199 protein-coding genes, 1 other RNA gene, 1 riboswitch and 1 other annotated feature (2 of these 202 only partly in view) are annotated in these 230,686 nt (G+C 29.3%); of the genes, 169 read left to right on the top strand and 31 right to left on the bottom strand.

Going from position 1 to position 230,686, the window contains the following annotated elements:
* The 9 genes from CM240_RS09325 to CM240_RS09285 all read left to right on the top strand — a co-directional run.
* Window positions 1–520 carry the 3' portion of a polyphosphate polymerase domain-containing protein gene (locus tag CM240_RS09325; protein ID WP_044038664.1) on the top strand. Its footprint begins 179 nt before the window's first position, so only the last 520 of its 699 coding nucleotides appear in the window; its start codon lies beyond the left edge, outside the window; its stop codon occupies window positions 518–520.
* A 32-nt stretch (window positions 521–552) separates the two neighbouring features.
* Window positions 553–1,224: a DUF4956 domain-containing protein gene (locus tag CM240_RS09320; protein WP_044038655.1), complete on the top strand. Its 672-nt coding sequence runs from the start codon at window positions 553–555 to the stop codon at window positions 1,222–1,224.
* 16 nt (window positions 1,225–1,240) lie between these two features.
* Window positions 1,241–3,319, top strand: coding sequence for a CotH kinase family protein (locus CM240_RS09315; protein WP_044038653.1), 2,079 nt, complete (start codon window positions 1,241–1,243; stop codon window positions 3,317–3,319).
* Window positions 3,320–3,467: 148 nt separating this feature from the next.
* Window positions 3,468–4,340 (top strand): NUDIX hydrolase, encoded by an 873-nt coding sequence (locus CM240_RS09310; protein WP_044038651.1) that lies wholly within the window; start codon window positions 3,468–3,470, stop codon window positions 4,338–4,340.
* Between the two features lie 18 nt (window positions 4,341–4,358).
* Window positions 4,359–5,153 (top strand): ribose-phosphate diphosphokinase, encoded by a 795-nt coding sequence (locus tag CM240_RS09305; protein WP_044038649.1) that lies wholly within the window; start codon window positions 4,359–4,361, stop codon window positions 5,151–5,153.
* A 13-nt stretch (window positions 5,154–5,166) separates the two neighbouring features.
* Window positions 5,167–5,712 carry a cysteine hydrolase family protein gene (locus CM240_RS09300; RefSeq protein ID WP_044038647.1) on the top strand — a complete coding sequence of 182 codons (546 nt, stop codon included), beginning with the start codon at window positions 5,167–5,169 and terminating at the stop codon, window positions 5,710–5,712.
* A gap of 5 nt (window positions 5,713–5,717) precedes the next feature.
* Window positions 5,718–7,187, top strand: coding sequence for a nicotinate phosphoribosyltransferase (locus CM240_RS09295; RefSeq protein WP_044038644.1), 1,470 nt, complete (start codon window positions 5,718–5,720; stop codon window positions 7,185–7,187).
* A gap of 177 nt (window positions 7,188–7,364) precedes the next feature.
* A complete protein-coding gene (locus CM240_RS09290; RefSeq protein WP_044038642.1) occupies window positions 7,365–9,008 on the top strand; it encodes a glutamate synthase-related protein in 1,644 nt (547 codons plus the stop codon).
* Window positions 9,009–9,790: 782 nt separating this feature from the next.
* Window positions 9,791–12,007, top strand: a complete 2,217-nt coding sequence (locus tag CM240_RS09285; protein ID WP_044038639.1) for an outer membrane protein assembly factor BamB family protein — start codon at window positions 9,791–9,793, stop codon at window positions 12,005–12,007.
* 22 nt (window positions 12,008–12,029) lie between these two features.
* On the opposite strand, the gene CM240_RS09280 is transcribed toward CM240_RS09285, so the two are convergent.
* Complete coding sequence (locus CM240_RS09280) at window positions 12,030–12,524, bottom strand: CarD family transcriptional regulator (RefSeq protein WP_051483785.1); 495 nt, start codon at window positions 12,522–12,524, stop codon at window positions 12,030–12,032.
* A 161-nt stretch (window positions 12,525–12,685) separates the two neighbouring features.
* Here CM240_RS09280 and CM240_RS09275 point away from each other — a divergent pair, with 161 nt between their 5' ends.
* Window positions 12,686–13,198 (top strand): hypothetical protein, encoded by a 513-nt coding sequence (locus tag CM240_RS09275; RefSeq protein ID WP_051483784.1) that lies wholly within the window; start codon window positions 12,686–12,688, stop codon window positions 13,196–13,198.
* A 33-nt stretch (window positions 13,199–13,231) separates the two neighbouring features.
* Entirely contained in the window at window positions 13,232–13,888 is a 657-nt protein-coding gene (gene aat, locus CM240_RS09270) for a leucyl/phenylalanyl-tRNA--protein transferase (protein WP_044038634.1), read from the top strand.
* 357 nt (window positions 13,889–14,245) lie between these two features.
* Here aat and CM240_RS09265 read toward each other — a convergent pair whose 3' ends face one another.
* Window positions 14,246–14,665, bottom strand: coding sequence for a zinc ribbon domain-containing protein (locus CM240_RS09265; protein ID WP_044038632.1), 420 nt, complete (start codon window positions 14,663–14,665; stop codon window positions 14,246–14,248).
* Window positions 14,666–14,888: 223 nt separating this feature from the next.
* Window positions 14,889–14,990, top strand: a riboswitch (SAM riboswitch).
* Window positions 14,991–15,081: 91 nt separating this feature from the next.
* Between CM240_RS09265 and CM240_RS09260 the strand changes: the two genes are divergently transcribed.
* From CM240_RS09260 to CM240_RS09245, 4 genes are all read left to right on the top strand, one after another.
* The gene (locus CM240_RS09260; protein WP_044038630.1) at window positions 15,082–16,371 is read left to right on the top strand and encodes an O-acetylhomoserine aminocarboxypropyltransferase/cysteine synthase family protein; all 1,290 of its coding nucleotides are present in this window, start codon (window positions 15,082–15,084) and stop codon (window positions 16,369–16,371) included.
* Window positions 16,372–16,573: 202 nt separating this feature from the next.
* On the top strand, window positions 16,574–17,218 hold the full coding sequence (locus tag CM240_RS09255; protein ID WP_044038622.1) for a DedA family protein: 645 nt from the start codon (window positions 16,574–16,576) through the stop codon (window positions 17,216–17,218).
* A gap of 233 nt (window positions 17,219–17,451) precedes the next feature.
* Complete coding sequence (locus tag CM240_RS09250) at window positions 17,452–18,819, top strand: Na+/H+ antiporter NhaC family protein (RefSeq protein WP_044038620.1); 1,368 nt, start codon at window positions 17,452–17,454, stop codon at window positions 18,817–18,819.
* 199 nt (window positions 18,820–19,018) lie between these two features.
* Window positions 19,019–20,746, top strand: a complete 1,728-nt coding sequence (locus CM240_RS09245; protein ID WP_044038618.1) for an oleate hydratase — start codon at window positions 19,019–19,021, stop codon at window positions 20,744–20,746.
* Between the two features lie 582 nt (window positions 20,747–21,328).
* Here the strand turns inward: CM240_RS09245 and CM240_RS09240 are convergent.
* A complete protein-coding gene (locus CM240_RS09240) occupies window positions 21,329–21,922 on the bottom strand; it encodes a 3'-5' exonuclease (RefSeq protein ID WP_051483783.1) in 594 nt (197 codons plus the stop codon).
* Window positions 21,923–22,120: 198 nt separating this feature from the next.
* On the opposite strand from CM240_RS09240, the gene CM240_RS09235 reads away from it, so the two are divergent.
* From CM240_RS09235 to CM240_RS09195, 9 genes are all read left to right on the top strand, one after another.
* The gene (locus CM240_RS09235) at window positions 22,121–22,693 is read left to right on the top strand and encodes a hypothetical protein (RefSeq protein ID WP_044038616.1); all 573 of its coding nucleotides are present in this window, start codon (window positions 22,121–22,123) and stop codon (window positions 22,691–22,693) included.
* A gap of 106 nt (window positions 22,694–22,799) precedes the next feature.
* A complete protein-coding gene (locus CM240_RS09230; protein ID WP_044038614.1) occupies window positions 22,800–23,969 on the top strand; it encodes an MFS transporter in 1,170 nt (389 codons plus the stop codon).
* 145 nt (window positions 23,970–24,114) lie between these two features.
* On the top strand, window positions 24,115–24,651 hold the full coding sequence (locus CM240_RS09225; RefSeq protein ID WP_044038612.1) for a TIM44-like domain-containing protein: 537 nt from the start codon (window positions 24,115–24,117) through the stop codon (window positions 24,649–24,651).
* 108 nt (window positions 24,652–24,759) lie between these two features.
* Complete coding sequence (locus CM240_RS09220) at window positions 24,760–25,623, top strand: SDR family oxidoreductase (RefSeq protein WP_044038610.1); 864 nt, start codon at window positions 24,760–24,762, stop codon at window positions 25,621–25,623.
* Window positions 25,624–25,887: 264 nt separating this feature from the next.
* The gene (locus CM240_RS09215; RefSeq protein WP_044038609.1) at window positions 25,888–26,835 is read left to right on the top strand and encodes a CobW family GTP-binding protein; all 948 of its coding nucleotides are present in this window, start codon (window positions 25,888–25,890) and stop codon (window positions 26,833–26,835) included.
* A gap of 267 nt (window positions 26,836–27,102) precedes the next feature.
* Window positions 27,103–28,779: a carbon starvation CstA family protein gene (locus tag CM240_RS09210; protein ID WP_044038608.1), complete on the top strand. Its 1,677-nt coding sequence runs from the start codon at window positions 27,103–27,105 to the stop codon at window positions 28,777–28,779.
* A gap of 712 nt (window positions 28,780–29,491) precedes the next feature.
* Window positions 29,492–31,201, top strand: coding sequence for an FUSC family protein (locus CM240_RS09205; RefSeq protein WP_044038607.1), 1,710 nt, complete (start codon window positions 29,492–29,494; stop codon window positions 31,199–31,201).
* A 93-nt stretch (window positions 31,202–31,294) separates the two neighbouring features.
* Window positions 31,295–32,416, top strand: a complete 1,122-nt coding sequence (locus tag CM240_RS09200) for an alpha/beta fold hydrolase (protein WP_156930532.1) — start codon at window positions 31,295–31,297, stop codon at window positions 32,414–32,416.
* A 259-nt stretch (window positions 32,417–32,675) separates the two neighbouring features.
* Window positions 32,676–33,779: an alpha/beta fold hydrolase gene (locus CM240_RS09195; RefSeq protein WP_044038605.1), complete on the top strand. Its 1,104-nt coding sequence runs from the start codon at window positions 32,676–32,678 to the stop codon at window positions 33,777–33,779.
* A gap of 397 nt (window positions 33,780–34,176) precedes the next feature.
* Here CM240_RS09195 and CM240_RS16905 read toward each other — a convergent pair whose 3' ends face one another.
* From CM240_RS16905 to ilvB, 5 genes are all read right to left on the bottom strand, one after another.
* Window positions 34,177–35,985 (bottom strand): sensor histidine kinase, encoded by a 1,809-nt coding sequence (locus CM240_RS16905; RefSeq protein ID WP_278246584.1) that lies wholly within the window; start codon window positions 35,983–35,985, stop codon window positions 34,177–34,179.
* Between the two features lie 179 nt (window positions 35,986–36,164).
* Complete coding sequence (locus CM240_RS09185; RefSeq protein WP_044038603.1) at window positions 36,165–36,854, bottom strand: L,D-transpeptidase family protein; 690 nt, start codon at window positions 36,852–36,854, stop codon at window positions 36,165–36,167.
* 152 nt (window positions 36,855–37,006) lie between these two features.
* A complete protein-coding gene (locus CM240_RS09180) occupies window positions 37,007–38,158 on the bottom strand; it encodes a DEAD/DEAH box helicase (RefSeq protein WP_044038601.1) in 1,152 nt (383 codons plus the stop codon).
* Window positions 38,159–38,447: 289 nt separating this feature from the next.
* Complete coding sequence (gene ilvN, locus CM240_RS09175; RefSeq protein WP_044038599.1) at window positions 38,448–38,738, bottom strand: acetolactate synthase small subunit; 291 nt, start codon at window positions 38,736–38,738, stop codon at window positions 38,448–38,450.
* Window positions 38,728–40,407 carry a biosynthetic-type acetolactate synthase large subunit gene (ilvB, locus tag CM240_RS09170; protein WP_044038597.1) on the bottom strand — a complete coding sequence of 560 codons (1,680 nt, stop codon included), beginning with the start codon at window positions 40,405–40,407 and terminating at the stop codon, window positions 38,728–38,730. Before ilvB ends, ilvN begins: the two co-directional genes overlap by 11 nt.
* A gap of 45 nt (window positions 40,408–40,452) precedes the next feature.
* Window positions 40,453–40,708: a binding site (T-box leader), on the bottom strand.
* 351 nt (window positions 40,709–41,059) lie between these two features.
* Between ilvB and CM240_RS09165 the strand changes: the two genes are divergently transcribed.
* From CM240_RS09165 to CM240_RS09055, 23 genes are all read left to right on the top strand, one after another.
* Window positions 41,060–42,061: an ABC transporter ATP-binding protein gene (locus CM240_RS09165; RefSeq protein ID WP_044038595.1), complete on the top strand. Its 1,002-nt coding sequence runs from the start codon at window positions 41,060–41,062 to the stop codon at window positions 42,059–42,061.
* Between the two features lie 2 nt (window positions 42,062–42,063).
* On the top strand, window positions 42,064–42,882 hold the full coding sequence (locus CM240_RS09160; RefSeq protein WP_044038593.1) for an ABC transporter permease: 819 nt from the start codon (window positions 42,064–42,066) through the stop codon (window positions 42,880–42,882).
* Between the two features lie 2 nt (window positions 42,883–42,884).
* On the top strand, window positions 42,885–43,676 hold the full coding sequence (locus tag CM240_RS09155) for an ABC transporter permease (RefSeq protein WP_044038591.1): 792 nt from the start codon (window positions 42,885–42,887) through the stop codon (window positions 43,674–43,676).
* Between the two features lie 112 nt (window positions 43,677–43,788).
* Window positions 43,789–44,304, top strand: coding sequence for a GNAT family N-acetyltransferase (locus tag CM240_RS09150; RefSeq protein WP_044038589.1), 516 nt, complete (start codon window positions 43,789–43,791; stop codon window positions 44,302–44,304).
* Between the two features lie 546 nt (window positions 44,305–44,850).
* Window positions 44,851–45,390, top strand: coding sequence for a helix-turn-helix domain-containing protein (locus CM240_RS09145; RefSeq protein ID WP_044038587.1), 540 nt, complete (start codon window positions 44,851–44,853; stop codon window positions 45,388–45,390).
* A 17-nt stretch (window positions 45,391–45,407) separates the two neighbouring features.
* Window positions 45,408–46,451 carry a spermidine/putrescine ABC transporter ATP-binding protein gene (gene potA / locus CM240_RS09140; RefSeq protein ID WP_044038585.1) on the top strand — a complete coding sequence of 348 codons (1,044 nt, stop codon included), beginning with the start codon at window positions 45,408–45,410 and terminating at the stop codon, window positions 46,449–46,451.
* A gap of 2 nt (window positions 46,452–46,453) precedes the next feature.
* Complete coding sequence (locus CM240_RS09135; RefSeq protein ID WP_044038583.1) at window positions 46,454–47,287, top strand: ABC transporter permease; 834 nt, start codon at window positions 46,454–46,456, stop codon at window positions 47,285–47,287.
* On the top strand, window positions 47,287–48,078 hold the full coding sequence (locus CM240_RS09130) for an ABC transporter permease (RefSeq protein ID WP_044038581.1): 792 nt from the start codon (window positions 47,287–47,289) through the stop codon (window positions 48,076–48,078). Before CM240_RS09135 ends, CM240_RS09130 begins: the two co-directional genes overlap by 1 nt.
* Window positions 48,062–49,117 carry an ABC transporter substrate-binding protein gene (locus CM240_RS09125; RefSeq protein WP_044038578.1) on the top strand — a complete coding sequence of 352 codons (1,056 nt, stop codon included), beginning with the start codon at window positions 48,062–48,064 and terminating at the stop codon, window positions 49,115–49,117. Before CM240_RS09130 ends, CM240_RS09125 begins: the two co-directional genes overlap by 17 nt.
* Window positions 49,118–49,264: 147 nt before the next feature.
* Window positions 49,265–49,456, top strand: a complete 192-nt coding sequence (locus tag CM240_RS09120; RefSeq protein ID WP_044038576.1) for an alpha/beta-type small acid-soluble spore protein — start codon at window positions 49,265–49,267, stop codon at window positions 49,454–49,456.
* 239 nt (window positions 49,457–49,695) lie between these two features.
* Window positions 49,696–50,532 (top strand): hypothetical protein, encoded by an 837-nt coding sequence (locus CM240_RS09115; RefSeq protein WP_044038574.1) that lies wholly within the window; start codon window positions 49,696–49,698, stop codon window positions 50,530–50,532.
* Window positions 50,504–51,538 carry a glycosyltransferase gene (locus tag CM240_RS09110; protein ID WP_044038571.1) on the top strand — a complete coding sequence of 345 codons (1,035 nt, stop codon included), beginning with the start codon at window positions 50,504–50,506 and terminating at the stop codon, window positions 51,536–51,538. Before CM240_RS09115 ends, CM240_RS09110 begins: the two co-directional genes overlap by 29 nt.
* A 99-nt stretch (window positions 51,539–51,637) precedes the next feature.
* Complete coding sequence (locus CM240_RS09105) at window positions 51,638–52,585, top strand: carbohydrate kinase family protein (protein WP_044038569.1); 948 nt, start codon at window positions 51,638–51,640, stop codon at window positions 52,583–52,585.
* Between the two features lie 223 nt (window positions 52,586–52,808).
* On the top strand, window positions 52,809–54,359 hold the full coding sequence (locus CM240_RS09100; protein WP_044038567.1) for an AbgT family transporter: 1,551 nt from the start codon (window positions 52,809–52,811) through the stop codon (window positions 54,357–54,359).
* 815 nt (window positions 54,360–55,174) lie between these two features.
* Window positions 55,175–57,760: a bifunctional acetaldehyde-CoA/alcohol dehydrogenase gene (gene adhE, locus CM240_RS09095; RefSeq protein WP_044038565.1), complete on the top strand. Its 2,586-nt coding sequence runs from the start codon at window positions 55,175–55,177 to the stop codon at window positions 57,758–57,760.
* Window positions 57,761–58,148: 388 nt separating this feature from the next.
* Window positions 58,149–58,646 (top strand): GNAT family N-acetyltransferase, encoded by a 498-nt coding sequence (locus tag CM240_RS16900; protein WP_051483781.1) that lies wholly within the window; start codon window positions 58,149–58,151, stop codon window positions 58,644–58,646.
* 37 nt (window positions 58,647–58,683) lie between these two features.
* Window positions 58,684–60,273 carry an ABC-F family ATP-binding cassette domain-containing protein gene (locus CM240_RS09085; RefSeq protein WP_044038564.1) on the top strand — a complete coding sequence of 530 codons (1,590 nt, stop codon included), beginning with the start codon at window positions 58,684–58,686 and terminating at the stop codon, window positions 60,271–60,273.
* Window positions 60,274–60,381: 108 nt separating this feature from the next.
* On the top strand, window positions 60,382–61,062 hold the full coding sequence (locus CM240_RS09080) for a response regulator transcription factor (protein ID WP_044038562.1): 681 nt from the start codon (window positions 60,382–60,384) through the stop codon (window positions 61,060–61,062).
* Complete coding sequence (locus CM240_RS09075) at window positions 61,052–62,419, top strand: sensor histidine kinase (RefSeq protein ID WP_044038561.1); 1,368 nt, start codon at window positions 61,052–61,054, stop codon at window positions 62,417–62,419. The genes CM240_RS09080 and CM240_RS09075 overlap by 11 nt, the downstream gene beginning before the upstream one ends.
* Before the next feature lie 747 nt (window positions 62,420–63,166).
* Window positions 63,167–63,418, top strand: coding sequence for a phage holin family protein (locus tag CM240_RS09070; protein WP_044038559.1), 252 nt, complete (start codon window positions 63,167–63,169; stop codon window positions 63,416–63,418).
* Window positions 63,419–63,492: 74 nt separating this feature from the next.
* The gene (locus CM240_RS09065) at window positions 63,493–64,869 is read left to right on the top strand and encodes an MATE family efflux transporter (protein WP_044038557.1); all 1,377 of its coding nucleotides are present in this window, start codon (window positions 63,493–63,495) and stop codon (window positions 64,867–64,869) included.
* A 157-nt stretch (window positions 64,870–65,026) separates the two neighbouring features.
* Window positions 65,027–66,055, top strand: coding sequence for a hemolysin family protein (locus tag CM240_RS09060; RefSeq protein ID WP_044039864.1), 1,029 nt, complete (start codon window positions 65,027–65,029; stop codon window positions 66,053–66,055).
* Between the two features lie 94 nt (window positions 66,056–66,149).
* Window positions 66,150–67,358 carry an NADP-dependent isocitrate dehydrogenase gene (locus CM240_RS09055; protein ID WP_044038555.1) on the top strand — a complete coding sequence of 403 codons (1,209 nt, stop codon included), beginning with the start codon at window positions 66,150–66,152 and terminating at the stop codon, window positions 67,356–67,358.
* A gap of 419 nt (window positions 67,359–67,777) precedes the next feature.
* On the opposite strand, the gene CM240_RS09050 is transcribed toward CM240_RS09055, so the two are convergent.
* Entirely contained in the window at window positions 67,778–68,050 is a 273-nt protein-coding gene (locus CM240_RS09050; RefSeq protein ID WP_044038553.1) for an acylphosphatase, read from the bottom strand.
* A gap of 189 nt (window positions 68,051–68,239) precedes the next feature.
* Between CM240_RS09050 and CM240_RS09045 the strand changes: the two genes are divergently transcribed.
* From CM240_RS09045 to CM240_RS08985, 15 genes are all read left to right on the top strand, one after another.
* Window positions 68,240–69,634, top strand: coding sequence for an alanine/glycine:cation symporter family protein (locus tag CM240_RS09045; protein WP_044038551.1), 1,395 nt, complete (start codon window positions 68,240–68,242; stop codon window positions 69,632–69,634).
* 90 nt (window positions 69,635–69,724) lie between these two features.
* The gene (locus tag CM240_RS18155; protein WP_278246567.1) at window positions 69,725–69,856 is read left to right on the top strand and encodes a hypothetical protein; all 132 of its coding nucleotides are present in this window, start codon (window positions 69,725–69,727) and stop codon (window positions 69,854–69,856) included.
* A gap of 342 nt (window positions 69,857–70,198) precedes the next feature.
* Window positions 70,199–70,945, top strand: a complete 747-nt coding sequence (locus tag CM240_RS09040) for a class I SAM-dependent methyltransferase (protein ID WP_051483780.1) — start codon at window positions 70,199–70,201, stop codon at window positions 70,943–70,945.
* Window positions 70,946–71,063: 118 nt separating this feature from the next.
* A complete protein-coding gene (locus CM240_RS09035) occupies window positions 71,064–72,521 on the top strand; it encodes a methyl-accepting chemotaxis protein (RefSeq protein WP_044038549.1) in 1,458 nt (485 codons plus the stop codon).
* 149 nt (window positions 72,522–72,670) lie between these two features.
* Entirely contained in the window at window positions 72,671–73,516 is an 846-nt protein-coding gene (locus tag CM240_RS09030) for a dimethylarginine dimethylaminohydrolase family protein (protein ID WP_044038547.1), read from the top strand.
* 27 nt (window positions 73,517–73,543) lie between these two features.
* Entirely contained in the window at window positions 73,544–74,050 is a 507-nt protein-coding gene (locus CM240_RS09025) for a GntR family transcriptional regulator (RefSeq protein WP_051483779.1), read from the top strand.
* Window positions 74,051–74,056: 6 nt separating this feature from the next.
* Window positions 74,057–74,194, top strand: a complete 138-nt coding sequence (locus CM240_RS17495) for a hypothetical protein (protein WP_156930531.1) — start codon at window positions 74,057–74,059, stop codon at window positions 74,192–74,194.
* 30 nt (window positions 74,195–74,224) lie between these two features.
* A complete protein-coding gene (locus tag CM240_RS09020; protein ID WP_044038545.1) occupies window positions 74,225–75,865 on the top strand; it encodes a M20/M25/M40 family metallo-hydrolase in 1,641 nt (546 codons plus the stop codon).
* A gap of 13 nt (window positions 75,866–75,878) precedes the next feature.
* Window positions 75,879–76,577, top strand: coding sequence for an aminotransferase class III-fold pyridoxal phosphate-dependent enzyme (locus CM240_RS09015; RefSeq protein ID WP_084485405.1), 699 nt, complete (start codon window positions 75,879–75,881; stop codon window positions 76,575–76,577).
* Window positions 76,578–76,618: 41 nt separating this feature from the next.
* Window positions 76,619–77,710 carry a histidinol-phosphate transaminase gene (gene hisC, locus CM240_RS09010; RefSeq protein ID WP_044038543.1) on the top strand — a complete coding sequence of 364 codons (1,092 nt, stop codon included), beginning with the start codon at window positions 76,619–76,621 and terminating at the stop codon, window positions 77,708–77,710.
* Between the two features lie 16 nt (window positions 77,711–77,726).
* Window positions 77,727–78,722 carry a C-terminal binding protein gene (locus CM240_RS09005; RefSeq protein WP_044038541.1) on the top strand — a complete coding sequence of 332 codons (996 nt, stop codon included), beginning with the start codon at window positions 77,727–77,729 and terminating at the stop codon, window positions 78,720–78,722.
* 287 nt (window positions 78,723–79,009) lie between these two features.
* Window positions 79,010–79,831: a transporter substrate-binding domain-containing protein gene (locus CM240_RS09000; protein ID WP_044038539.1), complete on the top strand. Its 822-nt coding sequence runs from the start codon at window positions 79,010–79,012 to the stop codon at window positions 79,829–79,831.
* Window positions 79,832–79,919: 88 nt separating this feature from the next.
* Window positions 79,920–80,597, top strand: a complete 678-nt coding sequence (locus tag CM240_RS08995) for an amino acid ABC transporter permease (RefSeq protein ID WP_044038537.1) — start codon at window positions 79,920–79,922, stop codon at window positions 80,595–80,597.
* Window positions 80,584–81,306, top strand: a complete 723-nt coding sequence (locus CM240_RS08990) for an amino acid ABC transporter ATP-binding protein (protein WP_044038534.1) — start codon at window positions 80,584–80,586, stop codon at window positions 81,304–81,306. Before CM240_RS08995 ends, CM240_RS08990 begins: the two co-directional genes overlap by 14 nt.
* Window positions 81,307–81,482: 176 nt before the next feature.
* A complete protein-coding gene (locus CM240_RS08985) occupies window positions 81,483–82,175 on the top strand; it encodes a carbonic anhydrase (protein WP_044038532.1) in 693 nt (230 codons plus the stop codon).
* A gap of 110 nt (window positions 82,176–82,285) precedes the next feature.
* Here CM240_RS08985 and CM240_RS08980 read toward each other — a convergent pair whose 3' ends face one another.
* Entirely contained in the window at window positions 82,286–83,137 is an 852-nt protein-coding gene (locus CM240_RS08980) for a YitT family protein (protein WP_242838472.1), read from the bottom strand.
* Between the two features lie 422 nt (window positions 83,138–83,559).
* Between CM240_RS08980 and hslO the strand changes: the two genes are divergently transcribed.
* The 8 genes from hslO to CM240_RS08940 all read left to right on the top strand — a co-directional run bounded on the left by hslO (window position 83,560) and on the right by CM240_RS08940 (window position 92,954).
* Window positions 83,560–84,426 carry an Hsp33 family molecular chaperone HslO gene (hslO, locus tag CM240_RS08975; protein WP_044038530.1) on the top strand — a complete coding sequence of 289 codons (867 nt, stop codon included), beginning with the start codon at window positions 83,560–83,562 and terminating at the stop codon, window positions 84,424–84,426.
* 25 nt (window positions 84,427–84,451) lie between these two features.
* A complete protein-coding gene (locus CM240_RS08970; protein WP_044038528.1) occupies window positions 84,452–85,123 on the top strand; it encodes a response regulator transcription factor in 672 nt (223 codons plus the stop codon).
* Window positions 85,120–86,136, top strand: a complete 1,017-nt coding sequence (locus CM240_RS08965) for a sensor histidine kinase (protein WP_044038526.1) — start codon at window positions 85,120–85,122, stop codon at window positions 86,134–86,136. Before CM240_RS08970 ends, CM240_RS08965 begins: the two co-directional genes overlap by 4 nt.
* 94 nt (window positions 86,137–86,230) lie before the next feature.
* Window positions 86,231–87,001, top strand: coding sequence for an ABC transporter ATP-binding protein (locus CM240_RS08960; RefSeq protein ID WP_044038524.1), 771 nt, complete (start codon window positions 86,231–86,233; stop codon window positions 86,999–87,001).
* Complete coding sequence (locus CM240_RS08955) at window positions 86,988–88,979, top strand: ABC transporter permease (protein ID WP_044038522.1); 1,992 nt, start codon at window positions 86,988–86,990, stop codon at window positions 88,977–88,979. The genes CM240_RS08960 and CM240_RS08955 overlap by 14 nt, the downstream gene beginning before the upstream one ends.
* 166 nt (window positions 88,980–89,145) lie before the next feature.
* The gene (locus tag CM240_RS17240) at window positions 89,146–90,852 is read left to right on the top strand and encodes a cellulase family glycosylhydrolase (protein ID WP_084485404.1); all 1,707 of its coding nucleotides are present in this window, start codon (window positions 89,146–89,148) and stop codon (window positions 90,850–90,852) included.
* Window positions 90,853–91,028: 176 nt separating this feature from the next.
* Window positions 91,029–91,484: an Lrp/AsnC family transcriptional regulator gene (locus CM240_RS08945; protein WP_044038520.1), complete on the top strand. Its 456-nt coding sequence runs from the start codon at window positions 91,029–91,031 to the stop codon at window positions 91,482–91,484.
* A gap of 225 nt (window positions 91,485–91,709) precedes the next feature.
* Entirely contained in the window at window positions 91,710–92,954 is a 1,245-nt protein-coding gene (locus CM240_RS08940; RefSeq protein WP_044038518.1) for an NAD(P)/FAD-dependent oxidoreductase, read from the top strand.
* 71 nt (window positions 92,955–93,025) lie between these two features.
* Here CM240_RS08940 and CM240_RS08935 read toward each other — a convergent pair whose 3' ends face one another.
* Window positions 93,026–93,640: a RusA family crossover junction endodeoxyribonuclease gene (locus CM240_RS08935; protein WP_044038516.1), complete on the bottom strand. Its 615-nt coding sequence runs from the start codon at window positions 93,638–93,640 to the stop codon at window positions 93,026–93,028.
* Between the two features lie 196 nt (window positions 93,641–93,836).
* Entirely contained in the window at window positions 93,837–94,169 is a 333-nt protein-coding gene (locus CM240_RS08930) for a YmaF family protein (RefSeq protein ID WP_044038514.1), read from the bottom strand.
* A 137-nt stretch (window positions 94,170–94,306) separates the two neighbouring features.
* Between CM240_RS08930 and tsaD the strand changes: the two genes are divergently transcribed.
* Both tsaD and CM240_RS08920 read left to right on the top strand, forming a co-directional pair.
* Window positions 94,307–95,326, top strand: a complete 1,020-nt coding sequence (gene tsaD / locus CM240_RS08925; RefSeq protein WP_044038512.1) for a tRNA (adenosine(37)-N6)-threonylcarbamoyltransferase complex transferase subunit TsaD — start codon at window positions 94,307–94,309, stop codon at window positions 95,324–95,326.
* Window positions 95,327–95,499: 173 nt separating this feature from the next.
* A complete protein-coding gene (locus tag CM240_RS08920; RefSeq protein WP_044038510.1) occupies window positions 95,500–96,162 on the top strand; it encodes a hypothetical protein in 663 nt (220 codons plus the stop codon).
* Window positions 96,163–96,615: 453 nt separating this feature from the next.
* Here the strand turns inward: CM240_RS08920 and CM240_RS08915 are convergent, their stop codons facing one another.
* Window positions 96,616–97,737 (bottom strand): LCP family protein, encoded by a 1,122-nt coding sequence (locus CM240_RS08915; RefSeq protein WP_051483778.1) that lies wholly within the window; start codon window positions 97,735–97,737, stop codon window positions 96,616–96,618.
* Between the two features lie 406 nt (window positions 97,738–98,143).
* On the opposite strand from CM240_RS08915, the gene hisZ reads away from it, so the two are divergent.
* The 10 genes from hisZ to CM240_RS08865 all read left to right on the top strand — a co-directional run bounded on the left by hisZ (window position 98,144) and on the right by CM240_RS08865 (window position 104,953).
* The gene (gene hisZ, locus CM240_RS08910; protein WP_044038508.1) at window positions 98,144–99,349 is read left to right on the top strand and encodes an ATP phosphoribosyltransferase regulatory subunit; all 1,206 of its coding nucleotides are present in this window, start codon (window positions 98,144–98,146) and stop codon (window positions 99,347–99,349) included.
* The gene (hisG, locus tag CM240_RS08905) at window positions 99,350–99,988 is read left to right on the top strand and encodes an ATP phosphoribosyltransferase (protein ID WP_044038506.1); all 639 of its coding nucleotides are present in this window, start codon (window positions 99,350–99,352) and stop codon (window positions 99,986–99,988) included. It abuts the gene before it with no gap.
* 3 nt (window positions 99,989–99,991) lie between these two features.
* Entirely contained in the window at window positions 99,992–101,281 is a 1,290-nt protein-coding gene (gene hisD, locus CM240_RS08900; RefSeq protein WP_044038504.1) for a histidinol dehydrogenase, read from the top strand.
* A gap of 31 nt (window positions 101,282–101,312) precedes the next feature.
* A complete protein-coding gene (hisB, locus tag CM240_RS08895) occupies window positions 101,313–101,900 on the top strand; it encodes an imidazoleglycerol-phosphate dehydratase HisB (protein ID WP_044038502.1) in 588 nt (195 codons plus the stop codon).
* Window positions 101,897–102,499 (top strand): imidazole glycerol phosphate synthase subunit HisH, encoded by a 603-nt coding sequence (hisH, locus tag CM240_RS08890; protein WP_044038500.1) that lies wholly within the window; start codon window positions 101,897–101,899, stop codon window positions 102,497–102,499. The genes hisB and hisH overlap by 4 nt, the downstream gene beginning before the upstream one ends.
* Window positions 102,496–103,209 carry a 1-(5-phosphoribosyl)-5-[(5-phosphoribosylamino)methylideneamino]imidazole-4-carboxamide isomerase gene (gene hisA, locus CM240_RS08885; RefSeq protein WP_044038498.1) on the top strand — a complete coding sequence of 238 codons (714 nt, stop codon included), beginning with the start codon at window positions 102,496–102,498 and terminating at the stop codon, window positions 103,207–103,209. The genes hisH and hisA overlap by 4 nt, the downstream gene beginning before the upstream one ends.
* A 4-nt stretch (window positions 103,210–103,213) precedes the next feature.
* Window positions 103,214–103,972 carry an imidazole glycerol phosphate synthase subunit HisF gene (gene hisF / locus CM240_RS08880; protein WP_044038496.1) on the top strand — a complete coding sequence of 253 codons (759 nt, stop codon included), beginning with the start codon at window positions 103,214–103,216 and terminating at the stop codon, window positions 103,970–103,972.
* A gap of 8 nt (window positions 103,973–103,980) precedes the next feature.
* A complete protein-coding gene (hisI, locus tag CM240_RS08875) occupies window positions 103,981–104,286 on the top strand; it encodes a phosphoribosyl-AMP cyclohydrolase (RefSeq protein WP_044038494.1) in 306 nt (101 codons plus the stop codon).
* A 19-nt stretch (window positions 104,287–104,305) separates the two neighbouring features.
* Window positions 104,306–104,632 carry a phosphoribosyl-ATP diphosphatase gene (gene hisE / locus CM240_RS08870; protein WP_044038492.1) on the top strand — a complete coding sequence of 109 codons (327 nt, stop codon included), beginning with the start codon at window positions 104,306–104,308 and terminating at the stop codon, window positions 104,630–104,632.
* A gap of 132 nt (window positions 104,633–104,764) precedes the next feature.
* Window positions 104,765–104,953 carry an alpha/beta-type small acid-soluble spore protein gene (locus CM240_RS08865; RefSeq protein WP_044038490.1) on the top strand — a complete coding sequence of 63 codons (189 nt, stop codon included), beginning with the start codon at window positions 104,765–104,767 and terminating at the stop codon, window positions 104,951–104,953.
* An 83-nt stretch (window positions 104,954–105,036) separates the two neighbouring features.
* On the opposite strand, the gene CM240_RS08860 is transcribed toward CM240_RS08865, so the two are convergent.
* Complete coding sequence (locus tag CM240_RS08860) at window positions 105,037–106,986, bottom strand: DUF6055 domain-containing protein (protein ID WP_051483777.1); 1,950 nt, start codon at window positions 106,984–106,986, stop codon at window positions 105,037–105,039.
* A gap of 164 nt (window positions 106,987–107,150) precedes the next feature.
* Between CM240_RS08860 and CM240_RS08855 the strand changes: the two genes are divergently transcribed.
* From CM240_RS08855 to CM240_RS17235, 6 genes are all read left to right on the top strand, one after another.
* Entirely contained in the window at window positions 107,151–108,389 is a 1,239-nt protein-coding gene (locus tag CM240_RS08855) for a glycoside hydrolase family 3 protein (RefSeq protein WP_044038488.1), read from the top strand.
* 134 nt (window positions 108,390–108,523) lie between these two features.
* Window positions 108,524–108,874: a transfer-messenger RNA gene (gene ssrA / locus CM240_RS17105) on the top strand.
* 472 nt (window positions 108,875–109,346) lie between these two features.
* The gene (locus CM240_RS16895) at window positions 109,347–111,536 is read left to right on the top strand and encodes a BspA family leucine-rich repeat surface protein (RefSeq protein ID WP_051483776.1); all 2,190 of its coding nucleotides are present in this window, start codon (window positions 109,347–109,349) and stop codon (window positions 111,534–111,536) included.
* A 242-nt stretch (window positions 111,537–111,778) separates the two neighbouring features.
* A complete protein-coding gene (locus tag CM240_RS18150) occupies window positions 111,779–112,015 on the top strand; it encodes a sortase family protein (protein WP_044038485.1) in 237 nt (78 codons plus the stop codon).
* Between the two features lie 633 nt (window positions 112,016–112,648).
* Window positions 112,649–113,047, top strand: a complete 399-nt coding sequence (locus CM240_RS08840; protein ID WP_044038483.1) for a hypothetical protein — start codon at window positions 112,649–112,651, stop codon at window positions 113,045–113,047.
* Window positions 113,048–113,129: 82 nt separating this feature from the next.
* The gene (locus CM240_RS17235; protein ID WP_278246583.1) at window positions 113,130–113,324 is read left to right on the top strand and encodes a recombinase family protein; all 195 of its coding nucleotides are present in this window, start codon (window positions 113,130–113,132) and stop codon (window positions 113,322–113,324) included.
* A 394-nt stretch (window positions 113,325–113,718) separates the two neighbouring features.
* Here CM240_RS17235 and CM240_RS08835 read toward each other — a convergent pair whose 3' ends face one another.
* On the bottom strand, window positions 113,719–115,338 hold the full coding sequence (locus CM240_RS08835) for a GxGYxYP domain-containing protein (protein ID WP_044038480.1): 1,620 nt from the start codon (window positions 115,336–115,338) through the stop codon (window positions 113,719–113,721).
* Between the two features lie 410 nt (window positions 115,339–115,748).
* Here CM240_RS08835 and CM240_RS17785 point away from each other — a divergent pair, with 410 nt between their 5' ends.
* Window positions 115,749–115,889 carry a hypothetical protein gene (locus CM240_RS17785; RefSeq protein WP_173400233.1) on the top strand — a complete coding sequence of 47 codons (141 nt, stop codon included), beginning with the start codon at window positions 115,749–115,751 and terminating at the stop codon, window positions 115,887–115,889.
* 443 nt (window positions 115,890–116,332) lie between these two features.
* Here CM240_RS17785 and CM240_RS08830 read toward each other — a convergent pair whose 3' ends face one another.
* Window positions 116,333–117,013 (bottom strand): YczE/YyaS/YitT family protein, encoded by a 681-nt coding sequence (locus CM240_RS08830; RefSeq protein ID WP_278246566.1) that lies wholly within the window; start codon window positions 117,011–117,013, stop codon window positions 116,333–116,335.
* A 4-nt stretch (window positions 117,014–117,017) separates the two neighbouring features.
* Window positions 117,018–117,449 (bottom strand): MarR family winged helix-turn-helix transcriptional regulator, encoded by a 432-nt coding sequence (locus CM240_RS08825; RefSeq protein ID WP_051483775.1) that lies wholly within the window; start codon window positions 117,447–117,449, stop codon window positions 117,018–117,020.
* Window positions 117,450–117,670: 221 nt separating this feature from the next.
* Between CM240_RS08825 and CM240_RS08820 the strand changes: the two genes are divergently transcribed.
* The 7 genes from CM240_RS08820 to CM240_RS08790 all read left to right on the top strand — a co-directional run bounded on the left by CM240_RS08820 (window position 117,671) and on the right by CM240_RS08790 (window position 128,298).
* The gene (locus CM240_RS08820) at window positions 117,671–118,969 is read left to right on the top strand and encodes an MATE family efflux transporter (protein WP_044038479.1); all 1,299 of its coding nucleotides are present in this window, start codon (window positions 117,671–117,673) and stop codon (window positions 118,967–118,969) included.
* A 177-nt stretch (window positions 118,970–119,146) separates the two neighbouring features.
* Window positions 119,147–119,989 (top strand): carbohydrate ABC transporter permease, encoded by an 843-nt coding sequence (locus CM240_RS08815; protein WP_051483847.1) that lies wholly within the window; start codon window positions 119,147–119,149, stop codon window positions 119,987–119,989.
* Between the two features lie 15 nt (window positions 119,990–120,004).
* Window positions 120,005–120,859 (top strand): carbohydrate ABC transporter permease, encoded by an 855-nt coding sequence (locus tag CM240_RS08810; RefSeq protein ID WP_044038477.1) that lies wholly within the window; start codon window positions 120,005–120,007, stop codon window positions 120,857–120,859.
* Between the two features lie 40 nt (window positions 120,860–120,899).
* Window positions 120,900–122,204 (top strand): ABC transporter substrate-binding protein, encoded by a 1,305-nt coding sequence (locus CM240_RS08805; RefSeq protein ID WP_044038475.1) that lies wholly within the window; start codon window positions 120,900–120,902, stop codon window positions 122,202–122,204.
* 19 nt (window positions 122,205–122,223) lie between these two features.
* Window positions 122,224–123,741, top strand: coding sequence for a CehA/McbA family metallohydrolase (locus CM240_RS08800; protein ID WP_044038473.1), 1,518 nt, complete (start codon window positions 122,224–122,226; stop codon window positions 123,739–123,741).
* Window positions 123,731–124,462, top strand: a complete 732-nt coding sequence (locus CM240_RS08795; RefSeq protein ID WP_044038471.1) for an HAD family hydrolase — start codon at window positions 123,731–123,733, stop codon at window positions 124,460–124,462. Before CM240_RS08800 ends, CM240_RS08795 begins: the two co-directional genes overlap by 11 nt.
* A 347-nt stretch (window positions 124,463–124,809) precedes the next feature.
* The gene (locus CM240_RS08790; RefSeq protein WP_044038469.1) at window positions 124,810–128,298 is read left to right on the top strand and encodes a ZmpA/ZmpB/ZmpC family metallo-endopeptidase; all 3,489 of its coding nucleotides are present in this window, start codon (window positions 124,810–124,812) and stop codon (window positions 128,296–128,298) included.
* A gap of 251 nt (window positions 128,299–128,549) precedes the next feature.
* Here the strand turns inward: CM240_RS08790 and CM240_RS08785 are convergent, their stop codons facing one another.
* Window positions 128,550–129,896: an MATE family efflux transporter gene (locus CM240_RS08785; RefSeq protein WP_044038467.1), complete on the bottom strand. Its 1,347-nt coding sequence runs from the start codon at window positions 129,894–129,896 to the stop codon at window positions 128,550–128,552.
* 141 nt (window positions 129,897–130,037) lie between these two features.
* Between CM240_RS08785 and CM240_RS08780 the strand changes: the two genes are divergently transcribed.
* From CM240_RS08780 to bsh, 11 genes are all read left to right on the top strand, one after another.
* On the top strand, window positions 130,038–130,943 hold the full coding sequence (locus CM240_RS08780) for an AraC family transcriptional regulator (protein WP_044038465.1): 906 nt from the start codon (window positions 130,038–130,040) through the stop codon (window positions 130,941–130,943).
* Between the two features lie 190 nt (window positions 130,944–131,133).
* On the top strand, window positions 131,134–132,186 hold the full coding sequence (locus CM240_RS08775) for an energy-coupling factor ABC transporter permease (RefSeq protein ID WP_051483774.1): 1,053 nt from the start codon (window positions 131,134–131,136) through the stop codon (window positions 132,184–132,186).
* 213 nt (window positions 132,187–132,399) lie between these two features.
* On the top strand, window positions 132,400–132,702 hold the full coding sequence (locus CM240_RS08770) for an urease subunit gamma (protein ID WP_044038463.1): 303 nt from the start codon (window positions 132,400–132,402) through the stop codon (window positions 132,700–132,702).
* 18 nt (window positions 132,703–132,720) lie between these two features.
* Window positions 132,721–133,047: an urease subunit beta gene (gene ureB, locus CM240_RS08765; protein ID WP_044038461.1), complete on the top strand. Its 327-nt coding sequence runs from the start codon at window positions 132,721–132,723 to the stop codon at window positions 133,045–133,047.
* On the top strand, window positions 133,047–134,762 hold the full coding sequence (ureC, locus tag CM240_RS08760; protein WP_044038459.1) for an urease subunit alpha: 1,716 nt from the start codon (window positions 133,047–133,049) through the stop codon (window positions 134,760–134,762). The genes ureB and ureC overlap by 1 nt, the downstream gene beginning before the upstream one ends.
* Before the next feature lie 130 nt (window positions 134,763–134,892).
* Entirely contained in the window at window positions 134,893–135,345 is a 453-nt protein-coding gene (locus CM240_RS08755; protein WP_044038457.1) for an urease accessory protein UreE, read from the top strand.
* Window positions 135,320–136,045, top strand: coding sequence for an urease accessory protein UreF (locus tag CM240_RS08750; RefSeq protein WP_051483773.1), 726 nt, complete (start codon window positions 135,320–135,322; stop codon window positions 136,043–136,045). Before CM240_RS08755 ends, CM240_RS08750 begins: the two co-directional genes overlap by 26 nt.
* A 43-nt stretch (window positions 136,046–136,088) precedes the next feature.
* Window positions 136,089–136,712 (top strand): urease accessory protein UreG, encoded by a 624-nt coding sequence (gene ureG / locus CM240_RS08745; protein WP_341349769.1) that lies wholly within the window; start codon window positions 136,089–136,091, stop codon window positions 136,710–136,712.
* Between the two features lies 1 nt (window position 136,713).
* Window positions 136,714–137,547 carry an urease accessory protein UreD gene (locus CM240_RS08740; RefSeq protein ID WP_044038452.1) on the top strand — a complete coding sequence of 278 codons (834 nt, stop codon included), beginning with the start codon at window positions 136,714–136,716 and terminating at the stop codon, window positions 137,545–137,547.
* Between the two features lie 21 nt (window positions 137,548–137,568).
* Window positions 137,569–138,054 carry an AmiS/UreI family transporter gene (locus CM240_RS08735; RefSeq protein ID WP_044038442.1) on the top strand — a complete coding sequence of 162 codons (486 nt, stop codon included), beginning with the start codon at window positions 137,569–137,571 and terminating at the stop codon, window positions 138,052–138,054.
* 103 nt (window positions 138,055–138,157) lie between these two features.
* The gene (gene bsh, locus CM240_RS08730) at window positions 138,158–139,144 is read left to right on the top strand and encodes a choloylglycine hydrolase (RefSeq protein ID WP_044038440.1); all 987 of its coding nucleotides are present in this window, start codon (window positions 138,158–138,160) and stop codon (window positions 139,142–139,144) included.
* Between the two features lie 46 nt (window positions 139,145–139,190).
* Here bsh and CM240_RS08725 read toward each other — a convergent pair whose 3' ends face one another.
* From CM240_RS08725 to CM240_RS08715, 3 genes are all read right to left on the bottom strand, one after another.
* Window positions 139,191–139,613, bottom strand: a complete 423-nt coding sequence (locus CM240_RS08725; RefSeq protein WP_044038438.1) for a cytidine deaminase — start codon at window positions 139,611–139,613, stop codon at window positions 139,191–139,193.
* Window positions 139,610–140,296 carry a Crp/Fnr family transcriptional regulator gene (locus CM240_RS08720; RefSeq protein ID WP_044038436.1) on the bottom strand — a complete coding sequence of 229 codons (687 nt, stop codon included), beginning with the start codon at window positions 140,294–140,296 and terminating at the stop codon, window positions 139,610–139,612. Before CM240_RS08720 ends, CM240_RS08725 begins: the two co-directional genes overlap by 4 nt.
* Window positions 140,297–140,458: 162 nt before the next feature.
* Window positions 140,459–141,049: a TetR/AcrR family transcriptional regulator gene (locus tag CM240_RS08715; protein WP_044038434.1), complete on the bottom strand. Its 591-nt coding sequence runs from the start codon at window positions 141,047–141,049 to the stop codon at window positions 140,459–140,461.
* Window positions 141,050–141,267: 218 nt separating this feature from the next.
* Here CM240_RS08715 and CM240_RS08710 point away from each other — a divergent pair, with 218 nt between their 5' ends.
* The 3 genes from CM240_RS08710 to CM240_RS08700 all read left to right on the top strand — a co-directional run bounded on the left by CM240_RS08710 (window position 141,268) and on the right by CM240_RS08700 (window position 146,190).
* Complete coding sequence (locus CM240_RS08710) at window positions 141,268–143,358, top strand: efflux RND transporter permease subunit (protein ID WP_044038431.1); 2,091 nt, start codon at window positions 141,268–141,270, stop codon at window positions 143,356–143,358.
* Entirely contained in the window at window positions 143,359–145,320 is a 1,962-nt protein-coding gene (locus CM240_RS08705; protein WP_044038429.1) for a hypothetical protein, read from the top strand.
* Between the two features lie 135 nt (window positions 145,321–145,455).
* Complete coding sequence (locus tag CM240_RS08700; RefSeq protein ID WP_044038427.1) at window positions 145,456–146,190, top strand: hypothetical protein; 735 nt, start codon at window positions 145,456–145,458, stop codon at window positions 146,188–146,190.
* A gap of 138 nt (window positions 146,191–146,328) precedes the next feature.
* Here CM240_RS08700 and CM240_RS08695 read toward each other — a convergent pair whose 3' ends face one another.
* The 3 genes from CM240_RS08695 to CM240_RS08685 all read right to left on the bottom strand — a co-directional run bounded on the left by CM240_RS08695 (window position 146,329) and on the right by CM240_RS08685 (window position 149,951).
* Window positions 146,329–147,621 carry an FAD-dependent oxidoreductase gene (locus tag CM240_RS08695; protein ID WP_044038425.1) on the bottom strand — a complete coding sequence of 431 codons (1,293 nt, stop codon included), beginning with the start codon at window positions 147,619–147,621 and terminating at the stop codon, window positions 146,329–146,331.
* Window positions 147,622–147,639: 18 nt separating this feature from the next.
* Window positions 147,640–148,923, bottom strand: a complete 1,284-nt coding sequence (locus tag CM240_RS08690) for an NAD(P)/FAD-dependent oxidoreductase (protein WP_044038423.1) — start codon at window positions 148,921–148,923, stop codon at window positions 147,640–147,642.
* A 146-nt stretch (window positions 148,924–149,069) separates the two neighbouring features.
* Window positions 149,070–149,951, bottom strand: coding sequence for a LysR family transcriptional regulator (locus tag CM240_RS08685; RefSeq protein ID WP_044038420.1), 882 nt, complete (start codon window positions 149,949–149,951; stop codon window positions 149,070–149,072).
* Window positions 149,952–150,092: 141 nt separating this feature from the next.
* Between CM240_RS08685 and CM240_RS08680 the strand changes: the two genes are divergently transcribed.
* Both CM240_RS08680 and CM240_RS08675 read left to right on the top strand, forming a co-directional pair.
* Entirely contained in the window at window positions 150,093–151,958 is a 1,866-nt protein-coding gene (locus CM240_RS08680; RefSeq protein WP_044038418.1) for a beta-glucoside-specific PTS transporter subunit IIABC, read from the top strand.
* A gap of 21 nt (window positions 151,959–151,979) precedes the next feature.
* Window positions 151,980–153,413 (top strand): 6-phospho-beta-glucosidase, encoded by a 1,434-nt coding sequence (locus tag CM240_RS08675; protein WP_044038416.1) that lies wholly within the window; start codon window positions 151,980–151,982, stop codon window positions 153,411–153,413.
* Between the two features lie 85 nt (window positions 153,414–153,498).
* Here the strand turns inward: CM240_RS08675 and CM240_RS08670 are convergent, their stop codons facing one another.
* Together CM240_RS08670 and CM240_RS08665 are read right to left on the bottom strand one after the other, a co-directional pair.
* The gene (locus tag CM240_RS08670; protein ID WP_044038406.1) at window positions 153,499–154,548 is read right to left on the bottom strand and encodes a HAMP domain-containing sensor histidine kinase; all 1,050 of its coding nucleotides are present in this window, start codon (window positions 154,546–154,548) and stop codon (window positions 153,499–153,501) included.
* Window positions 154,541–155,215, bottom strand: a complete 675-nt coding sequence (locus tag CM240_RS08665) for a response regulator transcription factor (RefSeq protein WP_044038404.1) — start codon at window positions 155,213–155,215, stop codon at window positions 154,541–154,543. The genes CM240_RS08670 and CM240_RS08665 overlap by 8 nt, the downstream gene beginning before the upstream one ends.
* Before the next feature lie 170 nt (window positions 155,216–155,385).
* On the opposite strand from CM240_RS08665, the gene CM240_RS08660 reads away from it, so the two are divergent.
* From CM240_RS08660 to CM240_RS08620, 9 genes are all read left to right on the top strand, one after another.
* Window positions 155,386–157,149, top strand: a complete 1,764-nt coding sequence (locus CM240_RS08660) for an ABC transporter ATP-binding protein (protein WP_044038402.1) — start codon at window positions 155,386–155,388, stop codon at window positions 157,147–157,149.
* Window positions 157,149–158,969, top strand: a complete 1,821-nt coding sequence (locus CM240_RS08655; RefSeq protein ID WP_051483772.1) for an ABC transporter ATP-binding protein — start codon at window positions 157,149–157,151, stop codon at window positions 158,967–158,969. Before CM240_RS08660 ends, CM240_RS08655 begins: the two co-directional genes overlap by 1 nt.
* Before the next feature lie 556 nt (window positions 158,970–159,525).
* Entirely contained in the window at window positions 159,526–161,310 is a 1,785-nt protein-coding gene (locus CM240_RS08650) for an adenine deaminase (protein ID WP_173400232.1), read from the top strand.
* Between the two features lie 17 nt (window positions 161,311–161,327).
* Window positions 161,328–163,058 carry an adenine deaminase gene (ade, locus tag CM240_RS08645; protein WP_044038399.1) on the top strand — a complete coding sequence of 577 codons (1,731 nt, stop codon included), beginning with the start codon at window positions 161,328–161,330 and terminating at the stop codon, window positions 163,056–163,058.
* Between the two features lie 26 nt (window positions 163,059–163,084).
* Window positions 163,085–164,644, top strand: coding sequence for a xanthine/uracil/vitamin C permease (locus CM240_RS08640; protein ID WP_044038397.1), 1,560 nt, complete (start codon window positions 163,085–163,087; stop codon window positions 164,642–164,644).
* A gap of 279 nt (window positions 164,645–164,923) precedes the next feature.
* On the top strand, window positions 164,924–165,472 hold the full coding sequence (locus tag CM240_RS08635) for a hemerythrin domain-containing protein (protein ID WP_044038394.1): 549 nt from the start codon (window positions 164,924–164,926) through the stop codon (window positions 165,470–165,472).
* A gap of 266 nt (window positions 165,473–165,738) precedes the next feature.
* Window positions 165,739–167,286, top strand: coding sequence for an L-lactate permease (locus tag CM240_RS08630; protein ID WP_044038392.1), 1,548 nt, complete (start codon window positions 165,739–165,741; stop codon window positions 167,284–167,286).
* Between the two features lie 292 nt (window positions 167,287–167,578).
* Entirely contained in the window at window positions 167,579–168,763 is a 1,185-nt protein-coding gene (locus CM240_RS08625) for a M20 metallopeptidase family protein (protein ID WP_044038389.1), read from the top strand.
* Window positions 168,764–168,900: 137 nt separating this feature from the next.
* Window positions 168,901–170,316: a DHA2 family efflux MFS transporter permease subunit gene (locus CM240_RS08620; RefSeq protein WP_051483771.1), complete on the top strand. Its 1,416-nt coding sequence runs from the start codon at window positions 168,901–168,903 to the stop codon at window positions 170,314–170,316.
* A gap of 50 nt (window positions 170,317–170,366) precedes the next feature.
* Here CM240_RS08620 and CM240_RS16890 read toward each other — a convergent pair whose 3' ends face one another.
* Entirely contained in the window at window positions 170,367–171,287 is a 921-nt protein-coding gene (locus CM240_RS16890) for an alpha/beta hydrolase (protein ID WP_051483770.1), read from the bottom strand.
* Window positions 171,288–171,484: 197 nt separating this feature from the next.
* Between CM240_RS16890 and CM240_RS08610 the strand changes: the two genes are divergently transcribed.
* The 4 genes from CM240_RS08610 to CM240_RS08595 all read left to right on the top strand — a co-directional run bounded on the left by CM240_RS08610 (window position 171,485) and on the right by CM240_RS08595 (window position 175,669).
* Window positions 171,485–172,354, top strand: coding sequence for a radical SAM/SPASM domain-containing protein (locus tag CM240_RS08610; protein ID WP_044038387.1), 870 nt, complete (start codon window positions 171,485–171,487; stop codon window positions 172,352–172,354).
* A gap of 78 nt (window positions 172,355–172,432) precedes the next feature.
* Window positions 172,433–173,329 carry a YitT family protein gene (locus CM240_RS08605; RefSeq protein ID WP_051483769.1) on the top strand — a complete coding sequence of 299 codons (897 nt, stop codon included), beginning with the start codon at window positions 172,433–172,435 and terminating at the stop codon, window positions 173,327–173,329.
* Between the two features lie 339 nt (window positions 173,330–173,668).
* Window positions 173,669–174,388 carry a glycerophosphodiester phosphodiesterase gene (locus CM240_RS08600; protein WP_044038385.1) on the top strand — a complete coding sequence of 240 codons (720 nt, stop codon included), beginning with the start codon at window positions 173,669–173,671 and terminating at the stop codon, window positions 174,386–174,388.
* Between the two features lie 117 nt (window positions 174,389–174,505).
* Entirely contained in the window at window positions 174,506–175,669 is a 1,164-nt protein-coding gene (locus CM240_RS08595) for a class I SAM-dependent methyltransferase (RefSeq protein WP_044038382.1), read from the top strand.
* A gap of 450 nt (window positions 175,670–176,119) precedes the next feature.
* Here CM240_RS08595 and CM240_RS08590 read toward each other — a convergent pair whose 3' ends face one another.
* Window positions 176,120–177,463 (bottom strand): MATE family efflux transporter, encoded by a 1,344-nt coding sequence (locus CM240_RS08590; RefSeq protein ID WP_044038380.1) that lies wholly within the window; start codon window positions 177,461–177,463, stop codon window positions 176,120–176,122.
* 116 nt (window positions 177,464–177,579) lie between these two features.
* Here CM240_RS08590 and CM240_RS08585 point away from each other — a divergent pair, with 116 nt between their 5' ends.
* Window positions 177,580–178,182 carry a trimeric intracellular cation channel family protein gene (locus CM240_RS08585; protein ID WP_044038378.1) on the top strand — a complete coding sequence of 201 codons (603 nt, stop codon included), beginning with the start codon at window positions 177,580–177,582 and terminating at the stop codon, window positions 178,180–178,182.
* A 162-nt stretch (window positions 178,183–178,344) separates the two neighbouring features.
* On the opposite strand, the gene CM240_RS08580 is transcribed toward CM240_RS08585, so the two are convergent.
* Window positions 178,345–178,635 (bottom strand): hypothetical protein, encoded by a 291-nt coding sequence (locus CM240_RS08580; RefSeq protein WP_051483768.1) that lies wholly within the window; start codon window positions 178,633–178,635, stop codon window positions 178,345–178,347.
* Between the two features lie 194 nt (window positions 178,636–178,829).
* Window positions 178,830–181,061 carry a formate C-acetyltransferase gene (gene pflB / locus CM240_RS08575; RefSeq protein ID WP_044038376.1) on the bottom strand — a complete coding sequence of 744 codons (2,232 nt, stop codon included), beginning with the start codon at window positions 181,059–181,061 and terminating at the stop codon, window positions 178,830–178,832.
* 235 nt (window positions 181,062–181,296) lie between these two features.
* Here pflB and smc point away from each other — a divergent pair, with 235 nt between their 5' ends.
* The 11 genes from smc (at window position 181,297) to CM240_RS08520 (ending at window position 192,306) form a co-directional block, all read left to right on the top strand.
* Complete coding sequence (gene smc / locus CM240_RS08570; protein WP_044038374.1) at window positions 181,297–184,857, top strand: chromosome segregation protein SMC; 3,561 nt, start codon at window positions 181,297–181,299, stop codon at window positions 184,855–184,857.
* 294 nt (window positions 184,858–185,151) lie between these two features.
* Window positions 185,152–186,081, top strand: a complete 930-nt coding sequence (gene ftsY / locus CM240_RS08565) for a signal recognition particle-docking protein FtsY (protein WP_044039842.1) — start codon at window positions 185,152–185,154, stop codon at window positions 186,079–186,081.
* A gap of 76 nt (window positions 186,082–186,157) precedes the next feature.
* Window positions 186,158–186,508 carry a putative DNA-binding protein gene (locus CM240_RS08560; protein ID WP_044038372.1) on the top strand — a complete coding sequence of 117 codons (351 nt, stop codon included), beginning with the start codon at window positions 186,158–186,160 and terminating at the stop codon, window positions 186,506–186,508.
* A gap of 10 nt (window positions 186,509–186,518) precedes the next feature.
* A complete protein-coding gene (gene ffh, locus CM240_RS08555; RefSeq protein WP_044038370.1) occupies window positions 186,519–187,898 on the top strand; it encodes a signal recognition particle protein in 1,380 nt (459 codons plus the stop codon).
* Between the two features lie 35 nt (window positions 187,899–187,933).
* Window positions 187,934–188,179 carry a 30S ribosomal protein S16 gene (gene rpsP, locus CM240_RS08550; protein ID WP_044038368.1) on the top strand — a complete coding sequence of 82 codons (246 nt, stop codon included), beginning with the start codon at window positions 187,934–187,936 and terminating at the stop codon, window positions 188,177–188,179.
* A gap of 19 nt (window positions 188,180–188,198) precedes the next feature.
* A complete protein-coding gene (locus tag CM240_RS08545) occupies window positions 188,199–188,426 on the top strand; it encodes a KH domain-containing protein (protein WP_044038366.1) in 228 nt (75 codons plus the stop codon).
* 199 nt (window positions 188,427–188,625) lie between these two features.
* Entirely contained in the window at window positions 188,626–189,117 is a 492-nt protein-coding gene (rimM, locus tag CM240_RS08540; protein WP_044038364.1) for a ribosome maturation factor RimM, read from the top strand.
* Window positions 189,114–189,890 (top strand): tRNA (guanosine(37)-N1)-methyltransferase TrmD, encoded by a 777-nt coding sequence (gene trmD, locus CM240_RS08535; RefSeq protein ID WP_084485399.1) that lies wholly within the window; start codon window positions 189,114–189,116, stop codon window positions 189,888–189,890. Before rimM ends, trmD begins: the two co-directional genes overlap by 4 nt.
* A 359-nt stretch (window positions 189,891–190,249) precedes the next feature.
* Entirely contained in the window at window positions 190,250–190,594 is a 345-nt protein-coding gene (gene rplS / locus CM240_RS08530; protein ID WP_044038362.1) for a 50S ribosomal protein L19, read from the top strand.
* A gap of 87 nt (window positions 190,595–190,681) precedes the next feature.
* Window positions 190,682–191,533, top strand: coding sequence for a ribosome biogenesis GTPase YlqF (ylqF, locus tag CM240_RS08525; RefSeq protein ID WP_044038360.1), 852 nt, complete (start codon window positions 190,682–190,684; stop codon window positions 191,531–191,533).
* Window positions 191,533–192,306 carry a ribonuclease HII gene (locus CM240_RS08520; RefSeq protein WP_044038358.1) on the top strand — a complete coding sequence of 258 codons (774 nt, stop codon included), beginning with the start codon at window positions 191,533–191,535 and terminating at the stop codon, window positions 192,304–192,306. Before ylqF ends, CM240_RS08520 begins: the two co-directional genes overlap by 1 nt.
* A gap of 508 nt (window positions 192,307–192,814) precedes the next feature.
* Here CM240_RS08520 and CM240_RS08515 read toward each other — a convergent pair.
* Window positions 192,815–193,186 (bottom strand): YraN family protein, encoded by a 372-nt coding sequence (locus tag CM240_RS08515; RefSeq protein WP_044038356.1) that lies wholly within the window; start codon window positions 193,184–193,186, stop codon window positions 192,815–192,817.
* A gap of 110 nt (window positions 193,187–193,296) precedes the next feature.
* On the opposite strand from CM240_RS08515, the gene CM240_RS08510 reads away from it, so the two are divergent.
* The 32 genes from CM240_RS08510 to recA form a co-directional block, all read left to right on the top strand.
* The gene (locus CM240_RS08510; RefSeq protein WP_051483767.1) at window positions 193,297–194,790 is read left to right on the top strand and encodes a YifB family Mg chelatase-like AAA ATPase; all 1,494 of its coding nucleotides are present in this window, start codon (window positions 193,297–193,299) and stop codon (window positions 194,788–194,790) included.
* On the top strand, window positions 194,787–195,848 hold the full coding sequence (gene dprA / locus CM240_RS08505) for a DNA-processing protein DprA (protein ID WP_044038352.1): 1,062 nt from the start codon (window positions 194,787–194,789) through the stop codon (window positions 195,846–195,848). The genes CM240_RS08510 and dprA overlap by 4 nt, the downstream gene beginning before the upstream one ends.
* Window positions 195,849–195,887: 39 nt before the next feature.
* The gene (gene topA / locus CM240_RS08500) at window positions 195,888–197,978 is read left to right on the top strand and encodes a type I DNA topoisomerase (RefSeq protein ID WP_044038350.1); all 2,091 of its coding nucleotides are present in this window, start codon (window positions 195,888–195,890) and stop codon (window positions 197,976–197,978) included.
* A 123-nt stretch (window positions 197,979–198,101) separates the two neighbouring features.
* Entirely contained in the window at window positions 198,102–198,878 is a 777-nt protein-coding gene (codY, locus tag CM240_RS08495) for a GTP-sensing pleiotropic transcriptional regulator CodY (RefSeq protein WP_044038348.1), read from the top strand.
* A gap of 220 nt (window positions 198,879–199,098) precedes the next feature.
* Entirely contained in the window at window positions 199,099–199,800 is a 702-nt protein-coding gene (gene rpsB / locus CM240_RS08490) for a 30S ribosomal protein S2 (protein ID WP_044038346.1), read from the top strand.
* A gap of 85 nt (window positions 199,801–199,885) precedes the next feature.
* On the top strand, window positions 199,886–200,806 hold the full coding sequence (gene tsf, locus CM240_RS08485; RefSeq protein ID WP_044038344.1) for a translation elongation factor Ts: 921 nt from the start codon (window positions 199,886–199,888) through the stop codon (window positions 200,804–200,806).
* A 69-nt stretch (window positions 200,807–200,875) separates the two neighbouring features.
* Window positions 200,876–201,589 carry a UMP kinase gene (pyrH, locus tag CM240_RS08480; protein WP_044038342.1) on the top strand — a complete coding sequence of 238 codons (714 nt, stop codon included), beginning with the start codon at window positions 200,876–200,878 and terminating at the stop codon, window positions 201,587–201,589.
* 11 nt (window positions 201,590–201,600) lie between these two features.
* The gene (gene frr / locus CM240_RS08475; RefSeq protein ID WP_044038340.1) at window positions 201,601–202,158 is read left to right on the top strand and encodes a ribosome recycling factor; all 558 of its coding nucleotides are present in this window, start codon (window positions 201,601–201,603) and stop codon (window positions 202,156–202,158) included.
* A gap of 103 nt (window positions 202,159–202,261) precedes the next feature.
* Complete coding sequence (locus CM240_RS08470; protein WP_044038338.1) at window positions 202,262–203,026, top strand: isoprenyl transferase; 765 nt, start codon at window positions 202,262–202,264, stop codon at window positions 203,024–203,026.
* A gap of 10 nt (window positions 203,027–203,036) precedes the next feature.
* Complete coding sequence (locus CM240_RS08465; RefSeq protein ID WP_044038336.1) at window positions 203,037–203,828, top strand: phosphatidate cytidylyltransferase; 792 nt, start codon at window positions 203,037–203,039, stop codon at window positions 203,826–203,828.
* Window positions 203,829–204,020: 192 nt separating this feature from the next.
* Complete coding sequence (locus CM240_RS08460; RefSeq protein WP_051483766.1) at window positions 204,021–205,001, top strand: AI-2E family transporter; 981 nt, start codon at window positions 204,021–204,023, stop codon at window positions 204,999–205,001.
* The gene (locus CM240_RS08455; RefSeq protein WP_044038332.1) at window positions 205,001–206,152 is read left to right on the top strand and encodes a 1-deoxy-D-xylulose-5-phosphate reductoisomerase; all 1,152 of its coding nucleotides are present in this window, start codon (window positions 205,001–205,003) and stop codon (window positions 206,150–206,152) included. The genes CM240_RS08460 and CM240_RS08455 overlap by 1 nt, the downstream gene beginning before the upstream one ends.
* Before the next feature lie 11 nt (window positions 206,153–206,163).
* Window positions 206,164–207,192, top strand: a complete 1,029-nt coding sequence (locus CM240_RS08450; RefSeq protein ID WP_044038330.1) for a M50 family metallopeptidase — start codon at window positions 206,164–206,166, stop codon at window positions 207,190–207,192.
* 646 nt (window positions 207,193–207,838) lie between these two features.
* Window positions 207,839–208,888 (top strand): flavodoxin-dependent (E)-4-hydroxy-3-methylbut-2-enyl-diphosphate synthase, encoded by a 1,050-nt coding sequence (gene ispG, locus CM240_RS08445; protein WP_044038328.1) that lies wholly within the window; start codon window positions 207,839–207,841, stop codon window positions 208,886–208,888.
* 21 nt (window positions 208,889–208,909) lie between these two features.
* Window positions 208,910–213,235, top strand: coding sequence for a PolC-type DNA polymerase III (locus CM240_RS08440; protein WP_044038326.1), 4,326 nt, complete (start codon window positions 208,910–208,912; stop codon window positions 213,233–213,235).
* A 159-nt stretch (window positions 213,236–213,394) separates the two neighbouring features.
* On the top strand, window positions 213,395–213,874 hold the full coding sequence (gene rimP, locus CM240_RS08435; RefSeq protein ID WP_044038324.1) for a ribosome maturation factor RimP: 480 nt from the start codon (window positions 213,395–213,397) through the stop codon (window positions 213,872–213,874).
* Between the two features lie 12 nt (window positions 213,875–213,886).
* Window positions 213,887–214,939: a transcription termination factor NusA gene (gene nusA / locus CM240_RS08430; RefSeq protein WP_044038322.1), complete on the top strand. Its 1,053-nt coding sequence runs from the start codon at window positions 213,887–213,889 to the stop codon at window positions 214,937–214,939.
* A 16-nt stretch (window positions 214,940–214,955) separates the two neighbouring features.
* On the top strand, window positions 214,956–215,225 hold the full coding sequence (gene rnpM, locus CM240_RS08425) for an RNase P modulator RnpM (protein WP_044038320.1): 270 nt from the start codon (window positions 214,956–214,958) through the stop codon (window positions 215,223–215,225).
* Window positions 215,215–215,526 (top strand): ribosomal L7Ae/L30e/S12e/Gadd45 family protein, encoded by a 312-nt coding sequence (locus CM240_RS08420; protein WP_044038318.1) that lies wholly within the window; start codon window positions 215,215–215,217, stop codon window positions 215,524–215,526. Before rnpM ends, CM240_RS08420 begins: the two co-directional genes overlap by 11 nt.
* 15 nt (window positions 215,527–215,541) lie before the next feature.
* Window positions 215,542–217,608: a translation initiation factor IF-2 gene (gene infB / locus CM240_RS08415; protein ID WP_044038316.1), complete on the top strand. Its 2,067-nt coding sequence runs from the start codon at window positions 215,542–215,544 to the stop codon at window positions 217,606–217,608.
* 11 nt (window positions 217,609–217,619) lie between these two features.
* The gene (gene rbfA / locus CM240_RS08410) at window positions 217,620–217,982 is read left to right on the top strand and encodes a 30S ribosome-binding factor RbfA (RefSeq protein ID WP_044038314.1); all 363 of its coding nucleotides are present in this window, start codon (window positions 217,620–217,622) and stop codon (window positions 217,980–217,982) included.
* Window positions 217,975–218,931, top strand: a complete 957-nt coding sequence (locus CM240_RS08405; RefSeq protein ID WP_044038312.1) for a DHH family phosphoesterase — start codon at window positions 217,975–217,977, stop codon at window positions 218,929–218,931. Before rbfA ends, CM240_RS08405 begins: the two co-directional genes overlap by 8 nt.
* Window positions 218,931–219,797 carry a tRNA pseudouridine(55) synthase TruB gene (gene truB, locus CM240_RS08400; RefSeq protein WP_044039840.1) on the top strand — a complete coding sequence of 289 codons (867 nt, stop codon included), beginning with the start codon at window positions 218,931–218,933 and terminating at the stop codon, window positions 219,795–219,797. The genes CM240_RS08405 and truB overlap by 1 nt, the downstream gene beginning before the upstream one ends.
* Before the next feature lie 13 nt (window positions 219,798–219,810).
* Complete coding sequence (locus CM240_RS08395; RefSeq protein ID WP_044038310.1) at window positions 219,811–220,731, top strand: bifunctional riboflavin kinase/FAD synthetase; 921 nt, start codon at window positions 219,811–219,813, stop codon at window positions 220,729–220,731.
* A gap of 121 nt (window positions 220,732–220,852) precedes the next feature.
* Window positions 220,853–221,116 (top strand): 30S ribosomal protein S15, encoded by a 264-nt coding sequence (gene rpsO / locus CM240_RS08390; RefSeq protein ID WP_044038308.1) that lies wholly within the window; start codon window positions 220,853–220,855, stop codon window positions 221,114–221,116.
* 84 nt (window positions 221,117–221,200) lie between these two features.
* Entirely contained in the window at window positions 221,201–223,315 is a 2,115-nt protein-coding gene (locus tag CM240_RS08385) for a polyribonucleotide nucleotidyltransferase (protein ID WP_044038306.1), read from the top strand.
* 115 nt (window positions 223,316–223,430) lie between these two features.
* Window positions 223,431–224,630: an aspartate kinase gene (gene dapG / locus CM240_RS08380; RefSeq protein ID WP_044039838.1), complete on the top strand. Its 1,200-nt coding sequence runs from the start codon at window positions 223,431–223,433 to the stop codon at window positions 224,628–224,630.
* Between the two features lie 52 nt (window positions 224,631–224,682).
* A complete protein-coding gene (locus CM240_RS08375; protein ID WP_044038304.1) occupies window positions 224,683–225,414 on the top strand; it encodes a ClpP family protease in 732 nt (243 codons plus the stop codon).
* A 216-nt stretch (window positions 225,415–225,630) separates the two neighbouring features.
* Window positions 225,631–227,838, top strand: coding sequence for an FtsK/SpoIIIE family DNA translocase (locus tag CM240_RS08370; protein WP_044038302.1), 2,208 nt, complete (start codon window positions 225,631–225,633; stop codon window positions 227,836–227,838).
* Window positions 227,839–228,013: 175 nt separating this feature from the next.
* Window positions 228,014–229,348: a 30S ribosomal protein S12 methylthiotransferase RimO gene (rimO, locus tag CM240_RS08365; protein ID WP_044038300.1), complete on the top strand. Its 1,335-nt coding sequence runs from the start codon at window positions 228,014–228,016 to the stop codon at window positions 229,346–229,348.
* Window positions 229,335–229,880 (top strand): CDP-diacylglycerol--glycerol-3-phosphate 3-phosphatidyltransferase, encoded by a 546-nt coding sequence (gene pgsA / locus CM240_RS08360; protein ID WP_044038298.1) that lies wholly within the window; start codon window positions 229,335–229,337, stop codon window positions 229,878–229,880. The genes rimO and pgsA overlap by 14 nt, the downstream gene beginning before the upstream one ends.
* A 145-nt stretch (window positions 229,881–230,025) precedes the next feature.
* Window positions 230,026–230,686, top strand: partial view of a recombinase RecA gene (gene recA / locus CM240_RS08355; RefSeq protein WP_044038296.1) — the 5' portion only. It continues 368 nt past the right edge of the window; the window shows 661 of its 1,029 coding nt (coding positions 1–661); its start codon is at window positions 230,026–230,028; its stop codon lies beyond the right edge, outside the window.

The raw sequence follows: 230,686 nt of genomic DNA, 5'->3' as shown, positions 1-230,686 counted from the left end.
AAAAAAAGATGGAATCAGATGTAGAGAAAAATTTAGAATCCGTTATTATAATGAAGATTTATCTTTTATAAAACTAGAGAAAAAAAGTAAAGTTAACGGGTTATGCTTAAAGGAGTCAGTTAGAGTAACAAAGGAAGAATGTGAAAAAATAATTTCTGGGGATATAGAGTGGATGAAATATATTGATCAAAAATTATTAAATGAATTATATAGTAAAATGCAGTACCAAAGGATAAAGCCTAAGACTATAGTTGATTATATAAGAGAACCTTTTATATATAAGATGGGTAATGTAAGAATTACTTTTGACAGTGATATAAGGACAGGAATAAATTCTACAGATTTTTTTGATTTTGATGTACCTATGATTGCTCACGATATTGCTTATAATAACAATACTATTATATTGGAAGTGAAATTTGATGAATTTCTTCCAGATATAATAAGTGATGTAATTCAAACGAATAATAGGGAACAAACATCATTTTCAAAATATGCGGTATGCAGAAATTTTGGATAATTTTTATTTATATTATTTTAGGGGGAAATAAAATGACATTTAATGATATATTTAAATCAAGTTTTTTAGAAAAAACATCTTCATTTTCAATTGTTGATACATTAATAGCTTTAGGTTTAGCTTTTGCTTTAGGTTTATTTATATTTTATGTGTATAAGAAGACATTTAATGGAGTAATGTATTCAGCTAACTTTGGAGTATCATTAATGGTAATGACACTTATAACTACATTAGTAATATTGGCAGTAACTTCAAATGTAATTTTATCATTAGGAATGGTTGGGGCGTTATCTATTGTTCGTTTTAGAACAGCTATTAAAGAACCTTTAGATATAGCATTTTTATTTTGGGCAATTGCTGGTGGTATAGTTTTAGGGACTGGACTTATTCCACTAGCAGTTATAGGATCTGTATTTATTGGGATTATAATGATAGTATTTGTAAATAAGAAAAGCAAAGATACACCATATATCTTGGTTGTTGATTGTTATAATGATGAAGTAGAAAGAAGAGTAGTTGAAGTAGTTAGTAGTGGTGTAAAGAAACATATGGTAAAATCAAAAACTATTTCAACTAATGGGATTGAGCTTACATTAGAAGTAAGACTTAATGAAATGACTACTGATTTTGTAAATAAAATTTCTAACGTAAAGGGAGTATCAAGAGCTGTACTTGTAAGCTACAATGGTGAATATATGTCTTAAGGTGGTGTTATAACCTATGATATCAAGTAAATACTTAAAAGCAATTGTTGCTGTAGTTATAGGGTTTGCTATGATTTTTACTGGAATATTCATGTTTGTTCCAGAGGTATTAGGAATAAAGGAGCAAAATTCAATTACAACATCATTTGAATATGAGACAGAACTTTTCAATCATGATAAAATAATAAATTTAGATATATCTATTGACGAAGATAGCTGGGATGATATGCTAGAAAACGCATTATCAGAAGAGTATGTATCTTGTGATGTAACGGTTAATGGAAAAGCATTTAAAAATGTGGCCATAAGACCGAAAGGAAATACAAGTTTGACCAGTGTTGCTAATGATGATACTACAGATAGATATAGTTTTAAAATTGAATTTGATCATTATATTTCAAATCAGACATGCTATGGGTTAGATAAGTTAATTTTAAATAATAATATATCTGATGCTACATATATGAAGGAATATTTGTCTTTTGGTTTAATGGAATATATGTCAGTAGCAGCGCCATTGCATAACTATGTTAATGTAACTGTTAATGGTGAAAATTGGGGGCTATATTTAGGGATAGAGGCTATGGAGGAATCCTATGCAGAAAGAAATTTTGGATCTAATTATGGGAAATTATATAAACCAGAAAGTGTGGGAATGGGGGCAAAAGAAGATAATAATAATGGTTCTTTAGGAAATCCATCGGGAAATAACAAAGGATTACCGGACATAAGTGAAAATAATGGTGGAGGCGGAGTGCCACCGGATATGAATAGTAATAATGGGGGAAGTGGAACACCACCAGACATCAATGGTAATAATGGTGGAGGCGGAGCACCACCAGATATGGATAGCAATAATGGTGTAGGTGGAGCACCACCAGATATGAATAGTAATAATGGTGGAGGTGGAGCGCCACCAGATATGAATAGTAATAATGGTGGAAATGGATCACCACCAAGTATGAATAATAATAACGATAATCAACAACAAAGTACTGATAACAAAGAGGGAATGGCTAATAATGGTCCAGGTATGGGCGGAATGTCATCGGGAGGCACAGATCTTGTTTATGTAGATGATAATTCTGATAGTTACTCAGGGATATTTGATAATGCAATTTTTGATAGCAACGAAGATGATTATCAAAGGGTAATTAAAGCGATTAAAAATATAAATGAAGGAACTAATTTAGATAAATATATAAATATAGATAGTGTTCTTAGATATTTTGCTGTAGAGACTACATTAGTAAATTTAGATAGTTATGTATCTTCAATGAAACATAATTATTGTCTATATGAAAAAAATGGACAATTAACAATGTTGCCATGGGATTATAATTTATCTTTTGCGGGATTCCAAGCGGGAACAGCTACTTCAGCTATTAATTTTCCTATTGATACTCCTGTAAGTGGTATTGATTTAAGTGAAAGACCTATATTAGGTAAATTGCTAGAAGTAGATGAATATAAAGAAACATATCATGAATATCTTAAGGAAATAGTAGAGGGATATTTTAATAGTGGAAAATTTACTGAAACTATAGATAAAGTAGATTCTATGATCAATGAATATGTAAAAAATGATCCAACAGCTTTTTACTCTTATGATGAATATACTACAGCAGTAGAAACAATTAAGGAATTTGGAATATTAAGGGCTAAAAGTATAGAAGGTCAATTAGATGGAACTATACCATCTACCACTACAGAGCAAGATTCAAATCAAGATAAGCTAATTGATGGATCATCAATAAATATTCAAGCTATGGGCGTTCAAGGTGGGGGAGAAAAAGGACAAGGACCTCAACAAGACGAAGATAATAATGGAGAAAATACTTACAGTAATATAGAATATGATAATTCTAGTTATGAATCCGAAAATAAAAATAATAATAATATGATAGGACAAAATCCTAGTAAAGACATAACAAATGGTAATATTGGGAATATTAATGGGGCTGATGTAAGTAAGAATTGGGAAGTATCAAAAGTAAGTAATATAGATGGTGACTCTATTTTTCAATTAATATTTTCTATAGGATTATTAATAGGTGCTACTGTATTTGTAACATTATATAAACGAAGAAGGTAAATTAATAAAGGAACTTTGCAGAAGTGATGAATTAATCGCTATGCAAAGTTTTTTTGCTATTGACAATTTTATGAAAAAAGCATATTATAAATACATAAGTTCAATTTGATACTATCTAAAAGAAAATAAGTGCGAGGTTGATTAAAATATGGGTGAAGAAAAGGAATTTTTAGATAACTATAGTGATGAGGAATATGATAAACCTAGTGTTACTAATGATGTTTTAATCTTTACAACAGAGGATATAAAGGGAGATAACATTAGGAAGGTTCCAAAGAAAGGACTTCAAGTATTATTAATTAAGAGAGATGAACAACCAGATAAGGATATGTGGTGTATTCCAGGTGGCTTTGTTAGAAAAGATGAAAGCTTAGAACAGTGTGCTGCAAGAAAATTAAAAGAGAAAACAGGAATAGAAGATGTATATTTAGAGCAATTATATACCTTTGGAGATGTAGATAGGGATAAAAGAACAAGAGTTATAACAATTAGTAGTATGGCCTTAGTAGCTAAGGAAAAAATTAAATTTACAGAATTAGATTCTTTAAAAGAGAAGAAATGGTTTTGGGTAGAAAAGAATCTTGTGGAATCTAAAAATGATTTACATATAGAAAATAAATATAAGTTATATTTAAGATCAGAAGATGGTGAAGTTGAAATAGAATACGATGTTATAGAAAAAATAGAAAAAAGTGTTTTAAGAAAAAGATCTATTACATATACCCTAGAAAAAAGTTGTAAAAATAAATTAGCTTTTGATCACTATAAAATACTAGATTATGGAATAGATAGATTAAGAAATAAAATAGAGTATACACCAATTGCTTTTAATTTATTACCTAAATTATTTACTGTAATAGAATTACAGTATGTTTATGAGGCTATTATGGGGAGAAAAATATTAAATTTTAGAAGAAAAATGAATAATTTTATTATAGAGACAGATGAAAAAATTGAAGGTAAACCATATAGACCGGCAAAAGTATTTAAATTTAATGAGAATTTTCAACATGATTTTTAAGGGGGGAATTTAAAGTATATGATTTTTTTAAACAATGAAAAAATAGAAATAAGGAAATTTCCTAATGGTGAGAGTTTTATAGATTCTTATAATATAAGAATAAGTGATGAAAAAAATGTTATTAAAGTAAAATTTGAGAGTGATTCAGATTTAATGCATTTAATATTTTTAAAAAATCATTTAGATGAAATGATGGTAAAGTGTCATTTAGTAATACCGTATATGCCTTATAGTAGAATGGATAGAACAGAAGGGGTTAGATTATTTACTTTAAAATATATTTGTAAGATTATAAATGACTTGAAATTTGAAACTGTTACAGTTTATGAGCCACATTCTGATGTAACTGTTGCTCTTTTAGATAGAGTCATAGTAGTGAATAAAACTAAGGAATTAGTAGAAAAGACCATTAAAAATTTCAGTGATGAAGAGCTATTCTTAGTATATCCTGATTCAGGAGCTGAAAAGAGATATAGTAAGCAGATAAACTATAACAAGATATTAGTAGCATCTAAAGAGAGAGATTTTAAAACTGGAAGAATAAAGTCTCTTAGTATAAGTGAAAATATAGAAGTTAATAAAGGGTTTATAGCTATTATTGTAGATGATTTATGTTCAAAGGGAGGCACTTTTATATTAACTGCTGAGAAATTAAGGGATATGGGTGCAAAAGATATTTATTTAGTAGTAACTCATTGCGAAAATACTATTTTTGATGGTGATATATTAAAGTCAGATTTAATAAAGAAGGTTTATACTACTGACAGTATATTAAGTAGAGAATGTGAAAAGATTGAGATAGAAAAGATATAAGGAGTGTTATAATATGAAAAAATTATTAGTTGTAGTAGATTATCAAAAGGATTTTGTAGATGGAGCATTAGGATTCCCTAAAGCTAGTACTTTAGAGAATGGTATTTGTGAGAAAATATCAAAATATCTTGAAGAGGGAGAAAAAGTATTATTCACTTATGATACTCATCATGATAATTATCTAGAAACTAGAGAAGGAAAGAATCTACCGGTGCTTCATTGTATAGATGGTACTGAAGGACATGATTTATTTGGAAAATTAAAAGAGTTTAAAGGTGCAGAAAATACATTGCATTATAAAAAAGAAGCTTTTGCATTATCACCAGAGGATATGATTAATATAAGAAAAGAAGTTGGTGATAATATCGATACTATTGAATTTGTTGGTGTTGTTACAAATATGTGCGTAATAAGTAATGTAGTTGCTTTTCAAGGTGAATATATAAATTCAAAATTAGTAGTAGATGCTAGTCTTTGTGCTAGTTTTGATGATAGCTTACATGATAAGGCATTAGATGTAATAGAAGCATTACAAGTAAAAGTTATTAATAGGAGATGAGGGGAATGACAAATCCATTATTGTTAACAGATTTTTATAAGACTATACATCATATGTGTTATGCAGAGGGACTTACGAAATTAGTTAGTTATTGGACACCAAGAATGTCACGAAAAGAAAATATAGATAAAGTGGTTATGTTTGGATTACAGCCTTTTATTAAGAAATATCTTATAGAGTATTTCAATGAAAATTTCTTTAAGAAGGATAAAGAAGAGATTATTAGTGAGTATAAAAGAATTATTTCAATAACTATGGGGGATATTGCTGCTGATGCTAGTCATATAGAAGAATTACATGATTTAGAATACTTACCTATAGAGATAAAGGCGGTAGCAGAAGGAGAAAGAGTAAATATTAAAACTCCTATGATTGAGATTACTAATACTGACGATAGATTTCCATGGCTTGTGAATTATTTAGAAACTTTGATGAGTTGTCATATATGGCAGCCAATGACTAGTGCCAGTATTGCTTATAGGTATAGAGAAATAATAGATAAGTATTTTGATTTAACAGTTGAAAATGGAGAGCCAAAGAAAGCTTGTGGAGATTTTAGTATGAGAGGATTTAGTTCTCTTGAAAGTGCTGAAGCTAGTGCAGCTGGCCATCTATTATCATTTACTGGTACAGCAACTATACCGGCAATAATTTATCTTGAAGAGTATTATGATTGTAATATTGAAAAAGATGAAGTTGCATTTGGAACTCCATCTACAGAGCATAGTGTTATGTGTAGCTATGGTAGAGATGAATACTTAGCATACAAGAGATTAATAAATGAGGTATTTCCTTCAGGGGTTATTAGTATAGTATCAGATACTTATGATTATTGGAATCTTATAATATCAATACTTCCTAAGCTTAAAGAAGATATATTAAAAAGGGAAGGAAAGGTAGTTATAAGAGGTGATAGTGGTGATCCTGTGAAGATAATCTGTGGTGACGATACTGTAGATAAAAATTCACCGGAATATAAAGGAACAGTAGAGTTATTATGGGATATTTTTGGTGGTACTATTAATTCTAAAGGATATAAGGTATTAGACTCTCATATCGGAACAATTTATGGTGATAGTATAACTGTGGAACGTTGTGAAGAGATTTGTAAGAGATTGATGGCAAAAGGATTTGCTGTTAGTAATTGTGTTTTTGGTATTGGATCATATACTTATCAATATAATACTAGAGATACTTTTGGATTTGCACTAAAGGCTACTCATGCAGTGATTAATGGTAAAGAAAAGTTTATATTTAAAGATCCTAAAACAGATACAGGAAATTTTAAAAAATCACAAAAAGGTATGTGTTATGTCTATAGAAATGGTGATGATATATTATATAAAGATCAATTAACAATAGAGGAACAAAGCAAATGTAAAGATAATTTATTAACTACTGTATTCAAAGATGGTATACTAATAAAAAATTACAAATTAGATGAAATAAGAAAAAGATTACATGATAATTTCTAAACAAAATACAGTTATTAATGCTAAATTGATTAACATTAATAACTGCTTTTGTTATTTTATCAACAAAAATCGAAAAATATATTCGGATTGATAAAGTTATTTTGCATCAAAGGAAAATATTTTTATATATGTTATAATTTAATAGTGAAACTAAATGTTTTTATTGGGGGTAATATAATGTTTCAATATCAAAAAAGTAATGATGTGTTAAATACCGTAAATAGAGGGAATGCGGCAGAGTCAGGATTGTGTACTTTATGTAGAGCAGATTGTAAAGGTAAATGTGAAACTTGGATGTCTACTATGAAAGGTAGAAAAATGCTATATCCAAGAGATTTTGGTACAGTTACAGCAGGAAGCTCAAATATTAATCATGTAGGAGTAAGTTATAATAACTTAAGGATTCAAGGATATAATTATGGGGCTAATGGATTAGCTAGTGGGTTGTCTAATAGTGCCGATGATTGTATTTTTCCAAATGTAAACGTTGAGACTACTTTCGGGAAAAATGTAAAAACTAAGTCAAGAATACCTATAATGACTGGAGCGTTAGGGTCTACATTTATAGCAGCTAAGTATTGGGAATCTTTTGCTGTAGGAGCAGCATTAGTAGGTTTTCCAATAGTTGTTGGAGAAAATGTAGTTGGTGTTGATAAAGCAGCAGTTATTGAAAATGGTAAGATTGTAAAAGCACCAGAATTAGATAGAAGAATAGAATCATATATGAAATATTATGATGGGTATGGTTCTATAATTATTCAAATGAATGTAGAAGATGCAAGAAATGGTGTGGCAGAATACGTTATCAATAAATATGGTGATGATGTAATAATCGAACTTAAGTGGGGACAAGGTGCTAAAGATATAGGTGGTGAAATACAAGTTACTTCATTAGACTATGCATTGTTCTTAAAAGAAAGAGGATATATAGTAGATCCAGATCCTACAAAAGCAGATGTTCAAGAAAGTTTTAAATCTGGAGCTATAAAGGCTTTTGCTAGACATAGTAGATTAGGATATACAAATTTAAATTCTGCTGATGAAGTTAGAGCAGACTTTATGGAAACAATAGATTATTTAAGAAGTTTAGGATATAAGAGAATAACATTAAAAACTGGTTCTTATGGTATGGAAGCTTTAGCTATGGCTATTAAGTTTGCTACAGAAGCTAAGTTAGATTTACTTACAATAGATGGATCTGGTGGAGGTACAGGAATGAGTCCATGGAATATGATGGAATCATGGGGAGTACCATCAATATTCTTACATTCTAAAGCATATGAATATGGACAAATATTAAAAGAACAAGGTTATGATGTTGTTGATATGGCATTTGCCGGTGGTCTTGCTAGAGAAGATCATATCTTTAAGGCATTAGCACTTGGAGCTCCATTCACAAAACTTGTTTGTATGGGAAGAGCATTAATGATTCCTGCTTTCTTAGGAGCTAATATAGAATCAGTTATTCATCCAGAAAGAAGAGAAAGATTAAATGGTAACTGGGATGCATTGCCTAAACATATTGTTGATGAATTTGGTACATCTCCAGAAGAAATTTTTGCTGGATATTTTGAAGTAAAAGAAAAGGTTGGAGCAGAGGCTATGAAGGATATACCTTATGGTGCAATAGGAGTATGGACTCTTGCAGATAAATTAACAGCTGGACTTCAACAACTTATGGCAGGAGCTAGAAAGTTTAGCATTGATCAATTATCAAGAGATGATTTATTTGCTGCTAATAGAGAAACTGAAAAAGAAACAGGAATTAGTTTCTTAACAGAAGTTGGCGATGATATAGCAAAAGAAATTTTAAGAAGATAGTAAAAGGGAGCTGTTGCACGAGAGTGTGGCAGCTTTTTTTAAGTTTGATAGAGCAAAAATAGGGCACAAGTATGAGGGCACAGGGCACAGGTATGGAGGAAATTCCTGCGAAATTTCTGAGATTATACGTGTGGTGTCTTTAGTTTGTTATAAAGATTTATTTTGTAATTAAAATAGGGAGCGTAACATAATTCATACAGGGGGCTCATGAAAGTTGCACTTTCATGAAGCTTTGAATATATATTTGCATAGGATTATATATAGAGTTAAGTTTATATTAGTACCTGTTCTAGTTAAGTAGTGGTAAAACTTTATCTATACTATAAAATGCACTAGATGTCCGTGTGACTATAATAAAATTCCTCATAAAGAGGAATTTTCACATTACTTGTTCCCTGTGCCATGATAAAAGGAAATTAAGGCGTAATTAAAAAAATACGTAAGAAAACTTATAAAAAAGAAAAAAGAAGAAATAAAAATATAATAAAAATTTTTTAAGATAGAAATTTTATTTAATATAATTAGTAAGTATATATTAGAAAAATTATTTTGAATAAAATTCAATAAATTACAAATATATCAATAAGTTATTTTACGGTTTTCTGATACTTTAAAGTATTATAAGTAATATTTTTATAAAAAATTTGTAATAACAAAAATAGCGTTAATACTAGTGATAATGAGGGCTTAGGGACTGTTGACATAAAAATTTAGGCAATGTACTATATAATCATATGATACAGTATTTTACAATACATTGTTAGAAAAGGGGATTAAGAATTATGAAGTTAGTAAAATCTTTAATTGCTAGTATAGTAATTACAGTGATAACTTCTAATGTAGTTTTAGCAGGTAGTGATAGCCTAAGTTTATGGACGCAGTTTAGAGGAAATATTTTAAATCCAGCAATAACTGATAGTAAGACGCCTACTACGTCATTAGAAGTAAAGGAAAAATGGAGTGTAGAAGTAGGTGAAGGTTGGAAATTTAGTGATCCTATAATTGTAGGGGATTATATATATTCTACAGATTCTTCAAAAATAAAAAAATATAGTAGAGAAACAGGAGAAGAAATATTATCAAATACACTTACAGAAAGTATATCATGGTCATCAAGGATTGCTTATGGTGATGGAAAGATATTTGTACCTACTAATAATGGAAGGATACAATGCGTTGATGCTGATACTTTAGATATGTTGTGGATAAGTCCTGTTATAGAAGATACAAGTCTACAAGGTATTGGGACAGTAGTATATTATGATGGTTATGTTTATTGTGGAGTATCTAGTAATTCTGGTGATAATGGATTTTACTATGCACTATCAGTAGAAGATAAAAATACTAAAAAGAGTGATGAAATAAAAGATTATGCATGGAAATATGAACCTAAAGAAGGAAAGAAAGGTTATTATCTAACAGGAGGGGCTGTGGTAGGTAATAATATTATTTTTGCAGGAGAAAAGGGAGAAGTTGTTGCTCATAGTTTAAAAGAAGATAAAGTTATAGATGCTATAGATATTGGCGATGGAATAAGAAGTTCAATACATTATGATAAAAAAAGTGAAAAAATATATTTATCTACAAAGGGTGGATCAATATGTTCAATTAAAGTAAATGAAGATGGTACTTTTGATAAAGGTTCATTAATTAGTACCGTTATAGGGGCTGATTCAGTATCGAGTCCTGTAGTATATAATGGAAGAGTATATGTGTGTAGTGGAAAAAACTTTTTGGTGTTAGATGGTACAAGCTTAAATACTATATATCAAATATGGGGAATATCATCAAAATCATCACCAATATTAACTACAGCTTATGCTAATAAGGATAACAATAATACGGTATATTTATATGTATTTAATTCATCAAGTCCTGATAGTATATATTGTATTAAGGATTTCGAAGGAAATACTAAAGAGAATTATGAAAAAATTATTTCTACTAGCAAGCCGCATTCAAATAATTCATCAGCGGCAATAGATGAATATGGAAGTATATATTTTAAAAATGATTCAGGATATCTATTTTGTTTTAAAAATGAGAATGGAGAATATATAGCAGAAGATATTATTTTAGCAATAAATAATCTTCCAGATATTAATGAAATAACATTAGATGATAAGATTATAGTAAAAAATATATTAAATAGGTATAATTCTTTAAGTGATGAAGAAAAGAAAAAGGTTTCTAATGTTGATATGTTGAATAATGCTATTACCAAGATAGAATCATTAAAAAATATAAAAGATGAAGTAGCAAATATTATTAAAGATATAAATAACCTTCCAGAAGTTATTACCATAGAAGAAAAAAATACTATAAACCAATTGTTAGATAGATACAATGCGCTTCCAGAAGGATATAAAAGTTCGGTTACAAATATAGATGTACTTTTAGATTTAAGTAAAAAATTAGATAATGAAGAAAAAGAAAAAGAAGTTAATGATTTAATAAGTAAAATAGACAGTTTGCCTTCTGATAAAGATGTAGTACTTGATAACAAGGAAGAGATATATAGTTTATATAATCAGTTTGAAAAACTTACAGAAGAAGAAAAAGCTAAAGTGACTAATATAGATAAATTGATGGCGCTTAAAAATAGAATATTAGAAATTAGGGAAATAGTAAATGGCATTAGAGATGATATATGGGAGAAAGTAGATAAAAATAATATCACTTTAGATGATAAAGAAACTGTAGAAGATATAGTAAAAAGATACGATGCTCTAAATAGTAAGGATAGGAAATATGTTGATAACTTTAGTAAAGTTGAGGAAGCTAAAGGTAAAATTGAAGAATTAGCAGCAGGAATTATATTAACAGAAGATGATATTACAGATAATAAAGATAGTAATAATAGCAATAAAGAGTTATCTAAAACTGGTGGAATAGGAAAAGAGCTTATAGCAGTAATAGCCATTATTATATTAATTTCGGGAATAGTAGTTTTGTATTTAAGTAGTAAGAAGAAAAATATTGAAGATAAAAATAGGTAGAGCAAAATCTCTATCTATTTTTTTAAATTCCTGCAAGAGAATTATCTAATAGAGAAGTGGCTTCAATGGTAGTTAAATTTTTACTAAGACTTATTTCATCAACTAAAATTTTGCGAGCATTATATAGTATTTGTTTTTCACTAGAATTTAATTTAGAATCATTTTGTATATGTGTAAGTTCTAGTATTACTTCAAAATAATCTTTTAAAGTTCCAGAACTAAGTTTGCTTTTATTGTCTTTGATTCGTTGTTTTGAATCTATATTCGTAGAGTGGCACCCATTATCCAGAAAGTAATCTAAATTGTTTAAATACTTATCTAGAGTTTGTGAATCGGAAACTAATCGTGCATTGGAAACTTCCATACGATTGCAGGGTAACATTAATTTTAATGTGCTATTTACTAAATGAATGTCATAATAATCTTGCATAGTATCTTGAAATTCTCTTGGTTCTATATCATCGATTATCCCCACTCCCTGATTAGGAAAGACAATTTTATCACCTTTATTGTACAAATTCATTACCTCTTTTACATTATATTTTGTTATCATTATTATTTTAACATATAATTTATAATAAGGCTAATTTGGACAAGCTACTACTAAATAAAAACAGTTTGGTAGTATATAACATATATTGAATAATAGCAAGATAGATATATAATAGAGGTATATGAATGGGTGTAAATAGATATAATTTTATGAGATATAAAGGTAATGATATAAATAGTGAAGAGATAGATAGAGATGGTATTGATATTGAAAATTCAGAAGATAAGGAAGGAAGTACGTCATCTAATAGTGATATAAGTTATCCAGACTCTGAACTTATAAGACAACTAGGTGTATTAAATTTATCAATAAATACAATATATATTATTGTTTTAGCTATATTTATGAATATAAATTATCTTTATGACTCAAGAGGAAGACTATTAGATGAGATTAATGGTACAAATTATATGGAGAATGCACCAGATTTCAGTGATGCTCCAAGAATAGCAAATAAGCTATTTTTATATGCTACAGGAGTATTTCTTGAAATAAACTTTGAAGAACTTCAAGTAGTTTCATCGATGACAGGAGAAGATAGAGATGAAAAAGCTATTAGGAATGCTAATAATAACTTACTTTCTAGTTTGCTTATTTTTATAGCTACAGGAATAAGTCATGATACGTTAAATTTCTAGTTATCACAGAAGAATGAAAAGGGGGAAGATACTATGGCAGTATATATGTTAAATGAAGATATTGTGTTTCCTGCACCAGAATTAGCTGATGAAGATGGATTGTTAGCAGTTGGTGGTGATCTTTCAATAGAGAGGTTAATTTTAGCTTATGTAAATGGCATTTTCCCTTGGTATGGAGAAGATGACGATATTCTTTGGTGGTGTCCTAAAAAGAGATTTATTATAAAGCCAGAAAAAATAAAGATATCTAAGTCTATGAAAAAGATATTAAGAAACGGTGGCTTTCAGGTAAAATTTGATGAAGATTTTTCAGCGGTAATAAGCAATTGTAAGGAGTTAAGAGAAGATAAAGAGGGTACATGGATTAATAATGATATGAAAGAAGCTTATATAAATTTATTTGATCATGGATTTGCTTCAAGTGTAGAGACATATAAAGATGGAGAATTAGTTGGAGGACTTTATGGTGTTAAGATAGGAAAATGTTTCTTTGGAGAGAGTATGTTTTCTAAAGTATCTAATGCTTCAAAAGTTGCTTTAATTACTTTAGCTAAAAGGTTAGAAGAAGAAGGATTTCAATTTATTGATTGTCAGATGTATACTAGTCATTTAGAAAGTATGGGAGGAGAATTTGTAGAGTGGAATACCTTTAAGGAAATGATAAAGAAAGGAATAGGTGATAGTGAGTAAGTAATAAGGAATAGTTAAGGGAAATTAAGGCACAGATATATGGCACAGGTATGAGGGCACAAGACACAGGTATAGAGGAAATTCCTGCGGAATTTCTTAGATTACAAGTGTTGAGTAAAATGTTATAAGTTAGACTATGTTTCTTATTTAGATTATAGTTGATATATAAGTCAATACAGGGGGCTCCTGAAAGTTGCACTTTCATGAAGCGTTGAATATATATTTGTATAGTATTATATATAAAGATTTAAGTTTATATTAGTACCTGTTCTAGTTAAGTAGTGGTAAAACTATATCTTTATTCTAAAAAGGATACTGTTGCACAAAGTAGATTTCTATGTGTAACAGTATCCTTTTTTATGTTCTTAAGCGGAATTCATTATGACATCTCTTGCAAGTAGCTATTATTTTACCTTTTCTACGAGGTAATCTTAATTTTTGACCACAATTTGGACAAGCGACAATTTTATATTGAATCTTTTGATTTATAGTATATTTAAGTCTTGTAAACATTGGGGGTATAAGTTCTAGACTGACATTAGTCATATAAGGTAATTGTCTATTAAATTTTCTTAATATATTGTTGATAAAGGTAGTAAATTTACTTAATTCTTGTGAACGTTTATAAGTATTTTTTGAAAATGCTCTAAATACAACTATTCCCCAAAGGATAAGGCTAATTAATCTAGGGATTTTTCCAAAGTTAAAAAATAGACTTATTATTAAAATAAAAATAGATAACAGGTCAAAGCCGTAAGTTCCTGACAGAATATTCATTGATTATCCTCCGATCTTAATAAAATGTAATATATATAATTTTATCATATATTAAGATTCAAAGAATTAAATTTATTGTTAATATGAATTTAAAAATTATTCCTGTAAAAAAGATATTTTCTTATAATAATATGTTGACATAGTAAAAATAATACAATATAATAATAATCACAAAGAAAACATATAAAACATATGGGCTTTATAGGAAAATAAAAAGCTCGTATTCTTATCAAGAGTGGTGGAGGGACTGGCCCAATGAAACCCGGCAACCTAATGGGAAAACCTATAGGTGCTAAATCCTGTAGCAATAGCTAAGAGATAAGAGGATGTATCTAAAGTACTAGAAGATTCTCTCTGGTACATTTTTTTATTTATTAGTAAAGAAATATTAGATAAATAAAAAGGGGCGATTTAAGATGAGTAATCAAGAAAGAAAATTAAGGTTTGAAACATTACAACTTCATGCAGGACAAGAAGAACCGGATCCAGCAACAGGGGCAAGAGCAGTTCCTATATATCAAACAACTTCTTATGTGTTTAAGGATTCAGCTCAAGCAGCAGCAAGATTTGGACTAGCTGAAGGTGGAAATATTTATGGACGTCTTACTAACTCAACTCAAGGGGTATTTGAAGAAAGAGTAGCAGCATTAGAAGGCGGAGTAGCAGCACTTGCAGTAGCATCAGGAGCAGCAGCAATAACTTATGCAATACAAAATATAGTTTCAGCAGGACAACATGTAGTTGCGGCTACAACTATATATGGGGGAACTTATAATTTACTTCTTAACACACTACCAGAGTATGGAATAACAACTACATTTGTTGATCCAGACGATGTAAATAATTTTGAGGAAGCAATACAAGAAAATACAAGAGCCATATTTGTTGAATCTCTTGGAAATCCAAATTCAAATTTAATAGATATTGATGCATTATCAGAAATTGCACATAAACATGGTATACCATTAATTGTTGATAGTACATTTGCTACACCATATTTATTTAGACCAATAGAACATGGAGCAGATGTAGTGGTTCATTCAGCAACTAAGTTCATTGGTGGACATGGAACATCACTAGGTGGTGTAATTGTTGATTCAGGAAAATTTGATTGGGAAGCATCAGGTAAATTTCCAAGCCTTACTGAGCCAAACCCAAGTTATCATGGAGTAGTGTTTACTAAAGCAGCAGGAGCAGCAGCTTATGTAACTAAAATACGTGCAATATTACTAAGAGATACAGGAGCAACAATTAGTCCATTTAATGCATTCTTATTATTACAAGGATTAGAAACATTATCACTAAGAGTTGAACGTCATGTAGAAAATACTTTAAAAGTAGTAGAATTTTTAAAGAATCATCCTAAGGTAGAAAATGTTAACCATCCATCATTAGCAACAGGAAAGCAAAAGGAATTATATGATAAATATTTCCCAAATGGAGGAGGTTCAATTTTTACTTTTGAAATCAAAGGTGGACAAAAAGAAGCTACTGAGTTTATAGATAGACTTAAAATATTCTCACTTCTTGCTAATGTAGCAGATGTAAAATCACTTGTTATTCATCCAGCTACTACAACTCACTCACAATTAGAAGGAGAAGAACTTTTAAAATCAGGAATTAAGCCAAACACTATTAGATTATCAATTGGTACTGAACATATAGATGATATAATTGATGACTTAAAACAAGCATTTGGTGAGTAGTAAATGCTATAAAATAATGGATTGTTCTGTATAGAGTATATTTTTATAAAGAAGGGGTTACGTTTAGTAACTCCTTTTTTAATTTAACTTCTTAAATAAAGCATATAAATTTTACAGATGTTTATTGATTAGAATTATTTAACATAAACTTAACATTAAAATGCTATAATTAGTAAAAATATGTTAAGGAGTGCTAATTTATATGATGAATTTTATTGAAGAGTTATTGCATTTTGATAGGTATATACCTGTTATTATGGATAACTATGGAGTACTTATATATGTACTGTTATTTTTAATTATTTTTTGTGAAACAGGGTTAGTAGTGACACCTTTTTTACCAGGAGATTCTATTATTTTTGCCTGTGGTGCTTTAGCGGCGGTTTCAGGTATGAATATACTTGTATTAATAGTAATATTTTTTTCAGCTGCTATTTTAGGTGATGGTACTAATTATCTTATTGGAAAGAAATTAGGTGAGAGACTTGTAAATAGTAATAGTAGGTTTATTAAGAAGAGTTATATAGATAAAGCGCAAAGCTTTTATGAAAAGTACGGTTCTAAGGCTATAGTTTTAGCAAGATTTGTTCCTATAGTAAGAACATTTGCTCCATTTGTAGCTGGTATAGGTAAGATGTGCTACAAGAAATTTGGTGTTTTCAATATTATTGGAGGTACTATTTGGGTAAGTTTATTTTTATCCTTAGGATTCTTTTTTGGTAATATCCCAGTAATAAAAAATAATTTTTCTTTAGTTACAATAGGAATTATTTTAATTTCATTATTGCCTGTTTTAGTAGAAGTGATAAAGCATATGAATAGTACAAAAGATCAAGTTAATAGCTAAGGTATACTAATAATATATTATGATTCAGTGTATAAAAATTTTATTCTTTACTAATTTATTAAATTATGTTTTCAATTAGTTTATGATATGTTAAAATCGTATCTGGTCTAAAAATATAAGTAATTAAAAGTTATAAATTATTGATGTAGTTATAAATAAATTAATTAAAAAGGCTATATTGGATAAAATATAAAGTAAACGTAATTTACTAATGAAAAGGGAGAGAAGTACATATGGATCATTATGGTATACTTAGTGTTTTACCAGCGTTAATAGTTATCATATTTGCATTGATAACTAAAAGAACTTTAGAAGCGTTATTGTTAGGAACGATTGCTACATATGTAATCATTTATGGCCCTAGTTTTGCGCCAATGTGGTCGGAAGCCTTTTTTAAGGCAGCTGGTGATGCTGATAATCAATGGGTATTAATCGTTTGTGGATTATTTGGAAGTTTAATTGCACTACTAGCTAAATCGAAAGGAACATTAGGTTTTGCAGGAAAGCTAGAAAGATATTGTAATACCAGTAAAAAGACATTGTTAACTACTTGGATATTAGGAATTTTAATATTTATTGATGAATATTTAAATATAATGACTCTAGGGGCTTGTATGAAAAAAATATCAGATAAAAAGAAGATTCCAAGAGAATCTTTAGCGTACATAATTGATTCTACAGGAGCGCCTATTTGTGTTTTACTTCCTTTTTCAACCTGGGCTATTTTCTATTCTAGTGTATTTTATAAGCAAAATGGTATACCAGATTTAAATTTTGGTGGTGAAATAGCTACTTATTTAAGAGTTATTCCATTTACTTTTTATGCATGGATTTCAGTAATAATAGTACCATTATTTATCTTAGGAGTTATACCAAAGTTAGGTAGAATGAAGGTAGCTTATGAAAGAGTAGAAAAAAATGGTGAAGTTTATAGTAATAAAAGTGAAAGATTTAATAACGATTTAGTAGATAAATATGGAGAAGGAGAAGGTCAACTTATCGATTTTTTACTTCCTATAGGAACACTTATAGCTATAACAATAATATGGGGTGACTTATTTATAGCAGTAGTATCATCATTAGTAGTATGTTTACTTCTTTATATTCCAAGAAAAAAGATGTCTTTTGGAGAGTTTTGTGATACATATATTGAAGGATTTGCAGGGATGATACCAACAATAGCAATTGTGTTTATGGCTTTTGTTATGCAACAAGCAGCAAATGATATTGGACTTCCTGCATATGTTATAGAAACAGTAACACCGTACCTAAATGGTACTATTTTCCCAGCAGTTGCATTTATAGTAGTAGCTATATTAACTTTTGTAACAGGAAGTAACTGGGGAATACCAGCAGTTTGTGTGCCAATAATAATACCGCTAGGATTTTCACTTGGTGCTAATCCTATTCTTGTAATGGCAGCGATATTATCTGGAGGAACATTAGGCAGTCATGCATGTTTTTATTCTGATGCTACAGTACTTACATCAACATCTTGTAGTATAGATAATATGGATCATGCTTTAAGTCAATTTCCATATGCAGCAATGGCAGCAGTTATTAGTTTAGTTGGGTTTTTAGTTTGTGGAATAATAATGTAATGAAAGTGGTAGTGCATTTGTAATAATGCATTTGCCACTTTTTTTATTATAAAAAATTATATATAGAAGATATATTAAATTAACAAAAAGTACACAGAAAATTATACAAATTATAATATTTGTATAATTACAATAGAATTGCTTTAAACTATAATAATAAATAAGAAAAACAATAAGTTGAAAGGTATAAGGTGGTTATATGGGTAAAGAGAAAAACAATGGTAATAAGAAGGTATTATTAACAGTTGGAGCTATAGCTGCTGCTACTGCAGTAGCAGCAGTTGCGGCAAAAAAAGCAAAAGAAAATTCAGATAAATTAGTAACAAAGTTTGTATACCAAGATCATGGCGATAGACATGTTTATTTTATTGGTGGAGGATTAGCATCCCTTGCCGGAGCTGCATATCTTGTAAGAGATTGTAGTTTTAAAGGTGAAAATATTCATATAATAGAAGGTATGCATATTTTAGGAGGAAGTAATGACGGAGCAGGAAATCCAGAAGACGGCTTTATATGTCGTGGTGGAAGAATGTTAAATGAAGAGACTTACGAAAACTTCTGGGAGTTATTTTCTTCAGTTCCATCATTAGATATGCCAGGGAAAAGTGTAACAGAAGAAATACTTAATTTTGATCATTTACATCCAACACATGCACAAGCACGTTTAGTTGATAAATATGGTGTTATTCAAGATGTAACTTCTATGGGATTTAATAATGCAGATCGTATGGCTCTAGGTAAATTAATGATTACACCAGAAGAGAGCTTAGACAATATGACAATAGAAGAATGGTTTAAAGATACACCTCATTTCTTTGAGACTAATTTCTGGTACATGTGGCAAACAACTTTTGCATTCCAAAAATGGTCTAGTTTATTTGAGTTCAAACGTTATATGAATCGTATGATTTTTGAATTTTCTCGTATAGAAACTTTAGAAGGTGTTACACGTACACAATACAATCAATATGAGTCAGTTATTTTACCATTAAAATCTTACTTAGATAGCTTTGGTGTTGATTTTAGTATCAATGCTACAGTAACAGATTTAGACTTTAAACCAGGAGAAGAGATTACAGTAACTGCTATTCATATAGAAGATAAAGAAGGAGAAAAAGTTATATCATTAAATCCTGGAGATGTATGTATTATGACTAATGCTTGTATGACAGATAGTGCAACATTAGGAGATTTAAATACACCAGCAGAATTTAAGCCAGATAAGCCAATATCAGGTGAATTATGGAGCAAAGTTGCTAAAAAGAAGCCAGGTCTAGGAAATCCAGAACCTTTCTTTGGAAATCCTGAGGAAACTAATTGGGAGAGTTTTACTGTAACTTGTAAAGGAAACAAGTTATTAAAGAAGATTGAAAAGTTCTCAGGAAATATACCAGGTAGTGGAGCATTAATGACTTTCAAAGATTCAAGTTGGTTAATGAGTATTGTTGTTGCAGCTCAACCACACTTTAAGAATCAACCACTAGATACTACTATATTCTGGGGATATGGTTTATATACAGGAAATGTTGGAGACTATGTAAAGAAGCCAATGCGTGATTGTACAGGTAAAGAAATGTTAACAGAATTAATTCATCACTTACATATGGAAGATGAAATAGATGAAATTATGGAAGATGTTATTAATGTAATACCATGTATGATGCCATATGTAGATGCACAATTTCAACCACGTAAGATGACAGATCGTCCACAAGTTGTACCAGAAGGATCAACTAACTTTGCGATGATAAGTCAATTTGTAGAAATACCAGAAGATATGGTATTTACTGAAGAGTATTCAGTACGTGCAGCGAGAATAGCTGTATACACTTTATTTGATGTTAAACACAAAAATATTTGTCCAGTAACACCATATAAAAAGAATCCAAAAGTATTAAAAGACGCACTTAAAAAATCATTTACTTAAGCATAGAAGAGGCTGTCACACAAAGGAGTGTGGCAGCTTTTTCAGTAAAATAGAGCAAATGAAATGTATATTGCAGGGCACAAGTATGAGGGCACAAGGCACAGTGATGGTGGAAATTCCTGCGGAATTTCTTGGATTGAAAGTGCTTAAGTTTGGAGTATAGAGTAAGTGAGTTTTCTTAAGTTAGTTGCATTTGATATGGAAGTCATTACAGGAGGCTAATGAAGGTTGCACTTTCATGTAGCTTAATAATCAATACATAATTAATTACTATTTATATATTATATTTAATCCATAAATACGTAAGCTATATGAAAATGTTGATTTTTATTGCTTACCTCCAATCACATTGGCTGTCTGCAGGATTACAATATTTTCCCTTTGTGGGAAAATTAACCTTAAACGTTCACCATTCACTCTTATCATTCACTAGCATACCTTACTTGTGCCCTGTGCCTTTTAACCTGTGCCATAGTCAAGGAATTCTAATTATTCAGTGTGAATTGAGAATCGTAAATTTCTAAAAGAAATATTTGAAAATAAAAAAGTAACCTAGAGAAACAAAACAATTGTTTTTCTAGGTTATTTTTTATAAGTATAATATGCAGGCCTAATATCATTATTATATATCTTCATAAATATCTTAGCAGTATAATAAGCATCGTTAAATGCATCGTGAAATTCTAAAGGATTCTCTATATTTAATAGAGCAGTAGCATTTTTTAATCCTATTTTAGATCCAGAAGGAATATTAAAATATCTAGAAGCATAACTTTGTATATCTATATATTTTTCAGGACCTAAATTATAAGGAATATCATAGAACTCTAATGTTTTAAATAGTTCTTTAAGGTCTGTTGTTCCCCAGACACAAAATACATTGTCATCAGTGCCGATAAAGTTTAAGAAGTCATTATATACTTCTTTAAATAATTTGCAAGATGAAACTTTTGAGTTAGTTATATTAGTGAGTTCTTCAATAAAAGGGTGAATTATAGGATACATGGTAGGTTTTATAAGTGAATTAAATGTATCAATTATTTCAAGGCTTTCATTTAACTTTATAGCACCAATTTGTATTATCTCAAAAGGATATGTATTTATATTATTACTTATAGGCTCCATTTCTTTTGGATATCTTTGATTGAATTCTAAATCATATATTATATAGTTCATTTTTTGAAATCTCCAAAATCTTATTTGCATATAATGAATATTTTTTATGCAATATATAGATATTATTATATCATTAATATTATTAGGATAATAAGAATTTTTATTTTAATTAATGGTAAAGGAGAGAATCTCCGTAGATTATGTCATAATTATTATGATATAATAATTTTTATTATATAGTTATAGAAGGAGAGAAGTATGAATAGCAAAGTAGCTTTGATATATGAAAATGGTGAGTTTATAGTTTCTATAAACGATAGTATTGTTAGTAAGGATAAAGATATAGAAAAATCATTTTTTAGTTTTAAACAAATCATAGAAAATAATTCCAAAAGAGAAGTTACATCATGGTCAGATATAGAAGATGCAATGTCAAAGATAAAAAATGATATGTTAGAAATCAATAGTGATCATAAAACATTATCTTTTGGAGTGATGAAGTATTTTCACGCTACTGGTAAATTATTTTATATGAATAATGGTACAATGACACCGCTTATAGGGGGATATCAATTTTTTAAATTTGTAGTATCTATGACTGCAAACAATGAAATGTTAAATTATAGCGAATTATTAGAACTATGTAAAGTTATTATAGAAAAAAATGCTACATATAGAGCAGAGGAAACCTCTTTTATTGTATCATCAGCTAAATTTAATTACGGTGAGGCAGGATATAACTTTAGTACAAATAAAATTAATAAAGGTGCTTCTATAGAGAATGGATCTTTTGAAGAATATAAAAAATATATTTTAGAACTTTTAAAGTAATTTCAGTATTTTTAAAGGTTATTGCATTAAAATAACAAGTGCAATAACCTTTTTAAATATGGGGATAATAAAAATATAGTTTACATTTACAAAAGAGGAGAAAAAAATGAGAAAAAAATCAATGAAAACTGTAGTAGTTTTAACAATAATAACTACGATGGTTTGTAACATGGCACATCCAGTAACGCCGATGGTAATTAAAACATTAAAATTGCCATCCTATATGTTCGGAATATTTTTTGCAGCTATGTCTATAGGTAATTTTTTATGTTCACCTATATGGGGAAAGCTATCTGACAAAATGGGAAGAAGAAAGTTTTTAATAATAGGGATATTAGGATATGGAGTAAGTCAATTAGGGTTTGGATATAGTGAAAATCCTATAATAATAGTGATATATAGATTTTTGAGTGGGGCTTTTGTTGTAAGCTTTTTAACTGTAATTTTAGCTTATATAGCAGACATAACAGATAAGGAAAAAAGACTTAATGGTATGATGTATTACGGAGCTGCCTCTACTATTGGGTCGGCAATAGGGTCTTTACTAGGCGGAATAATCGGAAATAGTAATTATAAAATTACGTTTTTAACTCAATTCATATTATCTATAATAGTAAGTGTTTTAATGTTCTTTTTCCTAGAAGAAACTGTAGATAAGAAAAAATTAAATAAAATTGCAAAAAGCAAAGATATAAAGAAAAATAATAAATTGAGTAATATTTTAGATAAAAAGATTTTATTTATAATGAGTCAGGTAGTTATATTCTATTTTGCAAGTACTAGTTATAACTCAACAATTACTTATTATATTGAAGATGTTTTAAATTTGCCACCTACTATGAATGGAGTATTTTTAGCTTCTGCAGGAGTAGTAGCCTTTTTAACAAATCTATTGCTAACACCAATAGTTGGGAGAAAATTGGGAGAAATAAAAGGATTAAAGATAATGACATTATTACTCTCTGTATCTATGGCTATAGCATCAATATCTACATCTAGTATTATATTTTTCATATTTATAATTGCTTTTGTTTCTTCAGCAAGTATATATGTCCCATTACAACAAAATATAATTTCTAAATTATCAGTACATAATAATGGAGAAGTAGCAGGTATTCAAAATTCATCAAGGGCTATAGGAATGATAATAGGATCTCTATACTCAGGATTCATTTTTGATTTTGGTAATAAGTTGCCATTCTTAACAGTTTCAATAGTAACCATGATATCTTTTGTGATTTTACAATTTAGAAGTAGTATTTTAGAGTTAAATTAGTTTTTCTACAATAAATGCATATTCGCAATTTGTGACATGATAATACAATTTATGGTATAATACCTTATAAAAAGATCATACTAATAGTGTAAGTATGGTCTTTATTATAATTAAATATATCATATCTGGAAAGGTTATGGGGAAGATGAAGAAGAATATAATACGTAGCTATAATATAATACAAAAATCTAAAAAGAATAAAGAATTGCTAAAGACGATTTCAATGTATGATAATACATTAGAATATAAAACTTTGAGAGAAAGAGTAGCAATTTGTTTTTATATAATACAAGAATCATGGATGAAAAATGAAATTTCTAGAGCCAAAAATTATATGTCTGAAAAATTATATAGTATGTATAGTAAAAAGATTAATGAACTAAGAACAAGAAATAGGATTAATATTGCAGAAGATATTATATTAGTAAATGTTAAACCAATAGAAGTTATTATTGGGGAAACTGATAATAACGATTATATCTGGATGTATGTAAAAGGAACAAGAAAAAGCTATCAATTAGATGCAGAAAGTAAATCTGCTATAAAAGAAACTTTAGATAAAGGTGTATTTAAAGAGTATTGGAAATTTATTCGTGGTAGTGAAGGGTGGATTTTAGATGAAACTTTAAAATTAGATGACGTAAGCGAAAAGGTATATTTTGAAGAAAGATTATGTAGCTAGTAGAGACTCTAATTTAAAGTATTTATATCTATATAAAATATATATGGGATAAAATCTTTTCTTTAGTAAATACTAAAATGGATTAGAAGTTACTAAGGAGGAGAGAAGATGGAATTTCCTAAATCATTTCCACCACAACATCAAAATGTACAGCCTGGAATTGAAAAAAATATGAATCCTAAACCTATATATGATGAGAATTATATGGAATTAGGAAACGTATTGAAAGATAAGGTTGCAATTATTACTGGTGGAGATAGCGGAATAGGTAGAGCTGTTGCAATAGCATATGCTAAGCAAGGTGCTGATATAGTTATTGTATATTTTAATGAAGATAGTGATGCGGAAGAGACTAAAAATCTAGTAGATGGAATAGGAAGAAAATGTACATTGATGGTTGGAGATATTTCTGATGTTAACTTTTGTAATACTGTCATAGAAAATACAATTAAGGAATATGGAAAGATAGATATTTTAGTAAATAATGCTGCAGTGCAATATCAATGTATGGATATTAAAGCAATATCAGATGAACAATTTGATAAAACCTTTAAAACTAACGTATATGGAAGTTTTTATATTACAAGGGCTGCTATGAAGTATTTGAAAGCTGGGGCATCAATAATAAATACAACATCAGTGGTAGCGTTCAAAGGAAATGATTTACTAATAGATTATTCCATGACTAAAGGTGCTATAGTTGCATTTACAAGGAGTTTATCACTAGCATTAGCTAAAGGTAAAACAGGAATAAGAGTTAATGCAGTTGCACCAGGTCCAATATGGACACCACTTATTCCTGCTAGTTTTGATGAACAAAAAGTTGCTAGTCATGGGTCAGATACACCTATGGGAAGAGCTGGGCAACCAGTAGAATGTGCCGGGGCATATGTATTTTTAGCATCAGAGGCTGCATCTTATATAACAGGTCAAACAATTCATATAAATGGCGGAGAAATTATAAATGGATAAAGTAAAAAAGCAAGGCACAAGTATGAGGGCACAAAGCACAGGTATAGATGAAATTCTTGCAGAATTTCTGAAATTTTAAGTGTTGAGTTGAATGTTATAAGTTATACTATGTTTTTTACTTAGATCACAGTTGATATAAAAGTCATTATAGAAAGCTCATGAAAGTTACACTTCCATGAGCTTTCTTTCTGTAATTTTAAATATAGTAATAAATGCAAATACATTGCAATAATATTTAAGTATAGATAAAATAGGGGGTAAATTATGGGGGTAAAAGTAGATATAGTATCGGGATTTTTAGGAGCAGGAAAAACAACATTAATAAAAAAGATTATAGATGATGCATTTAAAAGGGAAAAAGTTGCTATTATCGAAAATGAATTTGGTGAAGTATCTATTGATGGTGAAATTTTAAAAGATAGAAATATCGATATTAAAGAAATTAATTCAGGATGTATCTGTTGTTCACTTAGTGGTGATTTTAAAGACTCTATAGAGGATATAATTGATGAATATAATCCAGATAGAATTATTGTGGAACCATCAGGGATAGCTAAGCTTTCAGATGTATTAAAAGGGTGCAAAGAAATTAGAATAAAGGATTCAATAACAATTAATCATATATTTACTGTTATTGATATTTCTAATCTGGATATGTATAAAGAGGAATTTAAAGAATTTTATATAGATCAAGTTATGAATGCTAAGACTATAATTTTTACTAGGATAGATAAGTGTGATGATAATGAAATTGAGGAAGCTGTTGAGGAAATAAGAAAGATAAATATTAATGCTAGTATAGTTAAAGTACCATTAGATATAATGGATGGTTTAGATATACTTAGAATTGCAGAAAAAGATTTAAATAATATACAGGAGAAAAAAATAGTAAAGTTAACTTCTAGAAGTAAAAAAGCAGCAAAAGCAGTAAGAGTAGGTAGCAAAATTTTTGATTCTTGGGGAGAAGAAACATCGAAGATTTTTAACATAAATAAAATAGAGAATATATTTACAAAAATAGGTATAACAAAAGAGTGTGGCAATATATTAAGAGGAAAAGGTTTTATAGAACTAGATAGCGGAAGATGGATAGAATTTCACTATACACCTAGACAATTTCAATTGAAAGCTGCGGTAAAACAAGATAAAGGTAAAATTGCTATTATTGGAGAGAATATAGATAAAGACAAGTTAGAATTACTATTTAGGTAAAGGTATATATAATTATATTTTAAAATCTAATATCATGTATTAAAAATAAGCACCTCTTCATTGTAGTTATTAATAAAATAGCGAAAAAAGGGATGCTTATTTATGTATATATATACATAATTTTAAAAAGTAAAAGTTTACACAAAAATCCCAATATTGACAAAGAAAAATTATAGGAGTATTACTATAAGTAAGGATATAAATTCATAAAAAATTTATATTCATGTAATTATATTTATAAAATTTCATAGAATTGGGGGCTTTACAATGAACGGATTAATTATTATTGGAATCTCTATCTTAATTTTAGGTGGAGCTTATCTTGTTTATGGTAGATGGCTTGCAAATAAATGGGGAATAGATCCTAATGCGAAGACACCTGCTTATGAAAAAGAGGATGGAGAAGATTACATACCAACACCTAAGGCAGTAGTTTTTTCACACCAATTTTCATCTATAGCTGGAGCTGGACCAGTGACAGGTCCTATTATAGCTGCTATGTTTGGATGGGTTCCAGTATTACTATGGATACTTATAGGTGGGATTTTCTTTGGAGCTGTACATGACTTTGGAGCGCTTTATGCATCTGTAAAAAATGAAGGAAAGTCAATAGGGTGTATAATAGAACAGTATATAGGGAAAACAGGTAAAAAATTATTTTTACTTTTTGCTTGGATATTTTCACTATTAGTAATTGCAGCTTTTGCAGATATAGTTGCTAATACATTTAACGGATTCGATGCTGATGGAAATAAAGTTGCACCAAATGCTGCTGCAGCATCAATATCAATGTTATTTATTGTAGTTGCAGTTGTTTTTGGATTGTTTATTAAATATAAAAAACCAAGTCAAAAACTTCAAGCTGTTATTGGCGTTGTGCTATTAATAGCAATGTTAGCTGTTGGTATTTTATGTCCATTATATTTTAGTAAATCAGTTTGGACAGTAGTGGTATTTATATATCTTTTTCTTGCTTCTATAACACCAATGTGGCTATTAATGCAACCAAGAGATTATTTAAGTACATTTTTACTTATAGCAATGATAGTAGGGGCAGTATTAGGTGTAATAGTGGCAAATCCATCTATGAACTTAAATGCATTTAATGGTTTTAATGTTAATGGAAATTTATTATTCCCTACATTATTTGTAACTATCGCTTGTGGTGCAGTTTCAGGATTCCACAGTTTAGTATCATCAGAAACATCATCAAAGCAAGTAAAAAATGAAAAAGATATGTTAGGTATTGGTTTTGGATCAATGCTTATTGAATCATTATTAGCAGTTATTGCTCTTGTAGCTGTTGGATCTCTTGCAGTAGGAGGAAAAGCACCAGATGGAACACCATTTGCTCTTTTTGCATCAGCTATAGCTGGATTCCTTGGAAAATTGGGAATACCAAGTTATGTTGCTACTTGTGTTATGACAATGTGTGTTTCAGCATTAGCATTAACTTCACTAGATTCTGTTGCTCGTATAGGACGTATGTCATTTCAAGAATTTTTTATGGATGAATCAAGTGATCCAAGTACAATGACACCATTTAAAAAGCTTATGACAAATAAATATTTTGCCACAATAATCACTCTTGCAGTAGGATTAATCCTTTCACTTGGAGGCTATAATAATGTTTGGCCATTATTTGGATCAGCAAATCAATTATTATCAGCATTAGTATTAATCGCATTAGCAGTATTCCTTAAGACAACTGGACGTTCTGGATTTATGTTATGGGGTCCAATGGGAATAATGTTAGTTGTTACATTTACTGCATTAGTACGAGCTATTATAAATATATTTAATAAGATATTTGTATTAGGAAACTTTGCATTTTTAACAGATGGTCTACAATTAATATTTGCTATATTACTAATGGCATTAGGTCTTATGGTAGCAATATCTTGTGGAAAAAAATTATTTAAAAAAGAAGTAAAGAATGCATAATAAAATATAGTATAGAAGTAAGAGGCTATCGCAATAGCAAATGAAAATTTGTATGTCAGGGCACAGGTTAGAAGGCACAGGGCACAAGTGAGGTGAAAATTCCTCTTTAGGAGGAATTTTATTATAATCCTGCGGATGGCAAAGTGTTTTCATATTTACTATAGATACAAAAATTATATTATAATTTGTAAACCAAGGAGCTGTTTCACAATAAATATTGTGTTTCAGTTCCTTTTTTAGAGTAAAAGTGAAGAAGTAAGAATGATAGATAGTGAAGGTTAATTTTTCCCTTTGGAAAAATTATTATAAGTCATGCGGACAGCCAGAATGTGCTAGGTACGCAATGAAAATTAAAATTTTCATATGGATTACAGCTTTCACCACTACTTAATTAGAACAGATGCTAATATGAACTTTAATTATACTTCGTTATACAAAGCATATATACTTCAAGCTATATGAAAGTGCAACTTCTATTAGATCCCTGTAAGACTATGTTATGATTTCCAGACTAATTATAAAATAACAAACTAATGACATAATACTTATGATCTCAGAAATTCTGCAAGAATTTCATCCATACTTGTGCCTTGTGCCATCATACTTGTGACCTATAAACATAAATTTATTATTTAATAGCTTAATTATATTATGAATATATATATAATCTCTTACAGACAATATTAATAAAAAAGTCATAGTGAGGATTAATATGAGTCATAACATAATAAAGAAATCAAATATAAATGTATATTCTATGGTTAAAAATGGTACTATAGCAGTTATTACATTATTAGGATGTGGAATATTTTTTGGAGTGAAAAATATAATGATAGCATTTCCCATAGCATTAACTTCAACAGTAATGGGAAGACAAAATTTACAAGTGAAAACTGTAAGTAAAATTATTAAGATAATGATAATTGATATACTTATTGTACTTGCATCATTTTTGTCATCAACTAATATTTATATATCTGTTCCAATTAATTTTATATCAATCTTTATAATAATGTATACTATTGTATCACCTTATGATTTAACTTTTTATAAGCCGTTTATAATGTTATATGTTTTTACTCAATATGCATCAGTATCATTAGAACAATTACCTTTGCGAATAGCTGCAGTAATATTTGGTGTATTATTAGTAGGAATTGGTTCTACTATAAAGAAAAAAGATGAAAAAGAGATTTTAGGCAATAGTATTGTAGAAGCTCTTCAGTTAATAGAAAATCAATGCAAAAATATAGCTATGAGAAAATTTGATAAAGATATAGAAATACGATGTTCTAAGATAATGAGATCAGTGGCCTATAAGGTTTATGTTACAAGACATAAGAGATACTTAACTACATATTTAGGGAGAATACAATTTAATCTATACATAAATGTAGAATATCTAAATATTTCATTAGTAAGAGTATATGAGAAATTATTAGATAATAAGATTGATAATGAAATAATAGATAGATTTTTAAATATAGTAGTTCTTATTAATAAATATATAAAAAGCAATGTTGCTGTAGATGATATATTAAGAGAAATATATATATTAGAGGATAATATAAAAAGTAAAACTAATTATTTTGATGAAGAAATGAAGGCAATAGAGAGAATATTAATTAATATAGAACGGCTTTATAACTTAAATAAAAAAGAAATAAATAAGATATATACTAAGTGGGAAAAAAGTGATATAGATGATTTCAATGTATATTTTAAAGAATATTTTAATAGGAATAGCATAAGATTTAAATTTTCAATGAGAATGGCGATAACTTTAACTATATCACTATATATAGGAGAATGGCTTGGATTTTACAAAATAATATGGGCAATTATAACGATTATGTCTATTATGCAACCATACTATGAAGATACTATCTTAAGAGCAAAAGAAAGAATAAGAGGGAATATTTTAGCTATTATATTTACTGCCACAATTATAAATTTAATAGATGTAAAATTTATAACTATAGCGATATTAATAGTTTCATTATATCTTTTGTATGGCTTTAAGGAATATTATAAAATTTCATTATTTGCTGCAACGGCATCTATATCTATAGCATCTTTAGCACAAAATATTAATCTTTTAGTATTTTATAGAATAATCTATGTTATTATAGGAGTAGCCTTTGTAGTAGTTGCTAATAAATTAATATTTCCATATAGATTAAGAGATGGTGTAGAGCAACTTAAGGAGAAAATTGATAGGTTAAAAAATGTTATTTTAAAAAGTTATGAATTACAAGATAAAGAATATATAAGAGATGTTATAATTCATTCTACATTGCTTTGTGAAAAATTGTATCTTAGAAATATACAATATAAAGATGAAAATATAGATGATTATATAAATAAAAGTAATAATCTTATCATTAATTATGGATATAGTATATTATATAATAGCAATTAGTTAAAGAAATATTATAAGAGTATCGATAATTTAATTATAACTAAACTTATTAATAGAAAGCATTATAGGAATGGCATAAGAAAGGAGAAGACTTTGAAGAAAAATAAAATTAGAAGTAAAATATTAATAGTAGTATCATTATTAATTACAGTAATTATGATAGGTATTATTTTTATTGATAAAAAAGAAAAAATAACTTATTCAAAAACTTATGGTGGAAAAATAGAAGAAAATATTATAGACGATATATACATATCAGAAGATAATTATATAGGTGATATGGAAGAAATTGTTGAACCATATTTAGAAGAAAATATGGAAGATGGATATTTTGAAGGTGAGAAATCTAGTTCAATATATTATAAGAAATATGTAGTTGAGGATGCTAAAGGTGCTATAGCTATTAGTCATGGATTCTCAGAATCTTTGGAAAAATATAATGAGATAATTTATTACTTTATTAAAAAAGGATATTCTGTTTTTGCAATGGAGCACAGAGGTCATGGTTTATCAGTTAATTTAGGTAAAGAAGATAAAACTCAAATAGATGTAGAAGATTTTGATTATTATGTGGAAGATTTTAAGACATTCTTAGATGAAATTGTAATGAAAGAAAAAGGAGAAGAAGAACTGTTCCTATTTGCTCATTCTATGGGAGGGGCTATTGGAACACTATTTCTTGAGAGATATCCGAATTATTTTGATGCAGCAGTGCTTAGTTCACCTATGTTAGAGATTAATACAGGTAGTACTCCTGCCCCAATAGCTAAATTAATTGCTAATCTTTACGATATCATAGGAAAAGGTGACAAATATGTATTAGGTCAAGAACCATTTAGTGGAGAATATGAATTCGAAGAAAGTGGTACTACATCTAAAAATAGATATGATTATAGTTATAATAAGACAAAAAATGATGAGAGATACCAAAAGGGAGGAGCTTCTTTTAGATGGCTTAAAGAGTCTTTTGATGCTACAAAAGAAGCATTGAAAAAAGAAAATGCATCGAAAATAGAGACACCTATTTTGCTATTTCAAGCTGACAATGATACATTTGTCAAACCTAATGGACAAGCTATATTAGCTAATGAAGTTAAAAATTGTGATGTAGTTTTTCTAAAGGGAAGTAAGCATGACTTATATAGACATTCTGATGACTTTTTAAGAGACTATTTAAATAATATATTTAAATTTTATGAAAATAATGATAAATAAAATAAATTTTTTTTTCCAATATATAATTAAAAATTAATTATATACAGTTTTTTGAAAAATATCTTAATGAAACTATTTTTAGTGGAGTTAAGATATTTTTTTATTAGACAAAAAAAGGAATTGAATACAATAAAATACTAAAGTTTTACAAATAGCAAAGATATAATAAATGCGAAATATATAAAATATTGTATAATATATAATGAATTTGAAGAAAGGAAGTGAGAAAAGCGGTCATTATAAGAATCGCGGAAACGGTATGAAAAAATTTAAATCTAAATTATTAAAGTTTTTATCAGCTGTAGTAATTACTGTTATTGCATTATCAACAGTAAGTTATGGTACAGTTTATGCAGAAGAAACAAGTGTGCCAACATCTGAAAAATTAGGTAGTCTTTTTATCAATGAAGATAACTTTATTGATACTATGAAAACTGTAGTAGAACCTTATTTAGATTCTATTACTAAATCAGGGTATATTGTTGGTGAAAATGAAGGAAAATTATACTACGAAACATATGTAGTTCCTAATGCTAAAGGAAGTATAGTAATAAGCCATGGCTTTACTGAAAATTTATCAAAGTACAGAGAAATGGTATATTACTTTACAAAACAAGGATATTCAGTATATGCTATGGAACATAGGGGACATGGATATTCAGTAAATTTAGGAGTAAAAGACTCAACACAAATCAATGTAGAAAAATTTGATTATTATGTTACTGATCTAAAAAAATTCTTAGATGAAATAGTAATTCCAAACAAGGGTGAAGAAAAGTTATTATTATATGCTCATTCAATGGGTGGAGGAATAGGAGCTAAATTCTTAGAGGATTATCCAGGATATTTTGATGCAGCTATTTTAAGTTCACCTATGTTAGAAATTAACACAGGGAATGTACCAAGTTGGATAGCTAAAATTATTGCTTGTGGTGCAGTAACTTTTTCTATGGCTGATAATTATGTAAGTGGACAAGGACCATATGAAGAAGTATATGATTTTGATGGATCAGGTGCAACATCAAAGAATCGTTATGATTATGCATATGAAATTACTTGTAATACAGAAGAATATAAAAAGGGTGGAGCATCTTATAGATGGTTACAAGAATCTTTCAATGCAACTAAGAAAATAATTGATAAAAATAACGCTTCAAAGGTGGAAATACCAGTACTTTTATTTCAAGCAGATAATGATACATATGTAAATGATGGAGGACAAAATACATTTGCTAAATACGCTAAAAATTGTGAATTAGTATTTGTAGAAGGTTCTAAGCATGAATTATATAAACAATCAGATGATATTTTAACAGGATATTTAGATAAAGTTTTCGAATTCTATGACAATAATGTACAATAAGTATGAGCTGTTGCACGAAGAGTGCGGCAGCTTTTTTTAGTAATTTTGATAGGCACAGGGATATGTCAGTGCACAGTACTGGAAGAAATTCCTGCGGAATTTCTTAAATTATAAGTGTTATATAAGTTAGACTATGTTTCTTACTTAGGTCATAGTTGATATACAAGTCAATACAGAAAGCTTCATGAAAGTTGCAATTTCATGAAGCTGTGGTTACAAATTATATTATATAGTAAACATGAAAACACTGTGCTGTCCGCAGGACTATAATAAAATTCCTCCCAAAGAGGAATTTTTACCTTACTTGTGCCCTGGCCTTCTAACCTGTGCTATGATAAAAAAGTTATCACTTACGAAAAATTATTCGTTATTGCGATGGACTCTTAAACTGTTAAAATTACTTTTCTTTAAGATCAGACATTTCAACTTTTATTAGTTGTTCAAGAGGTTGAATAGTTATATTATCATCATTTGTAACATTAGTAATAAAAATAGGAAGGGTGATATCAAATTTTGTGCCTATATTTTCTATACTAAAGACTTCTATTTTACCATAGTGTAGATTAACAAGACTATTGACAATAAAAAGACCTAGACCACTTCCTTCGTTATGTCTACTAAGTGAACTATCTACTTGATGAAATCGGTGAAAAACATTATCTATTTCATCATTAGGTATACCAATACCATTATCTTCAACAGAAATTATTACATTATCATTTTTTTTGTTAATGGAAACATATATTGTTCCTAAACTTTTAGTGAATTTTATAGAGTTAGAGATTAGGTTTAAAATAATGCGTTCAATCATGATTCGATCTATAGACATCATTATTTCTTCTTCTTCAGTATCAAAAATTATATTTACGTTATGTTCTTTAGCTAAATCGATTATAGAAAGTGTAGTATTTTCAACAACTTCTACTATATTATCCATAGCAAAGTTAGGTGTCAAAAATCCAGATTCAATTTTTGTTATATCTATGATATTATTTATGAGTTTTAAAAGTCTATTAGAGTTATTCTCAATATAATCTAGCTTCAAAAGTAAATATTCTTTATCAATAATAGATTTTTTTATTGAAAGAGAAATAAGTTTTGTCGTACTAAGAATTATATTTAATGGAGTTCTTAGTTCATGAGAGATAGTTGTTATAAAATTTGTTTTTAATCTATCATTTTCTAAAGCTTGATTTAATAAAATTTTATTTAAGGTAGCCGTTTTTTTATCACGGATATATTTAAAAATTGTAAATATGAAAACAAGTGTAATTATTATTAAGGTAGACCAAGTTAAGTATTTTAAAGGTCTTGGTAACAATAAATCAAATTTATTTTTATTAATATAGAGGCTACCTTTGGGAAGTAGTAATGGATTAATATTATAATAGTTTAAAGCATCATAATTAAACACAGTGAGGTAGAGGGAGTTATGTATAGAGTTCAAATTTTTTATATTCTCTCCCAGTAGTAATTTGCTAATAATTTCTCCAGCAATATATCCATGATTTTCACCAAATTTCATCACTCCTCCTACTGCACCAGCATATAAGTATGACGGAACTTTTGTATAAATAGGTGCATCTGTAATAGATTTTATTGAATCAATGATGACAGATAAATCAGATATAATATTTTCATCTGAAGATTTAAAGTCTCCCATAATTAAAATTGCACTTTGTGGAGAAGCGACTTTTTTCAAATTTATTAGTACGTTATCTAAATACTCTTCTTCTATAAAACTTATTTCAATAGGTTTTGATGTTAAATAGGATACAGAATTTATATTTTCTTTTATGATAGATGAATATTTACTTTTATCTGACACAATTATAAGATTTGATAATTCTGGATTTATATCAATAAGCATATTTAAATATTTTAAGTTGTCTTCTATTTCAAATACTCCAGTTATATATTCATTTTCTTTTTCAGATAAAGTAAAATGTTCATTTATACCTATAGAAACTACAGGAGTTTTATAGGCGAAGCTATTACTATTAAATATCATAGGCCGTATTAGAGTAAAGGCTTCATCATCTACAGTTAAAATTAAATCAATTTTTTGATTACTATATTTCAGGTTTAGTAAGTCTAAAAATCTATTTTCATACTCTTCACTAGAGTTGATTTTTACATCAAGATATTCTAAATCATAATTTATATTTTCAAAGGGTGATAAATTTTCTTTTAACCCATTTAAGATAGATTTTTCCCATTCATTTTCTGAACCGTAAGAATTGATAATAAGGATAGTATAATCAATATATTCATCATTACAGTATACTCTTATAGGAGTTAAAAAAATATATAGTATAAAAAATAAAAGTAGAGTAGTAATTTTTATACTTTTATAGTGTCGTTTAATAAATTACACCTACTTTCTTATTCGAATTTATAAAGTCCAATACTTTTTAAAAATTCACTATCTATCTCATTTTTTATTGGAAGATTATGTTCTTCTCTATATTCTAAAACTGCTTTTTCAAGAGTATAATCGTAAATCCCATCAATAGTATCAAAAAAATATCCCATACTACTGAGGACTCTTTCTACGTCATATACATCAGCGCCTTTATCATTAGGTTTTATAGTTCTTACATAGGGAGAAAAAAGCCAACTTGGTCCAGCTGAAACGATGACAGATGTTTCGTATTCCACTAGAAAAAATAATTCTTTAATATGATGATTAAACATTCTTATACATCCATTTGAAGCATAGCTTCCGATGGAATCGGGTCTGCTAGTTCCGTGAATACCGAAGGTATCCCAAGGGGCATTGAGTCCAAGCCAATATCCTCCAAATGCACCATCTTTCAAAGCTTTACTTGTTATTTTCCAAGTACCAATAGGTGATGGTGTAGTTTTTTTACCTAAAGCAACGGGATAAGTTTTAACTATCTCTTCTGTTGACTTATCTATTAATGAAAGAGTAAGACTATTAACATCTATAAAAATTAAATAATCATCTTTTGAATGAGTAGTTGAAATTAGATTTTCAGCAAATACTTTAGGGGTAAAAAGTGTATTAAACATTATGATAAAAGGAAGTAATATATTAATAAATTTTTTCATACCTTCACCTACATATAAATTTAGTGTCATATATAAGATTAGAAAAAATTCATAAAAATATACATCATAAAAGGTTAGAAATATGAAAAGTATTTCTAACCTTTTTTAGTGTCGATAAATAAAAATACAGATTTTATCGCTATAATAATATCTTACAAATCTTTTGGATTATATAATTTACCTTCAAATAGTACTTTTGGTTCTATTTCAATATTAAATTCTCTTTCGTAAATTCTTATGGCAGCAAGGTCTCGTTCATTTACAATAGATATGCAAGTTCCAGAAGCAGTACCTCTTGCAGTTCTTCCTGCTCTATGTAGATATTCCTTTGCTTTCACAGGAAAGTCTAAGTTAAATATATGAGTTACATCTGAAATATCAAGACCTCTTGCTGATAAATCAGAAGATACTAAAATGTTATATTTGCCGTTTCTAAAGCCATCTAAAGCATTTTTTCTTTGCTCTTTAGTCATATTTCCATAGATTCCAATAGCATTCTTTTTATGATAATTTAATTTTTGTGTTATAAATTCAATTTCGTGACCTTTATTAAGGAATACAATAGCTTTTTTAGGTTTTGTTGCATTTATAAGCTTTCTCAATGTTTCAAATTTATCTTTTCTATCACTTAAAATACACATGTGAGTTATGTTAGGATTTAAGGCCACTTTTGCTTTTGATTTTAAAATAACAGGATCTTTCATAAGTTCTGTTGCTGAAGCTAATACTTTATCATTTATTGTAGCAGAGAAAATCATAAGTTGACGGTCTCGCATAGTAGTTTTAATAATTTCTTTTATAGGTGAAATTTTTTCTTCTACTAGAAGAGAATCAGCTTCATCTATTACAATAGTTTTAAGAGTATGAGGTTTAAATTTCTTTTTCTTTATAAGATCTAATATTCTTCCAGCTGAACCAACTACTATATGAGGTTTAATTTCTTTAATTTTCTTTATTTGCTTTTCAATACTAGCTTCTCCAATTATACTAAGTGAAGTGACAGGAATTTCAGAATTTTTGGCTAGCAACTTAATTTGTTCCGTTATTTGAATAACTAACTCATGAGTTGGAGCTAAGATAAGAACTTGTGACTCTCTCTTAGAAGTATCTATTTTCTGAAATAAAGGAGCAACGAAAGCTAAAGTTTTTCCGCTACCAGTATATGCTTCAGCAATGATATCTTTATTTTCTAAAACATTAGGAATTGTAAGAGATTGTATTTCTGTTGGTGTAGTTATACCTTGTTTTTCTAGACCTAATACTATATTTGAATCTAAATTTAGTTCATTAAAATTATTTTTCATAAATAATCTCCCTTGTATAAAATCAATAACTTAAGTTGTGATTAGTAGTTTACCACAAATATTTTATGATATGTAGTACATTATACTTTTATCAAAAATTATATCATGATTTAGTGAAAATATAAATGGAAAACAGTTGTCAGTGCACAGTGCACAGTGGAGGTTTATTTTCCATGGCGGAAAAATATTATAGTACTGCGGATGGCAAATGTATCTGATAGATAGTAATGAAAAAGGGCTCGCTTAGGAATTTAATCATTAATGCGATAGCCCCTTGTGATTTTAAAAATTACTTAATAAACAATTGATCTAAATTATAGAAAACAGAACAATCATAGTCATGGTGTATTTTTACTTCTATAACATCATGAAGTTTCTTTAGTTGTTTAGTAATCTGTTCAATAAGTTCATCATCATTAACTAATAAGAACATAGTACTTTTGCTTCCGTCGCCGATACCTCCACATAATATTCCTTCTAAGTTGAAAGCTCTTCTTGCAAAGAGGCCTGTTATATGAGACATAACTCCAGCATGATTATTAACTAATAATTCTATTATACAGTGTGGTTTAATTTCCATTTAATTCTCCTCCAATCATTTCAGTATTAGCAGCTCCAGGAGCTACCATAGGGTATACATTTTCAGTTTCATTTATAGGTATAGATATAACATAAGGTCCTTTTTTAGATAAAATTTCTTTTAGCTTTTCTAAAGGACTATTTTCTTTTCCAAGGTCGCAGGTCTCAATGCCGAATCCTTTTCCGATAATGGTAAAGTCAGGGTTACTAATAAATTTTGATGCCATATAATGCTCATTATAGAATAATTCTTGTTGTTGTCTAACTAGTCCAAGATGTCCATTAACAAAGATTATTACTTTAACATTCAAATTAAAATCTTTTAATGTAGCTAATTCTTGGATGTTCATTAATATAGAACCATCTCCACTAAAACAGATAATATTTTTATCATCATTAGCTAAAGCGGCACCTATTGCTGCCGGAAGGCCAAAGCCCATAGTACCTAATCCACCGGAAGTTAAAAGGGTACGTGGTGTATTAAAAGAATAACTTTGTGCTACCCACATTTGATGTTGTCCTACATCTGTTGTAACAATCGTAGTTTCTGGAACTATATCATGAATATATTTAATCATATTTATAGGATGAAAAATATCTTCCTTCGGTGGAAGTACAAACGGGTATTTTTCTTTGTAACTTATAACTTCATTAAGCCAGTCAGTTCTAGGATTAGCGTTTATATAATGAATAAGATCTTCTAAAACAATTCTAATATCTCCAACAAGGGCATAATAAGTATCTCTTAGCTTGTTAATCTCAACTTCATCAATTTCTACATGAACTATTTTAGCGTTAGGACAAAACTTTCTTATATTACCAGTAGCTCTATCATCAAAACGTACACCAAATGCTAAAATGACATCAGCTTTATTGATAAGTAAATTTGTATATCTATTTCCATGCATACCTACCATTCCAAGATAAAGAGGATCATCAGTAGGAAAACTGCCTAGCCCCATTAATGTTAGGGCAACAGGGATATTACTTTTTTTAGCGAAGTTATAAAGTGCAGCAGAACCATTGGAATTAATTATGCCACCACCAGCATATATAATAGGCTTTTTTGAATTATTTATTATTTCGGCTATATCTTGAAGTTGATAATTTTCAGTGATATAGTCTTGCTCATAATTTAAATCTATATGTGGCCAAGTAGTTACTTCCATTTCTGCTAGCTGTACATCTTTTGGTATATCAATAACTATAGGACCTGGACGTCCATCCATAGATAGCTTAAAAGCTTCGGGAATTATTGTAAATAGTTCTTCTACAGAGTGAACAATATAATTGTGTTTTGTTATTGGTATGGTAAGTCCGTAAGTATCAACTTCTTGGAAAGAATCAGTACCAATGCAATCATAAGAAACTTGACCTGTAATTGCGATAATAGGAATAGAATCTAGCTTTGCATCAGCTATAGCTGTTAACAAATTTGTAGCCCCTGGACCTGAAGTTGCGAAACATACAGCTGGTTTTCCAGTAGATCTAGCAACACCTTGAGCCATAAATGCAGCCCCTTGCTCATGTCTTGCTAAAATGTGTTTTATATTACTTTTATAAAGTGCATCATATAGAGGAAGAATATATCCACCAGGAATTCCTGCTATTATTTCAATACCATGCAATTCTAGTAATTTGATTGTAATCTCTGAACCATTATATTTCATAAAATACACCCCTTTTTATTTATAATAAAAAAACCCTTCATCCTAAAAAAGGACGAAGGGTTTACTCCGCGGTACCACCAATTTTTGTATAAAAATACACACTCAATATAATACAGGTATTATAACCGATATTATTTCTCTTTTAACGGTGAGACTCCGTTTAATTCTACTTTTTACTAAGTAAATTTCGATTAAAAACTCTGAGGCTACCTTCTATATATTCTTCATGAGAAATTTCCAGCTAAACATCCTCTCTCTTTATTTACGGAATATATATACTCCTCCTCGTCATAGTTTCTACAATATGGTCTTGAAAAAATATTACAATAAAAACCTTTTAATGTCAATACAATAATTTTAAATGTATATAAAATACATTTAAAATAAATATTGACATGTAAACGGTATAGTGTTATTATTGTAACATGCTATTTGTAAAGGAGTGTTTAATGTGTATATTGAAGTTTTTAATTAAGCAATTTAATAATTAATTTATAAAGAATATTCATGTCTTTATAAATTGAACTTAATAAGAAACGCAATCATTAGACATTTATTATTAAAATAATAACCGTGCGTTTGCACGGCATTTTTTTAATTTCAAAAAGAACATATGTTCGACAATGTGTAATGGTGAGAGGTGGAGGTATATATGATAAAAGTAGAACACTTATCTAAGGAATTCAAAACTAATAAAAAGTATCCAGGGTTTAAAGGTGCGATAAAATCATTTTTTTCTAGAGAATATGTTGTTAAAAAAGCAGTAGAAGATATAAGTTTTCAAATAGAAGAAGGTGAAGTAGTTGGATATATTGGAGCTAATGGTGCAGGAAAGTCTACAACGATTAAGATGATGACAGGTATTTTAACACCAAGTAGTGGTAAAGTTCTAGTTGATGGATTAGTTCCATATGAAAATAGAGAAAAGAATGCAAAAAAAATAGGTGTAGTATTTGGACAGAAAACTCAATTATGGTGGGATTTGCCTATATCAGAAACATTTACTCTTTTAAGAGATATATATGAAGTTAAAGAAGAGGATTTTAAAGAAAGAATGAAATTTTTAAATGATGTATTAGGTCTTGAAGAATTTATGCTTACACCAGTTAGATCTCTTTCTTTAGGACAAAGAATGAGAGCAGATATAGCTGCTGCTCTTATACATAATCCTAAAGTAGTTTATCTTGATGAGCCAACAATAGGATTAGATGTTATGGTTAAAGAAAAAGTAAGAAGAGCAATAAAAGAAATAAATGAGAAGTTTGGTACAACAATTATACTAACTACCCATGATCTTAATGATATAGAGGAGTTATGTAATAGAATCATAATAATTGATAAAGGAAAGAAAATTTATGATGGGGGTATAAAAGAAATAAAAGAGAAATACGGAGCAATGACATCGTTAGAGTATCAAGTAAAAGAGTCAAATATAAGCAATGATATAAAAGTAGAGTCAGAGCAAACTTTAAATGATGATGATTTGGTGATTGTAACAAATGGAAATAAGATAAATATAACATACAATAAAAATAAAATTTCTTCATCTGAAATTATGAAATCTATTATGAATAATTTTGAAGTTATAGATTTTAGAATATCAGAAACAAGTATTGAAGATATAATAAAGAAAATTTATAGAACTGGGGTGTAGCGATGAAATATTTTAAAGAAGTGAAGACATATTTACCCTTTACTACTAATGCCTTTCAAGCACAATTAACATATAAAGCTAATACTATGATATTCTTTTGTGGAGAAGGAGTAATAATATTAGTATCTTACTATTTGTGGAAAGCTATTTATGGTAGTTCTACGAAATCTATTATTAGTGGGTTTAATTTTAATGAAATGATTATTTATATGTTATTAGCATTTTTGATTGGTATATTAACGGATATAGATGTATCAACAATGATATATAGAGAAGTTAAAGATGGGTCTATTGCAATAAATTTAGTAAGACCAATTAATTATTGTAAGAGAATGTTTTTTCAAGCATTAGGTAATATAGTATTCAATTTTGTATTAGTATTTTCTTTAGGCTTTATATTAGTGACGGTTTTATTTATCTCAATAGAACACAATTTTAACATATTAAATATAATTTTGTCATTAATTACAACGGTGCTTAGTATTATTCTTTCATTCTATTATAGATATTGTTTTGGTTTGTTGTCTTTTAAAATAACAAATATGTGGGGTCTTGCTCAAATTATGGGTGCAATATTTAGACTTTTATCAGGAGCGTTAATTCCATTATCATTTTTCCCAATGATAATGCAGAAGATTTTCGGATTGTTACCTTTTTCATCAATAATTTCAACACCAACGTTAATATATCTAGGAAAAATAGAAGGGATGGAGCTTATATTTTCTATAGGTCTTCAGGTAGTGTGGATAGGTATACTTATTTTACTATCAAGATGGATGTGGAATAAACTTATCACAGAATTAACTATTTTAGGAGGGTGAAAATGAAGCGATACGTTAAGTTATATATTAGATTTTTAGAGCAGTATATTAAGAGCTTAATGGAATATAGGATGGATTTTATTTTAGGATTAGTTGGATTTATTCTTGTGCAATTTACTGGAGTAATTTTTATAACTTTAATATTTAACGCAGTCCCAAGTTTGCAAGGCTGGAGTTTTTATGAAATATTATTTATTTATGGTTTTGCACAAATTCCAAGGGGAATTGATCATGTATTCACAGATTATCTTTGGATTTTTTCTTGGAAGACTATAGTACATGGTGAATTTGATAAATATCTTGTAAGGCCAATAAATCCATTGTTTCAAGTTATATCAGAAAGTTTTCAGCCAGATGGTTTAGGTGAAATAATAATAGGTTTTATATTATTAATTATGTCATCAATAAAACTAGGATTAACTTTTTCAATAGGTAAAATTTTAAGTTTCATAGTAGTTGTTTTATTTGCTACATTAATATATACAGCTATTAAGTTAGCAGTGACATCTATAGCATTTTGGGTTAAGTTTGCACAAGCATACTTATTTATGGCATATCAAATTAGTGATTTTGCTAAATATCCTATAGGGATTTATCCCAATTTTATTAAAGCTATACTTACAGGAATTATTCCGTTTGCCTTTACAGGATATTTTCCAGGAGCATACTTTATAGGAAAAGGAAGTTTTGTTGTGGGAATATGTCTTACAGTAGTAGTTAGTATTATTGCTATATCATTAGCTTACCGAATATGGTTAACGGGAATTAAAAGATATGAGAGTTCTGGTAGTTAAAGTAAAGACACTATAGGTTCTACTAAGAAATAGAAAGGGAAATAAAAATGAAATATCCATGGATAGATGAATATATTTTAATTAAAAAAAGGCAAGGAGAAATATTAAATAAATGAGAATAGAGACAGAAAGACTTATTATTAGAAATTATGAATTAATGGATAAAGAGGATTTATGTGAATATATGTTACAACGAGTGAATAGTGAATTTGAAGGATATCCAGATTTTACAGCAGAAAAGGCTGAGAGTGAAATAAAGTATCGTATGGAAAGTGACGAGTTTTATGCTGTTGAATTAAAAGATAGTAAAAAGGTAATTGGAAATATATATCTAGGAAAGAGGGATTTCAATAGTAGAGAGATAGGGTATGTTCTAAATGAAAATTATCATAGACAAGGATATATTACTGAAGGGTGTATAGCAGTAATTGAATATATGTTTAAAGCTGGAGTCCATAGAATTTACGCTGAATGTGCACCACAAAATACTCCTTCATGGAAGGTGATGGAGAAGGTTGGAATGGAGAGAGAAGCTCATTTCAGAAAGAATGTTTCTTTTCATAATGATGCTAATGGTGAACCTATTTATTGGGATACTTATGTTTATGCAATATTGAATAATATGTAAGAGGATAAAATTGAAAAAGTTTGCAGATAACAAGATAAATGAATTTAGTGAAATCTTAGATTGTATTAAAAAAATTTGAATATGTAAATAGGAAAGTGAGGAATATAATATGGGGATGTTAGCGTGCTATATTGAAGCTGATGAGAAGTTAATTAAAAAGCTATAGTAACTATTTATTAAATAAGATTATTACTGATACATAAGGAATACTACATTATTTTCAGTGATAAGATAGTAAAATAAACATAAAAGTATCTAGGCTATATTTCAACTTAACATTGAAATATAGCCTAGATTTATTTATAAAATAATATTTTAAATTTGTCTTACTTGGAAAGAATGAATGTAAATCGAAAAAATTTTAAAGGACTAATATATTACATAAATTTTATATAAATCTAAGCAAGAAAAAATATATTCTTTATAAGAATAATAAAATCAAAAAAACTATTGAATTAATATATAAAAATATATATAATCTAAAATGTTGTTTAGTAATTTTAAACTTAATGTTTATATATAATTACATAAAAAGGAGGTGGATTTGTGCAAATCGGAGAGAAAATAAAAAGACTTAGGATAGAAAAACAACTTACACAACAAGAGCTAGCTAATAGGTGTGAGCTTTCTAAGGGATTTATTTCTCAATTAGAAAATGATTTGACATCACCGTCGATTGCTACGTTAGTAGATATATTACAAATATTAGGCACAAATCTAAAGGAATTTTTTAATGATCAAGATAATCATAGAGTAACCTTTAGTAAAGAGGATATGTTTGAGACGGAAGATGAAGAAATTGGATATAAACTTATGTGGCTTATACCAGATGCTCAAAAAAATGATATGGAACCAATTATGGTTACATTAAGTCCGGGAGGACAATATGTGGAAGAAGAGCCGCATGCAGGTGAAGAGTTTGGATATGTGTTAAGTGGAACAATAAACTTACATATTGGAGATAAGAAGCATAGAGTTAGAAAAGGAGAAAGTTTCTATTTTAAACCTAAAGCGAATCATTATATATCAAATGCTGGAAAGAATGAAGCAAAGGTTATTTGGATAAGTACTCCACCATCATTTTAGAATAGAGGTGTTTTTTTATGAGTGAGAAAATTATAGAAATTAAAAATTTGTCAAAGACGTTTGCAGATAATGTAGTGTTAAATAATTTAACATTAGATATTGAAAAAGATGAATTTCTTACTTTGCTAGGACCTAGTGGATGCGGAAAGACTACTTTATTAAAGATATTAGCAGGGTTTGAATCTGCTGACAAAGGTGAAATTTTATTTAATGGTAAAAAAATAAATGATATACCTTCTTATGATAGAACTATTAATACTGTATTTCAAAAATATGCATTATTTTCACATATGAATGTATATGAAAATGTGGCTTTCGGCCTTAGAATAAAGAAATTACCTAAAAATGAGATAGATATAAAGGTTAAAGAAATGCTAAAACTTGTAGCTCTAGAAGGATTTGAAAAAAGAAAAATAGATTCTTTGAGTGGTGGGCAACAACAAAGGGTAGCGATTGCTAGAGCTTTAGTTAATGAACCTAAAGTATTGCTTTTAGATGAACCATTAAGTGCATTAGATCTTAAACTTAGAAAAGAGATGCAAATAGAGCTTAAGAAAATACAAAAGAAGGTTGGTATTACATTTATATTTGTAACTCACGATCAAGAAGAGGCACTTACTATGTCAGATAAAATAGTAGTTATGAATAAAGGCGTTATTCAACAAATGGGAACTCCACAAGATATATATAATGAGCCAATAAACTCATTTGTAGCAGATTTTATTGGTGAAAGTAATATTGTACCGGGAGTTATGCTGGAAGATTATAGTGTTAAATTTCAATCTCATACATTTTCATGTGTTGATAAGGGATTTAAAGAAAATGAAGATGTAGAAGTTGTTATAAGACCAGAAGATATAAAAATGGTAAAAGAAGAGGAAGGAATGCTTAAAGGAAAAGTATTATCATCTATTTTCAAGGGTGTTCATTATGAATTAGAAGTTAAAGAAAATGAGACTACATGGATAATACATAGTACAAAAACATATCCTGTTGGATCAATGATTGGATTAGATATATATCCTGAAGATATTCATATTATGAGAAAAGAGGTAGGTTAAATATGAAAAAAAAATCTTGGATAACTTATCCTTTAGTAGTATGGAGTGCTCTATTTATAGTAGTTCCTGTATTTTTGGTAATATTTTTTAGTTTTACTGAAAAAGTAGATGGTGGATATGTGTTTTCTTTAACTCACTATAAAAGGTTAATGAACCCTGTATATTTTAGTGTGTTTTTTAGGTCTATATGGCTAGCGTTGATATCTACAGTAATTTGTTTATTGGTTGGTTATCCAATTGCTTATATTTTAGCGAAGAAGCCAGAGAATAAGAGAAATTTTTTGATTTTAATATTTATTTTGCCTATGTGGATGAACTTTTTACTTAGAACTTATGCATGGATGTCTATATTGGGTAGAAATGGTATCTTAAACAATATTTTAACTACTATAGGACTAAAACCTATGGACTTATTATATAGTAATGGAGCAGTGTTACTTGTAATGGTATATAATTTTTTGCCATTTATGGTTCTGCCTATATACACATCATTAACTAAGATGGATAAGGATGTTATTAATGCTGCTTACGATTTAGGAGCAAGAACATCTCAGGTATTTAGAAGAGTTATTTTTCCACTTAGTGTACCAGGGGTTGTTTCAGGAATAACAATGGTATTTATGCCAGCAGTATCTACTTTTGTAATATCTAGATTGTTAGGTGGCGGACAATATATGTTAGTAGGAAATCTAATAGAGCAACAATTTACAACAGTAGGGGATTGGAATTTTGGTTCAGCAATATCCATTTTTATGATGATATTAATTTTAATCTCTATGGCTATTATGAATAAGTTTACTGATGAAGGAGATAGAGAAGGAGGCGGATTATTTTAATGAAAAAAATAACATCAAATATATATTTGTTTTTAGTATTTATATTTTTATATGCGCCGATATTTACTATGACTTTATTTTCCTTTAATAATTCTAAATCTATGTCAAGATGGAATGGATTTACTTTAAAGTGGTACAGAGAGCTTTTTCATGATGAGAGGATAATGACAGCGTTATTTTATACTATTGTAGTGGCAATAATAGCATCAGCTATAGCAACAATTATAGGAACATTAGGTGCAATTGGAATAGATAGAATGACAGGTGCTAAGAGAAAGATTATAACTAATATAAATTATTTACCAGTATTAAATCCAGATATAGTTACAGCTGTAGCACTTATGTCTTTATTTGTATTTGTAAAACTAGATTTAGGATTTATAAGTATGCTTTTAGCACATATAACTTTTGATATACCTTATGTAGTTTTAGCTGTGCTTCCAAAGATAAAGCAATTACCTGATAATATTCAAGAAGCGGCTATGGACTTAGGAGCAAAACCTATGTATGCAATAAGAAAAGTAATAATACCTCAAATAAAGCCAGGTATTATGTCTGGATTTTTAATTGCATTTACAATGTCTATAGATGATTTTGTAATAAGTTTCTTTAATACAGGAAATGGTGTTACAAATTTATCAATTGAGGTATATTCTATGGCTAGAATAGGTATAAATCCTGCTATAAATGCATTATCAACTATAATGTTTATTTGTGTATTTGTATTGTTGGTTGTAGCTAATAGAAAGAAGCCAAATAAAAGAGGTGATATAAATGAGGAAGTATGCTAGAAGTATAAATATCTTTTTAATAATTACTTTAGTACTATCATCAATGTTACTTTCAGGATGTGGTGGAAAATCTTCAGCAGATGTACTTAATATATATAATGTTGGAGATTACATAGATGAAGAATTGTTAGATAAATTTACTGAAGAAACAGGAATTAAAATTATTTATGAAACTTATGATACTAATGAAATAATGTATCAAAAGTTAAAAAATGGTGGTAATAAATATGATTTAGTATTTCCGTCAGATTACATGATAGAGAAAATGAAGAATGAAGATATGTTGTCTCCTATAGATTTTAGTAATATTCCTAATTTTAAAAATATAGATGAGGAATTTTTAAATCAATCTTATGATGCTAATAATGAATATAGTGTTCCTTATTTCTGGGGAACTTTTGGTATACTTTATAATACTACTATGGTAAAAGAAAAAGTTGATAGTTGGGATATACTTTGGGATAAAAAGTATAAAAAAAATATACTTATGTTTGATTCGGTAAGAGATACTATGGGAATTTCACTTATGAGATTAGGTTACTCACTTAATACTACTAATTATGAAGAGTTAGAAGAAGCTAAGGAACAATTATTGAAACAAAAACCTTTAGTTTATGCTTATGTTAATGATGAAGGAAAAGATAGACTTATTAATGATGAGGTAGCTCTTGGAATAGTGTATTCTGGAGATGCTGTTACAATGATGAGTGAAAATAAAAACTTAAGATATGCTATTCCAAAAGAAGGAACTAATAAGTGGATTGATGCTATGTGTATACCAAAAGATGCAGAAAATAAAAAAGAAGCAGAAATGTTTATTAATTTTATGTTAGATCCAGAAAATGCAAAACAAAATATTGATTACGTAGGATATTCAACGCCTAATAAAGCAGCTTATGAAATTTTAGATGATGAAACTAAGAATAATGAAGTTGCTTATCCTAAAGATAAAGTTTTAGATAAAACAGAAGTATTTAAAGATTTAGGTGATTATATAAAGGTTTATGATGATTTGTGGTTGGAAATAAAATCAAGATAGTCTATATAAAAATAATCTAGGATAAACTATGATATGTTTCCAGTAGTACACTAGTGTATAAAAATCTCCTCAGGGTAAATTAATATTACAAGGCGATAAAGAAAATGTCTTGTAAAAAGTTTTTATAATTAGAGGAGGACGAGAGTTATGTCAAATTCATCACAAAAATTAGTTCCAGAAGCAAAGAATGGATTAGCAAAATTTAAACAAGAAGTTGCAAGTGAATTAGGAGTTCAATTCACTGACTACAATGGAGACTTAAGCTCTAAACAATGTGGATCTGTAGGTGGAGAAATGGTTAAGAGAATGGTTTCTGAATATGAAAACAAAATAAAATAATTATGTATAATTCACAATTCGCGATTCACAATTCATAATTGTGAATTGCGCTTTGTGAATTAAAGAGATATGAAATTACATAGTAATTATGAGGCTATTGCAATAACAAATAATAATTTGTGAGCAATAGCCTTTTTCAGTGCACAGTGATGGTTATGAATTGTTAATTTAAAAATTAAGGATAGAAAAAGAAGTTAGTGAATATAAATTATTAATCACTATTTTAAGGTTAGGTGTTTATGGGTAAAGAAAAAGTTTCAATAACTATAGAAAATCCGATGATAAATATTACAGGTACAATGAATATAGATTTAGTTGTAAAAATAAAAAATAACATGGATATAAATTTAGAAACTTTGCTAATAAAAGAAGAAAGAAATCCTTATATATCATGGATTAGTGAAAGTAAAGAGATGGTTCTGGGAAAATTGGACAAGGGTGAAAGTACCACTGTATTATTACCAGTATCAATAGTGAGTTTACCTGAAGTTATAAATAATCCTTTTAATATTAAAACAGATGATGGATATTTAGTAGAATATCAAAATGTATATCCTCCAATAATGTTTAATATAAGAGGAGAATATAGCTATTTGAAAAATAATGAAATGACCATGGATTTTGCATATAGTAATAGTGTCTTATTAGGAAATGTAAGTGTGGCAACTACGAGAGGGTATTTTTCACAAATTATAGAATTATCTTGTGATGAAAAAACTATAGAATATGTGAAAAATGTATCAGTAGAAGAAGAGATAAAGAATATAGATAAAAAGAAAGAAATAAAAGGTAAAGTAAAAGTAGAGATAGAAGGAAATTTAAAAATAACCATAGATTATAAAGTTGTTGATCAAGAAAAATTAAAACGGGTCATTAATAATATAAATTTTAAGAAAAATATATTTGCTCCTAGTGACTTTAAGGCAGATGAAAAATCTTTAAAAATAAATTTTAATTTGTTAAGTATGACTCATGTTATAGATAATTTATTTAATTTAGAGGGAGCATTAGTAATAATCACAAATGGATATTCAAGGGGGATTATTGATGAAGAAATTAATAGCCAATCAAAATGATATTTTAGATGACTCATGGCATAGTGAAAAAATAAAGAACATAAATAAATTTTTAAAAGAGATAGGATTTGAAGAAAAGAAAATATTAAAAGGAGTTTGTGGTAACATATCATATTATAATGAAGATATAAATATGTTTATACCTAATGGAATAGATATACCAAAGGATTCAATTGTATTTTTACACTATCCGTGCAATTACCTTGACTCTATAATAATTGAGCTTTTAAAAAGTACAAAAATAAATAGACAAAACAAAATAGTTACTTTAGTACATCAATTAAATATTTTTAGTTATGATTTTAACTTATATAATGATATAGAGTTCTTGAATGGTAGTGATTATGTATTAGTGCATACTAATGATATGGGAAGATTTTTAAAGAAGAATGGATTGACAGCAGAAACAATATCTATAAATGGTTTTGATTATTATGTAGATGGAGATCTTAAAGAAGAAAAAGAGAGAGAAGAAAATGATAAATATTCTATAGATTATATATGTGATAACAGAAGTGATGAAGATTACCTTCTAAATGGCTTTAATAGAATGAGAATGAAAAATTATTATGTTAATTATTATTCTGCAGAAAGAGGAGTAGGAGGAGAATTAGCACCAATAACAGATATAAGATATTTAGGTAAAATAGATTATAGAAAAATATATAAAGAGATGTGCGGTGATTTTGGAATAATATATCCAATGTGTAATATGAGATTATCAGATGAAAAGTCATTAAAATTATTTACTTCAGTAGAGGAGACTATTTATATACTTAATGGTATGCCTGTAATTGTATTTAGTGATAGTCCTAATGCATCATTTATAAAGAAAGAGGGCATTGGTATAGTTGTTAACTCTTTAGATGATATCGATGAAGCACTAGGTCATTTGTCTAACAGAAGGTATAACGAAATGAAAAGAAAGGTTATAAGAATAAGGGATAAGTATTCAAGAGGATTTTATATAAAAAGAGCCATGGAAAATCTAGAATCTATGTTATAAAAAGTTAATGTTAATAATGGGTTAAAATAACTTTTAATATTATGTTACTTTTCCAAGATAATTATGATAAAATATCGTTGAAGTTTGGAGGAGTTTAATATGAATATGTATGAAGAAAAATATGTAGTAGTATTAGGGGCATCGGTAGTAGATATATTTGGATTTTGCTCTTGCGAATATAAGGAATACAATTCTACACCAGGGAACATAAAAATGTCTTTTGGGGGAGTAAGTAGAAATATAGCTGAGAATATGGCTAGGATGGGAATAAATACAAAATTCATCTCTATATTAGGGGATGATGAGATGGGAAAAAGTATTTTAGAACATTCAAAAAAAATAGGATATGATATGAGTGATTCATTGATAGTAGAAAATAGTTCTACTCCAACATATTTAGCAATTTTAAACCATGAAGGTGAGATGGTTTCAGCTATCGCAGATATGAAATCAATTGATAAGTTAGATACTGATTTTATTGATAGCAAAGATGACGTTATAAAGAATGCTGAGTATGTATTCTTAGATTCAGATAATCCTGAAATTTTAGAATATATACTAAAGAAATATCAAGGAAATACAAAGTTTGTATTAGATCCGATATCAGCTTCAAAAGCTGAAAAAGTAAAACATCTTATAAAATATTTTCATACTATTAAACCAAATAGGCATGAAGCAGAAGTGCTTTGTGGGTTTAGTATAAATAATTATGAAGATTTAAAAAAAGCTGGTGAATATTTCATATCATTAGGCATAACTAATGTATTTATATCTCTAGATTGTGATGGAATATATTATGTTAACAAGTATGAAAGCGGTAGAATAAAGGCTGAAAATGTAGAAGTTAAAAATGTTACAGGAGCTGGAGATGCTTTTGTTGCCGGTATAGGATATGGATATATTAATAATTTAAAGCTAAAAGAAATAGTTAAGATAGCAATAACTATGTCATCTATTACAATTTCACACGAAGATACAATACATCCTTTTATGAACTTAGAATATGTTCATAATTCTATTGGAAATTATAATTGGATTGAAAATTAAATAAACTATAAATTATATATTATCTATTCAGAAATTAAGTTATGCTGAATAGATTTTTTAATAAAATTTAAATTAATAAAAAAGTTTATTTTTTATTATTAAATTAGATAAAATATTTACAAAATAATAAAACTATGATAACATAATTTCAGAATTTATGTACAAATGTACGTATAAAACGTTCAGGGGGCTATTTTCAATAAATATATGAGGTGAGAATAGTATGCAAAAGAAGAAAAAGGGACTTTTTTCTAAGTTTCTAGATGGAGTTGAAAAAGTAGGAAATAAATTACCACATCCAGTAACTATTTTCTTTTTATTATGTCTTTTAATAATTGGGGTATCTGCAATACTTGCAGCTTTTGATATATCATTAACATATACAAAAGTAGATACAAAGACTAATGAAATAGTTACAGTTACAGATTCAGTTAAAAGTTTATTATCAGTAGATGGTATAAGATATATGTTAACATCTATGGTTACTAATTTTACAGGATTTGCACCACTAGGTTCAGTACTTGTTCCAATGTTAGGAGTTGGACTAGCTGAACAAGTAGGACTTATTTCTGCAATGATTAAGAAATTAGTTCTTAGCACACCTAAGGGATTAATAACGGCAGTAGTAGTTTTTGCAGGGGTTATGTCTAATGTAGCCGGAGATGCAGGTTATATAGTATTAGTACCACTTGGAGCAATTATTTTTGGTTCTTTTGGAAGAAATCCAATTGCAGGACTTGCAGCAGCTTTTGCAGGGGTTTCTGGTGGATTCAGTGCTAATTTAATTTTAGGAACAATAGATCCATTACTTTCAGGTATTTCTACAGAGGCAGCAAAGATAGCAGATCCAAATTATTTTGTATCTCCAATGGCTAACTATTTCTTTATGGCAGTTTCAGTAGTACTAATAGTTATTTTAGGTACTATTGTTACACAGAAAATTGTTGAGCCTAGACTTGGAAAATATGAAGGTAAAATAGATGAAAATGAAAATGTTACGACAATCACTAAAGATGAAAAAAGAGGTTTAAGATTTGCATTAATTTCATTTATAGTTTTAACTGTTATAATTTTAGCTATGACAATTCCTTCAAATGGAATTTTAAGAAGTGAAGCTGGTGAGTTAATAGCAGCAGGTTCTCCATTCATGGATTCTATTGTAGTAATAATACTTTTAGCATTTATAGTACCAGGTATAGCTTATGGTATAGGTGCGAAAACTATTAGAAATGATAAAGACGTTGAAAAAGCATTATCAATGTCAATAAAATCAATGTCAAGCTATGTTGTTATGGTATTCTTTGCAGCACAATTTGTTAACTATTTTAACTATACAAATGTAGGAACACTTATTGCTGTTAAGGGAGCAGAGTTATTACAATCATTAAACTTCCAAGGGTTACCTTTATTAGTTTGCTTTATATTAATGTGTGGATTCATAAACTTATTTATGGGATCAGCATCAGCAAAGTGGGCAATAATGGCACCAATATTTATACCAATATTCATGGGAATCGGATTATCTCCAGAAGCAACACAAGTTGCATTTAGAATCGGGGACTCAGTAACAAATCTGATTACTCCACTTATGACGTACTTTGCACTTATAGCAGTAACGCTTCAGAAATATGATAAAAAAGCAGGTATGGGTACACTAATATCAACAATGGTTCCTTATTCAATTGTATTTACTATTGGATGGACAATCCTTCTAATAGTGTGGTATTTAATTGGATTGCCACTTGGACCAGGTGCACCAATATTTTTAGGATAGGCTGTCAGGTCACAGGTGGTAAGGCACATGGCACAGGTTAAGGTGTCAGGTCACAAGTCACAGGTGTGAAATTTATATAATTTATGAGGATTTCGTTTTAGGACGGAATCCTTTTTTTAATTTGCAATTTACAAAGCGCATTTATGGTTAGATCTGGTGTATGAAGAGTGTGGCAGTTTTTTTTATAAATTTGATAGGGCACATGGATATGGAAGTGTATGGTGATAAAGGAAATTACTACTGAATTTATGAAATTTTAAGTGTTAAGTTAAATGTTATAAGTTAGAATATGTTTCTTATTTATATTATAGTTGATATACAAGTCAATAAAGAGGGCTCATGAAAGTTGCACTTTCATGAAGCTGTGGTTACAAATTATATTCTATAGTAAATATGAAAACATTTTGCTGTCCGCAGGACTATAATAAAATTCCTCGTAAAGAGGAATTTTTACCTTACTTGTGTCCTGTGCCATAATAAAATGAACTATCGCTCAGAAATTTTCATTTGCTATTATGACATCCAATAGATTATAAGTGTTAGATTTATATATAGTAAAAGTTCATATTGATATATGTTCTAATTAAGTAGTGGTGAAAATTGAGATTATAAGTTAGTGTTTGTTAATAAATTTATATTCATGAATAAAATGTAATTTATAAAATATATTTTCAATAGAATACATGAAATTTGAAAACTATTTCAAAAAAATAAAGATAATATTGTTGAAATAGTTTAAATTGTGAGAAAATTATGATAAAATCTTTTTAAGAGTTATATAAATGTAATCAAAAGCTAAATTTTAGGAGGGTGTCATGGAAGTTAGAAATATTGAAGAGCTAATGGAGAAAATTGAAGAAGTAAGAGAAGCGCAAAAAGTATTTTCGACATTTTCACAAGAACAAGTAGATGAAATTTTTAGACAAAGTGCTATAGCTGCAAATAATGCTAGAATCCAATTAGCTAAGCTTGCGGTAGAAGAAAGTGGAATGGGGATTTTAGAAGATAAGGTTATAAAAAACCATTTTGCATCAGAATATATTTATAATCAATATAAAGATGAAAAAACTTGTGGAGTAATAGAAAAAGATGAGTTTTTCGGAATTACTAAGATTGCAGAGCCAATAGGAGTAGTTGCAGCTGTAGTACCGACAACGAATCCAACGTCAACAGCTATATTTAAAGCATTAATAGCTTTAAAAACTAGAAATGGTATAATCTTTTCACCACATCCAAGAGCTAAAGGTGCTACTATCAAGGCAGCAAGAATAGTTTATGAAGCTGCAGTTAAGGCAGGAGCGCCAGAGGGGATTATTGGATGGATTGATGAACCATCAGTGGAACTTTCACAAACACTGATGAGAGAAGCAGATATAACTTTAGCAACTGGAGGACCAGGTATGGTAAGGGCTGCTTATTCATCAGGAAAGCCAGCTATTGGTGTAGGTGCAGGAAATACTCCAGCTATTATAGATTCGTCGGCTCATATTAAAATGGCTGTTTCATCAATATTATTATCAAAAACTTTTGATAATGGTGTAATATGCGCATCTGAACAATCAGTAGTAGTATTAGATGATATTTATGATAAAGTAAGAGAAGAGTTTCTTGAAAGAGGAGCATATATATTAAAAGAAGATGAAGTAGATAAAGTTAGAGAGGTAATTCTTATAAATGGTGTTTTAAATGCTAAAATTGTTGGACAATCAGCGGTTAAAATAGCAGAATTAGCTGGCATTAATGTTCCAGAGAATACAAAAGTATTAATTGGTGAAGTAGAATCAGTAGAATTAGAAGAGCCATTTTCACATGAAAAATTATCACCAATCCTTGCGATGTATAGAGTAAAAGATTTTAAAGAAGCTTTAGACAAGGCGGCTAGACTTGTGGAACTTGGAGGTTTTGGTCATACATCAGTTTTATATGCAGATCAAAACACTGAGAGGGAAAAAATTAAGGCGTTTGGAGCTAGAATGAAAACTGGTAGAACAATTGTAAATATGCCAGCAGCTCAAGGAGCTATCGGTGACTTATACAACTTTAAACTTGCACCATCACTTACACTTGGTTGTGGTTCATGGGGTGGTAACTCTGTTTCAGAAAATGTAGGAGTTAAGCATTTATTAAATGTTAAGTCAGTAGCTGAGAGGAGAGAAAATATGCTTTGGTTTAGAGTACCTGAAAAAGTTTACTTCAAATTTGGATGTATGCCTGTAGCATTACAAGAACTAAAAGATATGAAAAAGAAAAAGGCATTTATCGTCACTGATAAAGTGTTATATTCTTTAGGATATATAGATAAAATTACAGATGTATTAAGAGAGATGGATATAGATTTTAAAGTATTCTTTGATGTGGCACCAGATCCAACTCTTGAGATAGCAAGAAAAGGTGCGGAAGAAATGAAGTCTTTTGGACCAGATACAATTATCGCCGTTGGTGGTGGGTCACCAATGGATGCGGCTAAAATTATGTGGGTTTTATATGAACATCCAGAAGTTAAATTTGAAGATTTAGCTATGAGATTTATGGATATTAGAAAGAGAGTATATAAGTTCCCAACTATGGGTGAAAAGGCTATGATGATAGCTGTTCCTACTTCTGCTGGAACAGGGTCAGAAGTTACTCCTTTTGCAGTTATTACAGATGAGAAAACAGGTGTAAAATATCCATTGGCAGATTATGCTCTTACTCCAGACATGGCTATAGTCGATGCAGAGCTTATGATGAATATGCCAAAAGGATTAACAGCGGCTTCTGGTATAGATGCATTAACTCATGCTATAGAAGCTATGGCTTCAGTACTTGCGTCTGAATATACTAATGGATTAGCATTAGAGGCGATAAGAATAATATTTAAGTATTTACCACAAGCTTATGAAGAGGGAACTACAAATGTTAAAGCAAGAGAAAAAATGGCTCATGCAGCAACTATGGCAGGAATGGCATTTGCTAATGCTTTCTTAGGAGTTTGTCATTCAATGGCTCATAAATTAGGTGCTTTCCATCATGTACCACATGGAGTTGCTAATGCATTATTAATTAATGAAGTAATTAAATTTAATGCTGTGGAGAATCCAAGAAAACAAGCAGCATTTCCACAATATAAATATCCAAATGTAAAAGCTAGATATGCTAGAATTGCAGATTTCTTAAATCTTGGTGGAAATAATGAGGATGAAAAAATAGAAAAATTAATTAATGCAATTGAAGAGTTAAAATCTAAGGTAGATATGCCAAAGAGTATAAAAGATGCTGGAATTAAGGAAGAAGTTTTCTATTCAACATTAGATGAAATGTGCGTTCAGGCTTTTGATGATCAATGTACAGGAGCAAATCCAAGATATCCGTTAATAAGTGAAATAAAAGAGATGTATATAAATGCATATGATGTAATATAATACAATAGCTAAAAAAGAGGTTATTGCAATCACAAATATAAAATTTGATTGTGAGCCTCTTTTTTTATTCGCAATTATCCATTATTAAAATATCATATTGACAAAGAAGAGAATGTGATATATAATTTTGCAGCTAGAACACTAGAAGAAGAATAAAATATATTAATAAAAAGAGAAGTATTATAGGATGGCGAAAAATTTTATAATACTTTTTTATTGTGTAAGATGGAATGGAGAGAATAGGATACAAAAAAGTGTTAATAAATATACAAAAACTATGTAACTTTATTCATAATAATGATATTATAATAAGTAAGAAAAATTTAAAAATAAATTTATTTCGGAGCTTAGAAATTAAAGTATTAAACTTGTATTGGGGGAATTAGCCTTGAAGGATGTAGAGTTTAGATTTATAGAAATGTATTCAAAAGAGTATGAAGAAATAAAATTTGCGAGATATGAAGCTCTATTTAAAGATTGTGAGAAAAATCATTATCATGAAATGGCAGATATAGAATATGATAAAAAAAGTATGCATTTTGCTGGTTATGATGGAGATAATTTAGTTGCTTATTGCAGACTTACTGTAGAAGATGATATTGGAAAGATATCAAGAGTATTTGTTACAAAGAAATATTTGAAGCAAGGATTTGGAAAGCAATTAATAAACAGTCTTATAGAAAGATGTTTAGAGTTAGATATAAAAAAATTAGAATTAAACTCAAGAGAAAGTTCTCTAAAATTCTATGAGAGATTAGGATTTTATCGTAGTGGAGAGCTTATAGTATCACAGGAGAGTATGTTAACACTAATACCTATGGTTAGAGAAGTAAGTAGGTATGTAGTAATAGAGAAGGGTATTAATACAGAAAAAACTATGGTATAATAGGAAGACTATATTTCATAGAAAAGGTGATAAATTAATGATAACAGTTACAAATGTAAGTTTACGATACGGAGATAAAAAATTATTTGAAGATGTTAATTTAAAATTTACTGCAGGTAATTGCTACGGAGTTATTGGCGCTAATGGAGCAGGAAAGTCAACTTTCTTAAAGATACTATCAGGTGATGTTGAGCCAAATACAGGTGATGTTTCTATAGATCCAGGTGTTAGAATGTCAGTATTAAAACAAGATCACTATGCTTTTGATGAATTTACTGTTTTAGATACAGTTATAATGGGTAATAAAAGATTATTTGAAATAATGAAAGAAAAAGATGAGTTATATGCTAAACCAGATTTTTCAGAAGAAGATGGAATAAAGGCTTCTGAATTAGAAGGAGAATTTGCTGAACTTAATGGATGGGAAGCAGAGTCAGAAGCAGCAATGTTACTTCAAGGTCTTGGAATAGGTTCTGACCTTCATTATACATTAATGAGTGAATTAGCAGGTGGAGAAAAGATCAAAATTCTTTTAGCGCAAGCGTTATTTGGTAAGCCTGGAATATTAATTCTAGATGAGCCTACTAACCATTTAGATATTAAATCAATAAATTGGTTAGAAGAATTCCTAATTAATTTTGAAGGTACAGTTATAGTTGTATCTCACGATAGACATTTCTTAAATAATGTATGTACTCATATAGCAGATGTAGACTTTGGTAAGATTAAGATATTTGTAGGTAACTATGATTTCTGGTATCAATCAAGTCAATTAGCTCTTCAATTAGCTAAAGAGCAAAATAAGAAAAAAGAAGAAAAAATTAAAGAACTTCAAAACTTTATTGCTAGATTCTCTGCTAATGCTTCTAAATCAAAGCAAGCAACTTCAAGAAAGAAGATGCTTGATAAGATTTCATTAGATGATATCCAACCATCAAGCAGAAGATACCCATTTGTAGGATTTACTCCTACTAGAGAAGTTGGTAATGATATATTAATGGTAGATGGTTTAAGTAAAACTGTAGACGGAGTTAAGGTATTAAATAACGTTAGTTTTACTATAAATAAAGATAATAAAGTAGCTTTTGTTGGTGATGAAATATCAGTAACTACTTTATTTAAGATTTTAGCTGGAGAAATGGAGCCAGATGAAGGATCAGTTAAGTGGGGGGTTACTATAACAACAGCATACTTCCCTAAAGATAATTCAGAGTACTTCAATGGATGTGATTTAAATCTAGTTGACTGGCTTAGACAATTTTCAGATGAGAAGAGTGAAAGTTACTTAAGAGGTTTCTTAGGTAGAATGTTATTCTCTGGAGATGAACCATTAAAGAGTGCAGCGGTATTATCAGGAGGAGAAAAAGTTAGATGTATGTTATCTAGAATGATGTTATCTGGTGCTAATGTGCTTATGTTAGATCAGCCAACAAACCATTTAGATCTTGAATCTATTACTGCTGTAAATAATGGATTAGTTAATTATAACAGTGTTGTATTATTTAGTTCTCATGACCATGAGTTCTTACAAACTGTTGCAAATAGGGTAATAGAAGTTACTCCAGAAGGATATTTAGATAGATTATCTACTTATGACGAATTTTTAGAGTTTAAGGGTATGAAGTAAGAATAATGTAATAAATTGTAGGATGTCGTTGGTAAATACTTGCCAACGACATTTTTATAAGCGATACTATTATTATAGAAATAAAAATAAAGTATGGGGTGATAAAACTTGAATAGAATTCTTTTAATTGAAGATGAAACTTTAGTAAGTGATGTAATAAAAAAATATTTAGAAAAAGAAGGATATGAAGTGTACGTTACAGATAATGGGTCAGAAGCATTAAATCTTTTTAGATCTTTAAATCCTGCAATGATAATATTAGATCTTATGCTTCCTGATATGGATGGTGAGGATATATGTAAGGAAATAAGAAAAGAATCTGATGTATATATTATTATGTTAACAGCAAAGAGTTCCCTAGAGGAGAAAATTGAAGGATTAGGTATGGGAGCTGATGATTATTTAGTAAAACCATTAAGTCCTAGAGAATTGGTAGCTAGGGTAAATGCTGTATTTAGAAGAGTAGGAAAAGAAGATGAGGATGTTATCATTATAAATGATGGAGAAATTGTTATAAACAATGAAGAAAGACAAGTTTATAAAAAAGGTGAGTCTATAGATTTAACACCAAATGAATTTGATATATTGTATACATTAGCAAAAAATAAAGGAAAAGTTTTTTCAAGAGAAATGCTTATAGAAATTGTATTTGGTATGGATTTTGAAGGCTACGATAGAACTGTAGATACACATATAAAAAACATAAGAAAAAAAATAGAAGATGATAGTAAAAATCCTAAGTATATTCATACAGTAGTAAAGGTAGGATATAAATTCGATGAAAAGTAAAACAACATTACAGAGGAGAATGTTATATATTATAATATTCTCTTCTATAATAACTATAATAATTGCTTCTCTTTTAATTAATAAAACTATGAGTACTAAGTTTAATGAATATATTGAACAAGTTGGTGAAAATAGTAATAAAAAAATAGTGGAAAGTATAGAAGCTGAATATAATAAATATCAGGTTTTAGATGAAAGAGTAGGAGAAGCTCTTTATAGAGATGCATATATGGGTAACTATTATTTGACTTTAATAAATAAAAATGGTGAAGTTGTATGGAAAATGGAAGAAAATGATATTATCGCTCTCAGTGAAGAAAATGCTAGTAAGAAAGATTTAGGGGTATATGATGCTCCGAAATATCAATTAATAAGTGGAGACAAAGAAATTGGCTATGTTATTATTGGAAGATATTCATCATTGCTTACTTCAGAGAGAGAAGTAAATTTTAAGAGTTCCATAAATAGAAATGTTATAGCCAGTGGATTTATGGCCATACTTATAGCCATTGCTCTAGCAATAATCGAATCTAGACAATTGAGCAAGCCGATTGAGGAATTATCTAAGACTGCAGAGGAAATATCTAAAGGTAACTTTTCTGTGAGAAGTTATGAGTTTAGTACAATAAGAGAAATAGAGGCATTAAGGGAAAGCATAAATAATTTAGGTGAAAGTTTATATAATGGAGAAGTTGTTAGAAAAAGGCTCGTTAGCGATGTGTCTCATGAACTTAGGACACCCCTTAATATATTACAAAATAATTTAGAAGCAATGATAGATGGTATTATACCTATTTCTATAGAAAAATTAGAAATTATAAATGATGAAGTGGTAAGATTTTCTAAATTAATAGATAACTTAAAAGTACTTAAATCTTTTGAAGAACACTCCGTGAAGATGAATTTAAAAAATTTAGATTTAAATAAAATTTTAAGAAGTACATGTGAGAATTTTAGATTATCATTTGAAGATAGAGAGGTATCCTTAGAGTATATAGAAGAAGGAGACGCTGTTATCATTGGGGATGAAGTAAAGATAAGAGAAGTATTAGTTAATATACTAAGTAATTGCTTGAAATATGTAAAACCCAAAGGTGTAGTAAAAGTATATTTAAGAGTGCTAACTGATACAATAGAAGTTGTAGTATGGGATAATGGTATGGGAATAAATAAAAACGATTTAAAATTTGTTTTCGAAAGACTTTACAGAGCTGATAAAAGTAGAAATAGCGATGGGTTAGGATTAGGTCTTACAATATGTAAATCAATTATGGAAGCTCATGGAGGAAAGATATTTTTAGATAGTAAAGAAAACCATTGGACAGAAGTAAAGTTAGTGTTTAATAAGATAAAATAGTAATATTAAAGATGCTTTTGCGATAACAGATGAAAATTTGCATGTCAGGGCACAGGTTAGAAGGCACATGGCACAAGTGAGGTGGAAATTCCTCTTTTGGAGGAATTTTATTATAATCCTGCGGATGGCAAAGTGTTTTCATATTTACTATAGATACAAAAATTATAATTTGTAAACCAAGGAGCTGTTTCACAATAAATATTGTGAGCAGTTCTTTTTTAGTGAATAAGTAAGAGTGAGTGAAGGTTAATTTTCCTGTATTGGGGAATATTAGAATTATATGGAGGGCCAGTGTGGTTGGGAGGAAGTAATGAAAATTGGAATTTCCATATGACTTATGTATTAAATCTGTAATAAAACTACCATTGAAATCATATATTTATCACCACTACTTAACTAGAACAGATCATAATATGAACTTAACAATACTTTAGCATCACGCACAGCTATATTCCAAGCTATATGAAAGTGCAACTTTCATTAGCCCCCTGTAAGACTATATTATGCCTTCTAATCTAACTATATAATAAGTCTATAAACAAACTAATGACATAATACTTATAATCTCAGAAATTCTGCAAGAATTTCATCCATACCTATGCCTTGTGCCATCACACTTGTGCCCTGTCAAACATATTCAACCTGCCTTTTATATATGAAAAAATATATAAAAAAATAAAGTGTCATGTATCATATTATTATGAATATATAAATAATATATATTTTTTTATTTATGGAGGGGATAAAATGGATTTTTTAAAGTATATTACGGAAAAAATGCTTATTCTTATACCTGCATTGTATATAATTGGTATGATAATAAAGGGTACTGATAAAATAAAGAATAAATATATTCCTGTAATACTTCTACCACTTGGAATAGCAGGAGCTATTGGGATAGGTGGATTGAATGTAGATTCTATTATACAAGGAATATTGATAACAGGGGTAACAGTATACGGGAACCAGTTAATTACGCAATATAAAAAGGAATCTTAAGGGTTTATAAAGTTACAGAAAATACTATATAATATATAAGGTGAATAAAGAAAGACTAATGAAAAGGAGAAATGATGAATAAATCTATTAATTTGACTGAAGGAAATATATATAAGGCATTAATAAAGATATCTTTGCCAATTATGGGTACATCATTTATACAGATGGCTTATAATATGATCGATATGATTTGGATAGGAAGAGTAGGAACTTCTGCGGTAGCGGCAGTAGGAACTGCTGGTTTTTATACTTGGTTTGCTACATCACTTTTAGTTTTATTTAGAGCGTCTATAGAAATAAAGGTTTCACAAGAAGTTGGTGCCCAAAATTATAAATCAGCAAAAAAATACATAACTTCCGGAGTGTTAGCTACATTAATGTTAGCGGTAATATATATGACTATTATGCTAGTATTTACTAAGCCTCTTATTGGATTTTACAATATAAAAGATAGAGCAGTAGTAAAAATGAGTGAGGAATTTTTAAGGATAGTATCATTAGGAATGATATTTACTTTTATTAATCCCGTCTTAACTGGTATATTTAATGGAACTGGTGATAGCAGAACTCCTTTTTACATAAACATAGTAGGATTAATATTTAATATTATTTGTGATCCGTTACTTATATTCGGAATAGGTCCAATTAAGGCTATGGGTGTTGCAGGAGCGGCGATAGCTACAGTGTTAGCACAAGGAATTGTAACATTGTTGTTTATAATAATTATTATTAGAAGTAAAAATAATATTTATAAAATTAAATTCAGGGAAGAGTTTGATATATATTGTGTGAAAATCTTATTTAGAATAGGATGGGCACCGGCATTGCAAAATATGCTATTTACTATATTTTCAATGATACTTGGAAGAATAATTTCTGTATGGGGACCAGTACCTATAGCTGTTCAAAAAGTTGGATCGCAAATAGAAGCTATATCTTGGATGACAGCCGGTGGTATTTCTACAGCACTAACTACTTTTGTAGGACAAAATTTTGGGGCAAAAAAATATAAGAGAATTGTTCAAGGGTATTATAGTGCTATAGTAATAGCTATTATAGTAGGTACTTTTGCTACATTACTATTTGCTATATTTGGTGAAGAGATTTTTAGTATTTTCGTTAGTGAAAAGGAAAGTATAGTAGCAGGAGGAATATACTTAAGAATTTTGGGTTATTCCCAATTATTTATGTGCTTAGAAATAACTACAGCAGGAGTGTTTAATGGATTATCAAGGACAGGGATTCCATCAGTAATAAGTATTGTTTTAACAGGAATGAGGGTGCCATTAGCATATTTATTATCAAAGCCATATATCATGGGTTTAAATGGAGTGTGGTGGAGTTTATCAGTATCATCTATTGCAAAGGGAGTTTTAATTATTGGAATTTTTATAGTTTTATTGAAGAAGCAAAAATTATTTAACAATAAAGTAATTTTACAGGGAAATTAATAATTTTAAAGGCTGTCGCAATAACAAATGAGAATTTGGAGGCGAAGCCTTTTTTTTATAAAATATTTACATATAAATATATATCCATACTTGTAAAAATAATATAAAAACAATAAAATTATATTATTCAAATTTTTTATGGGGTGAGGAAAAGAAGATGGAATCGAGTTTGATTAGAGTGGCAGCTATTGTAATACTAATATTAATTAATGCTTATTTTGTTGCATTAGAATTTGCAATTGTGCAAATAAGATCATCTAAAATAGATATGTTAATACAAGAGGGGAATAAAAGGGCATTAAAGTGTAAAATAGTTAAAGATAATTTGAATTCTTATTTGTCATCTACACAATTAGGGATTACTTTAGTAGGATTATTTTTAGGATGGATAGGTGAACCTACAGTATCAGAGTTAATAGGACCATTATTAGACCATATTACAAGTAATAATGGAATAAAGACTACAATTTCTTTTGTTTTTTCTTTTGCATTAATAACTTTACTTGAAGTTGTTTTTGGGGAACTTGTTCCTAAAGCTATGGCTTTGGCTAAAACTGAAAAATGTAACTTGATGTTAGATGGTTCTTTAGTTATATTTCATAAATTAACTTATCCTATAACAGTGGCATTTGATAAATTAACAGAAGTTTGTTTAAAGCCGTTTGGTATAGAAATAGTTGATGAAAGTCAAGAAGTATATACCAGAGATGAATTGGAGATGTTAGTTAATCAAAGTATAGATGATAAAAGAGATCAGATGCTTTTATCTAATGCATTTCAATTTTCGGACTGTAAAGCTGAAGATATAATGATACATAGGACAAAGATGGTTTGTATAGATATAAATGCTTCACAAGAAGAAGTAGTAAATATTATTACTAATAATGGATATACTCGTTATCCAATAATAGATAAAGAAAAAGATAATATAATTGGATTTGTTCATGTTAGAGATATTTATAGAGATATTGTTGCAGATGATAAATTAGATTTAAATTCATGTATACGAACAGTAAGTTTTTTTCCTGAAGATATTAAGATAAGAGATATTTTTAAGCAACTCAAAGAGAAAAAAGAGCAAATTGCTATAGTAGTGGATGAATTTGGCGGTACTAGTGGATTATTATCTTTAGAAGACATTATAGAAGAACTTGTAGGCGATATAGAAGATGAATTTGATGAATAGAATTGATAATTTATTATGAAACAAATTGTAAAATTATAAAATGTGATGTATAATCAGTATAATATTACTAAGATTGTTAAAAGGGGGCAGCATAATGAAAAAAATACCTATGACAACTCCATTAGTTGAAATGGATGGGGATGAAATGACAAGAATCATATGGAAGATGTTAAAGGATGAGTTGATCTTGCCATATGTTGAATTAAACACTGAATATTATGATTTAGGGTTAGAACATAGAAATGAAACTAATGATCAAGTTACAGTTGATTCTGCAAATGCAATAAAGAAATATGGTGTTGGTGTTAAGTGTGCTACAATAACTCCAAATCAAGCAAGAATGAGTGAATATGACTTAAAAGAAATGTGGAAAAGTCCTAATGGAACTATAAGAGCAATATTAGATGGAACTGTATTTAGAAGTCCTATTATTGTAAACAATGTAAAACCGTTTGTTAAGACATGGAAAAAACCTATAACAATAGCAAGACATGCTTATGGTGATATATATAAGAATGTTGAAATGAAGGTTCCAGGTAAAGGACAAGCAACATTAAATTTCACAAATGAAGCAGGTGAAACTGTAAGTGAAGTAATTCATAATTTTGATGGACCAGGCATTATAATGGGTATGCATAATACAAATAAGTCAATAGAAAGCTTTGCAAGAGCTTGTTTTAGTTATGCACTTGATAGAAAAGAAGATCTTTGGTTTTCATCAAAAGATACTATATCAAAGAAATATGATCATACATTTAAAGATATTTTTGCAGAGATATATGATGCAGAATTTAAAGAAAAATATGAAGAAGCAGGAATTGAATATTTCTATACATTAATAGATGATGCTGTAGCAAGAGTTATTAAATCAGAAGGTGGTTTTGTATGGGCATGTAAAAATTACGATGGAGACGTAATGAGCGACATGGTAGCTACTGCCTTTGGATCATTAGCTATGATGACTTCTGTATTAGTATCACCAGAAGGATATTATGAATATGAAGCTGCTCATGGAACAGTACAAAGACATTATTATAAACACCTAAAAGGTGAAGAAACATCAACAAACTCTATGGCTACTATTTTTGCTTGGACAGGTGCTCTAAGAAAAAGAGGAGAACTTGATAAAAATGAAGAGCTTATAGCTTTTGCTGATAATTTAGAAAAAGCTTCTATAGCTACTATAGAAGAAGGTGTTATGACTAAAGATATGGCACTTCTTGCAGAAGGAGAAACTAAAGTTGTTAACACTGAAGACTTTATAAAGGAAATAAGAGTCAGATTAGATAGATTTTATAATTAGTAGTAAATATAAAGAGAGCTGTTGCATGAGAGTGTGGCAGCTTTTTTTATCTGTATACAAGGCACAGGGCACAGAGCACAAGGCACATGTATGGATGAAATTCCTGCGGAATTTCTTAAATTATAAGTGCTTAAGTTAGGGGGATAGATTAGACTAGTTTTCTTAAGTTAGTTGTATTTTATATAACTGTCATCACAGGGGGCTAATGAAGGTTGCACCTTCATATAGCTTTATAAATTAATATTTGGGATATACATAGTTATGTTGATATTAGTATCTGTTATAGTTAAGTGGTGGTAATTTAAATTATTTGATTGCATAGGCCAAGTATTTTTATATTAAGTTATCAAAAAACAACACTTAAGTATAATAGTTTTATATATGCGCTAAATATATCACTTTAATTGATAATTGTGAATTTAATATATCATTTTAAATTTTTTCTCGTTTTTCACCATTGGAATTTCTCTTATCTCATGATATGTAACTTTAGAATATCCATTGCCTTTTATAAGTTTATTAGTAAAATTGAATAGTTCTTTTTCATCGCCTTGAATTTCTAATAAAACATCTCCATCATCTAGATTTTTGATCCATCCTGTTATATTAAAATTAGTAGATGCGGATTCGGCAAAAAATCTAAAACCTACTTGTTGGACTCTACCTTCAAATCTTACAGAAAGTCTTTTCATAAAATCACATCCTTTATATTATTATAAAATGAAAGTAGTAAAAATATCAAAATAAATTGAATTGATAAAAGGATAAGCTATACGCAAAAAAACTCACAAATTGTCAATAAAAACAAAAAAACTTGATAAATTTATTGAAATTTGATAATATTATTAGAAAAAGATACAAAAGAAGAGAAGGAGAAAAGAATGGAGAAGTTTTTGGATAAAATTGATGGTAGCATATCGACTTATGTTATGGTTCCATTATTAATCATAGTAGGACTTATATTTACATTTAGAACAAAGTTTGTACAAGTAACACACTTTAAAGATATGATAAAGCTTTTGACAGAAGGAACATCTAAAGATGATAAAGATGGAATTTCATCATTCCAAGCTTTTTGTATGTCTACAGCATCTAGAGTTGGAACAGGAAATCTTGCTGGAGTGGCACTTGCTATATCAATAGGTGGAGCAGGGGCAATATTTTGGATGTGGTTATTAGCTATTATTGGTGGTGCATCTTCATTTATAGAAAGTACGTTAGCACAGATATATAAAGTTAAAGATGGAGATACATATAGAGGTGGACCGTCTTATTATATACAACAAGGGCTTAATCAAAGATGGTTAGGGGTTGTTTTTGCAATACTAATTACGATTACTTTTGGGTTAGTATTTAACTCAGCGCAGTCAAATACTATATCGGAAGCGTTGATTACAGTTTTTAATAATGATTCTATTAAGCCAATTTATATAGGAATTATATTGGCAATATTAACAGCAGTAATTATTTTCGGAGGAGTTAAGAGAATAGCAAAGGTATCAGGGGTTATTGTTCCTATAATGGCAGTTTTATATATAGGAATAGCATTTGTAGTAATAATCTTAAATATAAAAGAAATACCAGCGGTAATAAGTTTAATTTTTAGAAATGCTTTTGGATTTGAAGAGATAGTTGGCGGAACTTTTGGTGGAATGGTTATGATAGGAATCAAAAGAGGATTATTTTCTAATGAAGCAGGTATGGGTAGTGCTCCAAATGCTGCAGCTACAGCAGAAGTTTCTCACCCAGTTAAACAAGGGTTGATTCAAACATTAGGAGTATTTACAGATACAATTTTAATATGTACATGTACAGCATTAATAATATTATTATCAGATGTATATACTGTTGGAGAGGTTTCAGGAATAGCCTTAACACAAAAAGCATTATCATCCCATATTGGAGGATTTGGAAACATATTTATCGCAGTATGTATATTTTTCTTTGCTTTTTCATCTATAATTGGTAATTACTATTATGGTGAAACTAATCTAGAGTTTATAAATACTAGTAAAACATTATTAATTGTTTATAGAGTATTTGTAGTGGTTATGGTTATATTAGGAACTATTGCACCACTTGGAGTAGTATGGGCTGCTTCAAATATATTTATGAGTCTTATGGCGCTTATCAATCTATTAGTTATACTTTTATTAGGAAAGAAAGCGTTAGATGCCTTAGAAGATTATAAAGAACAGAAAAGAAAAGGAAAAAATCCTGTTTTTACAAAGGAATCTATTGAAGGAATTGAAAACGTAGAATGTTGGGATAAATAAGATAAAAGGAGCTTTCGTTATAACGAAGAAAAATTCGTTGACGAGAGTTCCTTTTTTCAGTGCGTAGTGAATGAGGCGGGCATAAATAGTATGTCAAGTTTTTTAGTAAGTTTGATAAGGCAAAAAGCAGGACACAAGTATGATGGCACAAGGCACAGGGATGGAGGAAATTCCTGCGGAATTTCTGAAATTTTAAGTGTTAAGTTGAATGTTATAAGTTAGATTTTGTCTCTTACTTAGATCACAATTGATATAAAAGTCATTACAAAAAGCTCATGAAAGTTTCACTTTCATGAAGCTATGGTTGCAAATTATATTTTATAGTAAACATGAAAACACTGTGCCGTCCGCAGGACTATAATAAAATTCCTTCCAAAGAGGAGTTTTCACATTACTTGTGCCCTGTTCCTTCTAACTTGTGCCATGATAAAAGGAACTTAGACATGATATTTATTGTGCGGCATCTCCTTAATTGTGAAGTGCAAATTCTATTATTATTGTTGTGTAATAGTTTCTTTTCTGATATTTTATAATAAGTAGATTTTGATAAATGGGAGGAAGATTATGATACCTTTTAAGAGTAGTTATTATCAAAATAAAATTGAAGAGTTTGCTGCTAAGGTTAAAACAAATGAAGATTTTTCTGTTAATCATTGTAGGATATATTGGGATTTTTATAAAGAAGGAAAACATAAAGGTTATATGCATGTATTCAAAGGAGTACTAAGAAATGTGCCTTGTCTTTATGAAAATGATATGTTATGGATGAGTTTGAACGGAGAAGAGATTGGGGGATATTATGAAGCTTTAAGAAGAGCTAAAGGTATAGTTGGAGTAGTAGGTCTTGGTATTGGGTATTTTGTAGAAGAATTGGCATCTAAAGCAAAGGTTAAAAAAGTAATTGTATATGAAAATAATGAAGATATAATAGAAATTTATAATAAGTTATTTGATAAAAATGAAAAAATAGAAATAGTGAATTGTGATGCTAGAGAGGTACAGGGAGGAAATTTTGATTTTTTCTTTGTAGATATATATAGACATGAGTATAATGAAGATATTGTAGATGATTATAAATTATTTAATAAAAATCATAATATAAAAGAATATAGTTTCTTTGGTATGGAACATTTTATTCTTAGTTTAAGAGAAGAAGATATAAAAGAGGCAGTAATACCAGAATATTGGTTAGCCATGAGTAAAAATGTTGGGGATAAGTTTTTTGAAAGTAAATATAAAGATAATTTTATTCCTGTAAGCTATAAAAAGGCTAAAAGTATATATGATAAATTTAAATTAATTTTATTATAAAAAATCTATAGAAAGATTAACTTTCGATAGATTTTTTGTATTAATAAATATAAATAATTGGAATTATCATACGATAATATACAAGGAATAATTAATAAGAATAAAAGAGGGGGATTATATGGAGAAAATAGCTGATGATAGACATCTTAAGAAGGTCAATAAAGTAATAATTATAAGTATATTTGCATTTGTTGCAATGCATTTAGGTTATGTATTTTTTAAGATTTCTTTATTAAAAAATATAATAAGAGTTATAATGTTGTCGCTAATTGGGGGAATTTCTATCATATTAAATAGAAGTTATAAAACATGTGGACTTGTAAAATATATAGTAGTTATAGGTATAATGATGTTTGCAATTACCTATCATACATTTACAATAATGACAATATGGATAATGGTAATAGCGATAGTAATAGCAGGAATGTATTTTGATAAAAATTATTTTATAAAAATGATGGTGGCAGGAAATATATTTGAGATTATAATACAAATAGTTTTAGTTGAAAAAGATTGGATGCAATTTTTAAATAGTGTTTTAGCTGTAAATATTATAATGATAATGATTTTGTGTATAACAAAATGGAGTGGTGAGTTTATAGATAAAGCTAGAAAAGAAGCAGAGCAATCAAGAAGTTTACTATCAAAAATCGAAAATACTATGGATAATATTGAAGTGGGTACAGATAAATTAAATGGATATATTATAGAAAGCAGTGGAAATTTAAGAACTGTAAATGAAGAGAGTACTAATTTAACAGGTACTATAAAGGAAGTTGCAACAGGAGTAGTTAGGCAGTCAGAAATTATTTCGAAGATAAATGATAAGATGTTAGGAGCTGAAGAGAAGGTTTCTAAAACATATGCTGTATCAGAAAAGAGTGTAGAAGTTTCAAAAGAATCTTGTGATATTGTTAAAGAATCTGTAACAATGGTAGATGAAATGAACAATCAAATGGGAATCATACAAAAGGCAGTATTAGAAACTGTAACTGGTGTAGAAGATTTAATAGAAGGTACTGAAAGAGTAGGTAATTTCTTAGAAGGTATAAAGAATATAGCTGGACAAACAAACTTGTTAGCTTTAAATGCTTCAATCGAGGCGGCGAGGGCTGGAGAAGCAGGAAAAGGGTTCGCTGTTGTAGCAGATGAAGTTAGGAAATTAGCAGAACAAAGTGATAGTGTAGCTACAGAGATTGATAAAATAATTAATCAAATAAAATTATTAACAACAAGAGTTTTAGATGAAGTTAGAAATGTTGAGGATGTGTCTAATAAGGGTACAGAAACAGTAAATAGTGTTAATAATACATTTAAGAAGTTAGAAAATGCTTTTATGGAGATAGATAGTAATCTTGAGGAAAGCTTAGAAAATATGAAAGATATGAAGAATGTATTTGTAGAGATAGTAGATGAGACTACCACTATATCCAATATATCAGAAGAGCATTCGGCTTCTATAGAAGAAACATTAGCTATTACAGAGAATCAAAGTGAGAAAATAGCAGGAATATCTGAATCACTTCAAAATATAGAGAAGTTCAGTGGGGAATTAAGAAAATTAGTAGAAAAATAATTAATTGTGGACAATGCTAAAAAATGGTATTATAATTAATATGTTGAATATACATGACAAAGGTGTCAAAGATAGCAATATCTTTGACACCTTTTTTTATTTATATCATTGTATACAGAATACGAGAAACAAGCTTTGGAGGTTTTATAATGGATAAAATGTTTGTAAAAAATTCAACTGGAGTTTTAAAAAAGGTTTTAATGTGTAGGCCAACATATCTGAAAGCTGTGCCAATAAATGAAATAGCGAAAAAATGGGAGACAACAGAATTAGATGTTGAGAAGATGGAAAAGGAGCATAGATCGTTGGTGGAAGCATATGAAGCTAATGGTGTAGAAGTAGTGATGGTAGATTCAGATTCGAGAAGAGGAAATTCTGTTTTTTCAAGAGATTTTGGAGGATGTATAAGAGAAGGATATATACTTGGAAATTTTAAGGAATCTGTAAGATTTCTAGAAAGAGAAGTATATAAAGATAAAATGGATGAATTGGGAATTCCTATGGTAGCAGAATGTAAGAAAGGATTATTTGAAGGAGGAGATTTTACTTTCTTAGATGATAATACATTAGCTATAGGAATGGTGGCTAGAAGTAATGAAAAAGGTATTGATGAAATAAGAAGATCATTAAGTAAATATGGATATAAAGTGATAGCGGTACCTTGTGATGAAAAATATTTACATTTAGATTTATGTTTTAATCTTGTAGATGAAAAATTAGCAGTAGCTTATAGAGAGGGACTGCCAAAGGAATTTCTAAAAACATTAGAGGATATGGGTATTGAAACAATTGACATAACTGAAGAAAGTGTTTTTAATCATGGATGTAATCTACAATCTATTGGAAATAAGAGAGTTATATCATTAAAGCAAAATACCTATGTTAATGAAGAACTTAGAAAAAGAGGAATTACTGTAATAGATTTAGATATTACAGAGATATTAAAAGCTGGTGGAGGACCACATTGCATGACATTTCCATTGAGCAGAATATAATTTTTATAAGACATTGGGGGACAATTTATGAAAACATTAGGGGCTATAAAGAGAAATCCTACATTAGCAGATAAGGCTTATGAAATTATTAAAGAAGCTATAATAGCTAATGAGCTTAAACCGGGACAAATACTTACAGAAGAGGGGTTAGCAGAAAAATTACAGATAAGTAGAACACCAATTAAATCTGCACTGCTTAGATTAGTATATGAGGAGATAGCAGAATATAACGGTAGCAAAAATGTAGTAGTGTCTGATATCACAGAAAAAAGTATAGAAGATATAACTATAGTAAGAAAATCACTAGAGCCATTAGCAGTATCATTGTTAGAAAATAGAATAACAAAGAGCGAGATTAAAGACCTTAAGAAGACACATATAGAGCAACTTCATACAATAGATGAAAATAATAAGGAGTTTATTGATTTAGATTATAAATTTCACACTAAGATAGCAGAATTAACAGGTAATACTTTTTTAAGTGATATGGTAAAAAAGGCGAATCTTACAACAAAGAGATTTTTGATATTATAAGGAACTTTGCCACAATATAGTAGAGTTGCTAATGAAGAACATGAAAAGATAATTCATTACTTAGAAAAAAGTGATTTTAAATTAGCTAGTGAAGCTATGAAAGAACATTTAGATAGAGTTAATAAGAGAATGTTAATTCATTAGAGTTGATAATGAAATGGGGGTTTCGTAGACATGTTTAATGAGATATTGGAGTTAACAAAAAGATTAGTCAGTATTTCAAGTATCAATAATACAGAAGGAGAAAAAGAAATTGCTTGCTATATAGAAAGATATTTAAAAGAAATACCTTATTTCAAAAAATATAGTAATAGAGTTTTTGTTCAAAAGTTAGATGACAAACTTGATAGAAGAAATGTATTTGCACTAATAAAAGGAAAAAAGGGAAATAGTAAAGATACAATTATTTTACATGGTCATATGGATACTGTAGGTGTAGATGATTTTGCACAATTAAAAGATGTTGCATTTAATTGTGATGACCTTATGAACAGATTAAAAGAATTAGAGTTGGATAAAGAAGTAAAAGAAGATTTGGAATCAGGAAACTGGCTTTTCGGTAGAGGGGCTTGTGATATGAAAAGTGGCGTAGCAGTGTTTATGGTAGTAGTGAAATACCTTAGTGAAAGAGTTAAAGATATTAAGGGAAATATACTTTTATCTATAAATCCTGTAGAAGAAAATTTGCATACAGGAATAATTAAGGCATTGGAAGTATTTAAGAATCTACAAGAGAAAGAAGGACTTGTATATAAATTAGCTATTAACAATGACTATATATGTCCACTTTATGAAGGAGATATAACAAAATATATTTATACCGGTGCAGTAGGAAAGTTATTACCTTGTTTTTATATACAAGGTAAGGAAACTCATGTAGGACAATGTTTTGAAGGATTTGATGCATCTATGATAGCTAGTGAACTTATAAGAGAGATGAATCTTAATCCGGATTATTGTAATGAATATGATAATGAATATACATTGCCACCTTCTGTATTAAAAATGAAAGATTTAAAGGAACATTATAATGTACAAACCTCATATTCATCTTTTGTCTATTTTAATTATTTTGTTCACAATGAAACGATAGATGAAACTATTGCAAAATTGAAGAATGCTGCAAAGATAGCTTTTGAAAATGTATTATCAATTATTAATAAGAGATATGAAAAATATTGCAATATTACTGAGATGAATTGTTCAAAAATTCATTATGATGGTGAGATTTTAGATTATAATAATCTATTTAAATTAGCAAAGGAATCCTATAGTGGAGATCTTCAAGAATATATAGATGATATTAGAGAAAATTCTATAGCAAGGAATATGGATAAGAGGGAAATTCCTTTAGAGATTGTTAAAAATCTTATGATTGTTGCTGGAATACAAAAACCTACAATAGTTATCTTTTTTGCAGCACCATATTGTCCTCATAATACTCTTAAAGATGAAATTCAGTTGGAGAAGGAGATTTATGATGATGTATTTAGTATTGCAAAGAAGGTAGGAATTGAAGAAAAGGAAAATTACAAGATGATGAGATTTTTCCCAAGTTTAAGTGATAGTAGTTACTTAAAAGTAGATGATAATAATAATTCTATAGATAAACTTATAAGTAATTTTCCAGAGTATAAGAACATTTATGATGTACCAATAAGGGATATAAAGAAACTTAATATACCAGCTGTAAATTATGGATGTTTTGGTAAAGATGCTCATAAGTGGACTGAAAGAGTATACATGCCTTATTCTTTTGAAGTTTTACCAAAGTTAATAATAAAAACAATAGAACACTATTTGATTAGAGAATAATCAGTTTGATGATATGTTTAAGAAGTTAATAGACCCATATTCAGTTGCAGCGATAATAATGGAGCCGATTCAAGGGGAAGGTGGATATATAGTTCCGCCAGTAGAATTTGTTAAGTATGTAAGAAAAGTATGTGATGACTATGGAATAATGCTTATTTTTGATGAAGTACAAACTGGCTTTGGTAGAACTGGTAAAATGTTTGCACAAGAGCATTTTGGAGTGAAACCAGATATATTTACTACAGCAAAGGCTATAGCCTCTGGATTTCCGCTTGGTGCTGTAATTGCTAAGAAAGAATATATGGAAAAGTGGCCAGCAGGAGCTCATGGAGGTACTTTTGGTGGAAACCCCGTAGCATGTGCCGCTGCTTTGGCTACAATTGATATCTTAGAAAATGGAGCTATTGAAAACGCTGAGAAAATGGGGTCATATTTCAAAAGTCAATTGATGAAGTTGAAGGAGAAGCATAGTTGTATAGGTGATGTAAGAGGATTAGGTCTTATGTTAGCAATAGAGATGATAGATGAAAAAGGGGAACCTAATTCAGTGCTGACTAAAAAAGTAATAGAAGGTGCACTAGATAATAAATTATTACTACTATCATGTGGATGTGATAAAAATGTTATAAGGTTTATCGCTCCTACTATAGTTACAAAAAAAGAAATAGATATAGCGGTGGGAATTTTAGATAAGGTATTAAAAAGCTTTTAACGTACATTGATAGAATCGGAGATAAGTGAGGACTGATATAGATGAGTAAATTTTTGATAGATAGATTTTCAAATTTAGAACCTTATGTTCCAGGAGAACAACCAAAGGAGAAAAAATATATTAAATTAAATACTAATGAGGCGCCATATCCACCATCACCTAATGTGGTAGATGCAATAGATAAGGTTGTAGTTGCAGGATTAAATCTTTATTGTGATCCAGATACAACAAAACTTACAAAAATAATAGCAGACTTTTATGATGTTGATTTTAATGAAGTTTTTATAGGAAATGGATCAGATGAAGTTTTAGCATTAATTATGATGGCATTTGTCGATGAAAAAACTAAAGTGTGTTTTCCAGATATAACTTATGGCTTTTATAGAGTATTTTCAAAGTCTTTCGATTTAGATGCAAAAGAAGTGCCTCTAAAAGATGATTTTACAATTGATATAAATGACTATATAAATTGTGGTAGAAATATAATTATTGCAAACCCTAATGCACCAACAGGATTAGTATTAACACATGAAGAAATAGAAAAGATTTTAATATCAAATCAAGATAGAGTTGTAGTAATTGATGAGGCTTATGTAGATTTTGGTAGTAAGTCCTGCATTGAACTTTTAGATAAACATCCTAATTTAATTGTTGTGCAAACTTTTTCTAAATCAAGAAACTTGGCTGGAGCACGGATAGGTTTTGCTATTGCATCAAAAGAAATAATAGAGGATCTAAATAAAATGAAATTTTCTATTACTCCATATAACATAAATACGATGTCACAAATAGCAGGAGTAGAGTCTGTAAAAGACAATGATTACTTTGAAAAGTGCAATAATAAAGTAATAGCTACTAGAGAAAGAACTAAAAAGGAATTAAGAAAGCTTGGATTTAGAGTTACCGATAGTAAAACTAATTTTATTTTTGTAACACATGATTCTATTAGTGGTAAAGAATATTATAGTGAACTAAGAAAACATGGTATATTAACTAGACATTTCAATGATAAAAGAATAAATGAGTATGTAAGAATTTCAATTGGAACTGATGAAGAAATGGATAAAGTTATAGAAGTGACTAAGAAAATACTATATGAAGCTGTGAATTATAACTTTGTAGTAGGAAAATAGATTTAGAGGTGACGACATGAAAATAGTAATTTGTGATTATCCGGATGTTTTGATTAGGGATCTTGATTATGAAAAGAAACTTCTTCAAGATAATATAACGGATGCAGAAATAGTTATTTATCAGTATAAAGATAATAAAGAGGAATTTATTGAAGTTGTTAAAGATGCTGATGCAATTTTAACAGCATTCTTACCAATTGATAAAGAAATTATTGATAAAGCAAAAAAATTAAAATGTATTTCTATTAATGCAGTGGGGTATGACACCGTTGATGTTATAGAAGCTTCAAAAAAGAAAATTTCAGTTTTAGTTATTAATGAATACTGTACACAAGAAGTTGCAGATCATACATTATCATTAATATTATCACTTGAAAGAGGTATCAAGCATTATATTAATGATATTGATAGAAAGCATATATGGCAATATCAATCAATTGATGGTTTGAGGAGATTAGAAGATGAGACTTTAGGAATATTTGGATTTGGAAAAATAGGTCAAGCTGTAGCTAAGAGAGCTTTAGCTTTTGGAATGAAAGTAGTAGTTGTAGATCCATATGTAGATAAAGAGAAGGCTAAAAGTTTAGGAGTAGAAATAGTAGATGAAGAGTATATTTTAGAATATGCAGATATAATTAGTAATCATATGAGCCAAAATAATGAGAATAAAGATTATTTTAATAGATATAGATTTAGCAAGATGAAGAGAAGTCCTATATTTATTAATGTAGGTAGAGGTGGAAGTGTTAATGAGAGTGACTTACTGGAAGCTTTAGATATGGGAATAGTGAGAGGTGCTGGTTTAGATGTGTTAAAAGAGGAAAATCCCAATTTAGAAATTAATGAACTTATAAATAGAGAAAATGTAATTATTACTCCTCATGCAGCATTTTACTCTGAAAAATCAATGAGGAGTTTACAAAAAATCTCCTGTGAAAATATTATTTATTATTTTAATGGTGAAATGAATAAAGTATCTAGAGTAGTAAATATAAAAAAGGATAAATCTTAATGAAAGAATTATTGAATTTTTATACAAAATTATATAGGAAAATTTAATAAGGTTTTAACTAATATAAATAAGTGGTTTGCATATTTATTCTAATTAATTTTATAAAAATATATGAATAAAAATACAATAAAAATGTATAAAAACTATTGTGTTTATGAATAAATCGGTATATAATAGGTCTTAAATTCATAATTAATCAAAAAATGATGTGAAACTGTCTTTTGTTAATAAAAAATGATGAATAAATATTAAGTTATAAAAAATATACAAATTGGAGGATGATTAGAATGAAAATGGGGTTAATTAAAAAAATTATTGCTACAACTTTAGTGGGAGTCATGACATTGTCATTTGTAGGTTGTGGAAGTAAAGAAGAAAAAAATGATTTAGAATCTATAAAAGAAAAAGGTAAAGTAGTAGTTGGTATGAGTGCCGATTATGCTCCATATGAATTTCATGCTATGATAGATGGAAAAGATAAAGTAGTTGGATTTGATGTAGATTTAGCTAATGAGATAGCTAAAGATATGGGAGTAGAATTAGAAATTAAGGAAATGGAATTTGATCCTCTTATAGGAGCATTAAAAGCTGGACAAATTGATATGATTATTTCTGGTATGAATCCAGATGAAAAAAGAAAAAAACAAATAGATTTTTCAGATATATATTATGAAGCAAAACATGGTGTATTAGTAAAGCAAGAAAATTTAGATAAATTCAAAACAGTAGATGATTTAACTGGTAAAAAAATAGGAGCTCAACTTGGATCAACACAACAAGAGATAGCAGAGAAGACAGTAAAAGATGCAGATGTACAATTATTAGCTAATGTAAATAACCTAATTCTTGAGTTGAAGACAGATAAGGTTGAAGCACTTATCACAGAAGAACCGGTGGCAAAGATGGCTATAAAAACAAATCCTGAATTAGCTCTTTCTGAAATAACTTTTGAAGATAGTGCTGGTGGAAATGCGGTAGGTATGAGAAAAGGACAAACTGATTTAGTAAATCAAGTAAATAAGACAATACAAAGACTTAAAGATTCTGGTGAATTAGATCAATTTATAGTAGATGCTAATGAATTAGCAGCTCAAAACCAAAGTAATTAACTTTGAGAAATTGCTTATTATGATTTTAATGAATAGAAAATGAAAAATAATTTTTATATTTAATTTCTAGAGAAGGAGGACAGAATGTGTGTTTGATTTTGGATTTTTAGGTGAATATTTTAATACTTTTCTTAAGGGAGTAGGTGTTACTTTAGGGATTTCAATAATTACCGTATTTTTGGGAATATTATTAGGGTCTGTATTATTTTTTATGAAGACATCGAAGTTTCATATATGGAAAGTAAACCCTCTTAAAGTTATTGCTTCAATATATGTTGAAGTTATTAGAGGAACTCCAATGTTACTTCAAATAATGATGGTATATTCAGGATCTAAATTGATATTTAATATAGATATATCTGCATTTAGTGCAGCTATAATAGCAATAGGATTAAATTCTGCTGCATATGTATCTGAAATTGTAAGAGCAGGTATAGAAGCTGTTGATAAAGGACAAATGGAAGCTGCTAGAAGCTTAGGAATGAAAAAATCTACAGCTATGAAGTTAATTATTATTCCGCAAGCTGTGAAAAATATATTACCGGCTTTAGGAAATGAATTAGTTACAGTAATAAAGGATTCGTCAATGGCATCTGTAATTGGAGTAGGAGAGCTTATGTTTTCATCCAAAATTGTACAAGGAGCCACATATCTTTCTTTAGAGCCACTTATGGTTGCAGCGGTATTTTATTTTATATTAACATTCTCATTGGGACGTTTAATGAGCTACTTTGAAAGGAGGATGAGAGTAAGTGATTCACGTTAAAAATCTAAAAAAAAGCTTTGGGAAAGTTTCGGTATTAAATGGTATAGATGAGCATATTGAAAAAGGTGAAGTTGTGGTTGTTATAGGACCATCAGGATCAGGAAAATCTACTTTCTTAAGATGTATTAATTTATTAGAAGAACCTACATCAGGAGAAATAATATTTGAAGGTAATAATATTATGAATAAAGATGTAGATATAAATAAACTTAGAGAAAAAATGGGAATGGTTTTTCAAAACTTTAACTTATTTCCACATAAATCAGTAATAGAAAATATTACTTTAGCGCCAATTAAGGTTAAGGGCGTTTCTAAAAGTGAAGCAGAAAGAAAAGCTATGGAACTTTTAAAAATGGTAGGATTAGAAGATAAGAAAAATGCTTATCCGGCATCGTTGTCAGGAGGACAAAAGCAAAGAATAGCCATTGCTAGGGCGTTAGCTATGGAACCAGATGTAATGTTATTTGATGAACCTACTTCTGCACTAGATCCAGAAATGGTAGGAGAAGTGTTAGCAGTAATGAAAAAACTTGCAAAAGAAGGAATGACTATGATAGTAGTTACTCATGAAATGGGATTTGCTAGGGAAGTTGGAGATAGAATTCTATTTATAGATGGTGGAAAAGTTTTAGAAAAAGGAAAACCTAGTGAGATCTTTGAAAATCCTAAAAATTCAAGAACTAAAGATTTTTTATCAAAGGTATTATAAATAAGTTAAAAGACTATGCATTAAAAATGGTGCATAGTTTTTTATTTACAGTTTTATACAATAAAATGATGTAATATATTAATAATATTTCAAAATTCATAAATTATTCATTGAAAAATAGGAAATAAGGTACTACAATGATATAGGAAAAAATTTACATAAAAGGAGAGATAATATTGAAAAAAACAGTAGTGTCTATATTTTTACTATTAACTTTAATAATATCAGGATGTGGAAGTAAAGATAAAGAAGAGAATGTAAAAGTGACCTCAAAAAATGAGACTAGGTTAGAGACTATAGATGTATCAACAGCTGATGGGGCTTTAGACAGATTGAAATCAGGTAATGAAGCTTTTGTAAAAGGAAAAAGTGAAATGATTCATATTTCAAAAGATAGAAGAGAAGATTTGGAAAAGGGTCAAAATCCATTTGCTATTGTAGTATCATGTTCAGATTCTAGAGTAACACCTGCCCATGTATTTGATACAGGACTTGGTGACATATTTGAAATTAGATTAGCAGGTAATGTAGTAGATGATTTAGCTTTAGGATCTATAGAATATGGTGTAGAACATTTAGAATCACCTTTACTTTTAGTCATGGGACATGAAAATTGTGGAGCAGTAACGGCTGCTTATAATTGTGTCAAGGATAATAAAGAAGATACTAGTAACATAGGTAGGATAGTTGAAGAAATTAAACCATCTGTTTTAGAATCAAAAGATATAGAAGAAGCATCCCATAAGAACGTTGAAGCAGTTATTAAGAAGATCGAAGAAGATCAGTGCATAAAGAAATATGTTGATGAAGGAAAATTAAAGATAGTAGGTGCTTATTATAATTTGAATGGTGAAGTAACTTTTAATTGATGAAAAAACCAATATTCAATTCGCAATTCACGATTCACAATTTTCAATTGTGAATTGCGCTTTGTTAATTGTGAATTGTGAATTATATAATTGTAAGTTTATGTGACTTATTAGTTCTTTATTGGAGTACCGATAACTTCTGATATATCAGAGATGGTTACAAATGCAGAACGATCGTCTTCTTGAACAATTTTCTTTAAGGCATAAACTTCTAATCTTGTTATAACAGAATAAAGAATGACTTTTTCTCCAGAAATAAGACCTTTACCTTCCATTATTGTTACTGTTCGCCCTAATTTATTAAATATATCCTCAGATATTTCCTTTCCGTGATTTGTTATAATCATTGCTGATTTAGCTTGTTCAAAACCTTCAACTACCATATCTATAATTTTAAAAGCTATAAAATAAGTTAATAATGAATATAGAGCTCTATCCCATCCAAATAAGAAACCGGAAGTGCTAAATATAAGTAAGTTGCATATTAGAACAATTTGTCCAACTGATAAGGAGGTATGTTTACTTATTAATATAGCTATAGTTTCTGTCCCGTCTAAACAACCGCCATATCTGATTACTATTCCAGCTCCAGCACCTAATAGAATACCTCCGAAAATTGTACATAATAACATATCATTAGTTACTTCGGGAACATGATGAAGTAATGAAAGTAAAAGAGAAAAGCAAATCATAGCATAAGAAGTTTTTATTACAAATATTTTACCTATATGCTTTAAACCAAGGAATATAAATGGCAAATTTAATAAAAATACAAAAAGTCCTAAAGGAAGTTTTGTAAGTTGACTTACCATAATAGAAATACCAGTGATGCCGCCATCGATAATTAAGTTAGGTACGAGGAAAGTTTCTAGAGAAACTGCTGCTAGAACACAACCTAATGTTATCATAATAAAGTGAAAAATAGAAAGAAATAAGTTGTCAGATTTAATAAATTGTTTCAAAATAATCCCCCCAATATAATTTATAAAATGAATTTATGAAAATGAATTTAGTCAATTTACGCATAATTATGATAATAATATGATACCATTTTTCGTGAAATATATCTATATTTTACATGATGCATATTGTATATTAATTGTAAATTTTCTTAAAAGAAATATATATAAAACAATATATACGGTGTGTATATTGATATAAAGAAGTTGTTGGAACCTTATTTTATATGAAGTAATATTATTATATTACATAAGACTTTAAGTGTAATATAAAATGCAAGAAATTGAGTTTTAAAATTCATTATTTTAAAATTGTATAAATTAAATATAATAAATACTAGTATGTTATAATTTCTTTATAAACAAGATTAAATTATAAATGGAAAAGAATTAATGTTTCTAATTGAATAAGACGGAGGATAAAAATGAAAGATTATATTATAAGAGGAACAGCAGCAAATAATCAAATAAGAGCCTTTGCATCAACTACAAGAAATTTAGTTGAAGAGGTTAAAAATATACATAATACAAGTCCCATTGCAACGGCAGCATTAGGTAGACTCATGACTGCCGCAGGTATGATGGGAACAATGATGAAAGGAACTAAAGATTTATTAACATTACAAATTAAATGTGATGGGCCTATAAAAGGACTTACTGTAACAGCAGATCCTAATGCTAATGTAAAAGGATATGTAATAAATCCAGATGTTATGTTACCACCTAGTGATAAAGGAAAGTTGGATGTAGGTAAGGCATTAGGATTAGGAGTTTTAAGTGTTATAAGAGACATGGGACTTAGAGAACCATATATAGGTCAAACTCATTTAGTTTCAGGTGAGATAGCTGAAGATTTAACATATTATTTTGTTACGTCAGATCAAGTACCGTCTTCAGTAGCATTAGGTGTTCTTATGAATAAAGATAATACAGTAAAACATGCTGGAGGATTTATAATACAACTTATGCCAAATACTGATGAAGAAGTTATTGATAGATTGCAAGAAAAATTAAGCAATATTAAACCAATTACACAGCTTTTAGATGAAGGAAAGACACCTGAAGATATTTTAGAAGAAATTTTAGGGGATTTTGGATTAGAGATAATGGAAAATACAGAAACAAAATATAGCTGTAATTGTAGTATAGAAAGAGTTACTAAAGCTGTAGCAAGTATAGGAAGAAAAGATATAGAAGAGATTATTAAAGAAGGAAAGCCTATAGAAGTTAATTGTCATTTTTGTGGTAAAAATTATGTTTTAGAAATTGATGAATTAGGTAAAATGTTATAACAATTGAATGGTGTTGGGGGAATTTATGAAATATAAGATTTTTATAATTGAAGATGAAGAAATAATCAGAAAAGAGTTAACAACATTTTTAGATAGATATGGCTATGAGACAATATATTCTACAGATTTTGAAAATATAGTAGAAGAAGTCTTAAAAAGTGAGGCTAATGTTATTTTGTTAGACATAAATCTGCCTTTTTACGATGGATATTATATATGCAGAGAAATACGGAAACAATCTAATGTTCCAATCGTCGTTGTTACTAGTAGAGATAGTGAAGTAGATGAACTTATGAGTATGAATTTAGGAGCTGATGATTTTATTACTAAGCCATATAATACTCAAATTTTATTAGCAAGGATATCATCGATTATTAGGAGAACTTATAGTAATAGTGATGTAGATTTATTTAGTTATAAGGATTTAAAGTATAATATGTCAACTAGTGAAGTGGAATATAGGGGGACAAAAATAGAATTAACTAAAAATGAAAGTAGGATATTATATACACTTATAAGAAATAAGGAAAAGATAGTATCAAGAGAAGAAATTATTAAAGCTTTATGGCAAGAAGATGAGTTTATAGATGATAATACATTAACAGTAAATGTTAATAGGCTTAGAAAGAAACTTGAAGAGATTGGTGCAGAAGGGTATTTACAAACAAAGAGAGGTCAAGGATATATACTAATATGAACTTTATAGAATATTTTAAGGAAAAGATAATTTTTATATCTATAAATATAATAATAATGATTTTTACATCGATTCTTTTAAAAGCTATGGCGGTAAATACTTATGCCATAGTTTTTACTAATATATTAAATTTTATTGGTATACTAATATTTTATATTTATGATTATAGTAACAAAAGAAAATATTACAATGAAGTTATAAAGAAACTAGAAAAATTACATGAGAAATATATGTTACCAGATGTTGTAGATGATGGTAGCTTTTTAGAAAGCAAAATTTTTTATAATATCATAGAAGAAATGGGAAAAAGCATGAAAGATAAAGTTTCAGAAGTAAAGAGAGAAACTTACGATTATAGAGAATACATAGAGCTTTGGATTCATGAAGTTAAAACACCGATAGCTGCTTGTAAACTTCTTGTAGAAAATAATAAAAATGAAATAACAAAAAGTATAGAAGAAGAGTTAGAAAAAGTAGAGGATTATATAGAACAATCATTATTTTATTCTAGAAGCAATAATATAGAGAAAGACTATATTATAAAAGAATTACCTTTAAAAAATTGTATCAATAATGTAATAAAAAGAAATGCTAATATTCTTATTGAAAAATCTATAAAAATAGATATAAAAGACTGTGATAGAATCGTTTATTCCGATGCTAAGTGGGTAGAGTTTATATTACATCAAATAATAAGTAATTCTATAAAATATATGGAGAAGAAAGAAAAAATAATTAAAATTTATGCTGAGGAAAAAGATTACAATGTAATATTGTACATAGAGGATAATGGAATTGGTATAAATAAAAGATCTATCAACAGAGTTTTTGAAAAAGGTTATACAGGAGAAAATGGTAGGATAGGAAAGAAGTCTACAGGAATAGGGCTATTTTTATGTAAGAAGCTTGCTTTAAAATTAGGATTATCTATTAGAATTCAATCTGTAGAAAAAGAAAGTACTACAGTATCAATATTATTTCCTATTAATAGAATGATGATTTTTGAGAACTAATATAACAAAAATGTAAGATTGCTGTTATATAGTTCTATGGTTTCATAAATTAAATAGTAGTAATCTTTACTTAGAGAGAAAAGGAGTGAAGATTATGGCAAACGAAATTGTAAAAGTTAAAAATATAGAAAAATACTATGGGAGTAAAGGTAATATTACAAAGGCTATAAGTAATATTAGTTTTGATGTTAAAAAGGGCGAATTTGTTGGAATAATGGGACCATCTGGTAGTGGTAAAACAACTTTATTAAATTGTATTTCTACAATTGATAAGGTCAGTAGCGGAAATATTTTTATTGCTAACGAGGATATAACGAAATTTAAAAGCAAAAGATTATCAAGGTTTAGAAGAGAAGAGTTAGGTTTTATATTTCAAGATTTTAATCTTCTTGATACCTTAACTTGTTATGAAAATATAGCATTGGCTTTAACAATACTTAAGGTAAGTCACAGGGATATTGATGGCAAAGTAAAGGATGTAGCAAGGGCTTTAAATATTGAAGGGATATTAAAAAAATATCCTTATGAAATATCAGGAGGTCAAAAGCAAAGAGTCGCTTGTGCTAGAGCAATAATTACAAATCCGTCGCTTATTTTAGCTGATGAGCCAACGGGGGCATTGGATTCGAAGTCATCAAAAATGCTTCTAGAAAGTTTGGAGATTCTTAATAAGGAAAGAAAAGCAACTATTATGATGGTAACTCATGATGCTTTTACAGCAAGCTATGCTAGTAGAATTTTATTTATAAAAGATGGAAAAATCTTTAATGATATAGTGAGAGGCAATGACACAAGAAAAGAGTTTTTCAATAAAATAATAGAAGTTGTAACCCTTCTTGGAGGTGATCAACGTGACTTATTTTAAATTAGCTTTAGGAAATGTAAAGAAAAGTTTTAAGGAATATACAATATACTTTTTAACTTTATTATTTGGAGTATGTATATTTTATACTTTCAATTCTATAGAATCTCAGAAAATCATGATGGATATAGGAGAATATCAAGCATCAATCTTTGAAATGGTTGGAAAAGTTATGTCAGTAGCTTCAGTATTTATTGCAGGGGTTCTAGGATTTCTTATTGTATATGCTAATAATTATCTTATAAAAAGAAGAAAAAAAGAACTTGGAATTTATATGACTTTAGGTATGGAAAAAGGCAGTATTGGAAGAATACTTTTCTTAGAAACTGTATTTATAGGATTAATATCATTAGTACTTGGATCAATACTTGGTATATTTTTATCACAAGGTTTATCAGTACTTACAGCAAAATTATTTCAAGTTAATTTAACTAAATTTCAATTTGTATTTTCAATGGAGGCTTTAAAAAAGACTATTTTATACTTTGCTATTATATATTCAATTGTGTTGATTTTTAATTCTGTAACCCTTAGAAAAGTTAAATTAATTGATTTGCTTACAGCAGCAAAGAAAAATGAGACATTAAAGACTAAAAATATAATGATTTCAGTAATAATTTTTATAATAAGTGTTATTATGATAGGATACGGATATCATAGAATTCTTAGTAACGGTATAGCTGAGTTAGATGGTAATTTTTCTTTAACAATATTAATAGGTGTTGTAGGAACATTTTTATTTTTCTTTTCATTATCTGGATTTTTATTACGATTGGTGCAAAGTAACAAAAGAATATATCTTAAAAATTTAAATATGTTTGTGTTACGTCAAATTAATAGTAAAATTAATACTACATTTATTTCTATGTCTTTTATATGTCTTATGCTATTTGTAGCAATTTGTACACTTTCTGGTGGACTAGGGATGAGTAAATCTATGAATTCTGATATGAAAGATTTAACGAAGGTAGATGCTACAATATATAGCTTTGAAGGTGTTAATATAGAAGAAGCTATAAAAGAAAAAGGTTTTAATATTGATGAGTTTTCTAATGATTATGTCAATTATCAACTTTATGATAGTAATGTTGGTTTAAAAGATTACTTAGGCGAAGAAGAAAGTAACAAAGCTAAGAGTTTATATCCAGTAATGAATAATAGTTCTATGAGGGTTATTAAATTATCGCATTTTAACAAGATATTAGATATGTTAGGAGAGGAAAATGTAGTATTGAATGATAATGAATATGCTATATATTCTAATGTTAGCGAAACAAAAAGTGGACTTGAAAAAGCATTAAAAAGTAATAAAGAAATAACTATTAATGATAAGAAGCTTGTACCTAGCAAGTTAGAACTAATGGATATAACAATTAATAATGAGATGGTGAAAAATAACTGTGGTATTTTTATTATTAAAGATTCTTTAGTTGAAGGTCTAGAAATTAAGGAAGGATGGTTAGTACTAAATTATAAAGATAACAATGGAGATATTGAAAATAATTTTTCAAAATTTATTGATGATGCTATAGAAGATGATAATAATATATTTTCTATAACTAAAGAGAAGTTACTAGCTAGTTCTGTAGGATTCGGTGCAATGTTATCATTCTTAGCTATATATATTGGAGTAATTTTCTTATTAACAACAGCTGCAATTCTTGCTATACAACAGTTATCTGAAAGTGCTGACAATGTTGCTAAGTACAATTTACTTAGAAAAATTGGTGTTGATAACAATATGATAAATAGATCATTACTAGTACAAATAGCGATATACTTTATGGTACCATTATCTTTAGCAATAGTTCATTCAATAGTTGGATTAAAAGTATCATCAGATATTGTAAGTCTTTTTGGAAGTGAATCAATGATGACACAAATAATTATTTCTATAGTACTTTTAGTTGTTGTTTATGGAGGTTATTTCCTTGCAACATATTTAGGCGCTAAGAAGATGGTTAAAGAAAATAAAATATAATTAAATTTAAATAAAGAGCAATAAAAATTAATGTATTTTTTATTGCTCTTTATATTTTTTTAAAATAATACAATAAAGTAAACAAATGATGATGATGGTTGAAAAATGTCATATTTTATAATAAAATGTAGAACAGGTGAAAAATGTTACTTAAGGAGATGATGAAATGGCAAAATTTTTAGCTAAATTGAAGAAAAAAATTATTGTCGCTACAATAGTATTAGCGCAAGTAGTAGCTATGGCAACATCAATGACAGCATATGCAGCGAGTTCTAAAAGCGGATTTAGAGTAGAAGGAACTAAGCTTTATGATGCAAATGGTAAAGAGTTCGTTATGAGAGGTATAAATCATGCTCATGCATGGTACAAAGGTAATGAAGAGACGGCTATATCAGCTATTGCAAAGACTGGAGCTAATACTGTAAGGATAGCTGTAGGTGATGGAGAACAATGGGGATATGATGATATAAATACTTTAAAAAATCTTATTTCTCTTTGTGAAAAAAATAAACTTGTAGCAGTAGTAGAAGTTCATGATGCAACAGGATCAGATGATATTTCAAAGTTAAATAATGCAGTGAGCTACTGGGTGAAAATGAAAGATGCATTAATAGGGAAAGAAGATACAGTGATATTAAATATTGCAAATGAATGGTTTGGAACTTGGGACGGTAAGAAGTGGGCAGAAGGATATAAACAAGCCATTCCGAAGTTAAGAAATGCTGGTATCAAAAATACTATCATGATTGACTGTGCGGGTTGGGGACAATATCCAAAATCTATACATAACTATGGCAAGGAAGTATTTAATGCAGATTCAGAAAAAAATACAATGTTCTCAATACATATGTATGAATATGCTGGAGGAGATGCAGACACTATTAAAAACAATATAGACGGTGTATTAAATCAAGGGTTAGCACTTAGCATTGGTGAGTTTGGAATAAAGCATACAAATGGTGATGTAGATGAAAAAACAATTATGAGTTATTGTCAAGAAAAATCTGTAGGGTATATTGGATGGTCATGGTATGGTAATGGTGATGAATGGAAATATCTTGATATAGCAAATGATTGGTCAGGAAACTCATTTAGTGAGTGGGGAAATGTATTATTAAATTACAAAGATGGAATTAAGAATACATCTAAAATCTGTTCTGTATATTCAGGAAGTAGTGATAATGGAAATACTACTGATATAGAAGATGAAGCTATAGCAACAGTTTATGAAAAGGTTAAATATAAGGGAAAAAAAGTAGATCTTAAAGTTGGGACTTATACTTTAAGCGAAATGAAGAAATTAGGAATAAAGAATGACTGGGTTTCAGCAGTAAAAGTAAAGTCAGGATATAAGATAACACTATATGAAGATGATAATTTTAAAGGAAATAAATTGGTGAAAAAATCTAATAATAGTGACTTAAATAAACATAACTTTGATAATATTACATCTTCAATTAAGGTAGAAAAGATAAATAGTAGTAACACAACAACTACTGCTACTAGTATAACAGTTGAAGCTGAAGAAGGCATATTACATGGAGTATATTCAAATAACAAAATAAGCGGTTATAGTGGAAGTGGTTATGTTGATGATATGGAGACTGATGGAGATTATGTAGAAGTAACAATAGATGCTCCAAAAGGAGGAAATTATAACTTAGATATAAGATATGCATCTCCATATGATAAGAAAATTGAAACTTTATATGTAAATGGAAGCAAAATAAAAGATGTTGAATTTCCTAAGACAAGTACTTTTAAAAGTGTTTCTGTCGGAACAATAGATTTAAAAGCAGGAAAGAATACTATAAGAATTCAAAAGAACTGGGGTTGGACATTAATGGATAGCTTTACAGTGACATCGAAATAAGATCTTAATAAAAATAAAAAAAATTCTAGAATATATTGTATTTTTGAGGAAAAAACTTTATTATATAAATATACAATATATAGTATAAGATGCAATGAAGCGTATTGAGGAGTTATTTCCTATCAATACGCCTTTTTTGCATTGTAAATACTAAATATGGCAATGGAGGAATATGTATGGACAAAATTGATTTAAAATTGATTAAACTTTTACAAGAAAATGCTAGATATCCGGTAAAACATCTTGCAGAAGAAGTTTTTCTATCACCGCCAGCGGTATCAGCACGAATTGAGAAATTAGAAAAGCTAGGTGTAATCACAGGATATACAGCTAATATTAATAAATTAAAATTAGGATATAATATAACTGCATTTATAAATTTAGAAGTAGATCCAAAAGATAAACCGGAATTTTATCCCTTTATCGCTAAATGTAAGAATGTAATAGAATGTAACTGTGTAACTGGAAAATATTCTATGTTACTTAAAGTTGCATATAATACTACTATGGAGTTAGATTTATTTATTGGACAACTTCAAAGGTTTGGTAATACAGAAACGCAAATTGTTTTCTCGACAGCTGTAGAACCGAGAGGTGTAGAAGTAGATTCTTACTGTAATAAGGACTTATAAAAAAAGCTGTTACACATTTTGTGCAACAGCTTTCTATGTAATTAAAGGGTTAAGTATTGGGTAAGATTAAATTTCCAATAGGAAATTATAGGATAAAGGGGTATATGATATTTTTAGGGGACATTAATAGTATTTGTTTTAATCCTACTTTTATTCATTATATGGAATAGTGAATAGAAAAAAGGTATAATTAGTAGGGAAATAAAAAATAGTGGAGGGTATAAAATGGTCCATTATGATGCAGTTATTATAGGTGGCGGTGGAGCTGGGCTTATAAGTGCTATAACAGCTAAAAAAGAGGGAGCTAAAAAAGTTTTAGTAATAGAAAGAAGAGAAGAATTAGGTGGAATGCTTAATTTTAATATAAATAATGCTTTTGGAAAAGGTTATTATGAAGAAATGATAACAGGTCCAGAATTTATCCAACGGTTGATAGATGAAATTAAAGAACTTAAAATAGATATAAAGTTAAACTCCATGGTATTGGATATAACAAGAGATAAAATAATAAAAATAGTAAGTGAAGAAGGAGTATATAATATTTCTTGCAGTACAATAATTTTAGCTACAGGATATAGAGAGCGACCAAGAGGTATAACTAATATACCTGGTAATAAGCAGGCAGGAGTATATACTGCAGGAGCTGCCCAAAGGTTTATAAGTAGAGAAGGATATATACCTGGTAAAGAGGTGGTTATATTCGGTAGTAGCGACAGTGGTCTCGTTATAGCAAAGCAACTTACAATTGAAGGTGCTAAAATAAAAATGATATTAGAAGTAACACCTAATATAAAAGGAACATTAGAAAATTATGAAAGATGCGTAGAGAATTTTAATATACCAGTTTTGTTCAGTCATACAATTCTAAAGGTAGAAGGAAATGAGAGATTAACAGCATTAACAATATCAGAAGTAGATGAAGATAAGACACCTATAAAAGGTACAGAAAAATATATACCTTGTGATACTCTTATCATTGCAGCTTCTAATGAGCCAGAAAGTATATTAATAGAAAAGCTAGGTGGAGAAATAAATAGTAACACATTAGGAGTAAATGTTAATGAAAGTTATGAAACTAATATAGATGGAATTTTTGCTATAGGTAATGTATTATATCCTCATGATTATAGTGAAGATATAACAGAGGAAGCAATTATGGCAGGAAAAAATGCTGTGAGATATCTTAATGGTGAGAGATTCTCTTTAGAAGATATAGATGTTGTTGCCGGTGAAAATATTATATTTGTATCGCCAAGTCATATAAATTTAAAAAATGCACAAGAACAGATAACTTTTAGTTTTAGACCATTTACATATTGTGAAGAAGGGAATATTGTGATGTACATAGATGGGGAAGAGAAGATAAGAGTTCCATTTGAAATGTTATATTCTGGTGAAACTATGAAGTTAAAGCTAAAAAAATCTATGTTAAGTTATGATATGAAAGAAATAAAATTTGATATTATATAAATGATAATGGAGCTGTTGCAAGTTATTGCGATAGCTCCATTATATTGTTCTTAAATATGCTTAAAATGATTTTAGAAGGACTTTTTAAGGCAATTTGTACAAATAAATTCTGTTCCTCTATTTATTGAAACTCCTTCGCCTTTTTTTAGTGGTTTATTACATAAAGAGCAAATATCTTTATTAGAAGCAGTAATTTCTTTTGGTTTAATTACTGTTGATTTTCTATTTGGTGGTGGTGAATATTTTTTACTAGTTATCGGAGTATCTCGTTTTACAATAGAGAAATCTAACGAATATTGACTTTCGGAGAAAAGTTCTAATTCAAATCTTGGATTTTCTTTATCATAAAATTCATTTATAACTAAAGTTTTTATTTGAGAATCATTTATTATAAGACCACTTTTTTCTATACCATCAAAAATAGATTTTGGAATATTATTTGTATCAGGATGTCTAAGTTCACTTTTATAGTAAACATTAAGTACAGCAATAAGACCATCTTCTAAAACTATGTTTGGATTTTGAGCCCTAGCTTCAAAAGCTATGGTTTCTTCATATATTGCATATCTATCATGATATTTACCTGATGATACTGGCAATATGGATCTTCCATTGGAGTTTACCAATTTAAAGTTTGATTTGGATATGGGAGATCCTTTAACTACTATTTTTGCATAACTATTCATGTATAATCTCCTATTTTTCTTTTATAAAAGTTATTATATCATAAATATTAAATATTAAATATGTAGTAAAGTGCTATTGTACTGATGACTATCAGTGCACAATTTACAAATTACAATAACTGTAGACTGTGCGCTGATAAGAATGTGGGCTCTCGCTCACGAAACTTAATCGTTATTGCGATAGCCCCATAATAATCTATACTAAAGGACTTGATATTAAAGTAGCAACTTCAAAACAGTGAGAGTGACCGTCACTGCAAGATGTTGAAGCTTCAACAAAGTGAACGTGTTCTCCGTTTTCAAGATAAACAGCTAATCCTGTCTTTACACAAATTTTATGAATATGATCTAGAGAGTCAGTTGTTGTTTCTAGAACATGATAGTGAGATCTTCCACATGGAATAGCTAAACTGGAAACTCCTGCAAAACGGTGATTGTGTCTTTCTTCGCCTCTTTCAGCTAATTTAGTACTTCCTATAAATTCATGATTATGGTTTCTTTCTCTATTACATCTATTTTCGTTACTCATTATTACATTCTCCTTTTGTTTGTTTATTAATTTCTTTATACAATAGATTATGATAGATTTAATAAAAAGGTGAATGAATTGAATCGGATAAATTATAAGGGTATAATATATAATGATTAGAAAAGTGGAGGTATAGCATGAAGATTTTATCAATAGAAAGTAGTTGTGATGAAACTTCAGCAGCGGTAGTTGAAGATGGAAGAAAGGTATTATCCAATATAATATCATCACAAATAGATATACATACTAAATTTGGAGGAGTTGTTCCAGAGGTAGCATCTAGAAAACACATAGAGAATATATCAGTAGTAGTAAAAAAGGCTCTAGAAGAAAGTAAATGTACTTTTGAAGATATAGATGCTATTGCTGTAACTTATGGACCAGGACTAGTTGGAGCATTATTAGTTGGGTTACAATATGCAAAAGGACTGGCTTATTCATTAAATAAACCACTAATTGCTGTAAATCATACTGAAGGTCATATATCAGCAAATTATATAGAACATAAAGAGTTAGAACCGCCATTTATAACATTAGTAGTTTCCGGAGGAAATACTTTTATAGCATATGTAAAAGATTATGGAGAGTATGAAATTCTAGGTCAAACAAGAGATGATGCAGCTGGGGAAGCGTTTGATAAGGTAGCTAGAGCCATTGGACTTGGATATCCAGGTGGGCCTAAGGTAGATAAGGTTTCAAAAGAAGGAAATGAAGATTTTATAAAGTTTCCTAAAGCAAATTTCCATGATGATAAAGTTCTTGATTTTTCTTTTAGCGGAGTAAAGTCAGCAGTACTAAATTATATAAATAATTCAAAAATGAAAGGTGAGACATATAAAGTAGAAGATATTGCAGCGTCTTTTCAAAAATCTGTTGTAGAAGTTCTTGTTGATAATGGGATAAAAGCTTGCAAAAACAAAAAAAATTATACTATAGCAGTAGCTGGTGGCGTAGGATGTAATTCTAAGTTAAGAGAAGTATTAAAAGAAAAAGGTGAAAAATCAGGAATTAAAGTATTATTTCCATCACCGGTATTATGTACAGATAATGCGGCTATGATAGGTGCTGCAGCTTATTATCAATATATGAAGATAGGTGCAACTCCATTAGAAGTTAATGCAACACCAAATTTAAAATTAGGAGAAATAAGATATTAAAGTTTTTTCAAATAAGTATATTAAATAATTAAATTCTACATTAATTAATATAAAAAGAAATATAAATATAAAAGTTTATATAATAAAAAAATATAAAAAGTCGGAAAAAGCATAAAGGAAATATTTTACAAATATTTCCTTTATGCTTATAATTATTTATAGGGGTGATAATTATGGAAGAATCAATATTAAGTCCTCAGTGGAGAAAAAATAATATAGCAATTTTTGCAAAAAAACTTAATGAAAAATTAAAAACATCCTATATAGTGGCAGGAATTACTATAATAATAGCGCTAATTGCAATGTACATAGTAGTAGATAGACTTTTTCAATCTTCTACAATTATATTATCAATGATATCAATAATAATAGGTATTTTTGTAGGTACAATTATCACTATAAAGATTATATATTGGTATTTTAATGAATTTTGCTTAAAAGAAAATAAAGATATGGGAAAAGATTATTCTAAAATGGTAATTGCAGATATAGAAAGAACAAAGAAAGTTTTTCAAAACAAAAATTGGCAGTTAAAGAGGGTTCCTGATGTAACTTTTATAGAACATTGGACTTTAGTACTCTCAAATTTATCAGGATTTTTATCTATGGAAGAAATAAAAGAATATGTAGAATATTATTCATCTATAGAAAGCATTATAGAAATGCAGGAAGATATAAATAGGCATATAAAGTTTATGAAAAAGGTTCCCTTATCAGAATATAAACATATGAAGGAATATAAAGAAATGTATAATTTATTTAATATGGAACTTAATAAGTTATTTAATGTTGATACTGAAAAGCTAACATTGAAATTAGTAAATATGGCAGCGTAGAATTAGGGAATAGGTAAGAGTGAATGGTGGATGTTGCATTAATAAATGAAAATTTGTGAGCGGTAGTTCCTTTTATTATGGCACAGGTTAGAAGGCACAAGGCACAAGTAAGGTAAAAATTCCTCTTTGCGAGGAATTTTATTATAATCCTGCGGAAAGAAAAATGTTTTCATATTTATTATAGATATATAATTTGTAACCAAAGTTTCATGAAAGTGCAACTTTCATGAACTTTATGTAATGACTTTTATATTAACTGTGATCTAAGCAAGAGACATAGTTTAACTTATAACATTCAACTTAACACTTAAAATTTCAGAAATTCTGCAAGAATTTCATCTATACCTGTGCCTTGTGCCCTCATACTTGTGACCTACTTTTGCTCTTCAAACTTACTGAAAAAAGCTGCCACACTTTGAACTGATCTTCTTACTTATTCACTCTTATTCTTTTCTAATTTAAAATTAGTTTACTACGTTGAATACTATTATCGGGAACTGTTACAGTGGAAAAGTCTTGTCCAGGATAAATAAAGTTTAATACCTCTTCTGTAGTAGCTTGAAGATCAGGAAAAACTACAGATGCTTTATCACTACCAATATACATATCTCCTAAAGTAATATTATTATCAGAAGGAATTCTTAAATTTTGCACTTGCAAATTTTCCATTTGATATACGGTATTTCCCATTGTAATGATATTTGCTAAAGTCATATCACTATCTATAGACCCATATACTGATGATAGCAATTTAGGATATTCTAAAGCTTCCATATTTTTAACTTTATCAAGACAGGCACTCATAACTCTTTTTTGCCTTTCTACTCTCTCAAAATCGGAATTTCCCACATATCTTATTCTAGAATAAGATAAAGCTTGTTGGCCATTTAATACTTGTAAGCCAGGTGTTGTTAATAAAGTAGAGTTTGTACCATTTACTTCTTTTATATACTTGTTTATTTCATTAACTTCAGTATCTTTAACATCAATTTCTATACCGCCGATAGAATCTATAACATTTTGAAAATTAAAGAAATCAATAGTAATATAGTTATCTAGAGTAATATTGAAATTATATTTTAGAGTTCTTGATAATAATTCTACACCACCGATGGCAAAAGCAGCATTAATTTTGTTATATCCATGTTCAGGAATTTCAACATATGTATCTCTTAACACAGAAGTTAACTTAATGCTATTATTTTCTGGATCTACAGTGGCAATCATTATAGAATCTGTTCTACCGATATTTTCCCCGGATCTTTTATCAACACCTATTAATAAAATGTTTTTAATCTTTGTTTCCACATCTAAATGTTCATTTGAGTCATTAATATCTTTTTCTTCTGTAGTAATTTTATTTGTGTAAATTACAGAGTTACTTTTTTTGAATAAGTTACTAAAAAGCAAATAAGTACTTAGTGATCCTACTAATATAATTATTAAAAATACTGATAATAGTATTTTTTTAGATTTACTAAGTTTAGGCAAAAATCCTCTTTTTCTTTTTTTACTTCTTTTTATATTCATAGATTCTTCACTATTGTTAATATTAGAAATTGAGTTTTTTTTCAAAACTTCACCTCCATAGATAATTAAGTTTATATTTACAACAAAATTCATATGAAATTTACAATTTAACTTTATTTTAACTTATTATATAATAACATACAATATTTATAAATAAAATCAATTTGATGACAATAAATGTAAAGAAGATTAGTTTTAAAATTGCAGACAACATAAAAATAGAATATGAATCTGATTATTTAACAAATGACTAAAATGAAGGAAATCTTTTAAAAATATAAAAAATAATAAACTAATATAGATAAAATTAAAAGGTAAATAGAAGGATTTTATCTATGTTTTCAAATATATAAATTTTACAGTAAACTATTGACATGTAATATAATATGATATAATATCATATTAATAATTTAGTGTGATAAAGTGATAAAACAATAAAGTGGGTGGGGCTATGAAAAAATGGAGAAATTATATCCCAGAAGGAACTAGGGATATTCTTTTTGATAAGTGTTCATTAAAAAAAGAAATAGAAAATAGTATTAGAAATACTTATATAAATAGTGGATTTCATCAAGTGGAGACTCCAACTATTGAATTTTATGATGTATTTGATTTTAAAGATAACGGTATTCCACAGGAGAACATGTATAAATTTTTTGATGCTAAGGGAAGAATTTTAGTTCTTAGACCGGATTATACAATACCAGTAGCTAGAGTAGTAGCATCAAAAGTTGATCAATTGCCTATGAAGTTTTTCTACAGTGGACAAGTATTTACACCGTCAGATAGTTTCAGTGGTAAAGATAGTGAAATTACTCAAGCCGGTGTTGAAATTATAGGTGAAGGATCAATTAGAAGCGAAATTGAACTTATTTTAAGAGCTATTGAGGCACTTAAAAATTGTGGACTAGATAATTTTAAAATTGAACTTGGGGAAAGTAACTTTTATAGAAAAATTATAGAGTCTATAGAAATAGATGATTCAGGAAAAGAAAAATTAACAAGACTAGTAAGAAATAAAAATATTGGACTTATAAATGAATTCTTAAAAGAAGAAGGAGTGGCGCTTCCTAAAGAAAGTAAGAATCTTATAAGAATGTTACCAGAGTTATTTGGTGAAGTAGATATATTAGATAAGGTTAGCCAATATATACCAGATGCATTGCAAAATGATATTGATAATCTTAGAAATATTTATAATGCATTAAAAGAATTAGGATATGAAAAGTATATATCAATAGATCTTGGAATGGTTTCAAACTTAAATTATTATACTGGAATAACTATAAAAGGCTATGTTGATAATTTCGGTGAAGAGATTTTAAGTGGTGGAAGATATGATAAGGTATTTTGTGAATTTGGCGAAAAGACACCGGCAGCAGGTTTAGCTTTCAAAATTAATAATATATTAGAAGTATTATTCAATAAATCTAATATTGAAAGAAAAAACAAGGTATTAATTCATTACGATTTAGATCAATTGAAAATTGCTTTAGAAAAGGAAAAAGAATTGATTTCAAAGGGATATGAAGTAGAACTATCTCTTTATGAAGATATAGAGAAATCAAGAAGCTATGGGGGAGCTAAAGGGTTTAGTAAAATTATGATAATAAATAAAGAAGATATTATAGAGGAAGATCTAGGGGCGGTGAAATAAATGACAATAACAGTAGCGTTAACAAAGGGACGTATTGAAAAAAAAGCTATTGAGATATTTGAAAATATTGGTGTTGATGTAGAATCTTTAAAAGATAAGGGAAGAAAGCTTGTTTTTAAGAGTAAAAATAAAGATATTCAATTTATATTAGTAAAAGCTGTAGATGTTTTAACTTATGTAGAACATGGTGTTGCAGATATGGGGATTGTAGGTAAAGATACTATATTAGAAGGAAATAGAGATTTTTATGAAGTGGCTGATTTAAAATTTGGTAAATGTAAGTTTTCATTAGCATCATTACCTAAATATAAAGATTTTCAAAGCTATGAAAAAAGGGTTATTGCAACAAAATATCCTAAAGTAGCTAAGGAATTCTTTAAGAGTAAAGGTGAAGATGTAGAAATTATTAAGATAGAAGGATCTGTTGAACTTGCACCTATTTTGGGTATGGCACACGGAATTGTGGATATTGTAGAAACTGGTGTTACTTTAAAAGAAAATGGACTTATAGTTTTAGAAGATATTTGCGATATAAGTGCAAGGTTAATTGTTAACAAGGCATCAATGAAGATGAAAAAAGATGCAGTGATGGAGATAGTAAATAGCATTGAAGAATATATCGATGGAAAGGAGCAATAGAATATGAGAATTATAAAAGGATATAATGAAGGGATTAAGTATTTATCATCTTTAAGAAGAGAAAGTGGAAATGTAGAAAAAGATGTAGAGAATACAGTTAAAGAAATTATTTCTGAAATAAGAGAAAAAGGAGATAAGGCATTACTTCATTATACAAAGAAATTTGATTATAAAGATTCAAAAGATATTGCTTTAGAAGATATAAAGGTATCAAAAGAAGAAATAGAAGAAGCTTATAATAGTTGTGATAAAGAATTAATTGAAGCTTTAGAGTTAGCAAAAATTAATATTGAAGGATATCATAAGAATCAAATAAAACAGGGGTTTAGTTATATACCAGTAGCAGGAAAAGTGATGGGTCAAATGGTAAGAGGATTAGAGAGAGTTGGAGTATATGTACCGGGGGGCACTGCGGCATATCCTTCAACAGTACTTATGAATGTAATCCCTGCTAAGCTTGCTTCTGTTGAAAAAGTAGTTATGATAACACCAGGAAGTAATAGTCAGCTACCAGCAATACTTGCAGCTGCTAAAATTGCTGGTGTTGATGAGGTATATAAGATAAGTGGAGCACAGGGTATAGCAGCATTAGCTCACGGAACAGAAACAATAAAAAGAGTAGATAAAATTGTTGGACCAGGAAATATATTTGTAGCTACAGCTAAAAAACTATGCTATGGAGCAGTAGATATAGATAGTATAGCAGGACCATCAGAGATATTAGTAGTTGCTGATGATACTGCAGATAAAACTTTCGTAGCAGCAGATTTATTAAGTCAAAGTGAACATGATGTACTTGCAGCATCAATACTTGTAACTACAAGTGAAAGATTAATAAATGAAATAGAAGAAGAAGTACAAAATCAACTTAATAAGTTATCAAGAAAAGAAATTGCAGAAAAATCATTAGAAAACTATGGAGCAGCAATTTTAGTAGAAGATTTAAAAGAAGCAATAGAATTAGCTAATGCCATTGCACCAGAACATTTAGAACTTATGGTAGAAAATCCATTTGAATACCTAGGATCAGTAAAAAATGCTGGATCAATATTTCTTGGGAAATATTCACCTGAACCATTAGGCGATTATATGGGAGGACCAAATCACGTTCTTCCTACAAGTGGAACAGCAAGATTTTTCTCGCCACTTTCTGTAGATGATTTTATAAAGAAGACTTCATATATTTATTACAGCAGAGAAGAACTTGAGAAGATTAAAGATAAGATTGTTAAGATAGCGGATACAGAAGGGTTAACAGCACATGGAAACTCAATTAAAGTAAGATTTAAGTAGAGAATCAGTGCACTGAGAAGAGGGGGTCATTATGAGGTCAAGTAATATAAATAGAGATACTTTAGAGACGAAGATAAAGTTAAAGCTTAATATAGATGGTTCTGGTGAGGGAACTGTTAAAACTGGGATTGGTTTTTTAGATCATATGCTTATTTTATTTAAAAAGCATGGTGGTTTTGATTTAGATATAAGTTGTGATGGTGATTTATATGTTGATGGTCATCATACTGTTGAGGATATTGGAATTGTTCTTGGTAAGGCTTTTAAGGAGGCTATGGGGGACAAGAATGGTATTAAAAGATATGGGACAAGTTATGTGCCTATGGATGAGACTTTGGCTATGGTGTCTTTAGATCTTAGTGGTAGAAGTTTTTTAGTATTTAATGTTGATATGGATAAGAAGATGATTGGGGATTTTGATTCTGAACTTTTAGAGGAATTTTTAAGGGCTTTTGCTTTTAATGGTGGTATAACTCTTCATGTTAATTTAATGTATGGTAGTAATAGTCACCATATTGTTGAGGGGATTTTTAAAGCTTTAGCTAGGGCGATGAAGGAGGCTCTTACTGTAGATGCCACTATTAAGGGAGTAATGTCTACTAAGGGGGTATTAGAATGATTGCTATCATAGATTATGGTATGGGAAATATAAATAGTATTTATAAGGCTATGAAGAAGATTGGTGCAGATGTGGTTTTAACTAATGATAAAGATACTATTAAAAATAGCAAGGGAATTATAATTCCTGGTGTTGGTGCTTTTAAGAAGGCTATGGAAAATTTAAAGTCTATGGGGTTAGATTCGCTTATAAAAGAAGAGATTAATAATGGAAAGCCTATGCTTGGGATTTGTCTTGGGATGCAATTAGTATTTGATTCTTCAGAGGAAATGGGATACTCAGAAGGGTTAGGTCTTATTCCTGGTAAGGTAACAAAGTTTGAGATTTCAAAGAAGATTCCTCATATTGGATGGAATAGTGTTAGGATTAAGCAAGATCATCCTATCTTTAAAGGTATAGATGATGGTGAATATTTTTATTTTGTACATTCTTTTCATGGAAATTGTGATGAAAAGTATATTTTAGGGGATTGCAACTATGAAGTGGATTTTCCAGCTATAGTTGGTAGAGATAATATAGTAGCTTCTCAATTTCATCCAGAAAAGAGTGGAGAAGTAGGTCTTAAATTATTAAAAAACTTTAAGGAGATGGTGGGATGATTTTATTTCCAGCGATAGATATAAAAGACGGTAAGGCAGTTAGGCTTTATCAAGGTAGATTTGATAAGTGTGAGGAAATGGGTATTCCTCTTGAAATAGCAAAGGAATTTGAGAAAACAGGAGCAGAATTTATTCATTTAGTTGATTTGGATGGTGCAAAAGAGGGAAAGAGAATTAATTCCGATATTATAAAAGCTATTGCAGAGGCTGTAAATATACCAGTGCAATTAGGTGGTGGTATAAGAACATTAGAAGATTTAGAAGCAATTTTTGATTTAGGAGTTTCAAGAGCTATCATTGGCACTGCTGCTTATAAAGATAAAGAATTTTTAATAAAGGCAGTAGAGAAGTACGGCGAAAAAATCGCTGTTGGTGTTGATGCTAAAGATAATAAGGTAGCTTTAGAAGGATGGCTTGAGAGTACTGATATGGATTATATAGAATTTTCTCGTCAGTTAGAGAAAATAGGGGTAAAGACTGTGATATATACAGATATATCAAAGGATGGAACTTTAGAAGGTGCCAATATAGAAGGACTAAAGGCTTTAAGTAATGCTGTAAATATGGACATAGTAGCTTCTGGTGGTGTTAAAGATTTAGAGGATTTATTAAAAATTAATGAATTAAATCTATATGGTGCTATTTCAGGAAAAGCGATTTACAGTGGCTCTTTGGATTTAAAAGAAGCTTTAGATGCTCTAAAGGGGTGAGTTTATGTTAACAAAAAGAATAATACCTTGTTTAGATGTAAAAGAAGGCAAGGTTGTTAAGGGAATAAATTTTGTTGGGATAAAGGACGTTGGTGATCCTGTAGAAATTGCTAAGGTTTATAATGCTGAAGGTGCAGATGAATTAGTATTTTTAGATATTACAGCATCTTTTGAAGAAAGAAAGACAATGATTGATGTTGTTGAAAGAACTTCAAGAGAAGTATTTATACCACTTACTGTTGGTGGTGGTGTCAATTCTATAGAGGATATAAAAAATCTTTTAAGAGCTGGTGCAGATAAGGTGTCAATTAATTCAGCGGCGGTAAGAAATCCTAATCTTATTAGTGAAGGTGCCGAGTCATTTGGTAGTCAATGTATCGTAGTTGCTATTGATGGGAAGAGAAGAGCTGATGGTGGATTTAACGTATTTGTAAAAGGTGGACGTGAAGATACTGGTATTGATGCTATAGAATGGGCTAAAAAGGTTGAGAAACTTGGTGCCGGGGAAATTCTTTTAACATCTATGGACAAGGATGGTACTAGGGATGGTTTTGATATTGAATTTTTAAATGAAGTTTTAAAAGTTGTAAATATACCTGTTATAGCTTCAGGTGGTTGTGGTGATATAGATAGTTTTTATGAAGTGTTTAAAGAAACAGATTGCGATGCAGCCCTTGCAGCATCAATATTTCATTATAAAGAAGCTACTATAGGAGAAGTTAAGGAATATTTACATGAAAGAAGTATAGAAGTTAGATTATAGGAGGAATTATGGATATAGATTTTTCAAAAGGATTAGTTCCTGCCATTGTTGTTGATTATAAAACTAATAAGGTTCTAATGCTTGCTTACGTCAATGAAGAATCATATAAAAAAACATTAGAAACAAAAACAACATGGTTTTATTCAAGAAGTAGAAAAGAACTTTGGAACAAAGGTGCCACATCTGGTCATTTTCAATATATAAAAGAGATGTATACAGATTGTGATAATGATACTTTACTTATAAAGGTAGATCAAGTTGGAGTACCATGTCATACTGGAGCAGATACATGTTTCTTTAATAAAATTATTTAAATTTTAAGAGGTGTTTATTGTGAGTAATGTTATTAATGATTTATATGAAGTTGTAAAAGATAGATTAGATAATCCTGTAGAAAATTCATATACTAATTATCTTTTTAATAAGGGAACTGATAAGATTTTAAAAAAAGTTGGAGAAGAATGTACAGAAGTTATTATTGCTGCAAAGGGTGATAGTAAAGAAGATATGGTAGCAGAAATTTGTGATTTATTATATCATCTAGAAGTATTAATGGTTGATAGAGGAATAGAAATAACTTCTGTAGAAGAAGAACTAAAAAAAAGAAGTGCTAAGATAGGTAATTCTAAAGGTGATAGAAAAGAAATAACTAAGTTATAGAAGTTTATGGAAAACTCTCCAGTGATACCACAGTGTATAAAAAATATAATGGGGTAAATTAATATTGCAAGGCAGTTAAGAAATAAAAAGTCTTGCATCACCGGAAGGTGAAATTTAAAGGAGGGACTCAAAATGGCAAGTTCACAAAAATTAGTACCAGAAGCAAAGAATGGATTATCAAAATTCAAAGCTGAAGTAGCAAATGAATTAGGAGTTCCATTCACAGATTATAATGGAGACTTAAGCTCTAAACAATGTGGATCCGTAGGTGGAGAAATGGTTAAGAGAATGGTAGCTGAATACGAGAACAAGTTAAAGTAATCCCAAATTAAATTTTAGTCATTCGAGTGAAAAAAGGAAAGACGTTGCAAGATGTATCTCTTGTAACGTTTTTTCTTTATATATTAAGGTTCATTACCCCAGACAAGAGTTCCATCAATATAAGCAGTGACTTTTTTCCATTCAACATAATCGTTAGAAGAACTATTAAAGGAATAGTCATTGCTTTGATTAAAGTTTGTCCAATTATTTTTATGAATTCTACCATAAAGATAAATGTTACCGTTAGGTTTAAGTACTTCATTAGAATTAAAAGATAAATCTAAATAATAGTCAGCATTATTACCTTTATTTATGGAACCAAAGTTAGCAGTGATAGAATTGCTGTCAAAAGAACACCAATCACATTCAAAAACCTGCTTTTCATTTCCGTCTTTTGTATAATAGTAACGGATTTTAATATTTTTTAAATTAATAGATGTTTTCCCTGCATTAGTTATCCTAAAGCAGGGAGTTATATTATTATATACAGGCTGGTTAATTTTATTATACATTTCTACTTTTATTTTATCTTTTGTTGCTGAAGGTTTATTAGTATTATTTGAATCACTATTATTTATAGTATCATCACTATTATCACTATTATTGGAACTATTGTTATTGCTAGAGATATTAGTATCATTACTATCTTTTGAATTATCAGCATTTTCTGCTGTAGTATCTTCTGTTGATATTAATTTTATCTTATAAGGATAAGAAGTTATTTTATCAGCATCTATTTTAGATATATCCTGAAAAGTTTTTGGTGTTGCCGCTACAATTAAATAGACTGCAACTTCATTTCCAGAAAGTTTTAATGTGTTTTCACCATCATTCCAAGTTGAAGAATATGTAGTAGATTTATCTTTATTAAAAGCTACGATAGTTGCTCGCCAATCATCAGTATCTTTGTTTTTTATTCCTTTAAAATCTACTGTTATAGATGAATTTTCATTATAATTATTAATAGGTATTATATTATATCCACCTTGCTGAGGTGCTTTATCATCGGGAATAGAAACCCAGCTATTTTTAGGCAAATCTAAATTAGTAAAAATAATATCATTATTAGCGGAATCGGACTTTAATTCTTTTAAGTATGTTAAGTAGTTGTTTTGCCGAGCAAAATCCATGGTGATCATTCTTTTACTATAGTTTCCTATAACATCTTGTAATGAAATTTTTGTATTTTTAGTTATTGCATCAAAGGGGTTTGTAATATCATCATTTTCTAAAATAGTATGTATTAATTCTATGCCTAAACCTTCTAAGTTATCAGGATTTTCTGATATATAGGTAATAAAAGGCCAGGAATCATAAGCATTCTTTTCTTGTGGAAAAGCTAAGTTAGAGTTTAACACAATGGACTTAAAAAAACTTGATGCTGGTCCATATATAGTATCATTATGACAGTACTTATCACTACCAAGGTATTGATTTCTAAGCCAATTAGCCATAGCATCAGACCAATTATTATCTAATGCTCCACCTTGATGCAATATAACAGCATGGGCATACTTTTGAGCTAATACCCAGCTTGGAGGATCTACTCTTATTAGCGAAGGACTTACTATTATATATGCAAAGCCATCATCGTCACAACCAGTGTATTGATTTTTATTTTTTATTTTTTTTAGTCCTGTATCAGATAAGTATATATTTGTTTTATATTTGCCTGATTTATTTTTTATTGATTTTCCTGTATCTTTCATTTCTAAAGTATCTATATATACTTTTCTCATATTTTCTAAGTTAGCTAAATTACCTTCTATAAAGTCTGAATTTATAATATTTGAATTATCGTCATTTCCCCATATTATTTGAAAATGTTCAGAGGAACGGCGATTTATTGATTTATCGTTTAAAGAATAAAAAGAATCTCTATTTTTATAGGGATCATTACTAGTGTCGTTTATTTCTTCAATTTCTGTATTGGGTGTTGACTTTTTATTTATAATCATCGTAGAAAGCTTATTACAAAGAAGTACATTAAGGATTATAGCAATACAAATTACAAGGAATTTTAGTTTAGGCATCAATAAGCTCCTTTCCACAAATACAATTTATGATTATATTTTACATTACAATACAAAATAATTCAAATAAAGATAAAAAAATATTAATTTAGAATAAAATATGGTAAAATAATAGATATATATAGTGAAAACATATACAATAGTATAAAAAGGAGTTGTGAGATATGGCAAAAATAATTAAGGTTATTGCAATTTTATCCGCTGTTGTCATGTCAATGAAGTTTGGTGGATGGTTAGCAATAGAATGTAAAAATTATTCGAGTGAGAGGATGGCTATAGTTAGAGAATCAGAGACCGATGAAGAAAAAATTAAAAGAATTAGATCAATAATAGATGAGATGACTATAGAAGAAAAAATTGGACAACTTATAATGTCAGGGTTTAGTGGGAAGAAATATAATGAAGATTTAAAATCATTAATAGTAGAAGAAAAAATAGGTGGAGTAATATATTCTATTAGTAATATTGAAGACGTTCAACAAATGGTAAGATTAAATAATGAAATAAAGGTAGAAAATGAAAATAATAAAATTCCTATTTTTATTACAGTAGATGAAGAAGGGGGATCAGTTTCTAGAATGCCTTCTGAACTTATGGAAATACCGACTAATGAAGAAATTGGTAAAATGAACAATGAGAATACAAGCTTTAATATAGGTAGTGCTATAGGTGAAGAAGTATTAGCCTTAGGCTTTAATGTTAATCTTGCACCAGTGCTAGATGTTAATACTAATGATAAAAACACTGTTATTGGAGATAGATCTTTTGGTAACGATGAAGAACTTGTAAGTAGATTAGGAATAGCTATGATGAATGGTATGAAAGAAAGCAATGTAATTGCAGGAATAAAGCATTTTCCAGGTTATGGTGATGCAAGTAGTGATTCATATGTAGGTTTACCAGTATTAGAAAATGATTTAGCAAGATTAGAGGTAGTAGAATTTCGTCCTTTTATGGATGCAATAAAGGCAGGAGCTGATTTAGTTATGGTATCTAACATCAAACTAACCAAGGTTGATAGTGAAAATCCAGCAACAATGTCAGAGATGGTAGTAGATGATATTTTAAGAAGGTATATGGGTTATGATGGTGTAATAATAACTGATGATATGTCGATGGATGCAATAACTAGTAATTATGATATTGGTGATGCTGCAGTAAAATCTATTTTAGCAGGAACAGATATAATAATGGTATGTAATAAATATGATAATGTTATAAAAGTAATAGATGCAATTAATGATGCTTTTCTAGATGAAAAAATAACAGAAGACAGAATAGATGAAAGTGTTGAAAGAATATTATTGTTAAAAGATAAATATAATGTTGTAGATAATCCTATAGTTGTACCAGATGTAGAAGATATTAATAAGAAAATGGATAAAGCTTTAAATGGGAAATAAATTAGTGTTGGAGGCAAAAATTACTATTGATTAATTTTTGCCTCTGATGTACAATGATAATTGTCTTATGAAAACTGAATATTTTAAAGGTGAATGCGTAATGAACATACCTAAAGTCAATGTCCTTATAACATGGGGGCGCAATGGTTTCGACGGGGGTATGGGATTCATGAGAAGCGAGCCGAGGGCCCTGGACCCGCGTTAAAAAACTGGGAATTAAAATTAATTGACGAAAATTACGCTTTAGCTGCTTAATTAACAGCAGCCGTCTTACTTGGAAGGCCTACGGTCCGGGATAAGGCGTCGATTTTGTAGGGAAACGAGCCGCTGAAAGCTTTGACAGCGGAACGGGATTTTATGAAGCTACCGAAGTAGAAGCCTGTTGGTAGGCGTCTACTAAGGGAAATTTAAAATATCAACTGCGCTCGGAGATGCTTATGGGTGTCAGCTTTCGGACACGGGTTCGATTCCCGTCGCCTCCACCAAAAAATCCACGACAGAAATGTCGTGGATTTTTTTACTTTATAGGCATAAATTTATTATGAAACTCCATTTTAACTTTAAGCATTTATTCAGAATATCTACCATTTCTAGGTATTACATCTTTGTATCTTGTTAATATTAATTGTGCTTTCCTATTTTTAGTTGGAATAATTAAATTAAAGTTAGGTATAAAAATTTCTTTTTACAAGATTATTCAAAAATTTTCTTAACTATAAAGAGAGTTTTCTGTTAATTTCAACATGAGTTAAAAATATTTTTGCGTTATATTTAAGAAATTATATCAAATAAAAAGAAAACTGGGAATATAATCATAATGTAAAGGTTGTATTGACAATAAAAATCGAAATATTATAAAATAACAGAGCTTGATAGTAGGGCCAGAATTTATATTGAAAAATTATAATTCTTATTTTTTTAATATAAAAATATATTATTTTGGAGGAAAATATATAAATGGGAAAAACAAATGATAAAAAGAAGCAACAATTAAAAAATATTGGAACTGCTACTGCATTAACACTTATCTTAGTTACATCTGATGTATCTATTTTATCTAATGCAATGGAATTAGATAGGGAAGTAAATGTAGTTAGTAGTAGCGTTGGAAAAGAAGATCTTGAACAAGAAGTAGCTTCTCAAGAAATAAATAAACAAACAACAGTGGATACTTTTGATTTAAGCAATTGGGAGTATAAAGAGTATAGTAAGGATATAATTTTAAATAAATACAATGGTACAAATACAGATATTGTTATACCAGGAGAAATTAATGGTAAACAAGTTAAGATAGGAACAATGAGTTGTTTTTCGGGGATAAAATCTACAATAACTAATTTAACATTCCAAGAAAAAAATGAAAAAAAAGTACAAGTAGCTAGCAATATATCAGAATCTATATTTAAAGATTATACAGCACTTGAAAGTGTAGATTTAAGCGGATTAGATGCTTCTTCAACAGTAATTAAAATGAATAATATGTTTAGTGGATGTAGTTCTTTAATAAGTGTAAAATTTGGTGATACATTTACTACTTCTACTATAACTAATATGAATAGTATGTTTAATGGGTGTAGTTCTTTAGTAAGTATAGATTTAAGCCTACTAAATACTTCAGCAGTAAAGGATATGTCTCATATGTTTAAAGGATGTAGTTCTTTAACAAGTGTAAAATTTGGTGATAAATTTACTACTTCTCAAACAACAGATATGAATAGCATGTTTAAAGGATGTAGTTCTTTAACAAGTTTAGATTTAAGTAGGTTTAATACGGCGCAAGTAACTAATATATCATATATGTTCGATGGTTGTAACTCTTTAACAAGTTTAGATTTAAGTAGTTTTAGTACAGAAAAAGTAACTAATATGAGATATATGTTCAATGAATGTAATACTTTAACAAGTTTAAATTTAAACAGTTTTAATACGGAACAAGTAATTAGTATGGATAATATGTTTAGAGGATGTAGTTCTTTAATCAGTTTAGATTTAAGTAGTTTTAATACTGAGAAAGTAACTAGTATGACAAATCTATTTATAGGATGTAATTCTTTAAAAGATTTAAATTTAAGCAGTTTTAATACGTCACAAGTAACTAAGATGAATAATATGTTTAAAGATTGTACTTCTTTAGTAAATTTAAATTTAAGTAACTTTGATACATCACAAGTAATAGATATGTCATATATGTTTAGTGATACTGCAGTAGTTAGCTTGGACTTAAGCAACTTTGATACGTCACAAGTAGCAAATATGCAAGGAATGTTCCGTAATACTGAAAACCTAAAAAACATAAAATTTGGTGATAAGTTTATAACATCATCAGTATCAGATATGTCATATATGTTTTGTAATACTGGATTAGACAATTTAGATTTAAGTAATTTTGATACATCACAAGTAACAAATATGAAGGCAATGTTTGCTAATTTAGATAATATTACTGTTTTAGATTTATCTAGTTTTAATTTAGATAAAGTTACAGAAAATAATATGAAATATATGTTTGCAAAAAATGTTACGGTTGAGTCTAATGGAGTGATTATTGAAAATAACTCATCAAATGATGCTAAAGAGTTACTAATTGTTACTAAAGATTCTAAGTTAAAAAATTATGATTATATAGCAGACTTTTGTTTACCAGTAGGTCTAACATTAGATGCAAATGGTGGAGAATTTGAAAATGGTGAAAAAGTTTATTCGGATTTAAAAATAAATGTAATAGAAGGTCTTGATGATGCTACTATAGAAAAAGAAATAAATGATAAGTTAGTAATAGCACCAAAACCAATAAGAGATGGATATGAATTTATTTCATGGGAATTTAAACCAACAACAGGAAATACAACTTCTGCTTTAGATAAGTTAAATCAAGTTTATTATGCTAAATGGGAGACAGAAAGTACTATGAATCCAGATGAAAGTATTACTTCACCAGGAGGAAGTACTGTAAATCCAGATGGAATTGTAGTAGTACCAGAAATAGAGGGGAGTCAAGAATCAACTAATGGAATCGATTCAGATATAAAGCCAAATGAAGATAATGAAGCTCCAAAAACAGGAGATGCTGGAGTATTAGGATATATAGGATTAGGATTAACATCACTATTAGGTATATTTATAAATAATAGAAAGAAAAACAACTAAAAAATCTTATATAATATAATAATTAAAATTAAATATAAAAAAATATTCTGAATAAAGGTGTAAATTTAACAAAACAAACAACTAGATTAATAAACCTCCTATAGATAGATTTATTTTTATAATAATATCTTGGGAGGTTTAGTCATAAATGAATATAATGATGAATCAAAATAGATAAAGCTAATGAAAAGAGTAATAACAGGAATATTAATAACTGCTATGATTTCTAATAGTGTAGCTTATTGTTATACAATAAAAATCAATTAGCAGATGGAAATGAAGGTGTGGAAGTAACACAGACCGTAGGTTATCAATTGAAAAGTAGTTCTAAAGATGATTCATTAGAAAAAATAAAAAATAAGTCTATGTTTAAGAGTGAAATAGATTTATGTGAAGATGATAAAATAATAACATTGTCAACTTGTTCTTATGAATTTGATGATGCAAGATTAGTGATTCATGGTAAACTTTTGAAATAAGTATAGTATATTTATTTTATAAATTTTATCTATATTTTATCTATATTTTCAAATTAATAGATTTAAACATATTTGGTAGTGTAAGTTTATAAATTAATAAGCGCAATTATTTGTTCGACGGAATGAATAATTATTAGAGCCAGTAGATTAACCTTAGGCTTTATGGTTAATCTATTGGCTATTTTGTTTGAAAGGAGAGATATTATGAAACAATATGAAAACTTAAAACATGTATCTATAAAATTAATAGTATAGTATAGAGTGGAATAAGCTAATTTACAATATTCATGTTTCATCTATATGTTTATACTTTTTTATTTTGTACATATTCTATTTTAAAGAAAAATAATGAAGTTTACAAGGAAGCTATTAATAATGAAAATATTAAAGCATTAATAAGTGGAGATACAATAAACATTTTAAGAAGATTTAAACAATTTAAGAAAAATTAAACAATTTATCAATTATAAGTCTACAATTAAGTTAATATTTTTATTAAATACATTACCAGATACGTTAGATAATACTCATGAGTATTATAGAAAAATTCTTATAGTTCCATTTAATAGAGTATTTAAACCAGAAGATATTGATAAGAAATTAAAAGAAAAGGTATGCACTGAATTAAGTGGTGTGCTTAATTGGTGTCTTGAAGGAGCAGAGAGACTTATCAATAATGATTATAACTTTACCGAAAGTAAAGCTATAGAAAAAGTAACTAATGATTACAAGGAAGAACAAAATCCAGTAGAAGCTTACTTAAATGAAGTCCTTGTGTATGAAGAAGGTAGTAGTGAAACTAAGAAAGCTATACTAGATGCATATAAGTCTTGGATAGAGGGTGAAGGTATCTCGGTAAGAGGCACTGATTCACCACAAAGATTTTGGAGAGCTTTAAATAACTCTACTAAAATTAATTTAAATAGTGAGCTAACTTATAAGAAAATTGCAGGTACTCTGTATTTAAGGGACTTTAAAATAGATTACTCAAAATTACCAAAGGAAGAAGTTAAATATACTTTTAGTAATTAGGGGGATAAGTGGCTAAGGTGGATAAGATTTTTTGTGATAAAAATTAATTTAGTTTTGTCTAGAAAGAAAGGCTTGCGCATATATAAGGTATATTTCTGATAATCAGAGGGATGAAAGCTTAGAAACTCAAATAAGAGCCATAAAGGAATTTGGTTATGCTAAGGGATATGAAATAGTAAAGGTTTATCAGGATAAAGCTAAGTCAGCTACTACTGATAGAAGACTAGGCTTTCAGCAAATTATTAAGGATACTACTAAATATAAAAGAAAGATGTAATAAATGAAAGAGAATCTAAAAGTGTAAGATTAATATTTGAAATGTATATAGCTCGATATACCATCTAATAATAGTTTATCAGAAATATGTTTTGAAAATGATAAAAAATATTTCTTATTAGGTGGAATTGATGTAAAATCAGTTTTTAAATAGAAATAGTCGAGGGTACTAATAGTCACGCCTCGCCTCCACCACAAAACCCACGAAAATCATAATTTTGATTTTCGTGGGTTTATTTTAGTTAAAGAAAAGTTTATTTAGGTTAAAATAAGGCAATTAAATTGTAAAATAAATAAGAATAAAATTTATGAGAGATAGGTAAAGTTGATAGATATAATATTTTATATAAAAGCTTTTTATATAAGACGAATTGTCACTAAAAAAATATATAAGTTTAAGTATCAACATGGGGTACATTGTTTATTATTAATTTTATAAAAGTATCTGGAGATACAATTCTTACTTTTGAATTCTTATTTAATTTATTTATAACATCATTAACATTATCCATAGTATTACTCCATACATGAACATATACAAATGTATAGGAATTTGGATCTTTAATATTGGTATAACCATAATTTATTCTAGTATTAATATTAGTAATAAGTTGATCTTCATCTTCTAATCCGCTCCAAAGTAAATCACGACAGGAAATAATAGGTTTATTATTTGACCAGATTATCTTACCGTCATAAGCATTATTTTTATCATAATTAAGATATAATAATGCATATATATTAGAGTTACAAGTATATTTATCCCATAAATCTTTTTTATAAAAAGCATCATCATCCAGGATTAATACATATTTTTGATCAACTTCAGCCATATAATCATTGAGTTTTTTTGTATAATCACCTAATTTTTCATAAGGATATTTACTGGGATACATATATCCATTTCCAGAAGGTGGTACTACGAAATAGTCTTTATATTTTGATGAATGTGCACAATGATAATATTTATCAAAAACTGTAGGGGCTAAGTTATATATGGATGGGCTTATAGACCATCCTAAATTGAAATTTCCTCTATAAGGTGAGCCAAACCAATTTTTCATGGTGAAATTGCTTCCAAGTAGCCATTGCATATTATCACCATCAGACATAATAAATGTAACATAATGGACTCCATCTTCTTCTTTTAAATTATTATCAATCTTTTGACTTTGAGGACTACATTTATATGAACTTAATACAGAAAGATTGTAGGACCAGTCAGCGGCAATCATATCTATTCCATATTTTGAAGAAATTGATACATTTGTGTGTTCATCGGGTCCCCAACCTAATATTCTTCCTCCTTCATCCATAGAGCTGAAAATCTTTTCTCTAAATGAACTATCTTTTACATCTTCTTCGTAAAATATTAATGATTTGGAGAGAATTGCATAATCTCTTAATGGCATAAATTTATCGCTAGGCAGTTCGATTACTGTAGAATGATTTAAACCAGAATTCCAAAGATTATTAAATGCCCAATATTTATCAGTATTTCTGCAATCTTCTATCAAATTATTTATTCCATGACTATTTATGGTATGTTCAATAGATTCATCTACAGCAATGGAATTATGTAATGAAGCCATTGTACAAGCATTATTTATTGAAGGCTCTTTTACAGTGCTGTATAGAACATATCCATCTATATATTTTTTGAATTTATCTATTAATACCCAGGGATCAGTAACCTTATTTAATTTTACTTTGTAGTTCTTTCTTAAATCTTTAAGCCATATTTCATAATCAGGTTCACTAGGACTTAAAATATAAATCTGAGTTTCAGATTTTGAAGCTATACCTCCCTGAAGTGTTGCAATCATAGTCTTTTCTGCATTAGTCATATCGTTTTCTGAAATCACATAAAGAGATTTAGGAACTATAGTGTTTTTTATATAAGAATTATCAGAATCTAGTATAAGGTGCGTATTGGGTGAAGCATTTATTGGATAAGTAAACAAAAGGATTATAGTAAATAATAAAATAGAATAAAATTTCACGATTTTTTTCATTTGTAATACCTCAGTGTTATTAATATTTTATTATGATAAGTAATTAATCATATATTTATTCTAACCGATTTTTGATTAATTATTGTATTTGGAAAGAAACCAGAATTACTGAGGGTATTTTTACAAGGAAGTTTCAGATAAATTAGAAGAGGGGAATCCAAATACAAAAGAACAATTTTCAGAATTAGTTGATGAAATAATTGAGAAAATAAATAGAAAAGAGAAAAGTCATTACAAAAGAGTAACCTAATATAGCAAAAATATGGTTGATTTAGCTTACTATTATTTAATATTATATTGCTATTGAAACTATAAATTAACATAATAAGGTACATAATAATGGGAACATAATAATTAAGAAAACTACATAAGATAAATTATATTAAAATATATAATGAAAGGTGATTCAAATGACAAGTAAGTATAAAAACTCTAAGAAGAAAATGGCTTCTTTAGGATTAAGAAAGGATAGTAATGGAGATTATATATACATAGATCCTAATGATACAACTTCAGAATTTGTTCCAGTAAGAAATAAAAAAGAAAAGTAATATAAAATTACGTATTACATTGCAGAAAAAATCTATGCTACTTTTTATGCAAATAATGCGTTATACCTATGCTTATACACTTGTCTTAATAGAGCAATTAACATATCTATTATTGTATGTAAGAAAGGGGATATCGCGACGAATTTTTATTCGTTAATGCGATAGCTCCATTTTTTATTAATGGTATATCAATAGGATTTACTTAAAAAGAATTTAAAACCAAATTTGATAAACTTCAGAAGAGAAAAGATGATAGAGAAGTTAAGCTTTCAAAAATACAAGAATTAACATAAAACCATTGCAGTAAAAGCGATGTGGTATTCAGACTACCTATATTATACATTCAAAAGCTGTTAATTTCTTCAACTTAAATTATATTTTATTATGTGGTTTTCTTATATTATAAGCAAATGCAAGAACAATACTTTCGGTTAATAAATATTTTAAGCATTTCTCTGTAATAACATATCACGTTTTGCACCAAAGAATTTTGTAATAATGCCTAAAATAGAACCAACTAATATAGCAGCAATTATCGTTCCAATGCCCACAGAACCAAGGGTCTTAAGCACAACCAGACACGCTACCAACGAAATAGTTACCATAGAAATATCAAATCCGATTTTCACTTTATTGAAATTAATATGTGCTTTGTCAGATATTGCTTTCATAGCTCCCTCTCCAGCTAATGGAATAATATCAGCTGGAAGATAGAAGAAAATACCGATAGCAATCAAGATAGTACTTCCAATCATCATCACAAGACGAACAACTATACTGTTTGATGTTGGCAAAAATGAAAACAGATAATTTGAGAATGTTGTAAAATAGCCGAATATGACACCAACAACAACCTGAAGAAGGTTTTTGATTTTAAATGCCTTTCTGAGAATCAATATTTGCATAAAAACCAACACAATATGAAATAAAATGGTTGCCTTACCCATTTCTAACCCTGTAATACAAGTAATTGTATAAGGAATTGAACTTACTGGGGATACACCCAGATTTGATTTTACTGACATAGATACTCCTAGTGTCATAATAAATAATCCTAATAAATATACCAGTAGCCTAGTTATATAATTTTCTTTCTTAATGTCGTTACTTATTCTCTTTATCAATTTTTTATTCCTCCAATAAATCTATTAAATTATTATTAGCAATTTCTAGCAGCCTCACGAATTCATTAATTTCTTTCTTTGACATACCTTTCACAATGCGCTGATCGACAAAAGAAAATGTATCCTCTACATCTTCAGCCATCTCTTTTCCGTATTCTGTCATAGAGACATATAGAGACCTGCGATTTCCATTCTTTGTTTCTCTTTTTACAAGATTACGTGTCTCCATCCTTCTTAGGATTCCTGTCACAGATGCAGAATCTAAATTACATCCTGCTGCAATTTCTTTCTGTTCACATGGCTCATGTTCAGCAAGAAATTCTAAAATTTTAGGCTCACCGGGTCGTAAATCTGTCTTTGTCTTAATATGTTGAATGATTGCCTTTTGACAATTAGTATGACAAGCTCTTAAATTGTAATGCAATGAATTTTCCATATCTGTCCTCCTTTTTTATTTGTATATTAATAGTTTGCATGCTAATTATATCCAATAATATTATAGCACTATTGGAGAAGATATCAAATAAAACATCAGATCCTAAGTGCCATAGAAATAAAAATTTTATATGATTTTAATTAAAAATAATATTAATTTTAATAGAAGTTAACAAAGAGATGATAAAATCAATTGATTTTAACTAAAAGTGGGAGTGTTGAATGGATAATAAAAACATAACAAAAAAATTTATTTATTACTGTCTACCATCAGTTATTTGTTTATTTTTATCAGGGTTTTATTCAATTATTGATGGTCTATTAGTAGGAAGAACTACATCAGACATAGGTTTGGCTGCTATTAATATAGCATGGCCTATTAATGCATTAATAACAGCATTAGGAGTTGGAATAGGGACAGGAGGTTCAGTAATTTACTCTACTTATTTAGGTGAGAATAAGGAGAAAGAAGCTAAAGTTACTCAATACAATACTTTAATAACATTAGTATTAAGTATAATTGTAGCTTTTGTTACATTAAGATTTTCGTATAAAAATATTCTAATCTTACTTGGAGCAGAGGGAAAAGTATTAAGTGAAGCTATAAATTATTCAAAAATAATGATTTATGGTTGTGGTCCTCAAATAATAGGAGTAGGTTTGGTTCCTATTTTAAAAAATAATAGTATGGCATTTACAGCTATGTTAAGTATGTTTATAGGGATGATAACCAATGTGGTTTTAGATATATATTTTATAGTGTATTTAAGGTTTGGAATAGGAGGTGCAGCTTTAGCTACAATTATTGGGCAATTAGTATCAGCTATTTTTTCAATTATATTTTTGTTATATAGAAAAAATATAAATTTTAAAAATAAAGATATTAGAATTATTAAGTTAAAGAGAATTAAAGACATAATTAAGATTAGTATGTCACCCTTTGGTATTAGTATAGCTCCTTCTATAGTTTTAGTATTGACTAATTGGCAATGTTTAAAATATGGAGGGGATACTATTGTAGCTACCTATGCTGTAATATCTTATGTGGTTTTTCCAGTTCAATCTTTATTAAGTGGAGTTGGAGAAGGAATACAGCCTTTAATAAGTTTTTATAAGGGTGCTGGTGAAGAAGAAAGTATAAAAAAAGTTAAAAAATTAGCATATAAAACAAGTATTGCATTATCAATCTTATTGACAATAGCTGTATTATTTAACATTAGAAAAATAGCTATTATTTTTGGGTTATCCTCAGAAGCTCAGATGTTTTTTAAATCAGGTATGTTTATATCAGTGTTAGCTTTCTTATTTATTGGAATAGTTAAGCTAAAGTCATCTTTATACTATGCATATGGTGATATAAAATCAGCTTTATTAATTATATATGGAGAGGTAGTGATAATAGCGCCTATAGCTTTGATTATATTACCTATACTATTTAAAGTTAATGGAATTTGGCTCAGCTTATTATTTACTAAATTAGCTATTATTATTATAGAAATGATGAAAAGAGAAGTTAAATAAACATAATAATTTATTTACATTAATTAACAAGATATTAATATTTACTTTACCTGTGTACTCTATTATAAGGATTGTTAAAGATGGGAGGGCTTATTATTGAATACTATATTAGAAGAGGACAGAAAGAGTAAATTATTAAGGCTAAATAAAAGATCTATAAAATGTGGAAGTTCAGCAATGCTATTTATTCTACCAGCATTGATACCATTAGTGATATTTTGGATATATCCTATTATTAAATCAATTTATATAAGTTTTACTGACTGGGATTATATGACGGCTGATTATAATTTTATAGGATTAGAAAATTATAAGAGTTTATTAGGAGATTCTAATTTTTATCAAGCTTTAAGTAACACTGTTGAGTTTAGCTTGGGAACAATAATACCAACTATAATAGGAGGATTATTATTAGCTTTATTACTACAAAAGAATTTTAGAGGATCAGGTATTTATAAGGTAATATTATTCTCGCCTTGGATTACACCAACTGTAGCTATTTCAATAGTATGGACATGGATCTTTGATCCTAATGTAGGTATAGCTAATAAAGTATTAGAATTTTTGAATATGGCACCATTAGAATGGTTAAATAGTTCTCAAACATCTATGTTAGCAGTAATTATAGTAACTGTTTGGAAGAGTATCGGGTATGCAATGATATTTTATATATCAGCATTAGAAAAAGTACCAAATGTATTATATGAAGCAGCATCATTAGATGGAGCAAATTGGTGGCAAAAGTTTAGACATATTACATTACCAGGTATATCACCAACAACATTTTTCTTAGTAATAATAACAACAATAAATGCTTTACAAGCATATGATCAAATACAAGTATTAACGCAGGGGGGACCTTCAGGAAGTACAAGAACGTTATTATATCAATATTATCAATTAGCTTTTGAGCAATTTAATATGGGGCAAGCTACTGCTGTAGCAGTGATATTAATAATAATTACAGTAATATTATCATTGTTACAGTATATAGTGTCTAAGAAGTGGGTTAACTACTAGGGAGGTAAATAAGCTATGTCTAAAAAGGTACTAAGTAAAAATAAAATAAATCTATTAATTTTAGTTTATAAAAATATATTATTAATAATTGCTAGTATATTTACAGTATTTCCGTTTATATGGATGATAGTTAGTGCATTAAAAACTAAATCAGAAATTATGGATACATCAAAATTCTTACCATCTGTAGCTCAATGGGGTAATTTCATAGAGGTATTAACTAATTCTCCAATATTAAGATATATGGGAAATAGCTTATTTGTTTCTATAATAACAGTTATCTTGCAACTAGTAACAGGTGCAATGATAGCATATGCAATAGTGAATATGAGATTTAAAGGAAGAAATATTTTATTCCTTGTTATTATGGGTACATATATGTTACCAACCGTTGCTACTTATGTCCCTAGTTACATAATATTATCTAAGCTAAATTTATTAAATACATATACAGGATTAATAATATCAAATGCAGTAAGTATTTTTGGAATATTTTTATTAAGACAAGCATTTATGCAATTACCAAAGGGATTGATAGAAGCTGCAAGAGTAGATGGAGCTAGCCACTGGCAAATAATTTGGAAAATAGTATTTCCTATAACAAAACCAGCATTTATTACTTTTGGACTAATTAGTTTTATTTCAAGTTATAACAATTATATGTGGCCGTCATTAATAACAGATAGTCCTGAGTTAAGTCTTGTATCACAAGGATTAAGAAGGTTTTTTGTTGAAGGTGGAGCATATGGTACAGAATGGCCGTTAGTTATGGCGGCAAGTACAGTTATAGTAGTTCCATTAATAATATTATTTATGTTTACACAAAAGTGGTTCATAAGTGGTATTGGAGATACTGGAATAAAAGGATGATAAAGTATTTTTAGCGATTTAACAGAGGGGGATATAAATAATGAAGATGAAAAAAATAATAGCAAGTTTACTAGTAGGTGTATCAGTATTATCAGTATTTACAGGGTGTGGTACAAATAATAAAAATAGTAGTGATAAGGTAGAAATTGATTTCTGGTATTCAGGAGGAAAAACAGCAGTAAGAGTTTTATCTGATATAGTTGAAGATTTTAATGAGTCTCAAAATAAATATCATATTAATACTGTAACTCAAGCAGATTACACTGAAACATATCAAAAATTACAAGCGGGAATAGCAGGGAAAAAAGGGCCAGATATAGCATTATTAGATGTTGATAAATCTAGAAATTTAGCATCAAAGGATTTAGTAGAAGATTTAAATGAATTTATAGATATAGACGAAAACTTTGATAAAGATGATTATGTGGAAGTATTTTTTAATCAAGGAATAGATGAAGAAGGAAATATATTTGCAATACCAGCTTATGGTACTACACAAGTTTTATATTATAATATTGAAGCTTTTGAAAAGGCAGGTATTAAGGCAGAAGATATAAAAACATGGCAAGACTTAGCTGATGCAGCTAAAAAGATTACTGTAAAAGAAGGTGATAAAACTACTTTCTATGGTTGGGAACCAATGTATGGTGTAGATAACTTGATAGATGCTGCATTTAGTAATGGTGCTAGCATTTTTAGTGAAGATGGAACTAAAGTTACTATTAATACAGATGAATGGGTAGAAGTATGGGAAAGTTTTAGAAAGTGGATTCATGACGATAAAATAATGACTATACATTATGGTGGACAAGGATGGGAATATTGGTATAAGACTATTGATGATGTACTTAATAATGTAGCTGGTGGATATACTGGATCATCAGGAGACCAAGCAGATTTAGATTTCACAAAGGTAGCAGCGATGGAGCAACCAGGTTGGGGAGATAATCCTTCAGCACCAACAGCAGAAGCTTTACAATTAGTAATGTTAAAAAATGATGATGATGACGTTAAACAAGGTGTATATGAATTTATGAAGTTCTTTACTAAAGCTGAAAATCAAGGTAAGTGGTCAAAAGAAACAGGATATGTTGCTGTAAGAAATTCTACTAAAGACATAGAAGACTTTTCTAAGTATTGTGAGGAAAATCCACAAGCTTTAGTGCCATTACAACAAGCATCTCATGGATCTATTTTACCTGAGGACCCAACTGGTGGAAAAGTTATAGATGCATTAACTATAGCGGCTGATAAAGTTGAAATAGAGGGAATATCAGCTAAGGAAGCATTAGATGAGGCACAAGAAACAGCACAAAAGGCATTAGATGAAGTATTGAAAAAATAATTTCTCTTAGGAGGTTCATATGAAATATGAATACATTTATACTATAAATGAAAATTGTGATAATAAAATAGAAAATAGTTTTTGTGTGAAGAAGGATATTGATAATTTATATATTGATATTGATATTGAAGAAAAGTTTTCATTAATGATTTATGTTGTTGCAATAGATTCTAATGGTGTAATAAGAATGCAAAAGCAATTAGGTTATGGTGAAAAGACATTATTAATAAGTAGTTCTAGCAATACAACTAGTATTGGTGGATATGCAGGACCAATTGTAAAGGGTGAATGGAAGTTAATAGTTTATATTTTCAAGGAATACTTAGTTCAACTATTAGATGGAAAGACATTTAATTTTAGTATATATGTATCTGATAAATGTGATAAAAAAGTATCTCAAACTATAGGAGAAGAATCATGGACCAACTACAAATTGGAAAAAGGGAAAATTACATATAACAATTATAATTGGAATAAAGTTATAAATGATAAGGAAAGATGGTATAAGGGGGATTTTCATACTCATACTGTATTATCAGATGGTAAAGAAACAGTTAAAGACGCAATGAAAAAGGCTAGGAATATGAAATTAGATTTTTATGTACCAACTGAGCACAACTTAATTCATACTGGATGGCCTAAAACAGAAGTTTTAGCCATTCCAGGTATTGAGATAACAACTAGTTATGGACATTTAAATATTTTTGGTATTAATGAAATTCCTAATAGTATATTAGACATAGCTGAAAATGTTGATAATAACGAATTTCTTGAAAAAGAGATAAATGATTTGCTGGAGAATAATTATAAAAATAATTATATAAACAGTATAAATCATCCATTTTTAAGTGTGTGGAGATGGAAATATAGAAATATTGATTTAAGATATATTAATACATTAGAGATAATAAATGATCCTACGTATATGGATGCAAAGGTCGCTAATGATATGGCTATAAAATTTATAGACTTATTATGGAATAATGGTCATAAGATTTATGGAGTGGGGGGCAGTGATTCTCATAACTTAATAGATGAAAGGTATGATGGGGCTGATAAGCCATCAATACCAGGTGATCCATCAACATATGTATTTTGTAATAAGTTAACAGCTAACAATATATTAGATTCAGTAAGATCAGGAAATGTATATGTTACTAGAGGATTAAAGTTAGAAACTGAAATAAAAGTTGGAAGTAAAACATATATGCCAGGGGATAGGATAAATATATGTTTAAATAAAGAAATACATTATAAGTGCAAAATAATTCCAGAAGAAAATATAAATATTAAAATTTATATAGTTATCAATGGAGAGAAAACATTAATTAATCATAAATTAAAAGAAAATGAATTTTTTATAGATTATATACACGAGATAGAAAATGAAGAATACACATGGATTAGATTAGAAATAAGAGATGAGGAGGATAATTTCTTAGGATATATTAATCCAATATATTATGGAAGAAAAGAACCTAATAAGATAACTTATGGCGAAATGTTAGATGAAATGGAGAAGTTAAATGAAAATTAAGGGGATTTTATTTGATAAGGATGGAACATTAATTGATTTTTTTTCTCTTTGGTTAGGTGCAGCAGAGAGAGCTATTTCAAAGTTTTTAGAAAATAACAATATAAATGATGAAAAGATGGTTAATGTAGTTTTAGAATCTATAGGTGTAAAAAATTCTAAGGTAGATCCTAGAGGAGCATTAGCATATAAGTCATATAGTGAAATAGGTAATGATATTTATAAAGAATTATGTAAGCATGGATATAAATTAAATGCTGAAAAAATAGGAGCTGATATTTCACGTTTATTTGATAATGAGGTTAATAAAGATGATGTAAATATAGTTGAATTATATGATTTACATAAATTGTTTGAGTACTTAAAGGGAAAAAATATTTACATAGGATTAGCTACAACAGATACTTTATTATCAGCAAAATATTGTTTGAAAAGATTGAATGTGAATAAGTATTTTGATTTTATAGGTGCAGATGATGGAATGTATAAACCAAAGCCTGCCATAGATTTAATAGAAGCGTTTTGTAGTAAATTTAATTTAAAATATAGTGAGATTGCTGTAGTTGGAGATACATATAATGATATGATATTTGCAAAGAATAGTGGGGCTTTATCTATTGGAGTATTAAGTGGTGTTAGTACTATAGAAGATTTTAAGGGACATGCAGATATTATATTAAAAAATGTTGGTGAACTAGTGATAAACAAAGAAATAGGATGGTAAGAATAGTTGCAATTAGAGGCAAGAATAATAAAAATAACTTTGTTTTAAAAGAAAACTGATATGGGAAAAGCTACTATAAATGATATATTTGCAATAAGCAATATTACAATTATAAATAAATCTTTTAGCCTTGAGTAAGATTATTCACTCAAGGCTTTTACATTATCATTAGAAATTATATTTTATACTGCTTAATTTTACAAAAATATAAAGTGGTTTTATAAAATAACGAAAAATAATAATAACTAATTAGGTATGCTTAGGCTAATATAAGCACACTTTTTTATTCCAATATTTTAATTACTAGAAGGAAATACTTAAAGCTATATAAAGAAAGGAATAATGAAATGAAAGAACTATTACAAAAGAAGAAGAATGAAAAGCGAGTTATAAAATATGCTCTTAGAAAATCTACAGTGGGGTTAGTATCAGTGGCGCTTTCAGTGTCATTAATTTCACCAGTAGTAGTATCAGCAGCATCTTTAGTTCAGAGTTCGAAGGAAGTATCTAATGAAAGAAATACAGATGGCGATCCTTTAAAGATAGGCACAGCGAGCATAGATTCACTGATTACTTCAGAGGAAGCAGATAAAATAATAAATGAAGTTTTTGATGCTTTAAATGATATTAAGTATGAAGATTTATATGATAGCTTAAATGCTTATGAAAGATTTGAGGATATAAATAACGTTACTAATAAGTTAAAAAATGAATTGGGTAGAGATCCAAAACCAGAAGAAATAAAAGAAGCAATAAAAACTTTGTATATGACTAGACTTGATTTAGAATCAAGTTTTAACAAGGTGAAAGCTAATTTAAGAACAGACTTAAAGAAAATAATTACTAACTCAACATATGCTGAAGCAAAGTATATTCTTAGATATAAAACTAATATATTATTAGCATTAACTTATTTAGAAAAACAGTATAGTTTTACTTTTGGAAATGAAAGTGCAAAAGATTTAATTTTGTATAATGCAGGTCTTAAAGGTCCGAGATATAATGCTTTAGATAATGTAATAGGTATAGGAAACTTAACTTATTCAGATTTAGAACTTAAAAACAATATAAGAACGTATACTAATCAAATTGCACCTATTACTGGTGAAGATAATATATTAGATTTTATTGAGAAAGCTGTAGAGAAATATACATCAGAAAAATCAGCTGCCGATTGGTTTAAGAAAACAAGTAAAGCATGGATAGTTGAAGGGGACAATAAATATGGAGAAACTTCAATATATAATAAGATGTCAAGGGATGAGAGATTAAAGTCACATCTTATTCCATTACTATCAGTTAGTGATAAGAGTATTTATGCAATTAGTACTATGAGTACTGTTACTTATGGCTTGGTGGATACATATTTTGATAACAAAGATAATATAACAATGGACGATTTAAGAGATGATTTAGAGAAAACAGCTAAGAAACAGCAAGCTTTTATAGATTTTTGGTATAGAATCAGTAAGGTTAATAATAAGCTTCTGGAGGAGAAAAACATAATTGTAATTGATAGCTTATTAGACTATGGAAAAGCTAGTAATATGGAAACTTTATGGTCAGAAGAAACAGGAAGTACAGCATTAACTGGTGTTCGTGAGTTTATTACACCTTTAGGTTTCTATACAACATATATGTTTGCAGATGGACAAGCGGGAACAGATGATTGTATTAATCTGTTTTTATCTAAATCATTAACTGATAGAGGACAAGAAACTTATACTCATGAGTTAACACATCTTTTAGATAATAAGGTTTTGTTAAATGGTTATGGCAGAAGATCAGGCAAAGGAGCAGAAGCTTTTGCTAGAGGTTTATTTGAAAGTATAAATAATAATGGAGGTTCTTTAATAAGAGAACCAATCTTTAACTTAAATCTATCTTATGAATTAGGTGATGAAAGAATACAAAATAAATCACCAGAAAGATTTAATACAGAAGATGATATGCAGCAATATATGCAAGGATTAATGGATGTTATCTATACATTAGATTATGTAGAAGCCCAAAGTTCACTAAAACAAACAGCTGAAGATAAGACTGTACTATATAATCAAATATCACTAACACCAGATGCTAAAAAGCCTGGTATAGTTAATGATACTTTCCAAAGTATAAGTAAAGAAACAGCGGAAAGTTTAAAAACCATTGATGATTTAATTGATAAAAATATAGTATCAGGAAGACTTGCATTCCAAGGAATATTAACAACAGGAACAGCAGAGGATAACGGATATTATGTAGTACCTTTATTCAATCCAATTTATGCAGCTATGCAGAATAATTCAGGTGCAGTTGGAGATATAACTTTTAAAAGAAATGCTTATGAATTATTAGCACAGTATGGTTATAGTGATGGTATGGTAGCTTATATTTCTGATCAGTATCCTAATGATGAAGAGGCTTTAAAGGCAATTTTAGATGCTAAGTATAATGGTGATTTAGCAGCATTTAAAAAGGATATGTTTGCTATTAGAATAAGTAAATTATCAAAACTTAAACAAACAGATGTTTTTGCTGATTATCAAGAGTTGCAAGAAAAGATGGATAAAGCCGTTAAAACAGATTTAGACACTATGAAAAAAAATAAACAATATAATATCAATATAAATCAAGGCGTAAATGCCGTAAGTACTTTAAAAAATGAAATATTACAGTATTATTTAAAGAGTACAGATGATTTTAAAACATCTATTTATAAAGATATAGTTATTGGAGAGAAGAAAGAAGTAACTGAAAATATAATACCGTCAACTATTATTAATAAAACTGATGATACATTATGGGAAGATGAAACTCGTATTGAAAAAGGAACTGATGGAGTTGAAAGAGTTACTAAAGTATGGAGAACAGAAGATGGTATTGTAGTAGGACAGCCAAATGTTACAACAGAAATAATACAAGAAATGAAGCCAACAGTAATTTATAAAGGTACTAAAAAAATAGAAGGTGAAATTGTAACAGTAGATGATAATGTTAAGATTCCAATAAAAGTTATAGAAAAAGAAGATCCAAATCTGTATGTAGGAGAAACTAGAACAGAGTTAGGAGAAGAAGGAATAAAGAAAGTAACGACAGTTCAAAAAACTGAGAAAGGTAATCCGGTGGGAGACCCAGTTGTAACGGAAGAAGTTATCAAAGAAATGAAACCAACAATTATCTATAAAGGTACAATGAAAAAACCTGAAATAAGTCTTTCTCAAAGTACTTTTGTTTATGATAAAAATTCAACTGATATTGAATCAATGATTTTAAATAGTATTGTACTAGATGATGATTTATTATACATAGGTATACAAATCATAGGAGAAGTACCAACTACTTCAGGAAGACATGATATTACTATAAGGTTATTACGTAGAGATGGTATTACTTGTGATGTTGAAGTCAATATTGCAATAGTAAGTGCTCCTGTAACTACGCCGGAGATATCAAAGCCAGATAGCAATAGTACTAATATGCCTAATGATGATATATTAGATAAAGTATCTAATACTGTTGTAAATAGTGAAGTAAAAAATACAATAGTTAATACAGTGGTTAACAAAGAAAATAAAGTTGATACTAATAATAATACTGTTGATGAAAGTGCTAATATTTCAAGTGATATAAATGTAGATGAAGAAAAAGATATATCAAATGAATCAGAGACTGCAGAAGTAAAAGAATCTACAACTTATTCTGAAAAAAATAGTACTGAAAATTCATTTAAAGAAAATGATACAAGTGAAGATAAAGAATCCAGTAAGACTTTAATATATGTAGGTATTGGATTAATTGTATCATTATTATTGGGAAGCTTAATTAAGATATTTAAAAGAAATGGTAAGTAAAAAATAATTTTTATGGTGGCTTTTTAAAAGATCACGTTTTGATTTTACTATAAAACCCTCGACAATGATAATTTGTATTGTCGAGGGTTATTATTTTGTAATTATTTAAAGAAAATCAATCACCAGTTATTGTGATTGTATATGGTTTTATATAAGGAATCTTTCATTTTTATTCCTTAGAAGTTTAAATACTTGATGTTCCTTATCATTTACACTAATTAATTCCATTGAAGAAAGTGCTCCATTACTTGCTATATCTTCTGCATCCAACTTTTCCTTTTGAATAATATCAAAGAAATTGCTAGACGTACACATTCTTCTAATGATAATATAAAATACACATAAATAATTGGTAGCTTTAGTACAAATGCAGATAATAATCCAAGTGGCACACCAAATCCCCAGGTTCCAATTATATCAATCCACATGATGTAGTTTGTTTTTCCTCCACTTTTTATAATACCTCCACCCAAAATCATATTCTGCACCTTAACTGGAGATACGATTGCAAATACTACTAGCAATGCATATGCAGTCTGCTTCACTGCTGCAGCCACATTATAGATTCCAGTATAGACTTTGCCTAATAGGATTAACAGGATTGATAATGCAATAGATACAATCAAACCATACTTCATCAATTTTTTTGAATCATTATATGCTTTTTCATAATTTTGATTACCGAGAGATTTACCTACCATGATTCCGGCAGCTTGTGATAATCCACATAATGCACCTATCATCAAACCTTGTATTGGTGAAGTCATTGTCATAGCTGCACAATCATTAGTGCTTATATTTCCATAAATAGCGGAATATACATTTTCTCCAAGGCTCCACATAAATTCGCATATAAGAAGTGGAGTAAGAATTTTTATATATGAAATGTATTCGTTTCCATTAAATCTAATATCAAAAGACAAATTCATCTTTTTCTTTCTTAACTGCCATAACAAAAATACTAAAGTTAGCAGACATGAAATGATCTGTGCTACAACACTTCCTATTGCTGCTCCTTTAACGCCCAGTTCAGGTAATCCAAATTTTCCAAAAATCAAAATATAGTTAAGCGCTGTATTAACAAACAAAGATGAAACGCTAGCTACCAATGGGAATACTGCCATCTCCATACAACATAGCATTGCTTCTGCCATACCGGATAATGCTATTGGTAAAAATGACCACGCATAGATTTGTAAATAGGATTTACCTAATTCTTTAGTCACAGAATCCTTTGTGTAAAAGGAAAAAATCTGTTCTGTAAATAAAAGTGAGGCAAATGTAAATAAAACTGTAATGAAAAGAGCAACCAATAGATTCACATGAAAACTTCTTCGTACATTTTTTACATTTTTCTGTCCCATGTATTGAGAAATCATAATAGCTGCAGTTGCTGTAATTGCGCCAAGAACAACACTATAAATAGATGCAAATTTACCTCCTAGACCAATTCCTGCAATACTTTCACTGCCAAGCTGACCAATCATAACCTGATCAATAATGCTAAAAGAAGACCTAATCATGCTTTGTAATGTAATTGGTAATGCAATTCTTATAATACTTTTTGAAAAGGAACTTTCTGATATTGTATTCTCCATAACAACTCCCCCATTCTTGTGAAATATATAATTACTATTGTTGGTATTTCTATATTTGAATTATAATCTTATTATAGGTGCACTTCTACTACTATAATATTATAATATTAACACAATCCTACGAATTTGGAGGTAATTTCTATGAACACACCACGATTATTGAGTTCAACCAATGAGCCATTGATTCTTCCTGATGGTTTGGAAGTAAAAACACATGGAACAACTAACATTCCTTATACTGTCTATCGTGGCAGTATCCCTGACTATCTACCTTCATATCCCCTTCATTATCATGATGAGTTGGAGATCATTTACTGTGTTTCAGGGAGTGGGTGTATTTTGATAAGCGGAGAAAGTTATGTGATTACTTCTGAGGATTTTGTAATCATATTGCCGGATCAGGTTCATTCAATAGAATCCATTACAGAACCATTTGAATATTTTAACATACTCTTTAAGTTTTCTATAATTGAATCAGAACGAGAAGATAATTTCATCTATCAGCAATATATGGCTCCTTTTGCAAAAGGATCTGTTGTAGTTCCTTCTATTATAAAAAGAGACAGTCCTCTTTCTGAGCAACTATCTCCTCATATTCTTCCATTGATTGATGAAGGGAAAAAAATAAGTCTTCTACTAGTTAAATCCCATCTATATGCCATCATAGATATATTAAATAGTATTGCAGTGACTATTGATAAGAAATCTGATTCTAACCATAAAACTAATGAATTTCTTCGCCAAGCGGTACAGTATATTAATGATTACTATTCCGAAAAAGTTCAGATTTCTGAAGTTTCTGCATTTTGCGGATATAGTAAAAGCCATTTTATGAAGCTCTTTAAAGATTTAACTGGTACAAGCTTTTCTCAATATCTTGTTCGTTTTCGTTTGGAAAAAGCAGCCGGATTGTTACGAAGTACTGACAAGTCTATCATAAATATTGCAACACTCTGTGGTTTTTTCAATGCTTCTTACTTTACAAGGGCCTTTATAAAACAATACCAGAGTACACCTTCTGTATATCGTTCCTCTTGGAATGATTAACAGTTTAATTCTTTTTGTATACTTCGTAAGTGTCAAAAATTAAGTTCCTAGATACTAAAATCTCCAAAAGTTAATTTTTCTATATGCCAAGGGGAATTGTTAAAGCTGATGATTTAGGTTATATAGGTTATATAGCATAGTAAAAATGAATAGGTATACTTTATAAATAATAATATTCAGGGGGAATAAAATGCATATGGCCGATGCACTAGTAACTCCGATGGTTGGTTGCACAATGCTCATTGCAGCGGCTGGAGTTACGGCTAATTCAGTTAATAAAATAAGGAATGAAGAAGATATTCAAAATAAAATACCGTTAATGGGGGTTGTAGGAGCTTTTGTATTTGCAGCTCAAATGGTTAACTTTTCGATACCTGGTACTGGCTCCAGTGGACATATTGCAGGTGGAATTCTACTTGCAGCAATCTTAGGCCCGGAAGCTGGATTTTTATCACTTGTATCCATACTAATAGTCCAATGTTTGTTTTTTGGTGATGGAGGTCTTTTGGCATTAGGATGCAATATTATAAACATGGGCTTTTTTAGCTGTTTTATAGGATATAAGCTTATTTATAAAAATGTAATTAGTAAAAATTATTCAAAGAAAAGAATTATGGTAGCATCAATTTTAGGTTCTGTTATTGGGTTACAATGTGGTGCATTTTCAGTTGTATTAGAAACATTAACGTCAGGGGTAACTAAACTTCCATTTACAACATTTCTTATTTTTATGCAATCTATACATTTAGCTATTGGCATAGTAGAAGGAATAGTAACAGGATTACTACTTAACTTTTTATATCAAAATAGACCAGATATTTTGGAAAAGGCAGCTATAACAAAAAGCTATAACATCACTAAGAAAAAAGTAATTTCGATTATTCTAGCATCTGCATTAGTTATTGGCGGAGGAATTTCACTTTTAGCCTCATCACATCCAGATGGTCTGGAATGGTCTATATTAAAAACTTCAGGAAGCGAAGAATTAACGGCTAATGATTACATTCATGAAAAAATAGTAGAAGTACAAAATAAAACTGCATTTTTGTTAGACTATGGATTCAATGTTGATAATCTATCTGTAACTGAAGAAATTATAGGAAAATCAATAGCCGGAATTATTGGAATTGTTATTACAATAGGAATAATAGTTTTAATAACGCATCTCTCTATAAGAGGAAAAAAATTATATGTTGTTAATGATAATGTAAATGAAATAGAAGAAAAATTTAAGGATAAATAAGATTGGGGATATTAGTGCAGCTATATTTGAAATTAGAAAAATAGATACAATAAAAAAGCGACGTTAAATATATTTAACAAGTGAAATCTTGCGTAAATATATTTAACGTTTTTTATTTTTAATAATATTTCTAAAATTATGTATCTTAATTAGGAAACTACAAATAATAGATAATACTTGATAAAAAGGAATATGAAAAAGGAGGAAAATCAATTGCATTTAACAGATAGAGAAAGAGAAAAACTTATGATTGTTGTTGCAGCAGATGTTGCAAGGAGAAGAAAAGATAAGGGATTAAAGCTAAATTATCCTGAATCTGTAGCTTTAATCACTGATGAGCTCTTAGAAGGAGCTAGAGAAGGAAGAGAAGTAGAAGATTTAATGGATTATGGTACAAAAATTTTAAACAAGAGCGATGTAATGGAAGGTATACCTGAAATGATTCATGTAGTTCAAGTGGAAGCAACATTTCCAGATGGTACTAAATTAGTTACAGTACATGATCCAATACGTTAGGAAAGGAGATAGATATAATTGATACCTGGAGAATTAATTATAAAAGAAGGAACTATAGAATATAACAAAGGAAAAGAGGCAATAAAGATTGAGGTAGTGAACATTGGGGATAGACCTATACAAATAGGATCTCATTATCATTTCTATGAAGTAAATGATTTTTTAAAATTTGATAGAAAAAAAGCTTATGGAAAGAGATTGGATATTCCATCAGGGACTGCAGTTAGATTTGAACCAGGAGATAAAAAAGAAATAAACTTAATAGATATTGGCGGAGTTAGAAGAGTTTACGGGTTACGTAACTTAGTTGATGGATATTTAGATGGAAGGGGATGCAAAGAATAATGAGTTTTGAAATAGATAAACACCGTTATGTAGAATTATTTGGGCCAACTAAAGGAGATAAAATAAGGCTAGGTGACACAGATTTAATTATTGAAATTGAAAAAGACTATACAGGATATGGTGATGAATGTAAATTTGGAGGCGGTAAAGTTTTAAGAGATGGAATGGGTCAAAATGCAATTGAAAGCAGAGAAAATCCTATGGTTGCAGACCTTATTATTACAGGAGCTACTGTTATAGATTACACAGGAATATATAAAGCTGATATTGGCATTCGTGATGGAAAGATTTTAGCTATAGGTAAGGGTGGTAATCCTTATACCATGGATGATGTGGATTTTATAGTAGGACCAAGCACAGAAGCATTAGCTGGAGAAGGAAGGATAATAACTGCAGGTGGTATAGATACTCATGTACATTATATAAGTCCAGACCTTGTTAATGCTGCATTAGAAGGAGGAATAACAACACTTATAGGGGGAGGAACAGGTCCTGTTGATGGGACTAATGCTGTTACTTCAACACCTGGAAAATGGTCTATTCATCGTATGTTACAATCTGCAGAAGCATTTCCTATAAACCTTGGTTTCTTAGGAAAAGGTAGTGGAGCAAATATAAAGGTTACAGCAGAGCAAGTTGAAGCAGGTGCTTGTGGTCTTAAAGTTCATGAAGATTGGGGAGCAACAAGATCTGCAATAGATTATTCGCTAAAAACAGCAGATAAATATGATATTCAAGTTGCAGTACATACTGATACATTAAATGAAGGTGGATTTGTAGAACATACAATTGAAGCATTTGCAGGGAGAACAATTCATACATATCATACTGAAGGAGCGGGGGGTGGTCATGCACCAGATTTGTTAAAAGTAGCTTCTAAACTTAATGTAATACCAGCATCAACTAATCCAACTAAACCTTTTACTATAAATACAATTGCAGAACATTTAGATATGCTTATGGTATGTCATCACTTAGACCCTAAAGTTCCAGAAGATATTGCATTTGCAGATTCTAGAATAAGACATCAAACAATTGCAGCAGAAGATATACTACAAGATATGGGTGTATTTAGTATTATGAGTTCTGATTCAATGGCTATGGGAAGAATAGGAGAAGTTATTACAAGAACATGGCAGACTGCAAGTAAGATGAAAAGACAAAGGGGAGTATTGGAAGGTGATTCTGAAGAAAATGATAACAATAGAGTGAGAAGATATATTGCAAAATATACTATAAATCCAGCATTAGCACAAGGAATATCAAAATACGTAGGTTCTATAGAAGTAGGGAAAATGGCTGATTTAGTGCTTTGGGATACAGAATTCTTTGGTGTAAAACCACATCTAGTAATCAAAGGCGGTATGGTAAATAAATCAATAATAGGAGAAGCTAATGCATCTATTCCAACATGTCAACCAGAATTTTTTAGAGATTGTTTTGGCGCATATGGAAAAGCAAAATATGCAACTTCTGCAACTTTTGTTTCTAAATATGCCTACGAACATGGTATAAAAGAAGAATTAGGATTGCAAAAGTTAGTATTACCAGTAGGGGGAATAAGAAATTTAACAAAGAAAGATATGAAATTAAATAATGCAACTCCAGAACTTGGTGTTGATCCAGAAACTTATGACGTTACTGTAGATGGAGAGTTAATAACTTGCAAGCCAGCAAAAGAATTACCATTAGCACAAAGATACTTCTTATTTTAGTTTAAAAATAGTTTATGTTTGGGGTTGTCACATAGATTATGAATTGTAAACTGTGAATTTAAAAAAAGGTTTTGCCCAGAAAATTTCATTTATTATAATGTGATATCCCTAAATTAGGAGGAAAATAAAAATGGTTTTTGATAAGGTAATAGGAAATATTAATGAAATAGATAATTTAGATGAATATCATGTTGAAACAATATACTTAAATAGTGAAGATCTGCTTAAAAGAATTCTAAGAGTAACTTCAGACCATAATAGAGAATACGGAATAACATTAGAGAATGGTGAAAAATTAATAGACGGTGATATTCTTTATAACAAAGATAAGAAACTTATAGTTGTGAAAGTTAATAGTGAAGATGTTTTAGTTATTGAACCCTCAACTATAACTGAAATGGGAATAATAGCACACGCTTTAGGAAATAGGCATCTTCAAGCACAATTTGAAGATGATAAAATGATAATCCAATATGATAGGTTAGTAGAAGAAGAATTAAAAAGAGATAATATTAATTACTCAAGAAAAAAAATAACTTTGAAAAAGGCGTTTAAACATGTTGAATTTGCACACAGACACTAAAAACAATGAAAATAATATCATAAATGTATTGCGTGTTATACAAATATGTGATTCGAACTTTCCTATAGGTTCTTTTAATCATTCATATGGTATGGAGAGTTATCTTAGAAATAACAAGATTACTTCTGCAGAGAGTTTAAAAGAATACCTTGATGTGTTTTTAAATAATGTATTTATTTATAGTGATGGATTAGCAATTAGGATGTTATATGAATATTTAAATAAAAATAAACTAGAAAAGATTTTAGAACTGGATAGAATCCTTACAGTTCAAACTATAGCTAAAGAAAGTAGAAATGGTTCAAAGCTTATAGCAAGCAGAATGATTAAGCTTTTTCTTGATTTATATGATAGTGACATTTTAAGAGAATATGAAGAAAAAATTAATACAAAGCAAGCTTTTGGGCACCCAGCTATAGTATTTGGATTGCTTATGTATACTTTAAATTTTTCTGAAGAGGAAGCTATAAGTTTCCATATGTATAGTACAATTTCAACACTTATTCAAAATGGTGTTAGGGCTATACCACTAGGACAAAAAGACGGTCAGATAATTCTTAAAAAGTGTAGTGAGAGTTTTAAATTTTTATGCGAAAAGATTAAAAATTTAGATTATAGCTTTTTTGGTGCAAGTACTCCAGGTATTGAATTGGCTCAGATAAATCATGAAGTACTGGAGTTTAGATTATTTATGTCTTAAAATTTAAAAACTAAATAATCAAAATTAATTACATGGTGAAAGGATGAGTTTTATGAAAAAGCCAGTAATAATAGGGGTAGGCGGTCCTGTTGGAAGTGGAAAAACTTTATTAATAGAAAGAATAACTAGATTAGTGAAAGATCAATATAATTGTGCAGTTATTACTAATGATATTTATACAAAGGAAGATGCTAAATTTTTAGTGAAGAATTCTGTGTTAAGTGAAGACAGAGTTATTGGAGTAGAGACAGGTGGATGTCCACACACAGCGATAAGAGAAGATGCATCTATGAATTTTGCTGCTATAGAAGAAATGAAAAGCAGATTTAATGACTTGGATATTATTTTTTTAGAAAGTGGTGGAGATAATTTAGCGGCAACATTTAGTCCTGACTTAGTTGATTTCTCTATTTATATTATTGATGTAGCACAAGGTGAAAAGATTCCAAGAAAAGCAGGACAGGGAATGATAAAAAGTGATTTGTTTATCATTAACAAGATAGATTTAGCTCCTTATGTTGGAGCAGATTTAGAAGTTATGAGAAGAGATACATTAACATTTAGAAAAGAAAAGACTTTTATATTTACTAATTTAAAAAAAGATGAAGGTGTAAATGAAGTTCTTACTTGGATTAAAAAGAATTGTTTATTAGAAGGAATTAACTAAAATGAGTAACAGCAAGTATGCAGGGGAATTTGAAATAGTATTAGAGAAAAAGAATGAAAATACTGTTATAAGTGAAAAAAGATTTGATGGTCTAATAAAATTATCTCCAACTATTCATCTTGATAGTGAAAAAATTTCAACTTATTTTATAGTTGGTCTTGGAGGAGGATATGTTGAAGGTGAAAAATATAAATACAGCATTAATCTAAAGGAAGATTCAAGAGCAATTATAACAACTCAAGCATCTACAAAAGTATATAAATGTGTACATGGAGAGAAAACTGAACAAGAAACTATAATAAATTTAGAGAAAAACAGCACCTTAGAGTATATAACAGATAGTGTAATACTATATAAGGATGCAATTTATAAGCAAGTAAATAATATTTATATGGATGAAAGTGCAACACTGATATACAGTGATGGAATTACATCTGGATGGTCAAAAGAAGGTGAAGCATTTCAATATAGTAATGTACAATTAAAAACAAGTGTGTATGTAAATAATAAAATAGTTCTATTAGATAACTTATATGTAAATCCAAGAGAAGATGATGTTACTAAATTAGGTTTTTTTGAAGGATATCAAAATTTTGGAACATTACTTGTAATAAATGAAAATATTGATGTGAAAATAATTGAACAGTTAAGAGATGAAATAAAAAAATTAAATTTACCAATTTACTTTGGTATATCGGAACTTGAAGTAAATGGTTTTGTATTAAGAGTATTGGGAAACTTAACTCAAAATATAGAGAGTGCAATAAAGTTATGTCATAACTATATAAGAAAGGAATTTTTAAATTCTAGAGAGTTATCTATACGTAAATATTAGTAAGATAGGTTGTGAATATAGATGTTAGGAATAGTATTGTTATATGTAGGAATAGTTCTAATAAATAATGGTATAAGCAGGTTGTGCAATATAGATGAAAAGTCAGCTTCTGTAATGAATATATTTACAGGTGCTTTAGCAGTAATAATTGATACTGTATCTGTAATACAAGGAGAATACTATGCGGTAGGTACAGGATTATTATTTGGTTTTACATATTTATTTGTAGCTATAAACAGTATATTTAATCTAGACAAAAGACCTTATGGGTGGTATAGCTTATTTGTAGCTATAAATACTATACCATGTGCATATCTTAGCTTAACACAAGACTTAGATTGGAGAATGAGTATTATATGGGTATTGTGGGGAATACTTTGGCTTACAGCATTTATAGAAATAATTTTAAAGAAAAATCTTGGAAAGTTTGTCCCATATTTAGCTATATTTGAAGGAATCATAACAGCTTGGATACCAGGATTTCTGATGCTTGTTGATAAATGGTAATATTCTTATTTCATATTTAAATGGGACGTTATTAATTTTGTATAAAATCATTAAAATTAGGTTAATGTAATTTAGATATAAGTTTTATTAGGAGGAAACAAAAATGTGCACCGCATTAACTTTAAAAACAAAAGATGGTTATAATTTGTTTGGAAGGAATATGGATTTATCATATTCATTTAATCAAGCTGTTACTTTAGTACCTAGAAATTATGAATATAGAGATAGAGTTACTAGTAATATGAAAAAAACTAAATATGCAATAATAGGTATGGCAAGTGTTATAGATGATTATCCAGCCTTTGCAGATGCAATGAATGAAAAAGGATTAGGGTGTGCAGGCCTTAATTTTCCAGGATATTCTTACTTAGAAGATAAAGAGGTACCAGGTAAAAATAATTTAGCTCCATATGATTTAATTATATGGATATTATCAAATTTTGAAACCGTAGATGATGTTTTAAAAGAAATTGGAAATATAGAATTAGTTGCAGTTCCAATTAATGAAAAAACACCGCTTCCAACTCTTCATTGGATAGTTGCAGATGCAAATGGAAAATCTATAGTTATAGAAAAGACAAAAGAAAGTTTGAAGATTCATGAAAATCCTATTGGAGTTATGACTAATTCTCCAACATTTGATTGGCATTTAACTAATTTAAATGAATATATGAAGACTACCCCTATTCAGCCGGAACCTGTAAAATGGGGAGAGAAAGAATTAAGACCATTAGGAGTGGGGCTAGGAACTAATGGATTACCAGGAGGATGTTCAGGAGTAGATAGATTTGTAAGAATAGCATATTTAAAATCAACGCTTTCAGAAACAGAAGATTTAAACACTGGGATAAGTCAATTTTTCCATATGCTAAATAATGTGGCGATGCCAAGGGGAGCTGTTAAAGCTGATGATTTAGATGATATAACATTATATACTTCATGTATGTGTCAACAAAAAGGTATCTATTATTATTCAACATATAATAATAATGGAATAAGTGCTGTAGATATGAATAAAGAAGATTTAGATGCTAAAGAAATCAAGAGATTTGAATACTTAGATAAATTACATATTACGTATCAAAATTGAAGGCTATAACAAAGAATCCACGATAGAAATATCGTGGATTTTTATTTTAATCTAAGTTTTTACCTGTAAATGCTAAAGGTAAAAGTTCTTCTAATGTATACTCTAAATATTCTGCTGTACTTTTTGCGATAATTACTTTAAAAGTTTTTAAGTCACAAAATTCAGCCATAACTTGCCTACATACAGCACAAGGGGCACAGAAATCTCCTTCACCTTGTTGTATACCTTTTTTATTTCCTACTACTGCAATAGCGGTGAAATCTTTTTTACCTTCAGAAATTGCTTTAAAGAAAGCTGTTCTTTCAGCGCAGTTTGTTGGGGTATATGCAGCATTTTCTATATTGCATCCTTGATAAATTTCACCATCATCACAAAGTAAAGCTGCACCTACATTGAAATTTGAATATGGTGTATAACAAAATTTTTGAGCTTCAAAGGCTTTTTCTATTAACAATTTTCTATTAATCATAATTTTCCTCCGGAATTTTTATTAGAAATACCTAATAAGTTATTAGCATAATTAGTGGAGAGAATTATATCAACTAGCTTATTTATGTCCTTTACTTTGACAAATCCTTTATCATACTTAACAAGATTATCATCTACTAACTCTTTAATAATTCGATTAACACTTCTAATATTTGAACCAACGCCTTCTACTAATATATCTTTATGGATATTATCTAAATTATGATCAGTTAAGAACTTCCACAAGAAGAAAAGTAGTCTATATTTTAAGTTGTAAGCAACGTTTGCTTTGTTATTAAGAGAAGTATGATACATTTTTTTAGACAGTTGAACATGTACATATAAAGAAAAATCACTATCATGTTTGATCCATTCCCAAAAGGAGTGTTTAGAAATTTTAATTGCTTCACAAGGTTCAAGTGCTTCCACATAATTTAATATAGGTTTATCAGCGAATATTTCTAATTCGCCAAATACTTCATTTTCACAATAAGTTCTTTCTAAATATTTAACCCCTGTAGGTGTTAGTGAATAGACTTTGACTTTCCCTTTTTTTATTATATATACGTCCTTTGCAACTTGATTTTGTATAAGAATTTTATCAAAAGTATTGAAATTAATGTTTGTAAATTCATTTTTTATATAATCAGGACAAGTATCTAAAAAATAAGGTAAGTTGTTCATTTCAATTCTCCTTATTAAGTAAGTTAAATAAAGTACAGTAATTATATCACATAAATAACGCTAGATAAGTGATAATGCAGAAGTTAAGGACAAATGTCCTAAAAGATAAATTCAACTTATAATATATGAGAATAGAAGAAAAGTATACGTGTTAAAATACAATTATTTATTAGAAACCACATTTAAAGCATCTATACCATTAAGGATGAAGGATTCTGTAAGTGAAGCTATTTCATAAGGGGATTCTTTTAATCCGTTATTAAGCCAAGCTTCAAATATACCGATACATCCTGAAACAATAAAAGTGTAGAAATAATCAAAGGCATCAGTTTTAGGCAATTCAAACATAACAGTCCAAACGGAAAAACATTTTGCACGGATAAGTTCTTTTATTTTATTTATAAAATTTCTATCACCATTATTACTTAATAATACAGTACATATTCCTGCATTAGTTTTTAAATAATTAAAAATATCTATTAATAAAGATAAAAGACTACATTCTAAATGATCTTCGGAATGTGAGAACATAATTTTATTAAATTCTTGTAAAAATTCATCTTCAATTTGCTCTAATAAATCAAATATATCTTTGTAATGTAAGTAAAAAGTTCCTCTATTTAAATCAATTTTTTCAGTAAGTTCTTTTACAGAAATGTCATTAATGCTCTTTTCAAGCATCAATTCTATAAGACCATCTTTTAGGAATTTTTTAGTTTTTCTAATACGTCTATCTGTATTTTTATTATCCATTTCAAACATCTCCATTTAAAATATATTATTTTATTAATGAACAAAATGTAGAAAAATGTTCATTAGTATTCAAATAAATAAAAAGCAGTTCATTTATTAACAAAATATAGAAAATTGGTTATTGATACAAGTATTTTTGTTAATTATAATCTAATTAGATAAGAAAATCAACACAGTGTATAGTAATGAAAAGCTGTTAATAAAAAGTAGGTGAATATATGAAAGAAAAGTTTTTTAGGGGAGTTGTAAAACATAAGAAATTTATTGTAATTGGCTTTTTAGTTTTTGCATTAATTTCAATATTGTGTAAACAATTTGTTTCAGTAAATTATGATATGAATTCTTATCTTCCAGATGATACTGCTTCAACAGTTTCAATAGAAGTTATGGAGAAGGAGTTTGGTGGAGGTATACCTAATGCTCGGGTAATGGTGTCTAGGGTTACTATACCTGAAGCAATGGAATTAAAAGATAAAATAAAAAATATCGATGGTGTTGATGATGTAACTTGGTTAGATGATGTAGCTGACATTACTATTCCTATCGATACTTTAGATAAAGATACAGTTACTACTTACTACAAAGATAGTAATGCTTTATTTTCAGTTACTATAAATGAAGATAAAACAATGGAGGCAGTAGAGGACATAAGAACTTTAATTGGCGATAATAATGCTATGTCAGGTTCAGCGGTAGATACAGCTATAGCAACAGAATCTACAACAGATGAAATTAAAATGATTGTTCTTATTGCTGTACCTTTTACATTATTAGTTTTAATACTTACTACAACATCATGGTTTGAACCTATTATTTTACTTGTTTCTATAGGTATTGCAATCGTAATTAATGCAGGAACAAACTTGATTTTTGGTGAAATTTCTTTTGTAACTAATGCAGCTGGTAATATACTGCAACTAGCAGTTTCTCTTGATTATTCAGTATTTTTATTACACAGGTATAAAGAAATAAAAGGGGAAGGATTAGAACCAGAGGAAGCTATGATTCAAGCATTATGTAAGTCAACTTCATCAATTTTATCAAGTGGAGTTACTACAGTAATAGGATTCTTAGCATTAGCAGTTATGAAATTTAAGATAGGTCCAGACCTTGGTTTAGCTTTAGCTAAAGGAATAGCATTAAGTCTTATAACAGTATTTATTTTTGCGCCAGGTGTGATTTTATATTGTAGCAAGTTAATAGATAAAACAGAGCATAGAAGTTTTATGCCATCATTTGATGGTGTTGGAAAACTAGTAAAAAGACTTATTATGCCTTCTGTGATTTTATTTGCAGTTATAATTGTACCGTCATATCTAGCGTCTATAAATAATGATTATTATTATGGATCATCTAAGATATTTGGATTAGAAACTAAATTGGGACAAGATACAAAAAATATTGAAGATGAATTTGGAAAATCAAACAACTATGTTTTAATGGTTCCAAGAGGTGATTTTGACACAGAAGAAAATCTTTCTAATGAATTGAAAAGTATTAAAGAAGTAACTTCCATTGTATCTTATGTGGACAAAGCGGGAGCAGAAGTTCCAATGGAATATGTTGATGAAGATATATTATCAAAATTAATTAGTGATAATTATAGCAGAATGATAATTAACGTTAAAACAGATTATGAAGGTAAAGAAGCTTTTAGTGTAGTAGAAAAAATTCGTTCTATAGCTAAAGAATATTATGGAGATAAGTATTATCTAGCAGGACAGACTGTAAGTACTTATGATTTGATGGATACAATAACAGAAGATATGATTAGTGTAAATCTATTATCAATTGGCGCTGTATTTATAGTATTAGTAATATCTATGAGATCAATATCTATACCGGCGATTCTTGTATTAGCAATAGAAACGGCAATATGGTTTAATTTATCAATACCATATTATACAGAAACACCGCTGTTTTATATTTCTTATTTGATTATTAGTTCAATTCAACTTGGAGCAACGGTAGATTATGCAATTTTAATGACAGAAAGATATATTGATTTTAGAAAAGAATTTCATAAACAAGAGGCGATAAAGAAGACAGTTTCAGTAGTAATGGTATCTATTCTTACATCAGGAACTGTTATGACAGGGGTTGGGTTCTTTTTAGGATATGTATCAAGTCATGGCGTTTTATCTCAATTAGGAATGTTGCTTGGAAGAGGAACAATATGCTCTTTGGCAATTGTTGTCTTTGTTGTACCAGGATTATTATATATTCTTGATAGTTTTATTTTAAGAAAAAAGAAAGTGGTATTTTCTAAGAAAGAAGATATTAATTTAGAGGTAGAGGAAGTGATATAGATGAATAAAAATAGTAAGTGGTTAAAAACAGTAACAGCAACATCTATGATGTCTGTATTTATAATTTCAAGTATGATACCAACAGTGGTTCAAGGGTCTCAGTTATCTACTGCAAAAGAAGAAGTGGTATATGTGAATTTAGATTCTAATGGAGATTTGATTGGAACTTATGTAGTAAATATTTTCAATGATAGCGATATAGTAGATTATGGTAATTACAGTGAAGTAAGAAATATGAATACTAATGATGAAATTAAATATGATTCAGGCGTAGTAAATATTAAAAATTCTAAGGATAAGTTATATTATGAAGGTGTTATAGAAAATGCAGAAATACCTTGGGATATTGATATAACTTATAAAATGGATGGTAAGGAATATTCTGCAAAGGACATTGCAGGACGTAGTGGGAAACTTACTATGGAAATCAAAATATCTGAAAACAAAAAGGCTACAGAAGGATTTTTTGATAATTATGCATTACAAGCAACAGTACAATTAGATGGAAAGAAATGCAAAAATATAAAAAGTGATGATGCAACAGTGGCTAATGTTGGAGAACTTAAACAACTTACTTATACAATAATGCCAGGTAACGAAAAGGATATTAATATAACAGCTGATGTAAAAGATTTTGAGGTAGGCAATATTGCTATTAATGGAGTAAAACTTAATCTAGGTATTAATAAAGATAGCATTGATACTAGTAACCTTACAAGTGAAATAGAAAAATTACAATCAGCAGTAAAAGAGGTTGATAACGGTGCTAATAATTTAAATAATGGAGCTGGAAAACTTGAAAGTGGAGCAATAAAATTGGATGATGGAATAGAAACGATAAATGAAGCATTAAAAACTTTAAACGGAAAATCTTCATCTTTAAATGAAGGATCTAGTGAAGTGAAAAGTGCACTACAAACAATTGAAACATCATTAAGTAAGGTAAATACTTCTTCTGAGGAACTTACCAAGTTAAGCGCCGCATCTGGGCAAATAAAAGATGGCATTTCAAAACTTGTTACTGGGCTAGAAACTGTAGATAATTCTATAACTGATTATTATAATGGTTTATCAGCAGCAGGATTAAAGGATACAAATGAATTTGTAAATAATCATAACAATGCTATTGCAGCATTAGCAATAACAAATACACAAAGGTCACTTTATGAAGCATATATTGCTAGTGGAATAAATGGTGTACAATCTCAAGTAGCGACATTAGCGGCATCAGGAGATAAAGAAGCAATAGAACTTTTAAATAAGTATACTGCTGGAGATACTAATGCTATAGTAGATTATATTACAAATGCAGGAAAGATAATATCTATAGAAACGCTTCTAAAGGCAGATATTTCATATATTCAAGGTAGCAATAAATTAATAAGTGGTATAGATGCTGCACTAGATAAAGAAAGTGGAGAACTTATGAAAGGAGCAAATGCTCTTAAAGCAAACTATGAGATTTTTGATAAAAGTATTCAAAATCTTGTAGCATCCTTAAGTGACCTTATGGTAAATATGAATCAATTAAAGAATGGTATTAGTTTACTTAATGAAAACTATAGTGCTTTAGATTCAGGAACTAAGGAGTATACCAATGCTGTAAATACAATAACTTTAGGATATCAATCAATATGCGCGGGAGCAAATGAATTAGTAAAAGGAACATCTGAATTATATAGTGGGACTAAAACAATGGTATCTGGAACTGGAGAATTTGTAGAAGAAACAAATGGATTACAAAGTAATGTAGATAATGAAATTGACTCAATGTTAAAAAACTTTACAGGATCAGACTCAGAAATTAAATCATTTGTATGTGATAAAAATACAAATGTTAACTCAGTGCAATTTGTAATTCAAGCAGAGGGAGTAGAAAAAGAAACTGTTGAAGTAGAAGAAAGTAAAGAAACAGAAAAGCTAAATATATGGCAAAAGTTCTTAAGACTATTTAAGTTATAGTAGTTTTATATAGAAGAGATAGGATTCAATTGATTTTGAATCCTATCTTTTATTATTCTAAAGAAAAGTAATGATAGTATAAAAAATGAATATAGTATTATATACAATTATTATTTTTGAAGTGGGAGAGAGGATATGAGAAAAACAGATAATGAAAATATTTTCGATATTAATAAGAAGATTATTGAGCATCATATTAATAGGGGAATGGATTTACTGACTTCTAAGTATAATCTTAAAGAAATTGAAACTGGAAAATTTGCTAATATACAAATACAAGATATCATTTATAACATTAAGCAGTATAATATTAATGGTGTGGGAAATCTTTTGGTAATGGACTCTAAAGATTCAGCTAAACTTCAAATGGTTTCATTTGTAATCACCCCATATTATAAATTATTACCTTTATTTTCTACTGATTATATATACATGCAGGAAAAACGAAGTTTTCTAATCGAATATTATGATTTAGTACCAGAAAAAGATGAGGTGTATTTAAGTTATATGAATAGATTTAGATGCCTTAAAGCAGAACATAATAAGCTAGAGGATATGATACTTAAAAAATGTTGGTATGATTCATTAAAGCCAGTATGTACAGCTAAAAATACAGATAAATCTAAGGATTTAGAGATATCGTCTATGTTTGTAGATAATTTAAATTTATTTATTGAAATGGAGATAAATAGTAAGTTATTAACAATAGAAGAAAGAAAGTTGAAATGGGAAATTACACAGAAATATACCGATGGATTAGTGGATAATGGAGGTGTATCTACAAATGTATTTAAGGCGATTATGGGCAGTGAGGTAACTAAGGAGTTTTTTAACAAGGTGTTTTTTGGAACAAGCAGGGAATTAAATTAATTGTAGAGTAAAGAATAAGGATGATGTGCATGAGATGAGAAAATAAAAAGATTATTTTTCCATCTCATATTTTTATAGAAAATCATAGTAGCATTTTAATGTAGGTACTGAAAGTATATTTCCATGAATAACATGGTATCAGTTAAGTTTTCCTTCCTGGTTCAATTTATCTATATTTTTTATCTTTTCAAATAAAGCCGGTTTTTCACTTTGAATTTGATCTTTGTGTGATAAAATTGCTTTCCATATATTTTTAGGAACTTCGAATTGACTAAAGTTTCCACAAATTGATGTGCCTTCAAGCAAAGAAAACATATAGTCAAGTTCTTCATCGGAGTATTTTGGCCTCATTGCTAAACTACTATATAGATTAACAAATTCAAGAGGGTTAGTATGGTTGAAATTAAATGATTTATTCCACCAGCTAGTATATTTCTCAAAACCATTTATGCCTATAAGTTCATCATTTATGGCATTAGCTGCATGGTAGCCACACATTAATGCTCCTTGAACAATAACCTCCACATGAGCTGCGCTATCACCAATTGCAAGTACATTACCAATGTATGGTTTTTGAAGTGAATCATAAGATTTAAGAGAACACCCTCTTCTTTCTATGACATGAGCGTTAGTAAAGTGATATTTCATTGGACTATCTTTAATAAATTTTTCAAAAAGAACATCAGGTCTTAAATTTCTAGTACCCATAATGGTAAGTTCAATAGCATCATTACCTTCAATAGCAGATTCTATAATTACTTCTGCAAAAGGGTGATATTTACTGCCATAAAATTGATTCCAACTTTGTGGTTCAAATCCAGTGGCACCTTCTATGATGCAACTAAATACAAAAGGTGTTCCGTGGAGAACTCGTCCTTTATTAAGGCCAAATAATCCAGTTAACTTTGCATTAGCACCCTCAGCAATAACCAATTTTTTTGCTAAAATAGAGGAAGTTTTTTTATGATTTCTGATGTCTATTCTAACATGATCACCTAAGTCTTTTCCTCTATATGCAACAGTTTCTAATAATAACTTTACACCCAATTTCTCGCAATCTCGCCATAAATCCGCAAGGAGATGTCCTTTATCAAACTTTATAGCAAATGGTCTATGATCTGGATGTGATAAATGCAATTTATGTCCGCTTGGAGAGTGATGATAGTTGTTAATAATATTTAATAAACGGCCAGTGTAATTGATATAAAATCTGTTCTTTGTAAATATTATTTTGTTATCTTCTATTTTAATAGTTTCATTTTCATATCCTTCATCTGTAACAAATTGAGCAGAGCATGCTCTTTTTATATGTGTAATATCTTTTTTTAGTTCAATGATTGTTACTTTTAAGCCTAATTCTGCTGCTCTTTTTGCAGTCATTAGTCCTGCTGGTCCGGCACCAATTACAATTAAATCAATGATATTTTTCATATTACAGTACTCCTTAAATTAATTCTTAAATGTATCTGTCAATGTCATAGTATTCATTTTCTTTATTTTTTCATATATAATTGGTCTTTCACTTTTAATTTTGTCTTTATGCAATAAAATTTCATCCCAAATAAGTTTTGGAGTCTTATATTGACTGTAGGTACCTTCCAATATTTTATTTTCGATAAGGGCAAAAAGATAATCAAGTTCATCATCAGTATAGGTTGGTACCAGGGCATAACCTTGTGATACTAGAAGGTATTCATCACTATTAAATTCAAAAGCTGACTTCCACCAATTAGTATAAGTTTCAAAACCATTTTTACCTTTAAGTTCTTTAAATATTGCATTAGCTGCATGATATCCACACATCAATGCACCTTGGACTTCAACTTCAACAAAAGCAGCACTATCACCAATTATAAGAATGTTACCACTATAAGGTGTTTTAAGTGATGAGAAAGCTTTTACAGCACAACCTTGCTTATCTATTAATTTGGTATTTTCAAAATTCTTTTTAAGTGGACTGTAGTTAATAACATTTTCATAAATTGAATCTGGTTTTGCATTTGCAGAACCTGAAATTGTTAGTTCAAAAGTATTATTTCCATATAAGCTAGGTCCTATAATTACTGGCGCATTAGAGAAAAATGTTTTTCCATAAAAAAGATTCCAACTATTAGGTTCAATTCCGTATACGTCTTCAAGTATATATTTTGAAACAAGAGCTGTAGCAAAATTAGTTCTGCTTTTATTTAAACCAAATAGACCAGTCAAACGTGCATTTGCACCTTCAGCAATGACAACTTTTTTAGCATTCAAAGTATAGGTATTAGTTCCTTTAAGATTTATGCTTACATAGTCACCTTTATCAGATCCACCACATGCTAAAGTTGACATTCTAACATCAACGCCTAAAGCTACACATTCATTACATAAATCATCAAGAAGTTTTCGTTTATCAAACTTTACAGCAAATGCTTTTTGGCCGGGAAGAGCAAAATGAATTTTATGACCTTTTGGAGAGTTATAATATTTATTTTTAATTTGAACTAGATTTCCAGTATAATTAACTTCAAAATTATTTTTTGTAAATAATATCTTTCCATTTTCTAATTTAATAAATTCTTTCTCATATCCATTATCAAGAATAAATTGAGCAGAACATGCTCTTCGTAATTGTTGGAAGTTCTTATTTTTTTCAATAAGTGTAACTTTTAACCCTAATTCAGCTGCAGTTTTTGCAGTCATAAGTCCTGCTGGTCCTCCTCCAATAACTAATAAATCAATAATATTATTCATAAATTTCAACACCTCACTTTACTTATAGTATATTTTACCTTAAAAGTAAATATAATCCAATAATTATTATAATTTAATTTATATATAAATTATTTAATAAAGAAGCACATTATCTAGTACTTCTTAATAGTTTAGAAAGTATAGTATTAGTTATTTTTATGAAACTCTCTAATAATTTCTAACAAATCTATCAAAAATGAATCTAAAAATAAATCTTTTCTATAAATTAAATTAATAGTTTCTCTAGGAGCATAGTCAGAAATAGGTATTGCTTTAAAATTAATATTATCTATAGATTTCAAAAATGACTTTGGCAATATACTTATATTATTTGATTTCTCAACTAAGGTAATACATGAAGTTAAATTAGCTACTTGAATAATTGGTGTACATATATGATTAATTAAACTGAAGGATTTATCAATATTTTTTCTTGAAGCTGAAGATTTAGGTAACAATACAATAGGTTCAGATATTAAATCTTTTAGCTTTATTGATTCATAATTTGAAAGTTTAGATTTTAATGGTACAGTAGCAAGATATGGATCTACATTTAAAACTTCTGAATGTATTGAAGAATCTTCTATAGAGGAATAGATAATTCCTAAATCTAACTTACCATTTTTAACGTCGTCAACTATAGTTTTACTACTATGTTCTTCCATAGTCAATAAAATATTTTTGTGTAGCTTGTTAAAGTTTGAGCATGGAACCAATATTAAGTGACATCCTGAAGCGCCAATCTTTATTTGTGTTCTTGATTTTCCAGCATAGTTTTTTATATCGGATTTTGTTTGTTCAATATCAAAGAATATTTTATATGCATGGTCTTGGAGTATTTTACCTTCCTCAGTTAAAGCAGTTTTTTTAGAAACGTATTTAAAAAGTTTAGCACCCATAATATCCTCTAGTAATTTTATTTGATTGCTTAATGTTGGCTGCGATATATGTAGACGTTCTGCTGCTCTTGTATAATGTAACTCTTCAGAAAGTACAAGAAAATAATTTAATAATCTAAGTTCTAACAAAATAATACCCCCTAATCAATTATAGATATAAACTATAAATATCATATTTAATATAGTATTGATGAATATATAATAAACGATTACAATTGAATTGTAAACAATATCATAAGCAAAAGATAAAACTTTCAAGGAGGATAGGGAATGAGTTATAGGGAGTTGGCAGTAGAAATTATAAAAAATGTTGGAGGAAAAGAAAACGTTCTATCATTAACTAATTGTGCTACAAGATTAAGATTTAATCTTAAAGATGATAGCAAAGCTAATACTGATGTATTGAAAAATACAAAAGGTGTTATGGGGGTCGTGAACAAAGGAGGACAATATCAAGTTATTATAGGTAGTGATGTTGCCAACGTATGTAAAGAAATAAATGAAGTTGCTAATTTACAAGATAATACAGCAGCTTCAGAAGAAGATAATAAAAATGCGGTAGTAAAGGTGCTTGATACAATAGCAGGTATATTTACACCAATTATTCCAGCGATAACTGGTGCCGGAATGTTAAAAGCTGTTATGGCTTTATTAGTAAGTTTTAAGGTTATAAGTACAAGTAGTCAGACATATTCTATTTTGAACTTTATGGCAGATGCAGCATTTTACTTTTTACCATTTTTACTTGCTAATTCTGCAGCAAAGAAATTTAAGTGTAATGCTTATATGGCAATGACATTGGCAGCAGTATTACTTCATCCTAATTTTGCAGCTATGGTAGATGTAGCAAAAACAACAGGAGAAGGAATTAGTTTTTTAGGTATTCCTGTTACAATTGCAACATATTCTTCATCTGTTATTCCAATAATTTTAGGTGTATGGTTAATGTCTTTTGTTGAGCCATTAGCAGATAAAGTTTCACCAAAAGCAATAAAGTTTTTTACAAAACCATTAATTACATTAGTTATTACTGGACTAGCTACTTTAATAGTATTAGGACCTCTTGGAAATATATGTGGTAACGGAATTTCATTAGGTATCGAATTTTTAAATAAATATGCAAATTGGTTAGTACCATTTATCGTAGGTACATTCTCACCATTATTAGTAATGACAGGTATGCATTATGGATTAATTCCAATTGGTATAAATAATATAGCTACAGCTGGCTTTGATACAGTAGTAGGACCTGGTATGCTTGGATCTAATATTGCTCAAGGTGCAGCAGCTCTTGCAGTAGCTTGTAAGACAAAAAATTCAGAACTTAAGCAATTAGCAACTTCAGCAGGTATTACAGGAGTTTGTGGTATTACTGAACCAGCTATGTATGGTGTTACATTAAAATTAAAAAGACCATTAATTGGCGTTATGATTGGTGGAGGAGTATCAGGATTATTTTTAGGAATTTTTGGGGTAGGTAGATATACTTCAGGTTCACCAGGACTTTTAGCTCTTCCAGGATATATAGGTACTGATGGTTTTAGAAATATAATATTTGCTTGCATTGGAGCCGCTATTGCATTTGTAGTTTCATTCTTAGTAACATATTTTGTTGGATTTGAAGATGTAGTAGATGAAAAGAAAAAAGAAGAAAAAACTTTAGATATTAATACTAAGGATACAACAATATATGCTCCAATAAACGGGAAGTGTGTTGAATTAAGTGAAGTTAATGATCCAATGTTTGCAGATGGTATGATGGGAGATGGTGTTGCTATAATACCACAGAACGGAAGAGTAGTTGCACCAACAGATGGAGTGATTTCAGCTATATTTGACACAAAACATGCTCTTGGAATTAAATCAAATGATGGAGCAGAGATTTTAATTCATATAGGAATAGATACTGTAAATTTAAAAGGAAAATATTTTAATGCAAAGGTTAAAGCAGGGGATTCTATTAAAAAAGGAGATTTATTAGTAGAGTTTGATATCGATTCAATAAAGAAAGCAGGATATGAGGTTATTACACCTATTATAATAACTAATAGGGGAGATTATTCAGATATAATAGGTGGAGAAAAAGTTGGATTAAAAGTAAAAGAAAACGATAAATTAATGAGACTTATTAAGTAGTACATTTTGGAGGGTATACATATGAAATTAGGTTTTTTAGAAAAATTTTTATGGGGTGGAGCATTAGCTGCAAATCAATGCGAAGGTGGTTATAGAGAAGGAGGGAAAGGGTTAACAACAGTTGACCTTTGTCCATCAGGTCAAAATAGATTAGATGTTATGAAAGGAAACATCGCTGAATTAAAAATTAATGATGATGAGTTTTATCCTTCCCATGAAGCAATAGATTTTTATCATAAATATAAAGAAGATATAGCATTATTTGCAGAAATGGGGTTTAAATGTCTTAGAATATCTATAGCATGGTCAAGAATTTTTCCAAATGGAGATGAAGAAATACCAAATGAAGAAGGACTAAAGTTCTATGATTCTATGTTTGATGAAATGATCAAACATGATATTGAGCCAGTAGTTACAATATGTCATTTTGATACTCCTATTGGAATAATAGAAAAATTTGGTGGGTGGAAGAATAGAAAATTTGTAGATTTCTATTTAAACTACTGTAAAGTAATCTTTGATAGATATAAGGGGAAAGTTAGATATTGGATGACTTTTAATGAAATAAATATGATATTACATTTACCATTCTTAGGAGCTGGAGTTAGATTTGAAGATGGAGATAATAAACTTCAAGTTATGTATCAATCAGCTCACCATGAATTAGTGGCAAGTGCTTTAGCTACGAAACTTGCCCATGAAATAATGCCAGATTCTATGGTAGGATGTATGCTTGCAGCAGGAGAGTTTTATCCATATTCATGTAATCCAAAGGATGTAATGGAAGCAAAAAGAAAAGAGAGGGAAAATCTTTTATTTATAGATGTTCAATCAAGAGGAGAATATCCAGGATATGCTAAGAGATTTTTCAGAGAAAATAATATTGAAATAGTGATGGAATCAGGAGATGAAGAAATCCTAAAAGGGAATACCGTTGATTTTATAGGATTTAGCTATTATTCAAGTAGATGTGCATCAGTAGATCCAGAAGTATTAAATGGAAAAACTTCAGGAAATGCATTTAAATCTGTAAGAAACCCATATTTAAATGTTTCGGAATGGGGATGGCAAATAGATCCAGAAGGGTTAAGAATAACTTGCAATAGTCTTCATGATAGATATCAAAAACCTCTATTCATTGTTGAAAATGGACTAGGTGCAAATGATATAGTAGAAGAAGATGGTTCAATAAATGATGACTATAGAATCCAATACTTAAGAGGGCATATAGAAGCTATGAAAGAAGCTATCTTAGATGGTGTAAATATAATAGGTTATACACCTTGGGGATGTATAGATATTGTTTCAGCATCTACAGGAGAGATGAAGAAACGTTATGGATTTATATATGTAGATAAAGATAATGAAGGTAATGGAACTTTAGAAAGAAGAAAGAAAAAAAGTTTTGAATGGTATAAAGAAGTTATTAAATCTAACGGTGAAAATCTAGTTTAAATCAGGGTAAATGTGTAATTAAAGAAACCTGTTGCAAGTATAAACTAAAAAGTTTGTTTTGCAACAGGTCTTTATATTTATAAAATTAATTATAATTTTTTGGCAATGAAACAATAAAAGTACTACCTTTATTAACAGCACTTTTCACAGTAATTGTACCATTATATAAATCAATTATCCTTTTGACAAGAGCTAATCCTAGACCATTTCCATCTATAGTATGGGTTTTGTCACCTTGATAGAACTTATCAAAAATATATTGTTGAGTTTCTTTAGACATGCCTATGCCTGTGTCTGATATGGTAATACATATATATTCGTTATGTTCTTTTACTGAAGCAGTAATAGTACCTCCATTTGAAGTGAATTTTATTGCATTTTCTAATAGATTTAGCCATACTTGCATTAGTAGTTTTTCGTTACCATAGTAGCTGCACATGTCAAAATCTAAATTAATATCTATATTTTTAGAGCACCACTTATTTTCTAAAATCAGCAAAGCTTGCCTTATTTGTTCATCAAGATTAAAATGAACTGACTCTGGTAATATTTCCTGAGTTTCTAATTTGGATAGAGTAAGGATATTTCCTGTAAGCGATGAAAGTTGTTTAGAACTTTCTATTATAATCTTACTATATTCAATACGTTCTTCCTCTGTAATATTTGGTGATTGCAATAATGTAGCATAACCTTCTATTGATGAAAGAGGAGTTTTGAACTCATGAGACACATTAACTATAAAATCATTTCTTAAGGTTTCAATACTATTTAATTCTCTAACCATCTTGTTAAAGGAAATATACATATCTCGTATTTCTTCTTTATGCACTGATTCATCTAAGTGAATAGAAAAATCACCTTTAGCGACTTTTTCAGCAGATTCTATAATTTTATTTATAGGTTTAATAAAATTATGAATCATTAATCCTATAAAGATGGTGAAGAATAAACCTATTAAAATACTTATAACAATTATTAATGTAAATCCCATAGAAGGAGATGGAAGAGAATCTTGTTTTGCATATATAAAAATTATTATCAATGTTGTTATATAAGTAATAGTAAATGTTATAAAAACATTAATGATAAAAGGAAACCATAATTTCAAAAGTTTTATATAGTGATTTTTATTCATTTTTTATTACCTTATATCCAAGACCTCTTACGGTAACAATTTCAAAATCAGGATTATTACCGAAATGTCTTCTTAATCTATTTATATGCACATCGATAGTTTGAGAATCAGAAGGACTATCTATTCCCCATATCTCATTCATAATTTGATTTCTAGTGAAAATTTTATTGGGATATGATATTAATTTATATAATAAATAGAATTCCTTTTGTGGTAAAACAATTACCTCTCCATTTCTTGTGACACTTAAAGAATCATAATCTAATAATGTTTCACCTATGGTTTGTTGTCTATCGTGAACTATTTTAGATCTTCGTAATAATGCATCAACTCTTAAAATCATTTCATTTACATCAATAGGTTTAACCATATAATCATCAATACCAATTAAGAAACTTTTCTCTTTTGATGGAAAATCATCTTTAGCTGTAATCATTAAAATAGGAATATCAGAATTTATTTCACGAAGGGATTTTGTGAATTCATATCCATCCATATTAGGCATCATTATATCTGAAATAACTAAGTCAATATGTTTATTTTCTAATACATCAAAGGCTTCAACACCATCAAAGGCTTTTAATGGATTAAAACCATTTTTAGAAAGTACAGTACAAAATAATTGACATATTTTTTTATCATCTTCTACAACTAATATGTTTACCATAGAATCACTCCTTTATATAAGATTATAATATCTGAAAAGAATATATAAAATATGATTTTATTAAATTTGGAAAAGTTCATCTTCAGTTCATCTTCAGTTAAGGTTAGGTTAATTTAATTGAAATATAGTATTTGTATAAATAGATCTAGTTTTGAGAGGAGAATATGTAGGTGTTAAAAATATTAAAGTATTTTGAGAAAAAAGATTGGATATTTGTAGTATTTGCTTTTATATTTATAGTTACTCAAGTATGGCTTGACTTAAAGTTACCAGATTATATGTCAGAAATAACAATGCTTGTTCAAACGAAGGATAGTAGTCTTCATGATATTTTTGTGTCTGGTGGATACATGATGTTGTGTGCTTTAGGTAGTCTTGTTGCAGCATTTGTCACAGGATATTTTACCGCCGCAGTTGCAGCTAATCTATCATGGAAGCTTCGTGGTCTTTTATATAAAAAGGTTGAAAATTTTTCAAAAGCTGAGATAAATAAATTCTCAACTTCAAGTTTAATTACTCGTTCAACAAATGATATAACTCAAATACAGACATTAGTTGCTATGGGGCTTCAAATGCTTATAAAAGCACCAATTACAGCAGTATGGGCTATATGCAAGATATTAGGAAAAGATTTTCAATGGACAATGGCTACTGCTGGGGCAGTAATAGTGTTAATTATTATAATTGCATTTGTTTTTATTTTTGCAGTTCCTAAATCAAAGAAAATGCAAAAATTAACTGATAATTTAAATAGTGTTACAAGAGAAAATTTAAGTGGGATACGTGTTGTACGTGCTTATAATGCAGAGAAGTATCAAAGTAAAAAATTTGAAAAGGCTAATTCAGACTTAACTAATACTAACTTAATTGTAAATAGAGTTATGGCAATAATTCAACCTGGAATGACAATGATTATGAGTGGACTAACACTAGCTATATATTGGATTGGAGCAGGATTAATAAATGGTGCTGATATGCAAGACAAAATGGTGTTATTTAGTGATATGGTAGTATTTTCATCATATTCAATGCAAATAATAATGGCATTTATGATGTTAACGATAACTTTTTCAATGATGCCAAGAGCAATTGTAGCAGTAAATCGTATTAGAGAGGTACTTGAAACTAAAGAAAGTATAGTAGATGGAATTGGTTTAACTCCATGTGATGGTGTAGAAGGTGAAATTGAGTTTAAAAATGTAAGCTTTAAATATTGCGATTCTGATGAATCAGATTATGCAATTAGAGATATAAGCTTTAAAGCTAAAAAGGGAGAGACTGTAGCATTTATAGGAGCTACAGGTAGTGGGAAAACAACATTAGTTAACTTGATACCAAGATTTTATGATGTTACAGAAGGTGAAGTTTTGGTAGATGGTATTAATGTTAAAGATTATAGTCAAAAGGAGCTTCATAATCGTTTAGGATATGTATCACAAAAGGCTATATTATTTAGCGGAACTATTTCGTCAAATGTTGCATACGGAAGTAACGGTAAAGGGGAATATTCGGAAGAAGATGTTAGGAAAGCTATAGAAATAGCGCAGGGAATTGAATTTGTTGAAAAGATGGACAATACCTACAATGCGATGATAGCACAAGGTGGAACTAATGTATCTGGTGGTCAAAAACAAAGAATTTCAATTGCTAGAGCAGTATGTAGAAAACCAGAAATATATATATTTGATGATTCTTTCTCAGCTCTTGATTATAAAACAGATAGAGTTTTACGTTCAGTATTAAAAAAGGAGACATCAGGAGTAACCACTTTGATTGTAGCTCAAAGAATTGGAACAATTATTGATGCTGATAAAATAATTGTTTTAGATGAAGGGGAAATGGTGGGAATGGGAACACATAAAGAATTAATGGAAAATTGCAAAATTTATAAAGAAATAGCATATTCTCAACTTTCAAAGGAGGAATTAGCTTAATGAGGAAAAATAATGATAATAATCATAAAGGTTTTGCACAAGGACCAGAGGCTATGGCTGCCGTAGGAGAAAGACCTAAAGAATTTAGAAAGACTTGGGGGAAACTTATAGGATATAGTAAGCAGTATTGGGGTGTAATTATATTAGCTTTTATATTAGCTATTTTAGGTGCGGTAATTACTGTTGTCAGTCCAGATAAATTAAGTGAGATAACAGATATAATCACTGAAGGATTAATAACAGGAATTGATATGGAGAGCATAACTAATATAGGTGGTATATTAGCAGCGTTATATTTATTAAGTTTTGTATTTAGTTATTTACAAGGTTTTATAATGGCAACAGTGACACAAAAGATTACTAAAAGTCTTAGAAGTGATATCTCAAATAAAATTAATAAGTTACCTTTACGATATTTTGATAGAACTACAATAGGAGATGTGTTAAGCCGTGTTTCAAATGATGTAGATACGATAAGTCAATCTTTAAATCAAAGTGTAGGAACTCTAGTCAGTGGTATAGCAGTATTTTTAGGTTCATTAATAATGATGTTTATAACAGATGTAACTTTAAGTATAACAGCTATAGTTTCTACTATTATTGGATTTGTACTTATGATGATTATTATAGGGAAATCTCAAAAATATTTTATAGAGTTACAAGAAAATCTTGGTGCTGTCAATGGTCATATTGAAGAGGTTTATTCAGGGCAAACTATAATAAAAGTATATAATGCAGAAGAGAAAGTAAGCAGGGAATTTTCTAATATAAATGGTAAGTTAAGAACTAGTGTATGGAAATCTCAATTTTTATCAGGGATAATGATGCCTCTTATGATGTTCATAGGGAACTTTTCATATGTGGCAGTTTGTATAGTAGGCGGGGTATTAGCTTTTGATGGGAAAATATCTTTTGGAGTAATTGTAGCGTTTATGGTTTATGTTAGATTATTTACACAGCCACTATCTCAATTTGCTCAAGCAGCCACTAGTTTACAATCAACTGCAGCAGCTAGTGAGCGTGTATTTGACTTTTTATCAGAAGTAGAAATGGATGATGAAAGTCATAAAGTTAAAAAGCTAACTACCGTTAAGGGGAATGTAGAATTTAATCATGTGAAATTTGGATATAATAAAGATAGAGTTATAATTAAAGATTTTTCTGTAAAAGTAAAGGCTGGTCAGAAGGTAGCTATAGTAGGACCTACCGGGGCAGGGAAAACAACAATTGTAAATTTATTAATGAGGTTTTATGATGTAAATAGTGGAGAAATAAAAATAGAAGGGGTACCGATACAAGAATTAACCAGAGAAAATGTCCATGACTTATTCTGCATGGTGCTTCAAGATACATGGTTATTTGAAGGAACAATTAAAGAAAATATTGTTTATAGTAAAAATAATGTTTCAGATGCCACTGTAGTGGCTGCATGTAAAGCTGTTGGTATAGATCATTTTATACGTACATTACCACAGGGATATGATACTGTATTAAATGATAATACCAATCTTTCAGCGGGGCAAAAGCAATTAATTACTATTGCAAGGGCAATGGTAGAAGATGCTCCGTTATTAATATTAGATGAAGCAACAAGTTCAGTAGATACTCGTACTGAAACTTTAATACAAAGTGCTATGGATAAATTAATGGTGGGAAGAACATCATTTGTTATTGCTCATAGACTTTCTACAATTAAAAATGCTGACATCATTCTAGTAATGAAGGATGGAGATATAATAGAAAGTGGAAATCATGATAAGCTTCTTAAAGATGGTGGTTTCTATGCAGATTTATATAATAGTCAGTTTGAAAAGGCATAAAAGTGAATAGAAGAGGAAAAAATAAAGCAATATTACTTTTAATTGCCTATAGAAGAATAAATTAATTAAGTAAGAAATGCTTATAGAAGGCGGTAAATACTATGTCATAGTTGATAAGGTATTTATCGCTTTTTTTAAGGAGATAAATATATGGATAATAAATGAATAAGTTGTGAATAATAAGGAAAATTGAATATTGTATTCCTTGAAATAATATGTTAGAATACACTCGAGAAGAAAAACACGAATAATAAATGAAAAAAATAAATTAATTATCGTGTGAGATGAAGTGAAAAAGAAATAATCTGTAATAATAACACTATTTTAGTTGAAAAATAGAGGGCATAACCTAAGGAAAATTAAATTATATTCTTGATGATGCAAAAAATACGAACAATTACAACAAAGTAGGGGAAGTACAAGATTTAATTTAAACTTCACTTTATTATTAAATTTTAATCCATTAAATTCGTCTAGATACAAACTGCAGGACGGGAAACCTGGTTCACTAGAGATAGTCGGTGTATCTTAAACTTTATTTATTGGAGGAAATATAATGAAACAAACAGTGACTAATTTAAAACAACTTATTCGCGCAGGAAGGGGGATTATACCAGCTCATACTGTTATATTAAATGGTACTTTAGTAAATGTTATGACTAGTGAAGTTTACAAAGCTGATGTTGCAATTTATGAAGATACAATTGTAGCAGTAGGAGATGTAACAGATTATATAGGTGATGAAACAAAAACAATCAATGCAGAAGGAAAGTTTTTAGTTCCAGGACTTATTGATGGTCATATTCATAGCGAATGTAGTAAGCTTAGTATAACAAGTTATGCAAAAGCTGTAGTACCTTGTGGAACAACAAGTATGATATCTGGACTTGATGAATATATATCAGTTTCTGGTTTAGAAGGATTACAAGAAGTATTTGATGAAATTAAGTTAAGCCCACTTAAAGTATTTTGGGGTGCTCCTTATAAAACACCATATACTTTCCCACAATCTACAGTAGCATTTAACTTTACTAAAGAAGTTCATGAAAATGTTCAAAAGTGGACAGAATGCTTTGGAGTATGGGAAACAGTTCGTGAGTATGTAACTGAAGAAGATGAAGATACATTAGGTGCAATAGCAGAAGCTGCTAAAAATCGTCTTCCTATCTTTGGTTGTGCACCAATGGCAAGAGGTAAAGAGTTAAATGGATATCTTTGTGCTGGTATAAGACTAGATCATGAAAGTTATGATCATGAAGAAGTAGTTGAAAAGATGCGTAAAGGAATGCATATGTTAATTCGTGAATCATCTGTAACACACTTCTTAAAAGAAAATATAAGAGCAGTAACAGAAGTAAATCCAGCTCTTGCACGTCGTGTAAGTTTCTGTACTGATGATGTAACTGCAGGAGATGTTTTAGAAAAAGGTCATTTAGATAATTTAGTGCGTTTAGCTATTAAAGAAGGTGTAGAGCCAATGGTAGCAATTCAAATGGCTACTATAAATAGTGCAGAGGCTTATAGAATTGATCATTTAGTAGGATCAATCTCACCAGGAAGAATAGCAGATATTCTTTTAGTAGATGGGATAGAAACATTTAACGTAGAGACAGTTATTACAAATGGTAAATTAGTAGCTAAAGATGGTAAGTTAGCTTACGAACTTAAAGCTCCAAAAAGAAGTGCTGTTTTAACTAGTGAATTAAAGTGTGCAAAAACTACTAAAGAAGATTTTGAATATAGGGTAGAAATCGAAAATGGTAAAGCAAAAGTTCTTTCAATGGATGTAAAGGGACCTTTCGTTAGAAAGAGAAGAGATGTAGTGCTTGAGGTTAAAGACGGAATTGTTCAACCTGATACTGAGCAAGATGTATTAATGGTATCAGTTTTAGAACGTTTTGGACGTAATGGAAATAAATCCTTAGCTTTCTGTTCAGGATGGAAGCTTAAGAAAGGAGCAATGGCTTCATCTGCAGCACCAGATGATAACAACATAATAGTAATGGGAGCTAGTGCAGAAGATATGTCTATTGCAGTAAACCACTTAATTGAAAATGGCGGAGGCCAGGTAGTAGTTGCCGATGGTGAAGTTATTGAATTCTTACCACTACCAGTTGGAGGAATTGCTAGTGACTTAGAACCAGAAGAAATTGCTCGTTTAGATAAGATGATAAATAAAGCAGCTAATGATTTAGGTTGTGATTTACCAGAACCATTAATGTATATGTTCTTCTTACCTATCACAGCAATACCAGACTATGCTATCACAGATGTTGGACCAGTAGATTGTATTGCTTTAAATACATTTAATCCAATTCTTGAACTTATTGAAAATAAGTAATAAAAGGCGGGAAGGTTATGGAAAAGAAAGAACTTAAAAAGTTAATAGATATATCAGCAGGCAGAATTCCTGCTGATGTAGTTATAAAAAATTGTAAGGTTGTTGATGTCTATACTGGAAATATTATCGAAGGCGATATTGCTATATCTGATAACTTAATAGCAGGTGTAGGAACTTATGAAGGTAAAGAAGTAATTGATGGTAAGGGTAAGTATGCTGCTCCTGGTTTTATTGATAGCCATATACATATAGAATCATCATATTTAAGACCAGAGGAGTTAGGAAGGCTTATAGTTCCGCATGGTACAACAACTATAATTGCTGATCCTCATGAAATTGCTAATGTATGTGGATTTAAAGGCATAGATTATATGTCAAAGGCATCAGAAGGAACTGCTTTAGATATAAAATTAATGTTACCATCTTGTGTTCCAGCTACACCACTTGAACATTCTGGAGCTAGAATAGATGCAAAAGACATGATAGATATTATGAAAAGCGATAAAATTCATGGCTTAGGCGAGTTTATGAATTTTCCTGGAGTTGTTGGAGCTGATGATGAAGTTCTAGAAAAGTTATTAGTAGCTAAAAATGAAGGAAAAGTTATTGATGGTCATAGTCCAGGATTAGTAGGAAATGATCTTAATGCTTACGCAGCAGCAAATATTAAAACAGATCATGAATGTTCAACAGTAGAAGAGATGAATGATAGAATTTCTCGTGGTTTATATGTTATGCTACGTCAAGGATCTGCTTGTCATAACCTTAGAACTTTAGCTAAAGGTGTTACAGCATTTAATAGTAAGCGTTGTTTACTTTGTGCAGATGATATGCAACCAAAAACTATTTTAAGTATAGGTCATTTAGACAATAGTTTAAGAATCTGTGTAGAAGAAAACATCGATCCTATAATAGCTATTCAGATGGCAACATTAAATGCAGCAGAATGTTATGGACTTGAAGATAGAGGTGCAATTGCACCAGGATTAAGAGCAGACATTGTTCTTTTTGACAACTTAAAAGACTTTAATGTTGATAATGTTTTTATAGCTGGAAAAGAAGTAGCTGCTGCTGGTGAATATAAACTTCCAATATCTTATTATGATATTAGCGATACAATAGGAAGTTTTCATGTAAAAGATTTTTGTAAAGAAAAACTTAAATTAACTATAAATTCTGAAAAGGCTAATGTTATAAACATTTTACCTGGAGGAGTAGTTACAAGTAAAGAAGTAGCAACTATAAGTCGTGATGAAAACAATGAATTTATTTATGATTCTAATAAAGATATTGTTAAGGTTGCAGTAGTTGAACGTCATCAAAATACAGGTAATGTAGCAGTAGCTTTATTAAAGGGGTATGGAATAAAAGAAGGAGCTATAGCACTTTCAGTAGCCCATGACTCTCACAATATAATAGTAGTTGGTGTAAATGATGATGATATGGCATTTGCAGTAGAAGAACTTATAAATCAAGGCGGAGGATTTGTGGTTGCTAAGGATAAAGTAGTACTTGAAAGTATGGCTATGCCAATAGGTGGACTTATGAGCGATAAAAGTGGGGAATGGGTAGATAATAAACTTAAAAATATACACAAAGTAGCTCACGAAATTCTTAAAGTAAGTAATGATGTGGAACCTGTAATGACACTTTGCTTTATGTCACTTGCAGTTATTCCAGAATTAAAGATTACAGATATGGGACTATTTGATGTTACAAAATTCCAGTTTATATCAATAGAAGCGTAATCATGACAGCTTAGGAGGGACAAAATATGAATAAAATTAAGATTCCGTTTTTTACAAAAGGAGATATAGGTGGATTAACGTATATACTTACAAATAATATAGTTAACTATCTTATTGTTATAGCAACATTATCAGGAGTTTTAGCATGGCCAGATGAAATAGTTTATGGTCGTGTTATCCCTGGTATGTCTATTGGACTTTTATTAAGTGGTTTATACTATGCATATATGGCACATAAACTAGGTAAAAAAGAAGGAAGAACAGATGTAACAGCATTACCTTCAGGTGTATCTACACCAGCAATGTTTGTTATTTTATACGGGGTTATAATGCCACTACACTATGCTTTAGGTGATCCTGAACTTACATGGTCAGCAGCAGTAGCAGCTTGCTTTATCGGTGGACTTGTAGAATTCATCGGTGGATTTATTGGACCTTGGATGAAAAAAAGAATCCCACGTGCAGCTCTTTTAGGAACTGTTGCAGGTATCGGATTTATATGGATGGCTACTCAAGGTGTATTTGATGTATTTAGTGATCCAGTTATAGGTCTACCTATTTTATTAGTAGCTATGGTAGGTGTTTTTGGAGGATATATATTTAAAAAGAAATTCCCACCATTAGTTATAGCTATTGTAGGCGGAATAATTTATGCATTATTACTTGGACGTACAGAAGTAGATTTTTCAGGTATAGGCTTTTATTTTCCAAATCCAGTTAATTCAATTCAATCTCTTATAAATGGATTTGCAATTGTATTACCATATTTAACAATTATAATTCCAATTGAGATTTATAACTTTATTGAAACTATGGACAATGTTGAAGCAGCTAATGCAGCTGGTGATAATTACAGCATTAGAGAAGCTCAATTTGCAGATGGTATTTGTACAATGATTGCTGCAACATTTGGTGGTGTTGTACCAAATACAGTTTGGCTTGGACATGCTGGTCTTAAGAAATCAGGTGCAGGAATAGGATATTCATGTATTGGTGGAATTTTATTAGGTATTGCCGGGATATTTGGATTATTTACATTCTTTAGTAAACTAGTTCCTCCAGCTATAGCAGCTGTAACTTACTTATGGTGTGCTGTTGTTATGGTATCGCAAGCATTTAAAGATTGTAAGGCAAAGCATTATGCAGCAATTGGGGTAGCGATGATCCCACCAGTTGCCGATTATCTATTTACTCAAATTACAGGAGCTGTAGGTTATGCTGATGTTTGGACAGAAGTATTACCTTCAGGTATTGAAGGATATGGCACTGAAGTATCACAATACCTTATCGATCATGGAGTAATGTGGAGAGGTGTAGCAGAAGTTAAACCTGGTGCAATAATAATAGGTATTATTTTAGGCACTATAACAGCATTTATTATTGATAAGAGGTTAGATAAAGTTGCTATAACAGCATTAATAGCAGCAGTTCTTTCACTATTCGGATTTATCCATAGTGCATCATTAGGAGTATATCCCAAATCTCAATTTATGATAGGATATTTAATTGTTGCAGTACTTTGTTACATTCTTCATTTAGGACATGGAAAATGGTTTGATGCTCCAGATGATTATGAATATGTATAGATAAAAAGGTATATAAGTAATATGTAATTTATGGGGGCTATATTAAAAGTAAATTGATATAGGTATTAAAAAGAGGCTGTCGCATTAACAAATGAAGATTTGTGGGCGAAGCCTCCTTTTTTAATTGGCAATTCACGATTCACAATTTACAATTAATAGGGTTCTATAATTTTTTCATTGATTATCTTCTAATTTTGTAACAAAAGATACATAATTAGTATTAGTCTTATAGTATAATAAATAAAAATAAGTTTACAAAAGAAAAAAGGTGGGAACAACATGAGGGCAATTGAAATAATGATGGAAGAACATAGATATATAGAGAGAATGCTAAAGGTGATAAGAAAAATTTGTTATAAAATATTACAATGTGAAGAAATTAATTATGATGATTTTGATAAAGTTATTGAATTTATTAAAAATTATGCCGATGGGCATCATCATAATAAAGAGGAAATATTCCTATTTAATAAGATGGTAGAGAAATTAGGAAGTACAGGTGAAGTTATAATAAAGAATGGAATGTTAGTAGAACATGATCTTGGAAGAGGTTATGTAAAAGAACTTATTGAAGGGTTAGAAAAAGTAAAAGCTGGAGATGAAGAAGCTAAGTTAGATATAATTGCAGCAGCTATTTCGTATACACATCTTTTGGAAAAACACATCGATAAAGAAGATAATGTTATATATAAATTTGCAATAAGAGAATTAGATGATTCAATCTTAAAAGAAATTGAGTTACAATGCATTGAATATGAAACTACAAATGGAGATATAAGAAAAAAGAACATAGAAATATTGGAAAACTTAGAAGCAAAATTGCTATAATAATGCTTAATGTTATAAACTAAAGGACTGATGCATAATAACGCATCAGTCCTTCAAAATTTTATTAATTAAATTCAGTAGCATTTATTTAGAATTTATATTCAAGATACGATAATATATTTTTATACAAATGGAATATATAATAACTGTTTTTCAAAAATAATCTTTTTTATAGAAAAAAATGGTGGTATAATAAGAAAATGTGTGGAAAAAATCGACACTCCTGCCGGTTTTAAATATTTTGAAAAACAAAGGAGAATTATATCATGAATGAAGTAATTATGTTCTTTCTTGCTATTTTGCCAATTATATGGCTTGTAATAGCACTTACTGGTTTGAAGATGCCAGGTCATGTAGCATGTCCTATTACTCTCGTGATTTCTGCAGTTCTTGCAGCGGTAGTATGGCACATGGATTCTGTTAATTTACTTACTGCAGGCTTGGAAGGTATCGTAATGGCATTATGGCCGATTTCCCTAGTTATCATAGCTGCCATTTTCACTTACAATCTATGCCTTCATACAGGAGCTATGGATGTTATTAAGCGTATGCTTACTACTGTATCTTGCGATAAACGTATTTTAGTTTTAATTATCGCTTGGGGATTTGGTGGCTTCATGGAAGGTATGGCAGGGTTCGGAACTGCTGTTGCAATTCCAGCTGGTATTCTTTGTGGATTAGGATTTGAGCCAGTATTCGCTGCAGTTGTTTGTTTGATTGCTAACTCTACTCCAACTGCTTTTGGTTCAATTGGTATCCCAACTATTACTTTGGCTAATATTACAGGTCTTGATGTAATGAAAGTTGCTTTTGCCACTACTGTACAAATAGCACCATTAGTTGTATTAACACCATTTCTTATGGTAATTCTTACTGGTAAATCTGTTAAAGCATTAAAAGGGGTATGGGGCATTACTCTTGCTAGTGGACTTGCCTTCTCAATTCCTCAAATGTTAGCAGCTAAGTTCATGGGTGCTGAGTTAGCTAATATTTTGGGTTCAATTTGTGCCATGGCAATTATAATTTTAATTAGCAAGTTTAGTAAGAAAGAAGTACCTGATGAATACAAGATGGAGCTTCCTGAGGAAATGACTAGTGTAAAAACTACAGCCAAAGAGGGCCTTCGTGCATGGAGTCCATTCATCTTAATTTTTATACTATTAGTTGTTACATCTAAGGCTATTCCAGTTGTTCATGACACTTTAGGCGCTGTAAAGACTTCTGTCCGTATTTATCAAGGAGAAGGTGGATCAGACACAGTGTTTAGTTGGATTGTAACACCGGGTATTTTAATTTTCTTAGCTGCTATTATTGGAGGTAAGATTCAAAAAGCTTCCTTTAAGGAAATCGGTTGCGTATTTGTTGATAGTGTTAAACAAATGGCGAAGACCGTTCTTACCATCGCTTCTATCATGGCTGCTGCCAAGATTATGAGTTATAGTGGAATGATTGGTGAAATTGCTACTGTATTTGTTGCTATTACTGGAAGTTTCTATCCATTTGTTGCGCCATTGATTGGTTCAATTGGAAGTTTTGTTACTGGAAGCGGTACTTCTTCAAGTGTACTATTTGGAGGATTGCAATTACAGACAGCGCAAACACTAAACATGGACCCAACATGGCTTTGTGCTGCTAACTCTGTAGGAGCTGATGCTGGTAAGATGATTTCACCACAAAGTATTGCCATTGCTATTGCTGCCATTAACAAACCAGGTTTAGAAGGTAAAATTATGTCTAAATCCATTCGTTATTATTTATTATTTATTGTGTTAATGGGTATTATTTGCTATACAGGGTTAATGCTATTCTGTTAGAAGATTTTTTTGTACAAGAAGCGATATTGTTTTTCATAAGAAACCTGTTTTTTTCTAGTTTGTGTACCTAATGATATGTAAAGTTCATAGGTAACAGAATGGTTTCTTTATTGAGGACAGTATCGCTTTTTGTTTACAAATTATTTATTGATTAGAAAAAAGTATAGTAGTATAGTTACCTTAAAGATTTATTTTCTACAATGCAGATAAATAATTATAAATTATTTAGTGAATCAATAGATTTAAATATGTAAAAAATAAATTAAAATCTAAAGATAAAAGAGGTATAGTTATGAATAAGTTTATGGAACAAGCTAAGTTAATAAAAGAAGATATTGTTAGTTACAGAAGAACTCTTCATAGTAATCCTGAAGTGGGACCTGAATTACCTAAAACAAAAACTTATGTTATGGATAAATTAAGAGAATTGGGATATGATCCTAAGGAAATATGCGAAAGTGGGATAGTAGCAACAATTGAAGGTAATAAACCAGGAAAAACATTTTTATTAAGAGCAGATATGGATGCATTGCCAGTAAAGGAGGCTGCTGTATGTGATTTTAAATCAAATAATGGTTGTATGCATGCTTGTGGCCATGATATGCATACAGCGATGCTTTTAGGTGCAGCTAAGTTACTAAAACAAAATCAAGATGAAATAGAAGGTACTATAAAATTAGTATTTCAACCAGATGAAGAAGGATTTACCGGTGCTAAGAAAATGATAAAAGCAGGTGTTCTTGAAAATCCTAAAGTTGATGCAGCTATGGCAATGCATGTTCACTCAGGTACACCTTCTAATCTAATATTATGTGGGTTAGGAACTAGTATAGCAGGATGTAATAGATTTAGAATTGTTGTAAAAGGAACTGGATGTCATGGAGCTATGCCTGAATTAGGAGTAGATCCAATAAATATAGCAGCTCATATATACATATCATTGCAAGAAATAATAAGTAGAGAGATTTCAGCTACGAAGGCTGCAGTTGTAACAATTGGTAAATTTTCTGGAGGAGATGCAGCTAACATAATACCAGAAGAAGTTGTAATGGAAGGTACTATAAGAAGCTTAGATAAGGAAGTGGGAGAATTCATATTTAACAGAATTAATGATATAGTTACATCTACTGCAAAAATGTTTAGAGGAGAAGCAGAGCTAATAGAGTTATCTTCAGTGCCGCCACTTACTAATGATAATAAATTAGCTCATGAAATTACTAATTACATGAAAGATCTAGTAGGAGAACAAGCTGTTGTTTTATTTGAATCTGGAGGAATGGGATCTGAAGATTTTGCTTCTTATTCATATGAGGTTCCAAGTTTATATGTTATGCTAGGTGCAGGTACAAAAGAAGAAAATAGTTTATATGGTGAACCAATGCATAATGAAAAAGTTGTGTTTAATGAAGATATATTACCAACAGGAGCGGCTATGCATGCATATAGTGCTATTATGTGGTTAAAAAATAATAAGTAGATAATATAAAAAAGTATTTGAAAAATATTTCAAATTTAATATATAATACAAATATAACGAGTAGTTCTAATAACGTAAATCCAGTTGTTAGAGAGCTACTCGTTTTTTTTACGGTCATAAAAAAGGAGGATTTATTTGTGGAAAGTATTGAAAAATCAGTGGCGAAAGAGGAGAAAAATAATACAAAAATAATTTTAGCAGTGTTAGTATTTAGTGCATTCATAGGAGTATTTAATGAAACTATATTAAATGTTGCATTAAATACTCTTATGGATGAAATGGGGGTAACAGCAGCAACAATACAATGGATTGTTACTGCTTATATGATAGTTGTTTCAGTTATGGTTCCAATTACGGCATTTTTAATACAATCTTTTAAAACTAAAAAACTATATCTTGGAGCTATGACATTTCTTTTAATTGGTACTATATCTGCAGCTTGTTCAAAATCATTTTTTATGCTTCTTATATCAAGAATGGTACAAGCTGTAGGTACAGGAATGCTCATTCCAATTATGATGAATACAATTCTAATGGTGACACCAACAGAAAAGCAAGGTTCAGTTATGGGAGTAGGTTTAAGTGCGGTTCAACTTGGACCAGCTCTTGGACCAACAGTCTCAGGATATTTATTACAATATTTTAGCTGGCATGCATTATTTGTAATGTTAATTCCATTTATAGCGCTTTGTATGATATGTGGATATATATATCTTATAAATGTATCAGAGCTCACAAAGCCTAAACTTGATATTTTATCAATTATCTTGTCAACATTAGGTGTTGGAGGGATTATATATGGATTAAGCACTTTTAGCAGTGGCGAAAATATAATATTTACTATTGTTGTATTTTTTATTGGTATTATTTCATTAGCGGTATTTTGTGTACGTCAGATATCATTGAAAGAACCAATGATTGAAATACGTACATTTAAGTATTCTTTATTTTCTATTGGAGTCATTCTTGTAATGATTTCTATGATGACTATATTTACTATGAATGTTATGCTTCCAATATTTCTTCAAGGTGCTTTAAAAACAACTACATTTTTATCTGCTCTTGTATTGTTACCAGCAACATTATGTAATGGATTTGTTTCACTTATTGGAGGAAGATTGTATGACAAAATAGGTTCGAGAGTTCTTATACCAACGGGTTTTGCTATAATTACATTGGCTTTATTTATTTTATCAGGAGTAGGTATTGAAACAGGACTATTGAAGATCATAATTACGTACGCAATAGTTTGTGTTGGAATTGGATGCTCTTTGTCAATTTCTCAGATAAGTTCCCTCAACATATTGCCAAAGGAATATTACATACATGGTGTGGCAATCTCAAATACACTTCAACAGGTGTCAGCAGCGATAGGTTCAGCAGTATTTATTGGAATAATGTCATCAGCTCAAAATAAATCATTGTTAGCATTGAAAACTGTGGAAGGTTCAGTAGCAGTTGGATTTAGAACTTCAGTTTTAGCTTTAGATGCTGTTGCTCTTATAGGACTTTGTTTAGCAATTATTATGTCTATAAAAAATAAAAAGAAGTGAAATTTTACAAGCGCTTACTAGGCATATAGTAGGCGCTTTTGATTGTGATTTTATTTTAAAAGCTTAAAGAAAGATAGACAATTTTTAAATTTAGGTCCCCAGGAAAGTTCATCGTGGTTTCCATTATCTTCTTCATATAATATATCTTTAAGGTCATTATTAGTAGCTATAGTAAATGCATCTTTTGTAGATTTATAAGCAAAATCAGCAGTGCCGGAGTAAAAATATATTTTTGTATTATCCATTTTTTCTTTAGTTAAGTTTTTAGTAAGATAATTTTTCATACCAGAAGAATTTATATTATCACAGAATGAAAAAGCACCAATCATGCCAAAAATATCATTATATTCTATACCGGTATACATTGATATTATAGCGCCATAAGAAGAACCAATTATAGCTGTATTATCCTTATCTTTTAGAGTTCGATAATTTTCGTCGATATAAGGCTTCAATGTTTTTACAATAAATTCTGCATATTTATCACCTTTTGCACTTTTGGTTTGTCCATAATTATTAGATGAGGAAAATATGTTGTATTCACTGACTCTTGTAGTATCACGAGAATCTATACCGACTATAATGATACCTTCTGTTTTTCCTTTATCGATTAGATTATCTAAAGTCTCATCTATTTTCCATTCTTTATTATAAGTAGCAGTTTTGGTATCAAATAGATTTTCACCATCTTGCATGTATATAACAGGATAACTTTTATTACTATTTTCATAATTGTAAGGAAGGTATATTCTTAATGTTTTCTTATTACTAAGTTCTGGACTATTGAAATTTTTTATTACTTTTATTGTACCTTTATTGTTATTTTTAATATTTTTGTTAGTAGAGGTTACTTGCGACTTTATCGTATCATTTTTAGGAGTGGAATTATTACCATTAATAATGAAGTAGGCTACAGTTGCAATTAATGCTAAAGAGATTATAGGTAAGATAAGCTTTATCTTTTTATTCATATAACTTCCTCCTTAATATTCTTTATATTTTATAATATTAGATTATCAACATATTAGGAAAAATATGAGAGTTGATTATCAGAAGTAGTATGCGTATTTACAATTGTTACTTTAGATTGTGCTTTTTATTGACATAAACTATTCAATTACGTATGATATAAGATATTTCAACAGAATATTGATGATAGGAGATATCTATGAAAAGATTTAAAAGAATTTATATAGAGATAACAAATATATGTAACTTAAGTTGTAATTTTTGCCCAAAGACTGGAAGAGAACTAAAATTTATGAATGAAGAAAGTTTTTCTCATATATTAAAAGAAGTTAGACCTTATACAGATTATATATACTTTCACCTTATGGGAGAGCCACTTTTAAACCCTAATATAGAAAGATTTTTAGAACTTAGTAAAGAAGCTGGTTTTAAAGTAAACATAACTACAAATGGAACATTAATAAAAAAGGTGAAACCAATATTATATAAAGCAGAGGCTTTAAGACAAGTTAATATATCGTTGCATAGTTTTGAAGCTAATGATGCAGAAGTAGATTTTAATGAATATATAGATGAGGTACTTAATTTTGCTTTATATTGTAATGATAATACAAAGATTATTTCTGCTTTAAGATTATGGAATTTAGATAGTCTTAAGTTGAAAGGAAACAATGATAGAAATAATGATATATTTAGAATTATTGAAGAAAAATTTAATTTAAACTATGACTTAAGAGAAAAGATGGAATTAGATAAAAAAGCTAAGATTAAAGACAGAATATATTTACATTCAGCTGAAAAATTTAGTTGGCCTAGTAGTGATGCTGAAGATATAGGTAATAAAGGTTTCTGTTATGGATTAAGAGATCAATTAGGAATATTGGTGGATGGTACTGTAGTACCTTGTTGTTTAGATAGTGAAGGAAATATAGACTTAGGAAATGTGTTAAAAGCTTCTTTAGATGAAATATTAAGAAGTGAAAGAGCTATAAAATTGTATAATGGCTTTTCTAATAGAGTAGCGGTTGAAGAATTATGTAGAAAATGTGGATATCGAAAAAGGTTTTAGGCATAAAATAATGATGAAAAAAGTGTTATTGGAATATATAATAAAGAAAGGAGAGGAAAAATGTAGGAGGAAACAGTTATGGATGAAAAAAAGTCATTAATTCACGGAGAAAGTGAATGGGTTAAAATATCAATGGCTGTACTGGGATCATTATTATATGCCATAGGCATTAATATGTTTATTGTCCCTGTAGGATTATATAGTGGGGGGATAATGGGAATATGTCAAATAATACGTACGATACTGATAGATTATATGCATTTACCATTAAATCAATTTGATATTGCCGGTATAGTATACTATATAATTAATATACCTATATTTATTATAGCTTATAAAAAAATGGGGAAATCATTTTTTGGTAAAACATTACTTTGTGTTACAACTACATCATTATTCTTGTCGTTAGTAAGTGTACCTAAAATACCTATTTTAACAGATGATATTCTTGCAGCTTCTCTTATAGGAGGAATAATATCTGGATGTGGAACAGGATTTATATTAAAGATGGGGTGTTCAGCAGGGGGGATGGATATAGTAGGCCTTCTTTGTATGAAAAAAAATAAAAACTTTAGTATGGGTAAAATAACATTAATAGTAAATCTAATCTTATATTCTATTTGTCTATTTATGTTTGATGAAAAGATAGTTATATATTCAATAATTTTTGCTGCAGTAACATCAATTACAATAGATAAAGTACATATACAAAATATTAATGTCCAAGTTACTATAATAACAAGAAGGAATATTGAAGCAATGGAGAAAGATATTATGACTAAGTTGGTACGTGGTGTTACTAAGTGGAATGCTAAAGGGGGGTATACTGGACAAGATACAAGTATATTATATATAGTATTATCTAAATATGAAGTTTCTTATTTAAAAAAGATAATTAAGAAATATGATCCAGATGCTTTTGTTGTTGTTAATGAAGGTGCAAATATAGAAGGGAATTATCTCAAAAAATTATAAAAGTAATTGTGAATATTGGGGCTGTTGCACGAAGAGTGTGGCAGCTTTTTTAGTTCAGTGCACATGGCACAGGTAGATTTATTTAACAACACTTAACTATAATAGTTTTATATATATATTTGATGTATAAATACATAGTCTATATAATAAATTTCCATGCCATCTGCTATGTTGAAATATTTTACCTTTAGAGGAAAATTAACCTTAACTATTCACTCGAATATCTTATTTGTGCCTTGTGCCATGAAAAAAGGCTCTCGTCTACAAATTTTCAATTGTTAATGTAATAGTCCCTTTTTTATAGAAATAGTATTATAATGGTTTTAAGGAGGGGAGTTTATGATAAATTTTGCTCATAGGGGAGCTAGCAATGATTACCCAGAGAATACAATATTAGCTTTTGAGAATGCTATTAAAATAGGTGCTACTGGATTAGAGTTAGATGTACACAAGACAAGAGATAATATTCTCGTTGTTATACATGATGAAGATGTAGAACGTACTTTTTTAGGTAAGGGATTAGTAAAGAATTTTGATTTTAAAGATATAAGGAAACTAAGAAATAGAAGAAAGTTATTTGAAGATAATAAAAAGTGTAGAATACCAACATTAGAAGAAGTGTTAAAGATAGTGAAAAAAAGTAATGTATTATTAAATATAGAGATAAAAAATGATGAAATAGATTATAAAGATATAGAAGAAGATACCATTAATTTAGTGAGAAAATATGAACTGCAAGATAGAGTTATTTTATCAAGTTTTAATCATGAGGCAGTGAAGAGATGTAAGAAAATTGATGGAAGTATAAAGACAGGAATATTGTATGATAAAGATATAGAAAATGTTATAGAATACGCGAAGAATATTAAAGCTGATGCAATACATCCTAGTTTAAGGCTTGTAACAGAAGAGTTAATACAAGAAGCAAGAGAAAATAATATAGCAGTTAATATATATACAGTAAATAATCCTGTGTATATGAGAAAGTTAATTGAACTTGAAGTAGATGGTTTATTTACTGATTATCCAGAATTATTAAAAGATATAATGAAGGAATGAGAACTTAAAGTAATTCACAATTCACGATAATTGCAAATTGCGAATCGTGAATTGCGAATTTAAAAACTAGTATATATAATAGTATTGCATATAAAATTAATAATAAGGTGTGATAAAATGGAAGCTTTAGAGGATGTAATTAAGGAAATATTAAAAGAGGATATTGTTAAAATAGTTATTAGTAATAAAGTAAATAAGGATGTTACATATAATAAAATAAATATTACCCTTAAAGAGAAAAATAATAATGAATATTATCAGATAGAAAAATTTACAGATAAACAAGTGTTTCATGAAAATATTGATAAATCTCAATTAGAAAGTAAACTAAAAGAGAGTATAGAGAATAAATATAAACAAGTTTCAGCGTGGTCAGAAACTACTACTTTTGATTTAAAGATATCTAAAAAAGGGAAGATTCACTTAAGTAAAAGAAAAAGTGACAATGTGAAGATGGTAAACAAAAGTCATAATAAAGAAAAAAATTATATCCTTAAAGAAGGAATGATAATAGAACCATTGATAGACTTAGGTGTCTTTACTAAAGAAGGAAAAGTAGTTAAATCTAAGTATGATAAATATAAACAAATAAATAGATTTGTTGAAATAATAGATGATGAGATAAAGAAAAATGATTATAAAGAACTTACTATCTTAGATTTTGGATGTGGAAAATCATACTTAACATTTGTATTATATTATTATTTCGTAAAGATTAAAAACATCAAAGTAAAGATGATCGGATTAGATCTTAAAAAAGATGTTATTAAAAAGTGTAACGATATAGCTAAATCATATAATTATGAAAACCTTCATTTCGAGTTAGGAGACATAAATGGTTTTAAATACAATAACAAAGTAGATATGGTAATAACTCTTCATGCTTGTGATACAGCTACAGATTATGCATTATATAATGCTATTAAGTGGAATAGTAAAATGATTTTCTCAGTGCCTTGTTGTCAACATGAGTTTAATAAAGATATGAAAACAAAAGAATTATCAATATTAACTAAATACGGAATAATACAAGAGAGAGTAGCGGCACTTATGACAGACGCTGTAAGAGGAAATTTATTAGAAGCAGTAGGCTATAAAACACAGTTATTAGAATTTATAGATATAGCGCATTCGCCAAAGAATATTTTAATAAGAGCATCAAAGGGAAATGTATCTAAAGAAAAAAGAGAAAAAGCAATAGAGGAAGTAAATAATTTAATAAAAGAATTTAATTTTAATCCGACACTGTATAAGTTGCTTAAAGAAGACTCGTTAATTTGATAGTTTACAGGACTATAACGGGACTGCTGTGTTAACAAGTGAAAATTTATTGTTGAGGGCACAAGTATGATGGCACAAGGCACAGGTATGGAGGAAATTCCTGCGGAATTTCTTAGATCCATAAGTGCAGCGTTATTAGTTTGTTAATAAGGCTGATTTTGTAATTAGAATGGATGTTATAATGTTGTTTTACAGGAGGCTAATAAAAGTTGCACTTTCATGTAGCTTTGATATGACAAGTGGTAATTAAAGTGCATATTAATACCTGTTCTAGTTAAGTAGTGGTAAAAATCTTATATGTTCATTACTTAGTTTTTATTATTGTTATAATGCTTAAGCAATATGAAAGTGTCAATTTTCATTACTGTCCAAAGGGCTTATAATATTTTCAACCACAGGTGGAAAATTAACCTTACCTGTGCCTTGTGCCCTATTACCTGTGCACTGATATCATCTCGTTATATTATTAAGCCATATATATGATTTAAATCTATAAGTAGTTAAAAATACTTTTATTATCTCGTCGCACATTAATATCATGTACACTATAGTCACGTCTAGTTTAAATACAAATGCTGCTAATGCTCCAAATAGTATTGAGCATCCCCACATCGTTGTAACATCTATAAAAAGTCCAAACTTAGTATCACCACCAGCTCTAAAGACTCCTACTACCATAGTAGTATTATATGATTGACATATTACGAAATAGGACATTACGAACATCATAGAACTTAGATATCCTTCAGCAACAGAGGAAAGGCTCATGGTAGCCATTGCAATAGGTCTAACTATTAGAATAATTAGGGCGCCCATTAATCCTGTAGCAATACTGAGTTTCACAAATTTTTTTCCATAAGCTTTAGCTTGGTTTATTCTATTTTCACCAATAGCTTTACCAAGGACTATAGCAGTAGCGGTAGATATACCAAAAGCAACTACTGTAGCTAATTGTCTAGTAACTTGAGCGATAGAATTTGCAGCAGCGGCTTGACTACCAAGATGTCCAATTATTGCAGAATTCATTGATGTACCTAGTCCCCACATAAGTTCATTTATAGTTACTGGAATAGAAAATTTTAAAAAGTCATTAAATAATAGTTTATCTGTTTTAAAAATATATTTAAACTTAAATTTTATAATATGATTGTATTTATAAGCGTAAATAATTATAATAACAAGTTCTGCTATACGAGCAATGGTAGTAGCTATAGCAGCACCTTTAATACCTAGAGCGGGAAATCCTAGTTTACCGAATATAAAAATATAGTTAAAAGCTGTATTGATAATTAGAGATGTTAAGTAAACAAAAGTAGCTATTTTAACTTTTTCAACACTTCTCATAATATTTAGATATATCATAGTTATAGAAGAAAAAATGTAAGAAAAGCATACAATTCTAAGATATTTAACGCCTTCAGCTATAACTTCTTTTTCTGAAGAAAATATATGCATAAGAGATTCAGGGAAAAAGAAGGTTATTATTGTAAATGCCATAGAAATGATTAAGGAAAATCTAAGAGATATTCCTAATACTTTTTCTATGGTATCTATATCTTTTTTTCCCCAATATTGAGCTGTTAGTACTGCTGCACCAGAAGTTATACCAAAGAAAATTAACGTCATAATGTATTGAATTTGTCCAGCGAGAGATGAAGCAGAAAGAACAGTTTCACCTACTTTTCCAAGCATTATAACATCAACGGAAGTTACTGCAACATTTATTAAGTTTTGCAAAGCAATAGGTATTACTAATGCAAATACCATCTTATAAAAATCTTTATTATTGTCCATAAGTTTATCCCCCAAAAGTTGTATATTTGATATCATATCAAAAGTTGTAATGTTAATCAAATATTATGATATAATATTTATTTGTGATGTTTTATTACAAAAGAGGTGGAATTATAGTGTATACAGTGACAATTTTAGAGTACATCGGTGTCTTTGCTTTTGCTATGTCTGGTGCGTATGTAGCTATTGATGAGAAATTAGATTTATTAGGGATATACATACTAGCTATAGTAACAGCTATGGGTGGGGGAATTATAAGAGATATAGTAACGAACGTAGGAATTCCTGCATTTTTTAGTAGTCATGGAGCTGTGTTAGTCATTATTGTTGCAGCTACCCTTGCTATCTTTATTAAGGAAAAGTGGACAAACAGTTTACTTTTTGTAGCAGTAGATTCATTAGGACTAGCTGCCTTTACAGTATCATCGGGGGTTAAAGCTATAGATAATCAATATAATTTGTTATTATTTATATTTGTAACAGCTATTACTGGAGTAGGTGGGGGATTACTTAGAGATATTATAACTAATAGGAAACCAATAGTATTTATACAAGATATATATTGTGTTGCTGGTATTATAGGAGCATTAGTTTTATGGGTTTCATATCCGATTTTAGGAAAAAGTATTTCTATATATATGTCTTTATTGATGGTGGTTATAATTAGGATGGTATCATATATTAAAGGACTGCACTTACCAGTGATATTAAAATCATAATTTAATAACAACAGTTAAGTATAATAGTTTTGTATATAAAAATACTTAATATATATTATCTGTATTTTTGGTTAAATTAACATTTATACTGCACTATAAAAAAGGGATTAAAGCACAAAATTGATTTAATTTATTGTGCAACAGTCCCTTTTTAAAATTTATTTATATTCTACTTTTTATCCATTCTAATGCCTTTGGATGTATAGCGCCATTAAAATCATCATTAATTTTTGTAACAAAGAATAAATCATTGCTATCTTTTACTTCATTTAGAGCCTTCGCAATTTCTTCTGAATTAATATCTGTTTCAATAACAAATGATGTTGGTAATATATGAGCCCATGATCCTAAAGATTTGATTTTTCTTTCTAGATTACTATCATAATGATGGTGATGATTACAGTTTTCATCATGTACATGTCCTACATGAATATTTATTAAATATACTGACATTATCTATACCGCCTTAAAAATTATTTAGTTATTATTATATACTAAATGATATTTAATTGCAATTAATAATTATATTCAATAAACATGAGGACATAATTATCAATATCCTTAGTTATATTTAATGTAAGAAGAAAGACCTCCTTTGTAATTCATAATACAAGAGGCGGTCTTTCTTAAATTAAAAGCTATATAGCTTACATACTCTTATGGAATGTTCTATTAATAACATCAAGTTGTTGTTCTCTAGTTAGTTTTATAAAGTTAACAGCATATCCAGAAACTCTTATTGTAAGCTGAGGGTATTGTTCTGGATGTTCCATTGCGTCAATTAAAGTTTCTCTGTTAAATACATTAACATTTAAATGATGAGCATCTTGTGAGAAGTAACCATCCATCATAATGCTTAAGTTTTTGATTCTATCCTCAGGAGTTTTTCCAAGAGCATCTGGTACTATTGAGAATGTGTTTGAAATACCATCTTGTGAATGTTCATATGGTAATTTAGCAACAGAATTTAGTGATGCAAGTGAACCACTATTATCTCTTCCATGCATTGGATTTGCTCCTGGAGCAAATGGTTCTCCAGCCTGTCTTCCGTCTGGTGTAGTACCAGTTTTCTTACCATATACTACATTTGAAGTAATAGTTAAAACTGATTGAGTGTGATATGCATTTCTATAAGTCTTATTTTTTCTTATCTTATTCATCATATTTTCAACTAAGAATACAGCAATATCATCAACTCTGTCATCATCATTTCCGTATTTAGGATAATCACCTTCAACTTCAAAGTCAATAGCTATTCCAGCTTCGTTTCTTATAGGTTTAACTTTTGCATATTTAATTGCCGATAAACTATCGGCACATACAGATAATCCTGCTATACCACAAGCCATTGTTCTAAATACATCTCTATCATGTAATGCCATTTGTAAGCTTTCATAAGAATATTTATCATGCATATAGTGTATTACATTTAGTGTATTTACATAAAGGTTTGCCAGCCAATCTGTCATAGCATCAAATTTACTCATTACTTCATCATAATCAAGATATTCACTAGTTATTGGTTCGAACTTAGGACCTACTTGAACACCACTTTTTTCATCAACTCCACCGTTGATAGTGTAAAGCAATGTTTTTGCTAAGTTAACTCTTGCTCCAAAGAACTGCATTTGTTTACCAACTTTCATAGCAGATACACAGCAAGCTATAGCATAGTCATCTCCCCAGTATGGTTTCATTAAATCATCATTTTCATATTGAACAGAACTAGTATCTATAGAAACTTGAGAGCAGAAGTCTTTAAATCCTTCTGGTAATTTTGTTGACCATAGTACTGTTAAGTTTGGTTCTGGTGATGGTCCTAAAGTATAAAGAGTATTTAACATTCTAAAAGAGTTTTTAGTAACTAATGTTCTACCATCAAGTGACATACCTCCAATAGATTCTGTTACCCAAGTAGGATCACCAGAGAAAAGATCATTATATTCTGGAGTTCTTAAGAATTTTACCAGCCTAAGCTTCATAACGAAGTGATCCATTAATTCTTGTGCTTCTTCTTCTGTAATTACTCCATTTTTTAAATCTCTTTCTATATATATATCGAGGAAAGTTGAAGTTCTACCAAGAGACATAGCGGCACCATTTTGTTGTTTGATTGCAGCTAAGTATCCGAAGTATAACCATTGAACAGCTTCTCTAGCATTGCTTGCTGGAAGTGAAATGTCAAGTCCATAAGTGTTTGCTAATGCTTTTAATTCTTTTAAAGCTACAATTTGATCAGAAATTTCTTCTCTTAATCTTATTACCTCTTCATCAATACATCTAACTTCTAATGATTTCTTTTGTGCTAATTTATCTTCAATTAACTTATCTACTCCATATAAAGCTACTCTTCTATAATCACCGATGATTCTTCCTCTTCCATAAGCATCAGGAAGTCCTGTTACTATACCATATTTTCTTGCTAATCTCATTTCATCAGTGTAAGCATCAAAAACGCCTTGGTTGTGAGTTTTTCTGTATTTTGAAAAAATCTCAGAAATGGATGGATCAACTTCATAACCATAAGCTTTCGCAGCATTTTCAGCCATTCTTATACCACCTTCAGGCATAACAGCTCTTTTTAATGGGGCATCAGTTTGAACACCAACAATTTTTTCTATTGTTTTATCTATATAGCCAGGGTCATATGCGTTTATAGATGATACTGTTTTAGTATCTACATCTAATACGCCACCATTTTCTCTTTCTTTTTTGAATAATTCACTTACTTCATCCCATAATTTTTTTGTTTCTGCAGTGGCATCTTTTAAAAACGAACTATCCCCAGTGTATTCAGTGTAATTCTTTTGTATAAAGTTTCTAACGTCAATTTCTTTTGACCAATTTCCATTTACAAATCCTTGCCATTGTTCTTTCATTGCACACACCCCTTAATTTTACAAATTTGTGATATATTTAATAAATATTAACAAATAATAATTATTAATTAATATCTTAATAACAATATATCATTGGGACAAGTAAAATGCAATAAATTATAAAATTTACTTTAAACTTTGTGATATATTACAAAAGCTATAATATCATTAGTTGATATTAAAATAGAAATAATTTAAACTGTAATAAGAGTTTATATACAGGAGGAGATTTTAGGTGTTTTTAAAATCCATAGAGATAAGAGGGTTTAAATCTTTTGCAGATAAAACAGAAATCTTGCTAAGAGATGGGATCACAGCTATAGTTGGTCCAAATGGTAGTGGTAAAAGTAATATTTCTGATGCTATTAGATGGGTTCTAGGTGAGCAAAGTGTTAAGACTTTAAGAGGCGGAAAGATGGAGGATGTTATTTTTGCAGGTACGGAATTTAGAAAACCTCTAGGGCTTTCGCAGGTATCACTTATTTTAGATAATTCAGATAATAAATTGCCTATAGATTATAATCAAGTAACAATTTCAAGACGTTTATATAGATCTGGAGAAAGTGAGTACTATATAAACAATACAAAATGTAGATTAAAAGATATACATGAGTTATTTATGGATACTGGTATAGGAAAAGAAGGTTACTCTATAATAGGACAAGGAAAAATAGAGTCTTTATTATCAGGAAATCCAGAAGAAAGAAGAGGTTTATTAGAAGAAGCTGCAGGAATAGTAAAATATAAAAGTAGAAAGATAGAATCAGAAAAGAAACTGCAAGCTGCAGAAAATAATATAATTAGAATTAATGATATACTTACTACTTATGAAGAGAGACTAGAACCTCTAAGAGAAGAAAGTGAGAAGGCTAAGGAATTTATAAAATTATCGGATAGCCTTAAGAAAAATGAAGTTACTCTTATAACAAATTCATTAGATGGCTATGATGAAAAAGTAAATACATTAAAGAAAGAATTAGAAGATAAAAAGATTGAATTAGATAATCTTTTAAAGGATAAAAGTGAAAAGAAAGCTATAATTGAAGAATTTAATAAAGAGTTAGAGAATCTTGAAAAAGAATATGAAGAAGAAAGAAAAGTATATTTTGATAAGAGAGAAAATATACAAGAAATAAATGCATCAATTGCTTTATCTAATGAAAGAATTAAAATACTTGAAGAAAGTATTGAAAAAGAAAAGCTGTTACTAGAAGAGTATGAGGCTAAAGAGAAAAAATATAAAGAAGAAATAATAGAAGAAAAAGATAGCCTTAAAAAGGCAAAAGATGCTTATGAGAAAATTATTAATGAATTAGGTGAAGTTGATACATTAAATAGAACTAGAAAAGAAGATCTTATAGAAAAAGAAAAATTTATATATAAGAAAAAAGAAGAAAGAGAAAAGCTTCTTAATATAGTACGTGAAGCTTCTAATGAAAAATTATTGATTAATAATAATTTAGAAAATTTAAAATCTAAAGAAGAAAGCATAAGAGCATCTAAAGAAGGTTATTTAAATACTATAAAGATAAATGAAAGTACTAGAAATCATCTTAAAGAAGAAATTGATTCTTTAATAGGGGATATAGAAAAAATTAATAGTAAATTAGATAATAATAAGAAGAAATTAACTAGTCTATATAAAGACAAAGCAAATAAAGAAAAGTCTCTTAGGGAGTTACAAAATTCTATAACAAGATGTGAAGCAAATAAAGCGATGCTTACTAATTTAGAAAATCATTATGAAGGTTATAATAGAGCAGTAAAAACTATTATGAATGATATAAGAAATAATAAGATCAATAGTTTTTCTGAAGAGGCTTTTGTATTAGGAGAAGTTATTAATGTAAAAAAGGAATATGAAGTGGCTATAGAAACAGCATTAGGCTTTGCTATTTCAAACATAATTACTGATAGTGATGCAGGAGCAAAGGTACTTATTGATTATTTAAAGAAACATAAGCTTGGAAGAGCAACTTTCTTACCACTTAATATAATTAAGGATAAAGTAATTGATATAAATAATAATGTTAAAAATACAAAAGGATATGTCGGCATTGCATCTGAATTAGTTGAAGTAAATGAAAAGTTAAAAAAGGCAGTAGATTTTTCGCTAGGTAGAACTATAATAGCAGAGACATTAGATACTGCCCTTAATATAGCAAAGCTTACTGGTTATTCAATAAGAATAGTTACATTGCAAGGTGAAGTAGTTAATGCTGGTGGTTCTCTTACTGGGGGAGCGACTAACAATAAAAATTCTAATATAGTAGGTAGAAAAAGAGAAATTGAAGAGTTAGAAAAACAAATATCAGAATTAAAGATAAAAATGCAAAGCAGCACAGAAGAAATTGAAGTAATTTTAGAAAAAATAAAAGTAGTTGATGAAGAAAATCTAAATATAAGTGATAAGATTCATGGTGATAAAATAGAAATTACTAAAGTAAACGAAAGAATTGTATCATTAGAGAATGAAAATAAAAAATTAACTCTTAGTATAAAATCAGGGGATAATGAAATAATTGCATTAAATAAGAGTATAAAAGATATTGAAGAAAAGAAGATATATTTAGATGAAAAAGAAGAGTCTGTGAGAAAAGAAACTTCTACATTAGATACTGAAATAAAATCTAAAGAGGAAGAGTTTGCAAAATTTAAGAAGGAAATAGAAAAAGCTGGTGATAAGAGTACAGTTCTTAGAATTGAGGAAGCTAAGAATAAAAACTTTATTGAAAATTTAGAAAAAGATATTGCAAGACTAGAAGATGAAAAAGTAGCAATTAGTATTTCGCATATAAGAAGTAAAAATACTATAGAGGAAAATAATAACAGTATTTTGACAAATAAAGAATCTATAAAAAATAACAATGAAGAAATTGAAAAGTTAAATAAGAGCATAGAAGAGTTAAATAATAAATTCCAACTTAAAGAATCTGAGAAAATTAAGCTTAAAGAAAAAATTAACAGTATAAATAGTAATATTGAAGATAATAGTGAAATTTTAAGTAAGAAATCTAATGAATATCATAAGATTGAGATTGCGTATACTAAGATGAATTCAGATTATGAAAATTTAATTACAAGATTAAATGAAGAATATAATTTAACTATAGCAGAAGCAAAAGAGTTTGAAAAAGTTCAAGGTAATGAGGAAGAATTAAAGAAAAATATATTCAACATAAAATCTGAAATAAATTCATTAGGTACTGTTAATGTTGGATCTATTAATGAATATAAAGAAACTTTAGAAAAATATAATAATATGAATGAAGAAAGAGTAGATCTTATTGCATCAAAAGAGGAGCTAATTAAAGTAATAGATGATATGACATCAACAATGGAAGAAGTATTTAAAGAAAACTTTAAGATACTTAGAAAATATTATGATGAGACGTTTAAAGAATTATTTAAGGGTGGTCATGCTGATTTGGTTTTAAGTGGTGATGACATTTTAAACTCTCCAATAGATATTAACGTACAGCCACCAGGTAAAAAGCTTCAAAATATCAATTTGATGTCTGGGGGAGAAAAAGGACTATCGGCAATTGCCTTATTATTTGCTATACTAAAGATGAAACCAACTCCATTCTGTATTCTAGACGAGATTGAAGCGGCTCTTGATGATGCTAATGTAAATAGATATGCAGATTTTCTAAGAAAGTTTTCAGAAGGAACACAATTTATAGTTATAACTCATAGAAAAGGAACTATGGAATCATCAGATATTCTTTATGGAGTTACTATGGAAGAAAAGGGAGTATCAAAAATTGTGTCTGTAGATTTAAGAAGTGCTTAAAATAAGGAGGAAAATATGGCGTTCAGTAAGTTTTTTAAGAAATTTAAAGGTGAGAAAAAAGAAGAACTAGTAGAAGAAAATATTGCTAATGAAGTAGAAGAAACTAGTGATAAAGAAGTTTCAGTAGGTGAAGTTAACTCTGTAGATGAAGCATATGAAGAGGAAACTATAGAAGTTGAAGAGGAGTATATAGAAGAAGAAAATGCTGTTGAAGCTGATGAAAAAGAAGATGATGTTAATATTACAGAAATAGATAATGTAGTAGAAGAGTCAATAGAAGAAGTAGTGGAAGAAATTGAAGAAGAAAAACCTAAAAAGGTAGGATTTTTTCAAAAATTAAAAGAAGGATTAACAAAAACAAGAGATGAGTTAATTTCTAAAGTTGATGATATTTTTGGAAATTATGTAAAAATTGACGATGATTTATTTGATGAATTAGAAGAAGCATTAATTACATCAGATATTGGTGTGGATACATCACTTTATCTTATAGATGCATTAAAAGATAAGATTAAAGAAAAGAAAATTAAAGAAGTTTCAGAGGTAAAAGGTGCATTGAAAGAAGTAATTACAGAGGTTTTAGGTGAAGAAAAAGGTAGTATTACTCCAAAGAAAACTCCTAAAGTTATTTTTGTAATTGGTGTTAATGGGGCAGGGAAGACTACATCTATAGGAAAGATTAGCAACAAACTTAAAAAACAAGGATATAAGACTATGATGGTAGCAGCGGATACTTTCAGAGCAGCAGCTATTGATCAGTTAGAAGTTTGGAGTAAGAGAGCTGGAGTAGATATTATTAAGCATCAAGAGGGATCAGATCCAGCAGCAGTAGTTTTTGATGGTATTCAAGCAGCAAAAGCTAGAAAAGTAGATGTATTAATAGTTGATACAGCAGGAAGATTACACAATAAGAAAAATCTTATGAATGAGCTTGGAAAAATAAATAAAGTTATGGATAGAGAATTCCCAGAAGCAGAAAAAGAAACTCTGTTAGTTTTAGATGGTACAACAGGACAAAATGCTATTTCACAAGCAAAAACTTTTAATGAGATATGTAAAATAGATGGCTTAGTTATAACAAAACTTGATGGTAGTTCAAAAGGTGGAGTTATTATATCTGTTAAACATGAACTCGGAATCCCAGTAAAACTAATTGGTGTTGGAGAAGGTATTGATGATCTTCAAGAATTTGATGCTAAGGAGTTTGCAGAGGCTATATTCTAATAATAAAAAAAGGTGTTAAGTAAAAATACTTGACACCTTTCAAAACATCTGTTATCATTGTCTACGGTGAGAGGTTATGGGAAACAGATTTGAAATTTCAATGCTACTTGATATATATGGTGAATTATTAACTGAGAAGCAAAGAGATATAATGAATTTATACTATAATGAAGATTATTCTTTAGCAGAAATTTCGGAAATAAATAATACCAGTAGACAAGCGATTCATGATAATATTAAAAGATGTAATAAGTTACTTAATACATATGAGGAAAAATTAAATCTTTTAAAATTACAAGAAGATATGAAGAAGCAAGATAAAGTTTTATTAAAAAAACTTGGCGAAATTAAAGAAATAAGCGATAATATAGATGTAAATAAAAAAATAAGTGATCTGATGAAAATCATTGTAGATCACGGGGTATAGGAGGTGTACCATGGCTTTTGAAGGATTAGGAGCAAAACTTCAGGAAACTTTCAAAAAATTAAAAGGTAAAGGAAAGTTAAGTGAAGCAGATATAAAGGAAGCTATGAAAGAAGTTAAAAGAGCTTTATTAGAAGCAGATGTTAACTTCAGGTTAGTTAAAGACTTCATAAAAACTGTAAGTGAGAAAGCAACAGGTTCAGAAGTAATGGAAAGTTTAACTCCTGGGCAAATGGTTGTAAAGATAGTTAACGATGAACTTACTAACTTAATGGGTGGTAATGAAGCAGAGTTAAATATAGAATCTGGTCTTTGTGTAGTAATGATGGCAGGACTTCAAGGGGCCGGTAAAACAACTATAAGTGGGAAACTAGCATTACATCTTAGAAAAAAGAATAAGAGACCTCTATTAGTAGCTTGTGACGTTTATAGACCAGCGGCAATAAAGCAATTAGAGGTAATAGGAAAACAAATAGATATTCCAGTGTTTTCTATGGGAGATAAAGTATCTCCGGTAGACATAGCAAAAGCAGGTGTAAACCATGCAAGAAAAGAAGGATTAAACGTAGTTATAATCGATACTGCTGGTAGACTTCAAATTGATGAAGAAATGATGGAGGAGCTTAAAGAAATTAAAGCTGCAGTTAAGCCATCAGAGATATTATTAGTAGTAGATGCTATGACTGGGCAAGAAGCTGTTAATGTAGCAAAGACCTTCGATGAAGCCTTAGATGTAGGTGGAGTTGTGTTAACGAAGCTAGATGGTGATACTAAAGGGGGAGCTGCGTTATCTATAAAAGCTATAACTGGTAAGCCTATTAAGCTTATTGGTGTAGGGGAAAAGATGAGCGATCTTGAAGTGTTCCATCCAGATAGAATGGCATCAAGAATTTTAGGAATGGGTGATGTACTTTCATTAATTGAGAAAGCTCAAGCTGCTATCGATGAAAAAGATGCAACTGAATTAGCTGAAAAAATGATGAAAGCGGAATTCACTTTAGAAGATTACTTAAAGTCCATGGAACAAATGAAGAAAATGGGTCCTATGAGTAAGATGTTAGAAATGATGCCAGGTATAGATAAAAATGCTATTGGTGACGATGCATTAGCTAAAGGTGAAAAAGAACTTAAAAAGATGGAATCAATTATTTATTCTATGACAGTTAAGGAAAGAAGAAATCCAGCTCTTGTAGAGAAAAATAACTCTAGAAAGAAAAGGATAGCTAATGGGTCAGGTGTAAGCATAACAGATGTAAATAAGCTTTTGAAACAATATGATATGATGAAAAAAATGATGAAACAAATGAAGGGTGGAAAAGGCTTATTTGGACAAATGATGAAAGGCAAAGGAAAAGGCCTAGGTAGCTTATTGGGTGGTAAATTACCATTTTAATATATAAATATACCTTTAAAGGAGGTGAAATAGACATGGCAGTAAAGATGAGATTAAAAAGAATGGGTGCACACAAAGCTCCTTTCTATAGAATAGTAGTAGCTGATTCAAGATCTCCAAGAGATGGAAGATTCATCGAAGAAGTAGGATACTACAACCCAACAACTGAACCAATGACAGTTAAAATCGATGCTGAAAAAGCTGAAAAGTGGATCAAAAATGGTGCACAACCAACAGATACAGTTAAGAAGCTTTTAACTAACGCTGGTATAGTTAAATAGTACTCCGGAGGTGTGTAGTATGAAAGAATTGCTAGAAACTATTGCTAAGTCTTTAGTTGACTACCCGGAATACATTGAAGTAAAAGAAATAGTAAAAGACGATGCCATAATTTTGGAACTTAAAGTTGCAGAAGAAGATATGGGTAAAGTCATAGGGAAACAAGGTAGGATTGCTAAGGCAATTCGAAATGTTGTGAAGGCAGCAGCTATGAAAGAAAATAAAAAAGTAGTTGTTGATATAGTATAATAATGAGGCTGGTGCACAATAAATGTGCTTCAGCCTTATTTAAATATGGAGAAAATTCACAATATTCAATTTCTAATTTATATTATTTTTCTTTGAGGAAACTTAAATTTAAAATATGATTATGAAATATCAATAGAGAATTGTGAATTAAATAAGCTGACTTTGAAAATTATAATCCTAAAAGGAGTTGAGATAAACTATGAAAGAAATATTTACAATTGGAAAGATATCTACTACTCATGGTGTCAAAGGTGAAGTTAAAGTTATTTCTTATAGTGAAGATATTAATAGATTTAAAGAACTTAAAGAAGTAATGATTGATGATAAAACTTATGAAGTAGAAAATGTTAAAATTCAACCTCAAAAGGTAATACTTAAATTAAAAGGTATTGATGATATGGATACAGCTATAAGATATAAGGAAAAGCTTATAAAAATCCATAGAAAAGATGCTATAGAATTACCGGAGGATAGATACTTTGTCTGTGATTTGATAGGATGTACATTAAAAAGTGAAAATGGAGATGAACATGGTAAGGTTAAGGATGTTATCTTTACAGGATCTAATGATGTATACTGGGCAAAGAAAAATGGAGAGGATTTTTTAGTGCCAGCTTTGGAAGGAATAGTTCTAGATATAAATATAGAAGATAAGACTATCTTAATTAGAGATTTGGAGTTTTGGATGTGAGAATAGATATTTTAACATTATTTCCAGAGGTATTTGATTTCTTTAATCATTCAATTTTAGGAAAGGCTAAAGAAAAGAATCTTTTAGAAATAAATGCTGTAAACATAAGAGATTATAGTTTAAATAAGCATAAGAAGGTTGATGATTACCCATATGGTGGTGGTGCTGGAATGGTTATGGCACCGCAACCTACTATTGACGCTATAAAGGCTGTTAAGAAAAATAATCCTGGAAAAGTTATATTCTTAGGACCTAGAGGTAAAACTTTCAACCAAGAAGAAGGAAAAAGATTAGCAAAGGAAGAAAATCTGATTTTCTTATGTGGTCATTATGAAGGCATAGATGAACGTATTTATAATTATATTGATGAAGAAATATCTTTAGGTGATTTTGTATTAACGGGAGGAGAAAGTGCTGCTATTCCTATTATAGATGCAATAGTAAGACTTGTCCCTGGAATACTTAAAAATGAAGAAAGTTATAAGGACGACTCATTTTACAATGGACTTTTAGAATACCCTCAGTATACTAGACCTATAGATTATGAAGGGGATAAGGTTCCGGATGTACTTATTAGCGGACATCATGAAAATATAAGGAAGTGGAGAAGACTACAATCACTTCTTATAACAAAAGAAAGAAGAAAAGATTTGTTTGATGAGGTAGAGCTTACAAAAGAAGATAAGAAGCTTTTAAAAGAACACTATTCAGTGCACAAGGCACAGTGCATAGTGCACAGTGAGAAAGAAGACTTTTCTTGTGATGAAAATTAATTGGAATCTTATTAGTGGATAGTAATATGAGAATGTGGTTTTTTCTAAAAAAACATTACAGTTCCGCGGACAGTAAAATTAATTTGAAAGCCAAGAAGTAATGAAAAACAGTATTAGAGTTTGGATAAAATCTTTTATTTGAACTTTTATAAGAAATATTGTTAGCGTGCTATAAAATTAAAAAATTCCGCAGGAATTTTCACCAAAATTGTGCACTGTGAACTGACGACTGTGCACTGAAAAAAGTTCTTGTCATATAAAATTAATTATGTTACAATGAGTTTTGTGCTAGTACGGGCGCTCCTCTGTGAGGTAAAACTCATTATGAACGTCAATTAAACATAAGGAGGAATGCACAAATGTTAGATATAATAAGAGAAATCGAAGCTGAACAAATTAGAACTGACTTAACAGAATTCAGAGTAGGGGATACTGTAAGACTTGATGTATTAATCAAAGAAGGTTCTAAAGAAAGAATTCAAGCTTTCGAAGGAACAGTAATTAAAAAACAAAATGGTGGATTAAGAGAAAACTTCACAGTAAGAAGAGTTACTTACGGTGTTGGAGTTGAAAGAACTTTCCCAATCAATTCACCAAACCTTGCAAAGATCACTGTTATCAGAAAAGGTAAGGTTAGAAGAGCTAAACTTAACTACTTAAGAGACAGAGTAGGTAAGGCTGCAAAAGTTAAGGAAAGAATCTAGTTTAAAAAATGGGACAGTATGTCCCATTTATTTTTATATATAGAAAAAATAAAGTATTAGCTATTACAAAGTAAAGGTTGTGATTAAATGAAAGCTATACACTGGTTTCCAGGACATATGGCAAAAACGAGAAGAGAAATATCAGAAAATTTGAAAATGGTAGATGCTATTATAGAATTAAGAGATGCTAGAATAGTAAATTCTTCTGCAAACCCTGAAATCGAAGCTATAACAAAAGGTAAGCCAAGAATAATACTTTTAAATAAAAGTGATTTAAGTGATCCTAAGACTAATAAGCAATGGATGAATAAGTTAAAAAAATCAGATATTGAAGTTCTTGAAGTTAATTGTTTAAATGGTCAAGGATTAAAGAATATAAAACCAACTTTAGAAAGAATTTTAAAAGATAAGCACGATAAAATGAAAGCTAAAGGTATGATAAATATAAAAACAAGGGTTATGGTAGTTGGTATTCCTAATGTAGGTAAATCTACATTCATTAATAAAATAGCAAATGCATCAATAACTAAAACTGGTGATAGACCAGGAGTTACAAAAAGTAAGCAATGGATAAGAACAAAGATAGGTATTGAACTTCTAGATACTCCGGGTATATTATGGCCTAAATTTGAGAATGAAGAAGTAGGATTAAAGTTAGCATTTACAGGGGCTATAAAAGATGAAATTATGGATATAGAAGGATTAGGATATAAATTAGTTGACGAATTGTCAAGAATTGCTCAAGAAGATCTTATGACAAGATATAAACTTACAGAATTAAGTGAAGATCCACTAGAAAATCTAGATGCTATAGGTAGAAAAAGAGGAATGATGATGTCCGGTGGTAGAATAGATTATAATCGTCTATGTGTAATGCTTTTAGATGAATTTAGAGGTGGAAAAATAGGAAAGATTTCATTAGAAAGGCCTGAAGTATAATGGATTTTAAAGGGTTATCATTAGCAGCTATAAAAGATAATTTCAAAGATTCTAATATAGAAGATATAAATGATGAAGTTATAGAGATTTTACTAAATGATGAAAGAAAAAATGTAAAGACATTTGGTAATACACTAAAGAATAAAAAAGATAAGCATAATGAAGCTTTAAAGAAAATGCACTTGATGTATAGTTTTGATTTATCATATGGAAAAGATTTAGTGATTTGTGGCGTAGACGAAGTAGGGAGGGGTCCATTAGCAGGCCCTATTGTTGGAGCGGCGGTTATTGTAGACTATACGAATAGAAATCTTTTAGGTGTTCGTGATTCTAAGAAGCTTACAGAAGAAAAAAGAGAAGAACTTAGCGAAATAATTAAGAAGGAAGCTATAGCTTATTGTATATATGAAATAAGTGAAAAAGATATTGATAGTAAGGGTATAGGATATTGTAATAATGAAGTTTTATTTAGATCATATAAAGGTTTAAATAAAAAAGTTGACCTAGTATTATCTGATGGATATCCGGTAAAATATATAGATACAGATAATAGATTTGTAGTAAAAGGTGATGATAAATCTATAGCTATAGCATGTGCATCAATTTTAGCAAAAGTATATAGAGATAACCTAATGAAGAAGTATAGTGAGAAATATCCTTATTATGGTTTTGAACATAATGCTGGATATGGAACAAAAGATCATATTGAAGGAATAAAACAGTATGGACCATGTGATATACATAGAAGATCATTTATAAAGAATTTTATATAGTATATCCTAGATATTAGGAAATAAATGATATTTAAATCTGAATATAATTATGAATAAATAACCTGTAGGTGTAGATAGAAATATCACAATCTGCGGGTTTTATTTTTTAGAGCACAGAAAGATTGTATCGAATTCACAATTCACAATTAGCAATTAATGTGGAAATTTCTACGGAATTTCTGAGATTATAAGTATCATGTCATTAGTTTATTATAAAGAGTTATTTCATATATTATAACGAGAGCATTATATAGTGTTACATAGGATTAATGAAAGTTGCACTTTCATATAGCTTTGAGTATATCTGCTTTGTATTAGAAAGTATGATTAAAGTTTATATTAGTATCTGTTGTAGTTAAGTGGTGGTGAAAGTTGTAATACATAAGCCATATGAAAATGTTAAAATTCGTTGCTTATCAACAACTACACTGGCTGTCCGCAGGACTATAATTTTTTCCCTTTAGGGAAAAATAACCTTAATTGTGCCTTGTCAATTGTGAATTGATTATTAGTTTATATAAAATGCATTTTCTATTAAGTTAATTTTATGTGTTGATTTTTCAAGGTCAAAATTAACTTCTACAACATCAAATCTGCAATTCATATCTAAATTAGGGTGTTTTAATAGATAATATTGTGCAGTTTTATATATTTTATTTTGTTTGGATATAGTTACTGCTTCCAAAGGTCTACCAAATTTATTGTTAAATCTACTTTTTACTTCTATAAAGCATAGAATGTTCTTATCTATGGCTATAAGGTCTATTTCACCTGTTTTTATTTTAAATTTTTCCTCTAAAATTTTATACCCTATAGATGTTAGATAATCTTTACATAGTTTCTCTCCGTAGTCCCCTATATCTTTATTACACTTTTTCATATTTATACCTCTAAGATTAAGAATAAAAATATTTTAGCATAGTAAAAAATATATAGCAATTTGATTATTAATATATATTTTGACAATACTTAATTAAAGAGGTGATATATGTGGTTAAAACTGCCGTATTGAATGGGATTAATGGTGAATTAGTTACAGTAGAAGTAGAGATACTAAGGGGCTTACCATCCTTTATTATAGTGGGACTGCCAGAACAATCTGTAAGAGAAGCAAAAGAAAGAGTTAGAAGTGCTATTATAAACAGTGGATTTCAATTTCCTTTAGGTAGAATAATAATTAATTTATCTCCAAGTAATATAAAAAAGGGTGGAACATTATTAGATTTGCCTATAGCGTTAGCTATTCTTAGTAAATCTAACCAAATATCTAAAAGAAATATACATAAATTCTTAGCTTTTGGAGAATTATCTCTAACTGGCGAGATAAGAGAAGTATCGGGAGCTTTATCAATAGTAACAAGTGGTGTAAAAAGTGGAATATATAAATTTATCGTTCCTAATAAAAATTGTGGAGAGGCATCTCTAGTAGAGAAAACGGAAATTTTTGGATTTTCAACTTTAAGGGAAGTAACAGATTTTATATATATGAATAATAAAGAGCCTTTTAAAGAAGAAATTTTTTATGAAGATTCAGTATATAACATGGATTTTAGTGAAATAGAAAATGGAGAATCTATTATAAGGGCAATAGAAATTGCTATAGGAGGAAAACATAATTTTTTACTTTGGGGAGCACCGGGAAGTGGAAAGACAATGGTTGCAGAAAGAATAAAAACAGTTCTTCCTGAGCTTACCTATGAAGAAGCTTTAGAAGTGACAAGAATACATTCTTCTTTAAGTGGTGTATCAGGAATAAAGAAAGATCCACCGTTTAGAGGCCCCCATAGTACTGCAACTCTAACATCAATAATTGGTGGAACAAGCAAAAATGTACCAGGAGAAGTTACATTAGCTCATAACGGAGTGTTATACTTTGATGAGTTACTAGAATTTAGTCCAAAGGTTATAGAGGCGTTAAGGATACCGTTAGAGTCTAAAAAGGTTGTTTTAACTAGAGGAGCTAACAGAACAGAGATGCCAAGTGATTTTATATTTGTAGCATCTATGAATCCGTGTCCCTGTGGCTTTTTCAATACTGGAGAAAGAATGTGTACTTGTGGAGAAGCAGAAATAAAGCGATATTTACACAAGATATCAGGTCCTATATTAGATAGAATGGATATGTTTATACAATGTAGGAATAAGTCGGGAATTAAAAGCAGTTATAGAAAGAGTTCTGAGGAGATAAAAGAGAAAATTAAGGAGATAAGAGATATACAAGAGGAAAGGAAGAATAATTTAAGATTTAAAAAAGATTCAAATAATAATAGTGATGATTTGATAGAAATTTGCAGGCTATCGTCGGAATTAGAGGCGTTCTTGAATAACTTTGCTATGGATAAAGATATATCCTATAGAGGTAAAAATAAGATACTAAAATTAGCTAGAACTATTAGTGATTATAAAAGAAAAATGGATGTTGGTAAGGATGAGTTAATAGAAGCTATTAATTATAGAAGATTTATTAGTGGAGATGTTATATGAATAATGATGATTTATATAAGGTGTGGTTTGCATCTTTAAATATGAAATATGAATTTAAAAGAAGGTTATTAGAGAATTTAGAAAGTGAAGAAGCTGTTTATATGCATTTATTAGGGGACGATAATTATATAGGAATAGCTACTAGATCTTATAATTCAGCTAAAGAACATATGGATTTAGAGAAACATAAGGAAACGCTAAAAAAGATGGATAAAATAGGGGCTAAAATAATATCTTGTTATGAAAAAGATTTTCCACAGCAACTTAATAATTTTAAAGATAGTCCAAGTAATTTATTTTATATAGGAGATATATCAAATATTAATAATACAAGTGCATCTATTGTAGGATCTAGAAAAAATAGTGATTATGGAAGGAGGGTAACTGGTGAGATTGTAGATGAATTAGTTAAATCGGGGATAAATATAGTAAGTGGATTAGCTACAGGAATAGATGAATTAGCACACAGATATGCAATTAAATTTGGTGGATATACTGTAGGAGTTATAGGTTGTGGAATAGATAAAATTTATCCTGTTAGTAATGAATACTTATATAAAGCTCTTTATAAAAAAGGTTTGGTAATATCTGAATTTTATCCAGGAACACCTCCATTAAAATTCAACTTTCCAGCAAGAAATAAGGTAATAGCAAGAATAAGTGATGGAATAATTGTTATAGAAGCTGCAGAGAAAAGTGGTAGTTTAATAACAGTTACACATGGATTAGATAGTGGAAGAGAAATTATTGCAGTACCTAATCCAATAACATCTAATAATAGTAGGGGTGTAAATAGACTTATATATGATGGTGCAATACCTTATGTAGATAGAAATACATTAAAAGATGTTTTTTGTATAGATAATAAAAAAATGTTAAGATTAACTAATGTAGAAGAAAGAATTTTAGGCGTACTTAGCAATAATCCGATGCATATAGATGATTTAACAAGTATTGTTAAGGTTGACATCCCAGGAATATATAATGTATTATTTGAATTGCAAGCAAAAAAACTTGTAACAGTAATTGGAAATAGTTATTATATAAAGAATAATTAATAAATTAAATAAAAGTGATGAATGTCTGGAGGGGAGTTTATGGGTAGCAACTTAGTTATAGTTGAGTCTCCTGCAAAAGCTAAGACTATAAAAAAGTATTTAGGAGCTAATTATATTGTTGAAGCCTCAATGGGTCATGTTAGAGATTTGCCAAAAAGTCAATTAGGAGTAGATGTAGAAAATAACTATGAGCCTAAGTATATTACAATACGAGGAAAAGGGGAATTGTTGGATAAACTTAGAAAGTTAGCGAAAAAAAGCGATAGAGTATATCTTGCAACTGACCCCGATCGTGAAGGAGAGGCAATTTCATGGCATTTAAGTAATATTTTGAAGCTTTCAGAGGATGATGATTGTAGAATAGTTTTTAATGAAATAACGAAGACTGCCATAAAAAAGGCAATAAAAGAACCAAGAAAAGTTAATATGAATTTAGTTGATGCTCAACAAGCAAGAAGAGTATTAGATAGATTAGTAGGTTATGAAATTAGTCCTATTTTATGGAGAAAGGTAAAATGGGGACTTTCAGCAGGAAGGGTTCAATCTGTTGCACTTAAAATAATATGCGATAGGGAAGTAGAAATTGAGAATTTTAAAGAAGAAGAATACTGGACAATAGAAGCTGAATTATACAAAGTTGGAAATAAAAAGAGCCCATTGCAAGTTAAATTATCAAATTACAATGGTAAAAAAATAGAATTAAAATGTAAAGAAGATGTAGATAAAATAATATCAACAGTTAGTAATGATGAATTTAATGTAAAAACAGTTAAAAAGTCTAAGAAAAACAAAAATCCATTACCACCGTTTACTACATCTACATTACAACAAGATGCATATAAGAAATTAAATTTTTCTACAAAGAAGACTATGTCAGTAGCACAACAATTATATGAAGGTATAGATATAAAAGGTCATGGTACAGTAGCTCTTATAACTTATATGAGAACAGATTCTGTAAGAATCTCAGATGAAGCCCAAGCAGCAGCTTTATCTTTTATAGAAGAGAGTTATGGAAAAGAATATATTCCTAAAGAAAAGAGAGTTTATAAAGGAAAGAAAAATTCTCAAGATGCTCATGAAGCAATAAGACCTACTTATATTGATGCAACACTTACACCAGAAAAATTAAAAGGTCAGTTAAAGCCAGAACAATATAAGTTATATAACTTAATTTGGAGTAGATTTATGGCATCACAAATGGCTTCATGTATAATGGATAGTATATCTATAGTAATTGATAATAATGGATATCAATTTAGAGCTAGTGGATCTACAATAAATTTTGATGGATTTATGAAGTTATATACTTATAGTACAGAAAGTGAAGCTGAGAGTGTTAAAATTCCAGAGATAGAAGAAGGAGATGTTCTTAAGTCAAAATCAATAGATGGAAAGCAACATTTTACTACACCACCTCCAAGATTTTCAGAAGCTAGTTTAGTTAAAACACTTGAGGAAAATGGTATAGGTAGACCGAGTACTTATTCACCAATAATATCTACATTATTGGATAGAAAGTATGTTGAGAGAGAAAAAAAGACATTAATTCCTACAGAGCTTGGAAATATAGTTAACTCAATAATGGAGCAATATTTTCAAAGAGTAGTGGATGCTGAATTTACAGCTCATATGGAAGAAAAGCTAGATAATGTCGAAGAAGGAACTATGGAGTGGAAAAAGATTGTAGAAGAATTCTTTACTCCGTTAAAAGTAGATATTGAGAAAGCTGAAAAAGAACTTAGTAAAATTACAATAGAAGACAAAGTATCAGATGTAATATGTGATAAGTGTGGAAGAAATATGGTTATTAAATCAGGAAGATTTGGAGAGTTTTTAGCATGTCCAGGATATCCTGAATGTAAAAATACAAAAGCTATTGTAGAAGAAATTGATGTACCATGTCCTAAGTGTGGTAAAAAGATTGTTGCAAAGAAAAGTAAAAAAGGACGTAAATTTTATGGATGTTCCGGATATCCAGATTGTGATTTTGTAAGCTGGTTTGAGCCAAGTGAAAAGAAATGTTCTAAATGTGGTGGAAACATGGTTAAGAAATATTCAAAATCTAAAGGGAATTATCTACAATGTACTAACGAAGAATGTAAAAATATAGAGGAACAGCCTGTTTAAAACTCCATTATCTTGTTTATCAAAGGCTTGTATGATATAATTATAAGATAAAATAATCGAAATATTTGTAAAATTATAATATTTATCATACTATTATTTTAATATTAAGATAGGAGGAGAATTATGGGTTCGCTATTAACTAAAACTAGAAAGTTAAATAGAATTCTTCAAAAAACAGGAACTGACCCCGTTGAATTTAATGAGATTTGTGAACTGTTAAGTGAAGTTTTAGAATGTAATGTTTATATAATAAGCAGAAAAGGAAAAATATTAGGAAGTCATTTATCTTGCGATTTTGATTGTAATATTGTAAAAGACAAAATTTTACAAGAAAATAAATTTTCTGATTTATATAATGAAAAATTATTAGCTATAAATGAAACTAAAGCAAATGTTGAAAATAAAGGTATGTGTGTTTATGATGAATCAGAAAATTGTAAATTTGAGAAGAAGTTAACAACAATAGTTCCTATAATAGGAAATAGAGAAAGATTAGGAACTTTATTATTAGCTAGATTTGGAAAAGATTTTACAGATGATGATTTAGTTATATGTGAATATTCTGCTACAATAGTAGGATTAGAAATGTTAAGAGCAAAAGCCTTTGAAATAGAAGATGAGGCAAGAAAAAAGGCAGTAGTTCAATTAGCTATAGGAACATTATCATATTCTGAATTAGAAGCAATTGAACATATATTTAATGAATTAGATGGTGATGAAGGATTATTAGTAGCATCTAAGATTGCAGATAAGGTTGGAATAACTAGATCAGTAATAGTTAATGCACTTAGAAAATTTGAAAGTGCAGGTGTAATAGAATCAAGATCATTAGGTATGAAGGGGACTCATATTAAGATATTAAATGATAAATTAATAGATGAATTAAAAAAGATTAGATAATGTTAAAAAGTGATATACACCTTAAAAGTAATAGACAAATATATCTATTATTTTGAGGTGTATTTTTATATTAAATTATAAAAATATTTATTGCGTATGGAAATACTATATGATATACTACTGTAGAATAAAATACACACATTATGCATTGTAAAATTGGTGCCTACAAGGTTTATTTTACAAAAGATGCATGATGGAGGAATAACCAGGAGGTAAAGAAATGGCAGTAATTTCAATGAAACAATTATTAGAAGCAGGTGTACACTTTGGACACCAAACTAGAAGATGGAACCCTAAGATGGCTGAATACATCTTCACAGAAAGAAATGGTATATATATCATCGACTTACAAAAAACAGTTAAAAAGGTTGATGAAGCATATAACTTCATAAGAAGTGTTGCAGAAGAAGGAAAAGACGTTTTATTTGTAGGTACAAAGAAACAAGCTCAAGAAGCTATAAGTGAAGAAGCTATAAGATCAGGTATGCATTTTGTAAACCACAGATGGTTAGGTGGTATGCTTACTAACTTCAAAACTATAAAGACAAGAATCGCAAGATTAGCTGAATTAAAAGAAATGCAAGAAAATGGTATTTTTGATGTTTTACCTAAAAAAGAAGTTATTAAGTTAAACAACGAAATGGAAAAATTAGAAAAGAACTTAGGCGGAATTAAAGAATTAGTTCAAGAAAGAGTTGGAGCTTTATTCGTTGTTGACCCAAGAAAAGAAAAGAATGCTATATCTGAAGCTAAAATTTTAGGTATTCCAGTAGTAGCTATCGTTGATACTAACTGTGATCCAGATGAAGTTGATTATGTAATTCCAGGTAATGATGATGCTATAAGAGCGGTTAAATTAATAACTGCAAAAATGGCTGATGCTATTATCGAAGGAAGACAAGGTGAACAATTAGCTGAATAATATAAGCTAACTGCTAAATAATAAATTTAAGGTAAAGAGAGAGAATCCTTTACCTTAATATTCATGAAAGAGAGGGAATTTATTTATGGCAATCTCTGCAAGTATGGTAAAAGAATTAAGAGAAAGCACTGGAGCAGGAATGATGGATTGTAAGAAGGCTTTAACACAAGCTAACGGAGATCTTGAAAAGGCTGTTGAAATATTAAGAGAAAAAGGATTAGCTGCAGCAGCTAAAAAAGCTGGAAGAATCGCAGCAGAAGGTGCAGTAGTAGCTTTCGTTAACGAAGATAGCAAAGTTGCATCATTAGTTGAAGTAAACTGTGAAACAGATTTCGTTGCAGCTAATGAAGAATTCTTAGGATTTGCTAATAAAGTAGCTGAAATTGCTGCAAATAGCAATGCTACAACTGTAGAAGAGTTATCAGCTGAAAAATGTGATGGTGAATCTACTATAGATGAAGTTAGAACAGCTTTAGTTGCAAAACTAGGCGAAAACATGACAGTAAGAAGATTTGTTAGATTTTCAGTAGAAAATGGAGCTATTCAAAGCTACATTCACGCTGCTGGAAAAATCGGAGTATTAGTTCAATTAGGTTGTGAAAATAATAGTCCAGTATTATTAGAAGTTGCTAAGGATGTAGCAATGCACATTGCTGCTGTTAACCCATTATTCTTAGATTCTTCTGCTGTTGATGCTGAAACTTTAGAAAAAGAAAGAGAAATATATAGAGTTCAAGCTCAAAACGAAGGTAAACCAGCTAACATAGTTGAAAAGATGGTTGAAGGTAGAGTTAAAAAGTACTTAAAAGAAGTTTGTTTAGTAGAACAAGTTTTTGTTAAGAACCCTGACTTTACAATCACTAAGTACTTAGAAGAAAAGAGCAAAGAAGTTGGAGCTACTATAACAATTGAAAAATTCGCTAGATTCGAAAGAGGCGAAGGTATAGAAAAGAAAGAAGAAAACTTTGCTGAAGAAGTTCAAAGACAAATGAACGCTGGTAAGTAGTAAAGCATAAAGAGAACACCCAGTGTTCTCTTTTTTTAAGATGTTATTATTCTTTTAGGAGGAAGTTTTGTGGAGACTATAAAATATAAAAGAGTTATGTTAAAGCTTTCAGGTGAAGCTTTAGCCGGGGAAAATGGCTTTGGAATTGATTTCGAGGTTACTAATAGAATAGCAAAAGAAATAAAAGAATTAGTAGATATGGGTGTAGAAGTTGGTGCCGTTGTAGGTGGCGGAAACATATGGAGAGGTAGAGAAGGCGGAGATATGGATAGAACTACTGCAGACTATATGGGAATGCTAGCTACTTGTGTTAATGCATTAGCTCTACAAGATTCCTTAGAAAGAATAGGGGTTCATACAAGAGTTCAAACTGCTATTGAAATGAGACAATTAGCAGAGCCATATATAAGAAGAAAGGCTATGAGACACTTAGAAAAGGGAAGAGTTGTTATATTTGGATCTGGAACAGGGAACCCATATTTCTCAACTGATACTGCAGCTTCATTAAGAGCAGCAGAAATTGAAGCAGAAGCTATACTTCTTGCAAAAAAAGTTGATGGAGTATATGATAAGGATCCACACAAATTTGAAGATGCTACTAAATTTGAGAAATTATCCTTCATAGAAGTATTACAAAAAGGATTACAAGTTATGGATTCTACTGCTTCTTCTTTATGTATGGACAATGATATTCCTATTATTGTTTTCAGTCTAGATCAGCCAGGAAACATAAAGAGAGCTATATTAGGAGAAAATATTGGTACAATAGTATCAAATGATTAGGAGTGAATTGTATGGTTAAGGATATTATTGCTGTTGCAGAAGAAAAAATGCAGAAAACTGTTAGTGTTTTAAAACAAGATTTACTTACTTTAAAAGCAGGAAGGGCAAACCCAACTATGCTTGACAGAATACAAATGGAGTATTATGGTTCAATGACACCTATAAATCAAGTTGCTAATATATCAGCACCAGAACCAAGAATGCTACTTATAACTCCATGGGATAAGAGTTCTCTAAAGGATATTGAAAGAGCAATATTAACATCTGATTTAGGACTTAATCCTAATAATGATGGATCTGTTATTAGATTAATGATTCCAGAATTAACTGAAGAAACTAGAAGAGATTTAGTTAAAAAAGTTAAAAAGTATGGAGAAGAGTCGAAGGTAGCTATAAGATCAGTAAGAAGAGATGCTAATGATAAGGTTAAGGCATTAAAGAAAGATAATGCTATAACTGAAGATGAATTAAAATCAGCAGAAGATTTAATTCAAAAGAAGACTGATGTATATGTTAAAGAAATTGAATCCATCATAGATGCAAAAGAAAAAGAAGTTATGAAGGTATAAGATAATTTATTTTATGAGACATTAAGCTTAGGTGAGCAAGTAAGTTTCATCTAAGCTTAATTTTTATTAGATATTTATTAAGCTTAGGTGAGTGGGTGGATGAATGTTTAAGTTATTTACTAAAAAAAATACCATTAGCAAAATTGAAGAAAAGCAATTAGATATGAGCAATATTCCTAAACATATAGCTATAATTATGGATGGGAATGGAAGATGGGCTAAAGAAAGAAATATGCCAAGGACTTATGGTCATAAGGCAGGAGTTGAAACAATAAGAGAAATCGTAAAAGAATGTAGCGAACTAGGAGTTAAGTATTTAACACTATACGCTTTTTCTACTGAAAATTGGGCTAGACCTAAAGAAGAAGTAGATACTTTAATGAAACTATTGGTTCAATATCTTAGAAATGAATTTGAAGAATTAAATAAAAATAATGTAGTAATAAACTCTATAGGAGATATATCAAAATTACCAAAGGTTTGTCATGAAGAATTAAACAAAGCCTATGAGAAAACAAAAAATAATACAGGACTTACACTAAATTTAGCGTTAAATTATGGTGGAAGAGTTGAAATAGTTAATTCAGTTAAGGAAATTGCAAAATTAGTAGAAGAGAATAAAATAAAAGTTGATGATATAGATGAAAAAATGATAGAAAAATATTTATATACATCAGGTATGCCTGATCCAGACATAATAATAAGACCAAGTGGAGAACAAAGATTATCTAATTTCTTATTATGGCAATGTGCTTATTCTGAATTTTGGTACTCTGATGTTAAATGGCCTGACTTTACAAAACAAAATCTTGTAGAAGCTATCTTTGATTATCAAAATCGAGATAGAAGATTTGGAAAGGTTAAATAGGTGAAATTTTATGAATAATAGATATTTAGGTGCACTTATATTAGCGCCGATAGTAATATTTTTATTTTTAGGTGGAGAGCCTTTAAAATATTTATTATTAGTAGCCTCAGTTATGGGACTTTATGAATTTTATTCAGTTGTAGAGAAGAGAGAAATTAAACCATTTAAAATTGTTGGTTATATAGCTACTATTGTATACTATTTATTATTAAACAATATAGAATTTGAACAAGTTGCAATTATATTATTTTTAGTTACTATGGTTTTAATGTGTATACCAGCAATAAAGCCAGAGTACAATTATATTGATGTAGCAGTAACTATTTTAGGTTTTATTTATGTATCAGTATTTTTCTCATTTATAAGTAAGATAAGCTATAAAGAAGGTGGTAGATTCTTATTATGGCTTGTATTCTTAGCATCTTGGGGATGTGATACTCTTGCTTACTATAGTGGAAGATTATTTGGAAAGCATAAATTATGTCCAAAGGTAAGTCCAAAGAAAACAATAGAAGGATCTATTGGAGGACTTTTAGGAGCAGTAATTTTTTGCTTAGTATTTGGAATTATTATAAAAAGTCATGTGAATATACAACTATATCATTATGTTATTATGGCTGCAATAGCAGGAGTATTTTCACAATTTGGTGATTTAGCGGCATCAAGTATAAAGAGATATTCAGAAGTTAAAGATTATTCTCATTTGATACCAGGACATGGTGGAATATTAGATAGATTTGATTCTATTTTATTTTCAGCAGTAGTAATATTTTATTATTTAACATACATAATAGGTATATAAAATTAATTAATAGGCTGTTGCACGAAGAGTGTGGCAGCTTTTTTCAGTAAGTTTGATAGAAGAAAAAGCAGGGCACAAGTATGATGGCACAAGGCACAGGGAGATGTCAGTGCACTGTTTTAAATAAATATATCTAAATTTATAACTTAACTAATATATATATAATGATAGTATTTCATTATGGGGGTATTAGTGAAATTAGTAAAAGATGAAATAAAGGTTATTGGAATAATTGTATTAATTATATGTATATTTACTCTATTGCTAAAAATGTATTTTCCACCAGCAATTTTTATATTATGTTTATTATTTCTATCATTATCGCTAAATAGCAAATTAAATAGTTTTACAATGATGTCAAGAAGTATAAATGCGATATTGACGTTATTTATAGTAAATATATCAATAGTTATGATAATAGTTATGATTTCGTATTTTATTGCAGGAGAATTTTATTCTTTTGTACAAAATAAGGATGCAATTTTAGAAATTAAAGCCATAGGAGATAAAGTTTTTGCTCTAACAAGTATCGATATAAGAGATATGGGCAAATTTATAACTAGTCTATACAATGAGTTTCTAAATGTAATGGTAGTAACGAAGGGAATAAAGTATACTTCTGAATTTTTATTATCATACTTTATAGCTAATATTACTGTGTACTTTATTTTAAAGGATAAATATGCTATATTAAAAATTGCAAAGAAATTAGTTCCAAGTAATATTTTTGAGGATGTTTTAGATATAGTTTTAAAAATATATTCTATAATAACTATACAAATAAAGTTAGTATTATTAACTACAATAATAACAATAATTAGTTTCTATATATTAGGTATTAATAATGCTGTGGTGTTTGGAGTTATATGTGGTATATTAGATATATTACCTTATATAGGTACATTTATAGTTTTCTTATTTTTAATTTCCAAGGAAATAATGATGGGAAAAACCTTTGTTGTAATTGGTCTAATTTTTGTGTACATATTATTAGAAATTATTAGGCAGATATTAGAAGCGAAATTTATTAGCGATATTTTATCTATACATCCTTTATCGATAATAATATCTATATATATTGGATTTAATATTTTTGGTGCATTAGGTTTGTTTATAGGTCCATTATGTATAGTAGTAGCAAAAGAAATATATGAAAAAGAGGTAAAAATATAATGAAAAACATATGTATATTGGGGGTTACTGGGTCAATTGGTACTCAGGCTTTAGAAGTTATAAGAGATAACAGAGAAGAGTTTAACTTATTAGGTATATCAGCTAATACTAGTGTAAAAAAGGTTATTGAAATAATAAAAGAGTTTAATCCTAAGATTGTAGCAATGTATACGAAAGAAGCTTTTGAAGAAGTTAAGAATTTTTGTGTTGAATATGACAAGTCTATAGAAGTAGCATACGGAATAGAAGGACTTATAAAAGTAGCTACAATAGATGAAAGTGACATAATTTTGACATCAGTAGTTGGTATGATAGGATTAGTGCCAACATTAGAAGCTATAAAAAAAGGAAAAACTATAGCACTAGCCAATAAAGAAACTCTAGTTGTTGGTGGTGAGATAGTTATGGAGGAAGCTAAAAAGTATAATGCTAAAATAATACCTGTAGACTCAGAACATAATGCTATTTTTCAATGTCTTAATGGAGAAGATAAAAAAGCTGTAAGAAGCATTATTGTTACTGCATCAGGAGGACCTTTTAGAGGTAAAAAAAGAGAGGATTTAATTAATGTAACTAAAAATGAAGCATTAAAACATCCTAAGTGGTCTATGGGGGCGAAGATTTCTATAGATTCAGCTACACTGATGAATAAGGGATTAGAAGTTATAGAAGCGAAATGGCTCTTTGATATGCCGATGGATAAAATTAAGGTAGCAGTACATCCACAAAGTATAGTTCATTCTATGGTAGAGTATGTTGATGGTAGTATATTGGCAGAAATGGCTAGTACAGATATGAAGTTACCTATCCATTATGCTTTTACTTATCCTAATAGAGTGAAAGGATCTACAGAATACTTAAATTTATTTAAGTATAATACCTTAACTTTTGAAGAACCAGATATGGAGACTTTTAAGAACTTAGCATTAGCATATGAGATAGGAAAAAAGGGAGGAAATGCTCCTACTATTTTAAATGCTGCTAATGAAGTAGCAGTAGATTTATTCCTAAAAGATAAAATTAAGTTTCTTCAAATTACAGATCTTATAGAAGATGCTTTAAATACTATAGAGTTTACTTCTAAAGTAACTATAGATAATATATTAGAAACTGAGAGAAAAGTTAGAGAATACTTATTAAGTACATATTAAGGGGTGATTTTTTGGTAGTATTAAATATATTAAAAGCTATGTTAGCATTCTGCTTTTTGATTCTTATTCATGAAGCAGGTCATTTAGTTGCAGCAAAGCTTGTTGGAGTAAGAGTAGAGAAATTTTCTATTTTCTTTGGTAGACCTCTTTTTACCAAGGTTATGGGCGGAACAGAATATTCAATAGGTTGGATACCAATGGGTGGTTATGTCCAATTGTATGGAATGAATGATGAGATAGATGAAAAAGATTCACATTTTACTAAGCATCCTTGGAAGAAGATTTTTATAGCCGTTGCAGGGCCGTTTATGAACCTAGTAACAGCATTATTATTGTTGACTGTTGTAACATTTAATATTGGAGGATATCCTTCTTTAGAAATTAACGGTTTTTCAGAAACTTCACCAGCAAAAGAAGCAGGTGTTTTATCAGGAGATACTATAACAAAAATTAATGGAACTAGTATAAAAATATATGAAGATTTACAAGATCAGCTTTCTAAAAATAATGGGGAAGATATAAATATTGAGGTAAAGCGTGGTGATGAAGTTAAAGAGTTTACTATAAAACCTACTTTTGATAAAGACCAAGATAAATATATCATGGGAATTACATTTAAGACTGCAAGAAACTTAACTGTAGGAGAAAGTTTCACAAGGGCTGGAAATCAAATGATATCATTTACTAAACTTACTTTTAAAACAATTGGAAATTTAGTAACTGGTCATGGAAATTTCAAAACTGATCTTGGTGGGCCAGTTACAATAGTAAGACTTAGTGTAGAATCAGCACAAGCAGGGTGGATAAATTTATTATATTTAGTAGCAGTAATAAGTCTTCAACTAGCAATATTTAATCTTATTCCATTTCCTGCATTAGATGGTGGTAGCACAACAATATACTTAATAGAGCTTATAACAGGTAAGAGATTTAGAATTGAAACTATACAGAAGATAACCAGTGTTGGATTTGCAATTCTCATGGGGCTCATGTTACTAGTTACAATAAAAGATATATTTTTTCCTGTAAGTTTACAATAATATAGAAACAGGATGAATAGAGGCTGTCGCAGAGAGAATGTGGCAGCTTTTTTAGTGCGTAGATTCAGTGCACAGTGCACAGTGAAGGAGGAAATTCCTGCGGAATTTCTTGAATTGTAAGTGCTTAAGTTAGGGGTGTAGATTAGACTAGTTTTCTTAAGTTAGTTACATTTGCTAGAGGGGACATTACAGGGGGCTAATGAAGGTTGCACCTTCATGTAGCTGATAGATTAATATTTGTAATCATATATATGGTTATGTTGATATTAATATCTGTTATAGTTAAGTGGTGGTAATTTTAATGAGGTGATTACATAGGACAAGTATTTTTATAGTATCGTATCAAAAAACAACACTTAATTATAATAGTTATATATACGTGTAAAACACATAAATATATTGCCATAATGAAAGTTGCACTTTCATGAAGATTGGATTAAAGTTTCTGAATCTATAGTAAATATGAAAATACTTTGCTGTCCGCAGGACTATAATATTTTTCCCACAGGGGAAAATTAACAACAATTGCAAATTGTGAATTGGGAATTGTGAATTATATTATGATTTGAATTTATAGTAAATAAACTATATAATTTTATATACAATTGATTTTAAAATAAAAATAATTAATATAAAGGTGAATAGAATGGAAAGAAGAATTACTAAGAAAGTTAAAGTTGGGAATTTATATATAGGGGGAGATGCTCCTATTTCAATACAATCTATGACAAATACCGATACTAGAGATGCAGATAAGACTTTAGAGCAAATAAGATCTTTAAGAGCAGCGGGAGTAGATATAGTTAGATGTGCTGTTCCAGATATGGAGGCAGCGGAAGCTTTGAAAATTATAACATCTAATATTGATATTCCTATAGTTGCTGATATTCATTTTGATTATAGATTAGCATTAAAGGCTATAGAAAATGGTGTTGCTAAGCTTAGAGTTAATCCAGGAAATATAGGAGCTCAGTGGAAGCTAGAAGAAGTTGCAAAAGCAGCTAAAGAGAAAAATATTCCAATAAGGGTTGGGGTAAATTCAGGATCTTTAGAAAAAGATATATTAAATAAGTATGGTTCAGTAAAAGCTGAAGCATTGGTGGAAAGTGCTTTAAAAAGTATAGAAATGCTAGAAAATGTGAATTTTGATGATATAGTTGTATCTATAAAATCTGCTAATGTAAAAATGATGATAGAATCTTATAGATTATTCTCAGAAAAAAGTAATTATCCTGTTCATTTAGGGGTGACAGAGGCAGGTACACCTTTTAGGGGAACTATAAAGTCATCAGTAGGATTAGGTGCATTATTAAGTGAAGGAATTGGAGACACTCTTAGGGTATCTTTGACAGGAGATCCAACAGAAGAGGTTAAGGTAGCTATTGAAGTGTTAAAGGCTCTTGAAATTAGAAAAGGTGGCCTTGAATTTATATCATGTCCGACCTGTGGGAGAACAGAGATAGACTTAATAGGAATAGCTAATACAGTAGAGAAAAAATTAGCAGCTGTGAATAAGGATATTAAAGTAGCGGTAATGGGATGTGTAGTAAATGGTCCAGGAGAAGCAAGAGAAGCAGATATTGGTATTGCTGGAGGAAAAGGAGAGGGTATAATCTTTAGAAAAGGTGTAATAGTAAAGAAATGTAAAGAAGAAGAATTGGTAGATGAACTAATGAAGGAGATAGAAGCTCTATAGATTTACAAATGGAGGAGAGGTATGGAAAGGCTGGTTGAAAAAGTTAATTTAGCAATAGATGAAGATAAAATTTTAAAAGCATTAAATATCAAGGTAAGTAAGTTTCAATTTTTAAAAAAGAGCCAGCGCCTAAGAGTATTATTAAAAGGTAAAGATGATATAGATGATACTGTGGTATATGCTGTAAAAAAAATAGTTATAGAGAATATAGGAATATTTGATGATTGTGATGTTCTATATTCTAAAGATCTTAGTAACATAACATTAGATCAATTGACAAATAACTACTGGAGTGATTTTATACATTTAACTTTGGAAAAAAAGAAAGTATTATATAGGGCTTTAAGTTGCTGTGAAAAAGTAGTTAATGATGATGATGTTAAACTTATTGTTGATAGTAAGTTTATATTTCAATATTTGCAGGATAATAGGATTGATTTATTTTTAAAAGAAAAAGCAAAAGAGTTATTTGGAGTTAATACTAGTTTTTCTTTTAGTTTTGATGAGAAAGCTATGGAAATTTATATAAAGGATAGGGAAGAGGAAAGCAGAGAAATTATATCTAAGGTTATAAAATCTGCAGGAGAATTGAAAAAGGAAAATAAGAGTAAAGAAAATACTCAAAGTAAAGAAAAACCTTCAAATCCATATATGCAAAAAGGACGTAAGAGTGAACCAAAAGATGAAAATACTTTATATGGTAAAAAGATTGTTGTTGAAGAAATAACTAAGATTGCAGATATAAATATGGGATCTGGTTATGTAACGATAAAAGGAGATTTATTCAAAATTGATGTTTTTGAAACTAAAGCTGGAAGAAAAATAATCTCTTTATTTGTAACAGACCATACATCATCAATTATAGTAAAGGTATTTCCAAAAGGAGATACCGCTGATGAGTTATTAGAAAATATAAAGAAAGGTATGCATCTTATATTAAGAGGTGAAGCTGCCTACGATTCCTTTGCAAGAGAAGTTACTGTTTCTTGTAGAGATATAAATCTTTCTAAAAAGGTAGAGAGAATGGATACATCAACAGAAAAGAGGGTAGAATTGCATCTCCATAGTACAATGAGTGCTATGGATGGTATGACTCCTATAAGCAAGTTAGTAGAAAGAGCAGCAAAATGGGGACATAAAGCAATTGCTTTGACAGATCATGGCGTAGTTCAAGGATTTCCAGAAGCTATGGATGCCGCTAAGAAAAATAATATAAAGGTGATATATGGTGTAGAGGGATATGTTGTAAATGATGGGGAGCCTATTGTAATTAATCCTGGAAATGAGACCATTGATAGTGAATTTGTAGTATTTGATATAGAAACTACGGGCTTTTCATCAATTAATGATAAGATAATAGAGATTGGTGCCGTAAAAGTTAAAAATGGTAGTATAGTAGATAGATTTTCTCATTTTGTAAACCCTGAGGTAAGTATCCCTGCAAAAATAATAGAGCTTACAGGAATAACTGATGATATGGTAAGAGATGCTGATACTATTGATGTGGTTTTGGAAAAGTTTAGAGAATTTACTAAAGGTACTATTTTAGTGGCTCATAATGCTCCTTTTGACACATCTTTTATAAAGAAAAATTATAAAGATTTAGGTATAACTTTTGATAATGGGATAATGGATACAATTCCATTAAGTAAATTTTTATATCCAGATTTAAAGAGATACAAATTAAATTTAATTTGTAAACATCTTGGAATTTCTTTAGAAAATCATCATAGAGCTGTAGATGATGCAGAGGCTACAGCAGAAATATTACTACATTCTTTTAAGGTATTAAAAGAAGATAATATAATTTCTTTAAATGACTTAAACGATAAGTATATAAGTAATACTGATGTGAAAAAGTTACCTAGTCATCATATAATTATTTTTGCAACAAATCAATTGGGATGTAAAAATTTATATAAGATTATTTCAGAGTCAAATTTAAAGTATTTCTTTAGGACACCTAGAATGCCTAAGTCAGTAATTTCCTCTTTAAGGGAAGGTCTGATGATTGGTTCAGCTTGTGAAGCTGGTGAGGTATATAAAGAGATTATGCTCGGCAGAAGTGATGAGGAAATGGAAAAAATCATATCTTTCTATGATTACTTAGAAATACAACCAGTTGGTAATAATGAGTTTATGATTGAGAAAGGTATAGTAAAAGATGCTGATGAGCTTAGAGAAATTAATAAAAGAATATATAATTTAGGTAAAAAATATAATAAGCCTGTAGTGGCAACAGGAGATGTACATTTCCTTGATCCAGAAGATAGTGTATTTAGAAAAATACTAATGGCTGGTAAAGGATTTTCTGATGCTGAAAATCAGCCACCACTTTATTTTAAGACAACTAATGAAATGTTAGATGAATTTAGTTATTTAGGTAGAGATGAAGCTTATGAAGTAGTTATAAAAAATCCTAATAAAATTGCGGACATTGTTGAGGTTATTAAGCCCATTCCAGATGAGACTTTTCCACCTAAAATAGATGGTGCTGAGGAAGAACTTAGAGAAATGACTTTAAATAAGGTTCATTCAATATATGGAGATAACTTACCGGATATAGTGCAAAAGAGACTAGATAAAGAGTTAAATTCTATTATAAATAATGGATATGCAGTGTTGTATCTTATAGCACAGAAACTAGTGGCTAAATCATATTCAGATGGATATTTAGTTGGGTCTAGAGGCTCTGTTGGATCTTCCTTTGTAGCTACTATGTCAGGGATTACAGAAGTTAATGGATTACCACCTCATTATGTATGTCCAGAGTGTAAATATTCTCACTTTTTTGATGATGGTTCTGTAGCTTCAGGAGCAGATTTGCCAGATAAGGAATGTCCTAAGTGTGGAGCAATACTCAATAAGGATGGACACGATATTCCCTTCGAAACATTCTTAGGATTTGAAGGTGATAAAGAGCCAGATATAGATCTTAACTTCTCTGGAGATAACCAAGGTGATATTCATAAATATTGTGAAGTATTATTTGGAGAAGGACATACTTTTAAAGCTGGGACAATTGGTACTATAGCAGATAAAACAGCATATGGGTTTGTTAAAAAGTATTTAGACGAAAAGGAGATTGTTGTTTCATCAGCAGAGATAGAAAGATTATCGCAAGGATGTACAGGGGTTAAGAGAACAACAGGGCAGCATCCAGGTGGAATAATGGTTGTACCTGCAGATAATGAAATTTATAACTTTACACCAGTGCAGAGACCTGCAGATGATCCAACTTCAGATATTGTAACTACTCATTTTGATTATCACTCTATAAGTGGAAGACTATTAAAATTAGATATACTTGGTCATGACGATCCTACGGTACTAAGGATGTTGCAAGATTTAACAGGAGTAGATCCTAAATCTATTCCTCTTGGGGATCCTAAAGTTATGAGTTTGTTTACATCACCAGAAGCTTTAGGATTAACTAGAGAGGAATTAGAATGTGAAGTGGGAAGTTATGGATTGCCTGAGTTTGGTACTAAATTTGTTAGACAAATGCTTGTAGATACTCAGCCACATACTTTTGCTGATATAGTGAGAATATCAGGACTATCTCATGGAACAGATGTATGGCTTAATAATGCTCAGTACTTTATAAAGGAAGGATATACAACACTTAAAGATTGTATTGCTACAAGAGATGATATTATGGTGTATTTAATATACCAAGGACTTCCGCCGAAAGAAGCATTTAATATAATGGAGAAGGTAAGAAAAGGTAAAGGGTTATCAGAAGAAAATGAAGCACTAATGAGAGAGCATAATGTTCCTGATTGGTATATTGAATCTTGTAAAAGAATAAAATACATGTTCCCTAAAGGGCACGCAGTAGCTTACTGTATGATGGCAGTTCGAATTGCGTATTTTAAGGTATATTACCCTAGGGCATATTATGCCACTTATTTTACAGTAAGAGGCGATGATTTTGATGGTAATTTAATAATAAAAGGTGAAATGACTATAAAAGCAAAAATAGATGAATTTAATAATTCTGCTGAACTTTCTGTAAAAGATAAAGGATTGCTTACAACTCTTGAAATATGTTATGAAATGTATAAGAGGGGTATAAAATTCTTAAAAGTGGATATATATAAATCTGATGCAAATAAGTTTATTATAGAAGATGATAGTATAAGAATGCCTATAAGCGCATTAAATGGAGTAGGAGAAAATGCTGCAAAAAGTATATTTGAAGCCGCAAAAGATGGAGAATTTATTTCTAAAGAAGATCTAAGAAATAGAGCTAAAGTATCTAAAACAGTTATTGAAACATTAGATGAACATGGATGCTTAGAAGGACTTCCAGATACTAACCAATTATCACTATTTAGTCTATAAATAGTAAAAGGGTTGATATTTGTTTATAGATGTGTTACTATGGAAATAATAAAAACGAATATAAGTTATGACATAAAGAGTGGGTAATCCCGCTCTTTTGTTTGTTTGTTAAATATTTATAGGGTTTTTGTAAATGCTATATAGTAAGGAGGGATAAATATGAACGGAGATGTATTTTTACAAAGAATCACTGATTTAGTTAAACCAATAGTAGAAGAAAGAGGATATATTTTATATCATGTTGAGTATGTAAAAGAAGCAGGCGAAAATTATTTAAGAATCTACATAGATAAAGAAGATGGTGGTGTAGGCCTTAGTGACTGCGAAATGGTTAGTCGTAGGGTAAGCGAATTAATGGATGAAAATGATCCTATAGAAGATAAATATTTTCTTGAGGTTTCATCTCCAGGAATTTTTAGAACATTATTTACCGATGAACATTTAAAAAGATATACAGGAGAACAAGTTGATATAAAAACTAAGAGTGTATTCAAAGGTAAAAAGAAATTTACAGGAATATTAAAATCTTTTGATATAAATAATGTTATTTTAAGTGTAGATGGTGAGAATTTAGAAGTTCCAAGAGAAAAGATAAAAATAATTAATTTAAATAACTTTAGTTTTAGTGGGGAGAATTAAGGAGGTAAAAAAATGAATGCAGAGTTTATTGAGGCATTAAAAGAAATTGCTAAGAGTAAAGAGATAAGTGAAGATTTTATATTTACTACTTTAGAGGATGCATTAATTGCAGCATATAAGAAAAATTATTCATCTAAAAATGGTGAAGGAAATCAAAATGTTGTTATAGAAATAAATAGGGAGACAGGAGAAAATCATATTTACGCAAGAAAAAATATAGTTGAATATGTAGAAAATGATGTTTGTGAAATTTCCCTTGAAGATGCTAAACAAATAGATCCAAGATATGAAATTGGTGAAGTAGTTAATATTGAAGTTACTCCAAAAGATTTTGGTAGAGTGGCTGCACAATCAGCAAGACAAGTGGTTATTCAAAGAATCAAGGAAGCTGAGAGAGCTAATATATATAATTATTATATTCAAAAAGAACATGACTTAATAACAGGAACAGTACTTAGAAAAGATAAAAATACTATTTTATTAAATTTAGATAAAATAGAAACTGTTTTAGGACCAAATGAACAAATTCCAGGTGAGGATTATAAGTTCAATGAACAAATAAAACTATATGTTGTAGAAGTTAAAAATACAACAAAAGGTGCACAAGTAGTTGTATCAAGAACTCATAAGGATTTAGTTAAAAGATTATTTGAATTAGAAGTACCAGAAATATATGATGGAACAGTTGAAATTAAGTCTATAGCTAGAGAACCAGGTTCTAGAACAAAAATTGCTGTTTATTCTAATGATGAAGATGTAGATGCAATGGGTGCTTGTGTTGGTCCTAAAGGAACTAGAGTACAAAATATTGTTAATGAATTAAAAAATGAAAAGATAGATATAATTAAATGGAGTAAGCTACCAGAAGAATATATTTCAAATGCGTTATCTCCTGCAAATGTATTGGAAGTAATTATAACAGATGAAGAAAATAAAGAAGCAGTAGTTGTTGTTGATGAAAGTCAATTATCATTAGCAATTGGTAAGGAAGGTCAAAACGTAAGACTTGCTGCTAAGTTAACTGGTTGGAAGATAGATATAAAAAGTAAAAAAGTAGAAGAATAAAAGTAGGTGGATTTTTATGAAAGTTAAAAAAATACCTAAAAGAATGTGCACTGGTTGTATGGAAATGAAACCTAAAAAAGAACTTATTAGAGTAGTAAGAAATAAAGAAGGTGAAGTTTCTATAGATTTAGTTGGTAAAAAACCAGGAAGAGGGGCATATATATGCAATGATGCAGAGTGTCTTGAGAAGGCTATTAAGTCTAAAAGATTAGAGAGAAATCTAGAAACTAAATTTACAGATGATATATATGAGGCATTAAAGAAGGAGATAATCGATGCAGAATAAATTTATACAATTTCTTGGTATAGCAAAGAGATCAGGAAATGTATGTGAAGGATATAATAAGACAGAGGAATTTATTAAACTAAAGAAATTATCTTTAGTAATTATGTCTAAAGAATCATCAGATAATACAAAGAAAAAGTTCAAGGTATATTGTGAAAAATTTAAAGTGCCTATTATCGAAGATTATAGCAAAGAAGAGCTAGGAGCTATTTTAGGAAGAGAAGAAATAAATATTATAGGTATCTTAGACAAGAAGATAGGCGATAGACTTTTAGAACTGAATATAGAAGAAAGTAATTAATGGAGGTGTATCTTATTGTCAAAAGTAAGAATATATGAATTAGCAAAAGAATTAAATGTTCAAAGTAAAGAACTGATAGAATTATTAGCCAGTGAGTTTGGTATTGAAGTTAAAAATCATATGAGTGCTATTGAAGATGAAGAAGCAGAACTTATAAAGGATTTAATTGAAGAAGAAAAAAATAAAGAGAAAGAAAAAAGGGAAAGTTTAGTTGATGAATATGAAGAAATGCTAAACGATTCTATAAAAGTTAAAAAGAACAGAAATAAAAACAAAAATAGAGAAGAATCTGTATCAGATGAACAAGAAAATAGTAGTGGTGAAGTTGTAATAGAGATGGAAGATACTATTACAGTAAAAGAATTATCAGAAATGTTAAAGATGCCATCTATAGAAGTAATAAAAGAACTTATGTTTATGGGAGTTATGGCTGCTATAAATGCAGAGATTGATATTGCAACTGTAGAAAAATTAGCAGAAAAGCTAGCAGATAGATTAACTGTTTTAGTAGTTAGAAAAGAAGAAAAAGTAATAGAAAAAGATACTATGGATGAGGAAGATGAAGCAGATCTTGTTAAGAGACCTCCAGTAGTTACTGTAATGGGTCACGTTGACCATGGTAAAACATCTCTTTTAGATGCTATAAGAAGTGCTAAAGTAACAGAAGGAGAAGCTGGTGGAATAACTCAACATATTGGTGCATATATGGCAGAAGTTAATGGGGAAATGGTTACATTCCTTGATACACCAGGACATGAAGCATTTACTGCTATGAGAGCTAGAGGAGCACAAGTTACAGATATAGTAGTACTTGTTGTTGCAGCAGATGATGGTATAATGCCACAAACAAAAGAAGCTATAAATCACTGTAAGGCTGCAAATGTTCCAATAGTAGTAGCTATTAATAAGATTGATAAACCAGGTGCTAATATTGATAGAGTAAAACAAGAATTAGCAGAAGAAGGTGTTTTAGTAGAAGATTGGGGTGGAGATGTTGCATCAGTACCAGTATCAGCTAAAACAAGACAAGGGCTAGATGACTTACTTGAAATGATTCTTTTAACTTCTGAAATGTTAGAAGCAAAAGCTAATCCTAATAGAGAAGCAAAAGGTACAGTAATAGAAGCTAAGTTGGATAAAGGAAGAGGTGCAGTAGCATCATTACTAGTTCAAAATGGTACATTACATGTTGGAGATTCAATTTTAGTAGGAAATACTTATGGTAGAATAAGAGCAATGTTTGATCATAAGGGTAAAAATGTTAAAGAAGCAGGTCCTTCAGTACCAGTTGAAATTTTAGGTCTTTCAGAAGTTCCAGTATCAGGGGATAAATTTGAAGTAGTTAAAGATGAGAAGACTGCTAGAAATATGGCTGAAGAAAGAAAAGAAGCAGCTAAGAGTGCTTACCTAAATACTAATAAAGTATCTCTTGAAGATTTATACAGCCAAATTCAAGAAGGTAAAGTTAAGGAATTATCAATTATTGTTAAAGCTGATGTACAAGGATCAGTTCAAGCACTTAGTCAATCTTTAGAGAAGTTATCTACTGATGCTGTTAAGGTAAGAGTTATTCACGGTGCAGTTGGTGCTATAAGTGAAACAGATGTAACATTAGCAGCTGCATCAAATGCAATAATAATAGGATTTAATGTAAGACCAGATAGCAATGCTGTTGCAATAGCTGAAAAAGAAAAAGTTGATATGGAAACATACAGAATTATTTATGATGCTATTGATGATGTTAAAGCAGCTATGATTGGTATGTTAGAGCCTGAATACAAAGAAGTAGTTCTTGGAACTGCAGAAGTAAGACAGACATATAAAATATCTTCAGTGGGAACTGTAGCTGGATGTTATGTAACTAGTGGTAAGGTTGTTAGAAATGAATCTGTAAGAGTAGTAAGAGATGGAATAGTAATCTTTGATGGAGCTTTATCATCACTTAAGAGATTTAAAGATGATGCTAAAGAAGTTGCACAAAACTATGAGTGCGGATTAACTATAGAAAAGTTCAATGATATAAAAGAAGGAGATATTATTGAAGCCTATACAATGGAAGAAATAAAACCTTCTTCACTATAGGAGGAATGGAAATGGCAAATTATAGAGGTGGAAGAATCAACGAAGAGATAAAAAAAGAAATTTCTAATATTATAATGAATAAAATGTGGGACCCAAGACTTAAAGATGTAATGATATCAGTTACTGCAGTTGAAGTGACTAAGGATCTTAAGTATGCGAAAGTTTTCGTATCTATTTTTGGGTCAGAAGAAAAGACAATTGAAGCATTAAAAGTTATAAAAAAATCTGCTGGATTTATAAGAAAAGAAGTAAGCTCAGCAGTTAAACTTAGAAATACTCCGGAACTTATTTTTGAATTAGATAACTCAATTAATAGAGCACTGCATATTGATTCGTTACTTTCAAAAATAAAGGAGAAAGAAAATCATGAATAAAATCATAGAAAAAATAAATGAAAGCTCAAAAATTGCTTTGAGCTTTCACACATCTCCAGATGGTGACTCATTAGGGTCATCACTGGCTTTTTTACAAGGGTTAAGAACTCTTGGGAAAGAAGTATATATAGTATGTAAAGAAGATATGCCAAAAACATTTAAATTTCTACCATATTCTGATGAGATAACTAGCACTTGTGATGTTGTTAAAGATGGTACTGATATTTTAATAGTTTTAGATTGTGGCAATTTAGAAAGAGTAAATACAAATTCAAAATTAAGTGAAAGAAATTATACTTTAATTAACATAGATCATCATATGTCAAATGATTTATATGGTGACTTAAATTACGTAGATACTAAATCTTCTAGTATGGGGGAGATAGTATTTATGATTCTTGAAGCTATGAATATAGAAGTAACTAAAGATATGGCGAAATGTATGTATACATCACTTCTTACTGATACTGGTTCTTTTAGACATTCCAATACTACTAGTCGTACTCATAATATAGCAGGAAAATTATTAGATACAGGTATAGATTTTTCAGAAATCCATAGACAAATATTTGATAATAAAGAATTTAATAGAGTTAAATTTATGGGCAGGGCTATAGAATCATTAAAATTAACTTTAGATGGAAAAGTCGGAATTATAAAAATAACAGATAAAGATTTTGAAGACTTTGCTATCGAAGATAAAGATACATCAGATATTGTTAATATTGGAATGAAGATAGGGTCAGTAGATGTAATGATTCTTCTTAAAGAAGGAGAAGAAGGAACAAAAGTATCCCTTAGATCAAAGAATATAGTAGATGTTAGAAAAGTTGCAGAAAATTTTGGCGGTGGCGGACATGTAAGAGCATCAGGGGCAAGAATAATGAAATCTATAGATGAATCTGAAGAACTGTTACTAAAGATTATAGAAAAAGAGTTAAAGATATGATAAACGGTGTAATAAATGTATATAAAGAGTCAGGAATGACTTCGTTTGATGTAGTAAGAAAAATAAAGAAAATAGCTGCAACAGGTAAGGTTGGGCATACTGGAACATTAGATCCAATGGCAACAGGAGTACTTCCTATTTGTATTGGTAAAGCAACTAAATTAGTAGATTATATAATGGGTGATTATAAAGTTTATAGAGCTGAAATGAAGTTAGGATTAAAAAGTGATACTCTAGATAGTGAAGGAAAGATTTTATCTGAGAAACCTGTAAGTTGCAATGAAGAGCAAATAAGAAAAGAATTTGAAAAATTTATAGGAGAAATAGTTCAAGTTCCACCAATGTATTCTGCTCTCAAAGTAAATGGAAAAAGACTTTATGAATTAGCAAGAGAAGGAAAAGAAGTTCATAGAGATGGGAGAACTATTACTATATATAATATTGATATAGAAAGTATTGAAATCCCATATGTTAGATTTAAAGTTAAATGTTCAAAAGGAACATATATTAGAACATTAATCGATGATATAGGAGAAGGTTTAGGAACAGGAGCTATAATGACAAGTTTAGAAAGAGTTGAAAGTGGAGAAGCTTTTAATATTTCTAATTCATATACTCTTGGAGAAATTGAAAATTCAATTGAAGATAAAATCATATCAATAGAGGATTCACTGAAGAAATATCCTGAAAAAAGATTCACCAAGGAAGCTAAGAAGCTTCTTGTTAATGGAGTTAAGATAGGAAATCCAAGATTAATCGGAAATGTAAAAGAAGGAATATTATATAGAGTCTATGTAGAAGATTTATTTATAGGGTTAGGATTAAAGGATTCAATAGGATTCAAGATAGAGAAACTTTTTCTCTAAAGGGGGTTATAATATGAAGGTTATGTATGATAACTTTTATCAGTATCTTAGAGAACCTACATTTATAGCGCTAGGTAGTTTTGATGGTATACATAGAGGACATAAAAAAATTATAAATACTCTAAAAAAACTTAGTAATCAGTATCATGTGAAATCTATGGTATATACTTTTAAGAATCATCCTAGGGATATAATTAAAGAAAAAAATGATACTAAAAAAATTATGACATTAGAAAGTAAAATTTCTATGTTAGATGAATTAGGAATCGACATAGTAAATTTTGCAACCTTTGATAAAGATTATATGAAAATTCTTCCAGAAGATTTTATAAAAAAATTGATAGAACATTATGATATGAAAGGTATTGTAGTAGGTTTTAATAATAGATTTGGATATAAGAATATTGGTGATACTAATTTGTTAAAGCAACTAGGTAGTAAGTATGGTTTTGAGGTTATAGTAGTAGATGGAGTTACATATAATGATGAGGTTATATCATCTACATTAATACGAAACAAACTATATAATGGAGAAGTAGAAGAAATTGTTAATTATTTAGAAAGACCGTATTCTATTGAAGGTGTCGTAGTTGAAGGAAAGAAAATAGGTAGAACAATAGGGTTTCCTACTGCCAATATAACTATTAATGAAGAAAAAATTATACCTAAAGGTGGAGTATATTATACTAAGGTAAAAGTATGTGAAAAATTTTATAAAGGTATAACTAATATAGGGTATAATCCAACGGTAAATGGTAATAATTTAACTGTAGAAACGCATATTCTCGATTTTGATAGAGATATATATGGTGAAAAAATAACAGTATACTTCTTTAAGAGGATAAGAAGTGAAAAGAAATTTAATTCTATAGATGAATTAAAAGAGAGATTAAAATTAGACTATAAATTTGCAGAAAAAGAAGTAATATACTGATAAATATAATTTACAACTATATTTTATTCTGATATAATTAATAAGAACCTATTCGAAGGTATACGAGTAACCGACGTTGTCCTTTAGAGTAAGGGGATAAATTTTGGAGGTGTTTTATACAATGGATAAAGCAAGAAAAGAAGAGATAATAAAAGCTTACGGAAAACATGAAGGAGACACTGGATGTCCAGAAGTTCAAATAGCTTTATTAACTGAAAGAATAAACCACTTAAATGATCATTTAAAAACTCATAAGAAAGATCATCACTCAAGAAGAGGTCTTTTAAAGATGGTTGGTCAAAGAAGAGGTTTATTAAACTACTTAATGGAAGTTGATATCGAAAGATATAGAACTATCATCAAGGCTTTAAACTTAAGAAAGTAATTATAATTAGAGCGGTGAAATCCGCTCTATTATTTTAAAAAATATCAAAAAATACTAAATTGTTCCTTTGGAAGGAGGGTAAATATGAATCACATATTAGAAACTGAAATCGCAGGAAGAAAGATGAAAGTTGAATTTGGAAAAATTGGTATGCTTTCTAATGCTGCAACAATGGTTAGTTACGGTGACACTGTGATTATGGTAAATGCTAATGCATCAGAGGAACCAAGAGACGGAATCGACTTTTTCCCATTATCTATAGAATATGAAGAAAGATTTTATTCAGTAGGTAAGATACCGGGTGGATTTATAAAAAGAGAAGGAAGACCTTCAGAAAGATCTATATTAAATGCTAGAGCTATTGATAGACCTATAAGACCATTATTTCCAAAAGGATATAGAAATGATGTTCAAGTGGTATGTACAGTTTTATCAGTAGAACAAGATAATGCACCTAACATATTAGCAATGAATGCTGCTTCACTTACATTATGTTTATCAAGCATACCTTTTACTACACCAGTAGGTACAGTATCAGTAGGGTTAATAGATGGAAAATTTATTTTAAATCCTAATGCTGAAGAAAGAAAAGAAAGTATTCTTGATTTAACAGTATGCGCTACTAGAGAGAGAGTTATGATGATAGAAGCTGGCGGAGATGAAATTGATGAGGAAACTATGATCAGCGCTATCGATTATGGATTTAAAGAAGCACAAAAAATAATTGATTTCCAAGAAGAAGCTATGCAAAAGTTTGGAAAAGAAAAAGATGTTCCAAAGCTGTATAAAGTTGAAGAAAATCTTGAAAAAGAAGTAGTAGATTTTTCTTTTGATATGCTTAAAGAAGCAATGTACATAACAGATAGAGATGAAAGAAATGCTAAGCTAGAGGAAGTTAAAGCTAAAATAGCTGAAGAGTTTAATGAAAAATATCCAGATAATATAGCTGATATTGGGGAAGTAGTTTATAACACTCAAAAGAAAATAGTACGTCATATGATGCTTGTAGATAAAAGAAGACCAGATGGAAGAAATTTTGATGAAATAAGAAAAATTTCTTGTGAAGTAGGATTACTACCTAGAACTCATGGAACAGGATTATTTAATAGAGGATTAACTCAAGTTATGACAGTGGCAACATTAGGTGCTATTGGAGATGTTCAAGTTATTGATGGACTTGGTGAAGAAGAATCTAAGAGATATATGCATCATTATAATTTCCCTGCATATTCAGTTGGTGAAGTTAGACCACTTAGAGGATCAGGAAGAAGAGAAATAGGTCATGGAGCATTAGCGGAAAAAGCATTAGCACCATTAATACCTAGTGAAGAAGAATTCCCATATACTATAAGATTAGTTTCAGAAGTATTAAGTTCAAATGGATCAACTTCTCAAGCTTCAGTTTGTGGTAGTACATTAGCATTATTGGATGCTGGAGTTCCTATTAAGAGACCTGCAGCGGGAATTGCAATGGGGCTTATTACAAATGAAGATTTAACAGAGGAAGAAGTTTTAACTGATATTCAAGGTATTGAAGATTTCTTTGGAGATATGGATTTTAAAGTTGCTGGTACTGAAAAAGGTATTACATCAATTCAAGTTGATACTAAGATTGCTGGATTATCACCATATGTAATAAGAACAGCTATTACTGATGCAAGAAAAGCTAGACTGTTTATATTAGATAAAATTAAAGAATGTATACCAGAACCACGTAAAGAACTTTCAGAGTATGCACCTAGAACGCTTACTATGAATATAGATCCTGAAAAAATAAGAGATGTAATAGGGCCTGGTGGAAAAGTTATCAATAAAATTATTGCAGATACTGGTGTAAAAATAGATATTAAAGAAGATGGAAAGGTATTTATTACTTCACCGGAAGCAGAAGGAGCTAATAAAGCCTATAAGATGATTGATGACTTAACTAGGGATGTAGAAGTTGGTGAAATATACTTAGGTAAAGTTATAAAAATCACTACTTTTGGTGCTTTTGTAGAGATATTACCTGGAAAAGAAGGATTAGTGCATATTTCTAAGTTAGACGTAAATAGAGTAAATAAGGTAGAAGATGTTGTTTCTGTAGATGATGAAATATTAGTTAAAGTAACAGAAATAGATAGTCAAGGAAGAATAAATCTTTCAAGAAAAGATGCACTTTCAGATTCAGATAATGAAAAGAATCAAGATGATAATTAGTAGTAAAAGGGCGAAAGCCTTTTTATTTTTTTGTATAGAAAAGTATAGTAATTTCGTGTAATATCATATTATACAATTATAAAGTAATTTCGATATAGAAGAGGATGACATGAATATGAAAATTGTTGTACAGAAGTTTGGTGGTACATCTGTTTCCACGAAAGATAGACGAAAGAGTGTTATAAAAAATATTAGAGAAGCTATAAAAGAAGGATTTTTACCAGTAGTAGTAGTTTCTGCAATGGGGAGAAAAGGTGAACCTTATGCTACAGATACTTTATTATCATTAGTTACTGAAGAATTTAAAGAAGAAAATAAATTAGCTACAGATTTATTAATGTGTACAGGTGAAATAATATCTACAGTAGTAATGAGTAATGACTTGTTAGAAGAGGGGATAGATGCTATTCCATTAACAGGAGGACAAGCAGGCGTATTAACTACTGATAAATTTAGTGATAGTAGAGTTTTAGAAGTAGATACTAAACTTATTTTAGAACAATTAGAAAAAGGAAAAGTCCCTGTAATCGCTGGATTCCAAGGGGTAACAGAGAAAGGTTATTTTACAACTTTAGGTAGAGGTGGAAGTGATACTTCAGCGGCAATAATAGGGGCGGCACTAAAGGCGGAGAAAGTAGAAATATATACAGATGTTGATGGAATAATGACTGCAGATCCTAGAATTGTTAAAAAAGCATCTTTAATAGATGAAATTTCATATAATGAGGTGTTTCAATTAGCTGAACAAGGGGCTAAAGTTATACATCCTAGAGCGGTAGAAGTAGCTATGAAAGCAGGAATACCTCTTATAATAAAGAATACTCTTGTAGATTGCAAAGGAACAGTAATAAAAGCTACTGTAGATGAAAGCAAAAAAGGAATAATATCTGGAATAACTCATATGAAAGATAGAATTCAAGTAACAGTAGAAGATGGTAAAGGACATTGGGATAAACTATTTAATGAGATAGCTGAAAATGATATTTCATTAGATCTTATTAATATTTTTCCTGCAAGAAGTATTTTTACTATAGATATGAGAGATCAAAGAAAGATTGAAGAGATTTTAGAAAATGAAAATCTCGAATATACTATAGTGGAATCCTGTTCTAAGATTTCCATCGTTGGCAATAGAATGAGAGGAGTACCAGGGGTAATGGCAAAAATAATTGCTATTCTTTCAGATAATGAAGTAGAAGTGTTACAAACAGCTGATTCACATATGACTATCTGGTGCCTTGTAAGAGATTGTGATCTTATAAAAGCTATTAACTGTCTGCATAGGGAATTTAACTTGGATAGGGAAGAGTTTTAAATAGTATAAAACCTCCTAAGGTTGGAATAATACCTTTAGGAGGTTTTTGTTTATGGATGAAAAGGAAAAAGAACTTCAGTTAGCTGAAGAAAAAAAGGTAGAGGAAAACGTAAAAGAGTATGGTACAGATAAGATACCTTCAATGTCAGATAGAATTGCCCTTATTACTATTATAGGTCAAGTTGAAGGACATAATGTATTACCACCACAAACTAAAAGTACAAAATATGAACATTGTATACCACAATTAGTATCTATAGAGACTAATGATAAAATTGAAGGAGTATTTATTATATTAAATACTGTGGGAGGAGATGTGGAAGCGGGTCTTGCTATAGCAGAAATGATAAGAAGTATAAGCAAGCCTACAGTATCTCTTGTAATAGGAGGAAGTCATTCTATTGGAGTTCCTTTAGCTACAGCTGCTAATTATTCATTTATATCTCCATCTGCAACTATGATTATACATCCAGTTAGAATGAATGGTCTTGTAATAGGAGCACCACAAACATTCGAATATTTTAATAAGATGCAAGAAAGAATATCAGATTTTATTGTAAGGACATCAAAAATGAATAAAGATACTTTAACAAGTCTTATGATGCAAACAGATGAATTGTTAAATGATATGGGAACTATACTTATAGGAGAACAAGCAGTAGAATTAGGATTAATAGATGAAGTTGGTGGAATAAGTGATGCTTTGAATAAACTTGAAAGTTTAATTGATAAGAAAGCTGAGAATGTAAATTCTAATGATGATGGCAAAGAACATCATAAATAATAGGCAAGTATAAGTAGAATGTTAACAATAATGGGCTATTATAAAAACGAAGAGAAATTTAATAAAGAACATATAGAGGCTGTCGTAATAGCAAATAAAAATTTGATTGCGGGAGCCTTTTTTAGCGCACCGAGTACTAAAAAACATCTCAATTTTTTATTTTATTTATTTAAAGTGTTCGTCTAATAGTGTAAAATTATAAAATGGGGTGATAACATGTCAAAGAAAAAAGTTCAGAATAAAAGTAGTAGAAAGAAAAAGCAGCAACAAAAAAAGATAAATAGTGATTTATTAGGAATTACGTTAATAGCAATAGGTGTGTTTTTACTTGTTACATATATAAATACTAGTTTTACAGGGATACTTGGAAAGTGGTCTATGATTATCACTAGATCCTTATTTGGATTAGGGATATTAGTATTACCTTTATTATTATCCATTGTAGGTTACACATATATTAAAAGTAAAGGAAAAGTTGTTTTTACTAAAAGATTTATTGGACTTATGATGTTTTTTGCAACTACTTTATTATTATTTTCAGATATAAGTTATGAAAGTTTTTATAATGGTGGAGGAGTGAAAGCTTTTATTAATACTACATCTTTTTTTCATGGAGGAATGATAGCATATATATTGATGACACCAATTAGATCTTTTATTGGTGAAGTCGGTAGTTACATACTTTTGATACTATTATATTTCACTTCTTATATTGTTATGTTTGATACAAGTATAAAAGAAATATTTAGTTATATAATTGCTAAAAAACCTGCTAAAAGTGAAAAGTGGGTGGAAGATGAAAAAAGTAATATCAAAGATAATAAAGAAAAAGAAGTTAAAATTGATGCTAATAGTATAGATAAAACTGATAGGATAAAGATAAAGAATTTTGAAGAAGTTAAAGGTGAAGTTTCTACAAAGAATCAAAATATAGATGAAGAGTCTGCAGAAGATATTAGTGTGGAATTAGAAACTAAAATAAACAATTATCTAGAAGAAGAGTATAAGCTACCAGATACTAGTTTCTTAAAAGAAAATTCTGCTATAAAGATGAATAAGCATGACAAGAAGGAATTACTTGCCAGTGCAGCAAAATTGGAAGAAACACTAAAAAGTTTTGGAGTAAATGCTAAGGTTATAGAAGTATCTAAAGGCCCTTCTGTAACAAGATATGAATTACAACCAAGTGCAGGAGTTAAAGTTTCTAAAATAATAAATCTTAGTGATGACATAGCATTAAGTTTAGCAGCAAAAGGTGTAAGAATTGAAGCACCTATACCAGGAAAGGCTGCTGTTGGAATAGAGATACCAAATCAGGTTACATCGGCGGTATTCTTAAGAGAAGTACTTGATTCTGATGTGTTTAAGAATACTAAAAGTAAGTTAGCTTTTGCGTTAGGAAAAGATATAAGTGGAAATTGCGTTGTAGCAGATCTTACCAAGATGCCTCATTTACTTATTGCTGGAGCTACTGGATCAGGAAAGTCTGTATGTATAAATACCCTTATAATATCTATATTATATAAGTATTCACCTAATGATGTTAAACTTCTTATGGTTGACCCTAAAGTAGTAGAACTTAATGTGTATAATGGAATTCCACATCTTTTAATACCAGTAGTTACCAATCCGAAGAAAGCTGCTGGAGCATTAAATTGGGCAGTAAATGAGATGACAAAAAGATATAATACATTTGCTGAAACCGGTGTAAGAAATATAGAAGGATATAATGAACTCTATGAAAAGGGAAAAGTAGAAAATAAAATGCAATGGATAGTTATAATAATTGATGAGTTAGCAGATCTTATGATGGTTTGCCCAGGTGATGTAGAAGATTATATAGCAAGGCTTGCACAAATGGCAAGAGCTGCTGGTATGCATTTAGTTATAGCTACACAACGACCATCTGTAGATGTAATAACAGGTATTATTAAAGCTAATATACCATCAAGAATATCTTTTGCTGTATCTTCACAAATAGATTCAAGAACAATATTAGATTCATCTGGAGCAGAAAAGTTATTAGGAAAAGGAGATATGTTATATTATCCTGTAGGAGAATCAAAGCCTATAAGAGTTCAGGGTGCATTTATAACAGAGGAAGAGGTTGAAAAAGTTGTGGGATATATAAAATCACAAGGAGAAACCGTTGATTATAAAGAAGAAATTATTGAAGCTATAAATAGTACACATACAAAAGGATCTTCCAATGATAATAGTGATGATGATGAGCTTTTAGGAGAGGCTATAAAAATTGTGTTAGAAGAGGGACAAGCATCAGCATCAATGCTACAAAGACGAATGAGAATAGGATATAATAGAGCAGCTAGAATGATAGATTCTTTGGAGGAAAAAGGAATAATATCAGGAAAAGATGGAAGTAAACCAAGAACAGTATTAAAAAGAGTAGCGGAAGATGAATAATTAAAATAGGTCTGAGTCTTCTTATATACTAGTTAGTTAGTGAATTTAATGATAAAATTATTATTTTAGTAGAGAATATGGGATAAAATACACGTAAAAAACATAATAAATTTCTTGTAAATGATATAACCGTAATTTAAAATATAATAAGAGTTTTGACCTAGGAGGAAATAAAGTGAAAAAGTATAAAGTAGGATTAGTTAGTCTTGGATGCGATAAAAATAGAATAGATTCAGAAATAATATTAGGAAATTTAAGCGAAAATTATGAGATTACTAATGATCCAAAGAAAGCAGATATAATAATAGTAAATACTTGTGGATTTATAGAATCTTCAAAGCAAGAATCTATAGATACAATTCTTGAAATGAGTGAATATAAAAACAAATATAATTGTAAAGTGTTAGTAGCTACAGGGTGTTTAACTCAAAGATATGGCAAAGAATTATTAGCACTTATGCCTGAGTTAGATTTTATATTAGGAGTAAATGGATATGGTGATTTATTAAAACTTTTAGAAAGTAAATTAGATAATAAAGAACTTAATTATGAAGTTGAATATAGTGACACTGGAATAAATGAAGGAAAGAGAATATTAACTACAGGTACATCAAGTGCTTATATTAGAATAGCAGAAGGATGTAATAATACTTGTTCATATTGTATTATTCCTAAGATAAGAGGAAGATATAGAAGTAGAACTATTGAAAGCATTTTAAAAGAAGCTGAAGAATTATCTATGCAAGGTGTAAAAGAATTAATATTAGTAGCACAAGATACAACAAGATATGGAACTGATATATACAAAGAAAAAAGGTTACATGTTTTATTACAAGAGATATCTAAAATTGAAGGTATAGAGTGGATAAGAGTATTATATTGTTATCCAGAAGAATTATATGAAGGATTAATTGATGAAATTGCAAATAATCCTAAAGTGGTTAAGTATTTAGATATACCTATACAACATATAAGTAATAATATATTAAAAGCTATGAGAAGAAGAACTAAGAAAGAAACAATAACAGCTAAAATTGATGAGTTAAGAAAAAGAGTACCAGAAATTGCGCTTAGAACTTCTTTAATAGTAGGATTCCCTGGAGAAACAGAGGAAGATTTTAATGAATTGGTGGATTTTGTAAAAGAATATAAAATAGATAATTTAGGAGTATTCACTTATTCAAAAGAAGAGGATACTTTAGCAGCAGAAATGGATAATCAAGTTGATGAAGAAGTTAAAGAGAAGAGAAAAAGAATAATAATGACATTACAAAGTAAAATTTTCTTTAATAAAAATAAAAATAAAATAGGTAAGAAATATAGAGTTTTAGTAGAAAATATAGAAAATAATATAGCTATAGGAAGAAATTATGCTATGGCGCCAGATATTGATGGTGCAATTTTAATTAAATGTGATACAATATTAACCATAGGAAATTTTTACGATGTAGAAATTATTGATACAGAAGAATATGATTTAATAGGAGTTGTTCAAAATGAATTTAGCTAATAAGTTGACTGTACTGAGAGTCATTTTAGTGCCAGTATTTATGGTGTTTATTGCTGGTGAAGATATACCTTATGGTAGCTTTATAGCTACAGGAATTTTTATTATAGCATCAATAACAGATCAATTAGATGGCTATATAGCAAGAAGTAGAAACCAAGTAACGAATTTAGGAAAATTCATGGATCCGCTAGCGGATAAATTATTGGTAAGTTCTGCTTTAGTAGCTTTAGTTCAATTAGGGGGATTGTCTTCTTGGGCAGCAGTGATAATAATAGCAAGAGAATTTGCTGTAACAGGCTTAAGATGCGTAGCAGCATCTGAAGGCATAGTAATAGCTGCTAGTAAATTAGGAAAAACTAAAACCGTTGTTCAAATGATTGCTCTTATAGCATCATTAATACAAGTAGGTGTACAAAATAATGTTTTAGGAATGTTTTGTAATGTAGCTATATTTATCGCTGTAATTATAACGATAATATCTGGAATTGAGTATTTTTGGAAAAATTCTGGCGTTTTTAAAGGTAGTATGTGATTAAAAGAAAATATTATGGATAAAATATGAATAAAAGGTTCCTTATAATAGGAACTTTTATTTATATTATTGACTGAAATAGTTAAATGATATATAATCAAATAGAACAAATGTTCTTGAAAGGAGAGTGACCTGAAAAGGGCTTATGAATAATGATAAATTACAAGCAATACAAGTAGCGATGTCTCAGATAGAAAAACAATTTGGTAAAGGATCAGTAATGACACTAGGAGAGAACTCTACATTAGATGTAGACTGTATACCTACAGGATGTCTTTCTCTAGATCTTGCATTAGGAATTGGTGGAGTACCAAAGGGAAGAATAATAGAAGTATATGGACCAGAATCATCAGGTAAAACTACTGTAGCTTTACATATGGTAGCAGAAGCACAAAAAGCTGGAGGAGCAGCGGCATTTATTGATGCTGAGCATGCTTTAGATCCTTCTTATGCAAGAAAATTAGGAGTAGATACAGAAAGTCTTATAGTTTCTCAACCGGATACAGGAGAACAAGCATTAGAAATAACAGAAGCTTTAGTTAGATCTGGGGCTATTGATATTATAATAGTTGACTCTGTAGCAGCTTTAGTTCCAAAGGCCGAAATTGAAGGTGAAATGGGAGATTCTCATGTAGGATTACAAGCTAGATTAATGTCTCAAGCATTAAGAAAATTAACAGGTTCAATTAATAAATCTAAATGTGTCATAGTATTTATTAACCAATTAAGAGAAAAAGTTGGTGTTATGTTTGGAAATCCAGAAACAACTACTGGAGGTAGAGCATTAAAATTCTATGCTTCTGTAA

This window comes from Clostridium bornimense (assembly GCF_000577895.1).
Classification (GTDB): domain Bacteria; phylum Bacillota; class Clostridia; order Clostridiales; family Clostridiaceae; genus Clostridium_AN; species Clostridium_AN bornimense.
This window is presented reverse-complemented; position numbering and strand designations above follow the sequence as displayed.

Coding starts and splice junctions, on each gene's coding strand:
- CM240_RS08720 (WP_044038436.1), bottom strand. CDS start 140,296: ATGAACAACTTACCTTATTTTTTAGATACTTGTCCTGATTATATAAAA.
- CM240_RS09020 (WP_044038545.1), top strand. CDS start 74,225: ATGTTTAATGAGATATTGGAGTTAACAAAAAGATTAGTCAGTATTTCA.
- CM240_RS09155 (WP_044038591.1), top strand. CDS start 42,885: ATGAAGCGATACGTTAAGTTATATATTAGATTTTTAGAGCAGTATATT.
- CM240_RS09045 (WP_044038551.1), top strand. CDS start 68,240: ATGGAGAAGTTTTTGGATAAAATTGATGGTAGCATATCGACTTATGTT.
- CM240_RS09255 (WP_044038622.1), top strand. CDS start 16,574: ATGATGAATTTTATTGAAGAGTTATTGCATTTTGATAGGTATATACCT.
- CM240_RS09160 (WP_044038593.1), top strand. CDS start 42,064: ATGAAATATTTTAAAGAAGTGAAGACATATTTACCCTTTACTACTAAT.
- CM240_RS08635 (WP_044038394.1), top strand. CDS start 164,924: ATGAGGGCAATTGAAATAATGATGGAAGAACATAGATATATAGAGAGA.
- CM240_RS08820 (WP_044038479.1), top strand. CDS start 117,671: ATGGATAATAAAAACATAACAAAAAAATTTATTTATTACTGTCTACCA.
- CM240_RS08865 (WP_044038490.1), top strand. CDS start 104,765: ATGGCAAGTTCACAAAAATTAGTACCAGAAGCAAAGAATGGATTATCA.
- CM240_RS09215 (WP_044038609.1), top strand. CDS start 25,888: ATGGGGGTAAAAGTAGATATAGTATCGGGATTTTTAGGAGCAGGAAAA.
- CM240_RS08740 (WP_044038452.1), top strand. CDS start 136,714: ATGAGTAACAGCAAGTATGCAGGGGAATTTGAAATAGTATTAGAGAAA.
- CM240_RS09130 (WP_044038581.1), top strand. CDS start 47,287: ATGAAAAAAATAACATCAAATATATATTTGTTTTTAGTATTTATATTT.
- CM240_RS08835 (WP_044038480.1), bottom strand. CDS start 115,338: ATGAAAAAAATCGTGAAATTTTATTCTATTTTATTATTTACTATAATC.
- rbfA (WP_044038314.1), top strand. CDS start 217,620: ATGGCAAATTATAGAGGTGGAAGAATCAACGAAGAGATAAAAAAAGAA.
- CM240_RS09235 (WP_044038616.1), top strand. CDS start 22,121: ATGAATAGCAAAGTAGCTTTGATATATGAAAATGGTGAGTTTATAGTT.
- ureC (WP_044038459.1), top strand. CDS start 133,047: ATGAGTTTTGAAATAGATAAACACCGTTATGTAGAATTATTTGGGCCA.
- CM240_RS08580 (WP_051483768.1), bottom strand. CDS start 178,635: ATGTCAGTATATTTAATAAATATTCATGTAGGACATGTACATGATGAA.
- CM240_RS08560 (WP_044038372.1), top strand. CDS start 186,158: ATGGGAAACAGATTTGAAATTTCAATGCTACTTGATATATATGGTGAA.
- CM240_RS09150 (WP_044038589.1), top strand. CDS start 43,789: ATGAGAATAGAGACAGAAAGACTTATTATTAGAAATTATGAATTAATG.
- rimM (WP_044038364.1), top strand. CDS start 188,626: ATGAAAGAAATATTTACAATTGGAAAGATATCTACTACTCATGGTGTC.
- pgsA (WP_044038298.1), top strand. CDS start 229,335: ATGAATTTAGCTAATAAGTTGACTGTACTGAGAGTCATTTTAGTGCCA.
- hisF (WP_044038496.1), top strand. CDS start 103,214: ATGTTAACAAAAAGAATAATACCTTGTTTAGATGTAAAAGAAGGCAAG.
- pflB (WP_044038376.1), bottom strand. CDS start 181,061: ATGAAAGAACAATGGCAAGGATTTGTAAATGGAAATTGGTCAAAAGAA.
- CM240_RS08785 (WP_044038467.1), bottom strand. CDS start 129,896: ATGGAGAATACAATATCAGAAAGTTCCTTTTCAAAAAGTATTATAAGA.
- ilvN (WP_044038599.1), bottom strand. CDS start 38,738: ATGGAAATTAAACCACACTGTATAATAGAATTATTAGTTAATAATCAT.
- CM240_RS08650 (WP_173400232.1), top strand. CDS start 159,526: ATGAAACAAACAGTGACTAATTTAAAACAACTTATTCGCGCAGGAAGG.
- rpsB (WP_044038346.1), top strand. CDS start 199,099: ATGGCAGTAATTTCAATGAAACAATTATTAGAAGCAGGTGTACACTTT.
- CM240_RS08695 (WP_044038425.1), bottom strand. CDS start 147,621: ATGAAAAATATCATTGATTTAATTGTAATTGGTGCCGGACCAGCAGGA.
- CM240_RS09180 (WP_044038601.1), bottom strand. CDS start 38,158: ATGAAAAATAATTTTAATGAACTAAATTTAGATTCAAATATAGTATTA.
- rnpM (WP_044038320.1), top strand. CDS start 214,956: ATGAAAGTTAAAAAAATACCTAAAAGAATGTGCACTGGTTGTATGGAA.
- potA (WP_044038585.1), top strand. CDS start 45,408: ATGAGTGAGAAAATTATAGAAATTAAAAATTTGTCAAAGACGTTTGCA.
- ylqF (WP_044038360.1), top strand. CDS start 190,682: ATGAAAGCTATACACTGGTTTCCAGGACATATGGCAAAAACGAGAAGA.
- tsaD (WP_044038512.1), top strand. CDS start 94,307: ATGAAGATTTTATCAATAGAAAGTAGTTGTGATGAAACTTCAGCAGCG.
- CM240_RS08385 (WP_044038306.1), top strand. CDS start 221,201: ATGAATCACATATTAGAAACTGAAATCGCAGGAAGAAAGATGAAAGTT.
- ureG (WP_341349769.1), top strand. CDS start 136,089: ATGAGTTTTATGAAAAAGCCAGTAATAATAGGGGTAGGCGGTCCTGTT.
- rimP (WP_044038324.1), top strand. CDS start 213,395: ATGAACGGAGATGTATTTTTACAAAGAATCACTGATTTAGTTAAACCA.
- CM240_RS08520 (WP_044038358.1), top strand. CDS start 191,533: ATGGATTTTAAAGGGTTATCATTAGCAGCTATAAAAGATAATTTCAAA.
- CM240_RS08670 (WP_044038406.1), bottom strand. CDS start 154,548: ATGAATAAAAATCACTATATAAAACTTTTGAAATTATGGTTTCCTTTT.
- CM240_RS09115 (WP_044038574.1), top strand. CDS start 49,696: ATGGGTAAAGAAAAAGTTTCAATAACTATAGAAAATCCGATGATAAAT.
- CM240_RS09240 (WP_051483783.1), bottom strand. CDS start 21,922: ATGAACTATATAATATATGATTTAGAATTCAATCAAAGATATCCAAAA.
- CM240_RS09165 (WP_044038595.1), top strand. CDS start 41,060: ATGATAAAAGTAGAACACTTATCTAAGGAATTCAAAACTAATAAAAAG.
- CM240_RS09025 (WP_051483779.1), top strand. CDS start 73,544: ATGAAAACATTAGGGGCTATAAAGAGAAATCCTACATTAGCAGATAAG.
- hisG (WP_044038506.1), top strand. CDS start 99,350: ATGACAATAACAGTAGCGTTAACAAAGGGACGTATTGAAAAAAAAGCT.
- CM240_RS09070 (WP_044038559.1), top strand. CDS start 63,167: ATGGATTTTTTAAAGTATATTACGGAAAAAATGCTTATTCTTATACCT.
- CM240_RS09295 (WP_044038644.1), top strand. CDS start 5,718: ATGACAAATCCATTATTGTTAACAGATTTTTATAAGACTATACATCAT.
- hisD (WP_044038504.1), top strand. CDS start 99,992: ATGAGAATTATAAAAGGATATAATGAAGGGATTAAGTATTTATCATCT.
- CM240_RS08455 (WP_044038332.1), top strand. CDS start 205,001: ATGAAAAACATATGTATATTGGGGGTTACTGGGTCAATTGGTACTCAG.
- hisI (WP_044038494.1), top strand. CDS start 103,981: ATGGATATAGATTTTTCAAAAGGATTAGTTCCTGCCATTGTTGTTGAT.
- CM240_RS08775 (WP_051483774.1), top strand. CDS start 131,134: ATGCATATGGCCGATGCACTAGTAACTCCGATGGTTGGTTGCACAATG.
- CM240_RS08860 (WP_051483777.1), bottom strand. CDS start 106,986: ATGCCTAAACTAAAATTCCTTGTAATTTGTATTGCTATAATCCTTAAT.
- hisB (WP_044038502.1), top strand. CDS start 101,313: ATGAGGTCAAGTAATATAAATAGAGATACTTTAGAGACGAAGATAAAG.
- CM240_RS08755 (WP_044038457.1), top strand. CDS start 134,893: ATGGTTTTTGATAAGGTAATAGGAAATATTAATGAAATAGATAATTTA.
- CM240_RS08665 (WP_044038404.1), bottom strand. CDS start 155,215: ATGGTAAACATATTAGTTGTAGAAGATGATAAAAAAATATGTCAATTA.
- hslO (WP_044038530.1), top strand. CDS start 83,560: ATGAAAGATTATATTATAAGAGGAACAGCAGCAAATAATCAAATAAGA.
- tsf (WP_044038344.1), top strand. CDS start 199,886: ATGGCAATCTCTGCAAGTATGGTAAAAGAATTAAGAGAAAGCACTGGA.
- nusA (WP_044038322.1), top strand. CDS start 213,887: ATGAATGCAGAGTTTATTGAGGCATTAAAAGAAATTGCTAAGAGTAAA.
- dprA (WP_044038352.1), top strand. CDS start 194,787: ATGAATAATGATGATTTATATAAGGTGTGGTTTGCATCTTTAAATATG.
- bsh (WP_044038440.1), top strand. CDS start 138,158: ATGTGCACCGCATTAACTTTAAAAACAAAAGATGGTTATAATTTGTTT.
- CM240_RS09075 (WP_044038561.1), top strand. CDS start 61,052: ATGAAAAGTAAAACAACATTACAGAGGAGAATGTTATATATTATAATA.
- CM240_RS08375 (WP_044038304.1), top strand. CDS start 224,683: ATGGATGAAAAGGAAAAAGAACTTCAGTTAGCTGAAGAAAAAAAGGTA.
- CM240_RS08800 (WP_044038473.1), top strand. CDS start 122,224: ATGAAATATGAATACATTTATACTATAAATGAAAATTGTGATAATAAA.
- CM240_RS09210 (WP_044038608.1), top strand. CDS start 27,103: ATGAACGGATTAATTATTATTGGAATCTCTATCTTAATTTTAGGTGGA.
- CM240_RS09105 (WP_044038569.1), top strand. CDS start 51,638: ATGAATATGTATGAAGAAAAATATGTAGTAGTATTAGGGGCATCGGTA.
- CM240_RS08930 (WP_044038514.1), bottom strand. CDS start 94,169: ATGAGTAACGAAAATAGATGTAATAGAGAAAGAAACCATAATCATGAA.
- CM240_RS08595 (WP_044038382.1), top strand. CDS start 174,506: ATGGAAGCTTTAGAGGATGTAATTAAGGAAATATTAAAAGAGGATATT.
- CM240_RS08640 (WP_044038397.1), top strand. CDS start 163,085: ATGAATAAAATTAAGATTCCGTTTTTTACAAAAGGAGATATAGGTGGA.
- CM240_RS08780 (WP_044038465.1), top strand. CDS start 130,038: ATGAACACACCACGATTATTGAGTTCAACCAATGAGCCATTGATTCTT.
- hisH (WP_044038500.1), top strand. CDS start 101,897: ATGATTGCTATCATAGATTATGGTATGGGAAATATAAATAGTATTTAT.
- CM240_RS08735 (WP_044038442.1), top strand. CDS start 137,569: ATGTTAGGAATAGTATTGTTATATGTAGGAATAGTTCTAATAAATAAT.
- CM240_RS08710 (WP_044038431.1), top strand. CDS start 141,268: ATGAAAGAAAAGTTTTTTAGGGGAGTTGTAAAACATAAGAAATTTATT.
- CM240_RS08655 (WP_051483772.1), top strand. CDS start 157,149: ATGAGGAAAAATAATGATAATAATCATAAAGGTTTTGCACAAGGACCA.
- CM240_RS09225 (WP_044038612.1), top strand. CDS start 24,115: ATGAAGAAGAATATAATACGTAGCTATAATATAATACAAAAATCTAAA.
- CM240_RS08465 (WP_044038336.1), top strand. CDS start 203,037: ATGAATAATAGATATTTAGGTGCACTTATATTAGCGCCGATAGTAATA.
- CM240_RS08690 (WP_044038423.1), bottom strand. CDS start 148,923: ATGAATAATATTATTGATTTATTAGTTATTGGAGGAGGACCAGCAGGA.
- CM240_RS08370 (WP_044038302.1), top strand. CDS start 225,631: ATGTCAAAGAAAAAAGTTCAGAATAAAAGTAGTAGAAAGAAAAAGCAG.
- CM240_RS08470 (WP_044038338.1), top strand. CDS start 202,262: ATGTTTAAGTTATTTACTAAAAAAAATACCATTAGCAAAATTGAAGAA.
- CM240_RS08750 (WP_051483773.1), top strand. CDS start 135,320: ATGTTGAATTTGCACACAGACACTAAAAACAATGAAAATAATATCATA.
- CM240_RS09300 (WP_044038647.1), top strand. CDS start 5,167: ATGAAAAAATTATTAGTTGTAGTAGATTATCAAAAGGATTTTGTAGAT.
- CM240_RS09305 (WP_044038649.1), top strand. CDS start 4,359: ATGATTTTTTTAAACAATGAAAAAATAGAAATAAGGAAATTTCCTAAT.
- CM240_RS09285 (WP_044038639.1), top strand. CDS start 9,791: ATGAAGTTAGTAAAATCTTTAATTGCTAGTATAGTAATTACAGTGATA.
- CM240_RS08935 (WP_044038516.1), bottom strand. CDS start 93,640: ATGAATAGTTATGCAAAAATAGTAGTTAAAGGATCTCCCATATCCAAA.
- CM240_RS09195 (WP_044038605.1), top strand. CDS start 32,676: ATGAAAAAATTTAAATCTAAATTATTAAAGTTTTTATCAGCTGTAGTA.
- CM240_RS09035 (WP_044038549.1), top strand. CDS start 71,064: ATGGAGAAAATAGCTGATGATAGACATCTTAAGAAGGTCAATAAAGTA.
- CM240_RS08855 (WP_044038488.1), top strand. CDS start 107,151: ATGGCAAAAATAATTAAGGTTATTGCAATTTTATCCGCTGTTGTCATG.
- topA (WP_044038350.1), top strand. CDS start 195,888: ATGGGTAGCAACTTAGTTATAGTTGAGTCTCCTGCAAAAGCTAAGACT.
- CM240_RS08815 (WP_051483847.1), top strand. CDS start 119,147: ATGCTATTTATTCTACCAGCATTGATACCATTAGTGATATTTTGGATA.
- CM240_RS08960 (WP_044038524.1), top strand. CDS start 86,231: ATGGCAAACGAAATTGTAAAAGTTAAAAATATAGAAAAATACTATGGG.
- ilvB (WP_044038597.1), bottom strand. CDS start 40,407: ATGAAATATAATGGTTCAGAGATTACAATCAAATTACTAGAATTGCAT.
- CM240_RS08440 (WP_044038326.1), top strand. CDS start 208,910: ATGGAAAGGCTGGTTGAAAAAGTTAATTTAGCAATAGATGAAGATAAA.
- CM240_RS09120 (WP_044038576.1), top strand. CDS start 49,265: ATGTCAAATTCATCACAAAAATTAGTTCCAGAAGCAAAGAATGGATTA.
- CM240_RS09055 (WP_044038555.1), top strand. CDS start 66,150: ATGAAAAAAATACCTATGACAACTCCATTAGTTGAAATGGATGGGGAT.
- CM240_RS08675 (WP_044038416.1), top strand. CDS start 151,980: ATGAAATTAGGTTTTTTAGAAAAATTTTTATGGGGTGGAGCATTAGCT.
- hisA (WP_044038498.1), top strand. CDS start 102,496: ATGATTTTATTTCCAGCGATAGATATAAAAGACGGTAAGGCAGTTAGG.
- CM240_RS09315 (WP_044038653.1), top strand. CDS start 1,241: ATGATATCAAGTAAATACTTAAAAGCAATTGTTGCTGTAGTTATAGGG.
- CM240_RS09275 (WP_051483784.1), top strand. CDS start 12,686: ATGGGTGTAAATAGATATAATTTTATGAGATATAAAGGTAATGATATA.
- CM240_RS09085 (WP_044038564.1), top strand. CDS start 58,684: ATGATAACAGTTACAAATGTAAGTTTACGATACGGAGATAAAAAATTA.
- frr (WP_044038340.1), top strand. CDS start 201,601: ATGGTTAAGGATATTATTGCTGTTGCAGAAGAAAAAATGCAGAAAACT.
- adhE (WP_044038565.1), top strand. CDS start 55,175: ATGGAAGTTAGAAATATTGAAGAGCTAATGGAGAAAATTGAAGAAGTA.
- rpsP (WP_044038368.1), top strand. CDS start 187,934: ATGGCAGTAAAGATGAGATTAAAAAGAATGGGTGCACACAAAGCTCCT.
- CM240_RS08965 (WP_044038526.1), top strand. CDS start 85,120: ATGAACTTTATAGAATATTTTAAGGAAAAGATAATTTTTATATCTATA.
- CM240_RS16890 (WP_051483770.1), bottom strand. CDS start 171,287: ATGAATAAAAAGATAAAGCTTATCTTACCTATAATCTCTTTAGCATTA.
- CM240_RS17240 (WP_084485404.1), top strand. CDS start 89,146: ATGGCAAAATTTTTAGCTAAATTGAAGAAAAAAATTATTGTCGCTACA.
- CM240_RS09125 (WP_044038578.1), top strand. CDS start 48,062: ATGAGGAAGTATGCTAGAAGTATAAATATCTTTTTAATAATTACTTTA.
- CM240_RS08680 (WP_044038418.1), top strand. CDS start 150,093: ATGAGTTATAGGGAGTTGGCAGTAGAAATTATAAAAAATGTTGGAGGA.
- CM240_RS17785 (WP_173400233.1), top strand. CDS start 115,749: ATGACAAGTAAGTATAAAAACTCTAAGAAGAAAATGGCTTCTTTAGGA.
- CM240_RS09245 (WP_044038618.1), top strand. CDS start 19,019: ATGGGTAAAGAGAAAAACAATGGTAATAAGAAGGTATTATTAACAGTT.
- CM240_RS09110 (WP_044038571.1), top strand. CDS start 50,504: ATGAAGAAATTAATAGCCAATCAAAATGATATTTTAGATGACTCATGG.
- CM240_RS09100 (WP_044038567.1), top strand. CDS start 52,809: ATGCAAAAGAAGAAAAAGGGACTTTTTTCTAAGTTTCTAGATGGAGTT.
- CM240_RS09220 (WP_044038610.1), top strand. CDS start 24,760: ATGGAATTTCCTAAATCATTTCCACCACAACATCAAAATGTACAGCCT.
- CM240_RS08790 (WP_044038469.1), top strand. CDS start 124,810: ATGAAAGAACTATTACAAAAGAAGAAGAATGAAAAGCGAGTTATAAAA.
- CM240_RS08970 (WP_044038528.1), top strand. CDS start 84,452: ATGAAATATAAGATTTTTATAATTGAAGATGAAGAAATAATCAGAAAA.
- CM240_RS08795 (WP_044038471.1), top strand. CDS start 123,731: ATGAAAATTAAGGGGATTTTATTTGATAAGGATGGAACATTAATTGAT.
- CM240_RS09060 (WP_044039864.1), top strand. CDS start 65,027: ATGGAATCGAGTTTGATTAGAGTGGCAGCTATTGTAATACTAATATTA.
- CM240_RS08810 (WP_044038477.1), top strand. CDS start 120,005: ATGTCTAAAAAGGTACTAAGTAAAAATAAAATAAATCTATTAATTTTA.
- hisC (WP_044038543.1), top strand. CDS start 76,619: ATGAGTAAATTTTTGATAGATAGATTTTCAAATTTAGAACCTTATGTT.
- CM240_RS09040 (WP_051483780.1), top strand. CDS start 70,199: ATGATACCTTTTAAGAGTAGTTATTATCAAAATAAAATTGAAGAGTTT.
- CM240_RS09135 (WP_044038583.1), top strand. CDS start 46,454: ATGAAAAAAAAATCTTGGATAACTTATCCTTTAGTAGTATGGAGTGCT.
- CM240_RS08515 (WP_044038356.1), bottom strand. CDS start 193,186: ATGAAAAAGTGTAATAAAGATATAGGGGACTACGGAGAGAAACTATGT.
- CM240_RS09320 (WP_044038655.1), top strand. CDS start 553: ATGACATTTAATGATATATTTAAATCAAGTTTTTTAGAAAAAACATCT.
- dapG (WP_044039838.1), top strand. CDS start 223,431: ATGAAAATTGTTGTACAGAAGTTTGGTGGTACATCTGTTTCCACGAAA.
- CM240_RS09290 (WP_044038642.1), top strand. CDS start 7,365: ATGTTTCAATATCAAAAAAGTAATGATGTGTTAAATACCGTAAATAGA.
- CM240_RS09030 (WP_044038547.1), top strand. CDS start 72,671: ATGGATAAAATGTTTGTAAAAAATTCAACTGGAGTTTTAAAAAAGGTT.
- CM240_RS08545 (WP_044038366.1), top strand. CDS start 188,199: ATGAAAGAATTGCTAGAAACTATTGCTAAGTCTTTAGTTGACTACCCG.
- CM240_RS09310 (WP_044038651.1), top strand. CDS start 3,468: ATGGGTGAAGAAAAGGAATTTTTAGATAACTATAGTGATGAGGAATAT.
- CM240_RS08605 (WP_051483769.1), top strand. CDS start 172,433: ATGGATGAAAAAAAGTCATTAATTCACGGAGAAAGTGAATGGGTTAAA.
- CM240_RS08610 (WP_044038387.1), top strand. CDS start 171,485: ATGAAAAGATTTAAAAGAATTTATATAGAGATAACAAATATATGTAAC.
- hisZ (WP_044038508.1), top strand. CDS start 98,144: ATGAAAAAATGGAGAAATTATATCCCAGAAGGAACTAGGGATATTCTT.
- CM240_RS08625 (WP_044038389.1), top strand. CDS start 167,579: ATGAATAAGTTTATGGAACAAGCTAAGTTAATAAAAGAAGATATTGTT.
- CM240_RS08940 (WP_044038518.1), top strand. CDS start 91,710: ATGGTCCATTATGATGCAGTTATTATAGGTGGCGGTGGAGCTGGGCTT.
- CM240_RS09230 (WP_044038614.1), top strand. CDS start 22,800: ATGAGAAAAAAATCAATGAAAACTGTAGTAGTTTTAACAATAATAACT.
- CM240_RS09185 (WP_044038603.1), bottom strand. CDS start 36,854: ATGAAAAAATTTATTAATATATTACTTCCTTTTATCATAATGTTTAAT.
- CM240_RS08825 (WP_051483775.1), bottom strand. CDS start 117,449: ATGGAAAATTCATTGCATTACAATTTAAGAGCTTGTCATACTAATTGT.
- CM240_RS09065 (WP_044038557.1), top strand. CDS start 63,493: ATGAATAAATCTATTAATTTGACTGAAGGAAATATATATAAGGCATTA.
- ffh (WP_044038370.1), top strand. CDS start 186,519: ATGGCTTTTGAAGGATTAGGAGCAAAACTTCAGGAAACTTTCAAAAAA.
- CM240_RS08630 (WP_044038392.1), top strand. CDS start 165,739: ATGAATGAAGTAATTATGTTCTTTCTTGCTATTTTGCCAATTATATGG.
- CM240_RS09260 (WP_044038630.1), top strand. CDS start 15,082: ATGAGTAATCAAGAAAGAAAATTAAGGTTTGAAACATTACAACTTCAT.
- CM240_RS08395 (WP_044038310.1), top strand. CDS start 219,811: ATGAAGGTTATGTATGATAACTTTTATCAGTATCTTAGAGAACCTACA.
- CM240_RS08590 (WP_044038380.1), bottom strand. CDS start 177,463: ATGGACAATAATAAAGATTTTTATAAGATGGTATTTGCATTAGTAATA.
- CM240_RS08420 (WP_044038318.1), top strand. CDS start 215,215: ATGCAGAATAAATTTATACAATTTCTTGGTATAGCAAAGAGATCAGGA.
- codY (WP_044038348.1), top strand. CDS start 198,102: ATGGGTTCGCTATTAACTAAAACTAGAAAGTTAAATAGAATTCTTCAA.
- CM240_RS08705 (WP_044038429.1), top strand. CDS start 143,359: ATGAATAAAAATAGTAAGTGGTTAAAAACAGTAACAGCAACATCTATG.
- CM240_RS08805 (WP_044038475.1), top strand. CDS start 120,900: ATGAAGATGAAAAAAATAATAGCAAGTTTACTAGTAGGTGTATCAGTA.
- CM240_RS09250 (WP_044038620.1), top strand. CDS start 17,452: ATGGATCATTATGGTATACTTAGTGTTTTACCAGCGTTAATAGTTATC.
- rpsO (WP_044038308.1), top strand. CDS start 220,853: ATGGATAAAGCAAGAAAAGAAGAGATAATAAAAGCTTACGGAAAACAT.
- ade (WP_044038399.1), top strand. CDS start 161,328: ATGGAAAAGAAAGAACTTAAAAAGTTAATAGATATATCAGCAGGCAGA.
- CM240_RS09000 (WP_044038539.1), top strand. CDS start 79,010: ATGAAAATGGGGTTAATTAAAAAAATTATTGCTACAACTTTAGTGGGA.
- CM240_RS09205 (WP_044038607.1), top strand. CDS start 29,492: ATGAGTCATAACATAATAAAGAAATCAAATATAAATGTATATTCTATG.
- CM240_RS08945 (WP_044038520.1), top strand. CDS start 91,029: ATGGACAAAATTGATTTAAAATTGATTAAACTTTTACAAGAAAATGCT.
- CM240_RS09265 (WP_044038632.1), bottom strand. CDS start 14,665: ATGAATATTCTGTCAGGAACTTACGGCTTTGACCTGTTATCTATTTTT.
- rplS (WP_044038362.1), top strand. CDS start 190,250: ATGTTAGATATAATAAGAGAAATCGAAGCTGAACAAATTAGAACTGAC.
- aat (WP_044038634.1), top strand. CDS start 13,232: ATGGCAGTATATATGTTAAATGAAGATATTGTGTTTCCTGCACCAGAA.
- CM240_RS08715 (WP_044038434.1), bottom strand. CDS start 141,049: ATGGATAATAAAAATACAGATAGACGTATTAGAAAAACTAAAAAATTC.
- CM240_RS09050 (WP_044038553.1), bottom strand. CDS start 68,050: ATGAAAAGACTTTCTGTAAGATTTGAAGGTAGAGTCCAACAAGTAGGT.
- CM240_RS18155 (WP_278246567.1), top strand. CDS start 69,725: ATGTCAAGTTTTTTAGTAAGTTTGATAAGGCAAAAAGCAGGACACAAG.
- CM240_RS09015 (WP_084485405.1), top strand. CDS start 75,879: ATGTTTAAGAAGTTAATAGACCCATATTCAGTTGCAGCGATAATAATG.
- CM240_RS08920 (WP_044038510.1), top strand. CDS start 95,500: ATGGAAGAATCAATATTAAGTCCTCAGTGGAGAAAAAATAATATAGCA.
- CM240_RS08600 (WP_044038385.1), top strand. CDS start 173,669: ATGATAAATTTTGCTCATAGGGGAGCTAGCAATGATTACCCAGAGAAT.
- CM240_RS08700 (WP_044038427.1), top strand. CDS start 145,456: ATGAGAAAAACAGATAATGAAAATATTTTCGATATTAATAAGAAGATT.
- CM240_RS09005 (WP_044038541.1), top strand. CDS start 77,727: ATGAAAATAGTAATTTGTGATTATCCGGATGTTTTGATTAGGGATCTT.
- ispG (WP_044038328.1), top strand. CDS start 207,839: ATGGAAAGAAGAATTACTAAGAAAGTTAAAGTTGGGAATTTATATATA.
- CM240_RS08725 (WP_044038438.1), bottom strand. CDS start 139,613: ATGATTAATAGAAAATTGTTAATAGAAAAAGCCTTTGAAGCTCAAAAA.
- CM240_RS08405 (WP_044038312.1), top strand. CDS start 217,975: ATGAATAAAATCATAGAAAAAATAAATGAAAGCTCAAAAATTGCTTTG.
- CM240_RS16895 (WP_051483776.1), top strand. CDS start 109,347: ATGGGAAAAACAAATGATAAAAAGAAGCAACAATTAAAAAATATTGGA.